Origin of the sequence: Bacillus methanolicus PB1, from assembly GCF_000262755.1 — a bacterium.
Lineage (GTDB): Bacteria > Bacillota > Bacilli > Bacillales > Cytobacillaceae > Bacillus_Z > Bacillus_Z methanolicus.
In genome coordinates, this window is the sequence record NZ_AFEU01000002.1 from 115344 (window position 1) to 346029 (window position 230686).

Below are 230686 nucleotides of genomic sequence, written 5' to 3' on the forward strand. Positions count from 1 at the left end.
CTTCAAGTTTTAGGATATCCTTCCTTAAAAGCGGTTTTGGAAGCTCGTCCCGCGGATCTCTTCCGGGGCGGATTAGGGCATCTATAATGTCTTTCAAAGTTAATTCCCCGATATCCAATTGAGCAGCTGTTTCTTTCAAATCCAATCCTGACAGGGCATTCTTTAATTCTTCTGTTCCTATATCTACAGTGTTAAAGCCCAGATTTTCAAGCAGTTTTTTGACTTCGGGGTAATTTTCAGGATGGATGCCTGTCCGATCAAGCGGCTCATCTCCATCGATTATGCGCAAAAACCCTATCGCTTGTTCATAAGTTTTCGCACCAAGTCTAGGGATTTTTTTAAGCTGTGCTCTTGTTGTAAATTTCCCTTGCTCTTCCCGCTGTTTAACTATATTGTTTGCGACTGATTTAGACAAGCCAGAGACATATTGCAGGAGGGACGGTGACGCAGTATTTACATTAACACCTACCTGGTTAACGGCAGTTTCGACAACAAAAGTTAACGATTCAGAAAGCTTTTTTTGCGAAACATCGTGCTGATATTGTCCAACACCAACCGACTTAGGATCAATCTTAACAAGTTCCGCCAAAGGATCTTGCAATCTCCGTGCGATCGAAACAGCACTGCGCTCTTCTACCTGCAAATCGGGAAATTCCTCTCTTGCAAGATCTGATGCTGAATAAACACTGGCGCCTGCTTCATTGACAATTAAATAAAAAATCTCTTCATTTACTTCTTTTAAAGTTTCTGCAACAAATTGTTCTGTTTCTCTTGACGCGGTTCCATTTCCAATGGCAACCACCTCAATCTTGAAGTTTTTAAGAATTTTTTTAAATATTTCCCGCGCTTCTTTTGTTTTCGATACAGGCGGATGAGGATAGATTACGTCGATATGCAAAACTTTCCCTGTCTCATCCACTGCAGCAAGTTTGCAACCTGTTCGGTAAGCGGGGTCTACACCCAGCACAATTTTTCCTTTTAAAGGAGGCTGCAGCAATAGGTTGCGTAAATTTTCTGAGAAAATATGAATGGCACGCTCTTCGGCTTTTTCCGTCAGCTCGTTTCGGATTTCCCGTTCGATTGACGGCTGAATAAGGCGTTTGTACCCGTCTTCTACCGCGACTTCCACAAGTGATGCGGTAATAGATTGCTGATCTTTAATCCATTTATTATGTAAAAATTGAAGGATCTTCTGAATGTCTGGCTTGATATTGACGCGAAGTACCTCTTCTTTCTCGCCGCGATTCAAGGCAAGGATGCGGTGAGGAACGATTTTTGCGATAGGTTCTTCATATTCATAATACATTTCGTACACTTTTTTCTCGTCTTTTTCAGCTTCTTTTACCTCGGATACAATTGTTCCGGATTTTGCTGTTTCTCCGCGGATCCATTTTCTGCTTTCCGGATCATCTGATACCCATTCAGCAATAATATCCTTAGCTCCAGCAAGTGCGTCTTCGATGCTGTTCACTTCTTTTTCCCCTGATAAAAATTCTCTCGCTTTTTCTTCGACAGATCCTGTTTTTGGAAAAGTCAGAAGCCATTCAGCTAAAGGTTCAAGTCCTTTTTCCTTCGCAATTGTTGCTTTTGTCCTTCGTTTTTGTTTATAAGGGCGATAAAGGTCTTCAACTTCTTGAAGCTTAATCGCTTTTTCGATTTGGCTCTGAAGTTCGTCGGTTAGTTTGCCTTGTTCGGCAATTAATCGAATCACTTCTTCTTTTCGATGTTCAAGGTTTTGAAGATATTGCCATCTTTCAATAATATTTCGCAGCTGCACCTCATCAAGCGCACCTGTTTGTTCTTTCCGATAGCGGGCAATGAACGGAACGGTATTTCCTTCATTAATTAACGAAATGACATTTCGAACTTGTTTTAAAGATAAAGATTGCTCGGAAGCGATAAGTTTTATTAATTGCTCCTGATTAATGATCGTCTGTTCCAAAAATATATCCTCCCTATTTCATCAGTTAGTTCTTACCATTCATTTTAACAAATGTTTTATATTGCACGAAACAATACAAACAACAAGAAGAGGCTGTCTCATAAGGATCTGACCCTTAGGCCATTGAGACAGCCTCTTCCGACGATGAAAGTAGTGTCATCATTTGTCGTCACATGTTTTGTTAATATTTCATTTGCAATAGATTCAACGGGAAGATAGCCATTTAGCAAAGTTTTTGTTCCCTGAAGATTCAGGCCATCTGAAAAAACGAGGAATTTTGAGTTTGGCTCATAAAAAAACGCTGAGTCTGGAAAACTTGAGGCCTCCCGGAAAGATAACCTGTTACCAGAGGAGGATAAGTCAGGTTGCCGGAAGGAGAAAAGAGGAAATAAGCTCAATTTTTTCTTTAATATTATAAATCATGAAAGATACTCCGTGTTGTTTATATCAGTATGTACAGCTTCCTGAAGCTTCTTAATAGCCCTTCTCTGCAAGCGGGATACATGCATTTGTGAGATTCCTAATTTAACTCCAGCAGCCTTTTGGCTCATATTCTCCAAAAAGGTATATTGGATAATTTTCTTTTCCCGGTCTGTTAAGACAGGAAGAACCTTTTCTAAAACTAGTTTTTGGTTAATCTTTTCATATCCCTCATCAACCGTACCTACGAAATCCAGCAGTGTAACGGTTCCGCCATCCGAGTCAGCTTCAATGGAATGGTAGACAGATAGAGCCTGATAACTTTTTCCGATTTCCATTGCTTCTAATACTTCTTCCTCAGAAACATCCAAGGCTTCTGCAATTTCTTTCACTTTAGGTGAGCGATGCAGTTTTATTGTCAATTCTTCCACTTTTGTTTTTATTTTTGGCCCAAGCTCTTTAATCCGCCGCGGAACATGAACACTCCACGTTTTATCCCGCAAAAAGCGTTTAATCTCGCCGAATATAGTTGGAACTGCAAACGCTTCAAAGCTTTTGCCAAATGATTTGTCATACCGGCGGATCGCGCACAACAACCCAATCATGCCGACTTGAACGATATCTTCATGATATGACCCGCCTATTGAATATTTGCGGGCAATCGTTGCAACAAGGTTTTGGTAATGAATCACAAGCTTATTTAGAGCTTCTTCATCCTGATGCTCTTGATATGCATTAATCAATTCGTTGATTTCCTGATTCGATATTAGATTAGGTTGAGATTGTTTCTGCATCCCTCTCCACCTGCTCTCTTTCAAGGTATTTAGTCATAAATACCGTAACACCCTCTTTGTGATGGATTCTTACCTCATCCATCAGTGTTTCAATAAGGTAAAGTCCCAATCCTCCTTCTCGCAGGAATTCAACGGAATCATTTTCATTATATGGTCCAAGACTTTCTCGATTGGAATGGAAATCAAAGCTCTGTCCACTGTCTGCAACCATGACTTCCAAGCGATCCTTATACATGCCGAAACCAAGTACGACTTCGCCTTTACCCGTTTGTTTATAGGCATGCTGGACTGCATTTGTACAGGCTTCACTAGCGGCGATTTTTAAATCCTCAATATCGTCATAAGAAAACCCCATTCGGCTAGCAATACCAGAAAGAGTCAATCGTATGACTCCAACGTATTCCGGCCTGGCCGGGATTTTCATTTCAATATAGTCAAACGGCTGATTCATAACACTCCACCCTCAATCTTGCTGTTTATCTCAATAATATCTGCAAGGCCTGTAACGATATTTCACGACCAAAACAAGATGATGATACAACAAGTACACTGAATGATGATTAGTATCTAGTTTCATTTATTTAAGACTGATTATATCACAATATAAAAAATGGAAATATCTTTAGGCTGCACCTTACCGAAATTCATCTCCCACTTTCACTGGCGCTATCGCACCTTCACGTTTATAAGCGGGAGACTTCTTTCGGAAAAATGATAAAATTTCATAATAAAAAAAGACAAGCCCCTTTCCAGCTTGCCTTTGCAGAATCACGGCTGTATGAATATGAAATTGTAGTGGTGTTATGTAAAGGAAACTCACCGTCTACTAACATCAATAGTAACGGCAGTTTCAATCATGATAATCGCCTTTGTCCAGCATTTATTACAACACTTTTTTATGTTGTCTAACTCCAGGGCCTGGGCAACTCAGCGTCATAAGCTGCCCAGCTGTAATGGCTAAAAGAGCCGCCTCATCGCCGGTCAGCTTATGCCCGTCAGACCTAACCAAGGCGCTTGCGGTTTTCCTTTATAAAGATCGTGCTTCGGCTAGAACTCTATGAGACCTAAACTGATTTGCAGGGCTTCATCCACTTTTTCCATCATTTCGTCATCGAGATGAGTAATCTTATCGGTCAATCGCTGTTTATCAATTGTACGTATTTGTTCCAACAGGATGACCGAGTCTCGTTCAAAACCGTAACGTTTCGCATCAATTTCAACGTGTGTGGGCAGCTTCGCTTTTTGGATTTGGGCTGTGATCGCTGCTACGATAACTGTGGGACTAAACCGATTCCCGATGTCGTTTTGGATGACTAGTACAGGACGGGTTCCGCCTTGTTCTGACCCAACAACTGGGGATAGGTCTGCAAAATAAACGTCACCACGTTTGACAATCAAAGGTTTATCCCCCGCTAACTAGACGTTCAACTGTGTGTTCTGCCTCATATTCTGCTTGGAATGCTTCTGATGCAATCGTCAGATTAATTTTGGCCATTTCCATATAGCCACGCCTCATTGATTCACGAATTTGTCTCTTTTTCCGTTCGCGCAAATACGCTTTTGTTGCTTGATAAATAAGTTCGCTTCGATTTACATTTTCTTGTTTTACGAAACAATCTAATTCGGTTAAAAGATGTTGCGGTAATTTTACCAAGATCTCCGTTGTTGCGCTGGACTCAGACACAAACATGCACCTCCACCATCACTACACACCTATTTTTATTCCGTTCTAACCGTTCCCTGTCTCTCTAGTTTAGAGAAACGAACGCTAAGAACCCGACGGCGGACAGAACATCCTTGTCGGGCGAATGCCACTGGACAAAGAAAGCTTCGGCAACGACCATCGCACGAAGAAAAGCGACACCTTTTCGAGGACGTGGCAATTATGAGCGCGATTGGTTCAATAATCCATCATTGGGGATGCTGATAGTATTTCCCGTTTTATCTCTAACAGTTTTAATAATATCATTTATCAGCCTTAATGCAAAGACAATTTGGAAATTCTTCTGTATTATCGTCCAAAATTTTGCCCTTTTATGCATGAAACTTCCTTAAATTTGTTTTAAAAAGCAAAAAGATTCATCAAATAGTTCTTATTATTTTAAAAGAGAATTACTTATTTCGGTCTTTTCTCCGTTCCATTTGTAAATTCTCGGAACTCTGGCTGAAATCATGCAAGGGATTTCATAATTTATCGTTTCAAGCTTTTGAGCTACTTCATTTACAGAAATAAACTCTTCTTTTTGCCGGCCGATTAACGTACATGTTGTCCCCGGAGGAACATAATAAGGCAACTTAATCATGCACTGATCCATGCATATTCGCCCGACAATCGGCGCCCGAATTCCTTCAACCAATACGTCCTGACCCTGCAGCTTTCTTACCCAGCCGTCAGCATAGCCTATCGGCAGAGTACCGATCCATTCTTCCCCTGCTGCTTCATAAGTAGCGCCGTAGCTTACTTTATCGCCCTTTTGAAGTTTTTTGACATGAACAAGCTTTGAATGAAGTGAAAAAGCTTCCTTTAAAACGACAGGAAGTTGCGGTTCTATCTCTAGAGACGGTGTTAACCCGTACATCGTTATTCCGATCCGCACCGCATTAAATGAAGCAGCAGGAAACCGGAGTGCAGCGGCACTATTGCTTGAATGAACGTAACGCGGACGCACTTCTAACCATTCGATCATTTGATTGAATCGCCCGAGTTGTTTTTCAAAATAGAAATGGTCCAAATGATCCGCTGTTGCGAAATGAGTATATACGCCTTCAAATAGGAAACGGTCATCATTCAGGATCAAAGACTCTACAGCCTTTAGCTCCTCTTTGCTGCGAATTCCGATTCTTCCCATTCCTGTATCAAGCTTCATGTGAACTTTTAATTTTGCATTTTGATTTAGAATGTCCTTCGCTTTCTTTATCCATTCTTCCTGAAAAACCGTCAGTGTAATCTTTTTTTCCGCAGCTAAGTTGACATCTTTAGGGCGGCTTGCTCCTAAAACAAGAACAGGTGCAGTTATCCCTTTTTTCCTTAATGCAATAGCTTCATCCAAAAAAGCAACTGCAAGATAGGTAGCTCCTGCCCGTAGAGCTGTCTCGGCTACCTGCCTGTCTCCATGACCATAAGCATTCGCCTTAACAACTGCCATCATTTCAGTTCCGGAAGGCAAAATCTCTTTAATTGCCTTTAAATTATCGGTTATCTTATCTAAATCCACTTCAGCCCAAGTATCTCGAAAAAATAAAACTTGACCTTCCAACCTGTTTCCACTTCCTTCTGCATCCGTTCAAGTTAATACATGTTTGAAAAACTGTCCGCACAGTTGTTGCGGATATGATAATAGTTTGATTATTAAACTCCTTTCTGAACTTGTCAACAGCATAAATTGGTATTGACCCAGTTGTAAAAAAAAACAGACTCGGTTTACTGAGCCTGTTTCTCTGAAGATTTTGATTATTTAACCATACTTTCGGATACAGAACGAGCTACTGTCAATAATTCTTCAGGTGATAATTCGTTCGATGCAATCGTATAATCAACTCCTTGATGCGTCCAGGTCACCATTTTTTCTGATAATGCACCAACTGTAAATCCTAAATCAACAGGTTCTCCTTTTACATAGGTTACAGAAGCTTCAGCCGGCATTACTTTCGCTTTCTCTTGTATTAGTGTATAAGATTTTTCACCATCAAATGTTAAGACAACGCGTTTTCCGTCTTCTGTTTTCACTACTTTCTCATCTACTAGACTTACTCCCGGAATTTCGGCAGTTGGATACTTCACAGTAAACTCCTTATCGTCCAAATCTGCCATTACAGGAACTTCTAATTGCGCTCCAGTCATATTCTTTTTCATATCAAAATCATTTTCATCAAAGGAGGCATCGAATTTTACTTCCGAAAACGTAACAGTTACGAGAGCATTCCGGTCCGTATCCATCACTTTTACACTAACCGGAGACAAATCTTTTTTGTTAAGGGTAATTTCTTGAAACGGAAGCATTTTGTTATTTTGATAACGTGTTTTAGTTTCAAATACATAATGATCTTTCGTTGCAGAGAACTTTGATTCTTTATCTTCCAAAATATCCTTTACCAAAGATTCATAAAGGTACGCTTGACTGCTGTTCTGCGGCCATTCACTTTGGAACCGGAAGCTTTTATTAAGTGCAGGAGTCAGTACAAATACACCCTCATCGTTTCGAAGAATCATTTGGCTTTGATCCTTCTTTTCATTTTTCAAGTTTACACGGTAGTAGTTCGGTTCCTTATGCCAAATTTGCACATTATACACTTGCGGCTCTTTACCCATTTGCAAAGTCATTTTTGCTTCAGCTTTGTATCCTTTCATTACCTCCACTTTACTGTTAAGCTCTTTAATAACATCTTCCTGTGATTTCGAACCGCAAGCGGTTAATGCAAAAATAACCATAAGCCCGGCGAGAAGCAGCAACAACTTTTTTTCCATTTTTCCCTTTCAGCCCCTTTTGTCTCATTTCATCGCGGAAATAGAGAATAAGCGCAGGGTTAAGACATCGGCATCCTTGTTTCACTTAACTGTTCGAGATCGCCAATGTTCCCGCCGCCTGGCCTCGTCTCTCCTATTGCACTACGAATATATGAGACAACCTAAACGAATATGACCCAAAGGATGACAAGCTTGCAAAAAATTTTATTTTTGTTCCTCTATGACAACTTGAGCAACTGCAAAATCGCGGCTGTGAGAAATGGATAAATGGACACCACCCCGAAAAGGTTTGACGATATAAGGTTTTCCTTTAGCATCTGTCGCTATTTCAATATCTAAAAACGAAAGCTCATGTCCAATCCCCGTTCCGGCCGCTTTTGCAAAAGCTTCTTTTGCAGCAAACCGGCCTGCCAGAAACTCTGTTTTTCTTTTATCCGAAAGCTTTTTGTATTCAAGCTTTTCTGTCTCAGTTAAAATCCGGTCGATAAATTTTTCCTGTTGTTCTGAGATTCTTTTTATTCGATCCAACTCAACAATATCAATTCCGATACCAGAAATCATTTTTCATCTTCCTTCTAATTATTTTTCCATATGCATATTCATGATTGTACAAATATGGTTTTTATGCAACGTTTCAGGCTATGATGTTTATATCATCCATTGGGAGGTCCAGTATGTTTACAAGAACGGAAAGCTTTCGTGAATTTATTCGCTTCTATCCTGCTGTTTCCATTATTGTCGGATTAAATGTATTATTATATTTTTTCACGATTCTGCCTATCTTTCCAAATAGGCTTCTATTCGAAAAACTGGCCGGTATTAATTTGTATATTGCAGAAGGGGAATATTGGCGGCTGGTCACCCCAATCCTTTTGCACAGCGGATTTCCTCATATGCTATTCAACAGTTTTTCTCTTATTCTGTTTGGCCCCGCTCTTGAACGAATCATCGGCAAAAACAAATTCGTAATTTTATATTTTTCAACAGGGATTGCCGCTAACATCGCCACTTTTTTCGTAAAACCGCTGACATTCATCCATGTTGGGTCAAGCGGTGCGATTTTCGGGCTTTTCGGCTTTTACATTGCCATGACCCTTTTTAAAAAGCATTTGCTTTCTAAGCAAAACACCCAAATTATATTGACAATCACTGCTATAAGCCTGATTATGACTTTTGTACAGCCCAATATCAATGTTATCGCACATATTTTCGGATTGATTGCCGGTATTATCATAGGCGCTGTTTTTTCTTCAAAGACCGACATTTTTGCTGTAAAATAAAAAAGCGCCCGCGGGCGCTTGAACGAGAATAATCACCTGCCGAACGAGAGAAAACACCAGCTGAACGAGTGTAAGCACTTTTTTATTTTCCTTGATACCATCGATAAACATAATAACAATCTTCCTGTTGCAAATCGGCAACTGTTCCTCCTGAGCCTCCGGCGCCTGATTTTACAACCGCATCCAGGGTGGCGAGCTTTTTCTTTTTTTGAAAATAACTTTCTTTAACAGTTAACGATTGAATTTTGTTCTTTTTCATAAAAACAGTGTTCTTGCTAATTCCCCGATACCTTAAGGTAAGCTGTTGATTGTCAATGCTCCAGCCTGCATCCTTATATTTGAGGAATGACCAAAAAGAAATAACAGGGATGAGCAGCAAAGAAAAGTATCCCCATGGAAGGAAAAAAATTATCGGCAAAACCACACAAGGAACAATAAACAGCCATCCCCTTATCAAATACCTTTTTAATGCCCTTTTCGGAGCAGGCTTAAAATCGGTTATGGGCTTATAATCAGAAAAGAATGGCTGTAATATCCCTGAAATCCTTTCCTTTCTTATTATCGGCAGCAAAATGACGCTTGCTCTCTCTTCATTCACTGCAGAACCTCCGGCACTTTCAATGATGACAGTCGCATACTTTAGAGGCTGCCTAATAAGGTTTTCACTAATTTTAATCGCTTGGATCCGATGAAGAGACATGGTAATTTGCCGCTTTTCCAGCAAACCTCTTGAGATGATGATATCATCATTTACTATTTTCACGGTAAAGTCAGCATATGTCACCATCGTTCCGATAACAGCGATCAGCCAGGCTGTTAAAAAGCCGAGAAATACAATTATTGCAACAAAAGGAATTCCGTTTTTTATTAATTGTTCAAACCCTGAAAATATTTTTTCATATGGAATAATTTCTTCGAGCTGAGAAAGAATAGCGAAAACCGCTGAAATCACAACTCCTGCTCCACCTGATGTAGAAGCAAGCAATAGCAGTTCAGGAGGAGATATTTTATAAATGATTTCTTCTTCAAATTTGGTTTCTGCCCCGTTCTCCATCTTCTTGTAGTTTTTAACAGAGGTAAAAAATTCCTTAATGGCTTCCGCTTCCGTTTTTGCGATGGCGGTTAATACAGCCTCCGCTTCATTCAACCCCATACCGCCTGATCCAGCAGTCTCGACAGTTACTTTTACGAGGCCAAGCGGACGGTGCAATATGCCTTCTGAAAAATCAATGCTTTGAATGCGCTCAAATGGGATGTAACGTTTTTTCCGAATAAAAAGCCCGTGTTCAATTCGAAGTTCATCTTCTTCAATTCTGTATGTAAACCTGAGCCATGATAAAATGCCGCCAATTAAAATAATCAAAATGGAACCGGCCGAAATATATAAGGAAATTTGCTCTCCGTTGTTTCCTTTCCCGCTAAAGAAAACAAATACAAGGATTGGAATAATCATTTCTTTCAGCTGTTTGATAAAGTGATAAACTGCAGATATGGGGTGAAGCCGCTTCAGTTCAGACATCTTCATCCGCCACCCTTGCCAAACGCGAGATTGAAGAACGCAGTTCCTCCGCCTCCTCCATATCCAAAGCAGGAATTTCATGTACGGTTGCCGCTGTTGAGACGGTAACAGTTGCTAAATGGTATTTTCTTAGAAGCGGGCCTTGTTCTGTATCAACATGCTGGACACGAATCATCGGCACTAGCGTCCGTTTTATAATAAATACTCCATGCTGAAGTTCAATTTCCTGGTCCCTGACTTCGTATCTCCACCTTTTCCATCGTAATGCAGGAAAAAGAACGACAGAAAAATAAGAACTAATAGCTGCAATAATGATAAGTCCTGCCGGAATCCAAATCGGCCAATGAAAAATAATTGTTAAAATTGTTACTCCGACAGCAATCATCCACATAAAAACAGATTGAATAGCCCCTGAGATTCTCCAAACCTTTAATGCCCGCTCAGATATTCTTTTTTCCGGTTCTGAAATCATGACAAAATCCTCCTGTGTTTAAAAACTAACACATCTCACCTGGTATACAATGAGGTTGTTAATTGTAAGACGTATTTTTTTCAAAATGGTTTCATTTTTTTTATAGCAAACGATTAAGTTGATCATTGTGCCATGAGGAAAAATATACAAAAAAAGAAAAAGAGAGTGCATTGCTCACGAAAAACAGGAAAATGATTATTGTCAACAATTTAAATGAGAAAATGTACAAAAAAAAGAGAGCACATTGCTCTCTTACCGGTAGCTTCTTGAATTTAAAGAACTATTTCGTTTTGCGCCGGAACGCGCTTTTAATGGCCCTTTTTTTCTTCCATAAGTTTCATGGCCGCCCCGTCTCTTGTCGCTTGAGCTTCGTTCACGATCACGCTTTGGCGGAAGAGGCGTTTCCTCAGTAAGTTTAACAGGAGTTGTATCCGGCTCTTTTGTCATCATTTTTAAAGCGGCAGAAACAACCATAACGGCATCCTGCTGTTCGAGCAGGTCCTCTGCAGCCTGTTTGTACAACTGAAGGTTGTTTGATTCAATTGTTTGGATTATTTTTTCTATTGTCGCCTTTTGCTGGCCTTCTAATGCTTCATCCAGAGTTGGCGGCTTCATTTTGTCCATTCGTCTCTTGATCGTTTTTTCAACGATTTTCAAATAAGCTTTTTCTCTTGGTGTGACAAATGTCATTGCCATACCGGTTTTGCCGGCGCGTCCTGTCCTTCCTATCCGGTGAACATAACTTTCAGGGTCTTGCGGGATATCAAAATTATAAACGTGAGTAACGCCTGAAATATCAAGACCCCGAGCTGCAACATCCGTAGCCACAAGAACATCAATCGAACCTTCTTTAAATTTTCGCAAGACAGAAAGACGTTTCGCCTGGCTTAAATCACCGTGAATTCCTTCTGCCATATAGCCTCTTAAATTCAATGCTTCAGATAATTCATCAACACGACGCTTTGTCCTGCCAAATACAATCGCCAATTCAGGAGATTGAATATCCAATAATCTCGTTAGTACATCAAACTTGTTTTTCTCCTGCACCTCGAGGTAGAATTGTTCAATTTGCGGAACGGTCATTTCTTTTGACTGTACTCGGACAATTTGCGGATTTTTCATGAATTTCTCAGCCATTCTTTGAATCGGTGCAGGCATCGTCGCGGAGAATAACAACGTCTGGTGCTCTTCCGGTATTTGGGCGAGAATCGCTTCAATATCATCAATAAATCCCATGTTCAGCATTTCATCAGCTTCATCAAGGACAGCCATTTTTACGTTGTCGAGGCGAATTGTTTTCCGGTTAATATGGTCTAAAATCCGACCGGGAGTTCCCACAATTATGTGCGGGCGTTTTTTCAGCGCCTTAATCTGCCGGCTAATGTCCTGGCCGCCATAAATGGCAAGGACCCGGGCTTTCTTCCCATATCCGATTTTATATAATTCTTCAGAAACTTGAATGGCAAGCTCCCTCGTTGGCGCGACTACAATCCCTTGAATAACATCTTGGTCAATATCAATTTTTTCGATAAGCGGGATTCCGAATGCCGCTGTTTTTCCTGTACCGGTTTGCGCTTGTCCAATCAAATCTTTGTTTTCCAGGCTTAACGGGATCGTTTGAGCTTGAATGGGAGTTGCCTCCTCAAACCCCATTTTTCTTATCGATTTCATTGTTGCAGGGCTTAAACCCAAATCTTGAAACTTCGTCAATGTATCCATTCTCCTTACTAAATCAGTATATATATCTTATAAACCAGTGATAAATAGTGTCAAAAAATCAATGAGTCGCAAAAAAAGACATTCTCCTTCTTGGAGGATGTCCGATTATCAAAGACTTTCTCTCTTAGGCACTTTGAAGATTATCTTAACATTTAAAAAGTTTGATTGCAATAAAGTGAAAGTTTCCTCAGTAGATTTTTCTTACTTCCTAGTTATTCATTGAACGTTTGTATAAATTAGTGCCTGTTTCTGTTGATAAAAAGTCAAGAATATCGGTAAAAAGCTCTTTATTTTCATCACAATGGCAAATCAAATGCCCTGATTTCTTAATGTATTTAATGTTTTTATGTTCAGTGCCAATCTTTTCATAGATATATTTCGCGCTTTTAGGAGGAACAATCCCGTCTGCTTCTCCTTGAACGATAAACGTCGGAATTTCTATTTTTTCAAGAAAAGGACGGATATTTGAAACTAAGCTGCGAAATTGAAATGTTGCCGAAATAGGGGTATCCTTGATTTTTCTCTTATAACGGAGATATAAGTCATTGTTTTTCAGTTCTCCCCGAAATGTATCTTTTACCATTTTCCTAATATCTGCTGCAAGCTGCTTTGGATTTATATAATAGGCGGCAGCACTGAGTAAAACCAGTTTTTTTACAGGATAGTGGACAGCAAGATAGGCCGCGATCAACCCTCCCATGGAAAAACCAATGACATAAACCGTTTCGCATGTCTCCATCAACTTTTTAAGTGCTTCTTCAGCATGCTTAATCCAATCTTTATATTTGATTCCTTTTAATTGAAGCGTCCCTCCATGACCCGGCAAAGTAGGAACAACAATCTTCCAATTTGTATGTTTTTTCAAAAAATCAACAAGCGGTTCCACTTCATACGGAGAACCGGTAAATCCATGTATGCATAAGCATCCTATCATACTTGTTCCTCCGTATATTTTCATTAAGCTCTTTTCCTATTTTATACTTTTTGGCACATATCATACAAAGGAATAAAACGGTTCTTCCCCGCCGAAAAAAAAAATCCTTATACTGTTTTGTCCAGCATAAGGATTCTACTGAATTATCCATCCCGAAATTTAGCCGTCAGCTCATTGTTTAAGTTGTTCAGCTCTTCAGCCAGCTCCGCAACTTGGCTCGAAGCTACCGATATATCCTGAAAAGTCTTTTTGAAATCGGAAATGAATGCACTAAAGTTTGCGATTCTTTCACCGCTGTCTTTCATTCCTGCAATGGAATTTTCAAGAACTGTAATAATGTTTTGATTAGATTCCCTGAATACTCCAGTCTCTTCAACAATCATCTGAAAGCTGTGTTCAAATTTTTCAATCGTATCACGGACAGTGCCGATCTGGTGCTGGATATGGTCAAGCGCTTCTTCGGTCTGATTGGCCAATTTTCTTACTTCTTGGGCGACAATGGAGAAACCTCTTCCATGCTCTCCTGCACGCGCCGCCTCAATAGCTGCATTTAGCGATAAAATATTTGTCTGATTAGATATCCCGCGAATCGTATTTACCACCTGGCCAATATTTGAAGCGCTTTCAATCAATTCATAAGTTAAGGTTTTTATATTTTCGATTAAATCTGCAACTTTATCCACCTTTGTTAACGAAGTGGAAACGTTATGCTTGCCTTCTTCGGCATTAAGGATGACTTCTTGCGATGACTTTTTTATTTGCTGTATTTCCCTAAGCATTTGTTCAACCATTTTTTCTTTATCCGTAATCGATGAAGTTGTTTGTTCAGCACTGGCAGCCAATGTGGCGGCCGATTCATTTAAGCGGTATTGCAGCCCTTTAATTTCATTCAGTTTCATCATCGAAGACGTAAAGGATTGAATATACGTTTCGATCCCAATCTGTATATCAAACGAACAAAGGCGCTGAAATGATATATAACATTCCATTATTTCTTCCCAATTATCAAGTTCTTCGGCCAAAACTTTTAATATCTCAATTTGAAGCAGAGTAAATGCTCCTATGTACCATACCGGAAACAGCCCGATCCGATTATGAACATCGCCCACTGTTCTCCGGCGTTTTACATATTTATCCTCGATTTCTCCTGAAACCATTTCGAACAAATATTGTTTCATAGTTACTTTCAGCTTATCGACCGTTGTGTGGTTTTGAATAATCATTCGAAGGTTTGGAATTTCCAATACATGCTGATAAAATGCATCGACAATTTGTTCTTTGTTTCTCTCGATAATTGGCCTGATTCTCACAAGATTGCCAATATCTTTTTCTCCCAGGCCAACAAATTTTAATTGTGTTGCTTCAGTTCCTTTTAATTCAATATTTGGTTTAAGACCTGCATCGGCTTGTGGCTTTTTCTCTGAGATGCTGCGGCCCTGTTCGTTTCCTTGAAGCTTTTTAAACGGAAAAACTTTCATATACCGGCCCTCCCACTTTTTCCCTTTTACAAAGTCAGTATAGCGCAAATTTTTTGCTTCGTTGCTTAAGTCATTTAACAATATAATGAATTTTCTCTATTAGATGGATATAAGTTTTTATTTTTTATAGAAAAGAGGCTGGCTTAAAAGCAAAGGGTCAGACCCCTCCAACAGTTATATTGTTGGAAGGTGTCAGACCCTAATGAGCCAGCCTCTTTCTTTTCTGTTCATACAGATTTTTACTGCTCTTTTTTTTGCAATTCTGATACAACATCCTCGAGCTTCATCCCTCTTGATGCTTTCACTAGAATCAATGTCTCACTGTTTGTGTGTTTTGATAATTCATTTATTAGCGCATTTTTATCATAGAAGGCAAATACTCTTTCTTCCGGAAGAACCGTTTTAGCGCCTTCTGCGATATGCTTGCCCAACTTGCCATACGTAAATACGAAATCAACTTTTCCCGGGTTTAAATTGGCTCCGACATTGTAATGGAATTGCTCTTCTTGAGGTCCGAGCTCAAGCATATCGCCGAGCACCAATATTTTATTTTTATAACCGGAAAGATTCGAAACGATCTCAACTGCGGCATTCATGGAAGTTGGGCTGGCATTATAAGCGTCATTGATAATTTTCTCTCCATTTTTTCCTTCAACAATTTCCATGCGCATATTGGTCAGCTTTAAATTTAAAAATCCTTCGTTCATTTTTTCAAATGGAATTCCGAAATAATCCGCTGCCAGCATCGCTGCCAGGGCATTTAACACATTATGGGTGCCAAGAACCGGCAAAGAGAAAACCTCGGCAGATGAATTGATTTTAAACTCGTTTCCCTTGTCGCATTGCCGGATTTCAATCGGATACAAGTCATTCCTTTCGCTTCTTCCGAACGTTTTTAAAACTGCATTGCCGCTAAAATTTTTCAGGCGCTCCTTCAAGAGGGGTTCATCTCCGTGATAAACGATTAGACCGCCTTCCTCGAGACCCTTAATAATTTCTAATTTTGCATCGGCAATAGCTTCTCTTGATCCGAGGTCGAGAAGATGCGACTCTCCGATATTGGTGATGATGACAGCGTTTGGCCGCGCCAGTTTTGTTAAAAATTCAATTTCGCCCCTTCCGCTCATGCCCATCTCGAGCACGGCCATTTCCGTTTCTGGTTTTATGCTTAAGACCGTCAATGGAAGCCCGATATGGTTGTTAAAATTGCCTTCTGTTTTTTGAACTTTATATTTTATCGAAAGCAGATTGGCCGTCATGTCCTTTGTTGTTGTCTTCCCATTGCTGCCGGTAATTCCGACGATCTTAATGTTTAATTCATTGCGGTAGCTTCGTGCCAGCTCCTGCAGTGCTCTTAATGTATCTTCAACTATCAGAACAGGTAAATCGAGTGGTGGATTCGGCACATCTTTTTGCCAAAGTGCAGCAGCAGCACCTTTCTTGATTGCATCTTCTACAAAACGGTGCCCGTCTGTATTCTCCCCTTTGAAAGGAATAAACAGATTTCCCTTTTTAATTTTCCGGGAATCAATGGCAACACCACTAATTACTACATTTTCAATATTAGAAAGATCGTTTTCGACCTTAATCATATTTTTTATTTGTTTAATCGTTTTTTGAATCATTGTCTGCTCCCTTCTTTCCGTTTTATGGTGAAAAGGAATGGGGCTGACTCATTAGCAAAGGGTCAGACCCCTCCAATACAATATATAGACAACCACTAATAAAACCTTTCTATATACTGCTATTGTTGGAGGGCGTCAGACCCTTATGAGTCGTCACCCTAGTGTGATCATTAAAGTGTATATTTAATATTTTGTTTTTCAGCATGCCTTTCTTTTGCCAGTTTGACAAGGCGCTCGATCAGTTCAGGATATTCAACTCCAGAGTGTTTCCAAAGAAGAGGAAACATACTGAAAGGGGTGAACCCCGGCATCGTGTTTACCTCATTAATATATAATTCGCCGTCTTTTGTTAAGAAAAAGTCTGCCCTGACAAGCCCTGAACAATCTAATGCTTTAAAAGCCTTAATTGCCATTTCTTTTAGTTTGGAGTATTCTTCCACTGATAAATCAGCCGGGATTATGAGGGCAGTATCACCGTCTTCATATTTTGCTTTGTAATCATAGAATTCTTTCTTCGGAACGATTTCGCCGGCAACCGAACATTCCGGCTCGTCATTTCCCAGTACGCCGATTTCAATTTCTCTTGCCGTCACGCCTTCTTCAATAATGATTTTCCGGTCGAATTGGAACGCTTCTTCGAAAGCTGCCTCTAGCTCGCTTCTGTTTGCAGCTTTACTGATCCCGACGCTTGATCCAAGGTTTGCAGGTTTTACGAAGCATGGATAGCCTAATTCTTTTTCAACTTTTTCATACGCTTGTTCTTTTGCTTTTTCCCACTCGCTGCGGATGAACCAAACATAATTTACTTGGGCAAGCCCAGCCTGGGCAAAAATATTTTTCATTATGACTTTGTCCATGCCTGCAGCCGAAGCAAGGACACCGTTTCCAACATACGGGAGATTTAATAGTTCAAGCAGCCCTTGAACTGTTCCATCTTCGCCATTTGGCCCGTGGAGCAAAGGAAAAATCACATCAAGCGGCTCTTGCTTTTCTGCTTCTGCCTGAAAAAGAGTTGGAGCTAAAGGAGCGCCAGCTTGAGGATCTTCCTTCGTAAACTCAAGCGCTTTGACATTTTCAACGGGTTCTGTAAGCTGCGGGCCCTTAACCCATTGTCCTTCTTCAGTTATGTAAATTGGATAAATATCATATTTTTCAAGATCAAGAGCTTTGATAACAGCCATTGCTGTTTGCATTGACACTTTATGTTCAGCGGATTTTCCGCCATATAACAAACCGATTTTTGTCTTCATGATTGAACCTCCATTTTGTTGAATCACACACGTTTTTATTTTAACACTTTCAAAGAAAAGAAAGGGAGAAATATCAAAAGGTTTCTAATGAAATTTTTCACACGCATTCCACCTATTCTCCATACCTTTGAAACCTGCAGCTTGCTTCATTCATTTAAAGCAACGAGGGACAGGCCCTCAGTACGGTGACGCTTTAAAGCATTGAGGGCCAGACCCCCAATGAGGGTTGTTCCTCATTAAGTTAAGGTGCTGTGCATTATCTTCTTGTACGGTTAATTTGAATTTTTTTAGTGAAATTATATATATATATATAGCAATGGGAGGCGCTAAGAGGATGTTATGAAAAAAGCGATATTTTTGGACCGCGACGGAGTGCTAAATGAAGTGTTATCCGACAGGGTTAAATTTGTGAACCGGCCGGAGCAACTGTACTTATTAGAAAGAGCTGCGGAAGCAGTGGCAGAGTTTACCCGGGCAGGATTTGAAGTGTTTGTCGTAACGAACCAGGGCGGTGTCGGACTTGGTTTTTTAAAAGAAAAAGATCTCGATCGGATTCATGAAAGATTGCATGGTTTAATAGTAGAAAAAGGCGGAGAAATCAAAGAGATTGCCTATTGTCCGCATAAACCAAAAGCCGGCTGCGAATGCCGCAAGCCAAATCCGGGGATGATCCTAAAATTGGCGGAAAAATATAATATTGATTTGTCAAAAAGCATCATGGTAGGCGATCACGAAAGAGATATAGAAGCCGGCAAAAAAGCAGGCTGCAAAACGGTTTTTATAGGGTCAGGATCGACAAGTGCAGATCTTCAGGCTGAATCTTTATATGAGGCTGTGGAGCCGATATTTAAGTTAGAGATTTAGAGTGAGAGTTGAGAGAAATCAACGGACAAGTTTTATGGACGATGGCGGTTCATTAATTAAAAACTCATAAATTGTTTACGAAGGTTCACATATTTACATATAAACCCACAAAAGTTAATGGACGGCTCATATATGAAGATAACGGCTCATAAAATGAAATGGAAGCTCATATATGAAAATGATGGCTCATAAATCCAAATGAAAGCTCATTTTTAAAAACGAGGGCTCATAATTCCAAATAAAAGCTCATATTTAAAAACGACAGCTAATAATTCCAAAATAAAAGCTCATATTTGAAAAAAATTGGCTCATATTATAAAAAACAATCATAAAAATAAACTCATTGCGATCAGTTCATCAAAAATGAATACAGAAAAGGGGCTGACTTTTAAGCAAATGGTCAGCCCCCCGTTTAGATCAGAGCCTGTTATAAATGAGCTTCCTGCTTTACATGGGAGAGGTCGGCCTCTAATAAAAACCTCTTTTTTCCATCGTTTAGTTCCACTATCGTCAAACTCGTTCCATGAATGATCGGCGGCGACCAAAATTCCTCAATGGGAAGCTGTTTCATAACCATGTACATTGTTTTAATAACAACCGCATGGGTGACGATCAACACATTTCCGGAAGAATACGTTTGTTCTATATCTTTCAAAACGGCAAGCACCCTGTCCAGGACATCTTGAAAGCTTTCTCCTTCTGAATTTTGATAGAGATTCGGCTTGTTCCAAAAACAATCAAATTGATAGGCATTCATTTCCTTAATCTCCTCATGTGTTCGACCTTCCCAGCTGCCCAAGTGAATTTCCATCAATCTTGAGTCTTTTACAATCGGAATTTGCCGGTCTCCCTTAATGAGTTCTGCCGTTTGGACTGTTCTTCCGCTCGGGCTTGTGATTACGGCCGTAAATTCCGTATTCTCAAGCCTCCTACCCAGTAATTGTGCATGCAGCTTGCCTTTATCCGTTAAACTTGAATCTAACCTGCCTTGCATTCTGTTTTCTGCATTCCATACCGTTTCACCGTGCCGTGTAATATACAAAGTTAGCATTTTCATTCATCCTTTTATTTTTTTATGCCAAGTAACGTAACATTCTATAAAAATGCCTTGTTTTCCTGCCAACCGTATTTATTAATCTATTAATTCAACAGGATGAAACAGTTCTCCGGCTTTCCTCCGCAATTTTTCTTCAACTTCGGGCCGAAAAGCAACTAGAAAGCACGTTGCCGGACCGGAAGATTTCAATAGATCCAAACGGCAAGAAACTTGTTTTTCTTCAATCTGCCGACCATGAAAAAGCTGTTGAAGCTCATACATAATCCCTCTTGAACCAACTGGGAAAACTGCCTCCACTTCCTCCTGTTCACAGAACCACTTGAACAGTGAAAGAGGTGCGATACGTTCCTGATAGTCAACGACTTCTTCCCCTACGAGCGGGAACCCGATAACCGCCACATCCACTTCCCTCATCAGCCAAGCAGGATAGTGATCTCGCTCCTTCCGTCCGACCACAACCATGCCGAGTGCCGATTGAAGGAGAGAAAAATTGCTTTCCGTACTTCCCGTTATGGAAATCCCATTGATCCCCAATTCATTAAGTCCTCTCTCCACTCCGGACTTGAGCAGCGGCCATGCGTCATCTCCGCAAAAATTTTGCATCGCAACCGAAACAGGATTTGCTCCGGCTGCCATGCACTCCATCACTGCGACCCGGAAAGAATAATAGGAGAGAATGTCATATGAGACTTTCACATGATCACTGTCCTTCATCCCAATTCCGCCGCTGTTATCAGCTGCAATAACGAGTGACTCGTTTTCATTTATCGGAACGATCGCAACATCTCTCATCGGTTTGCCTCCAAAGAGTCTGTTTTGCCGCCTTTTAACCAAACGAGACGAGGAATCATCAACAATGCAACTGCTATATTAAACAGAGATCCTATGAATAGCGAAGGAAGTATCGCAATAAAGAATTCTTTTCCCATTATAAAAAGAAATGGCAGAGGAGCAAGAAAAGCATTGCCAATTAAAAAAATAAATCCCGCTATTTTCCTAGATCCCGTCCGATAAATGTTTCCAAATATCCATACAAGAACCGCCATTTCAAGCGCAATAAGCAAATGAAAAGGACCTAACGGCATTCCACCGAGCAATGCAGAAAGAAGGTGCCCCAAGGCAGCTATAAATGCACCTGCTCCACTGCCTAAAAGTACAGAAGCTAAAAGTGCAGGAAAGGAATCAAGGGCAATGCTTCCGATGACGGCCGGTATTTTAATAGAGGCGCCAACAACCGACAAAGCAGTAAACAAAGCTGCTAAAACAAAATTTCTGCTAAACATTACTTTTCCTCCTTCCGTTTCCCTTCCCGAAATACATTCGCACTTCTAATGTATTCGACATCTTTTACACCAAGACGGAAATTAACGATTCTCGCAAGCGCAAAAAAATAATCGGAAAGACGGTTCATATATTTTAAAACAAGCTCCGGCACTTCCGGATCTTTTTTCTTCAGTTTTACAATCAGTCTTTCAGCCCGCCGGGTTACTGTCCGGGCTATATGGATTGACGCGGAAGGCTTTGTTCCGCCCGGAAGAATAAATTTCTCGAGTTTCGGTGCTTCATCGGTAAACTCGTCAATTCTTTTTTCAAGATACTCAATAGCTTCTGCTGTAAGCTTTAATTGCCTTCTGGAGGAAATATTGGCAAGGTCTCCGCCGCAGTCAAAAAGCTCGTGCTGAATTTTTTCAAGATCTTCCAAAACATCCTTGAAAACAACGGGGTCCAGTTCCGCCATCGCCTGGCCGACAAAGCAATTCACTTCATCAACAGTGCCATAAGCTTCTACCCTGAGATCATCTTTATCTACTCGGCCCCCGATTAAACTTGTTTGTCCTTTATCACCAGTACGGGTATAAATTCTCATTATCATTTCCTCCCTATTTAAGTCTTTGACCAATTCCATACCAAATAAGGTCCATGCGGTCAGAAAGGCCGGCAATATCTTGAAAAGCCCAGCCGGTACAATCCCGCCAGCTTCGCAGCTCCTTTTCAACCGGTACAATCCCTTTTGTAATATCCGATCCGATAATTACGAGTATCCGTTCCGGTCTTTCCGTTTCCCAAAGACGCCAATTCCTTAATACATTCTTCCATTCCTCCCGGAAATCGTTTATATCAGACCGGGCAGAGATTTCTCTTATCCATTGTTCCGCTCCCTCCAGGACTACGAAATCTTTCCCTAAATCATGGAGCGTGATTGGAAGCGGCTGATGTTTGTATGCCGAAATCCATAGTACGTCTTCTCTCTCTTCAATTTTATAAAAGCTCCTTACCCATTTTGCTTTTCCGTTAAAGGAACCTCCCGTAATAAAGTGCACCGTTCCCCCCTCCTAAAGGCATTGTTCTCCCATTCCAATTCATAACCATGCCCGTGCTTCACCTTCCATTCCCAAAAAGGCCTTTCATAAGGGGCGAACTTAGACAGCAAATACTTAATAACTCCGCCGTGTGTCACGGCAATCGCCCTGTTCACACCGTCTTGTAGCATTTCCTCCTTCAGCTTAATCCAACCTCGGTCGACTCTTTCTGCAAACTCGGGAAATAATTCACCTTCAGGCGGCCGGACGGAAAAATAATCGTCTAACCAGCTCTGATAAACACCGTCCTTCTCAAGATCTTGGTGAGTTTTTCCTTCCCATATTCCAAAATTCAGTTCACGCAAATCAGAAATCACAATTGGATCAGCTGCAGGAAACAGCAGTCTGGCAGTTTCCATACATCTTTGCAAATCGCTGCTGAACACTTTCTCATACTCCGGAAGTTGATCCTTTATCTCCTTTATCTGCATCCGGCCGTCATGGCTAAGCTGAAAATCGGACCAGCCGATAATCGCTTTTCGCTGATTATATGCCGTCAAGCCATGGCGAAATAGTGCAACAACCACAGAATTGCCCATAATAAAAGCTCCACTCCTTCCACAGCGGACCCTAACACATCTCCTGTTACTCCGCCAAACCATTTCATTATTTTATACTTCAAAAAAATAACTGCGACAACCGCAGAAAAAAACATTACAGCAGAAAAAAGAAAGAGTTTAATATTTACAAGAAAAGCCAGCCCGAAAAAAAACAGCAGATACAATGGGTATATCCATAATGAACGTACATCCGCCGCTTGCCGGAAGAAAAATGCCATCCCTTCTTTTCTCGCAGACGGCAAGCCGGTAAAAAAATAACCCATTGCGCTTTTTCCCAAAAAAGGGATAAACATCATTAAGTAAAACGAAAACAAATTGGCCTGAACGGTAATTTCGTATATAAATAAAAATCTGCTGCTCAACAGGATGATGACCGAAATGACCCCGAATGCCCCTGTCCGCGGGTCCTTCATAATTTCAAGCCGCTTCTCTCTATCCCGAAAAGAAAAATAAGCGTCGCTTGCATCCATCCAACCGTCGAGATGAATCCCGCCAGTGAGAATAATAGTCATTAGCCAAAGAAAAAATGCAACAGCAAGATCAGAAAAGGGAGTGTTATGTTGTAAAAAATACAATACTAGAGAAAAAACAAAGCCTTGAAAAATTCCTAATAAAGGAAAAGTTTGAATCGCTTTTTTCAAATGCGATTTATTCATTGGGAGCTTTAGCGGAACAGGAACAGACGTAAAAAATTGCAGGTTAATTAAGAACCCTTTTATCATTCGCTTCCCGCTCCTGAGAAAATAATGTTTTTCAATTGCTCCCAGTTTAAAAACGGCTTTATGCCGGCAGCCAATTCATCATATTTTGCATCCTTCATCTCTCCAATAAAAACGGGATTACGAACAGCAAGCCCTTTTCTTTTCCTCAATCGATTCAACCACTCGCTCCGCCACTCGTCATTATGAAAAAGATGGTGCAAATATGTGCCAATGATTGAGCCATTGTCACTGCAATACCCCTCTTCCTCGCCTTTCTCAAGCAATAAAAACGGTCTTCTCTTAACGGAAGGTTCAAATTCAGTTTTCCCAAGATGAATTTCGTAGCCGTGTACCGGAATTTCTCCTACGCCGACATGAGGGTGGACCGTTCCCTTCGTTCGAACAGTCATCTTTTCACAGTAAAAAAATGTTTTTCCCGGAATAATTCCGAGACCTTCTTCGCTTATTCCGGCTTTCCCTGTATCGGACCCTGCCTCGTCCATAAGCATAAGGGTCAGCATTTGATACCCGCCGCAAATGCCAACGATTGTCCCGTTGTCGCTTGCGTATTTCTTTATTGCTTCAGCCAGTCCCTTGTCTTTAAGGTATCGCAAATCTCCAATCGTGCTTTTCGTGCCGGGAATGATCACAGCATCAGGCTTCCCAAATCGTTCCGGGTCGCTGACCCATCGAACCGAAACATCCTCTTCATATAAAAACGGTTCCATATCACTGTAGTTTGAAAGATACGGAAGTTTGATAACAGCAATATCAATGCTTTTTTGCCGTCGGTTTGAAAACCGGTCAGAAAGGGAAAGAGAATCTTCTCCTTCTATCATATGCCGGTCCAAATAGGGAAGAACTCCAAGAACCGGAATCCCCGTTCGTTCCTCAAGCCACGTAATGCCGTCTTGAAACAACTCGGGATCGCCGCGAAATTTATTAATAATCACACCCTTTACCCGGCTCCGTTCCTCTTCTTCCAGAAGCTCCAGTGTTCCGACGATGCTGGCAAACACTCCGCCCCGGTCGATATCAGCCACTAAAACAACGGGGACATCGGCAAGTTCCGCAACTTTCATATTCACAAGTTCTCTGTCTTTTAAATTAATTTCCGCCGGGCTTCCCGCACCTTCAATGACGACCACTTCATATTCCTCTTGCAGTTTTTTTAGCGCAGTTTCAATCGTTTCCAATCCTTTTGGATAAAAAGAATTTCGGTACTCCTTGCCGGAAACGGTTGTAAACGGCCGGCCCAATAAAACCACTTCAGATTGATGATCGGACCTAGGTTTTAATAAAATCGGACTCATCCAGACCGTCGCTTCTGTCCCGGCTGCTTCCGCTTGAAGCCCTTGGGCACGGCCAATTTCTTTACCGTCGATCGTGACATAAGAATTATTGGACATATTTTGTGATTTAAAAGGAGCAACTTTGCAGCCTTCATTTGCGAGAATTCTGCAAATAGCGGTCGTGATCAAACTTTTGCCGACATCAGAAGCTGTCCCTTGAATCATAATGCCTTTCATGTGTCCGATCTCCTTTCATCAGCCGGGGAATACCTGCTTCAACTAAATAAGCAATGCTTGATCGCTGTACGAGCCACTGATGAAGCTGGCCGAGAATTTTTCCATATGTAAACACTACAAGACTTTCATCAATCGGTTCATTCAACACTTCATTGCTGACAATAAGCAAATGACCGCATGCTTTTTGAATCTCCAAAATTCCTTCTTTAATCGACTTTTTTACTCCCTCCTGGAAATCAGGCCGGTTCCATTCTTCTCTATTTAAAAAAAGCTCATTATTTAATAATGTCGTTAAACAATCAAGCAAAACGACAGAATGTTCACTAAAATGAGAACTTGCCCGCTGAATATTTGTTGCAAATTCCCACGTATTCCACGGGATCGGGCTGCTCTCCCGGTCCATTTTGTGCCTATTTATCCGTTCACTCATTTCCGGGTCTGACGATCGGCCGCATGCAAGATAATGAAGATCCCCGCCGGTTTTTTCCGCGATCGTAACAGCCGTTTTCTCAGCAAAAGAACTCTTTCCGCTCCGGACTCCGCCTGTAATAAACATTATTTCACCGTGCGCCATTTTGCTAAAACCTCCATTAGCCGGTCATTTTCATCCTCACGCTTTATCGCCAGCCGGATCCATCTGCCTTCAAGACCGGGAAAATGATAAGTATGCCTCGGAACAATCCCGTGCTCAAGCAAAAAACAGATAAGAGGAAGCTGATCAATATAATCCGAGTCCCTTACCAAGTAAAAATTCACGTTAAAATTGGAGACTTCATAGCCATTTTCTTGAAAAAACTTTACTAATCGGGAACGCTGCATGCCAATATATCGCCTCGTTTTTCGAACGTGCTCGTTCGCCTTTAAACATTCTTCCCCGGCCATTAATGCTAAAGCATTGACGCTCCAATGCGGCTGGAAAACAGCCATTTCCTTAAGAACATGCGGATGTGCAATCGCGTACCCGAGCCTTATCCCCGGAATGCTGTACATTTTTGTCATCGATCGAAGAACCATTAAGTTCGGATACGTCTGAATAGAAGAAGCAAAAGAGTGCACTTCTTCAGAAAAATCATAAAAAGCTTCATCAATGATCACAAAACAATTCTTTGCAGCAGATTCTTTAAGCACGCGGGAAATAGCGTGCCGGGAAAAAGATGTTCCTGTCGGATTATTTGGATTGCAAAGAAAAAGAGCATCATAATGATCAAGTTCTGATATGATACTTTCGCTCATAAGCTCCCACTTTCCCTCTTCAAGAATGTGATAGCCGATCTGGCAGCCGTTTGCTTTGCATGCTTCTTCATATTCGGAAAAGGCAGGCTGAACAATTAATACTCTTTTGCCGGCAAGCAATCTGGCAATCAGCGCAATGAGTTCCGACCCCCCATTGCCCGGAAGAATCCAGTTCACTGGCAGGCCTTCCTTTTCAGCTGCTTTAATTGAAAATTGATAAGCTTTTGGATCAGGATAATCGTTGATTAACTCAAAGGCTTGTCCCCATTTTTCTTTTAATGATGGAGGCGGGCCAAGAGGATTGATATTGGCGCTAAAATCGATATAGTGGTCCGGAAGAGGAACTCCCATTGATTGATATAAATATTGCGGATTAGATCCATGCAGCGGCCATTTCAATCGCCACCCCTCCAAACAACAAAAACAATAAAAATAACAAAACTGATCGTTTCATAAGATTGATAGAATCGATGATATGGTTCGTCTGAAGCTCATACTTTGGATCGCCCATTTTTGCTCTGTGAGAAACAACACCTTTATAATAATTAGTTCCCCCGAGCTGAACGCCAAAGATAGCAGCAAATGCCGCCTCTCCCCAGCCGCTGTTAGGGCTCGGATGTTTCTTAGCATCACGCAAAACGATGGATACCGCCTGCTTCCGGCTTACTTTCCCCGGTTTCATGCTTAAGAGCATCGCTATGGCCGTCAGTCTGCTCGGGAGCCAGTTTAGCAAATCATCAAGTTTTGCCGACGCAAAGCCAAATTTTTCGTATTTTTGATTGCGGTATCCGACCATGGAATCGCATGTATTGACTGCACGATAGGCAAGCGCGGACACCGCCCCTCCAAGCAATCCCCAAAACAGCGGTGCTGTCACTCCGTCGCTTGTATTTTCTGCGACCGTTTCAACCGTTCCTCTAACAATCTCTCTTTCCGGCAAATGATCCGTATCTCTGCCAACAATATAAGACAATTTCACCCTGGCTTCCGCTATATTGCCGTTTTGCAGCGGTTCGTAAACGGCCAATGCTGCTTCTCTTAAGCTTTTTTGAGCAACGGCAGTTGATATGAGGACGCCTTCCCAGACAATGCCTGCCAAAGGATGAAATTTATAAACAGCAAACACACTTAAGGCTGTCGCCCCCATCACAATGAGAAGCACAACAACAAGCATGACAACCCCTTTTTCCAGGCGATGATTGCCCTTATTTAATTGTTTATCCAAGAATGCTATTATAGCGCCCATCCATCTTACCGGGTGCGGCCAACCAGGCGGATCACCGATAATCAAATCAAGGAAAAAAGCAAGGATAACAGCCGCTAAATGGTGAATAATCATTGTTTTTTCCTCTTTTTATATTTGTGAATAGCTTCTGTGATGCACTTATATATTCCCTTTCCGATCAGCTTTCCAAGAGGAGTAATCGAGCCGGCAAAATCCAATAGCCGGCCGTGTTGGGTAGCAGCAATTAAGATGCTGTCAGTTGAGGTTCCGGTCGCCAGCGTCCCGGTTTTTGAATCATAGATTTCCATGTCATGCAAAACCTTAACCTTTGCCTCCATTGCCGTCATAATCCCCTGGATGAAAGCCTCTTCCGTCATGTTTCCGTTTACGAAGATCCATATATTAATCGTTCCGGGAATCATTGTCATTTGGTGCTCTCTGCTTCTTGATGCATCCACTGCATTGCCTACACCTGCAGTTACCACAATAAAGACAGAAAAACCGTCACCTTTGAAAAGCCGGTAAGAGGCATCTTCCAGATTGACAGCTGTCATCATTCCAACAGTATCAACCGGTTCAAAACCATTTTGTTTTAAAAAATCTCGCATTTCTCTCCGGTGGTCGCTGCAATCATAATCTTGACTGACATGCCTGTTTATGAACATTCGGTGCCAGCCTGTTCCCGAACCAGTCACCCCTGAGGACATCGTTCTGAGCATGATCGGAGAAACAAGCCCGATAAATTCCTTTGAGAAAGTCAAATATCGTTCATCAATCTGAAATGGTATTTGATCTTCTTCATGATAATCCGGAAGCAAGACCATTTGCGGCTTAGCCACTTTCGGATGAGGCTGCTTTTGGATCGCCGTATGATAAACTTCCCGAATTCGCTCTTCTTTTAATACTTCATTAGGAGTATCGTTAATACTGATTCTCCCCTTGTCCATTAGCATTAAACGGTCGCAATACAAGCTGGCAAGGTTCAAGTCATGGAAAATCGAGATGACGGTTAGTTTGCGTTCCTTCGTCCAACTCTTTAATAAATCTAACAATTCTTTTTGATAAGACAAATCAAGGTGGTTAGTCGGTTCATCTAGAAGAAGAATTTCCGGCTCTTGGGCAAGCGCCTGAGCCAGAAATACCCTTTGCCGTTCCCCTCCGGATAGCTGATTAATTTGCTGATCATGAAAACGGCTTATTCCTGTCTGCTCCATAACGGTCCGGACAATGGCTTCATCTTCGCTTGTCCACGTGTGAAACCAGTCATTTTGATGTGCATATCTTCCAAGCGATACCGTTTCTTTTACCGTATAGGAAAAAGTATCTCTGATAGCTTGTGGCAAAACAGCTACCACTTTCGCAAGCTCTTTAGAGGAAAACGCTGATAATGGACGACCTTTTATGGTTATATCTCCCTTTTTATACGGTAAAATACCGCTGATCATTTTTAATAAAGTGGTTTTCCCGCTCCCATTAGGGCCGAGAATGCCAAATAATTCCCCTTTTCCAACTGAAAAGGAGATGCCGTTGATTATATTATGATCGCCATATCCGCCGGAAAGATTATTGATTGTTAGCATCTTACCCACTTCTTTCTTTTCTTCTCAACAAAATGACCGCAAACATCGGAGCTCCTATTAATGCTGTAATCACGCCGATTGGAAGTTCTGTTGGCGCAATAATCGTCCGTGAAACAAGGTCGGCAAGAATTAAAAAACCTCCGCCTATAATCATCGACAGCGGCAATAAGTGACGATGATCAGCCCCCCACAACAGTCTTACAAAGTGGGGAACAACAAGTCCGACAAACCCAATCGTTCCCGAAACAGCTACAGCCGCACCAGTAAGAACCGATCCTGAAATCAAAATGAGCAGTTTTCGACAATGAACGTTCACTCCTAGATGCTGCGCCCGTTCTTCACCGAAGGACAGCGCATTCAATTCTTTCGTATTCATGATCAGCAAGCAAGAGCCAAGAATAAAAAAAGGAAAAATAATCTTAATGTATTCCCAGCCTCGCATGGATACACTGCCCAGCAGCCAACCGATAATTTGCCGGAGCTCTTCACCTGTCAGTGCGATCATTAAGGATATAAGTGCACCGAGAAATGAACTGAAAATAATACCTGTTAAAATAATCGTTTCAACTTTTATGGATCGTTCAATCTTTTGAGCTAAAAGCAGCACAAGGAAGACGGTGATAATGGAAGCTGTAATACTTAACACCGGCAGCGTATACAAGCCGGCAAATGGAAGCGTGATTTGAAAAAACAGCGCAATCACCGCTCCAACAGAAGCACCCGAAGACACTCCAAGAGTATAAGGATCAGCAAGCGGATTGCGCAAAAGGCCTTGAAAGGCAGCTCCTGCAATCGCAAGAGATGCCCCTACAAGACCGGCGAGGAGAACTCGCGGCAGACGGATATTCATTACAATATTTGAATACATCGGATCAATTGCTTCATTTGTTGAAAAACGGAAAATTTCAGCACCAACAATTTGAATGATTTTAGAGGCCGGGACGGATACAGTCCCGAGAGCAATTCCGATCATCATTGCCGAAAGGAAAAACAAGATTGCGAGAAAATACGCAATCATTCTGTTACTCAGCAAAAATTTCCGGATAAACAGCTTTCGCAAGTTCCTCTACTCCTTCGGCAAGACGCGGACCGGGACGGGAAACTAGATCTGAATGGACATCAAATACTTGTTTGTTTTTTACGGCGTTAATATTTTCCCAGCCCTTGCGGCTTGTCACGTTTCCGACAGGGTCTTTCTCATAAAAACCATATGTTGTCACAATTACATCCGGATTTTTTTCAATAACGGCTTCCTGATCAATTTTTGCCCATCCTTCTAAATCTCCAAAAGCATTTTTTGCATTGATGATCGATAGCATTTTATCCATAAACGTGTTTTTTCCCGGTGTATAAATTTCGGGAGCAGGTGATATTTCAACAAATACTGTCTTTTGTTTGTTCTCTTCAATGACAGAAGCTTTTTCTTTTATTTTTGAAATCCGGTCTTTCATATTTTGGATAATTTTCTCCGCTTCATCCATTTCACCGGTCGCAGTGCCGATCATTTCAATAGAGTCGTATACTTGTTCAAAATTTTGCGCATCATTGACAACGAGAACAGTTATTCCGGCATCTTTCAACTGCTGCAAGCCTTCTTTGGAACTTTGGGCAATCGATGGGTTGGCGAGAACAAGGCTCGGATTTAATGAAATAATTTTCTCAACGTTTATTTCCATGCCGCCAATTTTTTCTTTTTTTGTTGCCTCTTCCGGATAATTATCATGATCAGATACTCCAACCACTTCTTCTCCCAAACCTAAAGCAAACGCAATTTCGGTATTGCTCGGAATAAGTGATACGATTCTTTCCGGTTTTGAATCAATGACAGCCTCTTTGCCAGTTGCATCTTTGATCGTGACCGGAAATTCTTTTTCTGATTTTTGCTCTTGCTTCGGTTCATTTGAAGATGTATTTTTATTAGGTTTTTCAGCCCCGCCGCATCCGGCAAGGATACCTGCTGCAAGAAGCATCGCTAAAAATAATGTATATAATTTTTTCATGTGTTTCTCCTCCTTTTTAAACAAATAAAAAAGCATCTCTATAACAGCAGGTTTAGAGATGCAGTACTGGCCATTATCCAGAAAAGCAAAAAAGACATAATAAAGACCTTCCCACACCTCCCTATCCTCGTAGGTTTTTGGTGCTAAAGAAACAGGCAGGTCTCCTGGCTTATGGTCATCACTTGCTGCACCTTCCCATACAATCTCTGTACAGTGGCAAAAAGCAGCTTGCTCCCATTTACAGTGGCGGGACCGCGTTGGATTTTCACCAACTTCCCTTTTAAGTCTTAAAAATAAGACACCTGTTTCTTGTATGTATGAAATTTTCCGTCAAAATGTATTATACACTATTTGTCATAAGAAACAGTAAAATTTTTTGATCAAGGTTACCTCCTTAAAAAAGGTCAGACCCTTTTCCCTGAATTTCTATGTCGCAAAAAGCTGCCATTCTCTTGTTTTTTTATCAAAGACAAGTTTTGTATCGCTTTTTTGCATTTTTACTTTTTCAAATTCTTCATACATATCATCCATATTGTCAAAATCTCCAATTGCCCATATAGGAATTTCCAAGCGGTTTCGGTTTTTTGCAAGATTTTTTAACGACAAAACAGCACCTTCCTTCATAAACCCTGACAACGACATCAGAAGTTCTTTCGTCACAGGAGGATACGAGCGTTTTTTCTTGATTCCCAAAAGAGTCTTATCAATTTTCAATTGATTCAATTTCATGGAAATGACTTCACCAAGCATCCGGAAAAAATGGTTTAAATGACGGTAATAAGTTTTATTAAACCATCCGTCATCATGAGCCAAGTACACAAATTGATTGCGGAGATGGTTATAAAACGGCGGCTTTAGATGCTGCTTCAGATGGCCAAGGTATAAGAGTTCAGCAATCTCCCTTCCTGACAGCTCGTCAAGGCTTTCCACTTCTGCAAAGTCGATCCAGCAAAAATCTCCGTATCCGTAGACATCGTCCTTTACCAATTTATTCAGCCTCTCCTGCGGAACATATTCTAAAAGCGTATGCATGTTAAAATCACCGTCATCAAAACGATGTTTCAGCAATAACAAATTGTTCATGGAATCTGAAAGTGACCGGGCAAACTCAAAAAACTCGATTCCGTACGTAATAACATAACGGTCACTTTCATTTAAATGAACATAAATAAGATCGCGAAACTCTTGATTGTGCTTTTTCACTGGCGAAACCTCCGAGCATAATGAATAAATATTTTCTTCCGAGAAAATTCTGTTTTATAGATATAAAAAAAGCGGACTGCTACCTCTTTTCGAGAAAAAAACGAATCCACGGGAACCCTGTTTATATAAACGATCAATAAGCATCTTCTAATATTTTAACAAAAATTGAAAAAAATATCTTATCTCATTCATACAGTTTTCAAAAACTTATAGTATTCAAAGCCCATTCTTTTCAATATGCGTGTACCATATGAGCCATTCCTTTTCAGGCTCATAAACTGTAGATAAGAGAATCCCCAAAAATTTACTTTATATTATTCTTATACTATCGTTTCCATTAATAGATAATTTCCTTATAATAATCTAGGAAGCAGAAAGACCGGCGGAAGGAGCGTGAAAAGCATGATTAAAAACTTGACAGAGGATCAAATTACTCTTCAAATCATCAAATCATTGAAAGAAAACAAGAAGAAAGTATTTGAAGCTATAACGGACGAACTCCAGCCATACGATATTGCTCAGTTATATGAAAATCTGCCGGAGAAGCATAAAACACGTTTTCTTCTTTATTTAAACATCGACCAGCTTGCTGATTTAATAGAAGAATTAAACAGAGAAAAACAAATCGAAGTTTTAAATAAACTTGGCATCGAGAAAACCGGAAAGGTTCTCGATTTAATGGACAACGATGACCTTGCTTCTCTTTTAGATGACCTGTCGCCAGAAAAAATTTCAGGCTTGCTGGCCGGAATGAAACAGGAAGAGTCAAAGATTGTCCAGGACATTATGAAATACCCTCCTGAAACAGCCGGACGCTTAATGACGAACCGGTTTGTTTGGATCAGGAATTATTATACAGTAAGAGAAGCCGTAGAAAAACTTAAAGAGTTTGCCGAATTTGCGGAAACAATTAACTACTTGTACGTAGTCGACCAGGAACGGAAACTTGTCGGAGTTGTATCTTATCGGGACTTGCTTCTTGCTGAACCTGAAGAAATTATCCGCAACATTATGTACGAGCGTGTCATTTCGGTTAATGTTGCGACCGACCAAGAAGAGGTTGCACGGCTCATCGAGCGGTATGATTTTTTGGCCTTGCCTGTTGTAAACGAAGAAAACATTTTAATCGGAATTGTCACTGTCGATGATATTATTGACGTTTTTATTAAAGAAGCGAATGAGGATATAGAAAAGCTGTCCGCAACAGGGAAATCAATTGATTTTGAGACGAAATCAATTACTGCAGCTTTTCGCCGCCTCCCATGGTTAATATTGCTTTTGTTTATTGGGCTTGTTTCAGGCAAGATCATTAGCGGCTTTGAAGAAACGCTTCAAAAAGTAGTAGCCCTTGCTTTTTTTATGCCCATGATTGCCGGAATGACCGGCAATACCGGAACACAGTCGCTTGCTGTTGTCGTAAGAGGTTTGATCTCGCATGATATTAATAAAAAAATCATTTTCCGTTTAATTATGCGTGAACTCGGAGTAGGATTTATCATTGGCATTATATGCGGCTTATTAATTTCGTTGATCGCTTTTGTCTGGCAAGGCAATGCTATTTTAGGACTGGTAGTCGGCTGCTCACTGTTTCTTACTCTTATTATCGGAACCTTGGCAGGAACGATTATCCCATTGATCTTGTATCGCTGCAAAATTGACCCTGCTGTGGCTTCAGGCCCGTTAATTACGACATTGAACGATATATTCTCGCTCATAACGTATTTTGGACTTGCCTCTATGTTTATCAATCATTTAATGTGAAAACATTAGCTGCCTCTTGTAATTCAGAGCCATCCAAGCTCATTTTGCAGTAGGCAGCTTTTTTCGCAACCATAACTGTATTTACTCCGTTATATTGTAGGTACATAAATTCATTTAAAGAATCAAATAATAAATTTTAGGTTCATAAATTATTGTTTACTCATTTGTAAAAAAGATCAATATAATCCAATAGTTCGGTGCCTTCCGTGCAAAGATTTTTGCTGTAAAGACATTATTGATTGTAATTATCTTTTATTTATATTTATTATAATTTAATATTGACTTTTAAAAGAAGTATATTATAATTAAGATTATAATAAGAAACAAGGAGGAACATAAAACATGAATTTACATTCAGCATTAAACCTGCAAATTGCTAACTGGAACGTTCTTTATAACAAATTGCACCGCTTTCACTGGTATGTAAAAGGCCCGCTGTTTTTTACCCTTCATGAAAAATTTGAGGAGCTTTATGAAGAAGCGGCTGCCGTTATTGATAAAGTCGCCGAGCGTCTGCTTGCTATCGGCGGTGAACCAATTGCAACCATGAAAGAATATATCAATACAGCTACACTGAATGAAACAAACGGTGAAAAAACTGCAAATGAAATGGTTCAATCACTTATTCAAGATTACAAACAAGTAAAAAATGATTTAAAACAGCTGATAAAACTGGCTGAAGAAAACGATGATGACGTCACTGTCGATCTTGCCACAGGCTTAATGGAAAAATTAGATACCCATATCTGGATGCTGACAGCATATTTAGGTGATTAAACAAAAATTTAAGAGGCTGTCTCATAAGGGTCTGACCCCATGTGTATTTATCAATTTATAGCACATTTATCCAACGTTATGAGGTCTGACCCTTAGGCATTTAAGGCAGCCTCTTTTTTAATTAAGCGGAACAATTACTTCCTTTGTTTCATTTTTTGGAGAATTAATTAATGTTGAAACTTCATATGTTTCCATCTCTTCGGCATCGTATGGAACAAGAAGGGATTTCAAGTATTCCGTATCTTCAATCGTACGATCCAGCCAGGCGTTCTGATTTTCCCTCGTTAAAATAACCGGCATGCGGTCGTGAACTTTTTCTGTTAACTCGTTAGGCCGAGTTGTGATAATCGTGCATGAATAGATGATTTCATTTCCTTTTTCCCAGCGGTCCCATAATCCAGCAAATGCAAAAGGCTCCCTATTTTTTAGGACAAATCTGTATGGCTGCTTTGTTTTTCCGTCTTTTTTCCATTCATAAAAGCCGTCTGCCAAGATTAAGCATCTTCGCTTTTTTAAAGAATGTTTAAAGCTTGCTTTTTCATCCAGCGTTTCTGCTCTTGCATTGATCAATTTATAGCCAATCTTTTCATCTTTTGCCCAGAATGGAATAAGACCCCAACGCAGCTGCTTCCCTACCCTTCCTTTATTTCCCTGTATTACGGTTAAAATATTCTGGTTCGGCGCAATATTATATCTTGGGAAAAATTCACCTTCGTATTCAAACTGAAACTGCATCTGTAAACGATGAATATCTTCCGCCAAAGAAAATCGTCCGCACATGGAAACCACCCTCTTCTCCTTTTACCCCTTTTATACCACAATTCCATCATGCTTTCACGCTTTAGTGTAGTGAGGGTCTGGCCCCTGCTTTATTAACGCTTTAAAGCGTTAATAAAGCAGGGGCCAGACCCTTTTCGGTGTATGTATTTAAGCAACGCTTGGTTTTAATGGATACTTTTTTCATTGACTTTCTTTGGCTTGGCCTGTATTCTATTTCGTGTAACTTCATAGATGATTCCTCATCAGCTCAAGATGAGGTAGAGGTCGCGGTGTTTATCAGTATATTGTCAGAGAGTCAGAGAAACTCAATGAAGCAATTGAAAGGAACCACCGCCGAAGCGCCATAATTTCTCTGGTTATGGCAGCTGGGTCTGTATCCGAACAGGTGCAGAACTGTCATGGCGTTTGCTATGATGAACTATCCATTTGTCTGATGCGTTTGTATACGGCACATCGGCATCCGGTGTGTTTTTTTGTTTATTGCCGATCTGACATTATGCAAATGCAGATAGTTCCCCTATTTTGAGCCAAGAGGACAGGACAACATGAGAGGAGAAGAAATATGGGGAAAAATAATCAATTAAGTTTATGGATCCTTACCGCTCTTGTAGTGGGCAATATGGTAGGTTCAGGAATATTTATGCTGCCTCGGACATTATCAGAAGCAGCTAGTCCGGCAGGGGTTATCGGCGCCTGGATCCTGACAGGTTTTGGAGTTCTTATGACTTCTTTAGTATTTGGAAATTTAGCCTTAAGAAAGCCAAACCTTTCAGGCGGACCACAAATTTACGCAAAAGAATTGTTTAAACCAGGTTCAAAAACATCTATTCTTTCCGGCTTTATGGCTTCATGGGGATACTGGATTGGGAATTTAGCCGGCAACATTGCGATTATTACGACTTTCGCCGGCTACTTGTCAACATTTTTCCCTGTCATGACAAATGAGGCAGAACTGTTCACAATTGGTTCCTTTACTTTAAAAGCAGGCAACGCACTAACGTTTCTAGTTTGCACGCTTCTTTTGTGGGGAACGCATTTCATCATTTTAAGAGGATTAGAAAGTGCCGGTAAGCTGAATTTCGTTGCAACTTCCGCCAAAGTGATCGGATTCTTTTTATTCATATTGGTTGGTCTTTTCGCTTTCCAAAAAGCGAATATTCTTCCGTTTGCTGCACCGAGAGTTGGTGAAAACGGTGAAACAATCGGGCTGTTTGGACAAATTAACAATGCTGCCCTTTCAACATTATGGGCATTTGTTGGTGTAGAATCAGCTGTCGTGTTTGCATCAAGAGCAAAAAAGCAAACTGATGTAAAACGGGCGACAATTCTTGGATTGTTTATCGCCCTTGCCCTTTATATCGGCATAAGCACGCTTGTTATGGGGATGTTAAGCCAGGGAGCGCTTATCAAGTCTGAAAAACCGTTAATAGACGCCATACAAGCCGTTCTCGGACCAATTGGAGGAAAATTTTTAGCAGGAGTCGGCTTAATCAGCCTTTTTGGCTCTACGCTCGGCTGGGTGATGCTAAGTGCTGAAATTCCATACCAAGCAGCAAAACAAGGATTATTTATCCCGGCCTTCTTAAGAGAAAACAAAAAAGGGCTTCCGATCTTTTCGCTTTTTATGACAAATTGTCTTGGCCAGCTGTTTATTTTCTCAACGATCTCAAATTCCATTTCAGCGGCGTTCGATTTCGTAATTTACATCGCTACACTGTCATACCTTGTGCCATACTTTATTTCGTCAATCTTCCAGCTGAAGCTTGTTGCAACAGGCGAGACTTACACTGACAGCAGAAGCAGAATGAGCGACGCTGTTATTGCTGTCCTCTCCACCATTTATTCAGCATGGGTGATTATTGCAGGAACGGCTGACATTAAAACCTTTGCATTCGGAATGACGCTTCTCGCAAGCGGAATCTTGTTTTATAACCAGATTAAGAAACAACATGCAGCATCAAGCGCAAAAAATAAAATTCCTGCATAATAAACAAACAGGGCTGATAAGGGTCTGACTCTCTCTAACAATGACAATATTTATAGTATTTGTCTATATATTTTATAGGAGGGGGCTGATTCTTTATTTTTGAGTCAGCCCCTTCTTTGTTTCTCCGCGCATTTTTAATTTTTCCATTGATTCCCTTTGTAAATTCCCCTTTACAAAAACAAGCTAATAATATAACACGAATAGGGGTGGAATCATGGGAAAACTTTCAAAATTATTACTTGCCGTTTCAATTGTTATCCTGTTATTGATTGGATCAGTTTTTCTGTACGAGAATGGAAAAAATACGACAGGCCAATCAAACCTTGAAAACCGATTCAATGCTCCTGCCAATTTGCAAAATGTTGAACATGGCAAGAATATTCTTCAAATCAACAGCATTGCAATGGGGGAAACAATTAAAAGTCACTTGAGAAATGACCCTTCCATTTCTCTGATGAAACATAATAAAAAAAATGAAAGCCATTATAATAAAAGAGAAGTAACTGTAAAATTTGAACACCATCCCAGTGATTTGGAAATTGCCAGAATGACCAATGACATCAAAGGAAATGTCGTTAAATATTTGGATTCGACGATCGTATTTCGATCAAATGAACTTAGTACTTCAGAGCTGATCCAGTATTTTAACAGCCAGCCGGATTTTATATATGCTGAACCGAATTATCTTTACCTGCAAAACAAAATTGATTTTCCAAATGATCTACTCTATCGTGAGCAATATCAATGGAATCTCCCTGTTATTCAAACCGAAGCCGGATGGGATGTTACGAGAGGCGACGAAAAGATCATCATTGCGGTTGTGGATACGGGAGTTGACTTGAATCATCCGGATTTGCGCAAGCGGCTGACAAAAGGTTACAATGTGCTGGAAAATAATGATTATCCGGATGATGATAATGGCCATGGCACCCACGTAGCAGGTATTATCGCTTCAGAGACAAATAATCGGGAAGGAGTCGCCGGCATCACCTGGTATAACAAAATCATGCCTATAAAAGCAATGGGAGCTGAAGGATACGGTACGACCTTTGATATAGCAAAAGGTATCATCTGGGCAGCAGACCATGGAGCCGACGTAATAAACCTGAGCTTAGGAAATTATCAGCCCTCTTCACTCATGAAGGAAGCGGTCAAATACGCCTATGAAAAAAATGCTGTGATTATTTCAGCTGCGGGCAATGATAACTCAAGCCATCCCAGCTTTCCGGCTGCATATCCGGAAGTCCTTGGCGTATCAGCAGTCAGCTACACCGGCCAACGTGCACCTTTCTCGAATTATGGGGATTATATTGATGTATCTGCACCGGGAGTGCAAATCCCGAGCACATATTTCAACCAGCAGTATGCGGCCTTATCCGGTACATCGATGGCTTCTCCCCATGTCGCCGGGCTTGCAGGGCTGATCCTGTCAGCAAACCCTGAGTTGAGAAATAAAGAAGTTATGGACATCATCAAAAATACCGCCTATGACTTGGGAGCCCCGGGAAAAGATATTGACTTCGGAAGCGGATTAATTGATGTGAAAAAAGCACTCGAAGCCGTTAATGGCAAATAGACAAAGGGGCTGTCTCATAAGGGTCTGACCCCATGTGCATTTATCAATATATAGCACATTTATGCAACATTATGTCCTATATATTGTGTTATGGGGTCTGACCCTTAGGCATATGAGACAGCCCCCTTTGGTTAAACTGCTTTTAAGCAGAATTTACAAATACCACATTAATTTCTGAACTTCTTGTATCTTTAACTTTGAAATATGGGCAACTTTTTCACTGCCTGAAAAATAGGCAAGAAACGTTTCGCCGAAAGACTCTATCCTGACAATTTTCTTTAAGTTTACTAAGTAGGAACGATGAGTTTTGATAATGTATTCCGGCAGTCTTCTTTCAAGATCTTTGAGAGTTTGGGTTATCTCATAACGGTTATCTTTTGTATGGACAACAGTTTTCCTTTTTTCCTTTTCAACATAAAGGATATCCTTAATAGATAGATAAAAAAACGAATTATTAGATTTTAAAGCCAATTTGTTGAATTTTTTCGTTTGGGAAGAAGCAAATTTTTGTTGAAGCAATATTGCCTTTTTTGCTTTTTCTAACGCTGCAAATAAACGTGTTCTCTCAATTGGTTTTACTATATAATCCGTTGCCGCAATATTGAATGCTTCCACAGCAAACTCTTCATAACCCGTTGTAAAAATAACCTGAAGACTCGGGATCACTTTTTCACAAGATTTTACTGCATCTAATCCATTTAATCCCGGCATTTTAATATCGGCTAAAACGATGTCGGGTTTTTCTCTCATAGTCAGTTTTATTAATTCTTCTCCGTCCGAAGCTTCTCCTACAACATTAAAATCAGGCAATATTTGAATGAAATGTTTTAAAATTAATCTGGAGGAGGGTTCATCATCGGCAATTATAATTTTGAATCGATTCATATTATCCCACACTCCAAGTTCATTTTTCTAAATATAGCTAAAAGATTATTTTATCATTATCCAATCTTGCTGAAATTCCTTTTAGCTCTCTTTGAAATGTATATTTTACTTTTCCTATCTGGATTTCTGTTCCTTCCTTGACAATATCTATAGATATACTTTTGTCAGGAGGAACAATAATTTTCGTAGATGCACTTCCTTCAGATCCCGCTTCTTTTATTTTCGCCCCATTTTTTGCGTATACTTCTCCGCCTCTAAGAATGCCTTTTATTATTAATGTTCCTCCTGCGTGAATCTTTGAATGATAACATCCTTGACCATAAATGATTACGTCGCCCGATGAATAGATCGTGCTGTTTAAAGCATAACTTAATTCGATGAAACAATTTTGTTCCATAGGCTGACTGTGCTTTTCCATCATTTGCTCCAATCTTTTTTTGAGCTGGCCCATCTGCTGCAAGCTGTGAAATTCATTTGCAGCGGATGAAAGAAAAGTTTGCCGCAGCTGTTCCGCCATTGTCAGCCATTCTAAATCAAGAAGCCGGTTCCCTTTATTGCAAATCTCCAAAAATTGTTTTATCGGAGATTCGATTGCCCCAAATTTTTGTTCCATTAGAACCTTAATTAAAGGCTGGAACCCGCGTTTTTGGTAATCAGTTTTTTTAATAGCAGGCAAATTCATTAGTTGTTGAATCGATAAAATGATTTTACTTGTATAATCATGAATACTTGATAAGAGATGAACCAGTTCAGCCTCAAATATGTTTTGTTTCCCTGCTGATAAAGTGCTTCCAATGCAATTTCTGTAGATTTTTATTGAACTTTTCGATGAAACAGACGCACGGTTTACGTTTTGAAAAACATTGATAATTCCGTCGCCCTCTACCACCATTCCATCTTCGACATTTCCAATAATATCTATATCACCTCTAAAACGGATGTTTCCAGAGGAAATATTCACATCTCCATGATGAACATGCTTAGGTATAATAGATGCCTTGACTATTAATCCCCTATATTCAATTAACGGACGCCCCATTTCTGTTGCAACAATCTTTGAACCGTTCTCGATTAAGGCAATCCCTTTTCCTGCTTGTACAATAAGAGGGAAGGTCTGTTTCGCAGGCAAAGGTTCATTTGTTACTGTGAAACCTGGCTTGCCATTTGTAGGAGGATGAACTACAGCGATAACTTGTCCTTTTTTTACAGTTGGAATAAATTTTACTTCCCGAAAGTCAACTGTTCCATCTGCGCGTTCCTTGGGACCTGCTTTTTTTTCAACATCTACAACAAGTTCAAGCCAGCCGTTTTTCCCCTCTTCCGGCTTTATGCCGCTGGCAATAATAAACCTCCCCGGAGTTTCCGTATTTACAGCTCTCATAATTTCACTATGATTGATGCCATAAGCCACTTTTAATGATTTTAGTTTTTCTAATATTTTCGTATATTCAAGATCGTTTTTGATTTTTATGACCTCTTCGGCTTGTATTTCAATATGGAAATCAGGCTCACAATCTCGAATCATATATTTTTTTGTCATTCCCGGTGACACAGCCAAAATCGCATTCAATTTTTGGGAATCCAGTGTAATGTTCCATTGGGTTTCTTTTTCCTCTGCTTCTGTCTCAAATCTAAATTCATCCTCTTTTGCAACCACAGTGGTACCTGTTATTTGTTCTCCATTTTTATAACATTTGACCCCTTTGCCTACAGAAATAGTCGGATATCTTAACCGGGAAGACTTACAAAAAAGTTTTCCACCCTTCACCCAGACTTTTCCTTCAACTTGTTCAAGGTTAACTTTCTCTTGAATTTCAGAAAAAAAATTCTTTGGTCCTTCCATCATTTCAAGCTGCACTTCATTTTCGCCATCCAAGCTTTTTCTTAATTCCTCAAATTCATGAATATTTTCTTCCGAAGTTCTTTCCAGTTGGTTATTGTATCGCTGTTTCGTTAGTTTAACTACCGCAGGTTTAGATCCTATCCGGAAAAAGCCTTTTTTTTCACGCTGGATAATCTCAATCGATGCATCTTCCTTGTCAATTCCCAATGCATTTAACCCATGCTTAATGGCTTCATTTACATTTTTTCCACTCGAAAAGATTGATTGGCTCATATCCATCTACCTTTCAGGATATCGCTTGATATAACGCTCTCTTTCCTTCAATATCTTTAATCACATTTTCAAACTCTTCATCAACTGGAAGATATATTTTTTATATATTATTATCAGCCATTTTATTGATTTTCATCATCATATCCACCATCCGTTTTTTAATATCTTAATAAATGTAACTTTTATCCTATTTCGTGTCTATTCTCTAAATCGCATAATACACACTAAATAGAACTCATAAACTGACCAAAAAAACAGAATAAGCAAAAAAAAAGACTTTTAACGACATTTTTTGCGAAATAGCGACATAAAAAGAGTTACCCCCCTAACAAGGGGTAACTTTGAGAGATAAAGGTTTTTCAACTTATCTTGGATATACAAAGTTTAGTATTATTATTTCTCGCGGACAAAAATATCCTCTATGCCGTCCTTTGAATAAAATGCTTTTGGCTGCGTTGATTTTACAATTGGAAGACTGAACCAGAAATCACTTCCTTCTCCTTCTCTGCTTTCCACGCCAATCTCGCCGCCCATTAGCTGCAGCAGCTGCTTGACTAATGATAACCCGATTCCTGTTCCTTCTATATTTTTATTGGGAAGACGGTAAAACGGCTCAAATATTTTATCATACTCATTCTTTCTAATTCCGATACCCGTATCTTTTATGTGGAAAATTAATTTTCTGTTCTTATTTTCACAATAAATATAAATTTTCCCATTTTCTTTATTATATTTAATGGCATTGTCCAATAAATTTATCATGATCTGTTTTACTCTTACGTGATCTATCAAAACATAGACATTTTGACAATCATTCAGACTCTTACTAATTTTGATATTTTTTTTAGAAGCAGCGGGCAATACCATGTTTACGCATTCTTCAATAATCGAATGGATGTGGGCGAATTCTAATTTAATAGTCAATTTGCCTAATTCGATTTTAGATAGATCTAAAAGATCATTAATAATATTTAAAAGGTGCCGGCCCCCTTTTAAAATTTCCCGGACATACTCCTGTTGTTGGTCACTTAAAGAATGATCCAATTCAAGGAGCTGTGAAAATCCTAAAATTCCATTTAGGGGCGTCCGAAGTTCATGACTCAATGTCGAGAGGAATTCGGATTTAGCTTGATTTGCCTTTACAGCTTCCTCTTTCGCCCTGATCATTTCCATCTCCATCTGCTTTCTTTCCGTAATATCAGACATCGTTATCAACACTTTGGCTGATTCTTCTTCATCTGATTTTTCCAGGAGTTTTGTATTCACAGAAAACCAGGCTACTTTTTTATTTTTTTTTATTCCTATTACTTTGTGGTGAAATTGGACTCCTGTGTTAAGGGTGAAGAAGCCCCGCAATTGTTCATTGTTTAACGGTGTGCCGTCTTCTTCAATGAAACTGATCAGATTGTCTTCAAATCTTAAATTCTCGAATTCTTCTATTTCAATTTCAACTATTTTTAAGATGTTATCATTTAATAATGTTATTTTGCCGGTACTGTCATAGATCATTACACATTCTGACATTGCATTTAAGATATTGCGGAATAATTTTTCATATTTTCCGCTTTTTTTTTAGCATATCCAATAGTGATAATGGCAGTTATTAAATTAATAATAATTAATCTAAGCCAATAACTTAACTCTTCCGGAAAAATTTGATGAAAAATAGTAAAACTAATAAGTTCAAGTTCATATTCGCTTATAAAATACATTAATAACACTCCTTCCTTTCTTTACAATCGCCGGTAATTTCCTCTATTTCATACAAGTAAAAACCTTTTTAACGCCATTTCTAACTCTTTGAAGACACGTCAAACACATTTTTCGACATATCGTGTCGACCATGTTGTTAATATCATACTAAAGGTCTATGATAATGCTAATAAATGCCAATTACTAAGGAGGAAGGCATGTGGAAATCCTTCGCTCACAATTTATGACTAACGAAAATATAGTGATTTTTGTTTTGCTGGCTGGCGTTTTATTTTATATAAAAATTTTATTTTTGACAAAACTCCTTTTTCAGAAACGTAAAAATATGGAGTATAAATCACTTTATTTTAATCATTCCTTTGCCATTTTTACCCTCGATCTAAACGGGAATATTATTGACACAAATCCCGCAGCTGAGGAATTAACAGGCTATAAAAAAGGGGAATTGGTAAAACGCCCATTTTCAAATCTATTAACCTCTAAAAGTTTAACAATTCAAACACTACAATTCAATGATTCCTTAATAGGGAAATCGAACGAATATTCTGTTTCCAGTATAAGAAAGAACGGAATTGAACAAACCCTCTTTATTAAAACCATTCCAATTATAAAAAGAAAAAAACAAATGGCCTCTTTTTGATTGTCCATGATTTCACCGAAAATCATTCAATCAAAACATTTATGCAAAAAACGAACGAACAGCTGCAATCCAATAATAACAGAACTACTGATGCTGTTTATGATACAAACCTGAATGAAAGAAGTCATGGAAGAAATACAAATTGTTTCTATAATAAAGAGATTGAGAAAAATTTATCGAGAACGATTTTATTAGAAAGCGAGCTTAGAAATGCAATAAAAAAGAATTACTTTTATCTCGTTTATCAGCCACAAATAAACCTTTTTACTGGTGAAACCGAGTGTATGGAAATACTTCTTCGTTTTGACCATCCTATGCTCGGTTCAGTTTCACCTCAAAAATTTATTCCAATCTGTGAAAAAGCCGGAATCATCAATGATATAACTGCCTGGATTATAGAGCAAGCAGGGATCCAATATTCAAAATGGATAGCAAAAGGATTCGCGCCAGTAAAATTTGCGGTAAACTTTTCGCCATTCACTTTAAAAGATGAACGATTTGTAGAAAAATTGATGCAAATTGTTGTTGAATTACCCTTTCCGCCTCAGTATTTAGAAATTGAATTGACCGAGAATGCTTTATTGCAGGATTTCGAAGCAATCCGCAATAATCTTTTTAAATTAAAAGATATAGCTGTAACAATTGCACTTGATGATTTCGGGACTGGTTATTCTTCTTTTCTTTACTTAAAAAATCTCCCAATTGATAAAATAAAAATTGCTAAGGAGTTTATTCAAGGCATCACCGGGGAATATGGGGGGAAAGATCAAGCAATTATTAACTCTATTATTTCTTTAGCAAAGGAAATAGAAATTGATGTAGTTTGTGAAGGGGTTGAAACTTCTGAACAAGCAGATTTCTTATTCAAAACCCAATGTAAATATGCACAAGGATACCATTTCTTTAAACCTCTTACCGCCGAAGAATTAGAGAAGAAGAGAGTTCTTTGTGCACATTCGCTTATACAATAAGAAACTTGCATGATTACTGATTCACACCCCGAATTCTTTATTTTCATACAAAAACGAAACCGCATTGCTTTGCTTCCATTGATATTATTAGATATAAATTCCTTTAAGGGGTAAATCAGATTTTACACGACGAAATGCTTAAGATGAATTATAAAGTAAATGTTGAAGGTGTAAGTGCTGAAGAAGTTGCAAGAGAGTATTTGGAAAGAAACGGTCTTCTGTAGACTCCTTATGTTTTGGGCAGCAGGCACAATAACTATTTCGATAGAATTCGGAGGCGTATCGTTAGGAAACATTGATAGCCCTTTAATGACGGGCTGTAACTTATGAACAGAATTTACGAGCAGGAGCCATTTCCTGCTCAATCATCTTTTAAAAAGGAACTAATATTTCAGAATGAACTTAGTAAAAGCAGTGAAATCGTCTAAATGGTTTTCTACAATTTTCTGTAAAATTTCAAAATTGATGGTTTGATAATCATGAACTGCAATATTACGAAAGCCAACCATGGCTTTCATTCGATTTGCTATTTCATCTGAAATGATGCTGTGTGAACGAAGCATATCAAAAGCATCGCGACTTGTTTGGGGAAGCCCAAGACGTTTTTCTGCCACAATATGCATGGCCAAATCAATGCACGCTTCACAAGCACGCTGAATGTTTAAAATAATAGAATCTTGTTTCGTATAATCTCTTAAGTTGTTTGGATCCCCTTGATAAACATCTTGTATTCGTTTTTTGCATCGCTCAATAACACTAATCTTATTCAAGATTACATCATTTTTCATAGACAGACCCACTCTCATCTACATTATTTAAAATATGTTTTCGTTCTTCATTTAATTTTGCGTACATGCTTAAGGCTGTCATTTCCATTTTCATTCTTAAAGTCTCATCTGCACAAAAAATAACTTTTCCCGTTGTAAATATTTGGGCTTGAAATACAGTGGAAGCTTTACGGATCTCAACCAAATCCACTTCTTTATTCAATATGTCTGCCAGCTCCTGTGAAATCATAAATAAATCATAACTGCTGAACGTTGTTTCACTGTAGAATGCCACATCAATGTCACTTTCTTTATGGTCCGTTCCTTTAGCAATCGAGCCAAATACAATAATAAAGACTGGATTTACTTTATCTATAAGAAATTCTTTAATTTTATCAAAGTGCTCATTCACCATGGGAATTCACCCCAAATAAGGTTATCAAGAATATTATATCAAACAATTGTCCTTATCCTAATAACTTTCATAGTAACGTTTGAAGGATTAAAGAAACTGCTGAGAAAGCAGGCGCTACAGAAGTGTCTTAACACCCATCTAAGCCGAAGATTTTTATCGCACACTATCCCTTTGCTTTATCTTTTTTGTTTATCAATTGCATCAGGAGACGGATAGAAAGCGAAAGAATAAAGACGCTTATAAATGAGTACATCCACGTCCATGTATGGTATTTAATTAAACCTGTATATTTTTCACTAAGAACCTCAATGACTGTTATAGCTGCGGAATACAATGTACATTGTAGAATAATACCTAAAATTTTTGATCGATAAGATGTTTGATAAAAGTAAACACAAACAATTGGATATAGAAAGTATTCAAAAAGAAGACTCTGTTCGAAATATTTACTTAAAAACCTTACAGGGTATTCAATCATCTTTTTTTCTACAACAATAACTCCGAAAAATGTCGAAAAATAAGCTTTAAAAAGGAAAACTAAAATCGTGTCTTTGATTAATGGTTTTCTTAAACTGAAGCAAAATAAGACGATTCCAATGATAAACAATACCCACAATATGATTCTATCCATAAATAAATTAGTCTCCCATTGTTAATTTGCTTATCAGTTATTATGTCCAAAAAAAGAAATCTTTATCAATGCTTAAAAAAGCAGGAACCGGTTTCTTCAGATCAACTCAAAATAAAGGGGCTGTCATAAGGGTCTGACCTCATGTGCATTTATCAATATATGGCACATTTATCCAACATTATGTCCTATATATTGTGTTATGGGGTCTGACCCTTGGGTTTCTGAGCAGCCTCTTCAAACTATTGCAATTTGTCAAGAGCCATGTTTAATTTTAAAACGTTGACTCTAGGTTCACCGAAAACGCCTAATTGGCGCCCTTCTGTATGTTCCTTAATTAATTTATAAAGTTCCTCTTCATCTATTCCTCTTATCTTAGCAATTCGCGGAACTTGAATTTCCGCTGCTAACGGAGAAATATGCGGATCAAGCCCCGAAGCTGAGTTTGTTAATAAATCTGCCGGTATGTCTTCTTTTTTCACTTCAGGATTGGCAGCGAGAAACGCCTCGATATCTTTCTTAGTCCGCTCTATCAGTTCTTTATTGGAAGGGGCATAGTTGTTTGAACCCGATCCGGCAGCATCATATTTAATTCACCCTGCCCAGACCATAAATAAACAAATTGCGGTTTAATAATTTCGTTGCACTCATCGGAACATACTTAACACTGCCGATCTTGACGAGAAATCAAAGAAAATCTCCATGGAAGGCGAAACTCCGTTAGCTGTAGCAGAAGGTAATCGTATATTAGGATTGATTTACTTGAAAGATACAGTCAATGGCCTCCTTGCTTTTTCACATATTCTTTTATTGCGTCAACGGCCCCTTTTCTTACTTCCAGGCCATCAGAAAAATTCGTCCCGCTCATCCGAGTTTCCGCTTTAAATTCTACTCCTTCTGAACCACTGATATCCGGCTCCGGCACACCTAATTTTTTCCCTAGTTCAATAATGGAGCGTCCTTCAGGAGTTTCTCATAAAGTTGCAAAGAATAAAAAATAGACCAATTCATACTTATTCCCCAAATTGAAATCAATAGAAAACAGATCCATTGCTCTAAATAAAGTTAGCCGGCAATGGCCCTCTGAAGAATAAATTTCAATGTATGGAGAAAAAGTACTCATTGGTCTACTTAACGCCCAGCTAGCATACAGCTCTCTTTGCGTTCTGTCTCCCATGTTCCTTTTTCGTATTAAAATAGGCATAAGAAAAAGACCTACTTTAGTATCAGGCTGCTTTTTTGCTATCTTTGACAACAAAAAAGCCCCCTGAAACAGGCGGTCTTGTGACCTCCTTCGCTTTAGCCGACGAAGTTAGCTGACGGGTAGGATGGCGAAAGAGTTTCTCATCCCTTCTGCGAATCGCAGAATTAACCCCAAAAAAGTGGTTCCTCCGCTCCTGAGTGCCTCAGGATTAGGCCGAAATATGCAATTTTTTAAGTTGCTATCATTGTAAGATCATTTTAATTATTTGTTAAATCTTATCTTTGGTCAAAAACTGCCATTTTTGACGATTTTACTAACTAAATATCTTCCTTTCTATTTCCTTCTTATTTTTTCAAATTTTTTCTAGGGATTCTATTCATTTTTAATCCTATTGACATTTTTGTACATACGAAAGTAAGATAATGTAAATATATGACAATATGTATACTCTCATTTGGAGGTATTCAAATTATGGCTTTGCCATCGAAAAAAAAGTTGGAAGCAGATATAAGCGCCGCCTTTATAAAATTTCATCGTGATCTTCTCGGCCGCGGACCTCAAGAAGCAAAAACATACATTGTTCAGGATATGGTGATTACCCGTTTTAAAGGTGTCTTGACAGTTGAGGAAAAACACTTGGTCGGCCATGAGAAAGGAAGAATCCTGGTTAAAAAAATGAGGCAAGTGCTTCGCGAAATGTACAGCCGGGATTTTGAAGAAATAGTAGAAACCCTGACCGGATGCAAAGTACTCTCAAGCCACAGCGATATTAGTACAAAAATGGGAGAAAGAATTGAAGTTTTTATTGTAGATAAAGACTTGGAAAAATATCTGGAACAAAAACAATGATTATTGGGTCAGACCCCTCAACTATGAAAAAACAATTCTATATATTGTCATTTCCGGAGGGAGTCAGACCCATCTTTTTGATCATTTTAATCATGGCGTTTTTTATCAGCTTCAATGTTTTCTCGTTTATAATCAGCAACGACTAATACATCTAAATGACGAACCTGCCTAAGTAATTTTTCTACCACAGATCCTTTAAGAATTTCTTCTATCCTCTTTCGTGCTGATTGGCCAATAATCACTTGAGTAGCATTTTTTTGATTCATCCGTTCCACTAGCTCACTAACCACTTTTCGGCGGTTGGAAGTTTCGTACATTTCGAAAACCCCCCCGAGCTGCTCCGTCAACAGTTTGACTTTTTCCAAATTTTTTTTTTCTTCTTCCGTTAAAGGGGAATGGTCTTTAACGTAAACGACATACCATTGCGCTTTTAACCGATAGGCAATACGAAACCCGCTGCGAATGAGGCGTTCACTATCCGGACGCAAGTTAACACATACAAAAATAACCTCCTGTTTTCTCCATGGCCCTCTTAATGCCCTATTCCTTTTCCATGACTCGAGTCGTTCATCTACATCATCAGCTACCTCTCGTAAAGCTAATTCACGCAGGGCGATTAAATTACCTGTTTTGAAAAAATTGTTAAGAGCTTGTTCCACCTTTTCCTTTGCATAAATATTCCCCTCCCGCATGCGCTGCCGAAGTGCTTCAGGGGAAATATCAATTAGTTCGATTTCATCTGCCATGCGCAGTACATGGTCTGGTACTGTTTCCCGAACACGAACACCGGTAATTTGTTCAACGCTATCATTTAAACTTTCTAAATGTTGAACATTCATCGTTGAAATGACGGAAATTCCTGCTTTTAGTATTTCTTCAACATCCTGGTAGCGTTTCTTGTTTTTGCTCCCTGGTACATTTGTATGAGCCAATTCATCAACTAGAACGACTTCAGGATTTCTTTTAATGATTGCTTCCGTATCCATTTCTTCCAACACGACATTTTTATATTGTATTTTTTTTCTTGGAATGATTTCCAATGAGCCAATTTGTTCATATGTTTCTTTTCTTCCATGCGTTTCCAACAGTCCAATTACGATGTCTATCCCTTTTCTTTTTAATTCATTTGCCTCGCGCAGCATCGTATACGTCTTGCCAACACCGGGGGCAGCACCTATATAGACTTTTAATTGTCCTCGTCTAATTTTTTCAATGTGTTCTTCCACCTCTTGATTTGAAAGGCGGTGGTAAGGATTCACCTTTTTTGCTTCCTGCCATTTGGCCGGTATTACTCTTTTCCCGTCTTCTGTACGATCTGCTACGATAAAAACATCAATATTACGGCTTTTTCGCAGTATCTTATTAATGACTGATCCGTGAATAATTTCCTCAAAGCGGGTTCGTTTCGACTGCCCCATCACGATTCTCGTCACATTTTTTTCAGTTGCGTAACTGACAATTTCCTCCGCTACATCCTCTCGCGTAAGAGGCAATTCTTCAAATTGACCGCCTATTTTATCTACTAACTTTTTGATTGAACGTTTGAAGGCCGCCTCTTCCTTCGAAAGTTTTTTATTAGATGAGCGAAAATTTACAACAAACAAATCTCCTCCCAGACGTTTGGCGATTTGTTCCCCGCGCCGTATAAGTATGGATCCATTCCAATAGTATTGAACGGAAACAAGGATTCTCTCCGATGCTCCAGATGGGCCTATTAACCCTTGTTTCTCCCGATATTCATCTAATTCATCATCTACTTCGCCAGCTAAAAATCGCAATGAAAGCTCACGCAGCACAGCTAAATTATCCCGTCTGAATAATTTTTGCCTTTTTTTTCTCTCCTCTTGTGTTTGTTCGATCTTTCCTTCTTGAAGACGATTGAGGATTTCTTCAGGGGTGACATCTAATAGCTTTACCTCATCTGCAATTGCAAGTGTATTTTCAGGTAGACAATGGTCTACCTGCACCTTCATGCCCAATAGTTTTTCAGCGACCTCTCTTACCCCTTCTAATTCATAAATGTTGATTGTTGTAATAACACTTATATTGTTGCTCAATAAGGTTAACACATCATCAAGCCTCGTTTTATTCTTTGCACCCGGCCGATTGCGATGTGCCAAATCGTCTACAAGTACGACTTCGGGATTTCGTTCAATGATGGCATCAATATTTAAATCTTGTTTTTTCATTCCATTGTCCCCCCACTCAATCGGCGGAATGATTTCTAATTGCCCGATCTGTTCAATCGTTTTCGGGCGGTCGGAGGCGTTTATGATCCCAATAACCACATCAATCGATTTTTTCTTTAATACATTGCCTTCTGATAACATATGATAGGTCTTTCCAGATCCAGTAACTGCCCCGAGAATGATTTTTAACCGTCCTCGATTAACTTTATAAATGTAATGTAAAAATTCTTCCGGTGTTTTCCTGCGAAACTTTTCTCCCACCCTTTCATCCCTCACTTTTGAAATAAGTGAAAAAGGAGATCTTCTTTACTCTCCTTGACAGCCTTTATTTCATTCTATCAAGCGCCAAATTTAATTTTAAGACATTTACACGCGGTTCCCCAAAAATTCCATACTGTCGTCCTTCCGTATTTTCAGCAATAAGGTTGTACAATTGTTCTTCACTTATTCCTCGGGCATCAGCAATCCTCGGCACTTGAATCTTGGCAGCCATAGGTGAAATATGAGGGTCTAATCCCGATCCTGAATTTGTTAAAAGATCTGCTGGAATGTCTTCTCTTTTGATATTTGGATTTGCCGCTAAAAATGCTTCAATATCTTGTTTTGTCCTTTCGATCATCTCTTTATTGGAAGGTGCATAATTACTAGACCCGGATCCGGCAGCATTATACTCAATAGAAGATACACGTCCTCGAAAAGAATTTGGATTTGTAAACATTTGTCCAATCAGCTCAGAACCTATTACATTCCCTTTTTCATTTATTAAGCTGCCTTCCGCTTTTGCGGGCATAAACAATTTCGATATCCCGGTCATCGCAAATGGATAAACAACCCCGCATATTAGTAATAGTACGATACTAATTCGTAAATTTTTTAGCATTTATTAATCACCTTTGCTTTTAGATTCTTAAACGAGATTGAATATGGCAAGGAGTAAATCAATTATTTTAATTCCTATAAATGGAACAATAACTCCGCCCAATCCGAAGATGAAAAGATTTCGGGTTAATAGTTTTGTTGCACTCATCGGTACATACTTAACACCCTTAATCGCTAACGGAATAAGTATTGGAATGATGATAGCGTTAAAGATGAATGCCGAAAGGATTGCACTTTCAGGTGTTGCCAAATTCATAATGTTAAGCGCCTTCATTTGCGGAATCGCCAACATAAACATTGCCGGAATTATGGCAAAATATTTCTCTACATCATTTGCAATACTGAACGTAGTTAAGGCTCCTCTTGTCATTAAAAGCTGTTTTCCAATCGCTACAACTTCAATAATCTTGGTCGGATCAGAATCGAGATCTACCATGTTTGCAGCTTCCTTGGCAGCGATCATACCACTATTCATGGCAAGACCAACATCCGCTTGAGCAAGAGCCGGGGCATCGTTTGTACCGTCACCTGTCATAGCAACCAATTTTCCTTCTGATTGTTCTTTTTTTATAACATCAATTTTACCTTCCGGCTTTGCTTCTGCGATAAAGTCATCCACACCCGCCTCTTTGGCAATAGTGGCTGCCGTCAGTGGGTTATCCCCCGTACACATGATTGTTTTGATTCCCATTTTTCGTAATTCATCAAACCGTTCTCTCATTCCCGGTTTTACAGTATCTTTTAAATAAATTAGCCCTAACAAGCGATTTCCATCTGCTACGGCAAGCGGAGTACCGCCTTCCATTGCAATTTGTTCCGCTTTTTCCTCCAGATCGTCCGGAACAGTACCGCCATGTTCCATGACATATTCTTTAATGGCGTCTACAGCACCTTTTCGAACTTTACGGCCATCAGCAAAATCTGTTCCACTCATTCTGGTTTCCGCCCTAAATTCCACTCCCTCTGACCCGGTCGTTTGAAATTCACTTTCGGGAACACCTAATTTCTTCGCTAATTCAATAACGGAACGTCCTTCCGGCGTTTCATCATGGAGAGAACTTTGAAGAGCAGCCCGGTTCAACTCTTCCCGGGAAGAATTTTTTACCGGGATAAAGGATGACGCCATTCGGTTCCCATGTGTAATCGTTCCTGTTTTATCAAGAATGATGGTATTAATATCTCCTGCTGCTTCTACTGCTTTCCCTGACTTTTCGATGACATTAAATTTAGTGACACGATCCATTCCCGTGATGCCGATGGCCGAAAGCAGCCCTCCAATCGTTGTCGGGATTAAACAAACAAGTAAAGTAATCCGGATTCTCCGCTGTAATGCTGTAAGTTTGTATTCGTTAAAAAGCTTGAAACTGTATTAAATGCTAATAAAGGGTCCATTGAGTCAATTCCGCCCGGATTACCAGGCAGTACCCCTTGAAAGCGAATAATTACATAACAAATTCCAAACATAGCAAGGTTGCTTAATAACAAAGCCTTTGCATATTGTTTCCAATTCATTTCTGATTGTGTAATACCAGAAACCTTGTAAATAGCTTTTTCAAACCCGAAAATTCGATCAAGTTTTGTTTCCTCTAATGAAAAAACCCGGGCAATATAACGCCCCATTGGTATGGCAAATAAAACGACCAGAGCCAAAACCAATGCAATTTGTATAAGTTCCATTATGATTCCTCCATATTAAATTAATATCTCTCAGGATGGATTAAGGCATCTATAAGATAAATCGCTAAACCTGCTGCAAGAATCAATAACAAAATCATAATTAACGGCTCTCCTTATCTATTAAGACTTTGTCACAAAATTTAATAAAGCCAAAAAACATCAGAAAAGATACAATTGTAAGTCCAATTGATATGAAATCCATACTTTCAATCCCTTCTAAAAAAAGTGACTGGATAAAAAAGGTGTGCCTTACCTATAAATAAATTTTTCCAGTGTTAATATCTAACAATGAATAGAAAATTATTCAGACAATAGAAAATTATTCAGAAGATTTATTTCTCTTTTTTTTTCGAAAATTCTTCAATATATGACATACATTTTATTAATCAAACGTTTGATTAAAGATCGAAAAATTGCATGGAACTCATACACTTTTCCCGGGAAATTGAAGCGGAAATCGTCAAAAGCAGACGGCCTCTTTTCGACAAAATCGTGCAGGCGCTTTGTATTGCCAAAAACAAGCGAAAGACGGGTCTTAAAAATTTTCAAAAGAAAAGCGCAAGCACTTTTAGCCCCGGCAAGCAAAGGTTCGCTTCAACTTTGCAGCCTTTATTCTTATTTTAGATTCCATGATTTATATCCATTTCTTTTGAAAAGCAGCAATGCTTTCATACTCTTCTTTTAACAGCCGAGAGAGTCTTATATAGATAGGAATTAACTCTTGATAGATTGCGACATTTTCTTTATTCGGCTGATGATGGTAATTGGCTCCTACCATATCGGAAACGACATTTAATGTATTTACTTCACCGAGACTGTATAAGCCAATGATAGCCGCCCCCAGACAAGAGCTTTCGAAACTTTCGGGTACATAGACTTCCTGGTTAAAAATGTCTGCCATCATTTGCCTCCATAGTTCTGACCTTGCAAAGCCGCCTGTTGCTTGAATCTTCTTAGGCTCGCCGATTCGTTCTTTTAAAGCAAGAAGAACCGTATATAAATTAAAGATTACTCCTTCCATAACAGCCCGAATAAGGTGCCCTTTATTATGATGCAATCCTAATCCAAAGAAAGAGCCTCGTGCGTTTGCATCCCATAATGGCGCTCTTTCCCCTGCTAAATATGGATGGAATAATAAACCGTCCGAACCGGGTTTAACTCTTGCTGCAATTTCAGTAAGAACTTCATACGGATCTTTCCTCAAACGTAATGCAGTCTCCATTTCAGAATATCCGAGCAGGTCACGTATCCATCTGAAAATCATACCGCCATTATTAACCGGTCCGCCTATCACCCAATGATCTTCGGTTAAAGCATAACAAAAGATCCTTCCTTTAGAGTCTGTTACAGGACGATCGGTTACCGTCCGAATGGCCCCGCTTGTCCCAATGGTGACAGCCACTGCTCCGGGCTCTATCGCATTGACACCTAAATTGGACAATACTCCATCACCGGCTCCTGCAACAAAAGGAATATCTGTCGGCAAGTTCATTTCTCTTGCAAATGTTTCGTCCAATCCTGTCAGACGGAACGTTGTTGGAACGGGCTCAGAAAGCTGTTTCTCTGTAACACCGGCAACAGCCAGTGCTTCCTCATCCCATTTTAGAGAAGCCAGATTAAACATCCCGGTAGCGGAAGCAATGGAATAATCAATAATATATTTCTTAAAAAGCTTATAAAAGACATATTCTTTCATAGAAATAAATTTATCACTACTTGAAAAAAGTTCTTGATGCTCATGTCGAAGCCAAGTTAGCTTTGAAAGAGGGGACATCGGATGAATCGGTGTCCCCGTACGGAGATAAATTTGATGTCCGTTCATCTCATTTTTTATTTTTTCAGCCCACATGGAACTTCTATTATCCGCCCACGTGATGCATTTCGTTAATGGCCTGCCCTCTTTGTCCACTGCAATGACACTATGCATAGCTGAACTAAAAGAAACACATAGAATATCGGTTGGGGCTACATTACTTGATTGAATCGTTTGCTTAATGCTTTTGATCACAGCTTGAAAAATTTCTTCCGGATCTTGCTCTGCAGCGGCCGGTGCAGGCGATAACAGTGGATATTCAACTCCAGAACTTGAAATAACAGTACCATCAACATGAAACAGAACGGATTTTGTGCTCGTTGTTCCAATGTCTACACCGATAACATATTTTGAACTCACTATTCCATTCTCCTTTCAATAAGGTTGTCAGGGACCTGACGAGAGTAAAAGACCTCGAACGGGAGTAAATGCTCCTTGAACGGGAGTAAACACCTGTTAAACTCCATTGAAAAGAGTGAGGATTCCCACTCACTTTCCTAAAAAGGTGAATATCTAGTTTATCTTAAAATTTTAATCACATCAGCTGAAAAAAAAAGACCGGAGGATAAACCAGAATTGAATCTGATTTTCCTTCGATCCGGGGCTTAATTGTTTATCTTGTTTATAAATTTGTCTATCCGATAAAGCGATGATACAAGCTTTTCGCCTCTGCTATATCTTTTGTACCGTGGACAAGCACCCTCCCGTCTTTAAAAACGACAAGACGGTGATCGCCTTGTATGAACGAAACAAGGTATGGATTCTTTTCAACTTTTCCTCCTGCACGGGAAAGATTTTCTGCCAGCTGATTCAAATCTCTTTCAAATCTTTCCGCAGGCCTGATTTGCACCGTATTCCTCCCGCAAAGAACCGCTGTTTTCATTTGGTTTTCAGGTTGCAAATACGGATAGATGGGAGTTTCTCCGCAGGAAGGACAATCTGCTTTTTTCATTTTATCGACATTCATCGCCACATAATGATTGTTCCAAAGATCAAACGAAACGAGCGTTTTCCGCAATGCTTTTGTGTCCTCTACTAAAATTTTTAATGCTTCGGACGTTTGATGGACTACAACCATTTGGACGGCAGGTGCAATAATTCCGGCTGTGTCGCAAGTTGCTCCACCCATAGGAACACTTTCAAGTAGACAGCTTAAACATGGCGTTTTTCCGGGTATGATTGTATAGCTTAAACCATAACTGCCGACACATGCTCCATAAATCCAGGGAATCTTTCGTTTTTGTGAAATGTCATTAATTAGCATACGTATATCAAAGTTATCAGTAGCATCAATAATAAGATCAACATCTTCAGTTAATTCTTCCATTTCTTGAATGCCTGCGTCCATAATGTGCGATTCAATCTGAACGTCGGAATTGATCTGCAGCAGCCGCTCCCTTGCCGCAATCGCTTTCGGCATTCGATTTTCCGCGTCTTTCTCGCTGAAAAGTTGTTGTCGTTGAAGATTGCTCCACTCAACATAGTCACGGTCAACGATCGTTAATCTGCCGACACCTGCACGGGCTAGTATTTCAGCGCTCCCGGTGCCAAGAGCGCCGGCGCCGATGATCAATACATGTTTCGACGAAAGCTTTTTCTGCCCTTCTTTTTGAATTCCGGCAAACAATTCTTGCCTGGAATACCGCTCGCTCATTAAACGATCATTCCCTCCTGCGGGCTCGAGGCGGTTGCATACCTTTTTTTCGGAATTCTGCCTGCTTCATATCCCATTCGTCCTGATTCAATGGCCAGCTTCATCGCGAGAGCCATTTTCACCGGATCTTTTGCACCTGATACAGCAGTATTCAATAAAACGCCATCTGCACCCATCTCCATTGCGAGAGCCGCATCTGACGGCGAACCGATTCCTGCATCAACAATGACAGGTATAATTGCTTGCTCGATAATCAGGCTTAAATTTAGCGGATTCACAATTCCTTGACCGGAACCAATCGGTGAAGCTCCGGGCATAATGGCATGCACGCCAAGCTCCTGCAATTTTCTAGCTAATATTACATCATCAGAAGTGTAAGGGAGAACGATAAATCCTTCCTCCAAAAGCATTTCAGATGCCTTCAACGTTTCAATCGGGTCCGGGAGAAGTGTTTTATCATCACCAATAACTTCTACTTTTATCATATCACACAAACCGGACGCCTTTGCCAGTTTTGCAATTCTTACCGCTTCTTCCGCCGTTTTTGCTCCTGCTGTATTCGGCAGCAAAGTGAAATTTGCAACCTCCAGCTTTTCCAAAAAGTTTGGCTGGTCCGGCTCATAAATATTCATACGGCGAACTGCAAATGTCAGAATTTCAGCACCTGATACTTTTACCGCTTCTTTCTGTACATCAAAATCAGGAAACTTTCCTGTTCCAAGCAGCAATCTCGATTCAAACTGATAAGGACCTATTTTTAACATATTAACCGCCTCCTACAAAATGAACAATTTCTATTTTATCGCCATCTGACAAATTAGCTTCTGCATGTGCACTTTTCTCAAGAATTACTCGATTCAGTTCAACAATGGCTCCTTTGTCTTGCAAGTTAAAGTGAGTCAACAAATCTTGAATCGTACGTACTTCATTAGACAGTTCGACTACATCTCCGTTAATAATGATCTTCATTTTGTCACCTCGTTATCATCGTTTTGGAAAACCGGTCTACCCGAAACGGCTGCAACGTCTCTTCATGCCGTTCACCTTCGATCAGCTCTGTCATCCACTGTCCTGTGATCGGACTGAGCAATATTCCGTTGCGAAAATGGCCCGCCGCAATAAATAGCCCTTCAATTTCAGGATGCTTGCCCATATAAGGCAACCCATCAGGAGTTTGGGGTCGAAGGCCTGTCCAAGCTTTTTCCCATTCGCCCTCCACAATGTTCGGTAAAATCGTTTCTGTCTTTGTTAAAAGATCTCGAATTCCTTTTAGAGTAACCTTTTTATCGTATTGTCCTTCTCCCATGGTAGCACCAACGATAAGACGGCCCCGTTGTTTTGGCACAATGTAGCATCCTTCAGAAATCACGGTAGCAGTTATCGGTGCTGCCGGATATAGCAAAGAAAAACATTCCCCTTTGACGGGATATAACGGAAGATGAAGGCCGGTTTGCTGCAATAACGTTCCTGACCAGACACCTGACGTCACTACTACCATATTACTGTAAAAATTACCGACATTCGTTTCAATGCCAATAATCCGGTCATTTTGAATAATAACTCCTGTTGTTGTTGTATACTCTCGTAAACTCACACCTAAAATGGATGCGGCCCTTGCAAAAGCAGAAGTCAATTCCGGTGCAAGCACATGTCCATCATCCGGCAGATACACAGCGCCTGTAAGATCACGGGAAAGGTTCGGTTCTTTTTCAAGCATCTCTTCAACAGACAACCATTCGGCTCTTTGTCCTTGCTTCTGATAGAATGATATAAGTCTCTTTAACTCGTTTTCTTCTTCTTCTGAACTGGCTACCTTTAATAACCCTTTATTTACCAGATGAATATCAATACCGGAACATTCCTTCAATTCCTCTGCTATGTCCGGAAAAAGATTTCTGCTCTTTTGCGCCATGTCATATAGAGGCCCGGCTTCTGTTATTTCCGCCTGTGCACCAAGCATTCCCGCTGCCGCGCTTGATGCCTCGCATCCAATCCGGTCTTTTTCAACTAACAGGACCTTTCGTTTCTTTTTTGCCAAATGAAAGGCAATTGAACTGCCAATCACTCCGCCTCCAACAATAATAACGTCATAACTGGTCGTCATTTGAAACCCTCTTTTCATTTACAATCGTATATAATTCTTTTATTGCTTCTAACGGTGAATGAGCTTCCCATATCAAAGACATGACGGCAATGCCGGCCGCACCTGTCGACAAAACGTCTTTCGTATTCTTTGGTGTTATACCCCCAATCGCGATTACCGGAATAGCCACCTCCTTCACGACTTGCTGCAATGAACCTAGACCTCTTGGGGCCAATCCAGGCTTTGAAGAAGTGGAAAAAATATGTCCGTACAAAAGGTAATCCGCTCCCTGCTCTTCTGCTTCTACAGCTTCTTGAATCGAGTGAACCGATTTCCCGATGCGCAATTCCGGAAAACTCGTTTTAACAAGTTGTACATCAAGGCTTTGGTATGTTAGTTGAACACCCTGTGCATGAACTGCTCTTGCAACGTCTGCGCGGTCATTTACAACTATTTTTCCGGACGGGATTCCTATATCGATCATTGCCTTAATAATGGTATAGACCTCTTTGGCTGTTGCTGTTTTTTCGCGAATGTGAATGGCGGTAACATATGGATGAATCTCAGAAGCTATCTTCACAAAGCAATCGGTCTTCTGTATACCGTTCGAAATGACATGAATTTCTTTTTCCATCGTCCACACCTGCCCTTGGACGTAAACTTGGCAAAACAAAAACCACTCTCCAGCATAAAGAGTGGTTAAAGTACATAAAAATACTCTAGTCTAAAACAATAGTCTCCACTTCCCTACGCTGGTATGATCCAGATCAGGTTCAAAGGGTTTAGAACCGAAGTTCAATCTCAGCCTTTAAAAGGCTCCCCTAGTGTTATGAATTATTTAATTTATTGAAATTTTAACACGAATCCGAAAAAGTGGAAACATTTTTTTAGGCTTGTTTGCGTTGTAATTACCTTCCATCTTCAATTACAGTTAATTTTTTTTGAGGTGCATTTGATTTAAACGATAAAATTATCATCATTGCCATCACGCACAGGGCGCCAAATGCTTGAAACACTCCAAAAGAAACATGTAGCCATATAATTGCAGAAATAACAGCGACGAGCGGTTCTGTGCAGCTTAGCAGACTCGTTTCTTTCGGGGTAATGAAACGAAGGCTTTCCATATAAAGAAAAAAAGCTATCAGCGTTCCAAATATAATGACAAAGCTAATAAGTGAAATTGTATGAATAGACCATTCTTGAGTTTCTATTTTCCATGGAGGATAAATAAAACTTAATCCAATTCCTCCTATAATCATTCCCCAACCAACAACGACTATTGAACCCCATTTTTTAAGTAATTGAACGGGATATATTGTATAAAAAGCAAGGGCTATACCGGACAAAATTCCCCATACGACAGAGATGTTTGAAACGGCAAAATTTTTAATCGAACCGTTCGTTAACAAAAGAAAAGTTCCTAAAAGAGCTAATATAATCGCTGTTATGTCACGAAGATCCGGATATGCACGATATCTCATAATGAAATAGACAGATATAAATATTGGAGCTAAGTATTGAAGTAATGTAGCAACCGCAGAGTTTCCTGTTTCGATGGAAGCGAAATATGTATACTGGACTCCTAACAGTCCAACTAAACCAAAAAGTAATAACTGAAGCCGTGTCTTTCGATCTTTCCAAATCGCCCATACCTTTTCTTTATCGTTGCTTAACAGACCTATTGCAATTAATACAGCACCCGAGAATAACAGCCGTATTGTCACCAGCCACCCGATCGGAACACCATTATTTTGAAAAAGCTGCTGGGCAGCTGTACCTGATAACCCCCATAATGTAGCTCCAAAAGTAACCATTAAAATACCTTTGAACCGATCTTGTCCTATGAAATTTCCCACATCTGTTCCCCCTCTTGGCAGATCATATTTATATTGTATATTAAATTGTGAGAATAATATAAACCTTTTATCGAATTCACAAAAAAACGCCTTTTTTCTGCCGGGGGCTCTGTTACATAGAAACCGGACAAGTCTCGGTTAATTTTTATCGGAATGATTGAAAGCTCATAAATGTGATCGACGGCTATAAATGAAAACGAAGGCTTGTAAGTTTCAATGATGACTTATAAACGGAAACGAAGGCTCATAAATTGAAATGACGGCTTATAAACGAAAACGAAGGCTCGTAAATTGAAATGACATTTATATATCAGAGTGACGGCTCATTTTTCTGTATGAAGGATCATAAATTAAAATGAAGGCTCATATATTAAAATAAAGGCTCATATATCAAATTATAGACTCATATATTAAAATAAAGGGTCATAAATCTAAATAAAGGCTTATAACATTCCCTTGATCATGGTTCAGAGAGAGTATTCCCCCTTTCTTCCAGCTAAAAAACAGCTCTTTTTCGATAAAATCTCAATAAAAATTTAATTTAATATAGAACAAAGTTAACGGAGTAGTATAATTAAGAAAGGCTAATTTTAGAGAAAAAAACTTTTTTATCAACCTTAAGCATAGAAAGAAACTAAGGGGGGATAACAATCAAAATTATTATGGATGTAGTCATTGTCGGAGCAGCCGTATTGACTATTTCTCTTATGTTCTTTTATTGTCCATTATTCATTAATGGTTTGCGAAAAAAGAAACGCAAGTTGCCAGTTAATGGTTCACGAAAAAGAAAACGTATGTTACCTGGAAAAAGAGTAAAGTATTCTCTTAAACATTTTTACTTTATCTCCATTGTTTTTGTCTCGTTTTTACTGCTAACCTTCATTGATAATATGGTGTTCGGAATGCCGTTTGGTCATTTAAACCATTGGCTAATTATGGAGATTGGTGCTTACCTCGTATTGAGCTCTCTTTATTTCCTTAGTTTTATCTTTGGAGACATCACCGATCCACTCCCTTTATCTAGCTTTTGGAGTTTCTTTTTTGATGGCATGGGTGGAGGAGATGCTTCCATAGGTGGTTCTAGCGACGGCGGAGATGGTGGAGGCGGCGGAGACTAACAAAACGCCTTACTAAAGGCGTTATAAACTAGTCGGAATGAATGAAAGCTCATAAATGAGTCAAGTCCTTAATATTGTGTAAAATACTAATTACAAGGTTTTAGCCTAATTTTGCTTTTAGTATTTATTTAATTTGATTGGAAGGGGGTACCCCCTTCCAATCAAATTAAATTTCGCGCTCGCGCGGGACATTCTCGTTTTTCGAAAAAATGCTTTTTTTCTTGGCTTGTTCCTCATCATAATCCATTAAGATAGCTCCAATCAGCCGATAGGCAGACTGCGTATTTGGAAATATCCGGATCACCCTTTCACGACGGCGAACTTCCTGATTTAATCGTTCCAGAGAGTTGGTGCTACGGATTAAGCGATGCCATTTTGCAGGCTGACTTAAATATTGGATGGCGTCTTCAAAGCCCTCATCTAATATCTCCAGTGCCTTTTCAAGTTTCGGATTCTCTTCATAGCGCTTAAAGAATTCATTGCGAAAGAAACGGGCATCTTCTACTGTTACCGCTTCAAATATCCTTTTTAAATCGACAATGACCTCTCCCATGCCTTTTTTAGGCAATGTGTCAATGATATTTCGCTTGAAATGAACGGTACAACGCTGCCATGATGTTCCGATAAATTCCTTTTCTATCGCTTTCTTTAATCCTTGATGGGCATCAGAAATCACCAGCTTTGGGGATTGCAACCCCCTTGACTTTAACTCACTCAAGAATTCCTTCCATGCTTCATAGCTTTCTTTATGATCGACTTTAAAACCAATTACTTCCCTTTTTTGGTCCTGGTTAATGCCGGTCGCAATATACACAGCTTTAGAAACGACTTTATGGTGCTCACGCACTTTAATATACATAGCATCTAAAAAAATATAAGAGTAATATTGGACATTTAACGGCCGGTTTGCCCATTGTTTGACAACTGGATCCAGCTTTTCTGTAAGGGATGAAACAAAGGATTTAGACACTTTTTCCCCGCATAATTGTTCTACCACATTCGTCACTTTGCGTGTAGACACTCCATTTACAACCATCTCAAGCATGGATAAGACAAAGGTTTGGTCCACACGCGCATATCGTTCAAAAACAGATGGTGCAAAGTCGCCATTACGTGTACGGGGAACTCTTAATTTTATTTTTCCAATGCTTACAATAAAGTCACGATCATAGTAGCCATTTCGGTAATCCTTGCGTTCGGAGGTGCGCTCATAAGCCTGAGCCTGTAAATATTCATCACGCTCTTTTTCCATGTACTCATTCAAGACTAAAACAATGGTTGATTTGACTACCGCGTCAATATTTGAATTCATAACTGAATCTTTTAAAAGGTCCATATTTAGGGTAAACTGTAATTGGGTCATAATTAAATCTCCTTTTCCAATGTTTTTTAGGCATTAAACATTGTAACCAAAAGGGATTAATTTGACCCCTTTTCTTTTTACACAATTATACGGACTTAATCCATAAATGTGATCGACGGCTCATAAACGAAAACGAAGGCTCATATATTGAAATAAAAGCTCATATATTCAAATGAAGGCTCATAAATCCAAATGAAGGCTCATATATCAAAATAAAGGCTCATATATCAAAATAAAGGCTCATAACCTTCCCTTGATCATGGTTCAGAGTGAGTATATCCCCTATCTTTCAGCTAAAAAATAGCTCTCTTACGATCACTTTATAATGATACTGTGCAAAATTACGGAAAATGCAATGGTTACGGGCATTAAATATATTCACTTAACTGTTTTAGACGATACTGATCTTAAAGCAGTATCGCACTTGTTAATGGAAGCCACTATTCGACGTGTTATCATCATAGATTTTTTTCAACAAGGAAATGATCTCTTTATTTTGTTTGACTTGCTCATCAGAATTGACTTTAATAATATGTACCCAATAGAATATACACACCTGCAATGCAAAAGATAATAAAGGTATAATAATTTCCACGGCAGAATCCCTCCTCTTTCAAACTTAATACCAACTAATCTATTCAATACATTGTTGGTAAATTCCTGTAAAATACTTTCTTTATCTAAACTTAGCTGCATTATCTTAATTAAAAAACCTCTCTTGCATTACAGCAAAAGAGGATTTGTTTAAATCATATACGGAATAACTATTATATTAATCTCCCGCCCTTTAATAAATGATATTGTTCTACGATTAATCTTACTAAATTTGTTTTTCTGTCCAGCTGAGTATAATTTTCAATCGTGTACTCTAATCCGTTATTCTTGATGTTTTCTTGGATTTCAACAGCTTCCGCATCTTGTGGATAATCATATTGTAATGCAGCTGCAATGCTTTTTGCCAAATAAACCGGCTGTTCCCCAACGACTTCTGCAAATTGTTTAGCCGGGCTTACTAACCGATCATTCGGACCAAGCTTGCGGATTGGAGAACGGCCCACCCTTGTTACTTCATCTGAAATATACGGATTGGAGAATCTATTAATAATTTTAGAAATATATTCTTGATGTTTTTTCATCTCAAAGTTATATTTTTTCACAAGCAACAAGCCTGTTTCTTGAAGAGTTTTCTCTACAAGAGTCATGATTTCCTCTTTTTCCATTGCTTCATTGATTGTTTGGATGCCGGCATAATAGCCAAAATACGCAGCTGCAGCATGTCCTGTGTTGACAGTAAATAATTTTCTTTCAATGTAAGGCTTTAAATCGTCTACAAACGTAATTCCCTTGACAGGCGGCTTTTCTCCAACAATTTTTGTTTGATCTACAGCCCATTCATAAAACGGTTCAACCATCACCATTAATTTGTCTTCATTAAATTGATTTGGCACAATTCGATCAACGGCCGCATCCGGGAAGCCAAAGCGTTGATCAAAAATTTCTTTTTCATCTTTACTAATATTTTCATAGACTTTTTCTTTAAGTAAAGTGCTGCCCCCAATCATATTTTCGCAGGCAATGATATTTAATGGCTGATCCGTTGTTTGAATTCTTTTCCGCAATCCTTCCGCAATAATACCGGCGATATGCGGTAAAATATTCGGGCCTACTGCAGTTGTAACCAATTCAGCCTGGGCAATAGAGTCAATCACTTTATCAGGATCCTTCCGGCTATTAATCGCACGTACATTTTTGATGAATAACTCTTCTTTGGAATGGTCAGCAATTGCCACCCGATATTCCTTCTTTTGATTGATTAAATCAACAATTTCACTGTTTACATCAACAAAGCATGTTTGATAACCTGACTCGTATAAAAGACTGCCGATAAAACCTCTGCCGATATTTCCTGCTCCGAAATGGACAGCCAGCATGTTAGTTCACTCCTTCAAAGATTGCCAGAATTTCTTCTTTTGAGGAAGCATTTACGATCTTCATAACATTCTCTTCTTCTGATAGAACAATCGCAATTTTTGATAATATCTCTAAATGTTCATCTCCTTTGCCGGCAATCCCAATTAATAATTTCACGATATTGCCGTTGCCAAAATCTACACCGCCGGGAACTTGAATGATCGCAATTCCAGATTCTTTTACAGACTGTTTAGCGTCCTCCGTACCATGCGGAATAGCAACAAAGTTCCCCATATAAGTAGAGCTTAACTCCTCTCTTTCCAGCATTTTTTCAATATATGCCGAATCCACATAGCCATTTTCCACTAATACATTTCCAGTTAATCGAATGGCACTTTCCTTATTTTCAATTTCAGCATTTAATAAAATGTTTTCTGGTGATAAGATTGGCAATGCCATGTTATACACTCCTTAATTCTTTTAATTTTTCATCAAAAAATTGTTCAAATTTAGCAGCCAAATAAGAAGAAATGTCATGCATATTTTTTGATTCAAATAATTTTATGCTCTGTTCATTTTCAATAATTAATGTGCTGATATAACTTAAGACTTCTAATCCCTGACTTGATAAATGCTGAGGTGATAATAATAAAAGAATGCTTTCTGCTTCCATTTCAGATTGGTCCATCGCTTTTACTTGCAATGGCTTCGTAAGCCTTAAGATTGTGAAGGAAGGACGTGCTACATATTCACTTCTGGAATGATACAAAACCAACTTTGTATCAGGAATCCCTAATCCACCCAGTTTTTCACGTTCCAATAAAGCTTTTATTAATAACTCCACATCCCTTATGGAACCTTGTTTATACAAAAACTTACAAGCTTCTTCTAAAACATGATCAGCCGTCTGAGAAGGAGTTGCAGACAGCACTTGAAATCCTTTTAAAACGGTGGAGATTGTTCCTGTGTATTGATGGATGCTTTCCATTCTTTCGATCGTTTTTTCTGCATGTATCGAATGGGGGAGTCTGCGATCCATCAGTGAGGCTTTCCTATTAATATCCTCATTGTAAGTGCGATTGCGGATATAGTTTCTAAGCTTTTTAATTTCTTCTTTTGTTAAAATGGGACTGACAATGATATACCCTCTTGGAATGTTAGGCAGGTTTATCGTAGAAATAACCAAATGAAATTCATCTAAATCAATTTGATTTAATTCAAATAAAGAAACATTTTTAAGCGTCTTTATTTCGGGTAATTCCTGTTGGAGTCTTGTCGCCAGCATTTTCGATGTGCCTATGCCGCTTGAGCAAATAATTAAAGCACTTAGATCTTCTGCTCTCTTGTTTCCCAATAAAGCGGAACCGAAATGCATGACCAAATAACCGATCTCTTCATCGGGTATTGACAAATCCGGAAAGACTTCTTCTGCTCCTTCTTTCACGATCTCGAACAGATTTTCATAGTCTTCCTTAATTTTTTGCAGTAAAGGATTCGTAATTCCCATGTTCTGTTTTATTCGATAAAGCGCCGGTTTTAAGTGAGCGACCAGTCCTTGAAAAAGATTAACGTTGCTGGTTAATTCGACATTTAATTGATCCTCTACAAACCGTATAAGGTTTTTCGCGTTCATTGCCGCTTTTAGACCGGACTCTTCTATAAGGAACTCTTTATCATGCCTCAATTTTGCCCCTTGCAAATGCATAGTGATATAACCAACTTCAGCAGCCGGAATTGAAACTTTGAAAATTTTTGATAATTTATGAACAATTTTTTCAGCTATTTTGTATTCCGGAGCCGCTTGCAAGCTTTCCAAATATGCTTGATCTATATTAATGTTTTCTCCTTGTAAAATACGTTCAATGGCCAATGCTAAATGGACGACTAAACCGATATAGGCGCTGTCCGCTATTGAATATGGCAGCTCTTCGTTGATTTCTTCAATTGTTTTCTCAACGATGAGAAGTTTTTTCTTCTCAACAAGACCTAATAGTCTTTCAGAAATGGAATCTGTTTGGTGGGTTGATTTTTTTTGAATGTTCTCTCTCACCAAAGACAAAAACTCTACTTCATTGAGATTCTCTGCAATGATGCTGCTCATCGCTCTTCTTTTCGCTGTTTCAGTACCAATAATTTCAACACCGTAGCCTCTTTTTCTAATCAGCGACAAGTTGAAATTCCTTAATCGTTCCTCTAATTTCGTTAAATCGTTGCTGATTGTTGCAATTGTCACGTTTAAATCATTAGCCAGGGAAATGAGTTTTACAGGTTCTGTTGATTCCAATAAAGTACATAAAATAATCGTCTGTCGTTCATCAGGCGTATATTCATTGTATGATAAATTAAAAAGAGTAAGTTTTAATTCTTCGACCTTTGCCTTGTCACCAATAATTTGAATGCCGACTCCTGACTTTTTTACTAAACTAAGACCGTAATCCTTTAAAATGTTTTCAATTCCTTTTAAGTCTCTATGAATCGTACGGACGCTTACATCAATTTCATTCGCAAGATCCTTGACAGTCATTTCTTCATTTTTTGCCAGCAGAATTTCAAGTATCAGCCTTTCTCTTGCAGAAATATACATAAGATTCACTCCACTAAGGAACTTTGAATATCCAAATCACTCATTATAATGGTGACAAAACTTAAATATTATACCTGCATTTTTATAATAAAACGTTTATACCCCTTATTACAATGAAAAGAAATTATAGTTGCGTCCAAAACATTGTTGCCACTTTTGAAAAAGTCTCTAAGAAAGGCTGACCCATAAATGTCTGACACCTCCGGCAAAGTCAATATATCGAATGGTATATTGTATTGGAGGGGTCTGACCCTTTGCTTTTAGTCAGCCTCAAAATCGTTACTTATTAATTTTTATTTTTTCGATAAGTTCATCATATTTAGGGCTATTTAAAAAGTTTTCTACTGAAATATGATGTGCATTTGGCAATTTGGCTTTTGCCCGATCCGTCAAATCTTTATGCGTAATGACAATATCGGCATCAGCAGGAAGATTGTTAATGGAAGTATTCGATACCGCTACATCTAACCCCGCTTTTTGTACTTTATTTTTTAGTATAGATGCTCCCATCGCACTGGAACCCATTCCTGCATCACAAGCAAAAATAATTTTTTGAATATTATTTGGCAACTCATTTTGTAAGTTTGTTTCTTTCTCTGTCGTTTGGTCTTTAGTTGCTTCTGGTTTAATAAGAGTGGATGCCTTGCTTTCTTTTCCTTTAAGTGCAGCAGTTTTTTCAGCTGCTTTAACCAAATCTTCTTCATTGGATTGTTTAGAAGCTTTTAAGATGACCGCAGAAATTAAGAAAGATACTGCAGCTGCTGCAAATACTCCAGCGATAACACCTAAATAATGGCCTTTTGGTGTCATGGCAATTACCGCAAAAATACTTCCCGGAGACGGAGCAGCTACCAGACCGGCATCAAATACTAACAAAGTAAATACGCCCGTTGCGCCTCCTGCAATAGCCGCAACAAGGAGAAGCGGTTTCATTAAAATATAAGGAAAATAAATTTCATGAATTCCACCTAAGAAATGAATAATGGCTGCTCCTGGAGCTGATTGTTTTGCCATGCCTTTTCCAAACAAAATGTAAGCTAATAATATTCCCAAACCAGGCCCCGGATTAGCCTCTAATAAGAATAAAACTGATTTACCTGCACTTGCTGCCTGCTCGATTCCAATCGGGCTTAATATACCATGGTTGATCGCGTTATTTAAGAATAACACCTTGGCAGGTTCAATAAATAAACTTGCAAGAGGCAACAGATTCACATCTATAATGGCTTGAACCCCGGCTGCTAATGTCTTGTTAAGCGTTAAAACAACCGGACCAATCCCTTTATAGGCAAGTAAAGTTAAAAGACCGCCAATTATACCTGCAGAAAAATTGTTAACAAGCATTTCAAAGCCGGATTTAACTTTTCCATCAATTGCTTTATCGAATTTTTTGATAGCCCAGCCACCTAAAGGACCCATTATCATTGCACCCAAAAACATGGGGATATCTGAACCGACAATAACTCCCATTGTTGCGGTTGCACCTACTACTCCACCTCTTAAATCGTAGACCATCCTTCCGCCGGTAAATCCGATTAAGATGGGGAGTAAATAAGTAATCATAGGTCCAACAAGCTTGGCCAAATCTTCATTTGAAAACCATCCTTTTGGGATAAATAAAGCGGTAATAAGCCCCCAAGCGATAAATGCCCCTATATTTGGCATGATCATGCCGCTTAAATAACTGCCAAAGCGCTGAATTTTTACTTTAGCACCTGAGTTTGACTGATTCGTATTCGTCATCTCTATATCAACTCCTTTATCCACTATCAACATAGTGGAAATATTTTATTTCTACTTTCATGATAAAGCGCTTTCATAAGCGTATCAATTAATAGAAAAAATAAATTTGTCAATGTGATTGTTGCCATAATTGAAATATAAAATTATAACTTAATCCTTATTTTCTTCCCCAGCGAAAAACAAAAAATAAGAACGAAGAGGAACCAGATTTTTCCCTGATTTTTCTCCGATCTCTGACGATAGTTTTGCCTATACGTGTTTATTTTTCAAAAGGTTTTAATTTCCAGAATGATGAGCAAACATAAGTTTTCCTTTAGTAAATGTTTTCTTTGTATCTACCATGCAATCAATCCAAATACTAGTAATACCGTCCCCACAGATGCTATTAATAATTGTGCAAAAAACATGTTCTTTCGTGATATCCAGACAACCGCTAGATTAAATAAGCTATGAACAAAAAGAAGTACTAAAACCAACAAGGGGATTTTCGCTATAAGCAGGGTCACTCCAAGATGAAAAGCACTCGCAAAGATCCGTTCTACCACACCCCACAATGGACTTAAATGAAATTGTCCTTGTGATTCTAATAATTCTTTTACCTGAATCGCCTTTTCATCATTTCGCTGAATAATATTAATTAAAACCAAACCGTTAATAACAGCAAACAGCACTTCTATCGCGGCCCATCCTTGACCAACTGAAAGAGCCCAGGAGAAAGAGGCTCCAGTAAGAAACAAAAGTATCAAACGAACTCCTTCCTCCAAAGGTCCAGAAGATAAACCAACAAAAAGCATAGCCCTTTCTTTGGGCATTCCCTTTAAAAATACTGTAACGGGTCCTCGAAGCAAAAGTGCGAGCACCCAGCCAAGAGCACCCAGACCAAATGCTTCCCAGTGAATAGAGCTAAACCCATAGTGAAAAAACAACCCAAATGATATTGGAACAGCTAAATATAAAGGGATCGCATATATAAATTTACGAGCAATTTTTTGATGAGATTGATCAGATAAGATATTTTTACTTTTCAAAAATGCTGTCACCGATTAATCCCCCCCTTCATTGTTGTTTGAAGATTTTTGTTCCGGCTGTGGAATGAAGATCGTTGAAAGTGTGCGTAGACGCCTGCCAGGAGCAGGTTTGTTTTTAAGAGCTGGTTCAACAACAGAACGAATTGCTTGTATCAATTGCGAAAACTCCTTATCACTTAAATACAATGAAGCCTTTCGATAACTAACTCCATCTGCCTCCAGATCAAAATGATCTTGTTGGAGATACCTTTGAAAATCAGATTGGATAGAGGCTAAAAAAGTCAAAAAGTATCGCATATGATCATCACGGCTGCAATTTTTCAAATCATCTTTAGTCAAATTGGCTCCTTGTTCCACCAGGGTATAAACTTTCTCGATTGTTCCACGTACTGGTCGTTGATTGATAATTTGAATAATACCACCTTCATACAGCTTATTGAGATGTCGATACAATGTAGCCTGCGGGAAATCAGGTAACAACTCAATTAATTGCTGAGCTGTTAGTTGTCTTTCCCCTATGAAAGCTTGAACGATACGCAATCGGATCGGATGAAGCAGCAAATCTGCCTTTGACCTTTTTATCATTGTTCACCTCTTAATTATTATCATTATTGATAATGATAATAATGAAAAAAATAACTATTGTCAATCCATAATTAACCCTTTGATCACTCATCTTCCCACACTCTTAGGAAAAAATTATGTTCCAACGCTTTTTCTCTTTTTTGTACCAATTTATGCCTCCTTCAACGAAAAACAAAAAAAGACCAAAGAGAAACAGAATTTCGCCTGATTTTTCTCCATTTTTTTGTTTAATGCAGTCCTATTGCTCATAAAAAAAGCCAGCACCAAATGCTGACTCAAACTTTTTTAATTATCGTATTCGTTATCCAACGATAGAACAGTTTAATTTACGATGACATAAGAGTTTCATATTTCCAAAGTGCTTAAATCAAAGCTATCCAATAAAACGGATAAGCTCTCGATTAAATTTTTCAAGCTCACAATAAAACAATCCATGGCCACTATACTTAAAGGGGATAAGTTCCGATCCCTTAATTCCGGCATGCATTAATTCGGCAAGCACAAATGGGCAGACTTTATCTTGTTTTCCATGGAAAATTCCAGTGGGTACATTGATCATAGACAAATCTTGCCGTAAATCTTCATCTCGAAGGGAAATGGCACACATTGCTGTTGCATGGCCTGACGCTTCTATTCCCAATCCGTGGAACCAGTCTTTGAAACTCTCAGTTAAAAAACGTGCGAAAAAGATATCCCCAAAGTCAACCAACATTTTAGGCCGATCTGTGTAGGTACCTTCGATTAACTTATTGACTGCCTCTTTTGTTAGTCCATACGGGTAATCTGGACGTTTGGTAAAGACAGGTGCTGCAGCTGCCAAAAGGGCTAGTTTAGAGACCTTATACCCTGCATGCCGGGCCATATACCGTATGGCAATTGCTCCACCCATCGAGTGTCCGGCAAGGGTAACATCTTCCAACTTTAAAGTATCAATCACTATTCGGATATCATCTGACAATCGATTGTACGAATATCCTTTAATAAATATTCTGCACAATTTGGGTTCAATTGCATATTAAAAAAAGTCAACTTCATATATTGACAATAATAGGCATTTTATATTTTGATATGAGAAAACAGCAATCCTCCGCCATCAGAGGTATCATATACTTCAAAAAATTTATACGATGGTTTCTCATTCGTAAAGTTTTTAAGTTCGTTTTCTAATTTAGGAAACAAAATTTTGTGTGCGTTTTCTGCATCAGTTTTTGAATCCCAATAGTTCAAAGCTCTATATTCACCAGCTGTATCATCAAAAAGATACACATTTCCTCTAAATCCAGATAATTTTCTATTGATTGTATCAAATTCTTTTGTCAATCTCTCTGCAACTTGTCTTTGCCCAGTTCCTAATTTATAGTGTACCAAACGTGCATAAAACATTTTTATCCCTCCCATTGCCAATATTTCTTTACTTATTAATTTATGAAACTTGGACTTGAAACATGACGTTGTTAAGAACATCGTTAATGATAAAAGAAAAATGGGGAAGGATTGAGGATAGAAACAGAATCAAGAGTCACCTCAAACGATTGATACGTCTGCCTTTTCTGTTAATCCTTTATCCCTGAAACTTTAAAAAAAGACCAAAGAAGAACCAGGATTATACCTGATTTTTCTCCGATCTTGGAATCCCAATGAAAAGCTGTCCATCTTCAGCCAGCTTTTCATTTTACTTTCACGGCCTCTGCAAAGTCTTCAAGCGTTGTAGAATACGTGACATAAATTCGCGGGAGGAGATAGTATTCGTTTTCCAGGCCTTTTTCAGAAAATGGTCCAGGTGTTGTCGTAACCCCAAACCGATAGTAATTTTTCGTCTCTGCCACTACTTTGGCATTGAAGTTTCCATACGGATATGCAAGAGCGATAACCGATTTGCCCGTGATTTGTTCAATTTTTCTTTGGACTCTTTTAATTCATATTCGTATTTTTTCGTTTTCGTCAAATCAGGATGTGTTGCGGTATGTGACTGGATAGAAAAGATGCCTGATTTTTTGAGATACATCATTTGTTTCTCAAAAATCTCAGGCGTCACATATAACTCCCTTGAACCATGGCCTTTATATTCGTCGATCGAATGATAGATCAAGATAGGCACTTCCAGCTTACCGTAAGCATGTAATGGGAGCCCAAACATGAGAAAATATAGGAAAAACAATACAATCTTTTTCATGAAACTCCTTTCTTATTGACCTAAGAGTGTGGTTTTCATATATTGTTCCTCAATGGTTTTATTCTATCTATAGTTTTTTCGTTGGTTAATGAAGCGCTTTTGTATCTTCATTCAACTATTCCATGGGGCAAATATGGTCGAAAATAGATGACCTGGCAACTTGCACATCATCTCTCGTTAGTAACTAGTGAAATTATCTTGTTATTGAATTGTTAGGCATTATTAACAACTTTTTCATTAGCTTTTAACAATGATTTATTAAAATATTAATCGCAAATCAAAGTTGTTCGGACTTATTATACTCTGGTTTCAGACTTAAAAAACGTTAAGTTTGGGGCTATGATTACAAGTTCGAACAACGGCCAAATAGAATTTTTTAGTAATCCACTTGTTTTATTCCTTGTTTAGCTAACCTGATCTTAAATAATTTTTTAATCAAACGTTTGATTAATAAAAGCTAATTAACATCTACTGTCAAATGAAATACTTTCTACAAGCCCCCGCCATCGCCACCACTACTAACATAGCTAGAAGAATCTCCCCTTCAAACATAATTCCTGATGTAATAGTAAGTCACACCATAATTTAGTAGTTTAATTACTCCGTTTTTTATTCATCCCACGCAAGGCTTAATTGCCACGAAACGCCATATTTATCTTGAACCCAACCGAACTTTTCACTAAATGGATAAGCTCCTAACGGCATTAAAACTGTGCCATCTTGAGATAACTTCTCAAATACTCGATCAATTTCATCTTCAGTATCACATGTTACATACAATGATATTGCAGGAGTAAATGTAAAATCATGCTTAACGCTGCTATCAATACACATAAACTCTTGCCCATTTAGTGAAAATTTAGCATGTTTCACTGTCCCCTCGGCACCTTCTTCGTTTAATCCATAACGTTCAATACTAATGATTTCTGATTGGTCAAATATGGAAATATAATGATTCATTGCCTCTTCAGCCTGGCCGGAGAACATTAAAAACGTAGTAATTTTTTGAGTTGAATTTTTCACTTTATAATCTGCTCCTTTTATTTTTTGTAACTATAACAAAACATTATCTTTGAGCAAAAATAAATTGTCAACTTTCTGTCTATTGAATAATATTTACATACCTTATCTTACAAAATATAGATACTGAAATATATAAATATTTTTGACTAAACTGCTTCTATTTGAAATAAATAAGCACCTGGTGCCAGGTGCCTAAAAATAATTGTATTTATGCTAATGTAAAGTTCACTTCATTTCCTTCTAACTTAGGTTCATTTTTTTATATGCGATCATTAGTAGCCTCAATAGCCGCCAAAGCAAGAACATCCTACAATGATAAGTAGAACGAATAAGACAACGATTAAAGCAAAAGCGTTATTTCTGAATCCATCACTCATAATTAAAACCACCTTTTCTCTAATAATGATTCTTTGTTAGAAGCCCAAAACCGAAACATTTGCGCTTCTTTTTAATTAATAGCTCCAGATAACTGCACCAACAATTATCAATAGAATGAACAATACTACGATTAACGCAAAGTTAAAGCCAATGCCGCCGTAGCCGTAACCACCGTAACCTTTACCATATCCACAACCAAAGAAACACATATTGGTTCACCTCCATCTGCTGAACTATTTTTATCTTATGAAACTTTTAAAGAAAGGATTGGACAAATATCCTTGCAGGTAAAAAAACTCGCAGGCAAAAGATCTACTTTAAAAAGAATTAGCGTATGCAATAAGCACACGCTTCTGTAGAGGTAACTATTATGCCACACGGGAGGAATTCAGTCCTGGATACGTGGAGATATTCTTATCTATTGTACAAGATATGCACAAAGGAAAAAAAAGAATAGACTAGTGTCGTTTTAAAAAGTGAAAATCCCTTAAAAATAAAAGAAAAAAGCCCGTCCAATTGGATAGAAAAAATGGGCTCTCAATAAAATGAGATTTTTGTATTTTATATTTACAACGTAACATTGTTATGTTACGTTGAATGTGTAGGAGGTGATACAAATGGAACAAGAACTGATTTCTAAAAAAGAGTTGCTCGAATTAACTGGTATTTCTTACGGACAGCTTTATCGTTGGAAACGAAAAAAATTAATTCCTGAAGACTGGTTTATTCGAAAATCAACTTTTACAGGACAAGAGACTTTTTTTCCTAAAGAAAAAATATTAGCGAGAATAGAAAAAATTAAAAGTATGAAAGATGATTTATCTCTGGATGAATTAGCGAAGATGTTTTCTCCTAACACCGCAGATATCACCGTCAGCAAAGACGAGCTTATAAAACGTAACATTGTTTCATCAACAACATTTCGCATATTTGCAGAACAAAAAGGAGAACACGAAAAATTTTCATTTGATCAATTGTTGCAACTCTATGTGCTTGATAAGCTCCTTCAAACAGGAGACATCAGTTTAGATGAGGGGAAAAACCTATTAAATGTTATGGAAAATCATTTTCCAAAAATTCAAGGACGAAGTTGTGAATTTATTTTGATACGAAAAATGGGGATCTCGACATGTATATTAGCAGCGAACGGAAACGATATTTATTTTGAAGATGGTGTTAAAGTGGTTGTCCGTCTTCATTTACCAAGCTGTATGGAGGAATTAAAGATAAAAATCTTGGAGGGATAACGAATGGAAAGGCAAGATTTAGTGATTGCAGGTATTGGAAATGCTTCCGGGGGCAAATACAATCTTGTAAAAATCGCTGGAAACGGATCATTAAACGGTGAAATTGACTGTATCGATTTGATCATTCAAGGAAATGCGAAAATTCATGGCAACGTGAAAGCAAAAGTAACCCATGTATCAGGTACGGCTCGTTTGCAGGGTGCGTTGCGCTCAGAGATCATGAAAATACAAGGCAATGCTAGTATCGATGGAGATGTAGAATGCAAAGAAATTCGCTTTCAAGGAAGCGGGAAAGTGAAAAGGAACTTATCAGGAAATGAGGTGTACATTCACGGCGGATCAAAGATCATTGGGGATTGTACTGCAGAAATATTTGAGGTAAAAGGCAGTTTTAATATCGGTGGATTATTAAATGCGGGAAATATTCAAATTACGATGTTTGGAAGTTGTCAGGCAAAAGAAATTGGCGGCGAGAACATTGAAGTGAAAAAACAAAGAATGAATTTAATTAAAAAATTGTTATTCAATATCCATATCGGATTAAGCGCTGATAGCATTGAAGGAGACGAGATTTATTTAGAGCATACAAAAGCAAAAGTAGTAAGAGGAAATCAAGTGACACTGGGTCCTGGCTGCGAAATAGAATTGGTGGAATATAAAAATAGTTTTCAATTTGACAAAGGATCAAAAATCGGCAGCTATAAACAATTGTAAAGGAGTGAGAATGATGGAAAACGATTTGTTGCGTCATTTAACGGTGACTGGAACAAGCATTACTTCTGGGGGAAATTTTAAAAAAGTAAAGATTCGTGGAGATGGTACCATTAATGGAGATATGAATTGTGTTCAATTGAAGGTGTTTGGAAATGCTGATGTAAACGGAATCGTCAATGCCAAGTCAGTTGATATTTTCGGTCAGGCGAATATGAGGGGAAATTTAGAAGCAGATACTGTCAAGATTTTCGGTGAAGCCGATATACACGGTCATGCCACACTGAAGGATTTAAACCTTCGCGGAGGAATCCATATTGATGGAAATTTAGTTGGCGGGAATATTCATGGGTATGGAGAAATGAAGATTGAAAACGATTGTGAAGCCGACTCTATTTCCATCAAAGGGGCTTTTACCATCAAAAAAACATTAAATGCAGAAAAAATTGACCTCTATCTTCACTTTGCGGATAGCCGGATCACTGAAATAGGTGGAGAAAACATTCGTGTAGCAAAGAGCAAGTCGATTAGTGCCCTCAACTTTTTAAAACGATTCTCTCCCGATTCAGCTATGCTTTTAGCAGAATGTATTGAAGGAGACGTGATTTATTTAGAGTATACGAAAGCGAAAGTTGTCAGAGGAAACGAAGTGATAATCGGTCCTGGTTGTGAGATTGATCTCGTAGAATATCAAACAAGCTTTCAACAAGATGATAAAGCCAAAGTGGCCAAAAATAAAAAAGTATAAAAGCATTCGATGAGAGGGAGGTTTATACCGGTGAAAAGTAAAGAAACGAGATTAAAATGGGTTGTTGCAGGATTATTATTAGGAATTTTCATTGCTGCAATTGATAATACAATTGTTGCAACAGCGATGGCGACGATTGTAGCTGATCTTGGGGGGCTTGACAAGTTTGTTTGGGTTACATCCGCTTATATGGTCACTGAGATGGCAGGTATGCCAATTTTCGGAAAGCTCTCTGATATGTATGGACGAAAACGTTTTTTCGTTTTTGGCTTAATCGTTTTTTTAACCGGTTCTATGTTGTGTGGAATTGCACAAAACATTGTACAGCTTAGCATTTATCGGGCTATTCAAGGAATTGGCGGCGGTGCGTTAGTCCCTATTGCTTTCACAATTATGTTTGATATGTTTCCGCCTGAAAAACGCGGAAAAATGGGTGGCTTATTTGGAGCGGTATTTGGTTTGTCGAGTATATTCGGTCCGCTGCTTGGCGCCTATATTACTGATTACTTCGATTGGCGCTGGGTATTTTATATTAATATTCCTCTCGGCCTTCTTTCGTTCTATTTCGTTGCATTTTTTTATCGCGAATCGCCGAAGCATGCGAAGCAGCAAATTGATTGGCGGGGTGTTATTACGCTCGTACCGGCAATCGTGTGCCTAATGTTTGCACTTGAATTGGGCGGGAACAAATATGAATGGGGTTCCCATGTGATCATTGGCTTGTTTTCTGCTTTCTCTATTTTATTTTTGCTGTTTCTTTTTGTGGAGACAAAAGCGAAAGAGCCGATTGTATCGTATCAAATGTTTAGAAAACGATTGTTTGCAGCGAGCAACCTTGTAGGGTTCTTCTCTGGAGCTACATTTATTGTAGCCACCATATACATTCCAATATTTATCCAAGGAGTTTTGGGTGGATCGGCGACGAATTCGGGACTGATTTTATTGCCTATGATGTTGGCTACTACAGTGTCCGCTCAATTAGGTGGTTTTTTATCCAATAAAATGAGTTATCGCAACGTGATGTTCATCTTTACATCAATTTTCATTATTGGTATTTTTTTGCTTAGCACCATTACGACAGATACTTCCCGTCTTTTAATTACATTGTATATGATCATAACCGGATTAGGTGTCGGCGCTTCTTTTTCAGTGTTAGGTATGGCGGCAATTCACCATTTTCAAGAGACAGAGCGCGGGGCAGCCAGCTCTACCGGTTCCTTTATGCGATCACTCGGAATGACAATTGGTATCACGGTTTTTGGAATCATACAAAGAAATCTTTTTACAAATAAATTAACCGGCTTGCTTGGCGGGATGCCTCATGCTCCACGACACACGAACTTTAAAGATCCCAGAGCGATTCTTTCACCGAAGACACGCGAGCACATCCCGGCTCCAGTCCTTGATCAAATTACATCAGCGCTATCATCCTCAATTGCCCATACATTTATGTGGAGTCTTGTCCCAGCGGTACTTACGTTTCTTTTTGTGTTTCTAATGACAAATGACCGGTTGACAGTCTTTCACACTGAACAGCAAAAAGAATCAATAAAGTAAAATGAATAAGAATTTATGAAGGGGCTGTCTCATAAGGGTCTGACCCCATGTGCATTTATCAATATATAGCATATTTATCCAACATTATGTCCTATATATTTTGTAATGGGGTCTGATGTTTATTGCAAAATAGAAATGGAGCATTTTGCAAAATAAAAATCCTGCAGTAAGAAAAAAATCATTGCCAGCACCCCTCTTCTCTACTAACCTTCTAATAGGCGATAAAAGTCAGTTAGAGGAGGAAGAAAGGATGCTTTCAATGATTCAACAACATCATATCAAGTATTTGCATCAATATAAAGGACTCTCTTTACGAGCCATAGCTAGAGAGACTAATCATGATTTTAAAACTGTTAAAAAATATGCCTATAAAGAGGATGATAATTCCCTTCCTTCGGAACGGAAAAAAAACAAAGGATCAAAATTAGATCCTTATAAACTGTGTATTTGCCGATTTATCTGACGTTGATAACCGAATCATCTCTTTCTCCTACTCCAATCCCTTTTGATTTTGTCCGTGGTTCTTTTAGTGACCCGTTTCTCTCTTTCATTCCTTTTTCGGTCGCCAAGAGCCTTAATTGGCGACCCGTTTCCCTCTTTCTTTTCATACTATATATTATGGAGAGGCAGAAATCGTTCCGCCTCTCTTTTTTGTATCACTTTAACGGACATTTACGACATAGGATACCGTAAACACTTGGTTATCTTTTTGAAATTGCCCCCATATCTTGTAAACTCCGCTTTTCGGAAATTCTGTCTCAAAGAGCGCCTCCGGTCCGCTCCCCTGACCTTCTAAGGCATGGACGTGTAAATAACGTTCCCCATCGTCTGATAAAACAACCACATGACCGATGGATCCTAAATAAGGTTCTAAGTCCGTAATCGGTTGATTGGTTTTTTCATCCAATATGAAGAACTTAAGGGTGACCTCTTTGTTCGCCTCAAGAGAATCCATTGATAATGTAACTCGTTTCCCATCGACGCTTTTTTCCAAGCTCTGATCAACGGTAACTGGATGCAGCTGTGCCTGCTTTCCTTCAACCTGAACCCACTCCATCTTGGTCATCGAATTCCCACCCGACGGCTTAAAGTCCGCGATCAGCTTATATTCACCGCCCGCAGGAAAATCATTTCGAATCTCGAACATACCATTACCTTTGTACTCAGGATGCACGTGATTGAAATACGACAAATCCTTGCTGATGATGATCAAATGAAGCAGTTTCTCATGGTTGATATCAAATTTCTCAATAGGCTTTCCGTTATTATTCATGATTTTTAATTGAATGAATGTCCCCTCAAGTTTCCATGACACCTTTACATCATCTGTAAGAATCGGGCGGCTGACTTCGGATACTTTCTCATTTTCCCAAGATTGGTCCGTTCCACATGCTGAAAGCAATAAGAGCGGCAGGAACAAAATGAAAAGAATGTGTTTACTCATATCGTAATGCCTCACTTAATTTTGTTTTTGCTGCTCTGGAAGCTGGTGTGTAGCTGGAAATTAAGCTAACTGCAATTCCAAACAAGGATGTTAATAAGATAATCGTCCACGAAATGCCAAAATCAAAGGTTAGCGAATTAATTTCCATGAAGGTGGAAGTAAGATAGATTAAAAGGATGCCAAACAGGGAACCGATGACGGTTGCTGCCAGCCCAATCCCAAAACCTTCTAATAAAATCATCGCGACGATTTGAAAGCGTGTCACACCAACTGCACGCATCATTGCGATCTCGCGGATCCGCTCCATGATGCTGATGAGCAATGTGTTTGTTATTCCAATACCTGAAACAATGATCGCTAAAATCACTAGGCCATTAATAATCGTGAAGGAACCTGTATAATAGTAACTAATAACTGTGACCCAATCTTCAGGACCGAACATTTCCTCGATCCTTTCGCCAAATTGCTCAAAAATTCTTTGTCTTAGTTTTAGTGGACTTGTATTTTTATCTTTGATCACTAAGGCATTCCGTTCATATTTGAGTCCAAAACTTTCTTTAAAGTCCTCTTCTTTCATAAAAGCGCCGTAACCGCTGTTTTTCATCGTATCGACAACCGCTACTACCTTAAAGGCTTGTGCTCCATGAAGCGTATCAAGCGAGATGGACTCGCCGATCTTACCTCCCCAAACCTCGTAAGAAATCTTATCCAATATGATTTCATCTTTCTTTAATTTCTTGATCAATTCACCAGGCGTTGCACCTGTCGTCGTAAACAGCGGAAATCGATCAATCCATTCCTCTCCAACCCCATAAACGGGTAGTTTCCGCTTTTTATCCTCGAGTGTCCAGATGACAGATTGCCGCGAGTAAGTGGTTGCATCGGCCACACCTTCCGTATTTTTCAATTTTCCTATATCTTCTTTTTCAATATGATGAAACATGATATCCAAGTTCCCGCCGTAGGAGGAATAAATCACTTTTTCGTATGTCTGCAAAAGAGCAGAATTCAATGAACTCATTAAGACAATCATCGCGATCCCTAAACAAAGAATCACAGAGGTCATGGAAGTCCGTCCTAAATTCCGATTAAGATTACGTGCGGCCATCTCGCCTGAGAATCTAAATAACACCCTGTAAATCGTTTTTAAGAAGAAATCAAATACTCTAAACAAATAAGGAAACACGAACGCAATACCGATCATTAACGGGACGACCAGGAGTAAATTTTTGATAAAAAATCCAGATACAATGAACAATACTCCGATAATACCAAGCCACTTTTTCGGTTTAAACGTAGCCCTATTTTCTTTCAATACCTCAATTACGCTGACCTTGCTAGCCTGGTGGATTGGATATATAGATGCTAGGATTGGAACCAGCAGACCGGCAAGTACGGAGAGGATAACTCCTTTTGAGAGCACCATAGTTCCTTCATCGTAAACGCTGTAGATCATGAAGATAAGTGATTTTAACCCAAGACCAAGTCCATACCCGAGCAATAAGCCGACGGCCGTACCAGCGATGGAAAGCAGAATTACCTCAAAAAAAACCATCGCTTGTATTTGCGAAGGGGTATACCCGATTGTCTTGAGAACAGCAAATTCGTTTTTTCGTTCTTTAATGCTGACGTATAGAGAATTAAAAATAATAAACGCGCTAAGGGCAATTCCTAGGAATCCAGCAATATAGAGTGCTAGAAAGAAAGAATCCATTGATTTAAATTGTAGATCGAAATCAATGACGACTGGCTGCATATAGACTCCATCGTAATGTTTAACAAAATGGTCTAACTCCTGCTCCACGGTTTTTAAGCTCGACTCGTTCGTGGCCTTAATTTGCACGTTATCAATCTTGCCGGATAAATCATACCAATCCTGTACAACCGTTAATGGGACAGCTACCGACCAAGGATGATAATTAGCCATCATCCAGCTGGATGGCCCCATCAGTTCTACCGTATATTTGACGATGGCCGAGACTTTAATGCTTTTGATCCCCTTGTCTGTATCAAAGGAAATCGTATCACCGACATCAACTTTCCATATTTTGGCAGTTCTATCAGTAATGACGGCACCCCCCGAAGTCAAACTGCCCTTTATCAATTTGAAATTGGTAATGGGTGTATCCAGATTACTGTAACCGCCCAAAGTAACTCTTTTTTGAATGGATGAGATCCCTTCCTTTTCCATATGAAGCTTTGTATTTTTTTTCAAAACCGCAATCGACACTGCATGATCCAACTTCTCTACTTTCTTATGCACGTCTTCTGAAAAATAAGCATCAGTCCCATTAAGAGTAAAATCCGCTTTGCCAAAAGCCGCTTTCAGATAAACCGGAAATGATTTCTCCGCAGAGTCGACGGCAGCGATGACCGCAAAAATAGAGGCTACCCCGATAACAATTGATAGGATGGTCAGAAAGCTTCGAAGCTTTCTGCGCATTAAGTTACGCCATGCTACTAGCCATGGATTCATTTCCAACCACTCCTTTTTTGCGATCGTTCACAATTTCTCCGTCTCGAATGACGATAATCCGATCCGCTGCTGCTGCTGCCTGCTGATCGTGCGTCACCATCACGACCGTGATTTGCTCTTCTTTATTTAATTGGGAAAGAAGCTGCAAAATATCTTCACCATTTTTCTGATCGAGATTCCCAGTCGGCTCATCAGCCAAAATCAGCTGTGGTTTCATCGCAAGGGCTCTGGCAATGGCTACCCGCTGCTGCTGTCCGCCGCTTAGTTTTGTCGGAAATTGCGATTCTTTCCCTTCTAAGTTGACGTCCTTAATCAATTGTTGAACCCTTGACTTGATTTCCGCTTTGGATGCCCTATTAGCTGAAAGAGAGAGCGCGATATTCTCGGCAACGGTCATCATGGGAAGAAGCTGATAATTTTGAAACACAAAACCAACTCTCGTACGGCGAAATAATGTTCTCTCTTTTTCCGTAAGATCGTTTAATGGAATCCCATCCACGATCATCTTGCCCGAGGATGGCTGGTCAAGCCCCCCTATTAATTGCAAAAGGGTACTTTTTCCCGAACCGCTGGGACCCATGATCGCAACGAATTCTCCTTTTCTAATGTGGATATTATTATTTTTTAACGCAAAAAAATCACCAGACTCCAATGAAAACACTTTTGAAACATTTTGAACAAAAATCATTTTTTCTACCTCCAGTTTGTTTTTATCCTTTTATCAGTGGCGATTTAATTGTTTTGAACATTTTCATTGTACTGACATTTGATATATTACAAACCGCACACTTTTGGAGAACTACCGCAAAATTTCGAGGTACCACCGCAACATTTTCCCAGTAAATTGTTGCAAAAAGAAAGGCTGTTCAAAAAGGTCATAATTTATAACCTTTTTATACGAAAATGTCCGGTAAAAAACAAAAAAAGCAACGACCTTTGACCCGCTAATTTCATAATAAATTGCAAGTCAAAGGTCGAAAACATTTTCAATCATCGCGGTGGCTGATATGCCATGGAGGTTTGAGACAGCATCTTAACCATTCCCTAATATAAATCTTCCGTTGGTAAAATCCCCAAGTTTTTTGCTTTTTTTATCGCTTCCACCCGTGAATTAACATTTAATTTTTGATAAAGTTCTGTCAGACTGTATTCCAAAGATCGCTGACTAATCAACAGTGTCTTTGATATCTCTTTATTACTATATCCCTTTGCCAATTCTCGAAGAAGTTTTTCTTCTTTTTTGCTGATCGTTGTCTTTTCATTTGCCTTTTCACCTTGCAAAACAATCTCTTGGCGTCTAAGCTGTTTAAGAAGCTGCATCGGGACAATGGCCTCTTTCCTCGCAGCGCTTCGTATGGCCTGGACCAATTGCTCCCTGGTAGACGTCTTTGCAATAAAGCCGGAGACGCCTGATTCCATAAGCAAATTAAAATGAGGCGCAATATCGAATCCCGAATAAATAAGAATGATGGCGTCAGGAACATAGTAGAGCACCTTTCGTGCCAAATCCGCACCATTTATATTAGGCATATATAAGTCAAAAAGGATAACGTCAAAATTATGGTTACGTACCAGATCAGGCACACAATACACGTCCGTCTCAATCGTGACATTCATGTCCGGTTCAGATTCTATTAACAATTTTGTTCCTTCGACGACTGATCTATGATCGTCAACCAATAATATTTCCATAGTGATCACCTTTTTGCGGCGTAGTAGTTGGAACAATAATATTCACATGAAATCCTTCTTGAGGAGCAGATTTTATTTCTACTTCCCCTTCTAAACTAAGAACCCTATTTTTAATACCTGCAATGCCCATATGTTTAAACGAGCCTTCAAAAACAGATAAATCCATGCCGACCCCGTTATCGCTATAAGAAAAATGAATATGTTCTTCATAACCGGTTAATTTCATTGTCACTTTAGATGCCTTAGAATGTTTTGAGGCATTATTTAACAACTCCTGAACGATTCGATATATCCCGAGAATTTGGTCTTCATGAAGTGGATTTTCCAAATTCATGCTTGAAAATTCAATCTCGTAATTTGAAAACATCCGCGCGTACGAAAAAAGACTTTTTAAGGATTCCACCAGGCCCATCTTAAGGAGAAAAGGGGGACGCAGCTCATTACAGGTAATACGAATTTGATGAATAGCATCCAGCAGACCCTCTTCAATTTGGATAAGTTTACCATGCGTTTCCTCGCTAAATGAAGTGGATGAGCGTAATGATTCAAGCTTACGATACCAAATAATCAGATCCTGCAAAACGGAATCATGCAAGTCGCTTGAAAGTAAAGCTCTTTCCTTTTCCGATAGTTTAAACAAAAGTTTTAACATCCATTTTGGCGTCTGGTTATTCGTTACCATGTCCTCAAGGCGTTTCATCAGATCTTCAATGAGTTGAAGATTATCATATAGAATCGTGACATAATGAACGGCTGTTTCAAGCCATTCTTCCTCAATTTTAAGCAAGGATTGATTGATTTCAATCCTTAAATAAACCGGCTGTTCCTTTTCGGCGATTTTGATCCATATCTCATTCATGTTTCTTAGAACTGATTCATGACCTCTAGGTAATTCTTCAATGGATACACTGTTCACTGGCAATACTTTCTTTACCTCTTCGATCAGTCGGTTTTCCAGTTCGGTTACTTTCATGACGTTAGCAAGGTCATTAGAGAAACGATTAATACTTTGCTGGAGGGACTTATATCTTTCTTCGCTTTGGATTAATTCCATCTCCTCCCTTTTCCGCTCCGTAATATCCTTTACGATACCATGAACACCATTGAGTTCCCCTGAAAGAAAGATAGGTACAAAGGTAATATTGACAATTTTCTCACCATATCCAGATCGAATGATCCGACACTCGACATCTCTCGGCTCTTGCTTTTTCATGACCTCCGAAAGGATATGATAAACAGACATATGATCTTCATCATAAATCAATCCGATAAAACAACGATCTGGCAGCTGATCGATTTTGATGCCTGTAATTTTTTCAAATGCCTGATTAGCATTTACAAAATATCCATTTAAATCAATGGAAAATACACCATCCAAATTATTCTCAAATAAAGATTTATACCTTTGTTCACTCTCTTCTAATGCTAACTCAGACCGTTTTAACTCCGTAATGTCCAATATTATGCCGTCAAATCGTTCAATAGTACCAGTATTGTCCATATATGGATGGACGATCAGTCTGCCCCATCTAGTTTCACCTTCAACATGGATAAAACGGATGACTTTGTTAACGGGTATTCCCCTATCTAGACTATTCTTTACTTCTCCCATAAGCATTTCATTATCATCAGGGTGAATATGATCGTGCAAACGAATAGGCTTAAACATAATTTCCCGCCTTGGAATTCCCGATATTTTTTCTATGCTCTCAGAACAAAATGTATAATAGCTAAAATCCTTTTCCGTTGACCAAACCGCTGCGTTTACACTTTCCAAAATATTCTCCAGCAATTGCTCTGTTTTTTTTCGCTCCGTTATATCTCTAACAACTGCTACAACATATTTAACATTACCATCCCGATCCAAAACCGGCTTTACTCTTGCCTCTACATGAATGATTGAGCCTTGTGAATGAATCAGACGATATTCCAAAACAACTGGCGTTTTTGTTTGAATAGCTTGAAAATGCGAGGAACGAACACGGTCTCTATCCTCTGGGGGAATGATATCGAATGCATCCATACCTTCATACTCTTTAATGGTGTAACCTAATGTTTGTTGAAAGGAAGGTGATACATAACGTACAATGGCCTCATTATCTACAAGAACGATAATGTCGGATGTGTTTTCAGCTACAATTTTGTACTTTTCATCTTCATTAATCACATCATGATCATAGTTCATAACATTACTCCTTACGGTGAGATTGGTCTTTCGAGATCCATCCTATTATTGATAATTATAGAAGAATTATCATACATCAACCACGCAAAAAAATGGCGAATGTCCGCAATTTATGTTAGCTTTAAATAAAAGTTAGGGCTGTTTGACTTAAAAATCTAATACAACCGCAATAGCTTGCTACAGTTTCGGTAATATCACAAGTTTTTTGCAATTTAGAACTACGCCCATTAACTCTTTTTCCCTTCTCCCTTATTCATTTCACTTCCTTGTCATCCTTGCTTTTATGACCTTTTTATCGGGTTTTTTTTCAAGCTTTTTCTGGCTCTTTTTCAGGCATAAATAAGACCGAAGGCGGCTGGATTGGCGTCAGTAAACCTTCGGTTTAGGAATTATTTTTATTGAAAATTCGGAATATCGTGTTGAAATAGGTTCAATTACCCCTTCACAACACCTTAATCCAAAAATGCAACAACTTGATTTAATTTTTCTAAAGCATTCGGGATAATTTTCAATGTCGATGTTGGTTCTCCCGTACCACCGTAAATAAATGGATAGTGGAAAAGTCCTCTATCTACGATACAAGGCAAAGAAAGCACTAAAGAGACACTACCAACAGTGTATCCAGTTATCTGTTGGACTTCTTTTGGGGTTGCCATTTTCAATTGATTGCATCCTAAAATTCCCGACACTTCTTCCAAATTTATACGCCCACGACTACCAGAAACAATCATCGCAAAACAGCCTTTTCCTGACTTAAGAACTAATGTGGGTGCTGTCTGACCTATTTCAATTCCAAAATAATCCGCACCTTCCTGTGCTGTACGAATCTGTTTTTCGTGATGTATAATTTCGAATTGAACTCCACTCTCTTGCAAGATGGTTCTTAAATTGTCCATAAAAGAATACCCCTTTCTTCAAGTAATATTTTACCATAACTGGATTGACAATATCTTGCTTCAACATTCTGATCCGAATACCCTTTTTATTTAAGGTACTTTATCACTTCAAAAATAAGCCTAAATTGCAATATTAAATGCAACACATGATGAAACCATGTAAACCGATGTTCATGAAACTAAGATGACAGGACTTTCTCCGGGCAACTTTATATGGAGTGGCAGGTAGGTCAAGTCTTTCATTTAACTTGCAATAGTTTTTAAAGATTACCCCAAATTAGTAATCATAGCCCTCTTTCAAAAAAATACCAGATAAATCCTAGTGAATATAGGAAATAACTTCTGGTACAAATGGTTTTGCTAAAAGTTAATAGGAGAGTTTTCATTTAAAGTCGATCCAAGTAAAATCAATGGAAAGGATTCCTACAGGTGTATCATTATATATCATATGTTTAGTTGCTAATTCAGGTTTACGAAAACATGCCATCCCTTTATAAAATCCAAACATGCTGCAAGCTTTGGGACGAACTGAGTAAATTCCGCAACGGTCTTTTTCGATATCATAGAAAATGCACGTTCCATGGAATCTATTTTGTTTTTCTAATTCTTCAAGTGTCTTTCGTGGCATGCTTTTAATCTTTTTTTTAATTCTTTTTAATTCAATTTCTGTTATAGCAACAGGGCCACAGCACAAGCCTTTGCAACCCTTACAAGGTAGTTTTTCCATTTGTTTCTCCTTTTTTTGCAAGGTCGTATTTATAATCTAAAAAGCTATTATTTTATAATATATTTCCTAAGCTCAACTTAAATATGAGTGGTCTGCTTAACAGGTCCTTTTAATATTCCATTTGAACAAACCATAGCATCACCGGCAAAAAGTATTTTGCTTTCTTCTAAATAAAGTGAAATATGTCCTGGTGTATGTCCCGGAGTAGAAATTACCTTAATTCCACCACAAATAGGGAGAAATTGATTGTCTTTTAAGGTTTTAGTGACCTTAATTTTCGGGGGCTGCGAGTATAAATCTTTGATTTGTTCAGGAAATGCTTCCCATTGTTCCTTGGTCATTCTTTTAGGGTCCGAATTCATTAGATGTAAGGTAGGTACCTTCAATATAAGGTTTATCAAGCTCATGGGCGTATATATCTATTTGTATCAAGATCCTGATGTGTAAGTATTACTGCTTTCAATTTATCAAAAGAAACACCAGCTTTGTTCATCCCATTTAAGATCTGTTCAAATTGCTCAGGCATTCCCGCATCAATTAACATAGCAGACTCGTCATCCCATACCAAAGTTGGATGAAACGTTGTTTTAGTTCCAAAAGCTTCAATTTTTAATTCTAAAATTTCTACTTTGTCTTTAGTCTTCAGTTGCCAATTTCCTCCCTTAATAAATTAAGTATTCCTTTAAATAGAAAAGGAATTTGTTTCCACTATCTATTTTTATCACGCCAAATGGTTATTAGTCAACACCAAAATATTTTATTATAACATATAAAAAATTTTTTGTCAAGATAAAATTGTGTTATTTTATTCTTAGTTATTGCGGAGTGAGTCCTATATCAGTTAATTTTCATGTTCGACAACGGTTTACAGGGTTATCATCATGTGTTGCATTTAATATTGCAATTTAGGTTTCAATTTACTTTCTAATATTTCCTTATCTTATTCTGAAATATGGCCCAATACAAAAAGACGCCTTATTAAAGAAAGGCGCCCGTTAATTAAATAACAAACAAATAAAATAATTACAAAATAGTTATCTAATTTCGTAAGAAAAATTCTAATTATATAATTTTGCAACAACGTTTTCTTTTTATTACTCACAGTAGTTTTATTCAATTGCCATGGCATCGGCTTTTGTTACATGTACAGTACCATGTGGATGTTGTGGAGGTGCATATATCGAGTACAGTTTTAGAGGGATATTACCTGTATTGGTTACATTGTGCCATGTTCCAGCAGGTATCATAATAGCAGAGTCATCATAGACTTTTCTTTCAAAGTTTAAATTATCTTTACTCTTTCCCATTTGAACAATCCCTTTACCTTGTTCAATACGTAAAAATTGATCAACGTTAGGGTGAATTTCCAAACCAATATCTTCGCCAACATTGATACTCATCAATGTAACTTGCAAATGATTTCCTGTCCATAAAACGGTACGATACGTATTGTTTTGCTTCGTAGCCTCATTGATATTAACTGCAAACGGTTCTGGTCCATAATCTTTTAACTTAATTTTATCTCTTCCCTTTGATGATTGTAAAAAACCCAATCGCTTAGCATGCCCTATCTCATTAGGAATAGTCCAGTAAACAGGTTGTCTTCCATAATTATACATTGGTGCGTTAACATAATAAGGATATGGATACATATAAGAAACATAGTACATTTTTCTCATTCCCTTCACAGATTTATAAAATTATCCTATGTACTATGTTTAGGGAATGTACTTAGATTCAGGGTGACTTATTTAAAGAAATCGTTGTTAGCCTAAAACATTTTACTCAATTAAATGGCCCTTTAACGGAACAACTTTATATTCAGCCAACAGTTCCTTAACCTGCTTTTCAACATCAGATGTTCATTTCCTTTTAACCATAAAAAGACCCCTTAAGACAAACCATATCCGAAGGGGTGAAGCGTCGCAACTTTTTTATAAAAGTTGCGACTTTATTTTAAAAATCGCATCTTTTTTATAAATATCTCGACTTTCTTTCAAATCTACACAACTACTAAAGATCCCAATCGATCTTATTCAACTGTAACTGATTTCGCCAAATTTCTTGGCTTATCAACGTCACAGCCGCGGTGTAATGCTGCATAATAAGCAATAAATTGCAGCGGAATAACAGAGATAAGAGGTGTTAATAGTTCATGCGCTTCCGGAACAACGAAGCGGTCTTCTTCTGTTTCAAGTCCTTTCATGGAGATGATGCATGGGTTTGCACCGCGGGCTACGACCTCTTTTACGTTGCCGCGGATGCTTAAGTTTACCCTGCCTTGAGTTGCTAGGGCAATAACAGGAGTGCCTTTTTCAATCAAAGCGATTGTTCCGTGCTTTAACTCACCGCCCGCAAAACCTTCCGCTTGGATGTAAGAGATTTCTTTCAGCTTTAATGCACCTTCTAGCCCTACATAGAAATCAATTCCGCGTCCGATAAAGAAACAGTTTCTTGTTGTCGCTAAATATTCACGGGCGATTTCTTCAAACTCATCTTTTTCATTACAAAGGATTTCCATAGCATTTGCCACAATGCCAAGCTCGTGGACAAGATCAAAGTCAAGCATAATTCCACGGCTCTTTGCAGTTACTTCTGCTAAAATCGCGAGTACTACAATTTGAGCGGTATACGCTTTTGTTGAGGCAACGGCAATTTCCGGTCCGGCATGGAGCAGCAATGTGTAATCTGCTTCACGTGAAAGCGTAGAACCCGGAACATTTGTAATGGTAAGAGCTTTGTAGCCCATTTTTTTAATTTCAACAAGTACGGCACGGCTGTCAGCCGTTTCACCACTTTGAGAAATAAAGATAAACAGCGGTTTATCAGAAAGCATTGGCATATTGTAGCCAAATTCGCTCGCAATATGAACTTCAACCGGAATTTTTGCCAACTTTTCAATATACTGCTTTCCGATGAGGCCTGCGTGATAAGAAGTGCCTGCCGCAATTATATAGATGCGGTCGGCATCGTTCATTGCATCAATAATTTTCCTGTCAATTGTTAAGCTTCCTTGTTTGTCTTGGTAATTTTGAATGATTTTACGAACCACGAGCGGCTGCTCATCAATCTCTTTTAACATATAGTAAGGGTATGTTCCCTTTTCGATGTCACTTGCATCAAGCTCAGCAATAAACGGATCACGTTTCACTACGTCTCCATTTAATTTTAGGATTGTTACTTCATTCTTTGTTACGATAACCATTTCTTTGTCCATTAATTCCACAAACCGGTTCGTAACTTGAAGCATTGCCATCGCATCGCTCGCTGCTACGTTGAATCCGTCACCAAGACCTACAAGAAGCGGGCTTTTATTTTTTGCAACAAAAATCGTTTCATTGTTTTGTTTATCTAAAAGGGCAAGTGCATAAGAACCCTTTAATAGAGTGAGCGTTTTGCGGAACGCTTCTTCTGTGTTTAATCCATCATTCACGAACAGTTCAATCAGTTGAACGATAATCTCCGTATCAGTATCACTCTTTAAAGGAACATCCATCAAGTACTCGCGCTTTAAGATATCATAGTTTTCGATTACCCCGTTATGCACAATGGTAAAACGACCGGATGCGCTTTGATGGGGATGTGCATTACTTTTGCTTGGAACGCCATGAGTTGCCCATCGTGTATGGCCGATTCCTATATTTGCAGATACCGTTTCATCCACAATGCTCCGCAAATCAGCAATGCGGCCTTTTTCTTTGAAAACATGAACGACGTTTTCATTCATAACGGCAATTCCTGCTGAATCATAACCTCTATACTCAAGCTTCTCCAAGCCCTTTAATAAAATTTCTTTTGAATCATTATTTCCGATATATCCAACAATTCCACACATAAACTTCTGTTCCTCCCTTTACTCAAGGGGGCAAGAAGCCTTGGGGGCAAACTTGCCCCCTTATCTCTGTTTTTTCAAAGGCAGGAAGCCGGATAACTTGTTCCAAACTTCTAACCTGCTTAATAATAGCATTCCCTTCTCTTTGTCCATTGAGTTGCCTCAATGTTTTAAAGAAGAGATTTTTCGGTTGTGCTTTCAACCGGGAGGCATCCGCCGAATGTTCGATAAACCTCCTCCTCGTCAACTAATCCGCACGTTTTCCGGATTAGTTCTGGCGCTTTTAAAATATTTTCTAACTGCCCACCTTTCTATTTTTGAATAAACATGATTATCATACAACATTGATAAACAATTCGTCAATCAAAATTGCTATTAATAGGCAATTATACCCTTATTTCCGGATACTCTTTTTCCTATAATAAAAAATATGCATAAGGGATTCGGAACGTTCCCCTATGCATATCTTGACATTACTCTGTTATCCCCTTTTCCTCTTTCACAACTAAAGCAATGCGGTTTACATATTCATGGCACAAATCTTCTGTTGGCGCTTCTGCCATAATCCTTACTAGAGGCTCCGTTCCGGACGGACGGACAAGAATACGTCCGTTGCCGTTCATTTCATTTTCTATTTGCTCAATTACTTTTTTGACTTTTTCATTATCAGTTACGTGATGTTTATCCGCAACCCTTACATTAACAAGCATTTGCGGGAATTTCTTCATTTCTCCTGCCAGTTCCGATAAAGGTTTCTGTGTCATTTTCATAATATTGACAAGCTGCAATCCTGTTAGCAGGCCATCTCCTGTTGTGTTGTAATCAAGGAAAATGATATGTCCTGATTGTTCTCCTCCCAGGTTATATCCGTTTTTCTTCATTTCCTCTACTACGTAACGGTCGCCAACAGCGGTTTGGACACTTTCAATTCCAAGAGTTTCAAGCGCCTTATAAAAGCCGAGATTGCTCATTACAGTAGATACGACTGTTGAATGCTTTAACCGGCCTTGTTCTTTCATGTATTTTCCGCATATGTACATGATTTGGTCGCCGTCTACGATATTTCCATTCTCATCAATTGCAATCAAGCGGTCTCCATCTCCATCAAATGCAAGACCAACATCGGCACCTTTTTCTATTACAAACGAAGCAAGAGCTTTCGGATGGGTCGAGCCTACTCCGTCGTTAATATTAAGGCCATTAGGCGATGCGCCCATCGTAGAAAGGTCTGCATCAAGATCAGCAAACAAATGCGTTGCCAGTGAAGAGGTAGCCCCATGTGCACAATCCAAGGCAATATGAATTCCTGAAAAATCCTCGTCTACTGTTTGTTTCAAATATTGCAGATATTTTTGTCCGCCTTCAAAGTAATCATTGACTTGCCCGAGGTCTGCTCCTATCGGTCTAGGCAGATTGTCTTCTTCAAGATCCAGCAACTTTTCAATTTCACGCTCTTGTTCATCAGAGAGCTTAAATCCATCCGGTCCAAAAAACTTTATTCCATTATCGGCTACCGGGTTGTGGGAAGCGGATATCATGACTCCAGCCTGTGCACCTAGAGCTTTTGTCAAATACGCTACTCCAGGAGTAGATATAACACCGAGCCGCATCACCTCTGCCCCGATTGATAATAATCCGGCTACAAGAGCACCTTCAAGCATATGTCCAGAAATACGTGTATCCCGTCCAATAAGCACCTTGGGACGTTCTTTATCTTTTGTTAGTACGTATCCTCCAAAACGCCCTAATTTAAAAGCAAGTTCCGGTGTCAATTCACTGTTGGCTACTCCGCGTACTCCATCAGTCCCGAAATATTTTCCCATTTCAAGAATCTCTCCTTCATCGAATAATTGCTTTCTTAAGCTTATTCTTTTTCCGTAATTGAAATTTTTGCTGTTTCTTTTGCAAGCTTCCATTTCACATTATTTGGGCCTTTAACTTGTATATCGAGCTCATGATTTCCTTTTGAGAGGTTGGCTGCATTAATAAATAGACTAAAATCATCTTCACTTAACGTTTTGATTATGTCGCTTGATCCTATTATGGTCAAATTGGCAGCAGCAGAAGCAGGATCAAGAAATGCTACCTCATAATTTTCGTTAAGGCCTTCCGTTTTTATAGGTAGGTTTGACAGTATTTTTTCCTCTTCTTTATTCTCATTTGCTTTTTTAACATCTACATTAATCCTGACTTTTACCGTTTCCGGATCAACTTTTGATATCCCTTCTGAAATAATGACTGGCACTGTCAATTCCGTATCTTTTTGTATATTGCTTACATCTACCTCTACTCTAACACTTTCTGTTTGACCCAAATTTTCCGGTTTTGCCAAAATTGTTGCTTCCTTTACATCAATAAATATAGAATTTATAGAAACTCCTTCAGGAGGGGTTCCTTTTTGGACGATTTTGATCGGTACAGTTTTACTAGAGCTTTTTACTGGCACTGTCACTGTAACAGCTTCAGGATCAACAATGACATCAAGCTTGTTTAATTCCTTGTCAAGTACTTGAACAGTTGCTTCTCTTGTCACCGTACTGTTTATAGAGCCCCCAATATCAAGAGTAGCTATGACAAAGCTAATTCTTTCAATTACATCCTTTGCACCCGTAATTTTTACCTTTTTCGGTTCAACGACTGGCTCCTCGGAAACATAGCCATCATCTAATAATTTTTTGTTGAATTCTGCATCTACTTTAAATTCCTTCGTTACTCGTTCCTGAACAGTCACATCGGCATAATTTGGCTCCACTGTAGCCTTCAGTTTGTCGGAAATATCCCGTATCTGGATGGGGACTCGCTGAGTGCCGATTTCCGCATCTGACAAGTCTATGAACACTTCAAAGTTTCTAAGCGATTTTGTCATTTGGACGATGTTTTTGGGGCCTTGAATCGTAACTTTCACTGTATCAGGCACCCCTGACACTACGAGATTTTCTGTATCATAATAGCTTTTTACAGGCACATCTGTGATTGTCTCAACATTGTTTTGAGAAGGAACATTTTCATCTGTCGCTCTTTCCATATCCGGAACAGATGAAAACAATAACACAGCCAAAACAAGGGAAATAATTTTCAAAAACCAGCGGTTATCCATCAGTCTATCAATCACTTTTATTCACCCTCCAGTTCCATCGGGCTGAAGAAGCTTGTTTTGTTCTCGTTTGTGACAACAATTCACTTCTCATCAGTTCTTTAAACTTTTCAGGAGACAAATCACGATGCAGCTCCCCGTTTTTCGTTAAAGACACGCTGCCTGTTTCCTCTGAGACAACGACTGTTACACTGTCTGTCACTTCGCTGATTCCAAGTGCGGCGCGATGACGGGTACCTAATTCTTTGGAGATGAATGGGCTCTCCGATAACGGCAAATAGCATGCTGCTGCGGCAACACTATGTTTTTGTATAATAACAGCCCCGTCATGCAAAGGAGTATTTGGAATAAAAATATTAATCAGCAATTCAGAAGAGATTTTTGAATTTAACTGGATTCCTGTCTCAATGTAGTCACTCATCCCTGTTTCTCGTTCAATTGAAATCAACGCTCCTATACGCCGCTTTGCCATATAATCTGTCGCTTTTATAATCGCCTCCACCACTTTTTCCTGCTCTTCTTCTTCAGGTGTTCCGCTTCTTGAAAATAACTTGCCTCTTCCAAGCTGCTCAAGCGCCCTTCGAAGTTCAGGCTGGAAAATAATTATGATAGCCAAAAATCCCCATGTTAAAGCTTGTTCCATCATCCAACTTAATGCTTTTAAATATAAAAGATCGCTAATAATTTTTACGAGGAGGATGACAAAAATTCCTTTTAGCAGTTGAACGGCTTTCGTTCCCCGTATAACCATAATCAATTTATAAATAACGTACCATACAAGGAGAATATCCACAGTATTTGCCAATAATTCTAGTATTGGTATATCAAAAAACGGCATTGTACTTCCCCCATAAATTTATTAAAAAGCGGAAGCCGCTTAAGTATCGTATGTAACCCTCATATTATACCATAAATCAAAAGGCTTTTAGGAATAATACGGCTCTATGGTTTCTTAATAATTTACTGCTGAAGCTGGTTTTAAAAAAATCAGCCACCCTTATTCGAGTGGCTTTAAATTTTGTCATTTTCTTCATCAAATATATTAATAAGATCTTTGCCTGTTTTCTTTATTTGGAACCATAACCATTCGTATATTTCATTAACTTCCGTAATCTCTCCTGTAACATGGCCGGCAGATGCAAGATACTTATCTCCATTTATTACTGTCACATTCCCCTGTATTTCACCTTCAATTTTTAAAGTTCCATTCTTTACAACGACATCTCCCTTAACTACTTCGCCTTTTGGGACAATCACTGTAGTATTTTCAACCTTAAGATTAGGCTGCTTTGACACGGAAAATTGATGATCATTCCATGCTGAGAAAAGGCTTCCCACCATTAAAACGAAAAATAAAGAGGCAGCTGTTAATAAAGGGTGATGACGGAACCAGCGCTGCACTCCAATTTTTTTCTTTTCCTTTGGCAATCTTGCCATCACATTTGCAGTAAGATTGGGAGGTGCCTTTATATTGGAAGTGCTCTGCACAAGAGCAATTGCTTTTTTTAATTCATGAAAGTGCGTTTGACAATCTTTGCATGTTTGTAAATGTTCTCTTAATATTTTTTCATTCTCGGCTGAGATCACTTCATCTAAGTATTCATGCATATATTCAATAATCTCTGCTGGACAACTCAAAGCTCTCACCCTCTCATTAAACATATCGCAACTGTTGTCTCAACGCTTCTCTCCCTCTGTGAATTCTTGTTTTAACCGTTCCCAGCGGAAGATCCAAAATTTCGCTGATTTCATTAAGCGAAAGTTCCTCAATATATCTTAATACGATAGCCGTCCTGTATTTTTCGGGTAGTTTTGAAATTTCTTTTTGAATCGTTTCCTGCAGCTCCAAACTCTGAAGCTCCTCTTCAGGAAGAGCTGTATCAGCCGCAATTTGAGAATACATCGTAAGCCCATCTGTGCCCGAAACTTCGGCATCCAAATAGTAATCCGGTTTTTTCTTTCTTATTCGATCGATACACAGGTTTGTGGCAATTCGGTAAAGCCACGTGGAAAACTTTAAATTTATATTGAAACTGTTAATATTCACATATGCACGAATAAAAGCTTCTTGAGCAATGTCTTCTGATTCATGCCTGTTTCCGAGCATCCTGTAACAAAGCTGAAAAACCTTGTCCTTATAAAGTTCAACGATTTCTCCATAAGCATTTTGGTCGCCCTTTATTACTTCTTTTATCCTTTTCTTTACGATCTCTTCCATTGGTTACCTCCGCTCTAATGCGGCTATACGATATACGAATCGATAGCGGAAAGGGTTTCAATTTTCACATAAAAATTTTTAACCAATTTTATATTAACAAAAATTTACTGAAGTATGTTTAAAATATTTTCCACAGGGAATAAAAAGACTAAATAACGAAGGAAGTGAGGAGTTTTTTATGTGTATCAATACATTACTAGAAGACATTGAAAAATACCGAAGGAAAATGATACAGTTAGCTTCTCATTCTTCTTTGACCAATCAGCAAGTGATCGAAGTAAGCACAGAATTGGACAGGCTCCTTAACCGATATTACCTCTTAACCGCAAAAAAATGAGGCTGACCAAAAACTGAGAGCCGGGCACCCTTAGTTACTACTTATTGAAAACATAATCATTGTTTCTCCAATATTTAGTAACTGCAAACGGGGGAGTAGAATACAAGTATTTATTGGTCAGCCTCATAATTATTTATAAAAGTTTTTCACCGAATAAAGATCCCATTAATGCAACAGCAACTGTTGCAGTTTTGTTTTTATCATCAAGAATTGGATTGACTTCGACAAATTCTGCTGAAGTGATGAGCTGTGCTTCCGCAAGCATTTCCATCGCAAGGTGGCTCTCCCGGTAGGTTATTCCGCCGTTAACAGGTGTTCCAACTCCGGGGGCGTCACTTGGATCTAATCCATCCAAGTCAAGCGAAAGATGCACTCCATCCGTTTTATCTTTCAGGTAATTGATAGTTTCTTCCATTACTCTTGACATGCCAAGCCTGTCAATTTCATGCATGGTAAAAACTTTTATTCCCTTTTCTTTAATAAGAGCCCTCTCACCCTCATCCAATGATCTGGCTCCAATGATCACAATGTTTTCCGGCTTTACTTTAGGGCTGTAGCCGCCAATTTCCGTTAACATTGGATGCCCCAGCCCTATGCTGACTGCAAGAGGCATTCCATGTATATTCCCTGAAGGTGAAGTCTCTGCTGTGTTTAAATCCCCGTGTGCATCATACCAGATTACACCCATTTTCTTATAATGTTTTGCAACCCCGGCTAATGTACCAATCGCAATGCTGTGGTCGCCCCCAAGCACTAGCGGAAATGCCCCTGATTTAACAACTTCATCAACTTGCGCTGCCAGCTTTTCATTTTTTTCAGCTACTAACTCCAAGTTGCGCAGGTTCGTATCTGATCGATTGACAACTTCCGGCCTCCCAATCGGGATATCTCCAAGATCTTCTATCTCATACTTTAAGTTTCTTAGCCTTTCATTTATTCCAGCGTAACGCATTGCGCTTGGACCCATGTCAACACCGCGCCTCATTTGTCCTAAATCCATCGGCATGCCGATAATGGATATTTTTTTCATTCATAGATACCTCCTCAATCCTGATTATTTACCTATTTTAACCGTTTTCATAAAAATGACTCAACTCAACAAAAATATGAATATATATACGAAATTATGAAAATAAGCGAAAGAGTCTGATTTAAACGGTTTCAATTTGGCTGTACGCTGAGAAGGGCTATCTTACAAAAACACAGGTTCATTATGAACCTGTGATTTAAAAGTTACTATTTTGACACGCTTCTTCGCAAAAGTAACGCTTTTTTTTGATGGATAAAATTTCTTATGTGAAAATAAAGTTCCGTTTTGTACGTCATAAAAGAAAAATGATGAGCAAAATGAGCAATAATGGACCAAACAGAATAAGATAACCGATTGGGTGAGCGAAATTGATTGTCCAGCCAACTCCGAATCTTTTTTCTACGAAAATAGATGGATCTTCTTTGTTTACATAAAAAATTCCTGCTTTCCAATATTTATCGTTGTCAACATCCGTTATCCCGGAAACCGGCTCGTCTTCATGTACAACATCAATACGTGAACCGCTCTGACCAACTTTAAACACATAAACTGCGGCAGCAATAAGTATTAACAATAAGAAACCAAGCGGCATGGAAAGCATTAATACTTCATTACCAATATCTTCATGTATTGTCGTTAGTTGAAGAAAGCCAAAAAGTACAGTTAAGAGGACACTTAACAGGAACATGAACCAGCTCGTATATTTCCTGAATAACAACTGCTGTACACGTGATGCATTGCTTCTTGTCGCACTTATATTAATACCGGATTGTTTAGTGATTGCATTAATTCCGAGCATCATCGCCTGCAAAATGAGAAGGACGCAGAGAAGAGAAATGGATGAAAATGGTGTTTTCGTAGTAAATGCGTCCGGTTGTCCGTCGGCTCCCCAATGCATTGGAATCTTGTCAGGGATATTATCGTACTGTATTGCTGTATAAGCAATAAGGCCGATTGTAATAACCATCGGTATTGTGAATACATATGCAGAGAGCATTTCGTCTTTCGTCCGAATTGCAATATCTGCGATTTTTATTTGCTTCAAATTTGCCCCCCAGTTATTATCCCGTTTCAGTCGAGTCGTTTTCGCATGGAACAAAAAGTAAAGGCCCATGCTCACAAAAATGACAAAAAACTGAATTGCCAACCCGGTTAAAACGAGCCTTTCTTCAGTAGGATTTACAATTTTCGCCCATATGAAATAAGCAGCCAGTAAAATTAAACCGACAAGAAGAGTAGTAGTTGAGTAAATTTTTTTATAAGAAGCAATTGTCCGATTATCCGTATGTCCTTCAGGAATTGTAACGCCAAAAGCAACTGTTCGTTTTAATAAAAAGGGAATAGCAGAATTCAAAATAACGATAAAACCAATTGTGATTAGAAAGATCGGTAAGATCATTTTTTCTCCCCCCGGATATCTGAAATGATAGATAAAGTCAGTTCGCGTATTTCATCAGCATTCATCCCTAGAGCAAGTGCTTCTGCAATGATGGGCCTAAAATCATTTACTATTCGTTCAACATGAACTTCTCGCTGTTCACCTCCAACGGGAGAATTGATAATTGCCCCAGACTTAGGAACAATTTTAATAAAGCCTTTCTTCTCAAGCTCATGATAACTTTTATTGACGGTATGCATATTTACTCCAAGGTCAGCTGCAAGCGAACGAACAGATGGTAACGAATTGCCGCTTTTCAATATTCCACAGGCAATCCCTTTAATAATTTGATTCGATAATTGTGTATAAATAGGAATATCGGAATGCGGTTCAATTTTAATGAACAAAAAAAATACCTCCTAACTGTTCTACTATTATTATAACAAAATTATTCTATAATGTATAGAACAAATATCATAAAAAATTTGATCGTTGCTCTCTGTTTAGCTTAATTTTTTTATCCAAACGAAAATGTGTCTATACCCCAACAAATAGTATAGAGCCATAAAAAAAGCCCCAAACCAAATAAGGTCTGAAGCTTAACTTTAATAACATATTTAGTGTGATGGTTGGTGGAGCCTAGCGGGATCGAACCGCTGACCTCCTGCGTGCAAAGCAGGCGCTCTCCCAGCTGAGCTAAGGCCCCGAATGGAGCGGAAGACGGGACTCGAACCCGCGACCCCCACCTTGGCAAGGTGGTATTCTACCACTGAACTACTTCCGCAATTTAATTATTCAGAATCGAATGAAGACCCTACATTTTTTGCAGGGACTTCAATAACTTGCACTCTTTTTCGATGAGCCATGGAGGACTCGAACCTCCGACCCTCTGATTAAAAGTCAGATGCTCTACCGACTGAGCTAATGGCTCTATTAATGGCTGGGCTAGCTGGATTCGAACCAGCGCATCACGGAGTCAAAGTCCGTTGCCTTACCGCTTGGCTATAGCCCATTAATGTGATTCAATTCATAATAAAAAGGACAGTTATAACTTGTCCATATTCTTGAAATATATGTAATGGTGGAGGGGGACGGATTCGAACCGCCGAACCCTGAGGGAGCGGATTTACAGTCCGCCGCGTTTAGCCACTTCGCTACCCCTCCATACGAATTTGAGATGCCGGCGAGAGGAATCGAACCCCCAACCTACTGATTACAAGTCAGTTGCTCTGCCAATTGAGCTACACCGGCATGATGGAGGATGACGGGATCGAACCGCCGACCCCCTGCTTGTAAGGCAGGTGCTCTCCCAGCTGAGCTAATCCTCCAAAAAAAATGGTGACCCGTACGGGATTCGAACCCGTGTTACCGCCGTGAAAGGGCGGTGTCTTAACCACTTGACCAACGGGCCAAAAATCGAAACCAATCATTTCCAGAGAGCTTCCAACCGGGCTCGAACCGGTGACCTCTTCCTTACCATGGAAGTGCTCTACCTGCTGAGCTATGGAAGCATTTGCTTTAGCTCATAAGACATAAAGTCTTTATGAAAAAGATGGCTCCGCAGGTAGGATTCGAACCTACGACCGTTCGGTTAACAGCCGAATGCTCTACCACTGAGCTACTGCGGAATAATTATTATTACTTCCTAAAGCTTGTCCAGCTTAGATAAATATCCCAATCTCAGCACGCTTAGACAAGATTCATCTCGATCGGTACATCTTGCAGTTTTTTCATCTCAACTGCATATATTATATATTCAGCCTGGCAGCGTCCTACTCTCGCAGGGGCAGTGCCCCAACTACCATCGGCGCTGAGAAGCTTAACTTCCGTGTTCGGCATGGGAACGGGTGTGGCCTTCTCGCCATCGCCACCAGACTAAGTTATCAAAGACATATTTTATTATAATGCCTTTTTTGATTTTTGCAAGAGGAATTTTCATTCTCTCAAAACTAGATAATGATTGAAGAAGATGGAAGATTGAGTATCGTTTTAATGGTGTCCGGTTCCGGCTCCTAGCCTCTCGAGGTTGCTTCGCTTCTTCTGTCAAAGTCTTTAGGACTTTTCCGCCAGAAGCTCCGGCACTTGTCGAGGCTAAACAGTCGACCTCCACCTTTCTTATAGGTTAAGTCCTCGATCGATTAGTATCTGTCAGCTCCACGTGTCGCCACGCTTCCACCTCAGACCTATCAACCTGATCATCTTTCAGGGATCTTACTAGCTTGACGCTATGGGAAATCTCATCTCGAGGGGGGCTTCATGCTTAGATGCTTTCAGCACTTATCCCTTCCGCACATAGCTACCCAGCGATGCCTTTGGCAAGACAACTGGTACACCAGCGGTGCGTCCATCCCGGTCCTCTCGTACTAAGGACAGCTCCTCTCAAATTTCCTGCGCCCGCGACGGATAGGGACCGAACTGTCTCACGACGTTCTGAACCCAGCTCGCGTACCGCTTTAATGGGCGAACAGCCCAACCCTTGGGACCGACTACAGCCCCAGGATGCGATGAGCCGACATCGAGGTGCCAAACCTCCCCGTCGATGTGGACTCTTGGGGGAGATAAGCCTGTTATCCCCGGGGTAGCTTTTATCCGTTGAGCGATGGCCCTTCCATGCGGAACCACCGGATCACTAAGCCCGACTTTCGTCCCTGCTCGACTTGTAGGTCTCGCAGTCAAGCTCCCTTATGCCTTTACACTCTGCGAATGATTTCCAACCATTCTGAGGGAACCTTTGGGCGCCTCCGTTACTTTTTAGGAGGCGACCGCCCCAGTCAAACTGCCCGCCTGACACTGTCTCCCGCCCCGATCAGGGGCGCGGGTTAGAATTTCAATACAGCCAGGGTAGTATCCCACCGGCGCCTCCACCGAAGCTGGCGCTCCGGCTTCTCAGGCTCCTACCTATCCTGTACAAGCTGTACCAAAATTCAATATCAGGCTGCAGTAAAGCTCCACGGGGTCTTTCCGTCCTGTCGCGGGTAACCTGCATCTTCACAGGTACTATAATTTCACCGAGTCTCTCGTTGAGACAGTGCCCAGATCGTTACGCCTTTCGTGCGGGTCGGAACTTACCCGACAAGGAATTTCGCTACCTTAGGACCGTTATAGTTACGGCCGCCGTTTACTGGGGCTTCGATTCAGAGCTTCGCGTAAGCTAACCCCTCCTCTTAACCTTCCAGCACCGGGCAGGCGTCAGCCCCTATACTTCGCCTTGCGGCTTCGCAGAGACCTGTGTTTTTGCTAAACAGTCGCCTGGGCCTATTCACTGCGGCTTTTCCGGGCTATGCACCCAGAAAAGCACCCCTTCTCCCGAAGTTACGGGGTCATTTTGCCGAGTTCCTTAACGAGAGTTCTCTCGCTCACCTTAGGATTCTCTCCTCGCCTACCTGTGTCGGTTTGCGGTACGGGCACCTTTTCCATCGCTAGAGGCTTTTCTTGGCAGTGTGGAATCAGGAACTTCGGTACTATATTTCCCTCGCCGTCACAGCTCCGCCTGATGCTGACGGGATTTGCCTCGTCAGCGGCCTAACTGCTTGGACGCGCTAATCCAGCAGCGCGCTTGCCCTATCCTCCTGCGTCCCCCCATCGCTCAAACGGAAAAGAGGTGGTACAGGAATATCAACCTGTTGTCCATCGCCTACGCCTTTCGGCCTCGGCTTAGGTCCCGACTAACCCTGAGCGGACGAGCCTTCCTCAGGAAACCTTAGGCATTCGGTGGATGGGATTCTCACCCATCTTTCGCTACTCATACCGGCATTCTCACTTCTAAGCGCTCCACCAGTCCTTCCGGTCTGGCTTCAACGCCCTTAGAACGCTCTCCTACCGCGGACACCGACGGTGTCCACCCACAGCTTCGGTGATACGTTTAGCCCCGGTACATTTTCGGCGCAGAGTCACTCGACCAGTGAGCTATTACGCACTCTTTAAATGGTGGCTGCTTCTAAGCCAACATCCTGGTTGTCTAAGCAACTCCACATCCTTTTCCACTTAACGTATACTTTGGGACCTTAGCTGGCGGTCTGGGCTGTTTCCCTTTTGACTGCGGATCTTATCACTCGCAGTCTGACTCCCAAGGATAAGTCTTTGGCATTCGGAGTTTGTCTGAATTCGGTAACCCGATGAGGGCCCCTAGTCCAAACAGTGCTCTACCTCCAAGACTCTTGCACTTGAGGCTAGCCCTAAAGCTATTTCGGAGAGAACCAGCTATCTCCAAGTTCGATTGGAATTTCTCCGCTACCCACACCTCATCCCCGCACTTTTCAACGTGCGTGGGTTCGGGCCTCCATCCAGTGTTACCTGGACTTCACCCTGGACATGGGTAGATCACCTGGTTTCGGGTCTACGGCCGCATACTCATTCGCCCTGTTCAGACTCGCTTTCGCTGCGGCTCCGTCTTTTCAACTTAACCTCGCATGCGACCGTAACTCGCCGGTTCATTCTACAAAAGGCACGCCATCACCCATTAACGGGCTCTGACTACTTGTAGGCACACGGTTTCAGGTTCTCTTTCACTCCCCTCCCGGGGTGCTTTTCACCTTTCCCTCACGGTACTGGTTCACTATCGGTCACTAGGGAGTATTTAGCCTTGGGAGATGGTCCTCCCTGCTTCCGACGGGATTTCACGTGTCCCGCCGTACTCAGGATCCACTCGAGGAGGGAACGAAGTTTCAACTACAGGGTTGTTACCTTCTCTGACGGGCCTTTCCAGACCTCTTCGTCTACTCCGTTCCTTTGTAACTCCATACAGAGTGTCCTACAACCCCAAGAGGCAAGCCTCTTGGTTTGGGCTGTTCCCGTTTCGCTCGCCGCTACTCAGGGAATCGCGTTTGCTTTCTCTTCCTCCGGGTACTTAGATGTTTCAGTTCCCCGGGTCTGCCCTCCTAACCCTATGGATTCAGGTTAGGATCCTATCCCATTACGGATAGGGGGTTTCCCCATTCGGAAATCTCCGGATCAATGCTTACTTACAGCTCCCCGAAGCATATCGGTGTTAGTCCCGTCCTTCATCGGCTCCTAGTGCCAAGGCATCCACCGTGCGCCCTTTCTAACTTAACCTAAAAGGTTTGAAACCTAAAATGGCGATACTCGGTTCTTCTTTTGCCTTCTTCAATACGATTATCTAGTTTTCAAAGAACGAAGTTGTGAGGAATTGCTCCCTCAAAACTAAACAAACAAAAGCGATCAACTTCATGTTTAAAATCCTTAGAAAGGAGGTGATCCAGCCGCACCTTCCGATACGGCTACCTTGTTACGACTTCACCCCAATCATCTGTCCCACCTTAGGCGGCTGGCTCCTTAAAGGTTACCTCACCGACTTCGGGTGTTACAAACTCTCGTGGTGTGACGGGCGGTGTGTACAAGGCCCGGGAACGTATTCACCGCGGCATGCTGATCCGCGATTACTAGCGATTCCGGCTTCATGCAGGCGAGTTGCAGCCTGCAATCCGAACTGAGAATGGTTTTTTGGGATTGGCTCAGGCCTCGCGGCTTAGCAGCCCTTTGTACCATCCATTGTAGCACGTGTGTAGCCCAGGTCATAAGGGGCATGATGATTTGACGTCATCCCCACCTTCCTCCGGTTTGTCACCGGCAGTCACCTTAGAGTGCCCAACTGAATGCTGGCAACTAAGGTCAAGGGTTGCGCTCGTTGCGGGACTTAACCCAACATCTCACGACACGAGCTGACGACAACCATGCACCACCTGTCACTCTGTCCCCCGAAGGGGAACGTCCTGTCTCCAGGATTGTCAGAGGATGTCAAGACCTGGTAAGGTTCTTCGCGTTGCTTCGAATTAAACCACATGCTCCACCGCTTGTGCGGGCCCCCGTCAATTCCTTTGAGTTTCAGCCTTGCGGCCGTACTCCCCAGGCGGAGTGCTTAATGCGTTAGCTGCAGCACTAAAGGGCGGAAACCCTCTAACACTTAGCACTCATCGTTTACGGCGTGGACTACCAGGGTATCTAATCCTGTTTGCTCCCCACGCTTTCGCGCCTCAGCGTCAGTTACAGACCAGAGAGCCGCCTTCGCCACTGGTGTTCCTCCACATCTCTACGCATTTCACCGCTACACGTGGAATTCCGCTCTCCTCTTCTGCACTCAAGTTCCCCAGTTTCCAATGACCCTCCACGGTTGAGCCGTGGGCTTTCACATCAGACTTAAGGAACCGCCTGCGCGCGCTTTACGCCCAATAATTCCGGACAACGCTTGCCACCTACGTATTACCGCGGCTGCTGGCACGTAGTTAGCCGTGGCTTTCTGGTCAGGTACCGTCAAGGCACCGCCCTATTCGAACGGTACTTGTTCTTCCCTGACAACAGAGCTTTACGACCCGAAGGCCTTCTTCGCTCACGCGGCGTTGCTCCGTCAGACTTTCGTCCATTGCGGAAGATTCCCTACTGCTGCCTCCCGTAGGAGTCTGGGCCGTGTCTCAGTCCCAGTGTGGCCGATCACCCTCTCAGGTCGGCTACGCATCGTCGCCTTGGTGAGCCGTTACCTCACCAACCAGCTAATGCGCCGCGGGCCCATCTGCAAGTGATAGCCGAAGCCATCTTTCAGCTCTTTCCCATGCGGGAAAGAGGATTATCCGGTATTAGCTCCGGTTTCCCGAAGTTATCCCGGTCTTGCAGGCAGGTTGCCCACGTGTTACTCACCCGTCCGCCGCTGACTTCAGGAAGCAAGCTCCCATCAGTCCGCTCGACTTGCATGTATTAGGCACGCCGCCAGCGTTCGTCCTGAGCCAGGATCAAACTCTCCAAAAAAGAGTAAGATAAGCTCAAAAATAATAGAATTAACGTTGACGCTTTTGTTTGTTCAGTTTTCAAAGAACAAATCTTACTTGTCGCTTAAAGGCGACTTTCTTAATATATCATACCACTGTCATTATGTCAACATCATTTTTCTTTTGTCAGTTGTTAAACAACAGCGACGTTTTTTAATATACCAGCGACAAATACGAAAGTCAACACTTTTTACGCAATTTTTTTACATAGAAGTAAAACTATCATTTCTTTGCTATTTGTGATTTTGCAGGTAGATATTTTAGACATTCACTTGGAGAAGCAATTCTTTTAAAGAGGGAAAACAATACTTTATACCTTTCTTGCATAGCACTTTTTACAATATGTTCGATTCGTTCGTCATTCAATTCAAACAAAATCTCGTCCATTTCTCTCTTCATTAAATATTGCAATTCCTTTACCTCTTTTTCATTTACTAAAATTCCTATCATAATTCCACTCCTTTGCTTGTTGGTTCGAAATCAAACCGTTGACGTGTTTGTTAAGAGCGATTGCGGCGGCATTTTCTCTATTTTCGCTGGAAGAACACATCATTCCAATACTGAGTTTTCATAGAACTTTTGACACTACCAAATCCGTCTACTGTAATTTTTTCCAATTGATACTTTTTTATGTTCAAAAACTTTATTCATACTCAAATAACCTATGCATATGATTTAGACAAGGAGTGTTATTCGGACGAGGTGATCGTATGAATTTCTTTTTAGTTTTGAGTGGAAGGTCCTTAAAGCAGTTTTTGATTATCCTGATCGCTGCATTTTTCACAGCATGTTTTTTTTATGCAGAATCGGGTATCTATATTCCTGTTTTTTCTGCAAAGGATGGACCAAAGGCAGTTTATAGAGGGGAAAATGGAGTTGCTCTCACCTTCAATATTGGGTGGGGCGATGAAAAAGCTGAACCTATTCTCGATGTTTTAAAAAAAGAAAATGTAAAAGCCGCAACTTTCTTTCTTTCAGGTTCCTGGGCGGAAAGACACCCTGATCTTGTAGATCGAATCGTCAAAGACGGCTATGAAATCGGAATGCTCGGTTATGCTTATAAGGACTATACTGAGCTTGAAGTGGAAAAAGTGCGGCAAGATATTGTCAAGGCACAGGAAGTATTTAAAAAGCTGAATGTAAAAAATGTAAAATTACTGCGGGCTCCAACCGGTCATTTTGACAAAACCACTTTAAAATTGGCTGATCGTTTTGGTTATACGGTCGTCCATTGGAGTATTGATTCCAAAGATTGGACCAATCCCGGTACAAATATAATTAAGGAAAATGTATCAAAAGCAAAAAAAGGAGATATTATTCTGCTTCATGCATCTGACTCAGCCAAACAGACAGCTTCAGCTCTTCCTGGCATTATTCAAGATTTGAAAAGGAAAAACCTTAAACTCGTAACGGTTTCTGACATGATTGTTAACGGAAGTGCGAAAGCAAATGAAATTAAATAGAAAAATAAGCCAGGCGTTGTTATTTTCGCGCTTGGCTTTTTTCGTTAGTATTTAATTTGCCGGCTTGTTTTTCAGACGATTTTTTTGATGTTCTGATTTCTCATTTAATTTATGGAGTATTAAAATCTGGTATGCGTTGCATGCTATTAATGGAAATAGCATTAAATACAGCCAGCTTTCTTCGTTTACCCACAATACGGGAACCCATTCAATCACCGTTATGACCACCATAAAAAATAATGCGGGAATAAAGGCATTTTTATTCGTTTGCTTTACTTTTAAGATGGCGATAATTAACCCGACCGCTAATATGAAAAATGCCATTCCAACATACGGAAGAATGCTTTCTCCTTTTTTTGCAAACGTTTGAAATCGAAAATACACCAAATCAAAAAGGACAAATAAAAGGATGATCAATTGAACCGGTTTCCATAGCGACTTAAATATACCAAGCCCAAACCGGTGAACCGTTAAATATGCGAAAAAACCCATTTGGCTTATAAGACTAAAGATTAATCCTACACCTATTAGCCAAAATAATATTGATAAGATTTCCTTAATATCAAAATCAATAAATATCGGCTTAAATTCATCCCAGCGAACAATAAATCCAACAATACCGGCGGTTAACCCGCCAATTATTAAGGTCGTCAAAAATAACCTTACCCAGTTTCGGCTAGTCACAGCTTTTTCCCCCATTTATCCTCATTCATTTCACTTATATGATTGTATCAACCAGACTTTGAAAAATCTAGGTATTCGCAAATAAACGCATATTTTTTCTTGATTTTTCCCAATATAAACTTAAGCATTTTTATGTGAAAGGAGCTGAATAATGGTGAATAAAGGAACTTTGCTCCTCCCTTTTTTTCTTTTAATTTTGATTGCAGGCTGCGGTCAGAATGAAGCAGGCAGCCGCCAGCTTGATTATGATGAAACCAAAAAAATGGTTGTCGATATATTAAAGACCGATGATGGGAAAAAGGCAATTCAAGAAATTATGAGTGACGATAAAATAAAGAAAGAGCTTGTAATGGATCAGCAAGTGGTAACTGAAACCATTCAAAAAACATTGACTTCAGAAGAAGGGGTCGAATTCTGGAAAAAGTCGTTTGAAGATCCGAAGTTTGCGGAAAGCATGGCAAAAAGTATGGAAAAAGAACATGAGGCATTATTAAAAAGGTTAATGAAAGATCCGGAATATCGAGGCATGATGATAGAGGTCATGAAAGATCCGGAACTTCATAAAGAAGTGGAAGATTTGATGAAAAGCAATGAGTACCGTAAACACATCCAAAAAGTTATGACCGAGACGTTTGAAAGCCCGCTTTTTAAAGCAAAAATTCAGGATATTATTATTAAAGCTGCCGGAGAAGTGCAAAGCGGAAAACAAGAGGATCAAGGCGGAGACAAGTCTGGTGGAGGCGGCGAAGAACAAGGACAAGGTGAAAGCTGATCAATGTAAAGGGCCTGGCCCTTATAACGCTTTAACGCTTCACCGTGACAGGGGCCTGACCCTCAATACGGTAAAGCGTTAAAGTGATTAGAATAGGGTTCAGATCGGATCTGAACCCTTTTTCATTCTTTTCGAGTTATGATTTTGCTTCCAATATGTTGAGCACTTTCTGCGCAATGTCACGATAGAGCTTGCCGAGCTTATGGTTTTCTTGGTAGATGGACGGAGCAAAATCTTCTTCGTTCCAATCAGGCTGTTCAAGAGGCAGCTGTCCAAGCAGCTCTGTATTTAGCTCTTCCGCTAGTTTCTTTCCTCCGCCTTTTCCAAATACATATTCTTTCTCACCTGTTAATTTGCTTTCAAAATAAGACATATTTTCAATTACGCCGAGAATTTCATGTTCTGTTCTTATGGCCATCGCACCTGCCCTGGCCGCTACAAAAGCAGCTGTCGGATGTGGCGTTGTCACAATAATTTCTTTACAGGATGGAAGCATCGTATGCACGTCCAAGGCGACATCCCCTGTTCCGGGAGGAAGGTCAAGAAGCAGAAAGTCTATATCCCCCCATTCAACTTCATTAAAAAAGTTGTTCAGCATTTTGCCAAGCATTGGACCGCGCCAGATTATCGGAGCATTATCCTCTACAAAAAAGCCCATTGATATCACTTTTACTCCAAATCTTTCTACCGGAATGATTTTTTCGCCTCTCACAACAGGACGTTTTGTAATGCCCATCATATCCGGAACACTGAATCCATAAATATCGGCGTCGATAAGCCCTACCTTTTTCCCTAACCGTGCTAAAAAAACAGCTAAATTGACAGAAATGGTAGATTTTCCGACCCCGCCTTTCCCGCTGGCAATCGCAATAAACGTTGTCTTGCTTTCGGGAGACAGCAAGCCCTTGTTATTAGATCCCGTTTCGGTCCTATATTTTTTCAGTGTCTCTTCCGGAAGTTCGCTGAATCGGATTCCAACTGTTTCTGCTCCTGCTTCTTTTAGCAATTGAACAACTTTTGTTTGCAGTTGAAGTTGTTCTGCTGTTCCTGTTTTCGCAATCGCAATTTTTACACTGACATGATTTTTTTCTTCTTTTACTCTCACTTCTTGAACGGCATTTAATTCTTCCAGTGTTTTATGTAAAAATGGTTCTTCTAATCCATTGAGAATATTAAGAATTTTCTCTTCTGTCAACATACTCGACTCCCGCCTTTTGTATTCGTTTACAATTATCAGTATAACATACCATTATTAATAAAGCTCTTTTTGCAGATATTGTTGCTATTGTAAATGAAAGAACACTTGTTCTATAATAAATATAGAAATCTATAGAGTTTCCGTTTTGCTGTGAATGCACGCTGCGCTTGATGGGAACAGACACCAAGCAACTCACGGATTTTCTAAAAGCAACAATCTTTTAGAAAAGAGCGTTAACCGGATACCATTGAAAAAAAGAGAAACGGGGTAGATAAGAGGCTGTCTAAAAAGCCTAAGGGTCAGACCCCATAGCACAATATATAGAACATAATGTTGGATAAATGTGCTATATATTGATAAATGCACATGAGGTCAGACCCTTATGAGACTGCCTCTGTTTCCTAACCATCAGACTCCTGCAATTCTTTTTCGGTTGTAAAATAACGAATAATACCTTTATATATCGACGCTGCAACCTTTTCTTGATAGGCTTCGTTTTTCAAGTTTTCTTTTTCTGCCGGATTGGAAAGAAAGCCGATTTCAACAAGAACGCCCGGTTTGTCTGCATTCTTTAGGATATAAACACCATTAATTGGTTTGGCCTTTCGATTTGTATTTTCTAAATTCCGTCTTAACTCATCCTGAATAAACTTTGCTGCTCTTCTATTTTCCTCCATGTGAGGTGCATAGAATGTTTGGGCTCCGCTCCATCTCGGAGAAGGAATTGCATTTAAATGGATACTCACAAAAAAATCTGCATCCGACTCATTGATCATTTCCAACCTTCGTTTGAGATCTTCGACCTTTCTTCGGCTGTAGCCTCTCGTTTCTTTATCAGCTAGATCTGTATCTGCTTCCCTTGTCATAAGTACAAGGGCACCTTGGTGCTGCAAAAAGTCCCTTACTTTAAGCGAAACATTCAACGCGATATCTTTTTCTAATGTGTCTCCGGAACTCGCTCCCCCATCCGGACCGCCGTGGCCCGGATCAATTAAAATAATTTCACCTGTTAAGGGAAGATTCCATGAGTGCCAGGAATTATTTTCTATAAAATCATACTTAATTATGATTAGCAAAATGATGATCCCGATTGCAAATACACCTATTTTCACACTTTTTCTCATAAACCTAACCCTACCCCCTGCATGTCCCTGTACAATTCAATATATGGGACAGGGGGTATGATTAGAACCGGGATTAGAAATTAATGCAGACGCAGCTTGCGGCGTCTTTCTCCCTTAATGAATCCTTCTCTCCACCAATATTCGGCATATTGTTCACAAAGATAATAAAGCGACTCGCTGAATATTCCTTCCTCTCCATTTCCCCAATACAAAAAGAAATTGTAGAGTGTTTCAATAAAATGCTTCAGTTCCCTTTCACACCGAAGACGTACAATATCGATTGATTCACCGTAATAACCAAACTTACTCATTTTTGCTCCCAACAAAAAAGCTTCGATGGCTATGTCATAACAAGCTTCTTCAATGCCTGATCGGAGCCAAAACCGATTATTTAGCCTTATTTCTCCAAAAAAGTCCTGGAATTTGTTTTTTAACATTTTTATCGATAATTCGCGAAGAATTGAACGCTCATATTTGATTTGTTTTTCCCTTCTTTTTTCTGTAAAGGTAGTAATAACAGTCAATGTATTCCCCCCCTTGAAGATTAGTTTTTAACCTTCTGAGGACAGACATACCATAGGGGAAAATCTTTTGAATTTCCAATTTTGGAGGTTTGTTATAAAAAAATGAAGGATGCGGGAGGTTGGGGAATAAAAAGGAGGCTGAGGCTGTCTCAAAAGCCTAAGGGTCAGACCCCATAACACAATATATAGGACATAATGTTGGATAAATGTACTATATATTGATAAATGCACATGTGGTCAGATCCTTATGAGACAGCCTCAGCCTCAGTGTGTTCCGCACAATTAACGTTTTGAGAACTGAGGAGCACGGCGAGCGCCTTTAAGACCGTATTTCTTACGCTCTTTCATTCTTGCATCGCGGGTTAATAAACCTGCGCGTTTTAATGTTGGACGGTATTCTGGATCTACTTGAAGTAATGCACGGGCAATACCGTGGCGGATTGCGCCTGCTTGACCAGTGTAGCCGCCTCCCTTTACGTTTACAAGAACGTCGTAGCTGCCAAGAGTTTCTGTAGCTACTAGCGGTTGTTTCACAACTTCACGTAAAGCTGCAAACGGAATGTAGTTTTCAATGTCACGACCATTAATGATGATTTTCCCGTCGCCTGGAACTAAACGAACACGTGCGACGGAGCTCTTACGACGACCAGTACCCATATATTGAACCTGTGCCAAGTTAATAACCTCCCTTTTCATTATCCGCGAAGTTCGTAAACTTCAGGTTTTTGTGCTTGGTGCGGATGCTCGCTACCAGCGTATACGTGTAATTTTTTGAACATTTGGCGGCCAAGAGAATTCTTAGGAAGCATGCCTTTAATTGCAAGCTCTAACATTTTTTCCGGATAATTTGTACGCATTTCAAGCGCTGTTCTCGATTTTAATCCTCCGGGATATTGGCTGTGACGATAGTAGATTTTGTCATTCAGCTTATTACCGGTTAATTCAATTTTAGAAGCATTGATGATAATGACATGATCACCAGTGTCCACATGTGGTGTGTATGTCGGTTTATGTTTACCGCGAAGGATTGATGCTACTTCACTTGCAAGACGGCCTAAAGTTTGTCCTGCAGCATCAACCACGTACCATTTGCGTTCGATTGTATTAGCATTAGCCATAAACGTTGTACGCATTGATTTACCCTCCTAAGTTAAAAATCCATTCAAAATTGGTTTTCATATATTTCAATCACGAATAAGTTTCCGGGGCTTATCGTGGGGTTAAAAAATCATACCATATGATATAATATCTCTTTTGTGCGCTTGTTGTCAACACGAGGATTCGTTGTCACAGAAAAAATAAAAAAGTAATATTCGTTAATAAAAAACCCTCCACAAATATAATCCGTGTGCCGGTGCTGTTTTTCCTGCAAACTTCCGGTCTTTTTTTTCGAGTATGTCAGGGATCGAATCGGGACTTCGGCTGCCGCTCCCCACTTCAAGCAATGTTCCAGTGAGAATGCGCACCATGTTATAAAGAAACCCGTTTCCGATAAACCGGAAGACGAGAAGGTCTCCCTCTTGAAAAAAATCAATTTTTTCAATTGTACGAACTTTATCCTCAATTTCTGTTTTAGCAGAACAGAAGCTTGTAAAATCATGTGTGCCTATTAAGTATTTGAGCGCTTCCTTCATCGCGGCATAATCCAGCGGATAAGGAAACTGGTAAGCATAATGCCGTTTAAAAGGATCGCGTTTCGGTGATAAATGAACAAAATAGCGGTACTCTTTTCCAAACGCGTCAAAGCGTGCATGAAAGCCGGGAGCCGCTTTTTCAACACGGATGACAGCAATATCATCAGGCAAGATTGAATTTAATGCTATTTCCCATTTTTCTGTCGAAATCGCTAAAGCGGAATCAAAGTGAATCACTTGTCCTTTCGCATGGACCCCGGCATCGGTGCGTCCGGAAGCACTGATTTTTATACGTTTTCCTTTATGAAGTTTTGAGAGGGCAACTTCAATTTCTCCCTGGATTGTCCGCTTGCCCGGCTGAATCTGATATCCTGAAAATTGAGAGCCATCATAGGTAATCGTACATTTGAATCTTCGCATTTTAAAACTCCACTTATGTTCTAAACAAGATTAATAAAATAGTGATAAGTCCTAATAGAAAGAGCATAACGGTATCAACCGGCTTCCAATGTAGCTGACGATATTTCGTTCTTCCTTCCCCGCCGCGGTATCCCCTGGCTTCCATCGCGATAGCAAGCTCTTCCGCTCTCTTAAAAGAGCTGACGAATAAAGGAATTAACAGTGGAATAATTGCTTTAATCCGTTCTTTTACAGGTCCGCTTGTAAATTCGACGCCTCTTGCAGTCTGGGCTTTCATAATCTTATCGGTTTCCTGCATTAAGGTTGGAATAAAACGAAGCGAAATAGACATCATAAAAGCTAATTCATGTACCGGAAACTTTACTTTGTTCAGCGGCTTTAAAAGCGTTTCAAGCCCGTCTGTAATCTCTATCGGGGTTGTTGTTAATGTCAGCAAAGACGTTACTAATATTAGTAGGAAAAACCTCAATGAGATAAAAATCCCTTTTCTAAGCCCTTCATCATATATTTTTACCGGCCCCAATTCAAACAGCATCTGTCCTTCTTTTGTTAAGAACAAATGAAGCAGCATTGTAAAAACGACAAGCCAAAAAACCGGTTTTAAGCCTGCATAGAGAAAGCGAAAAGGAATTTTGGACAATCTCATCATAATGAGAGTGTATACAGCAAGGATCCCATAAGTGATATTATTGTTGGCAAGAAACACTATACACACAAACAAAAAGACTATTAGAAGTTTAGAACGGGGGTCCATACGGTGGATAACGGAATCGGCAGGAACATATCTGCCAAAGATCATTTTTTCCATCATACCGGATTCCCCCTTTTCAAAAGGCGAGCGATAGCTTCTGTCAGTTCTTCCATGGAAAGAAATGTTTTTCCTAATTTTGTTTGAAAAGTCTGTTCAATTTTTAATTGAAAACGAACAATTTCCGGAACATCCAGGCCAAGCTTGATCAACCCTTCGGGAGAAGAAAAGATCTCTTCAGGGCTTCCTTTTTTGAATACATTTCCCTTATGCATAATAACAATTTGATCTGCATACCGTGCGGCATCTTCCATACTGTGGGTAACTAAAACAGTTGTCAAATTTCTTTCCCGGTGAAGACGATGGAACATTTCCATAATTTCTTTGCGGCCGCGGGGATCGAGACCAGCAGTCGGTTCGTCTAGAACGATCACTTCAGGTTCCATAGCCAGTACTCCCGCAATAGCTGCCCTTCTCATTTGACCGCCGGATAAATCAAACGGCGATTTCCCCAGAATATTTTCAGGCAGTCCAACTTGCTTGATCGCTTGCCGGGCACGTTTTTTTGCCTCTTCTTCTGAAACGCCGAAATTCATTGGCCCGAAACAAATATCTTTTTCTACCGTTTCTTCAAACAGCTGATGTTCCGGAAATTGAAAAACAATACCAACCTTTTGCCGAATGTCCCGCAGCCTTTTTTCTTTATTATTCCTTGAAATTTCCCGGTCGCCAATGATAACTTTTCCGCCGGTTGGCTTTAATAATGCATTCAAGTGTTGAAGGACAGTTGATTTTCCCGAACCGGTGTGCCCGATAATCGCCAAATACGTTCCGGAGGGAATATCAATCGAAACATCCTGTATTGCGAGCCGTTCAAAAGGAGTATCAGCCTGATACCGGTATTCTACTTGTTGCAATGAGATGTCCATAATTCTTTCACCAACTCTTCTTCTGACAAAAAATATTTAGGAACAGGCAGTCCTCTTTTCCTCAGTGCCTTGCTCAATTTGACCGGAAATGGGATATCCAGACCAAGTTCTATTAATTCTTCATCCATTTGAAAAATTTGTTCCGGAGTACCTTCACGATATAGTTGCCCCCTGTTCATCACAAGAATCCGATCAGCCTTGGCAGCTTCTTCTAAATCATGGGTAATCGAAATAACAGTTAACCGCTCCGTGTCTTTTAATTCTCTTATCGTTTGTAAGACTTCTTCTCTTCCTCTAGGGTCAAGCATTGAAGTTGCTTCATCCAATATAATAATTTCCGGCCTTAAGGCAAGAATACCCGCAATCGCCACTCTTTGCTTCTGTCCTCCTGACAGATGGTGCGGCTCTTGATTCAGAAATTGATACATATTAACTTTCTCTAGCGCTTCTTTCACACGCCGGACCATTATCTCACGTGGAATACCGTTATTTTCTAAACCAAAAGCCACATCATCCTGAACAGTTGTACCTACAAATTGGTTATCAGGATTTTGAAAGACCATTCCGATCTTTTTTCTTATTTCCCAAACGGTCTCTTCTGTACTTTCGATGCCGCTTACTTTAATTTTCCCTTTCATGGGAAATTGCAGGCCGTTTAATAACTTTGCCAATGTAGACTTGCCTGACCCATTATGTCCTACAATAGCAACCCATTCTCCTTCGCGGATTTCAAAAGAAACATCCTTTAATGCATATCCTTCTTGTCCTTCATATTGAAAAGAAACATGATCGAGAACAACAAGCGCTTCTTCCATGGTGGTCCTCCCATAAACTCTGCTTCCTTTACTATACTCTTCTATACTGTCAAAATCAAAAAAAGTTCCATATATAAAAAAAAGCCTGCACCTCATTCCCCGGCGAAATTTCCAATTTAATAAAAAATCGAAATTCCTGCAAGGAATGGGAAGAGGCGCATGAGCTAGACAAGCCACCTAAAAGATGCTCATCATAACGCTCGTTATTGGCTTTGCTTCTGAATAGCAGCGCGAAGAATCAAACTCCAATTGCCATTTTATCCGATATACAACAAGGGCATAGAACAAGTTTCGATATAAACTGTCCTCCGCCCTTGTTGTTTGTAATAAATTATTAAACTAGCTCGATAATAACCATTGGTGCACCGTCACCACGGCGAGGACCAAGTTTCATGATACGAGTGTAGCCGCCTTGGCGTTCTTCGTAACGAGGAGCGATATCAGTAAATAATTTTTGAAGTGCATCTTGTTCTGTTTCAGTATTCGCTACTTCGTTACGGATAAAAGCAGCAGCTTGACGACGAGCATGCAAATCGCCGCGCTTTCCGAGAGTGATCATTTTTTCTACAACTGAACGAAGTTCTTTCGCACGAGTTTCAGTTGTTTCGATACGCTCATTAATAATTAAATCAGTTGCTAAGTCACGCAACATCGCTTTACGCTGAGCACTAGTACGTCCTAACTTTCTGTAAGCCATGAAAGTTTCCCTCCTTTGTTGAAGTCATATTTGTAAGCCGGGCTGACAGCAAAATGCCTAGTTAAGCAATTGTTAACTAGTCATCTTTTCGCAAGCCTAATCCGAGCTCTTCTAGTTTGTGTTTTACCTCTTCAAGAGATTTGCGTCCTAAATTACGCACTTTCATCATATCTTCTTCCGTTTTATTCGCTAATTCCTGAACGGTATTGATTCCGGCACGTTTTAGGCAGTTATATGAACGAACCGAAAGATCAAGTTCTTCAATTGTCATTTCAAGAACTTTTTCTTTTTGGTCTTCTTCTTTCTCAACCATAATTTCTGCATTTTGTGCTTCATCCGTTAATCCGACGAAGATATTCAAATGCTCCGTTAATATTTTGGCCCCTAAAGCAATTGCTTCCTGCGGCCCGGTGCTGCCATCTGTCCACACATCTAGCGTAAGCTTGTCATAGTTTGTCATTTGGCCAACACGAGTATTTTCTACCTGATACTGAACCCGTGAAACCGGAGTGTAGATGGAATCAATTGGGATCACACCAATTGGCTGATCTTCTCTTTTGTTCAGTTCAGCAGGCGTATAGCCGCGGCCGCGTTTTGCAGTTAAACGCATGCGCAGATGACCGTTTTTTGCAAGAGTCGCGATGTGAAGATCCGGATTTAAGATTTCAACATCACTATCATGTGTAATATCAGCTCCAGTTACTACTCCTTCTCCCCGCGCATCAATTTCAAGCATTTTTTCTTCATCAGAATATATTTTCAGTGCTAATTTCTTAATGTTTAAAATGATAGATGTAACATCCTCTTCAACGCCTTCAATTGTTGAAAACTCATGAAGCACCCCATCGATTTGAATCGATGTGACAGCGGCACCTGGGAGTGAGGATAATAGGATACGACGTAAGGAGTTACCCAAAGTTGTACCATATCCACGCTCAAGTGGTTCTACAACGAACTTCCCGTATTTGGCATCATCGTTGATCTCAACCGTTTCAATTTTTGGTTTTTCTATTTCGATCATCAAATATACCCTCCTTCAAAACGTCGAAACCCCGGTATGGCCAACATACCGAAATTCCCCATGTATACGTTCCCGTTTGTGCACAACAACTGGATTAATAATTCTGTACGAACGTAAAAAAATTGTATCATATCCCATTATAGACAAGGATACAAAATCTATACAGAAAGATTAAACACGGCGACGTTTTGGCGGGCGACATCCGTTATGCGGAACTGGTGTTACGTCTTTAATTGCTGTGACTTCAAGTCCAGCAGCTTGCAGAGCACGGATAGCAGCTTCACGTCCTGCACCAGGTCCTTTAACTGTTACTTCAAGAGATTTCATACCGTGTTCCATTGACGATTTCGCTGCGGTTTCAGCTGCCATTTGAGCCGCAAATGGAGTTGATTTTCGAGAACCTTTAAAACCAAGCGCACCTGCACTTGACCAAGCAATCGCGTTGCCATGAACGTCAGTGATCGTTACGATTGTGTTATTGAAAGTAGAACGAATGTGAGCAATACCATTTTCAATATTCTTTTTCACACGGCGTTTGCGTGTATTTGTCTTACGAGCCATTTAGATAACCTCCTTTACCGATTATTTTTTCTTGTTCGCAACAGTCTTGCGAGGACCTTTGCGTGTACGCGCGTTATTTTTTGTATTTTGTCCGCGTACAGGTAAACCACGTCGATGACGCAAACCACGATAGCATCCGATTTCCATTAAACGCTTAATGTTAAGGGATACTTCACGTCGAAGGTCACCTTCAACCTTTAATTTATCAACGATATCACGGATTTTATTTAATTCATCTTCTGTTAAATCACGAACGCGAGTGTCTTCAGAAACACCTGCCTCCGTTAAAATCTTTTGAGCTGTAGCTTTACCGATACCATAGATATAAGTCAAAGAAATTACTACTCGTTTCTCACGTGGAATATCTACACCAGCAATACGTGCCATTTAGTGTGCACCTCCTTCGAAATTAACCTTGTTTTTGTTTATGTTTCGGATTTTCGCAGATAACCATTACTTTACCGCGTCTGCGTATAACTTTACATTTCTCGCAGATCGGCTTAACTGATGGTCTGACTTTCATTATTCTAACCTCCTTAATAGTACGGAGTGCTTTTAGGATTATTTAAAGCGGTACGTAATTCTGCCGCGTGTCAAGTCATATGGTGAAAGCTCAACCGTTACTTTATCTCCCGGTAGAATCCGAATAAAGTGCATGCGAATTTTACCGGACACATGAGCCAATACAGTATGACCATTTTCTAATTCTACCTTAAACATGGCATTTGGCAAAGTTTCAACAACTGTGCCTTCCACTTCAATAACATCATCTTTTGCCATCGAGCTCATCTCCCTTCTTAGACTCAAGTTTGGATTCATTTTTAAACTTTGCTAATGCAAAGCGAAGCTTTCCGTTTGTTACACGGCCTGTTTCCCTGATACTGCTTTGAACTTCCGGAGATATGTGTTGAATCAGTTGAAGATGTTGAATATTTTTTTTCTTGGGACGGTCAAACTTTCGTTTTTCTCCGTCTGCAAGATATACAAATGGTTCTTCTTCACCCAACCTTATTATTATAGCATATTGACCGGCATCCCGTCCGCTGGTAATTCGAACAATCTGCCCGACTTGCGGACCAGAATTATAATCGATCAACGAAAATCACCTGCACTTAGGCTTTCGTTAAAATTTCGCACCCTGTTTCAGTGATTGCTACAGTATGCTCAAAATGAGCACACAATTTTCCGTCAACTGTCACAACTGTCCAATCATCAGCTAACGTTTTAACATATCGGCTTCCCGCATTTACCATTGGTTCAATCGCTAATACCATTCCAGACTTTAGACGCGGACCTTTGTTGGGTGGACCGTAATGAGGAATTTGCGGATCTTCATGCAATTCTTTCCCTACTCCGTGTCCGGCATACTCGCGTACAATGGAAAAGCCGTTTGATTCCACATACGTTTGAATCGCATGGGAGATGTTCGATAGGCGCTGGCCAGGTTTTGCTTCGTTCAGACCTCTGTATAGAGATTCTTCCGTTACCTCTAAAAGGCGTTCTGTTTCTTCAACTATTTTTCCTACAGGATATGTCCAAGCCGAGTCACCATGATAACCGTTATATTTAGCACCGATATCAATTGTAATAATATCGCCCTCTTTTAAAACACGGTCACCCGGAATCCCATGGACAAGTTCATTGTTGACTGAGGCACAGATGCTTCCAGGGAAACCATTATAACCTTTAAAAGAAGGGATTGCATCAGATTTTAGGATAAACTGTTCCGCAATCGCATCCAGTTCCTTTGTCGTAATACCAGGTGAAATATGCTTTTTCAGCTCCTGATGGGTAAGGGCTACAATTCGGCAGGCATCCCTCATAATTTCAATTTCGCGAGGGGTTTTCGAAATGATCATTCATGTAAGCCCCCAAGTAATTCATCAATATCAGCAAACACTTTTTCGATCTCTTGCTGACCGTTGATATTGCGCAAATACCCTTTTGATTCATAAAAATCTAATAAAGGTTTTGTTTGTTTCTTATTTACTTCTAAACGATTTTGGACTGTCTCACTGTTATCATCTGCACGCTGATACAGCTCGCCTCCGCAGCGGTCGCAAACACCCTCGGCATTAGGAGGATTAAAGACAAGATGATACGTTGCGCCGCAGCTTTTACAAATACGGCGTCCAGTCAAACGTTCCATTAAAATATCTTGGTCTACATCAACATAAATGACATAATCAATTTTTTTGTCCATGCTGGCCAGCATGGCTTCAAGCGCTTCAGCTTGGGCAACTGTTCTAGGAAATCCGTCTAAAAGGAATCCTTTTTGACAGTCATCCTTGCTTAATCTCTCACGGACAATGCCAATCGTCACTTCATCAGGAACCAGCTCGCCTTTATCCATAAAAGATTTTGCCTTTAAACCAAGTTCCGTTCCTTCGTTCATAGCAGCACGGAACATATCTCCTGTTGAGATATGAGGGATGTCGTATTTTTCCACGATCTTCTCGGCCTGAGTGCCTTTACCTGCACCTGGTAGCCCCATTAATACTAAATTCACCCGTATTCCCCCTCAGTCTCTTAATGGGTTTTAGGGAGCATCCGTCCCTAAAACCTTTTTATTTAATAAAGCCTTTGTAATGACGCTTTACGAGCTGTGCTTCAAGTTGTTTCATCGTTTCAAGCGCTACACCGACAACGATGAGGAGGCTCGTTCCACCGATCTGAGCAGATTGCGGCAATCCGGCAAACTTAATGAAGAAAACCGGCAACACCGCAATAAATGCTAAGAACAATGAACCGACCAATGTCAGACGATATAAAACGCGTGTCAAATACTCTTGTGTGTTCTTTCCTGGACGGATACCAGGAATGTAACCGCCTTGCTTTTTAAGATTTTCCGCAACTTGCTCAGGATTTACTTGTATAAAAGCATAGAAGTACGTAAAGGCAACAATAAGTGCCACGTAAAAGATCATGCCGATCGGGTTAGTATAATCAAACGTCTTCTGAATCCAAAGCGTTACATCATTTTGACCAAAAAATGAAGCAATCGTTGGCGGCGTAACGATAAATGAAACCGCAAAGATTACCGGAATAACTCCGGCAGAATTAACCTTTAGCGGTAAATGCGTTGATTGTCCAACTGCAGGGTTTCTCCCTGCGGCCATACGCTTTGCATATTGAATCGGGATCTTCCGCAATGCCTGCTGGATAAAAATAACCCCGACAATAATCGCGATTACTGCTAGAACAATTAATACGACTATAATAATACGCAAGAATAATTGTTCCCCTGCATTTTCAAACTGTTGTGCATAGATTTGGTTAAATGTCGAAGGAATACCCGCAACAATTCCCGCAAAGATGATGATCGAGATTCCGTTTCCCACACCTTTTGCTGTAATCTGTTCGCCTAGCCACATTAAAAAAGCCGTTCCAGCCGTTAAAACAATTGCGATCAGCAGATAAGTAGTGATTCCCGGGTTTTTGATCAGCATACCTCTTGACATATTATTAAAGCCGTAAGACATACCAAAAGCTTGGATTAATCCAAGTACAATTGTAAAATATCGGGTAAACTGAGCTAATTTACGGCGCCCAACTTCTCCCTGTTTTGACCATTCCGTAAACTTTGGCACAACATCCATTTGCAGCAATTGAACAATGATCGATGCTGTGATATAAGGCATGATTCCCATCGCAAAAATGGAGAAATTTTTTAACGCTCCACCGCCGAATGTATTTAGAACGCCGAACACGTTAAGTTCATCTTGTACCTTTAAAATCTCTGCATTCACATTCGGTACTGGGATAAATGCACCGATGCGGAATACAATTAACATGAAAAGGGTGAATAAAATTTTACGTCTTATTTCACCCACGCGCATAAAATTGGAGATTGACTGAAACATTAAATCACCTCAGTTTGACCGCCGGCAGCTTCAATCGCTTCCTTTGCAGCAGAGGAGAATTTATGAGCTTTTACACTAAGCTTTTTCTCAACTTTTCCTTTTGCAAGAATTTTGACTCCTGCTTTTACATTACTTACAACGCCAGTTTCGATCAGAAGTTCTGGAGTAACTTCAGTACCTTCATCAAATCGGTTTAAAGCATCAAGGTTTACAACTGCATATTCTTTTCGGTTGATGTTTGTAAATCCCCGCTTAGGCAAACGTCTGAAAAGGGGAGTTTGACCACCTTCGAAGCCAGGACGAACACCACCTCCAGAACGTGCATTTTGACCTTTATGACCTTTGCCGGCTGTTTTACCGTTACCAGAACCGATACCGCGGCCTTTGCGTTTGCGGTCATGGCGAGAACCTTCTGCAGGCTTTAATTCATGAAGTTTCATGTTGGCACCTCCTTATTCAAGAAGAATGAAATTATAGTTCTTTTACCGTTACAAGGTGAGCAACTTTATTGATCATTCCGCGAATCGCTGGATTATCCTGATGCTCAACTGTTTGGTTTAATTTGCGTAATCCAAGAGCTTTAACTGTTTCGCGTTGGTCCCCAGGGCGGCCAATCACGCTGCGAGTGAGGGTAATTGCTAGTTTTTTCGCCATTTCATTTCCCTCCTTATCCTAACAGTTCTTCTACTGATTTACCACGTAATTTCGCTACGTCCTCAGCACGTTTTAATTGTTTTAATCCGTCAATTGTTGCACGAATCATGTTGATTGGTGTATTTGTTCCTAATGATTTAGACAGGATATCATTAACACCGGCTAACTCAAGAACCGCACGAACCGGACCGCCGGCGATAACTCCAGTACCTTCAAGAGCAGGTTTTAAAAGGATTTCACCTGCACCGAAATGTCCGATTACTTCGTGTGGAATTGTTGTTCCAACGATTGGTACTGTAATTAAGTTTTTCTTGGCATCTTCAATTGCTTTGCGAATTGCATCAGGTACTTCTTGTGCTTTTCCAGTACCGAAGCCAACATGACCGTTTTTATCTCCTACTACTACAAGAGCGGAGAAGCGGAAACGACGACCGCCTTTAACAACTTTCGCTACACGGTTAACGGTAACTACACGTTCTTCCAGTTCAAGTTTGTTTGGATCAATACGACGCATTTTTTCGTGTCCCTCCTTTGTCTATTAAAATTCCAAGCCGTTCTCGCGGGCAGCTTCTGCTAAAGCTTTTACACGACCATGATAAAGGTATCCGCCGCGATCAAACACCACGGTTTTAATTCCTTTTTCGACGGCACGTTTAGCAACTAATTCTCCGACCTTTTGTGCTGCCTCAATGTTGGCGGTAGACTCAAGGTTTAAGTCTTTGTCTAGAGTAGAAGCACTTGCGATAGTAACTCCATTCACATCGTCAATTAATTGCGCATAAATGTGTTTATTTGAGCGAAACACGTTTAAACGAGGACAAACTTCAGTACCGCTAAGTTTTGCACGAACACGAGCATGTCTTTTCTTGCGGACTGCATTTTTATCAGCCTTCGTAATCATTCTGGTCACTCCTTTCGTTTACCTATGCGGTATTACTTACCAGTTTTACCTTCTTTGCGGCGCACGTATTCACCTTCGTAACGAATTCCTTTACCCTTATACGGCTCAGGCGGACGAACTTGGCGAATATTCGCAGCTAAAGCTCCAACGCGTTCTTTGTCAATACCTTTTACAACAACTTTTGTATTAGCTGGAACTTCAATTTCAAGGCCTTCTTCAGGTTCAATTTCTACAGGATGAGAGTAACCGACATTTAGTACAAGCTTTTTGCCTTGTTTTTGAGCACGGTATCCGACCCCGATCAACTCAAGGCTTCTTTCAAAGCCTTTGGATACTCCTTCTATCATGTTTGCGATAATCGCACGAGTTGTTCCGTGTAATGCGCGGTGTTCTTTCTCATCAGTCGGGCGAGAAACAGTAATTACGTTTTCTTCAACTTTAATTTCGATATCCGGATTGAAAGAACGAGTCAATTCGCCCTTGGGACCTTTTACTGTCACAGAGTTGTTATTAACAGTGACTGTAACACCTGATGGAATTTCAATTGGTTTTTTACCTATACGAGACATTTATTGCACCTCCATTCATTCAGAAACTGTATTACCAAACGTATGCTAAAACTTCTCCGCCGATTTGTTTTGCACGAGCTTCTTTATCGGTCAAAACACCTTGCGAAGTTGATACAAGTGCGATGCCAAGACCATTTAATACGCGAGGCACTTCGTTTGATTTTGCATATACACGAAGACCAGGTTTGCTAATGCGCTTTAAACCTGTGATAACACGTTCATTGTTCGGACCGTATTTTAGGAAAATGCGGATAATACCTTGTTTATTATCTTCAATATACTCTACATCACGAATGAAACCTTCGCGTTTTAGAATTTCAGCGATTTCTTTTTTGATATTAGAAGCAGGCACTTCTAATTTTTCGTGACGAACCATATTCGCATTGCGAATACGAGTAAGCATATCTGCAATTGGATCTGTCATGACCATTGTTTTTACCTCCTTCCCAGACTTGGGTTTTACCAGCTTGCTTTTTTCACACCAGGAATTTGTCCTTTGTATGCTAATTCACGGAAACAAATACGGCAAAGCTTGAATTTGCGGTATACAGAGTGTGGACGGCCGCAGCGTTCGCAGCGTGTATACTCTTGCACTTTAAATTTCGGCTTGCGTTTTTGTTTCGCAATCATGGATTTTTTAGCCACGTTTTCGCCTCCCTCTATTTAGCGATTACTTTTGGAACGGCATTCCAAATTGAGTTAAAAGTTCACGAGCCTCTTCATCAGTTTTAGCAGTGGTTACGATCACGATATCCATACCACGTACTTTACTTACTTTATCGTAATCAATTTCAGGGAAGATTAACTGTTCTTTTACACCAAGTGTGTAGTTCCCGCGGCCGTCAAATGCCTTCTTGGAAACTCCGCGGAAGTCACGTACACGCGGAAGTGAAACAGAAATCAGTTTGTCGAAAAACTCATACATGCGCTCTCCGCGAAGAGTAACTTTTGCACCGATTGGCATACCTTCACGAAGGCGGAAACCAGCGATTGATTTTTTCGCACGAGTTACAACCGGTTTTTGGCCTGTAATTGTCGCAAGCTCTTCAACAGCGTTATCAAGAGCTTTAGCGTTTTGAACAGCGTCACCAACACCCATGTTGATTACGATTTTTTCAAGTTTAGGTACTTCCATTACAGATTTATAGTTGAACTTGCTCATTAGAGCAGGAGTAATTTCTTTTACAAATTTCTCTTTTAGGCGGTTCATTAATTGTACCTCCCTTCTTATATGAACTATTTATCTAAAACTTCACCAGATTTTATTGCAATGCGAACTTTTTTGCCATCAACCACTTTGTAGCCAACACGTGTTGGTTCTCCTGATTTCGGATCGATAGGCATTACGTTTGATACATGAATAGGTGCCTCTTGGCTGATAATTCCGCCCTGCGGATTCGCTTGAGAAGGTTTAGAATGCTTCTTAATAATATTTACACCTTCAACCAAGACACGGCTTTGCTTAGGAAAAGCAGCCAGGATGATTCCTGTTTTGCCTTTGTCTTTGCCAGAGATGACCATTACTTTGTCACCTTTTTTTACATGCATCTGTACGCACCTCCTTAAAGGCATAGAATTTTAATTATAGTACTTCCGGAGCTAAGGAAACGATTTTCATAAAGTTGTTGTCGCGAAGTTCACGGGCAACTGGACCGAAGATACGTGTTCCGCGAGGGCTTTTATCATCACGGATAATCACGCATGCGTTTTCATCAAAACGAATGTATGTGCCGTCATTGCGGCGCACGCCGCGTTTTGTACGAACAACAACTGCTTTTACAACATCACCTTTTTTAACAACGCCACCTGGTGTTGCTTGTTTGACTGTACAAACAATAATGTCTCCGATATTAGCAGTTTTACGGCCGGAACCACCAAGAACTTTAATAGTAAGTACTTCACGAGCACCAGAGTTGTCAGCAACTTTTAATCGTGATTCTTGTTGAATCATGAGTGTAACCTCCCTTCGAAATCAACCTTAATCCGAATAATTAAATAATAACGGCTTTTTCTACCACTTCAACTAAACGGAAGCGCTTTGTGGCTGAAAGAGGGCGAGTTTCCATAATGCGTACGATATCGCCGACTTTTGCCTGGTTTTGCTCATCATGAGCTTTAAACTTCTTAGAGTATTTAACGCGTTTACCGTAAAGAGGATGCTTTTTATAAGTCTCTACAAGAACTGTAATCGTCTTATCCATCTTGTCAGAAACAACGCGTCCTGTGTAAACTTTGCGTTGGTTACGTTCACTCATTGTGCAAACCTCCTCTCAGGTTATCGATTGTTGACACCGATCTCTCTTTCGCGAATAACAGTTTTCATTCGAGCAATCGCTTTGCGTACTTCACGAATGCGGGCTGTATTTTCGAGTTGTCCAGTCGCTAATTGAAAGCGTAAGTTGAAAAGCTCTTCTTTTAACGATTTTACTTTTTGTTCAATTTCGGCAGTGGTAAGGTCACGAATTTCATTAGCTTTCATTAGATTCACCACCAATTTCTTCTCGTTTTACAAACTTACATTTTACTGGAAGTTTGTGTGATGCAAGGCGCAATGCTTCGCGTGCGATTTCTTCGGATACACCTGCAACTTCAAACATTACTTTCCCTGGCTTTACAACTGCTACCCAGCCTTCAGGAGCACCTTTACCGGAACCCATTCGGACCTCTAGAGGTTTCGCAGTGTATGGCTTATGTGGGAAGATTTTAATCCAAACTTTACCGCCACGTTTCATGTAACGTGTCATGGCAATACGTGCAGCTTCGATTTGACGGTTTGTAATCCACCCAGCTTCAGTTGCTTGTAAACCGAATTCACCGAAATGTACTTCTGTACCGCCTTTAGCGCGTCCGCGCATTTTTCCGCGGTGTTCACGGCGGAATTTAACACGTTTTGGCATTAACATAATTAATTGCCTCCTTCCTCAGTTTTCTTCTTTGCAGGAAGGACTTCTCCACGATAGATCCATACTTTTACGCCAAGCTTGCCGTAAGTTGTATCAGCTTCAGCTGTTCCATAGTCGATGTCGGCACGAAGAGTATGAAGTGGAACTGTTCCTTCGCTGTAGTGCTCAGAACGGGCAATATCGGCACCGCCTAAACGACCAGATACCATTGTTTTAATACCTTTTGCTCCTGCGCGCATTGCACGTTGAATAGCTTGTTTTTGTGCACGTCGGAATGATACGCGATTTTCTAATTGACGAGCAATATTTTCAGCAACTAATTTTGCATCAATATCAGCTCTCTTAATTTCAAGAATATTGATGTGTACTCGTTTACCTGTAAGATTGTTTAGCGCCTTGCGAAGAGCTTCAACTTCTGTACCGCCTTTTCCGATTACCATTCCAGGCTTTGCAGTGTGGATAGTAATATTTAAACGGTTTGCAGCACGTTCAATTTCTATTTTAGAAACAGAAGCATCGCTTAAACGCTTCGTGATGTATTCACGAACTTTAAGGTCTTCGTGTAAAAGATCAGCATAGTCTTTTCCTGCGTACCATTTGGATTCCCAATCACGGATGATCCCGATACGCAAACCGACTGGATTTACTTTTTGACCCACTAATTATCCCTCCTTCTTTTCTGATAAAACGATTGTAATATGACTTGTACGTTTGTTAATTTGGCTTGCACGGCCCATTGCACGAGGACGGAAACGTTTTAAAGTCGGTCCTTCGTTTACGTAAGCCTGAGATATAATGAGATTATTAACGTCCATTTCGTAGTTATGTTCTGCGTTAGCAACTGCAGATTTCAAAACTTTTTCTACTATCGGAGAAGCAGCTTTTGGAGTGTGTTTTAAAATCGCTACCGCTTCACCAACTTGCTTTCCTCGAATTAGATCAACAACTAAACGAGCTTTACGAGGAGCAATACGAACTGTTCTTGCAACAGCTTTAGCTTGCATCTGAATGCCCTCCTCTCATTAACGTCTTGTTTTCTTATCGTCACTTGCATGGCCTTTGTAAGTGCGAGTTGGAGCAAACTCTCCTAGCTTGTGGCCTACCATATCTTCAGTAATGTATACAGGAACATGTTTGCGGCCGTCATAGACAGCGATTGTGTGTCCAATGAATTGCGGGAAGATCGTTGAACGGCGCGACCAAGTTTTCACAACTTGTTTTTTATCCGTTTCATTTAATTTTTCGATCTTTTTCATTAAATGCTCATCAACAAAAGGTCCTTTTTTTAAGCTGCGACCCATAATTGAACCTCCCTTCGTGATTGCTCTACGGTTCGATGAATGAACCGTAGTTCAACCCCGTTATTTTTTACGACGACGTACGATAAATTTATCAGATTTGTTTTTCTTTTTGCGAGTTTTGTAACCAAGAGTTGGTTTGCCCCAAGGAGTCATTGGAGACTTACGTCCGATTGGCGCACGTCCCTCACCACCGCCGTGCGGGTGATCGTTAGGGTTCATTACAGAACCGCGAACTGTTGGGCGTTTACCTAGCCAACGAGAACGTCCGGCTTTACCAATGTTAATTAGTTCGTGCTGTTCGTTGCCGACTTGGCCGATAGAAGCACGGCAATTAGCAAGGATCATGCGAACTTCGCCAGAGTTTAAGCGAACAAGTACGTATTTGCCTTCTTTACCAAGAACTTGTGCGGAAGTACCGGCTGAACGTACTAATTGACCACCTTTACCAGGCTTTAATTCGATGTTGTGTATAACTGTACCTACAGGAATGTTTGCTAATGGGAGTGCGTTTCCAACTTTAATGTCTGCTTCTGGTCCAGACATAATTTCCATACCTACTTCAAGGTTTTTTGGAGCTAGGATGTAACGCTTTTCTCCATCAACATAGTTAATTAATGCAATATTTGCAGAACGGTTTGGATCGTATTCGATAGTGGCAACGCGTCCTGGAATGCCGTCTTTGTCACGTTTAAAATCGATTATACGGTATTGACGCTTATGACCGCCACCTTGATGACGAACAGTTAACTTACCTTGGTTGTTGCGGCCGCCTTTTCTTTTTAAAGGAGCAAGCAATGATTTTTCCGGTTTGTCAGTAGTGATTTCGGAAAAATCTAAACCCGTCATGCCGCGACGACCGTTGGAGGTAGGTTTGTACTTTTTAATCGCCATTTTAGTTCCCTCCTCTTCTAATCAAAATATTATGCTTCAAATAATTCGATTTCTTTGCTGTCTTCAGTGAGTTTCACGATGGCTTTGCGGCGCTTATTTGTATAACCGCCGAATTTGCCCATTCGCTTGAACTTTCCTTTATAGTTCATGATATTTACTTTTTCAACTTTTACGCCGAAAATTTCTTCAACAGCGTCTTTTACTTGAGTTTTGTTAACTCTTACATCCACTTCAAAAGTGTATTTTTTTTCAGCCATTAGATCAGTTGAACGTTCAGTGATTACGGGGCGCTTAATGACTTCACGTGCATCCATTACGCAAGCACCTCCTCTACTTTTTCAACCGCTGCTTTCGTCAAGATCAGTTTATCATGATTTAAAACATCCAACACATTGATTCCATTTGCTGCCACTACAGTCACACCAGGGATGTTTCGCGCAGATAATGCGACATTTTCATCCAGATCAGCTGTAACGACAAGCGCTTTTGTATTAACAGAAAGATTCTTTAATACACCTTTAAAGTCTTTTGTTTTTGGAGTTTCGAAAGCAAGGTTTTCTAATACTAAAATATTTTCTTCTAATACTTTAGAAGATAATGCTGATTTGATTGCTAAGCGGCGAACTTTTTTAGGAAGCTTGTAGCTGTAGCTGCGTGGCACAGGACCGAATACAGTACCGCCGCCGCGCCATTGCGGAGAACGGATGGAACCTTGGCGAGCACGGCCAGTTCCTTTTTGGCGCCACGGTTTGCGGCCACCGCCAGATACTTCAGAACGAATTTTTGTTTTATGAGTTCCTTGACGTAAAGAAGCTCTTTGCATAACAACAGCTTCAAATAATACGTGTTTATTAGGCTCGATACCAAAAACGGCGTCGTTTAGTTCGATTTCACCAACTTGTGAACCGTTTTGGTTAAATAATGCTACTTTCGGCATTCTTTTTTCCTCCTTTCTGGTTTATTACTTTGCTTTAACCGCACTTTTAATTTTAACAAGTCCTTTTCTCGGACCCGGTACATTGCCTTTGATTAAAAGCAAGTTGCGCTCTTTATCAACCTTTACAATTTGCAGGTTTTGAACTGTAACTTTTTCTCCGCCCATGCGTCCAGGAAGATTTTTGCTCTTGAATACACGGTTTGGTGCGATAGGTCCCATTGAACCAGGACGGCGATGGTAACGAGAACCGTGAGCCATTGGTCCGCGAGATTGTCCGTGGCGCTTAATCACACCTTGGAAACCTTTACCTTTTGAGATTCCCGTCACATCTACAAAATCTCCTTCTGCGAAAATATCAACTTTGACTTCTTGACCAACTTCATACTCAGCTAAGTCAACTCCGCGGAATTCGCGAATGAAGCGCTTAGGAGCAGTATTTGCTTTGGCAGCATGCCCTTTTTCCGGTTTGTTGGAAAGCTTTTCCCGCTTGTCTTCAAATCCAAGCTGAAGAGCTTCGTAGCCGTCAGTTTCGACAGATTTCTTTTGAAGAACTACGTTTGGAGCTGCTTCTACAACAGTCACAGGGATAAGGTCACCGTTTTCAGCAAATACTTGAGTCATACCGATTTTTCTTCCTAAGATTCCTTTGGTCATTTCAGTCACACCTCCTAATTTCTACATCATTTATTTCATTAAAGTTTTATTTCAATATCAACGCCTGATGGCAAATCTAAACGCATTAACGAATCAACTGTTTGTGGAGTTGGATTGATGATGTCGATTAGACGTTTGTGTGTGCGCATCTCAAATTGTTCACGAGAATCTTTGTACTTATGCACCGCACGAAGAATTGTGTAAACAGATTTTTCAGTCGGAAGCGGGATCGGACCGGATACAGCCGCACCAGAACGTTTTGCTGTTTCTACAATTTTTTCTGCAGATTGATCAAGAATTCGGTGATCATAAGCTTTTAAACGAATACGAATTTTTTGTTTTGCCATTATTTTTCCCTCCTCGTATAGTATTTTTAGAATTCTCTTTTGAGGTATTTTCCAGTTAGATTTCTGTTCATTCATAACTTCATAGGAGCTAGTTCAGATAGTGGTGGGCTAGCCCACCACTATCTGAAGAATTTCCATTTTAGGGGTGGACTTTTCGTGATGTCCCTAGATAATGGTTTTAAGGATCATTTGGGGAAATCCTTCTCCCTCCTGTAGCTTTGACTACTTAATAAAGTCTGTTTCTCCAGCTCTTGTTTGAACTTCTAACCCGCAGGCTGTTCCCTCTGGCAACCCATGCTGGAAGTGGCAGCTTCCAGGCAGCTCATGGATCAGAGCGAGTTCTCATACGCGAGGGTGATTGATCAACAAGTGCGCTGGGGACATCCCGAAGAGTCCTTCCCACTGATCCTAAAATGAAAGGAGGTTTCTCCCATGAAGTTATTTGTCGGAATAGACGTCAGCTCTCAAGATATGAAAGCTTGTGTCATGAATTTAGATGGTGAAACATTATCTTCTCAAACTGTTGAAAACAATTTAACCGGGGCATCTTATCTACGAAATCAAATTGTAGATATTGCCCAAAAAAACTTGATTCAAGAGATTCAAATTGGAATGGAAGCAACATCTGTTTACAGTTGGCATCCATCCATGTTCTTTCATGAAGATGAATCCTTGAAAAAGTTTAAAACGAAAGTGTTTACGATTAACCCAAAACTAATTAAGAAGTTTAAGGAGTCTTATACGGATCTCGATAAAACAGACCATATCGATGCCTGGATTATTGCGGATCGACTCCGTTTCGGGCGCCTTCGACTTTCGGCTGTCATGCAGGAACAATATATTGCCCTTCAAAGATTAACGAGAATGAGATATCATCTCGTTCACAATTTAACTCGTGAAAAACAGTATTTCCTCCAACACCTTTTTTACAAGTGCAGTTCCTTTACGGCTGAAGTGGAAAGCTCCGTGTTTGGGAACGCCATGATGGAGCTGTTACTCGAAAAGTATAGCCTGGATGAAATCAGCTCCATGGATATCCAGGAACTTGCGCATTATCTTCAGGAAAAGGGCAAAAATCGCTTTACTGATGCCGAATGTATAGCCAAGTCCATTCAAAAGGCAGCCAGATCTTCTTATCGTTTATCCAAGTGTGTAGAAGACTCGATTGACCTTTTGTTGGCAACTTCCATTGAGTCCATTCGCAGTATTACCAAGCAGATCAAGGAATTGGATAAAGCTATTCGAAAGCTACTAGATGGCATTCCAAACACCTTACAGTCGATTCCTGGTATCGGACCCGTTTATTGTGCCGGAATATTAGCTGAAATTGGACAAATTGAACGCTTTGATAATCAAGCATCATTAGCGAAATATGCCGGGTTAACATGGTCCAAGCATCAATCAGGAAAGTTTCAGGCAGAGGAAACAAACATGATACGATCAGGGAATCATTATCTTCGTTACTACCTAGTTGAAGCTGCCAACTCGGTACAACGACTTGAACCTGAATTTCGGGCATACTACCTGAAAAAGTATCATGAGGTTCCAAAGCACCAACATAAAAGAGCACTCGTCTTAACTGCAAGAAAACTTGTGCGTTTGGTCGATGCGCTGCTACGTAACGACCAAATTTACACGCCTAGAAGGAAGGTGGATAAATAGGGAGTAACAAGACCCTAAATCCTTCTATTATTTCCAGTAAATGTAATAAATTTTACTGGGTTTCTTTAGTATTGCCTTTTTTAGAACTTTTACGGTTTAGAATTTCCAATTCCATTGATTTTGGTGCTTGACATATTACCGCAGGACTTTTCGCCTATTTTAAAATAGACATTCTCCATGGAAATTTCCCACACACTCGCCATGGCAAAGCGGCCGGGTGTGTCAGCAACCTTCCACTTCATCGCAGTCAAAGACCAACGCTGTCTATTATACTAAAAACATAAAGTGAACGCAAGATTTTCTTAAAATATCTTTATGAATCACACACCCTATCAATTATAGCGACCCAATATTCCTTTTTCAATAAGAACTTTCTTCTGCTGAATGACGATTTTTATTAAATTAAAAAAGAGGCTGTCTCAAAACCCTAAGGGTCAGACCCCATAACACAATATATAGGACATAATGTTGCATAAATGTGCTATATATTGATAAATGTACATGGGGTCAGACCCTTATGAGACAGCCTCTTTCAACTATTTTTCTATTACTCAACAATAGTGGAAACTACGCCGGCGCCTACTGTACGTCCACCTTCACGAATTGAGAATTTAGTTCCTTCTTCGATTGCAATTGGAGCGATAAGTTCAACGTTCATTTCAACGTTGTCGCCAGGCATAACCATTTCAACGCCTTCTGGAAGAGTAATGATTCCAGTTACGTCAGTTGTACGGAAGTAGAACTGAGGGCGGTAGTTAGAGAAGAATGGTGTATGACGGCCACCTTCTTCTTTTGATAATACGTAAACTTCAGCTTTGAATTTTGTGTGCGGAGTGATTGAACCTGGTTTTGCCAATACTTGTCCGCGTTGTACTTCCTCACGAGCGATACCGCGAAGAAGAGCACCGATGTTGTCACCGGCTTCTGCGTAGTCAAGAAGTTTGCGGAACATTTCTACACCTGTTACAGTAGTAGATTTTGGCTCTTCTGTTAAGCCGATGATTTCAACAACGTCACCAACTTTAACTTGTCCGCGTTCTACACGTCCAGTAGCAACTGTACCACGGCCAGTGATAGAGAATACGTCTTCAACTGGCATCATGAATGGTTTGTCAGTTTCACGTTCTGGAGTTGGGATGTACTCATCAACAGCGTTCATAAGCTCAACGATTTTTTCTTCCCAAGCAGGGTCGCCTTCAAGAGCTTTAAGAGCAGAACCTTTGATTACTGGCACATCGTCGCCAGGGAATTCGTACTCAGAAAGAAGGTCGCGTACTTCCATTTCTACTAGTTCAAGAAGTTCTTCGTCGTCTACCATGTCGCATTTGTTTAAAAATACAACAAGGTATGGCACACCTACTTGGCGAGAAAGAAGGATATGCTCACGAGTTTGCGGCATTGGACCGTCAGCAGCAGATACAACAAGGATAGCGCCGTCCATTTGTGCAGCACCAGTGATCATGTTTTTAACGTAGTCGGCGTGTCCTGGGCAGTCTACGTGTGCATAGTGACGGTTTTCAGTTTCATACTCTACGTGTGCAGTTGAAATTGTGATACCGCGTTCACGCTCTTCTGGAGCAGCATCAATTTGATCATATGCACGAGCTTCTGCTTTACCAGATTTAGCAAGTACTGTAGTAATTGCAGCTGTTAAAGTAGTTTTACCATGGTCAACGTGACCAATTGTACCAACGTTCACGTGTGGCTTAGAACGGTCGAATTTAGCTTTTGCCATTAGGAAAATCCTCCTTCGGTTATAAAAAATTTAATTTTAAGTATATAAATGGGCTGCGAAAGAGGCTGCCCTAATTCGCAGCAACCAAGCTTACATAAGTAGTTATACTTGATTAAAAGACTAAAATCAATTATTCGCCTTTATTTTTTTTGATGATTTCATCAGCAATTGATTTTGGCACTTCTTCGTAGTGATCAAAATGCATTGTGAAAACTCCGCGTCCTTGTGTACTGGAACGAAGTGCAGTAGCATAGCCAAACATTTCTGAAAGTGGAACCATTGCACGGACTACTTGAGCGTTTCCGCGCGCTTCCATACCTTCTACACGGCCGCGGCGGGCAGTAATGCCTCCCATGATATCTCCCATGTATTCTTCAGGAATAACTACTTCTACTCTCATTATTGGTTCGAGAAGTACAGGATCACATTTTGCTGCCGCGTTTTTAAGTGCCAAAGAAGCAGCAATTTTGAACGCCATTTCACTGGAGTCAACATCATGGTATGATCCGTCGAATAGTTTTGCTTTAATGTCAACCATTGGATAGCCTGCAAGTACACCTTTTTCAAGAGCGTCTTCCAGTCCTGCTTGTACTGCAGGGATGTATTCACGCGGAACCACACCGCCAACGATTGCGTTTTCAAATTCAAATCCTTTTCCTTCTTCATTTGGAGAGAATTCGATCCAAACGTGTCCGTATTGTCCGCGTCCACCAGATTGACGGGCAAATTTACCTTCAACTTGCGCACTTTTACGGAAAGTTTCTCGGTAGGCTACCTGAGGCGCACCTACATTCGCTTCAACTTTGAATTCACGGCGCATACGATCAACAATGATGTCTAAGTGAAGCTCACCCATTCCAGCGATAATTGTCTGTCCCGTTTCAGGATCTGTGTGCGCTCTGAAAGTCGGATCCTCTTCTTGAAGCTTTTGTAAAGCAGTCGACATTTTATCTTGGTCTGCTTTTGACTTAGGCTCCACAGAAAGCTGGATTACCGGTTCAGGGAACTGCATAGATTCTAAAATTACAGAGTTCTTATCATCACAAAGCGTGTCACCAGTAGTTGTATCTTTCAATCCTACTGCAGCAGCGATGTCCCCTGCATAAACCATTGAAATCTCTTCGCGGTGGTTCGCATGCATTTGCAGAATTCGTCCGATACGTTCGCGTTTTCCTTTTGTAGAGTTTTGTACATAAGATCCAGAGCTTAATGTACCAGAATAAACGCGGAAAAATGTTAATTTACCAACATACGGGTCGCTCATAACTTTGAATGCAAGAGCAGCAAATGGCTCATCGTCGCTTGAAGGACGTGTTACTTCTTCCTCTGTATCAGGATTAATACCTTTGATTGCAGGTATATCTACTGGTGATGGAAGATAGTCAATTACTGCATCAAGCATTTTTTGAACACCTTTGTTCTTAAATGCGGATCCGCAAAGAACAGGATAGAATTCAACATTGATTGTTCCTTTTCGGATAGCAGCTTTTAGCTCTTCATTTGTAATCTCTTCTCCGCCAAGGTATTTTTCCATTAGCTCTTCATCAAGCTCTGCTACCGCTTCAATTAGTTTTTCACGGTATTTCTCAGCTTGAGCTTTGTATTCTTCAGGAATTTCACGAACAGTTATGTCTGTTCCAAGGTCATTGGCGTAGAAAGTCGCATTCATTTCTACGAGGTCGATAATTCCCTCAAATTGGTCTTCAGCACCGATTGGCAGCTGAATCGGATGAGCATTTGCCTGAAGGCGATCATGAAGAGTTTTAACGGAATATAAGAAATCCGCTCCTATTTTATCCATTTTGTTAACAAATACAATACGCGGTACTCCATAAGTTGTCGCCTGGCGCCAAACTGTTTCAGTCTGAGGCTCAACTCCGGATTGGGCATCAAGGACCGTAACCGCACCATCAAGTACGCGAAGAGAACGCTCAACTTCAACCGTGAAGTCTACGTGTCCCGGTGTATCGATGATGTTAACTCGGTGGTTTTTCCATTGAGCAGTTGTCGCTGCGGAAGTAATTGTTATACCACGCTCTTGCTCTTGTTCCATCCAGTCCATTTGAGCCGCACCTTCATGAGTTTCGCCGATCTTATGGATTTTACCGGTATAGTAAAGGATACGCTCGGTAGTTGTTGTTTTACCGGCATCAATATGGGCCATGATGCCGATATTTCGAGTCTTTTCTAAGGAGAACTCTCTTGCCATTGGGTTTTTCTCCTTCCTTATATGAGTGTGTTTTATAATTGAAGGTTACATTACCAACGATAATGAGCAAACGCTCTGTTTGCTTCGGCCATTTTGTGTGTATCTTCACGTTTTTTAACAGATGCTCCAGTGTTGTTTGCTGCATCAAGAATTTCGTTTGCTAAACGCTCTTCCATTGTTTTTTCTCCGCGTAGACGAGCGTAGTTTACTAACCAGCGAAGTCCAAGAGTTGTACGGCGGTCAGGACGCACCTCAACTGGAACTTGGTAGTTGGCGCCACCCACACGGCGTGCTCTTACTTCTAATACTGGCATGATGTTTTTAAGTGCTTGTTCAAACACTTCCATCGGATCTTTTCCAGTACGTTCGCGGATAATATCAAATGCTGAGTAAAGAATTGTCTGTGCTTTGCCTCTTTTACCGTCAATCATCATTTTATTGATTAGACGAGTAACCAACTTGGAATTGTAAATCGGATCTGGCAATACATCTCTTTTTGCTACTGGTCCTTTACGTGGCATGTATTTTCCCCCTTTCAACAAATCTATTTTCAATTAAAATTATTTTTTGGCTGCCTTAGGTTTCTTAGTACCATATTTTGAACGGCCTTGCATACGGTTGTTAACACCAGCCGTGTCAAGTGCACCGCGTACGATATGGTAACGCACCCCCGGCAAGTCTTTTACACGTCCGCCGCGGATAAGAACAACACTGTGTTCTTGCAGATTGTGACCGATACCAGGAATGTATGCTGTTACCTCGATTCCGTTTGTTAAACGAACACGAGCATATTTACGAAGCGCTGAGTTCGGTTTTTTCGGAGTCATTGTACCAACACGCGTACATACTCCGCGTTTTTGTGGTGAATATACGTTTGTTTGCACCTTTTTAAAGCTGTTGTATCCTTTGTTAAGTGCAGGTGATTTTGATTTTTCTGCTATTGATTTGCGAGGCTTGCGCACTAATTGGTTAATTGTAGGCATGTATTTTTCCTCCCTTCACATTTTCATTTAAGCCCACACATCCAGGTGGTTCATTTTTCTACAAAAACAAAGTTCTTGCAGTTTTCGCCTGCAAAAACAGTTTTTAACGGATAATTGCTACAGTGGCAGCTCCAACTTCAATCCCGCATGCTTTCCCGAGTTTTTTCATTGAGTCAACGCAGGTTACCGGGACATTCATTTCCTTTGCGGCATCGACAGCCTTTGCCGTCAGGTTAGGGTCAGCATCATTAGCAATCACAAGTTCCAATACGATCCCTGATTTAAGAGCTTTCACCGCTTGCTTTGTTCCTACAATAATGTTTCTTGCCTGTAATACTTTTTCATAAGACATATAATATATCCTCCAAAGTAACAGGTAATTGAAGCACCTTTGCTATATTATCATCTCAAAATAGCGATGTCAATACCAATGAAAAAAATTATACCGGCGCCTCGCTGTTTCGTAAATCTTTATTAAAAATACGGTACTTGCATGTTGTTTTCGCAAGCAAGTACCGCATTTATACAGAACGTCTACTCAATCGTAACTTGAGCTTCTGCAGTTTCATCCTTTAAGATTGGCTTTGCTTTACGATAACGTTGCATTCCTGTACCTGCAGGAACTAACTTGCCGATAATAACATTTTCTTTCAAGCCAAGTAATTCATCGCGTTTGCCTTTGATTGCCGCATCTGTAAGAACTCTTGTAGTTTCCTGGAAGGATGCTGCTGACAAGAACGAATCTGTTTCCAAGGATGCTTTCGTAATACCCAGCAGTACAGGGCGGCCGGTTGCCGGAAGCTTTCCTTCAAGCAGTGCTTTTTCGTTGGCATCCCTAAATTGATGTATATCAAGCAGAGTACCCGGCAATACATCTGTTTCACCGGCATCGATCACACGCACTTTTCGAAGCATTTGTCTAACCATAACTTCAATGTGCTTGTCGCCGATTTCAACCCCTTGCATACGATATACCTTTTGAACTTCGCGAAGCAAGTATTCCTGTACGGCAGACACATCTTTTACTTTTAGCAATTCTTTCGGATCGATCGAACCTTCGGTTAACTCCTGGCCTCGCTCAACACGATCATTTACATCTACTTTTAGGCGCGCTGTATATGGTGCTGTGTATGTGCGTGTTTCCACTTCGCCCTGGATAACGATTTCGTGCTGGCGGTCACGTCCTTCGTTTATTCCAACTACGACGCCGTCAATTTCAGAAATAACAGCTTGACCTTTCGGGTTGCGCGCTTCAAACAACTCTTGGATACGAGGTAAACCTTGAGTAATATCGTCTCCTGCAACTCCGCCTGTATGAAACGTACGCATCGTTAACTGTGTACCCGGCTCACCGATTGATTGAGCAGCAATGATTCCGACTGCTTCGCCTACTTCCACTTCCTGGCCGGTAGCTAAGTTGCGGCCATAACATTTTTTACATACACCGTGTCTTGTGTTGCATGTAAAGGCTGAACGAATCCATACTTCTTCTATGTTTGCTTGGACAATTTCATTTGCCAGATCTTCCGTAATTAATCCGTTCTCAGGTACAATAACCTCGTTAGTTTCCGGATGTCTTACCGCTTTTCTTGCATATCGCCCGATTAAGCGCTCCTCAAGCGATTCGATCACTTCTGTTCCATCCGTTAAAGCTCTTACTAATAATCCCCGGTCTGTGCCGCAATCGTCTTCACGAACAATTACATCCTGCGCCACATCAACAAGACGGCGTGTCAAATAGCCGGAATCTGCTGTTTTAAGAGCCGTATCTGCAAGACCTTTTCGGGCGCCGTGTGTAGATATGAAATATTCTAATACGGTTAAACCTTCACGGAAGCTAGCTTTAATCGGCAATTCAATAATCCGTCCTGCCGGGTTTGCCATTAGTCCGCGCATACCGGCTAACTGCGTAAAGTTCGACGCGTTTCCGCGGGCACCGGAATCACTCATCATGAAGATTGGATTCATTCTATCCAATGATTTCATAAGTTTTGCTTGAATGGTGTCTTTTGCAGCACTCCAAATCGAGATTACGCGGTCGTAACGCTCGTCTTCCGTGATTAAACCGCGTCTGAATTGCTTTAACACATTTTCGACTTTTTTTTCGGCTTCATCGATGATTTGCTTCTTTTCGCCCAATACGACGATGTCAGCAACACCGACCGTAATACCTGCTTTAGTTGAATATTTAAATCCAAGGTCTTTCATGCGGTCAAGCATTTTAGAAGTTTCAGTGATCTTGTACCGTTTAAATACTTCCGCAATGATATTTCCGAGGATTTTCTTTTTAAAAGGTTCAACCAGCGGCATTTCTTTGATCAATGCCTTTACATCCGTTCCCGGATCTACAAAGTATTTCTCAGGTGTTTTTTCCTCGAGATTTGTTTTTGTAGGTTCGTTAATGTAAGGGAATGATGCAGGTAAAATTTCATTAAAGATTAGTTTACCAACTGTTGTTATAAGCAATTTTTTATTTTGTTCTTCCTTAAATGTCGGATTGTTTAATGAACCGGCATGAATGGCAATGCGTGTGTGCAAATGAACATGGCCGTTTTGATAGGCAAGCAGTGCTTCATTTGTATCTTTGAAGACCATTCCTTCGCCTTCTGCACTTTCTCTTTCCAATGTCAAGTAATAGTTCCCTAATACCATGTCTTGAGAAGGTGTAACGACCGGTTTACCATCTTTAGGATTTAAAATATTTTGTGCAGCGAGCATTAATAACCGTGCTTCTGCTTGAGCTTCAGCTGATAGCGGCACGTGTACAGCCATTTGGTCTCCGTCAAAGTCTGCATTATAAGCAGTACATACGAGCGGATGCAAACGGATGGCCCGGCCTTCTACGAGCGTTGGCTCAAACGCCTGAATTCCAAGTCTGTGCAGCGTTGGAGCACGGTTTAGAAGAACAGGGTGTTCTTTAATAACTTCTTCTAAAACATCCCACACCTCAGGCTGGACTCTTTCAATTTTTCGTTTGGCTGATTTAATATTGTGGGCTAAACCTTTCTCAACAAGCTCCTTCATCACAAATGGCTTGAATAGTTCAAGCGCCATTTCTTTCGGAAGTCCGCATTGGTACATTTTAAGGTTTGGGCCTACTACGATAACAGAACGGCCTGAATAGTCTACACGCTTCCCAAGCAAGTTTTGGCGGAAACGGCCTTGTTTCCCTTTAAGCATGTGGGAAAGAGATTTCAATGGACGGTTTCCTGGTCCGGTTACAGGACGGCCGCGGCGTCCATTGTCTATTAAAGCGTCAACCGCTTCTTGAAGCATACGTTTTTCGTTCTGGACAATTATGCTTGGAGCTCCAAGATCCAATAATCGTTTTAAACGATTGTTCCGGTTAATAACCCGTCTGTACAAATCGTTAAGATCTGAAGTCGCAAAACGTCCTCCGTCCAGCTGAACCATAGGACGAAGCTCCGGAGGAATAACCGGAAGAACATCAAGAATCATCCAGGACGGTTCATTTCCGGAATTACGGAATGCTTCAAGCACCTCAAGGCGTTTAATTGCACGAGTGCGGCGCTGTCCTTGAGCAGTTCTTAGTTCTTCTTTTAAGATCTCAGCTTCTTTTTCAAGATCAATATCCTGCAGAAGTTTTTTTATCGCTTCCGCACCCATTGAAGCCTGGAATTTATTTCCGTACTTTTCGCGGTATGCGCGGTATTCTTTTTCTGATAAAAGCTGCTTCTTTTCTAATGGAGTGTCACCAGGTTCAGTAACGACATAAGAAGCAAAATAAATAACTTCTTCAAGAGCACGCGGGGACATATCAAGTACAAGTCCCATTCGGCTCGGAATCCCTTTAAAGTACCAGATATGGGATACCGGTGCAGCTAATTCAATATGCCCCATGCGTTCACGGCGTACTTTTGCACGAGTAACTTCAACGCCGCATCGATCACAGACAACACCTTTGTAGCGGACTCTTTTGTATTTTCCGCAATGGCATTCCCAATCTTTTTGAGGGCCGAAGATACGTTCACAGAAAAGACCGTCTTTTTCTTGTTTTAAAGTACGATAGTTGATCGTTTCAGGTTTTTTTACTTCACCATATGACCAAGAACGGATTTTATCAGGTGAAGCGAGACCTATTTTCATATACTCAAAATTGTTCACATCTAGCAAGGGGCCTACCTCCCTTTTGATCTACAGGTTTTACCCTTATTGCTTCATTGTCCAGCCGGCATGCCCAGTCCCTTGGCGGTCCCTTTGAAAAAAAACAGCATCTTTCTCAAGGGCGCGCCTTATTCAGGGACTGGAAGCGGCACTTTGAATATCTTTTTTGATGTTATTCTTTTGTACCTACTTTTTCTGATTCGGATTTTTCAAGCTCCGGTGCAATCGTAAAAGATTCGGCCTGTTGAAGTTCTTCTTCATCTTCCAGGTCGCGCATTTCAATCTCTTCTTCATCACTTGAAAGGATTTTGACATCCATACCTAAGCTTTGAAGCTCTTTGATTAATACTTTGAATGATTCAGGAACTCCAGGCTCCGGTACATTTTCACCTTTCACAATTGCTTCATACGTTTTTACGCGCCCGACAACATCGTCCGATTTAACGGTAAGAATTTCTTGGAGTGTATAGGCAGCTCCGTATGCTTCAAGCGCCCAAACCTCCATCTCCCCGAAACGCTGTCCGCCGAATTGTGCTTTTCCACCAAGCGGCTGCTGTGTAACAAGCGAGTATGGCCCGGTTGAACGAGCATGAAGTTTATCGTCAACCATGTGAGCTAATTTGATCATATACATGACACCAACGGAGACGCGGTTATCAAATGGCTCTCCAGTCCGTCCGTCATATAAAACGGTCTTCGCATCAGGGGCCATTCCTGCTTCCTTGATTGTCGACCAGACATCTTCTTCATTCGCACCGTCAAATACCGGCGAAGCAACGTGAATTCCAAGCGCTCTCGCAGCCATGCCAAGATGGAGTTCAAACACTTGACCGATGTTCATGCGCGATGGAACTCCCAATGGATTTAACATTATATCGACAGGTGTTCCATCCGGAAGGAAAGGCATATCTTCTTCAGGAAGAATGCGGGAAATAACACCTTTGTTACCGTGGCGTCCCGCCATTTTATCTCCTTCAGAGATTTTACGTTTTTGGACGATATATACGCGAACAAGCTGGTTTACACCTGGAGGAAGTTCATCTCCGTCTTCACGGTTAAAGACTTTAACATCTAAGACGATTCCGCCGCCGCCATGAGGCACTCTCAACGATGTATCGCGGACCTCACGAGCTTTTTCACCGAAGATCGCATGTAAAAGACGCTCTTCTGCAGTTAGTTCTGTAACCCCTTTTGGCGTTACTTTTCCAACAAGAAGGTCTCCATCTTTTACTTCTGCTCCGATGCGGACAATACCTCGCTCATCAAGGTTGCGGAGGGCATCTTCCCCAACGTTTGGAATATCACGCGTAATTTCCTCAGGACCAAGCTTAGTATCACGAGATTCTGATTCATATTCTTCAATATGAATAGAAGTATAGACATCGTCTTTTACAAGACGCTCACTCATGATAATTGCGTCCTCGTAGTTGTAACCGTCCCATGTCATAAATGCTACAAGTACATTTCGGCCAAGAGCCAGTTCGCCTTTCTCCATTGAAGGGCCATCTGCTAAAATTTCCCCTTTAACAACACGGTCTCCGACTTTGACAATCGGACGCTGATTATAGCAAGTTCCTTGGTTGGATCGAACAAACTTTAACAATTTGTATTTGTCTAAGTCGCCTTTAACTTCTTGGCCATCAACTTCTTTAACGCGGCGCACCCAAATTTCGCGGGCTTCTACATGTTCTACGATTCCATCGTGTTTACATATAACAGCTGCCCCGGAATCTTTTGCAGATACATATTCCATACCAGTACCAACGATCGGCGCTTCAGGCTGCATTAACGGCACTGCCTGACGCTGCATGTTTGCACCCATTAGCGCACGGTTTGAGTCGTCGTTTTCAAGGAATGGAATACATGCTGTTGCAGCTGAAACAACCTGTTTTGGCGATACATCCATATAATCGACACGGTCGCGCTTGACGACTGTGTTTTCTCCGCGGAAACGAGCCACAACTTCCTCATCAAGGAAGGAACCGTCTTCTCCAAGGCGGGCATTTGCCTGGGCAACCACATAGTTATCTTCTTCATCAGCCGTTAAATAATCAATCTGGTTGGTTACTTTTCCGGTTTCCGGATCAACACGGCGGTACGGAGTTTCGATAAAACCAAAACGGTTCACCTTTGCATATGTTGACAAGGAGTTGATCAAACCAATGTTCGGACCTTCAGGTGTTTCAATCGGACACATGCGGCCATAGTGGGAATAGTGAACATCCCGAACCTCAAAGCCAGCGCGTTCACGAGTTAAACCGCCAGGCCCTAACGCAGAAAGACGGCGTTTATGCGTTAATTCTGCAAGCGGGTTTGTCTGGTCCATAAACTGGGACAACTGGGAGCTTCCGAAAAATTCTTTAATAGAAGCGATAACTGGACGAATGTTTATCAGTTGCTGCGGCGTAATCGTCGCAGTATCTTGAATCGACATTCTTTCGCGGACAACGCGCTCCATCCGCGACAACCCTATTCTAAATTGGTTTTGAAGCAGCTCTCCAACAGAACGGAGGCGTCTGTTTCCTAAATGGTCAATATCATCAGTATCTCCAACACCATGCAGCAAATTAAAGAAATAACTGATGGACGAGATAATATCTGCAGGAGTGATATTTTTAATGTGTTCTTCTACATACGCATTACCGATTACATTGATTACTTTCTCGCCTTCTTCATTCGGGGCATATATTTTTATAGTTTGAAGATGAATGTCTTCTTCAACAACGCCTCCTGCAGGGCTGAAAGTCGCAAAACCAATGTTTTTTTCAAGATTTGGAATGATTCTGTCTAATGTACGACGGTCTAGAGTCGTCCCTTTTTCAGCAATAATTTCGCCTGTTTCAGGGTCTACCAACGTCTCAGCAAGAGTCTGGCCGAAAAGACGGTTTTTAATATGAAGCTTCTTATTAATCTTATAACGGCCAACGCTCGCTAAATCATAACGCTTTGGATCAAAAAATCTGGAAATTAACAAATTTTTAGCGTTTTCTACTGTCGGCGGTTCGCCCGGACGAAGCCGCTCATAAATTTCTAACAGCGCCTTTTCAGTACTTTCTGTATTGTCCTTTTCCAGAGTATTACGGATATATTCGTTATCTCCAATCAAATCAATGATTTCTTGATCAGAGCCAAATCCGAGAGCACGCAAAAGCACCGTAACAGGAAGTTTCCTCGTACGATCAATTCTTACATACACGACATCTTTGGCATCGGTTTCATATTCCAGCCAAGCGCCGCGGTTCGGGATTACGGTTGCAGTAAAACCCTTCTTCCCGTTCTTATCAACCTTCTCGCTATAATATACACTCGGGGAACGTACAAGCTGAGATACAATAACACGTTCTGCTCCGTTAATAACGAACGTTCCGGTATCCGTCATTAAAGGGAAGTCTCCCATAAAAACATCCTGGTCTTTTACTTCGCCGGTTTCTTTGTTGACGAGACGGACTTTCACACGCAGAGGCGCTGAATATGTAACATCCCGTTCCTTTGATTCTTCTACGGAATACTTCGGCTCGCTAAGACTGTAATCAATAAACTCAAGCGACAAGTTACCAGTAAAATCCTCAATCGGTGAAATGTCTTGGAACATTTCACGCAAACCTTCATCAAGAAACCATTGATACGAAGAGGTTTGGATTTCAATGAGATTTGGTAATTCTAGTACTTCACTGATTTTTGCATAACTTCTTCGCTGGCGGTGTCGTCCATACTGAACTAGTTGACCTGTCAACTGATTCACCCCTCAAATCAAGCGTAATAATTGCATCTATTTACGTCTTATCCAGGACAAGCCTGTCATAAGACAAAAAAGAAAAAGGGTTTTTTATTAAAAACCACATTTTCACAATACGAACTATTATTTTGTTATTTTTTCCTTATAAAACCATTTTTATACAAATCCCAATGAAATTAGCAATATTTCCGAGAATATTCTGTTGGCATTTTATAATACTAACATAGCATATTATGCTAGTCAATATTTTTTTGCTCGGATAACAAAATAACCTTTCTTTTTTTCAACGATGCCCACTTCATCAAAGATTTCATTTAACTTATCGATTGCCGAAGGAGCTCCCTGCTTTTTTTGAATGACAACCCACAGTTCCCCGCCTGGTTTTAAATGGCTGACACTTTGTTCAAAAATATCGTGGACAATCTTTTTTCCTGCCCGAATCGGAGGATTTGTGACGATGGATGCAAAATCGTGTTCTTTTACACCAGTCAATCGGTCACTTTCATAAATTAGGACATTATCAATTTTGTTTAATAGAGCATTCTCTTTAGCAAGTGCAAGGGCACGATCATTTACATCCACCATATGAACAGAAATAGTTTCGAAGCTTTTCGCAATCGAAAGCCCAATTGGCCCATAACCACAACCGACATCCAAAACATTTCCCTCTACATCAGGCAATGCAAACGTCTCTATCAACAACCTTGATCCAAAATCTATTTCTCTTTTTGAAAAAACACCATTATCCGTCTTAAAACGAAAGATATTATTTCGAAGCTTATAATCCCAATAGACAGGGTCACTTACAACATTTTGAGTCCGGGAGTAATAATGGTCAGACATGAAGTTCACCTCCGATGGAGAGTCAATGAGGGAATCGAGGATTGCTATATGAACGGTATTATATGCTATTTATTAGGAAAAAGCAAAAAATTTGAAAAAGCCCGCTATGCAGCGAGCCTTTTTTCATTACTTAACTTCAACGCCAGCTCCAACTTCTTCAAGTTTAGCTTTGATTTCTTCAGCTTCTTCTTTAGAAACGCCTTCTTTAAGAGGCTTTGGAGTGTTGTCAACAAGTTCTTTTGCTTCTTTAAGGCCAAGACCTGTAATTTCACGTACAACTTTGATAACTTTGATTTTTTGGTCGCCTGCAGATGCAAGAATAACGTCAAATTCAGTTTTATCAGCAGCAGCTTCGCCGCCAGCAGCGCCACCTACAACAGCTACAGGAGCAGCAGCAGTTACACCGAACTCTTCTTCAATTGCTTTTACTAATTCATTTAATTCTAAAACAGTCATATTTTTAACTGCTTCAATAATTTGTTCTTTAGTCATTTTAAATTTCCTCCTTATTTGTTGTTTTATTTAACCGGCAAACACTATCTTCAGCCTATGCGCCTTGCTCTTCTTTTTGGTCTGCAACCGCTTTTGCTGCAAGAGCAAAGTTGCGGATAGGTGCTTGAAGAACGCTGAGTAGCATAGAAAGCAAGCCTTCGCGGGATGGTAGATCTGCAAGAGCTTTAATTTCTTCCACTGTTGCGATATTTCCTTCAATTACACCTGCTTTAATTTCAAGAGCTTCGTGGTTTTTCGCAAATTCGTTTAAAATTTTCGCCGGAGCAACAACGTCTTCGTTGCTGAAAGCGATCGCGTTTGGACCTGTTAAAGCTTCATTCAAGCCAGTAAGTTCAACAGCTTCAGCCGCACGTCGAGTTAAAGTATTTTTGTATACTTTGAATTCGATGCCAGCTTCACGAAGCTGTTTGCGAAGCTCAGTTACTTCAGCAACATTAAGACCACGATAGTCTACAACGATTGTTGTTTTGCTGGCTTTAAACTTTTCGGCAATTTCTTGTACGATTTGTTTCTTTTGTTCGATTGCGCTGCTCATCCTTACACCTCCTGTATATTTTCTACATTCATACCGTCCAATAAAAAACCTCCACATCTTTTCACAGACATGGAGGCAGTATACAATAGCCGCCTTTTAGCGGACTAACTAAATCTATCGTATTACCTCGGTAGGAAATTAAGCCATTCGGCACCTACTGTCTGCGGTATAAATGTTATTCTATATTCACAACAGAATCCATTATATTAAGCTGGATTCAGATTGTCAACTATCATTATTTGACTGCAACAGATGAAGGATCAACTTTGATTCCTGGTCCCATTGTTGAAGTAACAGTTACGTTCTTCATGTAAGTGCCTTTTGCAGCAGCTGGTTTTACTTTTAACATTGTTTCAAAGATTGTGTTGAAATTTTCAACAAGCTTTTCGCTTTCGAAAGATGTTTTACCGATCGGAACGTGGATGTTGCCGGCTTTGTCAACACGGTATTCAACTTTACCAGCTTTGATTTCTTTTACTGCACGTTCGACATCAAAAGTAACTGTACCCGTTTTAGGGTTTGGCATTAAGCCTTTTGGCCCTAATACACGTCCAAGTTTACCGACTTCACCCATCATGTCAGGTGTAGCAACGATTACATCAAATTCAAACCAACCTTGGTTGATTTTATTGATGTATTCAGAATCACCTACGTAGTCTGCACCGGCAGCTTCTGCTTCTTTCGCTTTTTCACCTTTCGCGAATACAAGCACGCGTTGAGTTTTACCGGTACCGTTAGGAAGAACAACTGCACCGCGGATTTGCTGATCTGCTTTCCTAGGGTCAACCCCAAGACGGAATGCTGCTTCAACTGTTGCATCAAATTTTACAATACTTGTTTTCTTTACAAGATCGATCGCTTCTTCGATTGCGTAAGCTTTTGAACGATCTACAAGCTTCGCAGCTTCTAAATACTTCTTACCTTTTTTAGCCATTTTTAATTTTCCTCCTTGAATGTGGTTTTAGCGGAATAACCTCCCACTTAAGAAAAGCGCAAGCGCCTTGATTAGCCCCTACATCTGCTTGCGGTCCTGCCAATGAAGTCGCTTTTTGACTTTATTGGCAGGCGTGAGGAGACCTCGAGGGGCTAGGCGCTGTAGCTAGACTGAGTATCTAATCCAAAGACGCTTTTCTGCATTATCAAAGTTAAACTTTCTATATAAGTACAAAAGCGCAGGCGCCTTGTCAAGCACCTTAGCTGGACGAATAAAGGTTGCGAGTGAAACAAATTCATCGTCGCAACCTCAAGCCAAATCATTTCCGACAAGTACGGATTAGTCTTCGATAACGATACCCATGCTGCGTGCAGTACCTTCAACCATGCGCATTGCACTTTCAACGCTTGATGCGTTTAGGTCAGGCATTTTTTGTTCAGCAATCTCGCGCACTTTGTCACGCTTAATTGTTGCTACTTTATTACGATTCGGTTCACCGGAACCTGACTGAATTCCAGCTGCAACTTTAAGAAGTACAGCAGCAGGAGGAGTTTTCGTAATAAATGTAAAAGAACGGTCTTCAAATACCGTAATTTCAACAGGAATGATTAATCCAGCTTGATCAGCTGTCCGAGCATTAAACTCTTTACAGAATCCCATAATGTTAACACCAGCTTGACCCAGCGCAGGACCAACCGGCGGTGCTGGATTCGCTTTACCGGCAGGGATTTGCAATTTAACAATCTTAATTACTTTTTTAGCCACGAGACACACCTCCTTAAAGTCCGTGATGTGGTAATAGGGATTATACCCTCCCACTCATATAGAAGTCTTTATATTAAGATAAAGAACTTGACAAATGTCCAGCCTCATTTTCCGAGACATACTGACCTATGAAATATTATCATTTTTCTGAGCTGATTTCAAGTTTTTTCAGATTATAATTTTTCAATTTGTGAAAAATCAAGCTCGACCGGAGTATCCCGGCCAAACATGTTGACAAGAACTTTAATCTTTGCTTTGTCTTTATCAATTTCTTCAATCATGCCAGTAAAGTTGGCAAACGGGCCTTCTTTCACTTGAACCATTTCACCAATCTCAAAGTCAATATCTATGCGTTTTTCTTCAACACCCATGCGTTTTAAAATAGCGTTTACTTCCTCAGGGAGAAGCGGCGTCGGTTTGGATCCAGAACCTGCCGATCCAACAAAACCGGTAACGCCGGGAGTATTGCGGACAACGTACCAGGAATCATCGGTCAAGATAAGCTCGACAAGGACATAGCCAGGAAACACCTTTCGCTTTAACACTTTCTTTTTTCCGTTTTTAATTTCGGTTTCTTCTTCTTCAGGAACAATAACCCGGAAAATTTTATCCTGCATTCCCATCGATTCTACACGTTTTTCCAGGTTCGCCCTTACTTTGTTTTCATAACCAGAGTACGTATGAACAACATACCAATTTTTTTCCATTTATGAGGACTTTATCGTCCTTCCCTCCCCGTACTTTTAAAATCATATTTTCAAATGTACGAACTTCTACAATTAATTTTTGAACAAATGAAAAAACCCGTTTCCGGGCTTTTGTAAATCTATCCTGCATTATTCACCATTATAACATTAGTTTACATGGATTATTCAAGAATAAATCGAATCAATTCAGAAATTCCTAAGTCAATAATCGCGAAAAACAAGGCAAAAAATGTTACTGTAGTTAAAACTGTGATCGTGTAACGAGTTAATTCTTTGCGTTTTGGCCAGCTTACCTTTCTCATTTCACGTGCTGTTTCACGGAAAAAATCAGCTATGCGTTGCATTTCGTAACCTCCAACTTTTCTGGGAATAACCTGAAGAAATCGATCTTGTAAAGGGAATTTATTTTGTTTCTAGATGAATTGTCTGCTTGCCGCAAGTTCGGCAAAATTTGTTGAGTTCCATACGCTCCGTCTGTGTCTTTTTATTGCTGGTCGTTGAATAATTGCGTGATCCGCACTCGACGCAGGCCAAAACTACTTTTTTCCTCATTTTTCACACCTGCTAATCTCCCTTTTACGTCGTTAAAACTTTACCACGCACCTATATTAAAGTCAATAAAAGACTGTAAGAATCTGTGAATTCATAGTTCCTAAAGCGAAAATTCCCTGACTTCCAGATACCGCTCCAATTTTCTTTTTACCCGTTGCAGCGCATTATCAATTGACTTCACATGTCGATTCAATTCTTCCGAAATTTCCTGATAGGACTGGCCATCTAAATAGAGCGCAAGAACTTTTCGTTCCAAATCGCTTAAGAGCTCTGTCATTTTCACTTCGATATGGTCGAACTCTTCCTGATTGATAATTAACTCTTCAGGATCCATCACTTTTGCCCCGGAGATAACATCCATTAAGGTCCTGTCCGATTCCTCATCATAAATCGGCTTGTCTAATGAAACATATGAATTCAGCGGAATATGCTTCTGTCTCGTAGCTGTTTTAATGGCGGTTATAATCTGCCTGGTTATGCACAATTCTGCAAACGCTTTAAACGAAGTGAGCTTGTCCTCTTTAAAATCACGGATCGCTTTGTATAAACCGATCATTCCTTCCTGGACGATATCCTCCTTATCCGCTCCAATCAGGAAATAAGAGCGCGCTTTTGCACGCACGAAATTCCTGTACTTATGGATCAGATAATCCAAAGCCTCACTTTCTCCATTGTGCACCAATTCCACGATTACCTCATCTTCAAGCTGAACATACTTTTCGTTGAGTTTCGATCTGAAGTCAATCGTCACACAGATCCCCCCGCCCGCGCAAGCATAGATAAAAATATTATACAGTACCCGATTTTACAGCGTCAACAGCCCGTCACTGTTCTCTGCGCCATTTTTCAAAAATTTCTGCCACTTCATCACTAAGAGGAATCTTCGATAAGGGTTTTTTCGTTTGAATTTTTTTTACGCTTTTTTCAATTCCTTTTTTGATAACTTCCATTTCGGTTAATAATTCTCGCGCCGATTTTCGGAGCGCACCTTGTCCAAATATCGCCCACTGTTCGGTATAATCCGAGGTTGCAACATGTATTTGAGTTTTCCGGTTGCTTAAAGAGATGGCTAATTTTTCAATTCTCTCATCGGCCGTTTCATTCTCTCTTGTAAAAATAACTTCCACTTTAAAATTTTTGTATTTCTTTTCAACACCTTTTACAAATTGGGCATCAAACACAATAATTACCCGATACCCGGTGTATGCCTGATATTCCGCCATGTTATCTATCAAACGGTCTCTTGCGGCAGCCAGGTCGCTGTTTTTTAAAGCCCTTAATTCCGGCCATGCCCCGATAATGTTGTAACCGTCTACAATCATAATGTCCATATTCATTCCCCTAAAGGATGGCGTTTACGGTAAACCTCATACATTAAAAGGGCAGCAGCAACTGAGGCATTAAGCGAGGTAACATGGCCTGTCATTGGCAAATGAATAAGGAAATCACATTTATCGCGGATAAGCCTCCCCATTCCTTTTCCTTCACTGCCGATGACTAATCCAAGCGGGAGTGTTCCGTCAAATGTACGATAGTCTTCTTTCCCTTTTGCATCTGTACCGGCGATCCACAATCCCCTGTCTTTTAGTTCATCAATGATTTGAGCCATATTTGTGACTCTGACAACCGGAATATATTCAATTGCTCCTGTCGATGCCTTGGCAACAGTTGCTGTTAATCCTACCGCCCTCCGTTTTGGAATGATGATCCCATGAACTCCCGCGGCATCAGCAGTTCTTATGATCGACCCCAGGTTGTGGGGATCCTCGATTTCATCTAACAACAATAAGAAAGGAGGCTCTTGTTTTTTTTCTGCAACGGCAAATAAATCGTCTAATTCTGCATACTGATATGCTGCAACATAGGCGATGATGCCCTGGTGATTCCCATCAAATATCTGATCCAGCTTTTTCTTTGGCACGAATTGTACGGGCACATTCGCTTCCTTCGCAAGCCTTGTGATTTGCTGCATCTGTCCCCGATGGGAACCTTCTGCAATTATAATTTTATTAATATTGCGTTCTGATTTAAGTGCTTCAATGACAGGGTTTTTCCCGATGATAAAATCTTGATTCATAAAGATGCTCCTCCTTTCCCTGTCTCGATCAGCTGGAAGGCGGCTTTAATAATTTCCTCAAGCCTCTTTTCCTGTTTTGATAAAAATAAATATCCGAGCAACGCTTCAAATGCAGTGCTGTACCTGTATGTTTGCACATCCGTATTTTTCGGCACTGTACCCGATTTTGCGTTGCGTCCTCTTTTTACAACAGCAACTTCATGATCGCTCAATTCTCCATTTTCAAGAAGCTGATGAATAATCTGAGACTGAGCTTTTGCCGACACATATTTTGTTGATTCTCTATGCAGATCGTGAGGCTTTACCTTCCCGCTTTGCAAAAGGTGATATCTGACATATTTCTCAAAAACAGCATCTCCCATATAGGCCAGTGCAAGACTATTTAATTGGTTTTCGTCAATCTTATGATCATAGTCAAGCATGCTGTCAGCCTCTTTTCCATCTTGTCCCTTGAGGAGTATCTTCTAAAATAATATTCATATCTTTTAATTGATCACGAATTTGATCTGCAAGCTGGAAATCGCGGTTTTTGCGGGCTTGAATCCGCTTTTCGATTAATGCTTCAATTTCCTCATCAAGGAGTTCTTCTTTTTCAAGGGTTAAGCCAAGAACAGAAAATAATTCTTCAAATTCCTTCATAAAAGCATTAATCACTTCTTGTGAAGTGTTCTTTTCCAACAGATAATAATTTGCTGCCTTTGACAGTTCAAATAAAACTGATACTCCGTTTGCTGTGTTAAAATCATCATCCATCTCACGAATAAATTGTTCACGGAGCGATTTAATTTTATTAAGCCATTCTTGATTATTCTCAGTCAGGCCTGTACTCGCATTTTTACGGTGTTTTAAGTTTTGATAAGAGGTTTTAATCCTTTCTAATCCCGCTTTTGTATTTTCCAGTAACTCCCCGCTGTAGTTGATCGGGTTCCGATAATGAACGGAAAGCATAAAAAACCTTAATACTTGCGGGTCGTGTTTTTTAATAATATCATTCACTAACACAAAGTTTCCGAGCGATTTGGACATTTTTTCATTATCGATATTAATATAACCGTTATGCATCCAATAGCGGGCAAATGTTTTTCCAGTGTAAGCTTCTGACTGGGCGATTTCATTTTCGTGATGCGGAAATGTCAGGTCTTGTCCTCCTGCATGAATATCAATAGTATCTCCTAAATATTTCTTTACCATTGCAGAGCACTCAATATGCCAGCCGGGACGTCCTTTCCCCCAAGGGCTTTCCCAGGATATTTCTCCTTCTTTGGCTGCTTTCCAGAGAGCAAAATCAAGAGGATCGTGCTTTTTTTCACCCACTTCAATGCGCGCCCCGGCCCGAAGCTCGTCAATTGATTGATGGGAGAGCTTTCCGTACCCGTCAAACTTTCTTGTCCGGTAATACACATCCCCTTCAGACTCATAAGCATAGCCTTTTTCAATTAAGGCGCTAATAAATTCAATGATGATATCCATGTTTTCCGTTACCCTCGGGTGCACATCAGCCTTTTTGCAGCCGAGGGCCGATACATCCTCGAAATAAGCATTAATAAACCGTTCCGCTATCGTCGGCACATCCTCACCCAATTCATTGGCCGCTTTAATTAACTTGTCATCAACATCCGTAAAATTCGAGACGAACTGAACATCATACCCGCGAAACTGAAAATAGCGGCGAACAGTGTCAAAAACAATTGCCGGCCGTGCGTTTCCAATATGAATATAGTTATATACCGTCGGTCCGCATACATACATTTTAATTTTTCCCGGTTCAAGCGAAACAAACTCTTCTTTCTTTCTGGTTAATGTATTAAAAATTTTAATCGGCATTCACTTTGCTCCTTTCTTTGGTGAGTTCTTCAAGCGCTTTTTTTAGTTCATTAATCTCTTTCTCCATTTCTTTAAACCGGTCTGCAATTGGATCCGGAACATTCGTATGGTCTAGATCTTTAACCCGGATTCCGTCTCTTACAACGACTCTTGCTTTCATCCCCACCACTGTGGAATTGGGGGGAACATCTTGAAGGACGACTGCTCCGGCTCCTATTTTTGCGTTTTCCCCTATTGTGATGGAGCCAAGAACTTTTGCTCCTGTTGCAATCAGCGCATTATCCTTTACGGTCGGATGTCTCTTTCCTTTTTCCTTTCCGGTACCGCCAAGAGTTACTCCTTGGTACACGGTTACATTATCTCCTATTTCACATGTTTCTCCAATGACTACCCCCATTCCGTGGTCGATGAAGAAACGACGTCCAATTTTTGCTCCAGGGTGGATTTCAATGCCGGTAAAAAAACGGCTGATTTGTGAAATGACTCTCGCAAAAAAATAAAATTTTCGTTTATATAAGGCATGTGCAATCCGATGAGCCCATATAGCGTGCAGACCGGAATACGTTAAGATGACTTCCAGATAACTTCTCGCTGCCGGATCTTGATCAAAAACAACTTCTATATCTTCCTTTAATCTCTTAAACATTTGCTAACCTCCCTGCACCTGGATTTTTCAAACTCTATTTTCCTAAAAAATCAAAAAAGCGCCTCTGTTCAAGCGACAGAGACGCTTACGCGCGCGGTTCCACTCTGTTTAAGCCGCACTTTCGGCTTCAACTTTCACCTGTTAACGGAAGGGTTCCGCCCAAGTCTACTCATTTCAAATTCCTTTTCGACGCGGGGCTCAGAGGGGCATTTCAAAAAACGAGAGGCTTGAACCACTTTCAGCCAATGATGGTTCTCTCTGAAAAGCATCATTTTTTTACTTGTCCTCTTCAACACTTTTGCTTTATGGAATTACTCTTAATATATAACATTTCTTAAAATATGTTAACCGATAATCGCTTGTACACGCGATTGAATTTTTTCTTTTCCTAACAGTTCAATTGTTTTTGGAAGATCAGGGCCATGTGTTTGGCCGGTAACAGCCGCCCGAATTGGCATGAACAGTTTTTTCCCTTTTTGGCCTGTTGCTTTCTGCACAGCTTTCATCGCAGCTTGAATTTTTTCTGCGTTAAATTCTTCGAGCTTTTCAATCTCTTCGGAAAAAGCTTTTAATACTTCAGGAACTTGTTCTTCTGAGAGAACTTCCCTCGCTTCTTCCTCATATTCTATTTCATCTTTAAAGAACAATTCCGTTAACGGAACGATTTCCGCTCCATAGCTCAATTTTTCATGATGTAAAGCAACGAGTTCTCTTGCCCATCGGCGCTCTTCATCGGCCATGTTTTCAGGGAGGCGGCCTGCTTTGATTAGATGCGGCAGCGACAGTTCAACCACTATGTCCAAGTCTTGCTTTTTCATATACTGGTTGTTCATCCATGTAAGCTTCTGTTTATCGAACAGCGCCGGTGACTTGGATAAACGGCTCGGATCAAAAATTTCAATGAATTCTTCTTTCGAAAAAATTTCTTCCTCTCCGGATGGAGACCATCCAAGCAAAGCAATAAAGTTAAATAAAGCCTCAGGCAGATACCCTAATTCTTCGTACTGTTCGATGAACTGAATAATCGACTCGTCCCGCTTGCTGAGCTTTTTGCGGTTTTCGTTGACAATCAGCGTCATATGCCCATAAACAGGCGCTTCCCAGCCGAATGCCTCAAATATCATTAATTGTTTCGGTGTGTTTGAAATATGGTCATCTCCGCGCAACACGTGCGAAATTTTCATTAAATAATCATCCACTGCCACAGCAAAGTTGTATGTTGGCGTTCCATCTTTTTTGACAATGACAAAATCACCGATTCCGTCAGATTCGAAAGAAACACGGCCTTTTACCATATCATCAAAGGCATAGATTTTTCCTTCCGGCACTTTAAAGCGGATGCTTGGTTTGCGCCCTTCCTTTTCAAACTTTTGACGGTCTTCTTCTGTTAAATGGCGGCATTTGCCTGAATAACGAGGCATTTCATTTTGTGCCATTTGAGCTTCCCGTTCTGCTTCAAGTTCCTCTTCTGTACAATAGCATTTATATGCAAGGTCCTTTTCTAAAAGTTCCTCGTAATACTTTTTATAAATGTCATTGCGCTCAGACTGGCGGTAAGGTCCATATTCGCCGCCGACATCTGTGCTTTCATCCCAGTCGATGCCCAGCCATTTTAAATATTTCAGCTGGCTTTGTTCGCCTCCTTCAATATTCCGTTTTTTATCCGTATCCTCAATCCGGATAATGAATTTTCCGCCTTTGTTTCTAGCAAATAAATAGTTAAACAAAGCTGTACGGGCATTTCCTATATGTAAATGTCCAGTTGGACTCGGAGCATAACGCACGCGAATTTCCTTTGACAAAAAGAGCCCCTCCTTTTTTAAATTTTAACTAGCTAATTGTATCATTCTGTTTATTCTTTATAAAGATAATGAAGAAGCTTTCGTCCTTTTTTTCAATAGAACAACGGCCTGGGCCGCAATCCCTTCTTCTCTCCCGGTAAAACCGAGCTTTTCAGTCGTAGTCGCTTTCACATTCACTTCCTCAGGGGCCGCCTCCAGCAACTCGGCGATTCGTTGCCGCATCTTTTCAATATACGGAGCCATTTTCGGTTTTTGGGCGATTATCGTACAATCCGCATTGACGAGCTCATAGCCTTTCTTTTTCACAATCTTCCACACTTCTTCCAGAAGCTTTGCTGAGTCCGCATCTTTAAAGGCCGGATCTGTATCCGGAAAGTGTCTTCCAATATCACCTGCACCGATAGCTCCTAAACAAGCATCCGCTACCGCATGCAAAAGTACATCTGCATCAGAGTGGCCGAGCAGACCCTTTTCATACGGGATCGTAATTCCTCCTAATATAAGAGGACGGTCTTCGGCAAATTGATGTACATCAAACCCTTGTCCTATACGAAACATTTACATTCTCCTTTTACAAAATGGTTGCTTTAGCCTTCTTTCTCCATATACTGTTTTTTTCGAAGGATTGCCTCGGCAAAAAACAAGTCTTCCGGAGTTGTCAGTTTAATATTATCGTAATTGCCTTCAGTTACAATTACCTTATGTCCCAAACGCTCTACAAGGCTAGCATCATCCGTCCCGATAAAGCCCTCGGCCTCCGCCTTGCGGTGCGCCTCGAGCAATAAGGAAATACGAAAAGCTTGTGGGGTCTGGACTGCCCACAAGCTGGAACGTTCAACGGTTTCCGTCACAGTGTAGCTTTGCACTTTTTTAATCGTATCCTTAACCGGAACGGCAACGATCGCCGCTCCGGTCTTTTCTGCCATAGCTGTCAGCCTGTGGATCGTCTCTATATCGATAAACGGCCTTGCAGCATCATGAACAAGAACAATTCCATTTTCCGGGAGAACTTTTAACCCGTTATAAACGCTATGCTGTCTTTCCGCTCCGCCGGGAACAATGGCTGTTACTTTTTTGATTCCGTATTCATGTATAAGAGAGCGGAATTCTTTTTCATCTTGCGGGTGAATGGAAAGTACGATTCCCTCGCATTTTCCGTCCTCTTCAAAAACCTTTAATGTGTGAATAAGTACAGGAACATCATTTAATGTAAGTAAAAGCTTATTTTTCCCCGCTCCCATTCTTTTCCCCTGGCCGGCAGCAGGAATAATGACCCGATAAGCCATAGACTAACTCCTATCTTAATATATCTAGCTACAGCGCCCAGGCAGTTTTCACCCTCGAATAATCTTCCTCGATTATCTTATGCAAAGCATGAGTTGAAAAAGTGATGCTATAAGCAGCTTGAGGTCGCTTCGCTTTTCTTTCCAATGAAGTCAAAAGTAAGACTTTACCGGCAGGACCGCAAGCAGCTGTCGGGCCTAAACCGAGGCGCTTTCGCTTGTCTTTTTAGAGTGCTTTTTCTAACAACTTCGGTTTTGCAAAAATCATTCGGCCTGCAGAAGTTTGCAGCACACTTGTCACAATGACATCAATGCGCTTGCCAATAAAATCACGGCCATCTTCAACAACAATCATCGTGCCATCATCTAAATAAGCGACCCCTTGTTTCTGCTCTTTACCGTCTTTAATGACTTGAACACTTAATTCTTCTCCTGGCAGAACAACCGGTTTAACCGCGTTGGCAAGATCATTGATATTCAAGACAGAAACATTTTGCAATTCACATACTTTGTTAAGGTTAAAATCATTCGTTACGACAACACCATTTGTTAATTTTGCAAGTTTGACTAACTTGCTGTCAACTTCCTGGATTTCCTCAAAATCGCCTTCATAAATTTCAACTTTGATTGCGAGTTCTTTTTGGATGCGATTAAGAATATCCAGACCTCTCCGGCCCCTGTTTCGTTTCAGCACATCTGATGAATCAGCAATATGCTGGAGTTCTTCGAGGACGAACTGAGGGATGACTATCGTTCCCTCAAGAAATCCTGTCTGACAAATATCAGCAACACGGCCGTCGATGATAACACTTGTGTCCAAAATTTTTAAAGTGCTGCTTTCCGCTTTCTCAACTTCTTCATCGAGACCTTTTTTCTTTTTATTTGTAAATAAGTTCAAAAGCTCGTCCCGTTTTTTAAATCCAACCTGAAAACCTAGATAACCGAATAAAAGAGTAAGTAAAATAGGTGCAACCGTATTTAGAATCGGAACTTGAATTGAATTTAAGGCAAAACCGATTAGAAATGCAACGACTAACCCAAAAACAAGGCCGACGCTTCCAAAAATAATTTCAGTAATCGGCGCCTTAATGAGAGAATCCTCTACCCATCGTACAAACTCAATAACATAATCTACCGCCCAAAAAGTAACAAGATAAAATATAAGTGCACCTAAAATTGCGGATACATATGGATTATTAATAAGACGAATGTTATCAATGCTTAACAAAGATAATAAATCTGGAATTAAAAAGATGCCAAGCGTCCCGCCAGTGATCAAAAAGCACGCCTGAACAATACGTTTTAACATTCCATCACCTCCTTATACTAATTATAAACAAATCTCTTAAATTGAAACGTATTATTACAGATTATTTTCTTTTTGTTAACTTATTGAAAAAAAGGTTTTACAATAATAACGTTTATGAAATTAGGATATTTTCTCAACTTTAGGGTAGCACCGTAAAAATAAAGTGTCAAACAATTTAAATTTTCATTCTAGCATATGAAAATAGTTAGATCAATTACAAAATTACAATTGCCTGTCAGCAAAAAGCTGATCCTTTAACAGTTTAAGCCCTTCCTTAATTTTTCTTGCTCTTACCTCACCAATCCCTTCCACATCATCCAGCTCCTCAACAGTAGCATTGATAATTTCCGGGAGTTTCTCAAATCGTGTAATGAGATTTTCTATAATAATTGGCGGGAGCCGCTGAATTTTGCTCAACATTCTATAGCCTCTCGGAAAAATAATTTCATCTATATGTACATAACCGGTGTAGCCAAGCAGTTTTAAAATAGCCTGATCCTCAACAACTTCTCCCTGGGACATTTCCTGAAGGCGGAGAAGAATTTCTTGAGTTTTCACTTCCCGATTATGGGCATAATCTTTTATGATGTGCATCGCTTCTTTTTCCATATCAGTGAGCAGTTCGTTCATTTGCAGGCGGATCAGCCGCCCTTCAGTGCCAAGTTCATTTACATACATTAACAATTCGTTTTTAATCCTTGACACCATTTCAAAGCGGTGGATTACTTGTAAAACATCGCTGTATGTAACCAGTTCCTCAAACTCAAGAATACTTAAATTTGCTATGCTTTGCTCCAGTACGGCTTTGTATTTTTCAAGAGTTTGGATGGCCTGATTTGCTTTCGTTAAAATAACGGCAATATCCCTCAAGGCATAACGGATATTGCCATGATACAGCGTGATTACGTTTCTCCTCTGGGAAATAGCGATGACCAATGCTTTCGTTTGTTTGGCTACTCTTTCTGCTGTCCGGTGCCGCATGCCTGTTTCGGTAGAAGGGATGCTGGGGTCGGGAGCAAGCAGAGCGTTCGCAATTAAAATTTTATTTCCCGTATCATTTAGAATAATTGCCCCGTCCATTTTGGCAAGTTCATATAAATAACTGGGAGTAAACGGACAATGAATCTCAAAGCCCCCATCTACAATGTTTTTCACTTTTTCGTTGTAGCCCACGACGATAAGACCGCCGGTGTTGGCTCGAAGGACATTATCAATTCCTTCTCGAATAGGTGTGCCGGGCGCCATAAACTCCAAGATTTCACTCATAGTCTTATCACTCAGCCGTTTGTTATCCATGATCATCCTCCTAACGTAACTTGAAGTGCCTGGCTCACGGAAGAAACTCCGACCAATTCGATACCTTTCGGACCTTTCCATCCTCCGAGATTATTTTGCGGCAAAATCACTCTTTCAAAACCGAGTTTCGCTGCTTCCTGCACCCTTTGCTCAATCCTTGAAACTCGCCTTACTTCGCCCGTTAATCCGACTTCGCCGATAATACAATCCGTTGGCCTTGTCGGCTTATCTCGAAAACTGGAAGCAATGCTGACCGCAATTGCCAGATCAATAGCCGGCTCATCAAGCTTTATTCCGCCGGCCACTTTTAAATATGCATCCTGGTTTTGAAGCAGCATTCCAACCCTTTTTTCAAGAACAGCCATTAAAAGCGGAACCCTGTTATGATCAACACCTGTTGCCATCCGCCTCGGAATTCCAAAACTCGAAGGCGAAATAAGCGCTTGAATTTCTACAAGGACCGGCCTCGTGCCTTCCATTGACGCGACAACTGTGGAACCTGCTGCACCATGAGACCGTTCCTCAAGAAAAATTTCCGACGGATTTTCTACTTCTTCAAGACCAAATTCTTTCATCTCAAAAATACCCATTTCATTTGTCGATCCGAACCTGTTTTTGACTGCGCGCAATATGCGGTATGTATGGTGCCTCTCTCCTTCAAAATATAAAACGGTATCAACCATATGTTCCAAAAGGCGCGGACCTGCAATAGAGCCTTCTTTTGTCACATGCCCGACAATAAAAACAGCAATCCCTTTCGTTTTCGCAATTCTCATCAATTCTGCAGTACACTCTCTTACCTGCGAAACGCTTCCGGGTGCGGACGTAACTTCCGGGTGAAAAACCGTTTGGATTGAATCGACAATTACAAAGCTTGGTGAAACATTTTCAATTGTTCTGCTTATTTCCTCAAGATTGGTTTCTGAATACACAAGCAAATTTTCAGAAGACACTCCAAGGCGGTCCGCCCTGAGCTTTGTCTGGCGCAGCGATTCCTCCCCGGATACATATAAAACTTGATAGTTTTTTGCAGCAAGTTGTGAAGATACTTGTAAAAGCAATGTTGATTTTCCTATTCCGGGGTCCCCTCCGATTAACACTAAAGAACCCTTGACAATCCCGTTTCCAAGGACCCTGTTTAATTCATTTAGATCTGTTTGAATGCGAGGTTCACTAGCGGTTTCAATTGAAGTAATCGGCGTAGCTTTTGAAGGAACTGAGGAAGATCCGACAGAATGTGCGAAAGCCCTTCTTCTGCCGATGCCGGCAGGTTCCACTTCCTCGACCATTTTGTTCCATTCTCCGCAGCCAGGGCATTTCCCCATCCATTTTGGCGATTCATAGCCGCATTCTTGACATATAAACTTCGTTTTTCTTCTTGCCATAAATTTCTTCCTCTCTTAACATACCTTTCAACGTCCACTTTTATGATTCATTTGCCCTTATTATATATCTTTTACAAAAAACGAGCATGAGTATTAAACTCCAAACCCTAACATGGAAATAGCTTTCATTATAAAACTGAACCAACATAATAAGGCGGTGTGAGCGAAGCCAAGCTCTAAATATTTTCAAAGCTAAACAAGTATCTTGCTAAAAATAAGTTGCCATTTCTATCTTTATTGTCGCAGCTCCGCCCCTTTTCCACAAAAAACGTGCATGAGTTTTAAACTCCCAACCCTTACATGGTAATAGCTTTCATTAATAAAACTGAACCAACATAATAAGGCGGTGTGAGCGAAGCCAAGCTCTAAATATTTACAAAGCTAAACAAGTATCTTGCAAAAATAAGTTGCCATTTCTATCTTAATTGGCGCAGCTCCGCCCCTTTTCCACAAAAAAGAGATACACGCAAACATCTTTACGTGTATCTCGGCTCAAATGATTCATTTTTTACAAATTCGTCGTTGTTGTCGGTTCCGCTGTTTTAACAACAAACTCCCCATCTTCCACATCGATTACAACACGTTGACCGGTTAACACTGCCCCTTTCAGCAGTTCTTCAGATAATCGGTCTTCAATATGCTTTTGAATAGCCCGGCGAAGCGGACGTGCCCCGTATTCAGGATCATATCCTTCTTCCGCGATTTTTTCTTTTGCCGCATCGGTTAATTCCAGATGAATATCTTGCTCTTTCAAACGTTTCATTAATTGTTCTGCCATTAATGAAACAATTTCTCTTAAATGCTTTTTCTCTAATGCATGGAACACAATAATTTCATCGATACGGTTAAGGAATTCAGGACGGAACGCTTTTTTCAGCTCTTCCATTACTTTTCCTTTCATATCTTTGTAGTCCTGTTCGCCATCTTGAATGTTAAAGCCTACATATTTATTACGCTTCAGCGCTTCCGCACCGACGTTGGATGTCATTATTAACACAGTATTGCGGAAATCTACCGTCCGGCCCTTAGAGTCGGTTAAACGGCCATCTTCAAGTACTTGCAATAAGATGTTGAAAACATCCGGATGTGCTTTTTCGATTTCATCAAGAAGTATGACAGAGTACGGTTTTCTTCGAACCTTTTCTGTCAGTTGGCCGCCTTCTTCATAACCGACATACCCCGGCGGTGAACCGACAAGACGAGAAGTTGAATGTTTCTCCATGTATTCGGACATATCGATTCGAATCATTGCATCCTCATCCCCGAACATGGCTTCAGCCAAAGCACGGGCAAGTTCTGTTTTCCCGACACCAGTAGGGCCAAGGAAAATAAATGAACCGATCGGGCGTTTTGGATCCTTTAACCCCGCCCGGGCACGGCGAACAGCCTTAGAAATTGCTTTCACAGCTTCTTCCTGGCCAATCACGCGTGAGTGTAGGATTTCTTCAAGTTTTAAAAGTTTCTCCGTTTCTGTCTGTGCAAGCTTGGAAACAGGAATGCCGGTCCAGCTTGATACGACACTTGCGATATCCTCCACCGTTACTTCGCTGTTCTCTTGTCCTTGTTTTTCTTTCCATGATTTCTTCGTTTCTTCGAGCTGTTCACGCAAACGTTGTTCTGTATCCCTTAAAGAAGCTGCTTTTTCAAATTCCTGGCTTTGGACCGCTGCATCTTTTTCTTTTCTTACTTCCTCAAGCTTCATTTCCAGTTCTTTTAAGTTCGGAGGTGTTGTGAAAGAACGCAGTCTTACTTTTGATCCTGCCTCATCAATTAGATCGATCGCTTTGTCCGGCAGGAAACGATCAGAAATATACCTGTCTGACAGCTTAACGGCAGCGTCAATTGCTTCATCAGTAATGGATACACGATGGTGAGCCTCATACCGGTCACGAAGACCCTTTAAAATTTGGATGGATTCTTCAGGCGTAGGTTCATCGACCATAATCGGCTGGAAACGTCTTTCAAGAGCTGCGTCTTTCTCAATGTACTTCCGATATTCATCAAGCGTTGTCGCACCAATACATTGAAGTTCCCCTCGGGCTAATGAAGGTTTCAAAATGTTTGAAGCATCAATTGCGCCCTCAGCTCCACCCGCACCAATTAATGTATGCAGCTCATCAATAAACAAAATTATATTGCCGGCCTGGCGGATTTCATCCATTACTTTCTTTAAGCGGTCCTCAAACTCGCCTCGGTATTTTGTTCCGGCTACAACCGTACCCATGTCAAGGGTCATAACCCGTTTGTCTCTTAAAATTTCCGGAACTTCATTATTGACAATTTGCTGGGCAAGACCTTCTGCGATCGCTGTCTTTCCGACACCCGGTTCGCCTATTAATACCGGGTTGTTTTTTGTCCGGCGACTTAACACTTCAATGACTCTTTGAATCTCTTTGCTTCGTCCAATGACCGGATCCAAACTTCCTTCACGGGCAATTGCTGTTAAATCACGGGCCAGACTGTCTAATGTAGGCGTATTGGCGCTGACAGCCGTTCCGCTTTGATGCCCTCCTGATTCGTTGCTGCCCAATAATTGAAGAACCTGCTGGCGGGCCTTATTAAGGCTTACGCCAAGATTATTTAAAACCCGGGCTGCGACTCCTTCACCTTCACGGATTAACCCCAATAATATATGCTCTGTCCCAACGTATGAATGACCAAGTTTACGAGCTTCATCCATTGAAAGCTCAATCACTTTTTTAGCTCTTGGAGTGTAATGGATCGTCTGCGACACTTCTTTTCCGGTTCCAATCAGGTTTTCTACCTCTTTTTGAATCTTTTCGGAACCAAGCCCCAAGGCGTACAGCGCTTTTGCAGCAATCCCTTCGCCTTCACGGACAAGACCTAACAAAATATGCTCTGTGCCAATATTATTATGTCCTAAACGGATGGCTTCTTCCTGTGCTAATGCAAGCACCTTCTGAGCTCTTTCTGTAAAACGTCCAAACATCATATGATCATCCTCCTTACTTTTCTTTATTTTCCATAGTTAGTCTTTCTCTTATTAAAGCAGCTCTGCGAATATCTCGTTCTTCAGGACGCAAAGGACCTCCCGCATATTGTTGCAGAAACCCGGGCTGCGTTAAAATCATCAATTCATTCAATATTTTTTTAGACAGGTTCTTAATATAGCCCATATCAATTCCGAGTCTGACATCTGAGAGGCATCGAGCTGCCTCCTTTGATTCAATAATCCTGCTGTTGGCCAGAATTCCGTACGAGCGGAATACTCTGTCTTCTAATTGTATGTTTAAAGTTTTTGCTAATGCTTCTCTCGCTGACCTTTCCTGCGTAATTAACTGTCTGACAACACTTTTTAAATCTTCTACAATATCATGTTCAGATTTTCCAAGTGTGATTTGGTTTGATATTTGAAAAATATTTCCTAATGCTTCGCTTCCTTCACCGTATATACCTCTTACCACCAAACCAAGCTGGTTAATCGCAGGAATGATTCGATTCAGCTGCTGAGTTAATACAAGAGCTGGCAAATGCATCATTACAGATGCTCTAATTCCCGTCCCAACGTTTGTTGGACAGCTTGTTAAATATCCTTTATATTCATCAAAAGCATAATCAATATGTTCCTCCAGCCAGTCATCGACCTCATTGGCTACATTGAGGGCTTCGGTTAGCTGAAGACCGGGGAATAAACATTGGATGCGAATATGATCCTCTTCATTAATCATGATGCTGACTTCCTCATTCTCAGAAAGCAAGCAGGCTCCGTGATTTGAATGTTCAGCAAGATGTGGGCTTATGAGATGTTTTTCTACCAAAACTCTTTTTTGAAGAGGCTGCAACTCATCCATTTTTAAAAGCTCTAATGTTCCTATTTGTCCCGGAAAGCCTTTGCTCGCATGTTCTTCAATTCTTTTAAGTACAGCAAAAGCTTCTTCATAGGAGTATAAAGTTGGAAATCTAAATTCACGTAAATTCCGCGCTAGCCGGATGCGTGAGCTCAGGACGATATCCGAGTCAGGACCTTCAGCACTCATCCATGAGCTGACGGCCTGGCTGATAAAACGTTCCAAAGACAAGCTTAATCCCCTCCCTCGTTAAACTCCGAAATCTTTTTTTCCAGCGAACGGATCTCGTCTCTTATTATTGCAGCTTTTTCAAATTCTTCGTTTGCAATCAATTCTTTTAGGCTGTTTTTTAGATTTTCCAATTTTTTCTTAAGATGAATATTACCTCCAATTCTTTTTGGAATTTTGCCATTGTGGATCGAATTGCCGCTGTGCAATCTTTTAAGAACAGGATTTAAGTGGTTTTTGAATGTCTCATAGCAATTTGCACACCCAAAGCGCCCTACTTTAACAAATTGAGAAAAAGTCATTTTACAAATGCTGCATTGAAATACTTCTTCATTTTGAAAAGGATCTTGCTTTGCATGTTGGAAGGTTGGTTGAATATTTAACATCCCTGCTAATAAATTATTGATAGAAAAACCTGTACCATTATTAAGCATAAACATTTCGCCCTTTTCATGTGCACACTTCTCACATAAATGGACTTCTGTTTTATCTCCATTAATAATTTTTGTAAAATGCAGCGTTGCCGGCCTTTGATTACATTCCTCGCATATCAATGTTTTCACCTCTCTGCTCGCTTGTGTTTATTTATATTTTAGAGATGTCAGCATCGCTTTTAGCATCCGGGCTCTAAGTTCATCTCTGTAAGGAAGATCTATATATAATACTGAACGGTCAATTACGCTTAGCATGATTTTCGCTTCTCTTTTTGTAATAACCTCTTCTTCAATCATTCGATAAATGACGGCTTCCGCACTGCTCTGCGAAATTCTGTTTTGAATTAACGAAAGCAAGTCATCTATTAAGTCTGCATTTTCATTGGTCTTCACTTTCATAATGCGTATATAACCGCCGCCGCCGCGTTTACTTTCTACGGCATATCCTCGTTCTATCGTGAAGCGGGTATTGATCACGTAATTGATTTGTGACGGAACACATTGAAACTTCTCAGCAATCTCGCTCCTTTTAATTTCGACAACTTCACGTTCACTCATTTCAAGAACGTTTTTAAGATAGTTTTCAATGATATCCGATATGTTTCTCACCAATCCTCCTCCAATCTGACTTTGACTATATTTGACTTTAATTATACATGATTTACGTAGAGAGATGCAACGCTCGATTGTTATTTTATTTTTTCCAAATATGCCTTTCTCAAACCTTTATTATGGTAAGGAGTTCTTTTAAAAATGGAGATTAAACGTCTTGCTGAGGATAAGGTTTTTGGCAAAACGGTTTCTTGTGTGGCAATCTATGTATGGTGATAGATCATTTATTGAATGAAAAGTCATGAAAGTGGTACGGCGGTTTATACATTATATAATGATGGCTCAATTATTGCAATTATGGTTCATTTATGGGAATGAAGGTTCAATTGGTCGGAACAGGGATCATATATTGGATTGAAGGCGCATATCTAAGAATAAAGACTCAATATCTGGACGAAGGATCATATTTTGGAATGAAGGATCATAGGTCGGAGCAAATGATCATAATTCAGAACGAAGGATCTTGTATTGGATTGAAGGCTCATTAATGAAAATGAAACCTCATTTATCGAGATGTGTTTTTTGCAAAATAAAAGTGCAGATGTTGCAAATAATTTGGCTTAGCCCAACTTTACATGAAGAGGCGGGCATGATTGCCTTGTTGGGCAAAGCCAGCCATTAATACTGCTACTGCTGGCTTCTTGGCCTAGTAGTCATGCCCGCAGAGGCTCAAATGTCAAGTTGCAATTCTCTGTATTCCCGGTTGCACAACTCTGCATTTTTCAATTGCACAAAACAAAGATGAAAGCTCATATATCAAAACAAAGGCTCATTTATCTGAACGAGGGATCATAAATCAAAATAAAGGCTCATATTTCTTGACGAAGGCACATATATCGGAATGAAGGCTCATATTTCAGATCCAAGGCTCATATATCAAAATAAGGGCTCATAAAATGAAATAAAGGCTCATAACCTTCCGAAAAGTAGAATTTAAAGCGAGTATACCTCCAAAAATCAGGTGTTATTTCCACCTTCCAGCCAAAAAACGGCTCTTTTTTTATGATAAAATCACCGTCAAAATGCAAAAAGAACAACCAAATCAGGTTGTTCTTTCATTTTGCCCGGCAGCGTCCTACTCTCGCAGGGGCAATGCCCCAACTACCATCGGCGCTGAGAAGCTTAACTTTCCGTGTTCGGTATGGGAACGGGTGTGGCCTTCTCGCCATCGCCACCAGACTTATTTCCTTGAGAATTCATTCTCTCAAAACTAGATAATGATTGAAGAAGATGGAAGATTGAGTATCGTTTTAATGGTGTCCGGTTCCCGGCTCCTAGCCTCTCGAGGTTGCTTCGCTTCTTCTGTCAAAGTCTTTAGGACTTTTCCGCCAGAAACTCCGGCACTTGTCGAGGCTAAACAGTCGACCTCCACCTTTTCTTAATAGTTAAGTCCTCGATCGATTAGTATCTGTCAGCTCCACGTGTCGCCACGCTTCCACCTCAGACCTATCAACCTGATCATCTTTCAGGGATCTTACTAGCTTGACGCTATGGGAAATCTCATCTCGAGGGGGGCTTCATGCTTAGATGCTTTCAGCACTTATCCCTTCCGCACATAGCTACCCAGCGATGCCTTTGGCAAGACAACTGGTACACCAGCGGTGCGTCCATCCCGGTCCTCTCGTACTAAGGACAGCTCCTCTCAAATTTCCTGCGCCCGCGACGGATAGGGACCGAACTGTCTCACGACGTTCTGAACCCAGCTCGCGTACCGCTTTAATGGGCGAACAGCCCAACCCTTGGGACCGACTACAGCCCCAGGATGCGATGAGCCGACATCGAGGTGCCAAACCTCCCCGTCGATGTGGACTCTTGGGGGAGATAAGCCTGTTATCCCCGGGGTAGCTTTTATCCGTTGAGCGATGGCCCTTCCATGCGGAACCACCGGATCACTAAGCCCGACTTTCGTCCCTGCTCGACTTGTAGGTCTCGCAGTCAAGCTCCCTTATGCCTTTACACTCTGCGAATGATTTCCAACCATTCTGAGGGAACCTTTGGGCGCCTCCGTTACTTTTTAGGAGGCGACCGCCCCAGTCAAACTGCCCGCCTGACACTGTCTCCCGCCCCGATCAGGGGCGCGGGTTAGAATTTCAATACAGCCAGGGTAGTATCCCACCGGCGCCTCCACCGAAGCTGGCGCTCCGGCTTCTCAGGCTCCTACCTATCCTGTACAAGCTGTACCAAAATTCAATATCAGGCTGCAGTAAAGCTCCACGGGGTCTTTCCGTCCTGTCGCGGGTAACCTGCATCTTCACAGGTACTATAATTTCACCGAGTCTCTCGTTGAGACAGTGCCCAGATCGTTACGCCTTTCGTGCGGGTCGGAACTTACCCGACAAGGAATTTCGCTACCTTAGGACCGTTATAGTTACGGCCGCCGTTTACTGGGGCTTCGATTCAGAGCTTCGCGTAAGCTAACCCCTCCTCTTAACCTTCCAGCACCGGGCAGGCGTCAGCCCCTATACTTCGCCTTGCGGCTTCGCAGAGACCTGTGTTTTTGCTAAACAGTCGCCTGGGCCTATTCACTGCGGCTTTTCCGGGCTATGCACCCAGAAAAGCACCCCTTCTCCCGAAGTTACGGGGTCATTTTGCCGAGTTCCTTAACGAGAGTTCTCTCGCTCACCTTAGGATTCTCTCCTCGCCTACCTGTGTCGGTTTGCGGTACGGGCACCTTTTCCATCGCTAGAGGCTTTTCTTGGCAGTGTGGAATCAGGAACTTCGGTACTATATTTCCCTCGCCGTCACAGCTCCGCCTGATGCTGACGGGATTTGCCTCGTCAGCGGCCTAACTGCTTGGACGCGCTAATCCAGCAGCGCGCTTGCCCTATCCTCCTGCGTCCCCCCATCGCTCAAACGGAAAAGAGGTGGTACAGGAATATCAACCTGTTGTCCATCGCCTACGCCTTTCGGCCTCGGCTTAGGTCCCGACTAACCCTGAGCGGACGAGCCTTCCTCAGGAAACCTTAGGCATTCGGTGGATGGGATTCTCACCCATCTTTCGCTACTCATACCGGCATTCTCACTTCTAAGCGCTCCACCAGTCCTTCCGGTCTGGCTTCAACGCCCTTAGAACGCTCTCCTACCGCGGACACCGACGGTGTCCACCCACAGCTTCGGTGATACGTTTAGCCCCGGTACATTTTCGGCGCAGAGTCACTCGACCAGTGAGCTATTACGCACTCTTTAAATGGTGGCTGCTTCTAAGCCAACATCCTGGTTGTCTAAGCAACTCCACATCCTTTTCCACTTAACGTATACTTTGGGACCTTAGCTGGCGGTCTGGGCTGTTTCCCTTTTGACTGCGGATCTTATCACTCGCAGTCTGACTCCCAAGGATAAGTCTTTGGCATTCGGAGTTTGTCTGAATTCGGTAACCCGATGAGGGCCCCTAGTCCAAACAGTGCTCTACCTCCAAGACTCTTGCACTTGAGGCTAGCCCTAAAGCTATTTCGGAGAGAACCAGCTATCTCCAAGTTCGATTGGAATTTCTCCGCTACCCACACCTCATCCCCGCACTTTTCAACGTGCGTGGGTTCGGGCCTCCATCCAGTGTTACCTGGACTTCACCCTGGACATGGGTAGATCACCTGGTTTCGGGTCTACGGCCGCATACTCATTCGCCCTGTTCAGACTCGCTTTCGCTGCGGCTCCGTCTTTTCAACTTAACCTCGCATGCGACCGTAACTCGCCGGTTCATTCTACAAAAGGCACGCCATCACCCATTAACGGGCTCTGACTACTTGTAGGCACACGGTTTCAGGTTCTCTTTCACTCCCCTCCCGGGGTGCTTTTCACCTTTCCCTCACGGTACTGGTTCACTATCGGTCACTAGGGAGTATTTAGCCTTGGGAGATGGTCCTCCCTGCTTCCGACGGGATTTCACGTGTCCCGCCGTACTCAGGATCCACTCGAGGAGGGAACGAAGTTTCAACTACAGGGTTGTTACCTTCTCTGACGGGCCTTTCCAGACCTCTTCGTCTACTCCGTTCCTTTGTAACTCCATACAGAGTGTCCTACAACCCCAAGAGGCAAGCCTCTTGGTTTGGGCTGTTCCCGTTTCGCTCGCCGCTACTCAGGGAATCGCGTTTGCTTTCTCTTCCTCCGGGTACTTAGATGTTTCAGTTCCCCGGGTCTGCCCTCCTAACCCTATGGATTCAGGTTAGGATCCTATCCCATTACGGATAGGGGGTTTCCCCATTCGGAAATCTCCGGATCAATGCTTACTTACAGCTCCCCGAAGCATATCGGTGTTAGTCCCGTCCTTCATCGGCTCCTAGTGCCAAGGCATCCACCGTGCGCCCTTTCTAACTTAACCTAAAAGGTTTGAAACCTAAAATGGCGATACTCGGTTCTTCTTTTGCCTTCTTCAATACGATTATCTAGTTTTCAAAGAACGAAGTTCTGAGGAATTGCTCCCTCAAAACTAAACAAACAAAAGCGCTCAACTTCATGTTTAAAATCCTTAGAAAGGAGGTGATCCAGCCGCACCTTCCGATACGGCTACCTTGTTACGACTTCACCCCAATCATCTGTCCCACCTTAGGCGGCTGGCTCCTTAAAGGTTACCTCACCGACTTCGGGTGTTACAAACTCTCGTGGTGTGACGGGCGGTGTGTACAAGGCCCGGGAACGTATTCACCGCGGCATGCTGATCCGCGATTACTAGCGATTCCGGCTTCATGCAGGCGAGTTGCAGCCTGCAATCCGAACTGAGAATGGTTTTTTGGGATTGGCTCAGGCCTCGCGGCTTAGCAGCCCTTTGTACCATCCATTGTAGCACGTGTGTAGCCCAGGTCATAAGGGGCATGATGATTTGACGTCATCCCCACCTTCCTCCGGTTTGTCACCGGCAGTCACCTTAGAGTGCCCAACTGAATGCTGGCAACTAAGGTCAAGGGTTGCGCTCGTTGCGGGACTTAACCCAACATCTCACGACACGAGCTGACGACAACCATGCACCACCTGTCACTCTGTCCCCCGAAGGGGAACGTCCTGTCTCCAGGATTGTCAGAGGATGTCAAGACCTGGTAAGGTTCTTCGCGTTGCTTCGAATTAAACCACATGCTCCACCGCTTGTGCGGGCCCCCGTCAATTCCTTTGAGTTTCAGCCTTGCGGCCGTACTCCCCAGGCGGAGTGCTTAATGCGTTAGCTGCAGCACTAAAGGGCGGAAACCCTCTAACACTTAGCACTCATCGTTTACGGCGTGGACTACCAGGGTATCTAATCCTGTTTGCTCCCCACGCTTTCGCGCCTCAGCGTCAGTTACAGACCAGAGAGCCGCCTTCGCCACTGGTGTTCCTCCACATCTCTACGCATTTCACCGCTACACGTGGAATTCCGCTCTCCTCTTCTGCACTCAAGTTCCCCAGTTTCCAATGACCCTCCACGGTTGAGCCGTGGGCTTTCACATCAGACTTAAGGAACCGCCTGCGCGCGCTTTACGCCCAATAATTCCGGACAACGCTTGCCACCTACGTATTACCGCGGCTGCTGGCACGTAGTTAGCCGTGGCTTTCTGGTCAGGTACCGTCAAGGCACCGCCCTATTCGAACGGTACTTGTTCTTCCCTGACAACAGAGCTTTACGACCCGAAGGCCTTCTTCGCTCACGCGGCGTTGCTCCGTCAGACTTTCGTCCATTGCGGAAGATTCCCTACTGCTGCCTCCCGTAGGAGTCTGGGCCGTGTCTCAGTCCCAGTGTGGCCGATCACCCTCTCAGGTCGGCTACGCATCGTCGCCTTGGTGAGCCGTTACCTCACCAACCAGCTAATGCGCCGCGGGCCCATCTGCAAGTGATAGCCGAAGCCATCTTTCAGCTCTTTCCCATGCGGGAAAGAGGATTATCCGGTATTAGCTCCGGTTTCCCGAAGTTATCCCGGTCTTGCAGGCAGGTTGCCCACGTGTTACTCACCCGTCCGCCGCTGACTTCAGGAAGCAAGCTCCCATCAGTCCGCTCGACTTGCATGTATTAGGCACGCCGCCAGCGTTCGTCCTGAGCCAGGATCAAACTCTCCAAAAAAGAGTAAGATAAGCTCAAAAATAATAGAATTAACGTTGACGCTTTTGTTTGTTCAGTTTTCAAAGAACAATTCTTATTCGCCGCTCAGAAGCGACTTTTCTATTTTACTAGGCGCTAAACCTTGTGTCAATACTTTTTTCGATTTTTTTATTGCTTTCTTGCAGCAACAGATAATAATATAGCACCATTATTTATTTGTTGCAATACATTTAAATATACTTTTTGTGCGATAGCCAAAGAAAAAATATTTCCGCTAATCCCTTAATTATAATCAATATTTGCGAACTAACTCCCATATAAAAAAGGCTGGCTCATAAGCAAAGGGCCGGTACCCCTCCAATACAATATATAGATAAACACTAATAAAACCATTCTATATATTGTCTTTATCAGAGGGAATAAGACCCATATGAGCCAGCCTCTTTTCGGCTTGAAAATTAACGATGGCGCATGAGCGGGAATAAAAGAACATCCCGAATGGATGGGGAATTTGTCAACAGCATGACAAGCCTGTCAATCCCGATTCCTAAACCGCCTGTTGGCGGCATTCCATATTCAAGTGCTTCAACGAAATCATCGTCCATCATGTGGGCTTCATCATTTCCCTGCTCCCGTTCTTTAAGCTGAGCTTCGAACCGTTCACGCTGATCAATTGGATCATTTAATTCAGTAAACGCATTTGCATGCTCACGACCGACAATAAATAATTCAAAACGGTCTGTGAAGCGAGGGTCTTCTTCATTCTTTTTAGCCAATGGTGAAATTTCAACCGGGTGTCCGTAAATAAATGTTGGCTGAATCAAATTTTCTTCTACTTTTTGCTCAAAAAATTCATTAACAATATGGCCAAACAGCATATTATCATTAATTTCAACATTGTGCTCTTTGGCAAGCGCACGGGCTTCTTGAGTGCTCATCTCTTTCCAGAAGTCTACACCAGTATGCTCTTTAATTGCATCGGCCATGTGAAGTCGTTTCCATTCCGGTTTTAGTTCCACTTCATGATCGCCATATTGGATGGTTGTCGTTCCAAGCACTTCCTGCGCAATATGAGCAATTAAGTTTTCGGTTAGTTTCATAATGTCACGATAATCAGCATACGCTTCATAAAGTTCAATCATTGTGAATTCGGGATTATGGCGGGTTGATACCCCTTCATTTCGGAATACACGGCCAATTTCATATACTTTTTCAAGACCGCCAACAATTAAACGTTTTAGATGAAGTTCGATGGCAATACGCATATATAAGGGCATATCAAGAGCATTATGATGGGTGATAAACGGACGGGCAGAAGCTCCCCCTGCAATCGCGTGCATCATTGGCGTTTCCACTTCCAAATAGCCGTGGTCATCTAAATAACGGCGCATGGATTGGATAATCCGGCTTCGGGTAATAAATGTGTCCTTGCTTTCGCTGTTCATAATTAAGTCTAAATAACGTTGGCGATAACGCTGCTCCACGTCTTTTAATCCGTGGAATTTTTCCGGCAGCGGACGAAGAGATTTTGTTAATAGAATGAATGATTCTACTTTTACGGAAAGTTCGCCAACCTTTGTTTTAAAAAGTGTACCTGTTACCCCTACAATATCACCGAGATCAGCAGAATTAAAAATTTCATATTGCTCTTCACCAACAGCATCAAGGCGGACGTAAATTTGAATTTGGCCGGTTAAGTCTTGAATATGGGCAAACCCGGCTTTCCCTTTTCCGCGCTTAGTCATGATGCGGCCGGCAATCTTTACAGAAACATTCTTTTCTTCAATTTCATCTTTATCAAGATCTCCATATGTATTGATCAGTTCCTGCGTATGGTGAGTTCTTTCAAATCGTTTACCGAACGGATCATAACCTTTTTGGCGAAGTTCGTTCATTTTGTCTCTTCTAACCTTTAATTGGTCATTTAATTCTTCATGACTCACAATTAATCAACTCCAATATAAATCTTTATGTTAAGCATGGTAATAGTTGAATTCGGAATGCATGCTTTATTATTTTACACAATCTTTAAAAATCAGACATCATAAATGTAATAAATAGAATAAAAACTGCCAGTTCATCCACTGGCAGCTTCTAACCATTAACAAAAGTATTATAGATAATGAGCCTAGTTATGTCAAATCTTATACTGCTTGTGATTGATTTTGTTCTTTTTGTTCAACTTCTTCGACGAGATTCGTTAATAACGAAACAAGTTCATCCCGTGTATTGCATTCATTAATTGCATTCCGAACCTTTGCATTACCTCGGATTCCTTTAAGATACCATGCGGCATGCTTTCTCATTTCACGAACAGCAATGTTTTCATTTTTCAATGCAATTAAGCGGTCTAAATGCAAAATGCACACATCAATTTTTTCACGTACTGACGGCTCTCCGATCAGTTCACCTGTCTCAAGATATTTAACTGTGCGGTATATCATCCATGGATTACCGAGTGCCGCACGGCCGATCATAACACCGTCCACTCCGGTTTCATCAAGCATCCGCTTTGCATCTTGCGGAGTCTCTACATCACCGTTTCCGATAACCGGAATGTTAACAGATTGTTTTACTTCACGGATGATATCCCAGTTTGCCTTCCCTTCATACATTTGATAACGAGTGCGTCCATGAACGGCTACCGCTTTTCCGCCGGCACGTTCAACGGCCTGCGCATTTTGAACTGCATAAATATGTTCTTCATCCCAGCCTATGCGCATTTTTACAGTGACTGGTTTTTCTACTGCATCGACTACTGCTGCAACCATATCATAAATTTTATTCGGATCCAGCAGCCACTTAGCTCCGGCATCAACTTTTGTAATTTTCGGTACCGGACAGCCCATATTGATATCAATAATATCGGCATTCGTGTTTTTATCAACAAACTTTGCAGCTTCAACCAATGACTCTTTTTCTCCGCCAAAAATTTGCAGGCTCAACGGTTTTTCTCGTTCATCGATATAAAGCATATCCAATGTTTTTTCGTTCTTGTAAACGATCCCTTTGTCACTTACCATTTCCGCGTATACAAGCCCCGCTCCAAACTCTTTTACAGTCAGGCGGAACGCAGAGTTGCACACACCAGCCATTGGCGCAAGCACAACCGGGTTTTTCATCTTGATGTCGCCGATTTTCAGCATGTTGTACCTCCTTTTATACTAAGGTGACGATTCTATATCATTTTCCTCAGGCGGAATTAATTCGTCTATATGAATATTTAACAAAGCAGCAACTTCCTTGAGGAAATCCTTTGAAGGCATTCGGTTTCCTCTTTCCACTTCTCCTAATATGGAAACGGAAACACCAAGCTCCTTGGCAAAACCTTCTTGTGTATAACCCTTTAATTTTCGAAAAGCGCGAATACGTCTCCCCCATTTTTCTGCTTCCATATTCGAACTCCTTCTTTATTAGCGATTGTTTCTAGAAAAGGATCAAAAGGCTTCTTCATCACCGGAAGCATGCTGTTTCTGATTTCCATAAAAGGAATCATGACAAATGCTCTTTCTTTCATCCGAGGATGAGGAACTTTTAGTTTCTCTGTTTCAATATTTTCGTTATTATATAAAAGAATGTCAAGATCTATCGTCCGCGGACCCCACTTTTTTTCCCTTTTCCTTCCAAATTTTTGTTCGACGTCAAGACAAATATCCAATAATTCAAAGGGTCCTAAAGATGTATTTACTTTAATTACCATATTCAAAAATTTATTCTGGTCTTCATAGCCGACCGGATCAGTTTCATAAATGGAAGAAGTTCTTACTACTTTGATTTCTTCAAAGCTGTCTAGTTCTAAAACAGCTTTTTTTAAATACGCGTACCGGTCCCCGATATTCGAACCAAGAGCGATAAATGCACTATTTTCCACTAATTATCTTCTCCTTGTAATCTCTACTGCCACAGATTCATAATGGCCGGGAATCGGCGGGTCCGGTTTTGTCACTTTTACCGTGCATGATTCAATCGTTTCAAAATCATGAAGGATTTTCGAAGCGATTTTTTCTGCAACTGCTTCCACGAGCTTATATGGTTTTCCTTCAACCACTTCCCGGCAGACTTCATATAAGTCTCCATAGTTGACCGAGTCTTCCAGGTTATCACTCTCTCCCGCTTTTTTCAGATCATGTTCAACTGTCAAATCAACAATGAAGCGCTGGCCGAGTTTTGTTTCTTCCAGAAAAACTCCATGATAGCCATAGAATGTCATTTGATTTAACATGATTTTGTCCATCAAATTTCCCCCTTTCCAATAAGGGCATCCATCATTTTGGCAACCCTACTCATTTCTTTCACATCATGAACGCGAATGATCTGGCAGCCTTTCTGAATCCCGTAGCAGACTGTCGCTGCTGTGCCTTCCACCCGTTCCGTTACCGGCAGATCCAATACGTGGCCAATCATCGATTTTCGCGATGTTCCTAAAAGTACCGGAAACCCTAGTGCAACTAATTTGTCCAAATTTCTCATCATTTCAATGTTTAGCGTCAAATCTTTTGCAAACCCGATGCCTGGATCTAAAATAATCATATCATCTTGCACTCCGGCATTTTTGACTAACGTAATGCTCTCATACAAATCATTGATCACATCACGGAAAAAGACGCTGTAATCCCGGTTGTTTCGATTGTGCATGAGGATAATTGGAACTTGAAAATCAGCCGCAACCGCAGCCATTTCCGGATCTGCTTTTGCACCCCATACATCATTAATAATATGGGCACCTGCCTTAATTGCTTGCCTAGCCACTTCCGCTTTATAAGTATCGATTGAAATCGGCACATTTACTTTTGAAGCAACCGCTTCGATCACAGGAATAACCCTCTCCAACTCCACTTCCAACGGTACGGGCTCATGCCCGGGGCGTGTTGATTCTCCCCCGATATCAATAATATCCGCGCCATTCTCGACCATTTCAAACGCACGTTCGACAGCTGATTCCAGTCGGTTGTATTTACCTCCATCCGAAAAAGAATCTGGTGTTACGTTTAAAATCCCCATGATAATTGTTTTTTTTTCATAATCCAGCCTGTAAGGGCCGGCTTGAATGATTTGTTTAAATGCCACTTTTTTTCCTCCTAAACGATTTCGTTTCTGCTCCATAAAGTCATACAGTACTTACGGAGTTCACGATGCAGCAGCCGGACTGTTTTCCCTTCCAGCCCTGCCATTTGCTTATTTTGAAAGTTCGAAACCGGAACGACTTCCTGAATCGAATTTGTCAAAAAGATTTCTTCCGCACTTTCGGCATCTTTCGGTTTATAAAAACCTTCCTGTACTTCATATCCACGCTTTTCTGCGAGCTTCATGACAAACTGTCTGGTGACTCCATTTAAAATCCCCGTTTTGACAGACGGGGTGTACAGCGTTTTTCCCTTCACCCAGAAAATATTAGAGACAATTCCTTCAGCCAAAAATCCTTCTTCTGTTAGAAAAATCCCTTCACGGCGAGGATTGCTGCCTATTTCGCGCTTTGCTAAAAAATTGTTAAGGAAATGGTGTGATTTTAATCGGATATCGGACTCAGGCGTATTTCTTTTAATATTTAAAATGGAAATTTCTTTCTCGACTAGTTCCCCCGCTGTTGGAAGGGGCTTTGAAAAAATGATCACATTAGGGCTTTCATACGGGTCTGTCTGCAAACCAACCTCTCCTGCGCCCGCTGAAACATTAAGCCTTATGTATGCGTTTTTCCAGCCATTCTTTTTCATTAAGCATGTTAATATCTCTGCCACTTCGCTCCGATTAAACTCCGCACATATGTTTAGTGTTTTTAAACCGCTGTTTAGGCGCTCGAGGTGATCATCGAGCAAAAAAGGATGCCCGTCATAGATGCGAAAAGTTTCAAATAATCCGAGCCCGTACAAAAACCCGTGGTCAAATGGCGAGATCGCTGCCTCATTCTCCTCCACAAGTTTTCCATTTATATAAATGTACATCGTTATGACCTTCCTGTACTTTTTAATGTACTTGTTTGTTGATTTGCATGATAGTATTCTACGAAATTCCTTAAAAGCTGTTTCCCGGCCGCTGTCATAATCGATTCAGGATGAAATTGGACACCTTCAACCGGCAAATATTTGTGCCTTAAAGCCATAATCTCCCCTTCTTCCGTCCACGCGGAAACCTCAAGGCAGTCAGGAAGAGTTTCTCTCTTTACAATTAATGAATGATATCTCGTTGCAGGAAATGGATTTGGCAAATCATTAAAAATTGTTTTTCCATCATGAAAAATAAGTGATGTTTTTCCGTGCATGAAACGTTCAGCTTGGACTACCTCACCATGAAAAACTTGTGCAATCGACTGATGCCCGAGGCAGACGCCAAAAACCGGCACCTTGCCGGCAAAATAACGAATCGCTTCCATGCTGATTCCCGCTTCGTTCGGGCTGCACGGACCCGGTGAAATCATGATATATTTCGGACTTAATTGTACAATTTCATCGACCGTGACTTGATCATTTCGCTTAACAAGTAAATCCTGGCCTAATTCTCCTAAATATTGCACAAGATTGTAGGTAAACGAATCATAATTATCAATCATAAAAATCATCTGTCTCACCTTTTGCCGCTTCTGCCTGCTCTTTTGCTTTCCAAAGGGCAAGCGCTTTTTTTAACGATTCATTATACTCATACTTCGGGTTTGAATCAATGACAATCCCTGCACCCGACTGAACATGTGCCATTCCTTCTTTGACAAGCATGGTCCTGATAATAATGTTTAACTCAAGATCTCCATTAAAGCCGATCCAGCCAAGGGACCCTGTATAAGGGCCTCTTCGTACAGGCTCTAACTCTTCAATAATTTCCATTGTCCGCACTTTCGGGGCTCCTGTAATCGTGCCGCCGGGAAATACCGCATCAATCAAATCGAACCCATCCTTATGATCTGCAAGCTCACCCCTTACGTTTGAAACTATGTGCATGACATGCGAATATTTTTCAATAACCATAAATTCGTTCACTTCGACGGTTCCGTACTTGCACACTCTTCCTAAATCATTTCTTTCCAGATCAACGAGCATGACGTGTTCGGCCCGTTCTTTTTCATTTTCGATCAGTTCATTTGCAAGTTTTAGATCTTCTTTATCGTCTTTTCCCCTGGATCGCGTTCCGGCGATCGGCCGGGTGCTTACTTTTCTCCCTTTCTTTTTCACTAAAAGTTCCGGCGAGCCGCTTACTAACTGAAATTCAGGGACGTGAAAATATCCCATATAAGGCGATGGATTCAAGGCTCGCAGCTGTTTATAAACACTTAAGGCAGGGATGTCGATTGGTTTCGACTGACGAACCGACAAATTCACTTGAAAAACATCACCCCGGGCAATATATTGCCTCACCTTCTCTACTGCTTCTATAAATTCTCTTTCGGTTAATGATACCTCAAGCTTTTCAGCATATTTTTTGCCAACTGTTTCCGAGACCTCTTCTTGCGGCTGAAGCCATTGCTGTTCCCAGTATTTTGCCGATTCTTCAGCCTTCTTCCTTTCTTTTTCTTCATATAAAAACAAGAGCCACAAAACTTTTTCCTCATGGTCAAATACAAACCATTCTTTAAACAATAAAAAATAAATGTCCGGTATCAGCAAATCTTCCCTGGAAATATTTGGCATCTGTTCAATATGACGGCCGTAATCATAGCTTATGTATCCGATTGCTCCGCCCTGAAAATCCGGGAGATCCGCTCGTTTTTCAACTTTAAAGTTCTTCAACCAATTTTTTAGAAGATGAAGGGGATTTCCGGTAAGGATATCTTTCTTTTCTTTGCTGATGATTTTAAGCTGGGAGCCTTTCCCTTCCATTATGACTTCTGGCTGGATTCCCGTAATACTATATCGACCCCCTCTTCCGCTTTCCAGAAAAACATGATGAGATTGTTCTTTTGATAATAAACAATATTGCTTAAAAAAACGGGAGTGAGAGTAAGGAATCTTTTTACTATAGATCTTAAGCTGCTTCACTGAAATAAGTACCCCCTAAAAGATTTCTCTTTTCCTATCATACATGATCAAGAATGTACTTTATAAGTTTTTTATCATAAAAAAGAGGCATGGCTGTCTGCCAATGCCTCATAAACTTATTCAAATTGGTATAAAGGTGTGCTCAAGTAGCGCTCCCCGTTGCTCGGAATAATTGCTAACACTTTCTTTCCTTTTCCAAGCTCTTTCGCCACTTTTAGTGCAGCATAGATGGCTGCTCCTGAGGAAATTCCACCCAGTATACCTTCTTCTTTCGCCGCACGCCTTGCATATTCAAATGCATCATCATTTGTAACTTGAATAACTTGATCATAAATTTCCGTATTAAGGATATCCGGAACAAATCCTGCTCCAATTCCCTGAATTTTATGCGGCCCCGGTTTTCCTCCCGATAATACAGGAGAATCCGCCGGTTCAACTGCATAAATTTTAATGTCCGGGTATTTATCGCGAAGAACCTGGCCTGCGCCTGTAATCGTTCCGCCGGTTCCGATTCCGGCTACGAACGCATCAAGCTGATCGCCCATTTGTTCAACGATTTCTTTTCCGGTTGTTTTCCGGTGTATTTCCGGATTCGCTTCGTTTTTGAATTGCTGTGGCATAAAGTAGCCATGTTCTTTAACGAGTTCTTCCGCTTTTTTTATTGCTCCTTTCATGCCATCCGGCCCCGGAGTCAACACTAATTCGGCACCATAAGCACGCAATAGATTGCGGCGCTCCAAACTCATTGTTTCCGGCATTACGATTACCGTTTTATATCCTTTTGCAGCCGCGATCATTGCCAGTCCAATTCCGGTATTTCCGCTTGTAGGTTCTATGATTGTATCCCCCGGCTTCAATACTCCTTTTTCTTCTGCAGCCTCGATCATCGCTAATGCAATCCGGTCTTTTACACTGCTTCCGGGATTAAAATATTCAAGTTTTAAGTATACTTCTGCACTGTTTTCATCTGTTAAACGATTTAATTTGACAACTGGTGTTTGTCCTACAAGTTCTGCAATGGAATTTGCTACACGAACCATTTTCTCCACTCCTTAATCCGAGTAATTTTATTGGTTTTATTAAAATTTACCAATCAATTTGTTCCGTGTCAATCATTTTTTTCTCCCTTGCCATATAGCCAATCAACCTTTGCTTCCTCCCAAAACGTTTGGGCAGAAATAGGAATATCCATTTGCTCTAAAGCAATTTGGCGGCGAATTTGATCTTTTACTTCTTTATAGGAATATTTCTTCCCCGGCACCTTTTCATGAAGAAATAAAATTGTATAGCCGTTTTCTGTTTCAATCGGTTCGCTCCATTTTCCCTGTTTCAGCTCTTTTATTTTGTTAAATACCGATGCAGGAACTCGATCATCTTCTTCACTTACAAATCCAAGGTCGCCACCTTGGTTTGCTGTAAATTCATCAATGGACCGCTCCATTGCCAGTGCCTGAAAGCTTGAACCTTGTTCTAATTCCTGCAAAGTTTGTTCAGCATCCTTTTTCGATTTTGTGGCAATTTGTGATATATGATAAGAATCCGGGATATCAAATAATTTTTTGTTTTGCTTGTAATAGGATTTCAGTTCTTCTTCTTCAATCACCGCGTCCCTTGTCAACAGCTCCTCAAGCAAAAGGCTGTGTTTGATTTGCTGCTTCCACTTTTCTTCGCTTCCCTCTTGTTTGCCATATGTTCCATAAAGGGATTTCATCATCATTAATTCCCGGTTGACATCCTGTTCCGAAACTTTAATGTGGTACTTTTCAGCCATCTGTTCAACCACTTTTTGGTCTACAAGATCCCTTAATGTATCTTTTCCGTACCTTGTTTCCAATTCATTGATCCACTCTTGCTTTGAAATAGATTCGTTTCCTACTGTTGCAACCGTTTCTCCATCGCCGGAAGCCCACTCTGTTTTGGATAAAAAGAAAATGACCGTAAAACAATTTAGCGCAACTAAAGCGGCAATAATCATCCAAAATTGATTCTTCCCCAACCTTTGTTCCCCCATAATTATTGGTTATTTCGCTTCTTCCCTCAGTTCTTTTAATTCCTCTTTCGAATAAACATAAATATTATTACAAAAATGGCATTGCGCTTCAGCTTTGCCTTCATTTTCAATCATATCGGTAATTTCTTCTTGCCCAAGGCTAATAATCGCATTTCCAAATCTCTCTTTCGAACAATTACATGTAAAAGAAACAGGCAAGGTTTCCAGTATTTTTACATTTTCTTCTCCTACAAGCTCGTTCAATAACTCTTCAGGTGTTAAGCCTTTTTCAATCAGCTTTGATACTGGAGGAATTTCTTTTAACCGATTTTCAATCTTTGTAATAATTTGATCGTCTGTGCCTGGCATAAGCTGCAAAATAAACCCGCCTGAAGCTAAAATGGAATTATCCGGATTGACAAGCACGCCAACCCCAACAGAAGAAGGGACTTGTTCTGATGAAGCAAAGTAATACGTAAAATCTTCTCCTAATTCTCCGGAAACAATTGGAACTTGTCCAGTAAAATAATCGCGAATTCCAATATCTTTAACAACAGTAAGAGTTCCTTCCGTTCCGACAGCTCTTCTAACATCAAGCTTCCCATATTCATTTAAATCAAAATGGACATGGGGATTCATTACATAACCGCGCACCTCTCCCTTGGCATTACTGTCCACTAAAATAGCTCCGATTGGTCCGCCTCCCTCAATTTTTATCGTAAGCTTTTCTTCTCCTTTTAACATGGCCCCCATCATCGCACCTGCTGTTATCGCTCTCCCTAATGCTGCAGATGCAGTCGGCCATGTTCCGTGTCGTCTTTGTGCCTCTCCGACCGTTTCTGTACTTCTAACGGCATATGCTCTTATCTTACCGTTAAACGCCAAAGCCTTAACTAAATAATCATTCATGGAAATACTCCTTTCTCATTGTTTGACTATTCGCCCATATTTCTTTTATAAATTAGCTGCAGCCCTTTAAGGGTTAAAAACGGATCAACAATATCAATCACGTCCGATTCCGCTGCTATTAGAGAAGCAAGACCTCCTGTAGCAATAACGGTCGGGTTTTGTTTACTTTGAGCTTTCATTCTTTTTACAATACCCTCTACCTGGCCGACATACCCGTATAAAATACCCGCCTGCATAGCGGCAACTGTATTTTTCCCAATAATGTTATCAGGGCGGGCAATTTCAATTCTGGGAAGTTTTGCTGCTCTTGAATAAAGAGCTTCTGTCGAAATGTTAATCCCGGGGGCGATCGCACCACCCATATATTGCTTTTTCTCATTAATATAACAATATGTTGTGGCCGTTCCAAAATCAGCAATTATTAACGGACTTCCATATTCATGAATGGCGGCTACCGCGTTGACAATTCGGTCCGCTCCAACTTCACGGGGGTTTTCATATTTAATATTTAAGCCCGTTTTGATTCCCGGTCCTACAATAAGCGGTTTAATATGAAAATATTTTTGACACATTGTTTCAAGAGCGAACATAATCGGCGGCACAACAGAAGATATGATAATACCGTTAATTTGTGAAAACGAAAGGTTTTCATGCTCAAATAACTTTTTTATGATCATTCCATATTCATCTTCTGTTTTATATCGGTCTGTCTCTATCCGCCAATGGTGTTCTAATTTATCTCCATCGTATACTCCCAATACAATATTTGTGTTTCCTACATCAAATACAAAAATCAACGAACTCACCACTTTAAGAATTAATGATTGTGTCACACTGCCAACATATCATAACACAATCCATAGTAATTCGTGCAATCGAAAAAACTGAAAAAAGTTTAAATTATTGGCAAAAAAAGGGGCTGCCTCATATCAATGGCTCAGACCCCTCCAATACAATATATAGACAAACAGTAAAAAACCCTTCTATATTATTGTCATTATTGGAGGGAGTCAGACCTTTATGAGTCAGCCCTTTAATTATTGTCCATTTCCACAAAGGATTATAAATTTCTTAAAAATCCCGGCGATCTTCATCGTTTTTTCCCGCATCATCAGATAAACGGCCGGTATTATGTTCCTCTTCAATACCGCCTTTCCCATTATTCGGAAATTGTTCGTCCTTCTTGATATTAATATTTACCTTCACATCGTCTGCAGCTTTATTAACACGGACAGCAGAATAATCAGGGAGTTTGCCATGTTCGACAAGGTGTTTGATTTGCTCTGCATCAAGCGTTTCCACTTCTAATAACGTATTTGCTATAAGGTCAAGCTTATCACGGTTTTCCGTTAAAACATTTTTTGCTTTCTCATAACATTCTTTAATAATACGCTGAATTTCTAAATCAATCTCATAAGCAATCGCATCGGAATAGTTTTGTTCGCTATGGATATCTCTTCCCAGAAACACTTGGCCTTGTGATTGTCCAAACTGTAGCGGACCAAGCTTATCACTCATCCCAAACTCAGTAACCATTCTTCGCGCAATGCCTGTTGCACGCTGGAAGTCATTATGTGCACCAGTGCTGACTTCACCGAACACAATTTCTTCCGCTACTCGGCCGCCTAAAAGACCGGTAATTTTATCAAGCAATTCGGGTTTTGTCATGAAATAACGATCTTCTTTAGGAAGCATCACCGCATATCCTCCTGCCTGGCCCCGCGGGACAATCGTTACTTTATGAACCATTTCAGCTTCATCCAATATCAAACCGATAACAGTATGACCGGCTTCGTGGAAAGCAACAATTTTTCGTTCTTTTTCTGAAATAACACGGCTCTTTTTCGCAGGACCCGCAATGACACGGTCAGTCGCTTCATCAATGTCAGACATATCAATTTTTTTCTTATTCTGACGAGCTGCCACCAACGCCGCTTCGTTGAGCAAGTTTTCAAGATCCGCACCAGAAAACCCGGGAGTCCGCATCGCAATATTCTTTAAGTTGACTGATTCATCAAGAGGCTTATTACGTGCATGAACTTTAAGAACCGCTTCACGTCCTTTGACATCAGGACGGTCAACTGTTATCTGGCGGTCAAAACGCCCCGGACGAAGCAAGGCAGGATCTAAAATATCCGGTCGGTTTGTTGCAGCGATAATAATAATCCCTTCATTTGCGCCAAATCCATCCATTTCAACAAGCAATTGGTTTAAAGTCTGCTCGCGTTCATCATGGCCTCCGCCGAGTCCCGCTCCGCGCTGGCGGCCAACTGCATCAATTTCGTCAATAAAGATAATACACGGGGCATTCTTCTTCGCAGTTTCAAATAAATCGCGTACACGAGAAGCACCGACCCCGACGAACATTTCAACGAAGTCTGAACCGCTGATTGAAAAGAACGGAACACCGGCTTCTCCGGCAACTGCACGTGCAAGCAATGTTTTCCCTGTACCCGGAGGGCCCACTAAAAGAACGCCTTTCGGAATGCGTGCACCAAGTTCTGAAAATTTGCGCGGATCTTTTAAGAATTCAACAACTTCAACAAGTTCTTGCTTTTCTTCATCTGCACCCGCTACATCTTTAAAACGCACCTTTTTCTTATCTTCGTTATAAAGCTTCGCTTTGCTTTTTCCGAAGTTCATGACACGGCTGCCGCCGCCCTGTGCCTGGTTAAGCAAGAAGAAGAAAAGAATAAAGATGATGATAAACGGAATGATGGAAGTAAAAAACGTTACCCATCCGCTTGTTTCCTTGGCAGGCATTACCTCAACTTTTGCTTCCGCAGCTGCCTTATCGATGCGGTCGAGCAAATTGTCGCTATTCCAAACATAAGTTAAAAAGTATTTATCTTCATCATAGCCTTTTAACTTGCCTCGTACTTCGTATACACCCCGTTCAGGCTGCATTGAAAGAGATTTGACGTCTCCGTTTTCCAAATGCTCGATGAATTGATCATAAGATATATGTTCTCTCGGCTGGTTGTTGCCGTTAAAGAAGCTAACAACGCCAATAATGACTAAAAATATCAATAAATAAAAGATGGTATTACGGAAGATCCGATTCATCCCTTACCTCCTCCCACGGTAAACAAACTATATAAAATAGTATCATAGAAAATCATGCCAGTACAAGGAATTAGACTCGTAAGAAATACGGTATTTCAAATAAGAAATCTGTTCTTTCTTCGTCTCCTTTACTTAATCATTATCGCTGTATACTTCTGGTTTTAACACACCAATAAATGGAAGGTTTCTATATTTTTCGGCATAATCTAATCCGTACCCTACGACAAATTCATCCGGAACAATAAACCCGACATAGTCCGCTTTAATATCAGCTTTTCTTCCTGTAGGCTTGTCAAGTAGCGTAACGATCTTAATTGAATTTGCTTTCCGGTAGCGAAAAAGCTCAACAAGATAGCTCAGAGTTAAACCGCTGTCGATAATATCCTCAATAATTAAAATATCCCGTCCTTCAACAGAAGTATCTAAGTCCTTCAAAATTTTGACTTCCCCTGAAGATACGGTGGAGTTCCCATAACTGGACACGTCCATGAAATCCATTTCAAGATATGTATCAATTCGCTTTAGAAGGTCTGCCATAAAAGGCATTGCTCCTTTCAGCACCCCGATTGCTAACGGAAAGCGGCCGTCATACTCTGCAGTTAATTCAGCCGCTATTTCCTTGATTTTTTCTTGAATTTCTTCTTCTGTAATTAAAATTTTTTCAATGTCGTTTTTCATGGAATGTGAGCCCCCTAGAAGTATCATTGATTTGTGTATGTTAATTTAATGTAAATGCTGTTTTCATTTTCGTTTAATATAAAATTGGACTTTTTTAGGCCAGGAAGCCAGAGAATAGTACCTTTTTGATCTGTCACTACCGGCCACTCATCTCTTTCCGGCAAAGGAATTTTATAATCAATAAAAATATCTTTTAACTTTTTTGAACCCTTCATACCCTTTAACGTCATCCTGTCGCCATTTTTCCTCGATCTAATAATTAATGGAAGCTGAACGTCTTTTGCATCAAAAACAAAACAATTCTTGTCCGTATCAATAATAGCTTTGTCGGTATATTCCATTGTAATTTTCCGGCCATTGGGAAGTAAAACTGTACCGGGTTCAGCAATCTCAAACTGAAAATGTTTCCTTTGGCCTATCCCAAATTGAAAATGGCATTGATTATAAGAACGTAAAATGGTTAGATTATTTGGGAAATCAAGCGTTCCGGAAGGATGAGAACTGCTTAATAAAGAAAATACGTGATCAATATGTACCGCGGAAAGAGAAGCAGGTATATCCTTATAAAGATAGTATAATATTATTTGAATCCCTCTCCTTTGTAAAGGCATCGGCATTGACCGGAATGCATGAATATCGATCGTCACCCGGTCTTGCTCTTTATTAATGATTACTTTATTCATTTTTTCGACAGTTAATTCCTGCAGATACTTTTCATCACGCTCCAAATCCTCGCTAAATCGCTGAAAATGCTCGTGTACTTGCGGGTTTTCTGAGTGTAAAAATGGGAGCACGTGATGACGGAACCGATTTCTGACATAAATGTTTTTATTATTGCTCGGATCCAATCTCGGCTCCAAACCATGCCGCTTGCAATACTCATCGATGTCCCTTCGGCTTATTCCGAGAAAAGGGCGAATAATCTTGCCATCATGAAAAGGTCTTTGGAAGGAGATTCCGGCCCTTGCAGTTCCGGAGCTGCCCCTTGTCAGCCTCATTAAGATGGTTTCGATCTGATCATCCCCGTGGTGGCCAAGAGCTAAAAATCGAAGACCATGTTTTTTCATTATCTTTATAAAGAAATTGTAGCGGCAGTCACGTGCGGCGGCCTGAGGGCTCTTTCCTGATCTTTCAATATACTCAGGTACATTTATTCTGGACATTTCAAAAGCGATCCCCCTCTTCTCGCAAAAATCCTTTACAAACAATGCATCTTCGTACGATTCATTGCCCCGAAACATATGATCAACGTGCCCCGCTACAATATTAAGGTTCCTTTCATCTTTAAGTCTCCATAAATAATGAAGCAGTGCAAGCGAATCCGGTCCCCCCGAGACCCCCACTAATATATCTTTATTGGCAAGATTCATATTATGCCTTTTAAGAAAGGCTTCAACTTTTTGTTCTAACATGTCGTCTTCTTCCTTAAAATTTTAGTTAAATACCCCGGGAATTTGAATATTACTCATTTTCTGCAAGAATACAATTTTAATCAGCTTATCATTTTTAATTTCAAAAATGGCTGGTTTTTTCATTGATATTCATTTATTACGAATTCAGTTAAGAAAGAGTTTCATAATCCTTAAAAGAAATTCTTAAAAAATTTGCCCATATATATATATAATGTAAAGCAGTGAAATAACAAAGACTATTAGAAGCGTTTCAAAAAAGCTGCCTCGTTTTTTTTGCTTTTTTATAGCACGCCTGCTGTTTTGTTTCTGGTAACTCCGTCGGCCTGAAGCAGATACCGGCTGTTGATCATCACGTTTTAGCCTTCCGGCTCCTGCCACCCTCAACAAATCATTACGCATTTCCTCTGCAGTCAAATAATGTCCTTTAAGTGCTTTTAAAATGATGTCTTCATATTTATGTAATTCTTGTTGTTGCCGAATTGCAGCCTTAAGCTGTTGAAGACCGCCGGTTTTTTTTGTGAACCGTTTAGGATAGGCTATATTCATGAAAATCATTCCAACCGCAAATAAATCATATTGAGGATCTGCTTTTCTCGTACCCAGTCCCCAATAGCCTCTGTCGTAAAATTCGGTAAACTCTTTAATGGCCCTTCCTTGAACCGTAGTTCCTCCAACATCTATGCAGCGAATTTTCGGCGGCGGACCGGTCACAATAAGATTATCGGGTTTCAAATCTCCAAACACCCATCCATTTTTATGCAATTGCCCCAGATCGGATAGAAGCTGAAGAATTAATATGCTTGTCCAAGCTTTCCCTTTCGTTTGAATGAATGTAAGCAAATCAGGTCCATGAATATATTCCATTGCATAAAAAGAGATTTTTCCACTTTTCGTTTCCCAATCATCGACATCCAGTAAAGAAGGCCCAAGGGCAGATCCCTGGACCTTTGCAAAAGATTTTAACACATTTCCCTCGGATATAATTGACATTCCATTGTCACTCAGCTTTAATGCTACATGTTTATTACCGGCTTTTGCTAAAAAAACAATCCCGTTTGCGCCATATCCTAATTCTTTTACAACCGTATATCGATTCCTGTGCCATTTTCCTTCAATGACCGTCCCAGGGACTACTTTATATCGATTCTTCAAAGAATTGTTCATCATCACGAGAAAGCAAACTCCTTAACGACCGTTTTTTATTAAAGGCACTAAGCGCTTCACGGATCGCCGGTCCAGTAGGTGTGATTCCTCCTGTTGTTAACTTAGGGAAAATACTTGTCAATGATCCGAGCTTTGGAGTCCAATCCAGCAATTTTTCGACATCATTCTTTTTCCCGGGAAATATAAATAATGAAAAGCGGTTATCTCCCAAACGGGCATTCAGGCTTAGAGACAGGTCAAGCAATGCCTCTTTTACAGTAGGAAGCTTATGTTTCATACTTGCACTTGTATCGACAAGAATCAACAATTCCAATTCAACTGTTTCACCTAGTTCATCTACCACTTCCATTACTTCGCCTCTTTTTTCGGGAGGCAGATCTTCTATTGTTTGAGACCCTCCAAGAATTTGTTGAAGCTCGCGATTTACAACGCCTTGAAGGGTTTGTGTCATTGCTTTTCTTGTAACCATTTGAACGGTCTGTGAAAGCTGCCGGGCATATACAACCTGGCTGACGCCCCCGCCGGATAAAGCGATATTCTCTATTTCCCTCATACCATTTTCGTCAATGACATCATGCTCCATAACCCCAATGACATTTACGCATATTCCCTGTTCCCGGGCTAATGCTGCCATCGCAACAGGATCTTCGCCCTGATTCGAACATCCGTCCGTTATCAGTAAGATTTGCCTTAACGTTCCTGTTTTCATTAGGCTCCCTCCGTTTCAAAAGTTGTTATCATTTTCGACGAAAAAGGAGGGATTTATACATAAAAAAGGGAGGAGCAGTGCAATTTATAAGTTTAAGCCCTTTTCTTATATCCTTGAACCGGAATGGCAGCCCATTTTGGATTGTTACGCTTTATTTTTGCTACAACCACTGTCATATCGTCTATTATATTTCCTGCTCTTGAACGAATGACTTCTTCCAAGATTAAGTCCGCAATTTGCTGAGGGTCGTCTGTCTGCAATTCTTGGATTTTTCGTTTCATCCATAAATCATAGTTTTCGACATGTTTAGGGCCTTCAAATACTCCGTCGCTCATCATGATCAAAAGATCTCCTGCTTTAAGCTGTTCACTAACGACATCGACTTCAAAGTCCTGTAAAATTCCTATTGGCAAATTGCTTGAATAGATTTTTACAATCTTGCTGCCTCTTTTTATAAAACTTGGGGCTGAACCAATTTTCAAAAATTTTGCGGAAGCATTTTGCAAATCGATCATTGCCAAGTCAAGAGTAGAAAATATTTCATCCGTCGTTCTGAGCGATAAAACAGAATTAACGGATTTTATTGCTACTTTTTCTTCGATGCCTGATTGCAAAATCTTTTGCAGCAATTGGAGTGTTTCTTTACTCTCATAATGTGCCCTTTCTCCGTTGCCCATTCCGTCGCTGATTGCAATCGCGTACTTGCCGTACCCTAATTCGATCGTCGAGTAGCTGTCGCCTGAAACAAGGCCTCCATCCTTTGCAGCATGGGCTACCCCTGTTTCTACTGTGTAAGCTTTCGCTGACCGAAACGTTACATGGCAAACTCCGTTCGGAAATGTTGAGCATTTTTCAGCATTCACGATGATCGTTTCTCCAAGGATGTCCGAAAGCAATGGGGCAATGAGTTTTTCACATTCCCCATGCCCGCGGCAATATGGAATGGTCATATCAATATCCACATTCCCTTGCTCAAGACTGTAAATTTCAACATGTTCAATTTGAATGCCAAATGATTGGAGCGCTTCAAGGATTTGCTCTTCTTGTTTATAATGGTTTTCTCTTTCTCTTTGTATTTCCTTCGCAAAATCCTCCATCACTTCAGAAACACCGAGCAACTGATCTGCTACTAATTTACGGCTCTCTTGAACCTGCTTTTTCAGCCTCTGGTTAGCATGATAATAGGTTAATTCCTGTTGTATAACTTCCAATACTTTTTTTGAACGGGTACAATGCTTCTCCCATTCCCGGGACAATTTTTGAGGAATGGTTCCCGAACCTTCGTCAATCTCATGCATAATTTCTTTCATATAGTCATAAGTTGTATTAAAGTTTCTTGTCCAGCAATGATCTTTCTTAAAACATGTTTGGCAAGTTTTTTCAGTAACATTACTTAAAAAATAATCAAATTCACGGTCCCCTGTTTCTTCATCTACCTCTTTTTGGTCTAAAGAAGAAAAGCTTTTTGATAATGCCTGAAAAACATTAGAAAACTGGGCCACTCTTTGAGCGGTAACATCACGCATTTTTCTCATATATTGCTGCTGTTCCGCTGCGTATTCCGGTGTTCCGGGAATATATATTGCCAGCTTGGAAGTTAAAGTTGTTGGTGTAAGAAAGAGCAACAATACTGCGGTAGCTGATTCAAGTAACGTTTTTGTCAATGTTCCGCTGCCTTCGCCATACATGCCAATTAATAAAGTGGCAATAAAAAGGCCGATTGCGGCACCAATCTTTTTCCCTTCTTTCAGAAGGCCTCCCAAGAGCCCGGCAAACGCAAGCAGACTCATATGGTAGAAACTCGAAACATTGGCAAGACTGAAAATCAAACCGGTGACTACCCCAACCGTTGATCCAACGGTTGCACCAGCTACAAACGAAAATAATAAAACAAGATACCTGGACATAATATGTTCGATTGATAAATCATAGACTGACCAGCCAATTGTTCCTGTCATAACAGAAGCTAGCATTATAATTAGACAAACAATTTCTTCTGTTTTTAAAGTTTGCCGCCGTTTGGTTATTGTTAATAATGGAATACTTTGCAAAAAAATTAAGGTGAGGATAAAACCAAGGCTTGCGTCTATACCTGACATCATCCCGTCATATAGAGTAACTTGTCCGGAAAAAATGTAGCTTTCACCGGTTTTTCCAATCAACAAGATCGAAAAAACGTAAAATGGCAGAGCTTTCATTTCATTTTTCAGCCATTTCTTTGAAATGCGGAAAGAAAAAAGAAAGAGAAAAACAACTATGAATGTAACAGCAGCAACTTTTAATGATAGGGTAGCAGCTCCTCCAATTAATCCGATCAAAGCGAGCGGGGCTCTGTCTCTTCTTAGAAAATACACAGATGCAAAAAACGGAAGGCTAAATGGAGTTAACTTTGCCAAAATTAAAGCTCTTCCAAGCAAAAAACCGATCAACAACAAAAGGTAGCCTTTTTTTATAAAAAAAGATTCCAGTTTCGCTTGTAATTTTTTCAGGGCCTTTGCCAGCTCCAATTTTGGCCGTTCAAAATTCACTTCTCCTATCGATTCAATAAAATTCCGTTCTGCCTTTTGCACTCGACTCCACTCCCCTAATTTTTATATTTGGGGACTATTATAAAAGAAGCTTTCTTAAAAGTTTGTCAAAATGCGGACAAGCAGTTGAAATTCGTTCGACTCTTTTCATCTTTTTACCCGAAAACAAAACAGAAAAATTAAAATATTTTATTTTTTGCGCCCTCAATCCCTAATAAATAATCTTTCTTACTGCTGCAGGTTAAAAGTGCTTAATAAACGACATTTTTCTTTGCATAATTTCTTGACACAAACTTTGTAACTATGTATTATATTTGATGTGTCTTTGAAAATGGCGGCGTAGCTCAGCTGGCTAGAGCGTACGGTTCATACCCGTGAGGTCGGGGGTTCGATCCCCTCCGCCGCTATAAAGAAAAGCGGAAAGAGGCTGTCTCAAAGCCCAAGGGTCAGACCCTTGGGCTTTGAGACAGCCTCTTTTTATGTATCCAAACAATTTAAAAAAGCAAGCCTAAAAAAGACCTGCCTTTTGCTTACAAGTTTCTTCCGTTTTAAACCTGCTATCTATCATGAATAAGCAGCAAGTCAGCTTAACCACGTCTGGCTCCTCTTCCGCCGCGTTTTGATTCGGTATGGCGCTTTAAAGACGATAAACGATCTTCACTGTCCTTTAAGAAACGAGCCATTTTTGCTTCGAAGGATTCGGCTCGGCTATTATTTCGGTTATCGTTTGTTCTCCCTTGACGCGGGCCGCCTTGACGTGAGCGAGGCGGATAAGATTGTTGTGGTTTAGTCTGTTCGCTTCCTTCTTTTGCTTTTTTAATGGATAAGCCGATTTTTCCATCTTTTTCAACATTAATAACCTTTACTTCAACTTCGTCGCCAACCTTTAAGTGGTCATTAATATCCTTTACATAATTATCTGCAACCTCACTGATATGAACAAGACCTGTTGAGCCTTCCGGCAGCTCCACAAACGCTCCGAAATTAGTGATGCCTGTTACCTTTCCTTGCAACTTGCTGCCTACTTCGATTGACATAAAAAAAATTTTCCTCCTTAAAGAAATAAAAAATCATACTTATATTATATTATACAAAATTGCGAAAAAGGGTGTCAATAATGCTACTTTGCGGATGATTTTTCTTTTTTTTCTTTTGGCAGGTTAAAAATAATTTCATTATTCTCAGATAGGAAATAATCTCTCCTGGCAAGTTTTGCAATGTACTCGTCATCGTTTAATTTAACAATTTCCTCTTCCAGCACAACCTGCCTTTTTTTAAGATCAGATAATTCCTCTTCAAGAGCTCTCTTTTCTTTTTGTTTTTCTTCTAGAATGGAGGCTTGGGATATAAGAGTTGAGATCATCGCAAATGACACAGCTGCTGCAAAGATAAAAAAGACGGTGAGACGCCTAATCAGCAGTTTTCGTCTTCTGCCTGCCGAGATGTCAGCCATTTCAAGCTTCCGGGAATACGTTGTTTCAATTTTGGCAATGTTGCGTTTTCCTATTGCACTCACCGTTTGCAAACCTCCTACTCTTTACGGTTTTTCCATTTATTTTTAATGCTAATAACAATTTTCTTTAAACGGTGAATAATTCCTGCCATTTTATTATATAACTTCTCGACGATTTTTTTAATGTTTTTCGGCATAAGCTTCCAAAAAAAGAAAAGCAAGCCCCGAGAAGGCCACCATAAGGTCTTTACTATAAATGTTAGAGCCTTAAAAACATATTTCACAAGGGAAAAAAGCCCCCTTCCAATCATCACTATTATGGAAATGACGAGTAAAAATAACGATTGAAGGGGCTTTATGATAAGCATTTGAATTGTCTTTATAGTAAACTTATAAGTCGCTACAAACATGGATACAGCCAATTCCAAAAGACGCAAATACAATTGTTTGACCAAGCTTTGATATGCTGCAAATCCGCACAAAAGAGCAATAAAAATAAAAAACCTTATTTCTCCCTTATTAACAAGAAACAAGACGTAAAAGATAATAAGGGCCTGCAGCAGCCAAAACAGTAAATCATTAATAAAAACAAACCATTTCTTGCGGCGGGTTCGCTGTAAAAACCGGTTATACGTATCTAAAGCGGCCCCGAAAAAGCTGCCCATGCCAATCATGGCCAGCATCGTGATGAACTGTGTCGACAGGGTCATCGGAACAACTTGCTAAAGATTCCTTTAGCTTTCTCCCCATGATTCTCGTCTAAATAAACAATATCGTACACTTTACCTTTAATGGATACAATTCCTTTATCGACATCGAGATTTTTCATTTGCAGGTTTTGACCGCGTATTGAGAGAAAGCCCATTACAGTCTCCAGTAAAAATTCCTCGTTATCAAAACTTTCTACTTGCTTGACCCCTGTTATATCAAGCAAACGCCTGCTCCTCATAATGATATCATGTTCCTGGACGGAGCCTTTGCTTGAATTTGTTTCGTAATATTGACTCATCATCATCCCTCACAATCACTTAGTACAACCTTTGTACAAGTGTATGAAAAATGAAGGATAAATAGAACAAGAAGAAGCTGGCTCATTAGGTTCTGACCCCTCCTACAATGACAATATATAGAATATTTTTTTATGTTTATATTTATGTTGTATTGAAGGCGTCTGACACTTTGCTTATGAGCCAGCCTCTTTCCTTACTTATTCTGATTCCTGTATTCGCTCTTCTTTTATGACAGAGTACATTTCAGCCGCTTCTTCTTTTCGGGAAGTTTCTTGAAGCTTTTCTATTTTTACAGTTACGATCTTCTGGCCAAACCGGATGGTCAGTTCATCTCCCTCTTTAACTGTAGAGCTGGCTTTCGCTTGCTGGCCGTTAATCGTAATCCTGCCCTGGTCTGAAACTTCTTTTGCTAATGTCCGGCGTTTTATAATCCGGGAAACTTTTAAAAATTTATCGAGACGCATTCATTTCACTCTCCCCCGTTATTTTTGTTATAAACCCTGTTTTTTTGCTTCGTCCCAAAACGAATCAAGCTCTTCTAATGTAAACTGATCAAAGGATCTGCCGCTTTCGTTTACTTTCTGCTCAACAAAAGAAAATCTGCGGATAAATTTTTGATTAGCCTCAAACAAAGCTTCTTCCGGATCAATATTGCAAAACCGGGCAATATTTACAAGAGCAAAAAGCAGATCCCCATACTCCTTATACAAATTCTCATTCCTTACAGGTTTTACGAGTTCACTCTGAAATTCTTCCAATTCCTCTTTTACTTTCTCCCAAGCAGGCTGAATTTCTTTCCAATCAAAACCAACTTTTGCCGCTTCTTTTTGTAATGCAAATGCTCGCAGCAAATTCGGCAGACCGCTTCCTGCCCCTTTTAACATCGATGAAGGCTTGTCACCTTTTTCAGTCTTTTTAATTTGGTCCCAATTTTGCAAAACAGCTTCTACATTTAAAGCTTCCGTATCACCGAATACATGAGGGTGGCGTCTGACCATTTTTGCAGATATCGATTCTACGATATCATCGATGGAAAAGAGCCCTTCATCTTCCCCGATTTGCGCATGAAGCATTACTTGCAAAAGCACGTCGCCAAGTTCTTCAATCATATTGTCAATATCGTCACGATTAATCGCTTCTATTAATTCATAAGCTTCTTCAATGAGATATTTTTTTAGTGATTGATGTGTCTGTTTTTTATCCCATGGACATCCGTTTGGTCCTCTTAATTCAGCAATAATTTCTCTAAGCTTTGTAAATTCTTTATAAAGCACCTTTTCATCAGAAACCGGTGGAATGTATACAGATGTTAAATTGTTTAACTCCACTTCCCTGTCCAGTTCGTAAAGCGGGATTTTCCTAACGCTCTCCTCTTTGCTGCCGGCAGCTGTCACAATATAGACTTCATAATCATCAGGAAGCTTTTGCATCAAAGTTAATTTCACTTCGGAGGCAACAAAAGCATCATACACCTGGCCAATAATAACGTGCTGAGTAAGATTTATGTCGCCGCATTTTAAAAATGTGCCATCAAGGAGCTGAAATCCTTCAATCGGATCAATTTTTAAAGCTTGAAAGAGGGCATCAAGAAAACTTTGACCTCCTCCAATTTCTATATCAATCCCCTGTTCTTTTCCTCTTTCTAACAAAAGCTGTACCGTTCTTTCCGCTACAAGCGGATGACCGGGCACTGCATAAATAATTGTTTGTGCAGCTGCTTGTTGAAGCAGTACCGTACAAATCTCCTCATAAACATCTTCAAATTGGTCATGTTTCTCATAAATATAGTCAAACGACTCGAAATGAACACCCTCTTTTTCGAATTCGCGAACAACTGGATGCACTTTTGTCCGCAAATAGACGTTTTTACTCTCGGTTAGTTTTTTATATATTCCTAAAGGGAGCTGGTCTAAATCTCCCGCGCCAAGTCCAACAATGACAATTTTTTTGGCCATATGGATCTTCTCCTAATCTTTTTTTGGCAGTAATAATAATAACTTGCTTCCAAATGGAAGCATGGCAATATCTTCTTCCTTAAGAATATGTCCTCTTAAAATGATCCACAAGTAAACAAGCCCGCCTATTCCAACGGCGCTGACAGCCTGGATCGCTGATGCAGCACGGCCTAATTCACTTATAAAAAAGAGCCGTTCCGAAATCGTTATATAAACATGCAGGATCAGAGCCATTCCTCCTGCCGCCAACCAGACAACGAAAAACATGCGGGTGGATAACAAGCGGGTTCCAATAATCATCCAGACTTTCACCATTAATAATATCATGATAATAGCTAACGTCACTATAGATGCCATCGCCGCTCCCATAATGCTGAAAGAAGGAACTAAGAAAAGATTTCCTAAAATCTTTAAAGCAAATCCGGCTAAGATGATTAAAGCAGGAAATAGTGTATAGCCCATTCCCTGAAGAATGCCGGATAATGTAATAATAACGGAGCTTAGTAAAATAATGAAACTTAAGACAGCCAGTACATTAGATCCTTCTGTGTTTTCGAAAAGCATTTTATTTGTCGGCTCGATTATGCTCCATAATCCGACCGAAGCAGCTGTTCCAATAATCACACTGATTTGAATTGCCGATTTTATATTTTCCAACAAAAGATCTTTATTCGCTTTTAATTTTTCACTTGAAATCATTGGCACAATTGTTAAGGACAACGAAGTCGCAGCAACGGTTCCAAGCTGGATGAGCGGCTGGCCCCGATCATAAATTCCTTTCAGGACTTTTGCCTTTTCTTGCCCTGTGCCTGAATCAATAAGCAGGGAATATAAATTAAAGGAGTCTGCCAGTTGAATTAAAATCAACAGCATTCCAGTAATACAGATCGCTGTTCCTTCAATGGACAACGCCTTTATCATCCGGACCGTTTGAGAACGAGTCACCCTAAATGCTTTAGAAAATACACTTGTTTTAATTTTTTTTCTAAAAAACAGCCATAAAATAAAGGCCGCTATAAGTGCTCCGGTAACCGAACCGAACGCAGCTCCGGCCCCGACAACATAAAGAGAATAATCCTTTGCCATAAAAATGGACGCTAAGATCAGAATTGTCGCAACTCTCACAGTTTGTTCACCAATCTGTGAAACGGCAGTCGGTACTATATCGTTTTTTCCTTGAAAATAACCTCTTAATACCGAAATAAACGGAAAGATCAGAAAAACAAGTGATATAACTTTAAATAACGGAGCAAGATTTGAATCTCCCATAAGCCCAGACAACAAGCCTGCACCGGCATACAAACCAAAAAAACAAACGAGCCCAAGCATCAATAAAAAAAAGAAAGAAATAATTAAAAGCTGATTGGCTCCATCCCTATCATTTGCAGATATCATCTCTGCATAAAGTTTTGAAATGACGACCGGAAACCCATAGGTAGAGAGAGCAACAGCCGCTCCATAATATGGATAAACTTGCTGATATATGTAAAAACCTATGTCTCCTGCAATATTTTGAAATGGAACCCTGTAAATGGCGCTTAAGATTTTTATAATGAGGGCAGCGATTGTTAATAAAAACGCTCCTTTAACAAGCTGTTTCGATTCAAACTCGGGCTTCATCGCCCATCCCCTTCCAAAAACAATATCGAACGTATTATAACATAGAAAAGTGGAGGCGACTGCCCAGGGACGACAAGCATAAGACAAATCATGCAGGAGGTTGTTAAACCTCTGGAGTGATTTGGCTTATGACTCGAGTCCCTAGGAGCCGGAACTGGACAACACAGAAATGCGGAAGCGCCTCTGTCATCACAAAGAAGAAAAAATAAGTTTGGAAGTTTATTCTTGGAAAATTACTCGTTAATTTTAGAAAAACCACCAATAATTTTGGAAAAATACTTATTATTTTTGGAAAAATTACTATTAATTTTGGAAAAAAGAAAGATAATTTTGTAAATCTCCCTAAAATGCCCAAAAAAAAACGCACGCATTGACTGAACAAATACTTGTCCAGCCTGTGCGTGCTCCAGTAATTACTGTTCCATTTGTCTTGCAAGGAAGCTGGCAGCTGTTTCTACAGATTTCTGCTCGACTTCTCCGAGAGAACCTTCCTTTGAAAAGATAATAACCGCTCCAATCGGGTCCCCATTTGCAATGATCGGTCCAATTGTATAAGCAGAAACGGGCTCTTCATATCCATCAACAAGGGAAACAGATGTTTGTTGATTTTGAAGAACAGAATTCCGTTCTTCCATTGTTTTCTCTACAAGATCACTAATGTTCTTATTTAAGTAGTCCTTTTTAGAACCGCCGGCTACCGCTATATAAGCATCTCTGTCACAGATTAATACAGGGTTTCCCAAACTGTCATATAACGCTTCAGCATATTCTTTAGCAAAATCGCCTAACTCACTAATAGGAGAATACTTCTTTAAAATTACCTCTCCATCACGATCCACAAAAATCTCTAATGGATCTCCTTCACGAATACGCAAGGTTCTGCGAATTTCTTTCGGAATAACTACGCGGCCTAAATCATCGATTCGACGAACAATACCTGTTGCTTTCATTCAACGATGCCTCACTTTCATCTGATGATTTTTTTCTTTTGGCAATGTATCAAGTTCTCTTTATTTGAGATCATCACCACATTTGAACTTAGTATCTTTCATATTGAAAGTTCTATACATAATCTAACATTTTTTCTTTAAAGTGATGAAGTTTACAAAAATGGTTAATAATACCAATCAATAAACCAGCTGCACAATATGAATTACCCTTGTCTGACTATTTTAAACATCTTTACCAATACAATTCAATTACTAAACAAGAATTTCCGTATAAAAGACTATTGTTCAACTGGGTCTTTTTTCGCATCATGCAAGCCTTGAATCATCTCAAAAGCAATAAGCATCCATGTTGGAATATCAATTCCTTTAATATGAAGGACCATTTTCAACTTTTTCCCTTCCATGCCCAGGCCGACAACCCTCCCATGCTTGCTGCTTAGTTGGAAAATCTTCTGTCCGTCTATTTGCTCGCTTCCTTCTTCCGATAATAAAATCATCACTTCATTTTTCGTCTGTTTGATTGTTTCCACTCCGGCAAGCTGGCCGTAAACCTTCATTTCAGCAATTTGGAACAAATATGCTACCTCATCAGGATATTCTCCAAATCTGTCGATCATTTCTTCCTGAAGTTCTTCGATATCATCAAGAGAGCTGATAGCCCGGAACCGTTTGTACATTTCAATTTTTTGGTGGCCGTCCGCAATATACGAATCAGGGATATAAGCATCAACCTCTAAATCAATCTCAAGCTGAGGCCTCTTTGGCTGTTCATTATTCCCTTTACGCTCCTCAATTGCTTCTTTCAGCATTTGTGAATACAAGTCAAATCCAACAGAGTCGATAAATCCATGTTGCTCTGCCCCAAGTAAATTACCTGCTCCCCGGATAGATAAATCACGCATCGCGATTTTAAAGCCGGATCCGAGTTCGGTAAATTCTTTAATAGCCTGCAATCGTTTTTCTGCCACTTCTGTCAATACCTTATCTTTCCTATAGGTGAAATACGCATAAGCAACGCGGTTGGACCTTCCTACCCGGCCACGTAATTGATAAAGCTGAGAAAGTCCCATTTTATCAGCATCATGGACAATCAAAGTATTAACATTCGGGATGTCTACCCCGGTTTCAATAATAGTCGTGCTGACAAGAACATCGGCTTCCCCTTCAATAAAAGTGAGCATGACAGATTCCAGTTCATTTTCCGACATTTTTCCATGGGCATACACAACCCTTGCATCAGGAACAAGCATCGAGATTTCTTCCGCTTTTCGTTCAATATCTTCAACCCGATTATATAAAAAATAAACTTGGCCGCCTCTTGCAAGCTCTCTTTCAATCGCTTCTCTGACAAGCCCGCCATTATATTCCATGACGTACGTTTGGACAGGGAATCGATTTTCAGGCGGTGTCTCAATAACCGACAGGTCCCGAACCCCTAGCATCGACATATGGAGAGTTCTTGGTATTGGTGTTGCCGTTAATGTTAATACATCGATATTTGTTTTCAGCTGCTTGATTTTTTCTTTATGGGCAACTCCAAACCGCTGTTCTTCGTCGATAATCAATAAACCTAAATCCCGGAAAATCACATCTTTCGAAAGAAGACGGTGAGTTCCGACTACGAGATCGATCGTTCCATCTTTTAATCCTTTTAATGTCCCGGTCTGTTGTTTTCTTGTCCGGAAACGGCTTAATAACCCAATCTTTATCGGATAATCCTGAAATCTTTCCTTCATGGTTTCATAATGCTGTTGGGCTAGAATGGTCGTCGGAACGAGAAACGCTACTTGCTTGCCGTCTGCAATCGCTTTAAAAGCAGCGCGAAGGGCAACCTCTGTTTTTCCGTAGCCAACATCTCCGCACAACAGCCGGTCCATCGGGCGATCGCGCTCCATATCTCTTTTAATTTCATGAATGGAACGAAGCTGGTCTTCCGTCTCTTGGTAAGGGAAGGCAGCCTCAAATTCTCTTTGCATATCTCCATCCGGAGAAAAAGCATACCCTTTCGCTGCTTCCCGTTCAGCATAAAGCTTTATTAAATCATCAGCAATGTTTTGCACGGAAGATTGGACTTTGTTTTTCACTCTTTTCCAATCACTGCCGCCAAGCTTATAAATTTTAGGCTCTTTCCCCTCTGAGCCGACATATTTTTGCACAAGATCAATTTGTTCAACAGGGACATACAGCTTATCATTACCTTGATAACGGATATGGAGATAGTCCTTGTGCACACCGTTAATTTCAAGTGTCTCAATACCTAAATATTTCCCGATTCCATGGTTAACATGGACAACATAATCCCCGACACGCAATTCGGAATAACTTTTGATCCGCTCAGCGTTTGACAATTTTTGCCGGCGTGCCGGCCTCTTTGTTTTTTTATTAAATAGTTCTTCCTCGGTGATGACCGCGATTTTTTGAATCGGAATGTCAAATCCCGTATTCAAGCTTCCTTGCATGATTTGAACTTTTCCCGGCAATAATTCTTGCTTCTCTCCTGTAAAGGTCGCATCAATCTCATAATCCTCAAGGACTCTTTGAAGTTTTTTAACCCGTTCTTCATCAGGACCGAGAAAAACAATGGAATAATTGCCTTTTTTCCAGCGTTCAATTTCACCCTTAAGTACATGTATTTGCCCATGAAAATTTTGCATTTGTTTGCACGAAATATTAATAATATTTTGCGGATTCGTGTTTGGAACATGCCTTAGGAATAAAGACAAATAAAGAATCGGCCGTTTCGATGTTTGAAGCAAAGGATGCAGCTGGTGAGAAATTTTTATATCATGGACTATTTGCCCTTCACTTAATAAACTTGTATACCATTCAGCCTCTTCTTTTTCTAAAGAATCGTTCATCTCTTGTACTCTGCTTATCTCATCTATAAAAATAAGTCCGTTTCCAGATAAATAGTCTATTAAACTACCGGCTTTTTCATAACCAAATGAAAGATATTTAAATAATTGCTCCGGTTTTTGTCCATTTTTCAACTGTTCAAGCTCGTAGCCGATATTTTGTGAAAGCTGTGTTTTTGCTTTATCGTCTTTTATTTTTTTCAAGCTTTTCGCTAATCCGTCTTCAAGTTTATTAATAATATTATCTATATGCTCCGGTTCCAGCGGTATCTCAGTTGCAGGGCCGATTAAGATTTCGGCAAGTTTTTCTTTGGATCGCTGATCTTCCAGTGAAAAAGAGCGGATGGAATCTATTTGTGTATCAAATAATTCAATCCGGATCGGCTCTGGTTCCGTTAATGGATAAATATCGATAATACCGCCTCTTATACTGAATTCTCCCGGAGATGAAACCATTTCCGTACGCACATAACCCATTTTAATGAGCTTTTGCAAATATTCTTCTAAATCTATCTCATCTCCAAGTTTTATGAATAGCTGATAATGTTCCCAGAGAGATTTTGGAGGCAGAATTTTTCGCAATCCGGCAACAGGAACAATCATAATTCCATTTTGGTTCTGGCTCCAATGATTCACCGTTTCAATACGCTGGGCTTTCAATTCAGGGCTAGCTATACTCATTTCAGCCGCGATAAGTTCATTCGCAGGATATAAAAACACTTCTTTTTCTCCGAGCAAGCCGGCCACATCATCATATAGTTTTTGTGCTTGTAAAAGATTGTGGGTTACCACCAGTATCGGCTTATTCGTTTGTTGATAGACGGAAGCTAAAAAAACGGTTCTGGCTGACCCTGATAATCCGGCAATCAACTGTTCTTTTAAGCCGGCTTCCAAACCGGAAATAACTGATTGTATATCATCTTGTTTATTAAATAGATTAATAATTCCTTTCATTTAAAGAACCTCCCCTCCAAACAGAAAAGCGAGGCGACTGCTTATCCCCGACAAGCATAAGACGAATCACGCAAGAGTCCATAAACTCTGGAGTGATTTGGCTAGACTTTCCGGGGATAGGAGCCGCAGCTGGACAAACAGAAAAATGCTTTGGATTAATGTCCAAAGCGCATTAATGATGCAAGAAATCATATTGGTGATAGTCAGGATTTCTCTCCAAAACTTCTTGGCAATCTTCACAAATAGATTTTATATGAATATTGCCGGAAGAATCATATGATACCATGTCTTGCCGTTCTTCACCTGACAGCTTATGCAAACCAAGTGATTCCGCGTGAACAGACATTTTTTCTAGCTTTCCAATTTCTACACCGCAATGGCGGCAATGGTAATGAATCGCCAAGCCTGTCCCTCCTTATATCATCTTTCAATATTCATATTATTTACGAATTTGGAGGAACTTATTCATTTAGAAATCATTGAATGATTTAGGTCTACAGTTCAAGGTTTATTGATTATATTCATTCATTACCTGGAGAAAAGGTTTTTGCAGCCAAGCTTCACATGCTTCCGCGCATGTCTTTATTACATCATCCATAATTTCCTGTTCATCCTCTCTGAACCTTCCCAAAACATAATCAACGACACTCATTCCAGCCGGCGGCCTGTCAATCCCAACACGAATTCGGTTAAATTCTTGAGAGCCTAAATGGGCAATCGTCGACTTTATTCCATTATGGCCGCCTGCACTCCCTTTTTGCCGGAGCCTGATTTTCCCTACAGGCAAATCAAGATCATCATAAATAACCAGCAAATCTTCAAGAGCAATATCATAATAGTCCATAACGGCGCAAATGGATTCACCCGATAAATTCATGTATGTAAGCGGTTTTAATAAAATCAGCTTTTCTCCGTTCACAAAGCCCATTCCATAATTTCCTTTTAACTTTGCCTGATCTAACGGAATATTTAATAATTCAGACAGCTTATCGATAACCTCAAATCCAATATTATGCCTTGTTTTATCGTATTGTTTTCCCGGATTGCCAAGTCCGACGATTAACCTCATTTTTCTCACCCTTTATTTTTAAAAAACCTTTTATCGCGTATTAAAGTTTATTTCAAGACTCTTTTTGCTATTATAAACCAAAAAAGCCCTTGTTGAAAGAATTGAACAAGGGCTTTTACAATCTATTCTTCACTGGCGGGTGTTTCTCTTCCTTCTTCGTTCTCAGGAATACCGCCATCTTGTTTTTCACCTGAGCTTATTTCTTCCTCTTGCTTAGGAGGTAAAATGGAACAGATGACTTCTTCTTCATCATGGTTTATGCGGTATGGTTTATCCATTTTGATATCAGCGATTGTCAAGGTTTCCCCGACTTGAAGATTTGTTACATCCACTTCAACAGAATTTGGAATATCACCAGGTTTTGCCGTGATGGACAAACTATGCAGCGGCTGTTGCAAGACTCCTCCGTCTTTTACACCTGCTGCTTCACCAACGAGATCAATTCGAACATCCGCGTCTATTTCTGATGACATATCCACTGCACGGAAATCAGCATGGATCAATTCCTTTTTCAAAGGATCTTCCTGATATTCCCCTAGCATGACTTTATGCTGACCACCATTAATATTCAAGGAAATAATTCCGTTTCTCCCTACTTCACGGATTGTTTTTATTAATTCTCCTGCATTCACGTAAATTGGCTTGCTGTCAATGCCAATGCCATATATAACTGCCGGAATATTTCCTTGTTCACGCAACTTTTTCAAATTGGATTTACGAAACTCCGTCCGTTCTTTCGCTTGTAAAACAACACTCATAAGACGTCGCCCTCCTGATTTAAAGTCAAAGTCTATATATAAAAATACCCTAAATCAGAAAAGTCTAAACGTTTGTATTCTCAATTCCTTTTTAAATCAATGAAAACAGGACAGGGGCTGTCTCAAGAGGCTGTCTCAAACCTCCATGGCATATCAGCCACCGTGATAAATGAGTCTTCTAGATAAGACACCGTATAAAAAGCCTAAGGGTCAGACCCCATAACACAATATATAGGACATAATGTTGGATAAATGTGCTATATATTGATAAATGCACATAGGGTCAGACCCTTATGAGACAGCCTTTATACTATTTATTTTATTAGTCAAAAAGTGTGCTGACCGACTGATCTTCATGAACACGGATAATCGCTTCCCCGATCAGTGGAGCAACTGAAAGCTGAACAATTTTATCACTCTTCTTTTCTTCCGGCAGTGCAATAGAATTTGTCACAACCAATTCTTTAATTTTTGAGTTTTCAATGCGCTCAATAGCGGGTCCCGATAAAACAGGATGTGTACAGCAGGCAAATACTTCCGACGCTCCATTATCCACTAAAGCATTAGCCGCTAAAGTAATCGTTCCTGCAGTATCAATAATATCATCTATTAAAATTACCACTTTGCCTTCAATGTGCCCGACGATATTCATAATCTCAGCTACATTTGGCTTTGGACGCCGTTTATCAATAATGGCAATCGGGGCTTTCAAACGCTCTGCCAATCTTCTTGCTCTCGTAACTCCGCCGTGGTCAGGTGAAACGATAACAATATCTCCATCGAAATCTTTATTTTTAAAGTACTCTGCTAAAATTGGCACGCCCATAAGATGATCGATCGGAATATCAAAGAAACCCTGGATTTGCGGTGCATGCAAGTCAAGAGTAATGACACGGCTGGCACCAGCTGTTTCTAGAAGGTTGGCAACCAGTTTCGCAGTGATCGGTTCACGAGCACGTGCTTTGCGGTCCTGGCGGGCATATCCATAATACGGCATCACAATATTAATTGTTTTAGCAGATGCTCGTTTTAAAGCATCAATCATAATTAGTAATTCCATCAAATGTTCATTGACAGGCAAGCTGGTAGATTGAATGACGAAAACATCGCATCCGCGAATACTTTCTTCTATATTAATTTGGATTTCTCCATCACTGAAACGGGTGACTGAACATTTTCCAAGCTCTACACCGATCACTCTAGCGATTTCTTCAGCTAATGCAGTGTTGGAATTCAAGGAGAAAACTTTTAAATTCAGGTCTAGATATTGATTGGGCATGATTGACCTCCATATTTTGCTTATTTCTTAAGCTTTAATTTTTCAACATAATTTTCTTTATTCACTTGGCGGGCACGTGCGACCGACAATGCGTCTGCCGGTACATCTTCCGTGATCGTAGATCCTGCGGCAATATATGCACCCCGGCCAATTGTTACCGGTGCAACAAGATTGGAATTACAGCCTATAAACACGTCGTCTTCGATTTTCGTCAAGTATTTATTTTTCCCGTCGTAGTTTACAGTGATGGATCCGCATCCGATATTAACGCCGCTTCCTACCTCCGCATCTCCTATATAGCTGAGATGTGAAGCTTTGCTGCCTTTTCCGAAGTCAGTTTTCTTAATTTCGACAAAGTTTCCAATTTTCACTTCATCATGTATATTCGAATCCGGACGAATGTGAGCAAATGGTCCGATGTTTACATAAGAACCAATGATGCTGCTATGCGCAACAGATTGACGGATAACGGTGTTCATAGCGATCTGGCAATCTTTGATTTCGCTATTCGGACCGATTTGGCAGCCGGTGCCAATAACGGTTTTTCCGATTATTACAGAACCTGGATAAATAGTGGTATCTTGCCCTATTTCAACGTCAGGGCCAATATACGTGTTTAAAGGATCAATGATCGTAACACCGTTTCGCATATGAAATTCATTAATTCTTTTTCTCATAATCCGCTCTGCTTCTGCTAGTGCAACACGATCATTTACGCCTATCGTTTCTTCAAATTCTTTCGATTGATAAGCACTTACTTTATTGTCTTGATTTTTCAGAATTTCAATCACATCAGGCAGATAGAACTCTCCTTGGACATTATCATTTGAAACGTATTGCAATGCTTCAAATAGTGCAATGTTATCGAAGCAGTATGTTCCAGTATTAATCTCTTTTACCGTACGTTCTTCTTCTGTTGCATCTTTATGCTCAACGATCCTTTCTACAAACCCTTCGGTATTACGGATAATTCTTCCATATCCGGTTGGGTCTTCAGCATTTGCCGTTAAAATCGTTGCTTTTGCATTAGTTTCTTCATGATGTTGAAAAAGCGCTTCCATAGTTTCAGCTTTGATGAGCGGTGTATCCCCGCAAACGACGATGGTCACCCCTTCTTTGCCTGCAAGGATTTCCTTCGCTTGCATAACAGCATGAGCGGTGCCAAGCTGTTCTTCCTGGAGAGCATATTTGCTTTTGTTCCCAAGCTGTTCTTTTACTTTTTCCGCTCCGTGTCCAATAATCGTCACAATTTCATTTATGTTAAGCTTCGAAACTTGATCAACAACATGTTGAACCATTGGTTTGCCGCATACAGGATGAAGTACTTTATAAAGCTTTGATTTCATTCTGGTTCCCTTGCCTGCGGCTAAAATGATGGCATAACGAGTCGACATTAACAGTCCTCCAATTTACCTTTTTATCCATAAAGAATATATCTTAAAAAGACATTCATTTCAAGAAATGATCATTAAGTGCATTTTTTTGTCATTACAGGAAAATGCCCAAAAAAAATAAAATGAAGAAATAGGAAGATGCGGTTTTTCTATGAGAGGATCGGGGAAATAGAAAAGTACAATCAATTATTTATAAAAATAAAAAAGAGCCTATCTGTGAAGTAGGCCCTAGTTGTATATCCTTAGGAAGCTCCGGCTTCTTCAAATTCTACTTCTAATTCACCTAAACGGTGGTACTCAGCCAAAACAGCTTCTTGGATTTTGCCGCGTGTTCCTGAATTAATAGGGTGAGCAATATCGCGAAACTCCCCATCCGGAGTGCGTTTGATCGGCATGGCAACAAATAATCCATTATTTCCATCAATAACACGAATGTCATGGACAACAAATTCATTGTCGAGAGTGATAGATGCAATTGCTCTCATTCGTCCATCCGTGTTAACGCGGCGTAATCTAACGTCAGTTACTTCCATTTTGTTCACCACCTTTACCCTATAGATAAATATCTAGGTTATATATTTCAACATTATTTCCAATTTTCCTTCTTTGAATAGTAAAATTTTTTAGAAAAATTAGAGTAAATCGGTGATATTGTTTGGAAGCAATTGTTTTATAACGCCCATTTGACTATTTTACGAGGGCGATTACTTCTATTTCGACTAAAGCATCTTTAGGCAGACGGGCTACCTCAACGGTTGAGCGCGCCGGTTTATGAACAGAGAAATATTGGCCGTAAACTTCATTTACAGCTGCAAAATCATCCATATTTTTAATAAAAACCGTTGCTTTCACAACCGTATCCAATGAAGCGCCTGCTTCTTCAAGAACAGCCTGTAAATTCTTAAATACTTGATGGGTTTGTGCTTTAATGTCTCCCTCTACCATAACTCCTTCAGCAGTCAGCGGGATTTGCCCTGAGCTGAAAAACAAGTTATTCACAACAATCCCCTGGGAATAAGGGCCGATTGCAGCGGGGGCATTAGTTGTTTGAACCGTTTTCACTTGACTTCCTCCTTTATTTTTTATACATTTTATCACTGCTTGGAAAGTTCTGTCTAACGATTTTTAACATTCATTGAAAAGAAATTGCCTTCGCTCACTTTTATTTTTTTCTCTTTCACATCAACATCAGAAAGGCGGATAAGTGATAAGTATTCATCCACTAAACGCTCTTCAATATTTTCAGATTCAACTAACACAGCTATTCCGGCTACATGGGCGTTAAATTCATCAAGCAGGCTGATCATCCCATTGACCGTTCCGCCGGCCTTCATAAAGTCATCCACGATCAGTACTTTCGATCCTTCTGCCAAGCTTCTTTTTGAAAGAACCATCGTCTGGATTCTTTTTGTCGATCCGGAAACATAATTGATGCTTACCGTCGATCCTTCCGTCACTTTGCTATCTCTTCTGACAATGACAACCGGAACATTTAACTGGCTGGCAACGGCGTAAGCAAGCGGTATTCCTTTCGTCGCAACCGTCATAACGACATCGATTTCAATATCGGAAAAAGCAGAAGCAAACATCCTCCCTACTTTGTTCACAATAGACGGGTCACTGATAATGTCGGTCATATAAAGATATCCACCGGGAAGCAGTCTTTCAGGGCTTCTGAATAAATCGCAAAGATGGGCAATAAACGGCCTCACTTCTTCTTCTTTCACTTTTACAAAAAATTTTACCCCGCCTGCTGCACCGGGCACCGTTTTCAACGTTCCAATTCCCCTTTGTTCAAAAGTTTCCTTAATAATCGCCAAATCTTCACTGATCGACGATTTAGCAGAACTATACCTTTCAGCAAAAAAAGTTAACGGAACTAATCGACGAGGATGCTCCAATAAATAATTCGTCATATCGATCAAACGTTCGCTCCGACGGAATTTCATAAACAGAACCTCCAAAAAATCCGAATATTTTAATGATAATATATCATTAATGTACGGATTTAATCAAGTATATTCCGTTCCCCCAACATTCTTACCGCGTATACTTGATCACAAAATCCTCTTAAACCGTTATAAATCCGGTGGAGCCGTGAATCATGCTGAACGAGGCCAAATACCGTTGGACCGCTGCCGCTCATTAATACGGCGTCTGCACCAAATCTTTTCATTTGTTCTTTTATCAAGACGACTTCCGGATGCATCTTCATTGTTACGTATTCGAGTACGTTTCCTAAATTTTGGCAAATCTTGCTGTAATCTTTCGTTTCAATTGCTTTTATCATTTCTTTCGTGTTTGGGTGGCTGATTCGATTTAAATCAAGCCTGCGATATACATCGGCTGTTGAAACCCCAATAGAAGGCTTTGCCAGAATAACCCAGCATGTAGGAGGAGCAGGAAGTTCCGTTATAATCTCTCCCCTTCCCTTGGCAAGTGCTGTTCCCCCATATACGCAAAAAGAAACATCCGACCCGATTTCTGCACCCATTTCTGCCAGCTCGTCCAGCGAAAGGCCAAGATTCCATAATTTATTCAAACCCTTTAAAGTAGCCGCTGCATCACTGCTGCCGCCTGCTAATCCGGCTGCGACAGGTATTGTTTTTTCAATACGAATCGATGCGCCTTTTGTCACTTGAAACCGTTTCTTTAAAAGCTGGGCAGCCTGATATGCAAGATTGCGCTCGTCATCAGGCACAAAATGATTATGGGAAATGATTTTGATTTGATCCTCATCCAGCAATGAGAGCTCAAGGCGATCAGCCAAATCAATCGTCGTCATAATCATTTCTACTTCATGATAGCCATCCGGTCGTTTATATAACACATCCAATGTTAAATTGATTTTCGCCGGGGCTTTGACTAGAAGCTTCACTACGTCCACCTACTCTTTTACAAAATTCGACGATCTCCATATTTTGTCCTATTTTACCACATAACGCCATCCGCAAAACATCACGTTTGAACGTTCTTCACAAATAAGATATTTTATCATTTCTATCGAAAAGCGCAAGCGACATGAATACACCCCCTGCAAAAACCAAAAAGAAAAGCCGGGCTTTCGCCTCGACTTTTCTGCCGCGGTAAATCCTGAATGTTTTTTAAGAAGCTCTTTCATTGCTGTTGTTGCAGATGTCAAATAAATTATTGTTTTGAAGCCAGCTGTTCTTCAGCTAGTTCAATTGCACGCTTAACCATATTTCCCGCGTCTCTTGCTTTGATTCCGCCCCATCCTTCTTTCTGGACAACATCATAGAATCCTAGCTCCTTCGCAAGTTCTTCTTTAAGTCGCTCTGACATGATTCCTCTTCTTCTGCCCAAAACAAACATCCCCTTTCTTTACACGCGGCATTTATAGTATTGGTTTGCCGTCCTTTTTCATGTAGACCTTTTTTAACCTTTGTATAAATTGGAAACAGAAAAATGCACAAATAAAAAAGAGGCTGACCCTTTTCTTTTGTGTCAGCCCCCGCGCTTTAAAGCGTAATTTTCAGCTTAAAGCGACATTTCTTGATGTATCTTCATAGAAGGTAATTTGAACCGTTTCAGTTAAAACATCTGCATAGCTGTACGATACACGTTCAAATGAATTCTCATCCTGGTCTAGCTCAACTACAAACACAGAAGGATACGTTTCTGCTAAAATTCCGGAACGCTCAATCGTTTTTCTGCGTCCACCGTTCGCCTTGAGCATAAGTCTTTTCCCTAAATTTGAATCAAGAGCTTTTTTGATTTCAGATAATGTTTTTGGCATTCGGGTCCACCTCACTATGTAAAGTATAACACGTTCATATACTTAAGTCAAATAAAAGACTAAATTATAACAGTCATTTGAAATGATTGTCAATAATTTTTCTTTTACTTTTTTCTCTAAATTTCAACATTATTAGGTTGACCTTTTCGACAAGGATTATGTATACTCTGCAAAAAAAGCCGTTTTGCTAAGCGAACGGCTTTCTTATTCTTGATCTTGATATTCAATTTGATATGGCATTCCGGTTCTTAAAACGCCGCGCGTTTCAATACCTCCGAGCCCTTTTTCCCCTGTTAATGTATTTCTTAAAACATCCCACACATTGATCCTTTCCATAAAGGGAGTGAAGCTTATTTTTGCAACGATATATACAGGATCAAGCGCGTGGATATTTACCCGGGATGGTGAGCTTGCAAAGTTTGCACCTGCATGTATGAGCGATTCAAAATGTGATTGGCATGCACCTGCGAAAATAACCAGATGGTCTAAATGGGGTACTTTCTTTCTTGCTTCCCTCACTGTCAAAGCAAAATCCTTGGAATGTCGGTACGCGTTCAGATCCGTTATCTTCCCTTTAGATTTTGAATATGCATCATGACCGGTAATCACCAAAATATCCGGCCTGTAATAGTCAATTAAATGTCCAACCTTGTTTGGCATTTCTTTTTCATTGCAATAAACTCCAAAAACAGGAACTCCCACTTTTTCATATAAGCTTAAACATTTTTTTAAATAAACAGGGTCACCATCCACATGAAGAACCTTCCCGGGAATTTGAAAATATTTAACCGGTTTCGTGTACCCGTCTGTTACATCGTATTCCTGCTTTTCTTTTAATAGCTCCACATCTTGCCGAAAAAGCTTGAACGACTGCTCTTCAAGTGACCGAAATTCCCTTGAAAGTTTCATTCGTTCTGATGGATACACCTTTATTAAATCCTCATACGGTGCATCTGCAATTAGCCGAAAATCTTCTCCATATAAAATAGCATTTTTCTTGCCGCCTTCTTCTCTTATATCAATCACTCTAAACAAAATGTCACAATGATAAGAAACCCTTCCGACAATATCCATGATTTTTATCTTCACTGCCGTCACTCCAACTAAGCCCCCGAAAAAAGGCTTACCTAATCATATACCGTTTCTTTTCACAGGCTATGCAAAAGACAATAAACATGTGATTAGAAAAGCGGAAGCGGCTTGGTTAACACAAAAAAGTCGCAATAAAATCTGAATTTTGGCTCCCTGCAAAAAAACATAAAGAGGCTGTCTCATAAGGGTCCGGCCCCATGTGCATTTATCAATATATAGCACATTTATCCAACATTTGGGGGTGTGACCCTTAGGCTTTTTATACGAAAATGTCCAATAAAAAGCAAAAAAAGCAACGACCTTTGACCCGCTAATTTCATTATAAATTGCAGGTCAAATGTCGAAAACAATTTCATTCATTGTGGTGGCTGATGTGCTATGGAGGTTTGAAACAGCCTCCTTATTGAAAATACAAATAAAGTTCATCGCTTAAACGGCCAAATTCCTCGATTGAAAGAGTTTCTCCTCTTCTTCCAGAATCAATGCCTGCTTGATCCAGTGCAGCAAGTATCGCTTCTTTTTTCTCTTTGCCTTCGGGAAGCTGGCTTGTTAAGTTGTTTAGAAGCGTCTTTCTTCGATGTGCAAAGCTCGCTTTTATAACTTGGAAAAAGAACGCTTCATCACGAACCTTAACTGGTGCAGCTTCTCTCCGAGTTAATCGTATAACCGCAGAATCTACATTAGGCTGGGGTACGAACACTGTTTTAGGGACGACCATGACTGTATCAGGCTCTGTATAATATTGAACGGCTATGGAAAGTGATCCGTAATCTTTTGAACCGGGTTTTGCTTCTAACCGGTCCGCTACTTCCTTTTGAATCATAACAACAATTCCTCTAATTGGCAGATTTTCTTCCAAAAGCTTCATTATTATTGGCGTCGTTACATAATACGGCAAATTGGCGACTACCATCAAATCGTTTATCCCTTGAAACTCCCGGTCAATGATTGTTTTCATATCAGCTTTTAAAATATCCTGATGAATAATTGTTACATTAGAATAAGGCGACATGGTTTCTTCTAAAATCGGAAGCAAGCGTTGATCAATTTCAAATGCCACTACTTTTTTGCAATTGCGGGCAAGCTGCTCTGTTAAAGCACCAATCCCGGGCCCTACTTCAATAGCACCGGTCTCAGCGGTTAATTGTGCGTGGTCGACAATTCGTTTTAAAATATTCGTATCAATTAAAAAATTTTGCCCCAAGCTTTTTTTAAAGGAAAATCCGTATTTTTCAAGTATCATTCTCGTCCTTGCAGGCGTAGCGATATCTTTATTCATTTTGCGCCTCCTGTCTGATTACCGCAACAGCAGCTGCAAAATCCTCACGGGTTATCTGGAACATCATAAGCCTTTTATGCAGCTGTTTTCCATTTGTATAACCGATTTTCAGTATTTTACCTAATTTTTCCCGCCGTTCTTTTGAGCCGTTTCCTCCAATTAATCCGGCGGCAATTAAATCATCAGTTGTGATTACCTCATTGACATCTTCTTTCATGAATTGAGCATGCCGCAGCGCCTCCCGGATCATTTCAGCCGATGCATGTTCAACTCCTACTCCCTTTCCGTTCTTTTGTATCGCGGCTTCTTTCGGCAGAAACGCATGTTTGCACTCAGGTAGATGACGTGCAATTGTTTTTCTTATTTTTTCACCAGGAAAATCAGGGTCTGTAAAAATAATGACGCCTCTTTTCTGATGGGCCAGTTTTATTTTTTCAATCGTTTCCTTGCTCAGAGCAGAACCATTCGTTTCGATCGTATCTGCATCAACAGCTCTTTTAATTGCTGTTGTGTCATCTTTTCCTTCCACAACAATTATTTCTTTAATCTTCATTTGTTCCTCCACTCGAAACCGAAAAGCGACATCTCGACAAACATTGCCTGCCGTGCATGCTTTTGCTATTATCTGCACAAATGTTTGAAAAAAATTTTTTTTGAAAAAAACTTGAAACATTTTTGTAACATGAAACGTCTATTTATATGAAAAAAACATAAAATGAAATGAGTGTATCACTCCACCAATAAGTATAAATAAAATAGGGTAAAATGCAAAATGAGGCTGTCTTAAAGCCTAAGGGTCAGACGACATAACACAATATATAGGACATAATGTGTTGGATAAATGTGCTATATATTGATAAATGCACGTGGGGTCAGACCCTTATGAGACCGCCTCATGAAAAGATTAATTTAATATCTTTATTTTTACCTTTCTATTCCCCCAGCGATATGCTTGTGAATTAGAAGGGAAAAAGACATCGATTTTATAGCCTTTAATCGCCGATCCTGTATCAGCAGCAACGGCATATCCGTAGCCTTCAACATAAACCTTTGTTCCTAGCGGGATCACCTGAGGGTCAACAGCAATAACCTTTACATTAGGGTTTGCTCTTAAATTTATACCGGAAGAGGTTATACCGGAGCAGCCATTGCAACTGGCGGTATAAGCAGTTGAACTTACATAAAACTCCCTTCCGTTTTCAGCACCCCCGCGGGACACTTGTTGATAGGTTGCTTTCGTGCCGACTGCAACGATTTTATCCTGTTTATCCTTTACCTTCTGTTCGCTGATGAGTTTTCTGGAAACCTCTTTTCCATTTTCTAAAACAACTTCATATTTTTTTGTTAATAAACCTTGCTCGCCTTCCTTAATAACTTTTTCGGTTCCTTTTGTTAAGTTACCGTCTTTTTTGGTAACGACTGCAAAGCTTATTGGTTCTTCCACTACATCGGTGACTTTTTCAACTCGAATGACGTTTACAACGGCATTTTCTTTGACTTTCTCATGTAATTTAGGTTCAACACGGTCTAAATCTTTTAGTGCAATCCCTTGCTGTGATAAAAAGTCAGCGACCGTAGTCGAAGTTGACCATACTTGTTGTTTTTTTCCGCCGTTAACCAGCGTTAATGGAAAAGCTTTTTGGATTTCAATTTTCATTTTGTTCTTGATTGCTTCTTCTGTGTTTGGCTGGACAACGTCATGTTCATTTATAATTATTTTTTGTTCTAGCAGAAGATCTTTCACCGTTTCTGCTGTAGTCCAAACGGTTTTTTTTTCTTGACCATGCACGACTTTAACCTGTTTTGCCGGTTTCCATACAATTTTTAAATTGTCTTTCACCTTCGTGCTTTCCGTGGGAAACACATAGTCTTCTGAGCGCAATGTAATATCGAGTTCATTGAATAGATCTTGAATAGTTTCTGCATGTGTTTTTATCACTTTCTCCTGACCATCAAGAGTGATAGCAACGGTCTTCTTCGTTGTCTCAAACAAAAAGATTCCGAAGACGGCAGCAAAAACTAGGAAACTAGCAGAAATAACGGCCAATTTTTTCTTGCTCAAAGACTTGGAAAACAGGTTTTTCATGTTTTGAATCTTGATGTAAAACGCCTCCTTTTCTCGGAGAGATTATATAAACATTATCGTCTCCTGTCAACCTAAGCCCTTTCTGCTCACATTCATTCACCTCCTGCCTAAACATATTTCATATTATGCAAAATTTTACCCAGAAAGGAAAGGGAGACTTCTCGACATGGTTATCCTATGAGTGAAATTATGCATGTAGAACTTTATAGAATAAGAAAAAAGTCGGACAAGCTCCCTCAACTTTCGACAATATTCCTTATCATATTATGCCGAATAATTTTTTTGCATTTTCAGTTGTCGCCTTTGCAATATCTGCGACAGTCAGTCCCTTGATTTCTGCAATTTGTTCGGCAACAAGCTTCACATATGCCGGTTCATTTCGTTTACCGCGAAATGGATGAGGCGTTAAATATGGACAGTCTGTTTCAATTAACAGGCGATCCAAAGGGATGGCCTCAGCCACTTCTTTCGGCATTTTCGCATTTTTAAATGTTACAGGTCCGGCAAGTGAAATATAAAAATTCATCTCCATACATTCCTGGGCAATCTCTACACTGCCGCTGAAGCAATGCATGATTCCCCCGACTTCCCGGGCACCTTCTTCTTTTAAGATCTCCACTATATCAGCCGTTGCTTCCCGATTATGAATGACAATCGGCAGCTTAACTTTTTTAGCGAGGCGGATTTGCTTTCGAAAAACTTCTTTTTGAATTTCTTTAGGGGACTTATCCCAATAATAATCCAATCCCATTTCCCCAAGAGCCACAACTTTTGGATGGGATGCAAGTTCTTCCAGCCAAAGCAAATCTTTCTCCGTCATATCAATCGCGTCAACAGGATGCCAACCGACACAGGCAAAAATAAAATCAAAGTTTTCAGCAAGATCGATTGCTTTTTTGATTGTGGGTCGGTCAAAGCCAACGACGGCTATATTGCTGACTCCGTCTTTTTTCGCTCGATCGATTACTTCTTCTAAGTCATCTTTGAACTGATCTGCGTTTAAATGTGCATGTGTATCAAATAGCATTCGTAAATAGCTCCTTTAGTTATTCCTTTATTACATAAATTCTCATCTTATATAGGTTGTCTGTTAGGTTCCTTTATTTTACCTTTATTCATTTTTCTTAACAAGAAATTGCTTTTTTTTGAAAAAAAACATAGAAATGTTCCGCGGTGATCGACTGTTACACGTGAAACATTTCTATGTTTCAATATAGTACTATTTTACTTTTGCCCCGTTAGGAAGCGACTGGTCTACTGCAGCCAGGGATAAAGCGCCATCTTTGCTTCCTGCTAAAATCATTCCCTCAGAAAGCTCACCGCGCAGTTTAACCGGCTTTAAATTGGTTACACAAATAACTTTGCGTCCAAGAAGATCTTCCGGCTTATAATATTGAGCAATCCCTGATACGACTTGACGTTTTTCATATCCTAAATCAAGTTGGAGCTTGAGAAGCTTATCAGCCTTTTTCACCGGCTCGGCATGAATGATTTCTGCAACGCGCAAATCTATTTTCATAAAATCATCAATTGTAATTTCTTCCGTTTCAGTCTTTTCTTCATTCTTTTTTTCCAAAGCAGGTGATGTCCCTTGCATTTTAGCCTTAATAAAGTCCACTTCTTCCTGGATATCTAAACGTGGGAAAATCGGTTCCCCTTTCACGACCTTCGTTCCAACAGGAATGATCCCGAACTGATCAAGACTGTCCCAAGATGTCAAAGTTTCATCATGAATATTTAACTGTTCAAATATTTTGTGAGGGGAACGCGTTAAAAATGGCTGCAGCAATACAGCAATCCTTCGTAAAGATTCAGCAAGATGTACCATCACATTCGCTAATTGGTCCTTATTACCCTCATCTTTCGCTAATACCCACGGCTGAGTTTCATCAATGTATTTATTCGTTCTGCTGATCAACTGCCAAACAGCTGTTAAGGCAACTGAAAACTCCATTTTTTCCATTGCTTTTTCATATTTCAATACCGTTTCTTTATTCATTTCCAGCAGCTCTTTGTCATACTTGCCTTCCGAGCCGCGGTAAGCCGGGATAACCCCGTCAAAATATCTCTCAATCATAGAAACGGTACGGTTTAAAAGGTTTCCAAGATCATTTGCAAGGTCAAAGTTGATTCGTTCAACAAACCCTTCTGGTGTAAACACCCCGTCCGCTCCAAACGGAACTTCCCGCAATAAATAATAGCGAAGGGCATCTAAACCATAACGGTCAATCAATGTGACAGGGTCAACTACATTTCCTTTCGATTTTGACATTTTCCCGTCTTTCATCAGCAGCCATCCGTGCGCAAAAACTTTCTTTGGAAGCGGCAGATCAAGAGCCATCAGCATAATAGGCCAATAGATCGTATGGAAACGGACAATTTCCTTCCCGACTAGATGGACATCTGCCGGCCAAAATGTTCTATATTTCTCTGCATTATCAGTGCCGTATCCGAGAGCTGTGATGTAGTTCGTCAAGGCATCAATCCAAACATAGATCACATGTTTAGGGTCGCCCGGAACTTTGATGCCCCAATCAAATGTTGTACGGGAAACAGCAAGATCTTCAAGACCCGGTTTAATGAAATTGTTTATCATTTCATTTTTACGCGACTCCGGCTGTATAAAATCAGGATTTTCTTCGTAATACTTTAGCAGACTGTCTACATATTTGCCCATTCTAAAGAAATACGATTCTTCTTTTACTTTTTCTACCGGCCTTCCACAATCAGGGCAATTCCCATCTACAAGCTGATGGTCTGTATAAAAAGATTCACACGGTGTACAATACCAGCCTTCATACTCACCCAGATAAATATCTCCCTGTTCAAGCAGGCGCGCAAAAATTTTCTCGACAACCTTTTTATGTCGATCTTCAGTCGTTCTAATAAAATCATCATAGGAAATATCAAGTTTTTTCCAAAGATCTTGAATGCCGGCAACAATTTCATCGACATATTCTTTAGGGGTAACTCCTTTTTCCTCTGCTTTCTGCTGAATTTTCTGGCCATGCTCATCAGTCCCTGTTAAAAACATAACATCAAAGCCGCGCAAGCGCTTATACCTTGCCATTGCATCGCCGGCAACAGTTGTATAGGCATGGCCGATATGAAGATTTCCGCTTGGATAATAGATTGGTGTTGTCAAATAAAAAGTCTTAGATTTTTTCTCCACAATATTCCCTCCTTAAACACAGTCCAGAAGCGGGCTCGTCTAATTTTTATAAAAAATATTCATATGTAAAAAAGCCCCGCCCAAAGGGCGAGAGCCAATTTCAAAATGTTCTGCCTTTTATTGGGCAATCCATCATTTATCTTTAAAAAGAGTGCGATCATGACTTCTCTATAACGTCATCATAACCTCTTATATCATCAAAATATACCTAAAAATGTGAAAAAGTGCAATAAGAAAAGCGCAAGCGGCTTGGTTTGCCCCTACTTGCAAAATAAAAAATATTAAATTTTTTTAAAAAAGTACAGAAATCAGATGGCATGTTCGAACTATATAAACAGAAAAAGGAAATGCAGGAATTGTGGAATTTTGTCGAATATTGTTCGATTATTTCTTTATTTTTCAGGTCAATGATAAACCTACTAGTTCTCCGACAGCAAAAAACTTAATAAATTACCATATATAAAACAAAGCTAAAACCCTTGTATATCAATAGTTTTACAGTATGTAAAAAATTTCTATGGAAATTAAAAACAAAATTGTTGACGTTTGTGGGAAAGCTGGGTATTATTAAAAATATAAAATTTATGTCGAATAATGACGAAAGAAATAGAAAAAAAGAAACCCTGAGAGGAGAAAAATATCATGAAATCTACTGGTATTGTACGTAAAGTTGATGAGTTAGGCCGTGTGGTTATTCCAATTGAATTAAGACGTACTCTTGGAATAGCTGAAAAAGATGCTCTAGAAATTTATGTTGATGATGAGCGCATTATTCTAAAAAAATATAAACCAAATATGACTTGTCAAGTAACTGGCGAAGTTTCTGATGAAAACGTTTCTTTAGCCGGAGGAAAATTAATTCTTAGCCGTGAAGGTGCAGAATTGCTTCTTCAAGAAATTCAGGAAAATTTTCAATTTACAGAAAGTAAATAATTGAAAGGGCCAGACCCCTCCAATCAATATATAGTCATTGTTGGAGGGAGTCAGACTCTTTTTCATTGTGTTTATTCATTTATATGGTAGGCAGAATATACATCCCGTTTATTTAAGCCTCTGTCTTTTGCAGTTTGCTTAATAGCATCTTTCGAACTCATATTCCTCGCTGTAATGTAAAGCTCGACGTGCTCTTTTATGCTTAATTCTTCCCACCATGCCGAATGTTGTTCAGATGTACAAGATGATCCTTCTACAATCAGGCAAAACTCCCCCCTTATTTCGTCTGAAGAAGCCCATTCTATCATTTCCGTAACGGAACCTCGAATAAATTCTTCATATTTTTTTGTCAGTTCTCGACAAATCACCATACGCCGGTCCCCCATTATTTCCCTCAATAATATAAGAGTGTCTTTAAGCCTGTGAGGAGCTTCATAAAAGATGAGTGTTGCTTTTTGCTCTGCAAGGGCTTCCAGTTCTTTTCTCTTTTCTTTTTTCTGACGGTTCAAAAATCCGTAAAAATAAAAAGGCTGGGTGGAAATACCAGAAGCGATCAATGCAGTTAAAGCTGCATTTGCCCCCGGAAGAGGAACAACCGGCAATTGTTCGTTTATGGCCATTTCGACTAACTCAAAACCGGGATCGGAAATGACCGGCATTCCGGCATCACTTACAAGAGCAACGTTTGCCCCCTCTTTCAGTTTGGAAATTATTTTTTCTCCGCTCGTTAGTTTGTTATGTTCATGATAACTAATAAGCGGGGTTTCAATTTCATAATAATGGCAAAGTTTTTTTGTATTTCTTGTATCCTCCGCTGCAATTAAATCAGCTTCTTTCAGGATTCTAACAGCCCGAAAACTCATATCTTCCAAATTGCCGATCGGGGTAGGAACAAGGTAAAGGATGCCTTTCTTATCTTCATTTTGAAAACTTTTTTGCTGCCACATATAAACCACCCGTTTCTTTCCTCAAGTATTCTTCTTTCTTTTTTCGCGTCCATTGTTTAAATTCGAATTCAGCTTTAAGTGCTTCACTTTTATTTTTAAATTGACGGGAGTGGACCAGTTTGACCGGCCCTCTTCCGCGTGTATATTTGGCAGCCTTTCCTTTATTATGAAGCTCGAGCCTTTTTTCCAGATTATTTGTATATCCTGCGTACAAAGAGCCATCCTTGCATTCCAAAACATAAAAGAAATGATTATTTTTTTCCATACAAAATCTCTCTTATTTCCGGTGTATATTCGTTATATTCATTATAAACATAAAGGGGCGGCAAAATTTTTAAATCCGGGTTCCCTTGTTTAATCGCTTCAACCAAAAGGGTGTTCGCTTCTTTCCCTTGTTTTGGGTAAACAAACTGAATCCGTTTCGGTTCCAATTGGCAGCTTCTCATTAACGTTACAATATCTAGGAGCCTTCCCGGCCGGTGGACAAACGCCACTTTCCCTCCCTGCCTTACCAATTGGCCTGAGACTCGGATCGCATCCTCCAATGTACATAATATTTCATGCCGGGCAATGGCAAGATGTTCATTCAAATTGATTTCTTCATTAGATGGGGTCGGGAAATAAGGAGGATTGCAGGTCACCACATCAAACTTTCCATAGCCCAACTGTTTTGGCATGTCTTTAATATCCCCATGGATCATATGAATCCGATGTTCCAACTTATTATATTCAATGCTTCGGACAGCCATATCATACAGCCGCTCCTGGATTTCAACTCCAGTGATTGTCCCTTTCGTTCTTTTGCTTAAAAAAAGAGGAATCACTCCATTTCCGCTGCATAAATCAATCAAGTTCCCCTTCTGAATCGGTACATAGACAAACTTTGAAAGCAATACGGCATCTAAAGAAAAAGCGAATACAGACGGACTCTGGATGATCCGCAAATCTTCTGCTAATAAATAGTCCAGACGTTCATCTTCTTTTAAATTGACCATCCTTGTTTTTTCCACCTTTTAATGATGAATTTTTCTTATGAAAAATAGCCTTCCCAATTCCGTGGAAGGCTGTCCATTATTTCTTATTTAAAAAAGATAAGCAAAATAAGCAATCTCCTTCTTTACGCGGGCTTCCGAAATGCACATTGCAAATATGGAAGCCTTCCTGATAAAGCCGGGCCAGGTTATCATAGCCTTCGCCAATATCAAACGGGTTTTTATCAACGGGGCCCGTTTCATCTGCGGACATTTTATCTTTCCCTGGTTTTTGCTGCTTTTGATTTTCCGTAGTTATTTCCAGACGGCGTCTTAGATGCTCATTTTCCAACTTGAGTGAGTTATTCTCTTCCAAAATTTCTGCTACATGCTGTTTTAGCTCACCAAGTTGCTTATATAAATGGCCAATTTGGGCTTCCATATTACTCACTGAGTCAAAAATTTCTTTTTTATCCACTCGTTCCACCTCATTGTCCGGCTGCGGATTCAGCTTCTCGAGGATAAGCCGTTTTCTTGAAGTGCTTCCATACCAGCTGCTTTTAGATACATTCTTATGCTTGTAAAATATAACCCTTTAGTCTGTGGATTGAAACGAAACCGCACCTTCTTTTAATACTTCATCGAGAGTGTATTCAAGTACGCGGTCCTGTCCCATTAATTCCACTTGAAGAACGCGCTCCAATATATTTAATCCAACAACTTTTCCGGATCCATGTGGTGTATCTATTATTTCTCCTAAATCAGGAAGCTGTTCTTTTGCAGTTTCATATTCATCATTTTCATATTTTAAACAGCACATGAGCCTGCCGCATAAGCCGGAAATTTTGGTAGGATTTAAAGAAAGGTTTTGATCTTTTGCCATTTTGATTGATACAGGATCAAAATCACCTAAAAATGTCGAGCAGCACAGCATTCTTCCGCAAGGGCCTATACCACCCAGCATTTTTGCTTCATCTCTAACACCTATTTGACGCAATTCAATTCTTGTGCGAAAGATCGAAGCCAAGTCTTTAACGAGCTCCCGGAAATCAACTCTCCCGTCAGCGGTAAAGTAAAAAATAACTTTATTCCGATCAAATGTGTATTCTACATCAACTAACTTCATATCAAGCTGATGCTCATTTACTTTTTCACAGCAAATTTCATAGGCTTCTTTCGCAGCAGTTTTATTTTCCTCAACCTTTAGCCGATCCTTTTGATCTGCAATTCGAAGGACTTTTTTCAAAGGAAGGACAACATCATGTTCATCTACCTGTTTTCGGGCAATGACCACTTTTCCGTATTCCACGCCCCTGACAGTTTCAACAATCACAAAATCGCCCTTCTGAATTGAGAGATCTCCGGGATCAAAATAATAAATTTTTCCCGCTTTCTTAAAGCGTACGCCTACAACATCATACAAATGAAGATCCCTCCTTTAGTTGAAGCACTAGCTGTTCCATTAACAGCTGCGGGTTCATATTGGCTTGCAGCTTTCTTTTTGCTTCCAAAATGGCTGTCATCTGCTCGGTAAGACGACGTCCGGATGTCTCAAGAGCAAACTGTTCTATACGGGCCTTTTCGTTTAAATAAACAATTTTCTCATACATCCCAAGCTGTATATATAGTAAATCTTTAAAAATAAGAAGTAATAAGTCTAAACCACGATCAAGTTGTTCTTTCTCCTTGAAGTGCTGAAACCATTGCTCTTGAAGATGAACCATTGCTTCAAGCGGATTTTTCTTCAGCACTTCATATAATTTTAACACTATTTTTTGAGCTTGTGCAAACCAATCGTCATGACTTAATTCCAATGCTTCTTCTAAATTATTAGTAAGTTGGGCCAGCATCGGGGCTATGCTAGGGTTTACTCCATTCGCTGTAAGCTGGGATATCATTATCTGTGGCGGCAAAGGTTTGAAAGAAATCGTCTGGCATCTGGACAGTATGGTTGGAAGAATTTGGTGTATTTGTTCTGTTATTAAGATAGCTGTTGTCTCAGAGCTAGGCTCTTCAAGAAACTTTAATAGACTGTTAGCTGCGTTAACCGTCATCCGGTCTGCATGAACAATCATATATATTTTTTTCTTCGATTCAACCCCTGTTTTTGAAAATTCCTCCTGAAGGGCTTGAATCTGGCTTTTTTTGATCGATAGCCCGTCCGGTTCCAAAATATGAACATCCGGATGGTTGCCATTGTTAATCCTTTTACAATTCATACAAATTTCGCACGGGATAAATCCTTCTAAAGGATTCTGACAAAACAAACTTTTTGCCAAAAGCAGCCCAACTTCTTTTTTTCCTGTCCCTCGCATTCCTTCAAACATGTAAGCATGAGCCAGACGGTCTTTCATCAGGCTGTTTTTTAACATTTTTAGAACCGACGGCTGCATTTCCTCCAATTGTGTCCATGTCTTTGCCAATCCAATCACTCACTTACGTGTATAAATTAATTAATAGGCCTTTTATTTCGCCGATTTTTTCAAGTAAATCCAATGATTTTTCTTCTTTTTCCATAATTTCTTCCGTTAACTCAACCAATTTTTGATCAATCGTTTCGACAATTGTTAAAGATCTTCCTTGGCCAAATTGATTCCAGCTGTGGGATTGTTTGAGCTCCATTCCAAAATCAACAGTTTCCTTTACAAATCGTTTCACGAGGGTTTTGAATTTTGCGAGATCTTTAAATGTCCGGGACCTCATAAGCTTTTCTCCGGCATGGTCAATATCCGTTAAAAGCTGCTGGAGCTTTTCCATTTGCAATTTTTGATCATGCTTTTGGACTAAATCATTAAATTTTATTCCGCTTGTAGACTGCAGCTTCGGTTCCTGTCTGCTATTATCGATGTTTAGACGAAGATCTTGATTAATTTTCATATTTTACCTCCGGAAACGTACTGCGTATTGTCAAAAATTTTTAGATAAAATTTGGATAATTTATTGATATTTAAGGTTTTATAAACAAAAAACTTGCCACCCCCATTGTTTTAGGGTATTAGTGAGGTAACCACACACACACCAATCCTAAAACAAGGAAGTGACAAGTTGTTACCTCAATTATTAACCTATTTGCTTGAATATATCAAGCACCAAGATCAAATGATTCGAACATTACTTACTCTTCTAATTGGAAAAAACATGTTTGATAAGCCAACAGAAAAGCCTGTAAATAAGCCTTATCAAAAACTTCAGGTGGATGAGCTACCGATTATTGAAACTCTACAAAAGCTTGATTATCAAATTCTTCTCACAGAATATTTGGAGAAGAACGGGAAACCTCTCAAACCTGTTCAGAGGCGTTCCCATTCAAAAGGTAAGGTACCTTCATCCATGAAATGTCCAAGGTGTGGTGCTCCGTCCGATTATCTTTATGCCAATAACGGAGGCAAAGGACAGTATCAATGTAAGGTGTGTGCGTGTCTGTTTAATAAAAAGAACCAATATGCCAAAGAGGCTGTACTCAAATGCCCACACTGTTCTAAAACACTCGAGAAGATCAAGGAAAGAAAAGATTTTCTCGTATTTAAGTGCAAAAACAATGACTGTCCGTATTACAAAAAGAAACTGCAAGGAATGTCTAAAAAAGAGAAAAAGCAGTTCGAAAAGGATCCTCAGTCTTTTAAAGTTCGATACATATTCCGTCAGTTTCAAATTGATTATCAGCCGTTAGCTAAACATTCACCTAAGAAGCCAAAAGTGGATTTGTCCAGGCTTCATGTGTCACCGCATACATTAGGACTCATTTTAACTTACCATGTTAACTATGGCCTATCAGCTCGGAAAACAGCTGCACTGATGAAGGATGTTCACGGTGTAAACATCTCTCACCAGAGTATATTGAATTACGAAAACAGCGTAGCACTGATGCTCAAACCTTATGTGGATCATTATCCTTATGAGCTCTCTGATCAATTCTGCGGAGACGAAACATACATAAAGGTGAATGGCCGTTGGCATTATCTTTTTTTCTTTTTTGATGCGGTAAAGAAGATTATTCTGTCCTACCCTGTTTCTCCAAATCGTGATACGGTGTCTGCCATCCGTGCGATTGATGAGGTCTTATGGAAGATGAAAGAGATCCCGGAAGACCTCACCTTTGTCGTAGATGGCAATCCAATTTACCTTTTAGCACAACACTTTTTTGCCCAACACGGTATTACATTTGATGTGAAGCAGGTCATTGGACTAACCAACGAAGACCTGGTTTCCACGGAATACAGACCGCTAAAACAAATCATTGAAAGACTGAATCGAACATTTAAGGGCAATTACAGATCGACACACGGATTTGGATCCGATCACGGATCCGTTTCTTATGTGACCTTGTTTGTAGCTTACTTTAACTTCTTGCGGCCACATTCAGCCCTAGAAGGCAAAGTGCCTGTAGTTATTCCAGAACTAAAAGAACTGCCGAATATGCCTGCACGTTGGACAAAACTGATTGGTTTAGCTCAACAATGGCTAGTAGAGCAAACTGCCTAACTTTTTGTTTAGCAGAGCCCTTACCAGCATCGGCGAAGCGAACTCTTGACAAACCGAACCAGTCAATGGTTTAAAATGGGAATTGGCAAGGGCTTCTTTGGTGTGCCTTCTTTTTGTTCCCTTCGCCCTTGTTGGTTCAAAATTAAACCATTGACGTGTTTGTCAAGAGCGATTGCGGCGGCATTTTCTCTATTTTCGGTAGAACACATCCTTCCAATACTGAGTTTTCATAGAACTTTTGACACTACCACGTACTGCTAGAATTGAAGGAACTGTTCTATCGGCACTACAAATACAGTTGCTCCGCCTATTTCAACTTCTACAGGATATGGAACATAGGAATCTGCGTTTCCGCCCATTGGCGAGATCGGTGCTACTAATTGATCTCTTGACCGGCAATTTTCTTTTATAATTTGCAAGCATCTTTCCACTCTGATATCTTCAGTCCCGATCATAAAAGTAGTGTTTCCGGATCTTAAAAATCCGCCTGTTGTTGCAAGTTTGGTAGCCCGAAAATTATTTTCGACCAGCGCAGTCGAAAGGCGGTTGCTGTCCTGGTCTTGAACAACAGCAATAATTAGTTTCATTCCCTCATCCTCCTGTACGCATTTCCGATTTCCATTTTTCTTTTATTATAACAATAATGATGTCAAATTAGAGGATTCTTTTCTTTGATAAAGAATTTAGATAGAAAGTGACTGATTTTACTTATTTCGTGTCTAACAATTGTTTCACTTTTGCCTTTGATTCTTTGCAAACCTCTTCTATTGTTCTAGAGGCATCTATTTTGTATATCCTTTTAGGAAATCTCTCCATTAATAGCAAATAACCCTCTCGGACCTTTTGATGGAACTCCATCGTTTCAAGGTCAAGCCGGTTTACTTCTCTGCCTTTATGCTGTTTTATCCGCTTAAAGCCAAGTTCCGGTTCAATATCAAAATAAAAAGTGAGCTCTGG

The 230686-nt window shown here is 40.4% G+C and carries 230 protein-coding genes, 11 tRNA genes, 6 rRNA genes, 5 pseudogenes, 4 riboswitches and 2 other annotated features (2 of these 258 only partly in view); of the genes and pseudogenes, 23 read left to right on the forward strand and 229 right to left on the reverse strand.

Annotated elements, in window-relative coordinates:
• From PB1_RS05575 to acpS, 8 genes are all read right to left on the reverse strand, one after another.
• A protein-coding gene (locus PB1_RS05575; protein ID WP_003351266.1) for a Tex family protein crosses the window boundary here: on the reverse strand, positions 1 to 1942 show its 5' portion. 248 nt of this gene lie to the left of the window's left edge; only the first 1942 of its 2190 coding nucleotides appear in the window; the start codon lies at positions 1940 to 1942; its stop codon lies beyond the left edge, outside the window.
• 419 nt (positions 1943 to 2361) lie between these two features.
• Positions 2362 to 3156 (reverse strand): RNA polymerase sigma factor SigB, encoded by a 795-nt coding sequence (gene sigB, locus PB1_RS05580; RefSeq protein WP_003351268.1) that lies wholly within the window; start codon positions 3154 to 3156, stop codon positions 2362 to 2364.
• Positions 3134 to 3607, reverse strand: a complete 474-nt coding sequence (gene rsbW, locus PB1_RS05585; protein ID WP_003351269.1) for an anti-sigma B factor RsbW — start codon at positions 3605 to 3607, stop codon at positions 3134 to 3136. The genes sigB and rsbW overlap by 23 nt, the downstream gene beginning before the upstream one ends.
• 596 nt (positions 3608 to 4203) lie before the next feature.
• Positions 4204 to 4554: a type II toxin-antitoxin system endoribonuclease NdoA gene (ndoA, locus tag PB1_RS05590; RefSeq protein WP_003348433.1), complete on the reverse strand. Its 351-nt coding sequence runs from the start codon at positions 4552 to 4554 to the stop codon at positions 4204 to 4206.
• Positions 4555 to 4558: 4 nt separating this feature from the next.
• On the reverse strand, positions 4559 to 4840 hold the full coding sequence (locus PB1_RS05595; RefSeq protein ID WP_003351271.1) for a CopG family ribbon-helix-helix protein: 282 nt from the start codon (positions 4838 to 4840) through the stop codon (positions 4559 to 4561).
• Positions 4841 to 5252: 412 nt separating this feature from the next.
• A complete protein-coding gene (alr, locus tag PB1_RS05600) occupies positions 5253 to 6413 on the reverse strand; it encodes an alanine racemase (RefSeq protein ID WP_003351272.1) in 1161 nt (386 codons plus the stop codon).
• Positions 6414 to 6607: 194 nt separating this feature from the next.
• Positions 6608 to 7621 carry a LolA family protein gene (locus PB1_RS05605; RefSeq protein WP_003351273.1) on the reverse strand — a complete coding sequence of 338 codons (1014 nt, stop codon included), beginning with the start codon at positions 7619 to 7621 and terminating at the stop codon, positions 6608 to 6610.
• A 204-nt stretch (positions 7622 to 7825) separates the two neighbouring features.
• On the reverse strand, positions 7826 to 8182 hold the full coding sequence (gene acpS, locus PB1_RS05610; protein WP_003351274.1) for a holo-ACP synthase: 357 nt from the start codon (positions 8180 to 8182) through the stop codon (positions 7826 to 7828).
• Between the two features lie 113 nt (positions 8183 to 8295).
• On the opposite strand from acpS, the gene PB1_RS05615 reads away from it, so the two are divergent.
• On the forward strand, positions 8296 to 8901 hold the full coding sequence (locus PB1_RS05615) for a rhomboid family intramembrane serine protease (RefSeq protein WP_003351275.1): 606 nt from the start codon (positions 8296 to 8298) through the stop codon (positions 8899 to 8901).
• A gap of 82 nt (positions 8902 to 8983) precedes the next feature.
• Here PB1_RS05615 and PB1_RS05620 read toward each other — a convergent pair whose 3' ends face one another.
• The 8 genes and pseudogenes from PB1_RS05620 to PB1_RS05650 form a co-directional block, all read right to left on the reverse strand.
• Positions 8984 to 10420 carry a PH domain-containing protein gene (locus PB1_RS05620; protein ID WP_003351277.1) on the reverse strand — a complete coding sequence of 479 codons (1437 nt, stop codon included), beginning with the start codon at positions 10418 to 10420 and terminating at the stop codon, positions 8984 to 8986.
• The gene (locus PB1_RS05625) at positions 10413 to 10892 is read right to left on the reverse strand and encodes a PH domain-containing protein (protein ID WP_003351278.1); all 480 of its coding nucleotides are present in this window, start codon (positions 10890 to 10892) and stop codon (positions 10413 to 10415) included. The genes PB1_RS05620 and PB1_RS05625 overlap by 8 nt, the downstream gene beginning before the upstream one ends.
• Positions 10893 to 11144: 252 nt before the next feature.
• The gene (cshA, locus tag PB1_RS05630) at positions 11145 to 12602 is read right to left on the reverse strand and encodes a degradosome RNA helicase CshA (RefSeq protein WP_003351279.1); all 1458 of its coding nucleotides are present in this window, start codon (positions 12600 to 12602) and stop codon (positions 11145 to 11147) included.
• A gap of 217 nt (positions 12603 to 12819) precedes the next feature.
• Positions 12820 to 13545 carry an alpha/beta hydrolase gene (locus tag PB1_RS05635; RefSeq protein ID WP_003351280.1) on the reverse strand — a complete coding sequence of 242 codons (726 nt, stop codon included), beginning with the start codon at positions 13543 to 13545 and terminating at the stop codon, positions 12820 to 12822.
• Between the two features lie 143 nt (positions 13546 to 13688).
• Entirely contained in the window at positions 13689 to 14447 is a 759-nt protein-coding gene (locus tag PB1_RS18525) for a methyl-accepting chemotaxis protein (RefSeq protein ID WP_420796294.1), read from the reverse strand.
• A 24-nt stretch (positions 14448 to 14471) separates the two neighbouring features.
• Positions 14472 to 15023: pseudogene (locus PB1_RS18530) on the reverse strand (protoglobin domain-containing protein); the annotation flags it as partial.
• A gap of 239 nt (positions 15024 to 15262) precedes the next feature.
• Entirely contained in the window at positions 15263 to 16648 is a 1386-nt protein-coding gene (locus PB1_RS05645; RefSeq protein ID WP_003351282.1) for a UDP-N-acetylmuramoyl-tripeptide--D-alanyl-D-alanine ligase, read from the reverse strand.
• Between the two features lie 170 nt (positions 16649 to 16818).
• The gene (locus tag PB1_RS05650) at positions 16819 to 17898 is read right to left on the reverse strand and encodes a D-alanine--D-alanine ligase (RefSeq protein ID WP_003351283.1); all 1080 of its coding nucleotides are present in this window, start codon (positions 17896 to 17898) and stop codon (positions 16819 to 16821) included.
• A 339-nt stretch (positions 17899 to 18237) separates the two neighbouring features.
• Between PB1_RS05650 and PB1_RS05655 the strand changes: the two genes are divergently transcribed.
• Complete coding sequence (locus PB1_RS05655; protein WP_003351284.1) at positions 18238 to 18762, forward strand: D-glycero-alpha-D-manno-heptose-1,7-bisphosphate 7-phosphatase; 525 nt, start codon at positions 18238 to 18240, stop codon at positions 18760 to 18762.
• 427 nt (positions 18763 to 19189) lie between these two features.
• Here the strand turns inward: PB1_RS05655 and PB1_RS05660 are convergent, their stop codons facing one another.
• The 15 genes from PB1_RS05660 to PB1_RS05730 form a co-directional block, all read right to left on the reverse strand.
• Positions 19190 to 19813 (reverse strand): histidine phosphatase family protein, encoded by a 624-nt coding sequence (locus PB1_RS05660; RefSeq protein WP_003351285.1) that lies wholly within the window; start codon positions 19811 to 19813, stop codon positions 19190 to 19192.
• 81 nt (positions 19814 to 19894) lie between these two features.
• On the reverse strand, positions 19895 to 20611 hold the full coding sequence (locus tag PB1_RS05665; protein WP_003351286.1) for a hypothetical protein: 717 nt from the start codon (positions 20609 to 20611) through the stop codon (positions 19895 to 19897).
• Complete coding sequence (locus PB1_RS05670) at positions 20608 to 21102, reverse strand: ECF transporter S component (RefSeq protein WP_003351287.1); 495 nt, start codon at positions 21100 to 21102, stop codon at positions 20608 to 20610. The genes PB1_RS05665 and PB1_RS05670 overlap by 4 nt, the downstream gene beginning before the upstream one ends.
• The gene (locus PB1_RS05675) at positions 21102 to 21686 is read right to left on the reverse strand and encodes a cob(I)yrinic acid a,c-diamide adenosyltransferase (protein WP_003351288.1); all 585 of its coding nucleotides are present in this window, start codon (positions 21684 to 21686) and stop codon (positions 21102 to 21104) included. The genes PB1_RS05670 and PB1_RS05675 overlap by 1 nt, the downstream gene beginning before the upstream one ends.
• Before the next feature lie 13 nt (positions 21687 to 21699).
• Positions 21700 to 22140, reverse strand: a complete 441-nt coding sequence (locus PB1_RS05680; protein ID WP_003351289.1) for a bifunctional adenosylcobinamide kinase/adenosylcobinamide-phosphate guanylyltransferase — start codon at positions 22138 to 22140, stop codon at positions 21700 to 21702.
• Positions 22092 to 22718, reverse strand: coding sequence for a histidine phosphatase family protein (locus PB1_RS05685; protein WP_003351290.1), 627 nt, complete (start codon positions 22716 to 22718; stop codon positions 22092 to 22094). Before PB1_RS05685 ends, PB1_RS05680 begins: the two co-directional genes overlap by 49 nt.
• A complete protein-coding gene (gene cobS / locus PB1_RS05690) occupies positions 22676 to 23461 on the reverse strand; it encodes an adenosylcobinamide-GDP ribazoletransferase (RefSeq protein WP_003351291.1) in 786 nt (261 codons plus the stop codon). The genes PB1_RS05685 and cobS overlap by 43 nt, the downstream gene beginning before the upstream one ends.
• The gene (locus tag PB1_RS05695; RefSeq protein WP_003351293.1) at positions 23458 to 24969 is read right to left on the reverse strand and encodes a cobyric acid synthase; all 1512 of its coding nucleotides are present in this window, start codon (positions 24967 to 24969) and stop codon (positions 23458 to 23460) included. Before PB1_RS05695 ends, cobS begins: the two co-directional genes overlap by 4 nt.
• Entirely contained in the window at positions 24935 to 25543 is a 609-nt protein-coding gene (locus tag PB1_RS05700) for a bifunctional adenosylcobinamide kinase/adenosylcobinamide-phosphate guanylyltransferase (protein ID WP_003351294.1), read from the reverse strand. The genes PB1_RS05695 and PB1_RS05700 overlap by 35 nt, the downstream gene beginning before the upstream one ends.
• A complete protein-coding gene (gene cobD, locus PB1_RS05705) occupies positions 25525 to 26601 on the reverse strand; it encodes a threonine-phosphate decarboxylase CobD (RefSeq protein WP_003351295.1) in 1077 nt (358 codons plus the stop codon). Before cobD ends, PB1_RS05700 begins: the two co-directional genes overlap by 19 nt.
• Complete coding sequence (cbiB, locus tag PB1_RS05710) at positions 26576 to 27541, reverse strand: adenosylcobinamide-phosphate synthase CbiB (RefSeq protein ID WP_003351296.1); 966 nt, start codon at positions 27539 to 27541, stop codon at positions 26576 to 26578. The genes cobD and cbiB overlap by 26 nt, the downstream gene beginning before the upstream one ends.
• Positions 27538 to 29007, reverse strand: coding sequence for an adenosylcobinamide amidohydrolase (locus PB1_RS05715; protein ID WP_034644946.1), 1470 nt, complete (start codon positions 29005 to 29007; stop codon positions 27538 to 27540). Before PB1_RS05715 ends, cbiB begins: the two co-directional genes overlap by 4 nt.
• A gap of 1 nt (position 29008) precedes the next feature.
• On the reverse strand, positions 29009 to 30067 hold the full coding sequence (locus tag PB1_RS05720) for a FecCD family ABC transporter permease (RefSeq protein WP_003351298.1): 1059 nt from the start codon (positions 30065 to 30067) through the stop codon (positions 29009 to 29011).
• Positions 30030 to 31007: an ABC transporter substrate-binding protein gene (locus PB1_RS05725; RefSeq protein WP_034644948.1), complete on the reverse strand. Its 978-nt coding sequence runs from the start codon at positions 31005 to 31007 to the stop codon at positions 30030 to 30032. The genes PB1_RS05720 and PB1_RS05725 overlap by 38 nt, the downstream gene beginning before the upstream one ends.
• Before the next feature lie 137 nt (positions 31008 to 31144).
• Positions 31145 to 31328: riboswitch (cobalamin riboswitch) on the reverse strand.
• 105 nt (positions 31329 to 31433) lie between these two features.
• Entirely contained in the window at positions 31434 to 32210 is a 777-nt protein-coding gene (locus tag PB1_RS05730) for a hypothetical protein (protein WP_003351300.1), read from the reverse strand.
• Between the two features lie 402 nt (positions 32211 to 32612).
• Between PB1_RS05730 and mgtE the strand changes: the two genes are divergently transcribed.
• A complete protein-coding gene (mgtE, locus tag PB1_RS05735; protein WP_003351302.1) occupies positions 32613 to 33971 on the forward strand; it encodes a magnesium transporter in 1359 nt (452 codons plus the stop codon).
• A gap of 342 nt (positions 33972 to 34313) precedes the next feature.
• Positions 34314 to 34748, forward strand: coding sequence for a Dps family protein (locus PB1_RS05740; RefSeq protein WP_003351303.1), 435 nt, complete (start codon positions 34314 to 34316; stop codon positions 34746 to 34748).
• 117 nt (positions 34749 to 34865) lie between these two features.
• Here the strand turns inward: PB1_RS05740 and PB1_RS05745 are convergent, their stop codons facing one another.
• Positions 34866 to 35528, reverse strand: a complete 663-nt coding sequence (locus tag PB1_RS05745; RefSeq protein WP_003351305.1) for an SOS response-associated peptidase — start codon at positions 35526 to 35528, stop codon at positions 34866 to 34868.
• A 250-nt stretch (positions 35529 to 35778) separates the two neighbouring features.
• Positions 35779 to 35957, forward strand: a riboswitch (Lysine riboswitch).
• Between the two features lie 133 nt (positions 35958 to 36090).
• Here PB1_RS05745 and PB1_RS05750 point away from each other — a divergent pair.
• Positions 36091 to 37515: an amino acid permease gene (locus PB1_RS05750; protein WP_003351307.1), complete on the forward strand. Its 1425-nt coding sequence runs from the start codon at positions 36091 to 36093 to the stop codon at positions 37513 to 37515.
• Positions 37516 to 37729: 214 nt separating this feature from the next.
• Complete coding sequence (locus tag PB1_RS05755; RefSeq protein WP_003351308.1) at positions 37730 to 39091, forward strand: S8 family peptidase; 1362 nt, start codon at positions 37730 to 37732, stop codon at positions 39089 to 39091.
• Between the two features lie 153 nt (positions 39092 to 39244).
• Here PB1_RS05755 and PB1_RS05760 read toward each other — a convergent pair whose 3' ends face one another.
• The 4 genes from PB1_RS05760 to PB1_RS05775 all read right to left on the reverse strand — a co-directional run bounded on the left by PB1_RS05760 (position 39245) and on the right by PB1_RS05775 (position 43804).
• Positions 39245 to 39976, reverse strand: a complete 732-nt coding sequence (locus tag PB1_RS05760; protein WP_003351309.1) for a LytR/AlgR family response regulator transcription factor — start codon at positions 39974 to 39976, stop codon at positions 39245 to 39247.
• 37 nt (positions 39977 to 40013) lie between these two features.
• Positions 40014 to 42092 (reverse strand): flagellar assembly protein A, encoded by a 2079-nt coding sequence (locus tag PB1_RS05765; RefSeq protein WP_003351310.1) that lies wholly within the window; start codon positions 42090 to 42092, stop codon positions 40014 to 40016.
• Positions 42093 to 42485: 393 nt separating this feature from the next.
• Positions 42486 to 43601 carry a sensor histidine kinase gene (locus PB1_RS05770; protein ID WP_003351311.1) on the reverse strand — a complete coding sequence of 372 codons (1116 nt, stop codon included), beginning with the start codon at positions 43599 to 43601 and terminating at the stop codon, positions 42486 to 42488.
• A gap of 20 nt (positions 43602 to 43621) precedes the next feature.
• Entirely contained in the window at positions 43622 to 43804 is a 183-nt protein-coding gene (locus tag PB1_RS05775) for a hypothetical protein (RefSeq protein ID WP_003351312.1), read from the reverse strand.
• A 200-nt stretch (positions 43805 to 44004) separates the two neighbouring features.
• Here PB1_RS05775 and PB1_RS05780 point away from each other — a divergent pair, with 200 nt between their 5' ends.
• Together PB1_RS05780 and PB1_RS05785 are read left to right on the forward strand one after the other, a co-directional pair.
• The gene (locus tag PB1_RS05780; protein WP_003351313.1) at positions 44005 to 44445 is read left to right on the forward strand and encodes a PAS domain S-box protein; all 441 of its coding nucleotides are present in this window, start codon (positions 44005 to 44007) and stop codon (positions 44443 to 44445) included.
• Positions 44442 to 45416, forward strand: a complete 975-nt coding sequence (locus tag PB1_RS05785) for a putative bifunctional diguanylate cyclase/phosphodiesterase (protein ID WP_003351315.1) — start codon at positions 44442 to 44444, stop codon at positions 45414 to 45416. The genes PB1_RS05780 and PB1_RS05785 overlap by 4 nt, the downstream gene beginning before the upstream one ends.
• 383 nt (positions 45417 to 45799) lie before the next feature.
• On the opposite strand, the gene hepT is transcribed toward PB1_RS05785, so the two are convergent.
• The 6 genes and pseudogenes from hepT to PB1_RS05810 all read right to left on the reverse strand — a co-directional run bounded on the left by hepT (position 45800) and on the right by PB1_RS05810 (position 48481).
• A complete protein-coding gene (gene hepT, locus PB1_RS05790) occupies positions 45800 to 46204 on the reverse strand; it encodes a type VII toxin-antitoxin system HepT family RNase toxin (RefSeq protein ID WP_003351317.1) in 405 nt (134 codons plus the stop codon).
• Positions 46194 to 46598 carry a type VII toxin-antitoxin system MntA family adenylyltransferase antitoxin gene (mntA, locus tag PB1_RS05795; protein ID WP_003351318.1) on the reverse strand — a complete coding sequence of 135 codons (405 nt, stop codon included), beginning with the start codon at positions 46596 to 46598 and terminating at the stop codon, positions 46194 to 46196. The genes hepT and mntA overlap by 11 nt, the downstream gene beginning before the upstream one ends.
• Positions 46599 to 46761: 163 nt before the next feature.
• Positions 46762 to 47229, reverse strand: coding sequence for a CBO0543 family protein (locus PB1_RS05800; RefSeq protein ID WP_003351319.1), 468 nt, complete (start codon positions 47227 to 47229; stop codon positions 46762 to 46764).
• 239 nt (positions 47230 to 47468) lie between these two features.
• Positions 47469 to 47819 (reverse strand): annotated as a pseudogene (locus PB1_RS16545) (potassium-transporting ATPase subunit C); the annotation flags it as partial.
• 188 nt (positions 47820 to 48007) lie between these two features.
• Positions 48008 to 48199: pseudogene (locus PB1_RS17405) on the reverse strand (potassium-transporting ATPase B chain 1); the annotation flags it as partial.
• Complete coding sequence (locus PB1_RS05810) at positions 48200 to 48481, reverse strand: hypothetical protein (protein WP_003351322.1); 282 nt, start codon at positions 48479 to 48481, stop codon at positions 48200 to 48202. It abuts the pseudogene before it with no gap.
• Between the two features lie 31 nt (positions 48482 to 48512).
• A riboswitch (cyclic di-AMP (ydaO/yuaA leader) is annotated at positions 48513 to 48655 on the reverse strand.
• A 246-nt stretch (positions 48656 to 48901) separates the two neighbouring features.
• Here PB1_RS05810 and PB1_RS05815 point away from each other — a divergent pair.
• The gene (locus PB1_RS05815) at positions 48902 to 49279 is read left to right on the forward strand and encodes a Na-translocating system protein MpsC family protein (RefSeq protein ID WP_003351323.1); all 378 of its coding nucleotides are present in this window, start codon (positions 48902 to 48904) and stop codon (positions 49277 to 49279) included.
• Between the two features lie 86 nt (positions 49280 to 49365).
• Here PB1_RS05815 and PB1_RS18285 read toward each other — a convergent pair whose 3' ends face one another.
• From PB1_RS18285 to PB1_RS05875, 12 genes and pseudogenes are all read right to left on the reverse strand, one after another.
• Positions 49366 to 51729 carry a universal stress protein gene (locus tag PB1_RS18285; protein WP_003351324.1) on the reverse strand — a complete coding sequence of 788 codons (2364 nt, stop codon included), beginning with the start codon at positions 51727 to 51729 and terminating at the stop codon, positions 49366 to 49368.
• Between the two features lie 64 nt (positions 51730 to 51793).
• Positions 51794 to 52348: a potassium-transporting ATPase subunit KdpC gene (gene kdpC / locus PB1_RS05825; RefSeq protein ID WP_003351326.1), complete on the reverse strand. Its 555-nt coding sequence runs from the start codon at positions 52346 to 52348 to the stop codon at positions 51794 to 51796.
• Positions 52349 to 52375: 27 nt separating this feature from the next.
• Positions 52376 to 53659, reverse strand: a pseudogene (gene kdpB, locus PB1_RS05830) (potassium-transporting ATPase subunit KdpB); the annotation flags it as partial.
• The gene (locus PB1_RS05835) at positions 53638 to 54024 is read right to left on the reverse strand and encodes a potassium-transporting ATPase subunit KdpA (protein ID WP_003351329.1); all 387 of its coding nucleotides are present in this window, start codon (positions 54022 to 54024) and stop codon (positions 53638 to 53640) included. The pseudogene kdpB and the gene PB1_RS05835, both read right to left, overlap by 22 nt.
• Before the next feature lie 20 nt (positions 54025 to 54044).
• The gene (gene kdpF, locus PB1_RS18535; RefSeq protein ID WP_081485609.1) at positions 54045 to 54122 is read right to left on the reverse strand and encodes a K(+)-transporting ATPase subunit F; all 78 of its coding nucleotides are present in this window, start codon (positions 54120 to 54122) and stop codon (positions 54045 to 54047) included.
• Positions 54123 to 54658: 536 nt separating this feature from the next.
• Complete coding sequence (gene gntK / locus PB1_RS05845; protein WP_174269854.1) at positions 54659 to 56200, reverse strand: gluconokinase; 1542 nt, start codon at positions 56198 to 56200, stop codon at positions 54659 to 54661.
• A 271-nt stretch (positions 56201 to 56471) separates the two neighbouring features.
• The gene (locus PB1_RS05850) at positions 56472 to 57491 is read right to left on the reverse strand and encodes a thiazole biosynthesis adenylyltransferase ThiF (RefSeq protein WP_003351333.1); all 1020 of its coding nucleotides are present in this window, start codon (positions 57489 to 57491) and stop codon (positions 56472 to 56474) included.
• Positions 57491 to 58255, reverse strand: a complete 765-nt coding sequence (locus tag PB1_RS05855) for a thiazole synthase (protein ID WP_003351334.1) — start codon at positions 58253 to 58255, stop codon at positions 57491 to 57493. Before PB1_RS05855 ends, PB1_RS05850 begins: the two co-directional genes overlap by 1 nt.
• Before the next feature lies 1 nt (position 58256).
• Entirely contained in the window at positions 58257 to 58460 is a 204-nt protein-coding gene (thiS, locus tag PB1_RS05860; RefSeq protein ID WP_003351335.1) for a sulfur carrier protein ThiS, read from the reverse strand.
• A gap of 4 nt (positions 58461 to 58464) precedes the next feature.
• Complete coding sequence (gene thiO, locus PB1_RS05865; RefSeq protein WP_003351336.1) at positions 58465 to 59595, reverse strand: glycine oxidase ThiO; 1131 nt, start codon at positions 59593 to 59595, stop codon at positions 58465 to 58467.
• A complete protein-coding gene (tenI, locus tag PB1_RS05870) occupies positions 59579 to 60208 on the reverse strand; it encodes a thiazole tautomerase TenI (RefSeq protein WP_003351337.1) in 630 nt (209 codons plus the stop codon). Before tenI ends, thiO begins: the two co-directional genes overlap by 17 nt.
• 93 nt (positions 60209 to 60301) lie before the next feature.
• Positions 60302 to 60407: riboswitch (TPP riboswitch) on the reverse strand.
• A 75-nt stretch (positions 60408 to 60482) separates the two neighbouring features.
• Positions 60483 to 61418: a DMT family transporter gene (locus tag PB1_RS05875; RefSeq protein WP_155816411.1), complete on the reverse strand. Its 936-nt coding sequence runs from the start codon at positions 61416 to 61418 to the stop codon at positions 60483 to 60485.
• Between the two features lie 704 nt (positions 61419 to 62122).
• Here PB1_RS05875 and PB1_RS05880 point away from each other — a divergent pair.
• Positions 62123 to 62548, forward strand: a complete 426-nt coding sequence (locus tag PB1_RS05880; RefSeq protein ID WP_162139921.1) for a hypothetical protein — start codon at positions 62123 to 62125, stop codon at positions 62546 to 62548.
• A gap of 166 nt (positions 62549 to 62714) precedes the next feature.
• Here PB1_RS05880 and PB1_RS05885 read toward each other — a convergent pair whose 3' ends face one another.
• From PB1_RS05885 to yjcZ, 13 genes are all read right to left on the reverse strand, one after another.
• Entirely contained in the window at positions 62715 to 63911 is a 1197-nt protein-coding gene (locus PB1_RS05885) for an IS256 family transposase (RefSeq protein ID WP_003351342.1), read from the reverse strand.
• Positions 63912 to 64678: 767 nt separating this feature from the next.
• Complete coding sequence (locus tag PB1_RS05890) at positions 64679 to 65842, reverse strand: mannitol-1-phosphate 5-dehydrogenase (protein ID WP_003351344.1); 1164 nt, start codon at positions 65840 to 65842, stop codon at positions 64679 to 64681.
• 1 nt (position 65843) lies between these two features.
• A complete protein-coding gene (locus PB1_RS05895) occupies positions 65844 to 66281 on the reverse strand; it encodes a PTS mannitol transporter subunit IIA (RefSeq protein WP_034644953.1) in 438 nt (145 codons plus the stop codon).
• A gap of 1 nt (position 66282) precedes the next feature.
• Positions 66283 to 68406: a BglG family transcription antiterminator gene (locus PB1_RS05900; RefSeq protein WP_003351346.1), complete on the reverse strand. Its 2124-nt coding sequence runs from the start codon at positions 68404 to 68406 to the stop codon at positions 66283 to 66285.
• Positions 68407 to 68685: 279 nt separating this feature from the next.
• Positions 68686 to 70149: a PTS mannitol transporter subunit IIBC gene (locus PB1_RS05905; RefSeq protein ID WP_003351347.1), complete on the reverse strand. Its 1464-nt coding sequence runs from the start codon at positions 70147 to 70149 to the stop codon at positions 68686 to 68688.
• A 335-nt stretch (positions 70150 to 70484) separates the two neighbouring features.
• Positions 70485 to 71189 carry a hypothetical protein gene (locus PB1_RS05910; RefSeq protein WP_003351348.1) on the reverse strand — a complete coding sequence of 235 codons (705 nt, stop codon included), beginning with the start codon at positions 71187 to 71189 and terminating at the stop codon, positions 70485 to 70487.
• Positions 71190 to 71192: 3 nt separating this feature from the next.
• Positions 71193 to 71762 carry a helix-turn-helix domain-containing protein gene (locus tag PB1_RS05915; protein ID WP_003351350.1) on the reverse strand — a complete coding sequence of 190 codons (570 nt, stop codon included), beginning with the start codon at positions 71760 to 71762 and terminating at the stop codon, positions 71193 to 71195.
• A gap of 373 nt (positions 71763 to 72135) precedes the next feature.
• Entirely contained in the window at positions 72136 to 72759 is a 624-nt protein-coding gene (locus tag PB1_RS05920) for an alpha/beta fold hydrolase (protein WP_337999018.1), read from the reverse strand.
• Positions 72760 to 72818: 59 nt separating this feature from the next.
• Entirely contained in the window at positions 72819 to 73145 is a 327-nt protein-coding gene (locus PB1_RS05925) for a hypothetical protein (RefSeq protein WP_003351352.1), read from the reverse strand.
• Between the two features lie 442 nt (positions 73146 to 73587).
• Positions 73588 to 73935, reverse strand: coding sequence for a polysaccharide deacetylase family protein (locus PB1_RS05930; RefSeq protein ID WP_034644957.1), 348 nt, complete (start codon positions 73933 to 73935; stop codon positions 73588 to 73590).
• Between the two features lie 609 nt (positions 73936 to 74544).
• Complete coding sequence (locus PB1_RS05935; RefSeq protein ID WP_003351353.1) at positions 74545 to 74958, reverse strand: VOC family protein; 414 nt, start codon at positions 74956 to 74958, stop codon at positions 74545 to 74547.
• 281 nt (positions 74959 to 75239) lie between these two features.
• Positions 75240 to 75335, reverse strand: coding sequence for a YjcZ family sporulation protein (locus PB1_RS16895; protein WP_081485606.1), 96 nt, complete (start codon positions 75333 to 75335; stop codon positions 75240 to 75242).
• A gap of 75 nt (positions 75336 to 75410) precedes the next feature.
• The gene (gene yjcZ, locus PB1_RS17900; RefSeq protein ID WP_003351354.1) at positions 75411 to 75545 is read right to left on the reverse strand and encodes a sporulation protein YjcZ; all 135 of its coding nucleotides are present in this window, start codon (positions 75543 to 75545) and stop codon (positions 75411 to 75413) included.
• A gap of 408 nt (positions 75546 to 75953) precedes the next feature.
• Here yjcZ and PB1_RS05940 point away from each other — a divergent pair, with 408 nt between their 5' ends.
• The 5 genes and pseudogenes from PB1_RS05940 to PB1_RS05960 form a co-directional block, all read left to right on the forward strand.
• A complete protein-coding gene (locus tag PB1_RS05940; protein WP_003351355.1) occupies positions 75954 to 76583 on the forward strand; it encodes a YhbD family protein in 630 nt (209 codons plus the stop codon).
• Between the two features lie 3 nt (positions 76584 to 76586).
• On the forward strand, positions 76587 to 77297 hold the full coding sequence (locus tag PB1_RS05945; RefSeq protein WP_003351356.1) for a polymer-forming cytoskeletal protein: 711 nt from the start codon (positions 76587 to 76589) through the stop codon (positions 77295 to 77297).
• A gap of 13 nt (positions 77298 to 77310) precedes the next feature.
• Positions 77311 to 78042 (forward strand): polymer-forming cytoskeletal protein, encoded by a 732-nt coding sequence (locus PB1_RS05950; RefSeq protein WP_003351358.1) that lies wholly within the window; start codon positions 77311 to 77313, stop codon positions 78040 to 78042.
• 30 nt (positions 78043 to 78072) lie between these two features.
• On the forward strand, positions 78073 to 79599 hold the full coding sequence (locus PB1_RS05955) for an MDR family MFS transporter (RefSeq protein ID WP_003351360.1): 1527 nt from the start codon (positions 78073 to 78075) through the stop codon (positions 79597 to 79599).
• Positions 79600 to 79858: 259 nt separating this feature from the next.
• Positions 79859 to 80038: pseudogene (locus PB1_RS05960) on the forward strand (IS21 family transposase); the annotation flags it as partial.
• 222 nt (positions 80039 to 80260) lie between these two features.
• On the opposite strand, the gene PB1_RS05965 reads toward PB1_RS05960, so the two are convergent.
• The 11 genes from PB1_RS05965 to glmS all read right to left on the reverse strand — a co-directional run bounded on the left by PB1_RS05965 (position 80261) and on the right by glmS (position 92854).
• Complete coding sequence (locus PB1_RS05965; protein WP_003351362.1) at positions 80261 to 81043, reverse strand: hypothetical protein; 783 nt, start codon at positions 81041 to 81043, stop codon at positions 80261 to 80263.
• On the reverse strand, positions 81036 to 83519 hold the full coding sequence (locus PB1_RS05970) for an FtsX-like permease family protein (protein ID WP_003351363.1): 2484 nt from the start codon (positions 83517 to 83519) through the stop codon (positions 81036 to 81038). The genes PB1_RS05965 and PB1_RS05970 overlap by 8 nt, the downstream gene beginning before the upstream one ends.
• A complete protein-coding gene (locus PB1_RS05975; protein ID WP_003351364.1) occupies positions 83491 to 84207 on the reverse strand; it encodes an ABC transporter ATP-binding protein in 717 nt (238 codons plus the stop codon). Before PB1_RS05975 ends, PB1_RS05970 begins: the two co-directional genes overlap by 29 nt.
• Before the next feature lie 356 nt (positions 84208 to 84563).
• Positions 84564 to 85211, reverse strand: a complete 648-nt coding sequence (locus PB1_RS05980; RefSeq protein WP_003351365.1) for a response regulator transcription factor — start codon at positions 85209 to 85211, stop codon at positions 84564 to 84566.
• Positions 85192 to 87396 carry a PAS domain S-box protein gene (locus PB1_RS05985; protein ID WP_003351366.1) on the reverse strand — a complete coding sequence of 735 codons (2205 nt, stop codon included), beginning with the start codon at positions 87394 to 87396 and terminating at the stop codon, positions 85192 to 85194. Before PB1_RS05985 ends, PB1_RS05980 begins: the two co-directional genes overlap by 20 nt.
• Before the next feature lie 452 nt (positions 87397 to 87848).
• Positions 87849 to 88292, reverse strand: coding sequence for an aminoacyl-tRNA deacylase (locus PB1_RS05990; protein WP_003351368.1), 444 nt, complete (start codon positions 88290 to 88292; stop codon positions 87849 to 87851).
• 382 nt (positions 88293 to 88674) lie between these two features.
• Positions 88675 to 89019 (reverse strand): YkgJ family cysteine cluster protein, encoded by a 345-nt coding sequence (locus tag PB1_RS05995; protein ID WP_003351370.1) that lies wholly within the window; start codon positions 89017 to 89019, stop codon positions 88675 to 88677.
• 77 nt (positions 89020 to 89096) lie between these two features.
• On the reverse strand, positions 89097 to 89360 hold the full coding sequence (locus PB1_RS18540; protein ID WP_155816396.1) for an MBL fold metallo-hydrolase: 264 nt from the start codon (positions 89358 to 89360) through the stop codon (positions 89097 to 89099).
• A gap of 62 nt (positions 89361 to 89422) precedes the next feature.
• On the reverse strand, positions 89423 to 89563 hold the full coding sequence (locus tag PB1_RS18545) for an MBL fold metallo-hydrolase (RefSeq protein WP_003351372.1): 141 nt from the start codon (positions 89561 to 89563) through the stop codon (positions 89423 to 89425).
• A 565-nt stretch (positions 89564 to 90128) separates the two neighbouring features.
• Positions 90129 to 90689 (reverse strand): cupin domain-containing protein, encoded by a 561-nt coding sequence (locus tag PB1_RS06010; RefSeq protein ID WP_003351373.1) that lies wholly within the window; start codon positions 90687 to 90689, stop codon positions 90129 to 90131.
• A 362-nt stretch (positions 90690 to 91051) separates the two neighbouring features.
• Complete coding sequence (glmS, locus tag PB1_RS06015) at positions 91052 to 92854, reverse strand: glutamine--fructose-6-phosphate transaminase (isomerizing) (RefSeq protein ID WP_003351374.1); 1803 nt, start codon at positions 92852 to 92854, stop codon at positions 91052 to 91054.
• Positions 92855 to 92894: 40 nt separating this feature from the next.
• Between glmS and PB1_RS17425 the strand changes: the two genes are divergently transcribed.
• The gene (locus PB1_RS17425) at positions 92895 to 93176 is read left to right on the forward strand and encodes a hypothetical protein (protein ID WP_155816397.1); all 282 of its coding nucleotides are present in this window, start codon (positions 92895 to 92897) and stop codon (positions 93174 to 93176) included.
• A 148-nt stretch (positions 93177 to 93324) separates the two neighbouring features.
• Here PB1_RS17425 and glmM read toward each other — a convergent pair whose 3' ends face one another.
• The 5 genes from glmM to sigW form a co-directional block, all read right to left on the reverse strand.
• Positions 93325 to 94674 carry a phosphoglucosamine mutase gene (glmM, locus tag PB1_RS06020; protein ID WP_003351377.1) on the reverse strand — a complete coding sequence of 450 codons (1350 nt, stop codon included), beginning with the start codon at positions 94672 to 94674 and terminating at the stop codon, positions 93325 to 93327.
• 41 nt (positions 94675 to 94715) lie between these two features.
• Positions 94716 to 95963, reverse strand: a complete 1248-nt coding sequence (locus tag PB1_RS06025) for a CdaR family protein (protein ID WP_003351379.1) — start codon at positions 95961 to 95963, stop codon at positions 94716 to 94718.
• The gene (gene cdaA / locus PB1_RS06030) at positions 95956 to 96783 is read right to left on the reverse strand and encodes a diadenylate cyclase CdaA (protein WP_003351380.1); all 828 of its coding nucleotides are present in this window, start codon (positions 96781 to 96783) and stop codon (positions 95956 to 95958) included. The genes PB1_RS06025 and cdaA overlap by 8 nt, the downstream gene beginning before the upstream one ends.
• Positions 96784 to 96956: 173 nt before the next feature.
• Positions 96957 to 97583, reverse strand: coding sequence for an anti-sigma factor family protein (locus PB1_RS06035; RefSeq protein WP_003351381.1), 627 nt, complete (start codon positions 97581 to 97583; stop codon positions 96957 to 96959).
• A 16-nt stretch (positions 97584 to 97599) separates the two neighbouring features.
• On the reverse strand, positions 97600 to 98163 hold the full coding sequence (gene sigW, locus PB1_RS06040) for an RNA polymerase sigma factor SigW (RefSeq protein WP_003351382.1): 564 nt from the start codon (positions 98161 to 98163) through the stop codon (positions 97600 to 97602).
• 178 nt (positions 98164 to 98341) lie between these two features.
• Between sigW and PB1_RS16910 the strand changes: the two genes are divergently transcribed.
• Positions 98342 to 98500 (forward strand): aspartyl-phosphate phosphatase Spo0E family protein, encoded by a 159-nt coding sequence (locus PB1_RS16910; RefSeq protein ID WP_003351383.1) that lies wholly within the window; start codon positions 98342 to 98344, stop codon positions 98498 to 98500.
• A 133-nt stretch (positions 98501 to 98633) separates the two neighbouring features.
• On the opposite strand, the gene rocF is transcribed toward PB1_RS16910, so the two are convergent.
• From rocF to PB1_RS06125, 17 genes are all read right to left on the reverse strand, one after another.
• Complete coding sequence (rocF, locus tag PB1_RS06045; protein ID WP_003351384.1) at positions 98634 to 99530, reverse strand: arginase; 897 nt, start codon at positions 99528 to 99530, stop codon at positions 98634 to 98636.
• Between the two features lie 292 nt (positions 99531 to 99822).
• Positions 99823 to 100929, reverse strand: coding sequence for a DUF1648 domain-containing protein (locus PB1_RS06050; protein WP_003351385.1), 1107 nt, complete (start codon positions 100927 to 100929; stop codon positions 99823 to 99825).
• Complete coding sequence (locus PB1_RS06055; protein ID WP_003351386.1) at positions 100926 to 101315, reverse strand: GntR family transcriptional regulator; 390 nt, start codon at positions 101313 to 101315, stop codon at positions 100926 to 100928. The genes PB1_RS06050 and PB1_RS06055 overlap by 4 nt, the downstream gene beginning before the upstream one ends.
• A gap of 223 nt (positions 101316 to 101538) precedes the next feature.
• Positions 101539 to 101614 (reverse strand) — tRNA-Ala (locus tag PB1_RS06060).
• Positions 101615 to 101617: 3 nt separating this feature from the next.
• Positions 101618 to 101692, reverse strand: a tRNA-Gly gene (locus tag PB1_RS06065).
• A 74-nt stretch (positions 101693 to 101766) separates the two neighbouring features.
• A tRNA-Lys gene (locus PB1_RS06070) sits at positions 101767 to 101839 on the reverse strand.
• Between the two features lie 6 nt (positions 101840 to 101845).
• Positions 101846 to 101920, reverse strand: a tRNA-Gln gene (locus tag PB1_RS06075).
• 67 nt (positions 101921 to 101987) lie between these two features.
• Positions 101988 to 102072 (reverse strand) — tRNA-Tyr (locus PB1_RS06080).
• A gap of 14 nt (positions 102073 to 102086) precedes the next feature.
• A tRNA-Thr gene (locus PB1_RS06085) sits at positions 102087 to 102159 on the reverse strand.
• Positions 102160 to 102163: 4 nt separating this feature from the next.
• Positions 102164 to 102236: transfer RNA gene (locus PB1_RS06090), tRNA-Val, on the reverse strand.
• Between the two features lie 8 nt (positions 102237 to 102244).
• A tRNA-Glu gene (locus PB1_RS06095) sits at positions 102245 to 102319 on the reverse strand.
• 27 nt (positions 102320 to 102346) lie between these two features.
• Positions 102347 to 102419: transfer RNA gene (locus PB1_RS06100), tRNA-Thr, on the reverse strand.
• Positions 102420 to 102461: 42 nt separating this feature from the next.
• Positions 102462 to 102536 (reverse strand) — tRNA-Asn (locus PB1_RS06105).
• Between the two features lie 131 nt (positions 102537 to 102667).
• Positions 102668 to 102783, reverse strand: a 5S ribosomal RNA gene (rrf, locus tag PB1_RS06110).
• Between the two features lie 243 nt (positions 102784 to 103026).
• Positions 103027 to 105960, reverse strand: a 23S ribosomal RNA gene (locus PB1_RS06115).
• 151 nt (positions 105961 to 106111) lie between these two features.
• A 16S ribosomal RNA gene (locus PB1_RS06120) occupies positions 106112 to 107664 on the reverse strand.
• Together the 16S, 23S and 5S rRNA genes with 10 tRNA genes alongside form the textbook arrangement of a ribosomal RNA operon.
• 242 nt (positions 107665 to 107906) lie before the next feature.
• A complete protein-coding gene (locus tag PB1_RS06125; RefSeq protein WP_003351387.1) occupies positions 107907 to 108134 on the reverse strand; it encodes a hypothetical protein in 228 nt (75 codons plus the stop codon).
• A gap of 260 nt (positions 108135 to 108394) precedes the next feature.
• On the opposite strand from PB1_RS06125, the gene pdaB reads away from it, so the two are divergent.
• Positions 108395 to 109147: a polysaccharide deacetylase family sporulation protein PdaB gene (gene pdaB, locus PB1_RS06130; protein WP_003351388.1), complete on the forward strand. Its 753-nt coding sequence runs from the start codon at positions 108395 to 108397 to the stop codon at positions 109145 to 109147.
• 51 nt (positions 109148 to 109198) lie between these two features.
• Here the strand turns inward: pdaB and PB1_RS06135 are convergent, their stop codons facing one another.
• Entirely contained in the window at positions 109199 to 109831 is a 633-nt protein-coding gene (locus PB1_RS06135; protein WP_034645086.1) for a KinB-signaling pathway activation protein, read from the reverse strand.
• A 151-nt stretch (positions 109832 to 109982) separates the two neighbouring features.
• Between PB1_RS06135 and gerD the strand changes: the two genes are divergently transcribed.
• Positions 109983 to 110603 carry a spore germination lipoprotein GerD gene (gene gerD / locus PB1_RS06140; protein WP_003351391.1) on the forward strand — a complete coding sequence of 207 codons (621 nt, stop codon included), beginning with the start codon at positions 109983 to 109985 and terminating at the stop codon, positions 110601 to 110603.
• 136 nt (positions 110604 to 110739) lie between these two features.
• Here gerD and PB1_RS06145 read toward each other — a convergent pair whose 3' ends face one another.
• From PB1_RS06145 to rpsJ, 40 genes are all read right to left on the reverse strand, one after another.
• A complete protein-coding gene (locus PB1_RS06145) occupies positions 110740 to 111801 on the reverse strand; it encodes an Mrp/NBP35 family ATP-binding protein (RefSeq protein WP_003351392.1) in 1062 nt (353 codons plus the stop codon).
• A gap of 401 nt (positions 111802 to 112202) precedes the next feature.
• Positions 112203 to 112925: an N-acetylmuramoyl-L-alanine amidase CwlD gene (cwlD, locus tag PB1_RS06150; RefSeq protein WP_003351393.1), complete on the reverse strand. Its 723-nt coding sequence runs from the start codon at positions 112923 to 112925 to the stop codon at positions 112203 to 112205.
• An 80-nt stretch (positions 112926 to 113005) separates the two neighbouring features.
• On the reverse strand, positions 113006 to 113449 hold the full coding sequence (locus PB1_RS06155) for a YbaK family protein (RefSeq protein WP_003351394.1): 444 nt from the start codon (positions 113447 to 113449) through the stop codon (positions 113006 to 113008).
• Positions 113450 to 113731: 282 nt separating this feature from the next.
• Complete coding sequence (gene rpsI / locus PB1_RS06160) at positions 113732 to 114124, reverse strand: 30S ribosomal protein S9 (protein WP_003348563.1); 393 nt, start codon at positions 114122 to 114124, stop codon at positions 113732 to 113734.
• Between the two features lie 20 nt (positions 114125 to 114144).
• Positions 114145 to 114582 (reverse strand): 50S ribosomal protein L13, encoded by a 438-nt coding sequence (gene rplM, locus PB1_RS06165; protein WP_003351395.1) that lies wholly within the window; start codon positions 114580 to 114582, stop codon positions 114145 to 114147.
• A gap of 183 nt (positions 114583 to 114765) precedes the next feature.
• On the reverse strand, positions 114766 to 115503 hold the full coding sequence (gene truA, locus PB1_RS06170; protein WP_003351396.1) for a tRNA pseudouridine(38-40) synthase TruA: 738 nt from the start codon (positions 115501 to 115503) through the stop codon (positions 114766 to 114768).
• Between the two features lie 13 nt (positions 115504 to 115516).
• Positions 115517 to 116314: an energy-coupling factor transporter transmembrane component T family protein gene (locus tag PB1_RS06175; RefSeq protein ID WP_003351397.1), complete on the reverse strand. Its 798-nt coding sequence runs from the start codon at positions 116312 to 116314 to the stop codon at positions 115517 to 115519.
• Entirely contained in the window at positions 116311 to 117180 is an 870-nt protein-coding gene (locus tag PB1_RS06180) for an energy-coupling factor ABC transporter ATP-binding protein (protein ID WP_034644965.1), read from the reverse strand. Before PB1_RS06180 ends, PB1_RS06175 begins: the two co-directional genes overlap by 4 nt.
• A complete protein-coding gene (locus tag PB1_RS06185; RefSeq protein ID WP_034644967.1) occupies positions 117156 to 117995 on the reverse strand; it encodes an energy-coupling factor ABC transporter ATP-binding protein in 840 nt (279 codons plus the stop codon). The genes PB1_RS06180 and PB1_RS06185 overlap by 25 nt, the downstream gene beginning before the upstream one ends.
• 334 nt (positions 117996 to 118329) lie before the next feature.
• Positions 118330 to 118692 carry a 50S ribosomal protein L17 gene (gene rplQ / locus PB1_RS06190; protein ID WP_003351398.1) on the reverse strand — a complete coding sequence of 121 codons (363 nt, stop codon included), beginning with the start codon at positions 118690 to 118692 and terminating at the stop codon, positions 118330 to 118332.
• Positions 118693 to 118768: 76 nt separating this feature from the next.
• A complete protein-coding gene (locus tag PB1_RS06195; RefSeq protein WP_003351399.1) occupies positions 118769 to 119713 on the reverse strand; it encodes a DNA-directed RNA polymerase subunit alpha in 945 nt (314 codons plus the stop codon).
• Between the two features lie 171 nt (positions 119714 to 119884).
• Positions 119885 to 120274: a 30S ribosomal protein S11 gene (gene rpsK, locus PB1_RS06200; RefSeq protein WP_003351402.1), complete on the reverse strand. Its 390-nt coding sequence runs from the start codon at positions 120272 to 120274 to the stop codon at positions 119885 to 119887.
• A gap of 21 nt (positions 120275 to 120295) precedes the next feature.
• Positions 120296 to 120661 (reverse strand): 30S ribosomal protein S13, encoded by a 366-nt coding sequence (gene rpsM / locus PB1_RS06205; RefSeq protein ID WP_003351403.1) that lies wholly within the window; start codon positions 120659 to 120661, stop codon positions 120296 to 120298.
• A 22-nt stretch (positions 120662 to 120683) separates the two neighbouring features.
• Entirely contained in the window at positions 120684 to 120797 is a 114-nt protein-coding gene (gene rpmJ, locus PB1_RS06210; protein ID WP_000868344.1) for a 50S ribosomal protein L36, read from the reverse strand.
• A 38-nt stretch (positions 120798 to 120835) separates the two neighbouring features.
• Entirely contained in the window at positions 120836 to 121054 is a 219-nt protein-coding gene (gene infA / locus PB1_RS06215; protein ID WP_003348578.1) for a translation initiation factor IF-1, read from the reverse strand.
• Entirely contained in the window at positions 121041 to 121370 is a 330-nt protein-coding gene (locus PB1_RS06220) for a KOW domain-containing RNA-binding protein (RefSeq protein ID WP_003351404.1), read from the reverse strand. Before PB1_RS06220 ends, infA begins: the two co-directional genes overlap by 14 nt.
• 16 nt (positions 121371 to 121386) lie before the next feature.
• Complete coding sequence (gene map / locus PB1_RS06225; protein ID WP_003351405.1) at positions 121387 to 122133, reverse strand: type I methionyl aminopeptidase; 747 nt, start codon at positions 122131 to 122133, stop codon at positions 121387 to 121389.
• Complete coding sequence (locus PB1_RS06230) at positions 122130 to 122783, reverse strand: adenylate kinase (RefSeq protein ID WP_003351406.1); 654 nt, start codon at positions 122781 to 122783, stop codon at positions 122130 to 122132. The genes map and PB1_RS06230 overlap by 4 nt, the downstream gene beginning before the upstream one ends.
• A gap of 58 nt (positions 122784 to 122841) precedes the next feature.
• Positions 122842 to 124137, reverse strand: coding sequence for a preprotein translocase subunit SecY (secY, locus tag PB1_RS06235; protein ID WP_003351407.1), 1296 nt, complete (start codon positions 124135 to 124137; stop codon positions 122842 to 122844).
• Positions 124137 to 124577: a 50S ribosomal protein L15 gene (gene rplO, locus PB1_RS06240; RefSeq protein WP_003351408.1), complete on the reverse strand. Its 441-nt coding sequence runs from the start codon at positions 124575 to 124577 to the stop codon at positions 124137 to 124139. Before rplO ends, secY begins: the two co-directional genes overlap by 1 nt.
• Positions 124578 to 124608: 31 nt before the next feature.
• Positions 124609 to 124791, reverse strand: coding sequence for a 50S ribosomal protein L30 (gene rpmD, locus PB1_RS06245; protein ID WP_003351409.1), 183 nt, complete (start codon positions 124789 to 124791; stop codon positions 124609 to 124611).
• Positions 124792 to 124804: 13 nt separating this feature from the next.
• On the reverse strand, positions 124805 to 125305 hold the full coding sequence (gene rpsE, locus PB1_RS06250) for a 30S ribosomal protein S5 (RefSeq protein ID WP_003351410.1): 501 nt from the start codon (positions 125303 to 125305) through the stop codon (positions 124805 to 124807).
• Positions 125306 to 125329: 24 nt separating this feature from the next.
• Positions 125330 to 125692, reverse strand: coding sequence for a 50S ribosomal protein L18 (gene rplR / locus PB1_RS06255; protein ID WP_003351411.1), 363 nt, complete (start codon positions 125690 to 125692; stop codon positions 125330 to 125332).
• 32 nt (positions 125693 to 125724) lie between these two features.
• Positions 125725 to 126261, reverse strand: a complete 537-nt coding sequence (rplF, locus tag PB1_RS06260) for a 50S ribosomal protein L6 (protein ID WP_003351412.1) — start codon at positions 126259 to 126261, stop codon at positions 125725 to 125727.
• Positions 126262 to 126292: 31 nt separating this feature from the next.
• A complete protein-coding gene (gene rpsH / locus PB1_RS06265) occupies positions 126293 to 126691 on the reverse strand; it encodes a 30S ribosomal protein S8 (protein ID WP_003351413.1) in 399 nt (132 codons plus the stop codon).
• Between the two features lie 29 nt (positions 126692 to 126720).
• Positions 126721 to 126906 carry a 30S ribosomal protein S14 gene (gene rpsN, locus PB1_RS06270; protein WP_003348599.1) on the reverse strand — a complete coding sequence of 62 codons (186 nt, stop codon included), beginning with the start codon at positions 126904 to 126906 and terminating at the stop codon, positions 126721 to 126723.
• 25 nt (positions 126907 to 126931) lie between these two features.
• Positions 126932 to 127471 (reverse strand): 50S ribosomal protein L5, encoded by a 540-nt coding sequence (gene rplE / locus PB1_RS06275; RefSeq protein ID WP_003348601.1) that lies wholly within the window; start codon positions 127469 to 127471, stop codon positions 126932 to 126934.
• 26 nt (positions 127472 to 127497) lie between these two features.
• Positions 127498 to 127809 (reverse strand): 50S ribosomal protein L24, encoded by a 312-nt coding sequence (gene rplX, locus PB1_RS06280; protein ID WP_003351415.1) that lies wholly within the window; start codon positions 127807 to 127809, stop codon positions 127498 to 127500.
• A 34-nt stretch (positions 127810 to 127843) separates the two neighbouring features.
• Positions 127844 to 128212, reverse strand: coding sequence for a 50S ribosomal protein L14 (gene rplN / locus PB1_RS06285; protein ID WP_003351416.1), 369 nt, complete (start codon positions 128210 to 128212; stop codon positions 127844 to 127846).
• A gap of 40 nt (positions 128213 to 128252) precedes the next feature.
• A complete protein-coding gene (gene rpsQ, locus PB1_RS06290) occupies positions 128253 to 128516 on the reverse strand; it encodes a 30S ribosomal protein S17 (protein ID WP_003348607.1) in 264 nt (87 codons plus the stop codon).
• 20 nt (positions 128517 to 128536) lie between these two features.
• Positions 128537 to 128740, reverse strand: a complete 204-nt coding sequence (gene rpmC / locus PB1_RS06295; RefSeq protein ID WP_003351417.1) for a 50S ribosomal protein L29 — start codon at positions 128738 to 128740, stop codon at positions 128537 to 128539.
• A complete protein-coding gene (gene rplP / locus PB1_RS06300; RefSeq protein ID WP_003351418.1) occupies positions 128730 to 129164 on the reverse strand; it encodes a 50S ribosomal protein L16 in 435 nt (144 codons plus the stop codon). Before rplP ends, rpmC begins: the two co-directional genes overlap by 11 nt.
• 2 nt (positions 129165 to 129166) lie before the next feature.
• Entirely contained in the window at positions 129167 to 129823 is a 657-nt protein-coding gene (gene rpsC, locus PB1_RS06305) for a 30S ribosomal protein S3 (protein ID WP_003351419.1), read from the reverse strand.
• A 3-nt stretch (positions 129824 to 129826) separates the two neighbouring features.
• On the reverse strand, positions 129827 to 130168 hold the full coding sequence (gene rplV / locus PB1_RS06310; RefSeq protein WP_003351420.1) for a 50S ribosomal protein L22: 342 nt from the start codon (positions 130166 to 130168) through the stop codon (positions 129827 to 129829).
• Between the two features lie 18 nt (positions 130169 to 130186).
• On the reverse strand, positions 130187 to 130465 hold the full coding sequence (rpsS, locus tag PB1_RS06315) for a 30S ribosomal protein S19 (RefSeq protein WP_003348614.1): 279 nt from the start codon (positions 130463 to 130465) through the stop codon (positions 130187 to 130189).
• A gap of 60 nt (positions 130466 to 130525) precedes the next feature.
• Complete coding sequence (gene rplB, locus PB1_RS06320) at positions 130526 to 131356, reverse strand: 50S ribosomal protein L2 (RefSeq protein WP_003351422.1); 831 nt, start codon at positions 131354 to 131356, stop codon at positions 130526 to 130528.
• A gap of 29 nt (positions 131357 to 131385) precedes the next feature.
• On the reverse strand, positions 131386 to 131670 hold the full coding sequence (rplW, locus tag PB1_RS06325) for a 50S ribosomal protein L23 (protein WP_003351424.1): 285 nt from the start codon (positions 131668 to 131670) through the stop codon (positions 131386 to 131388).
• Complete coding sequence (gene rplD / locus PB1_RS06330; RefSeq protein WP_003351426.1) at positions 131670 to 132293, reverse strand: 50S ribosomal protein L4; 624 nt, start codon at positions 132291 to 132293, stop codon at positions 131670 to 131672. The genes rplW and rplD overlap by 1 nt, the downstream gene beginning before the upstream one ends.
• 24 nt (positions 132294 to 132317) lie before the next feature.
• Complete coding sequence (gene rplC, locus PB1_RS06335) at positions 132318 to 132947, reverse strand: 50S ribosomal protein L3 (protein ID WP_003351427.1); 630 nt, start codon at positions 132945 to 132947, stop codon at positions 132318 to 132320.
• Positions 132948 to 132985: 38 nt separating this feature from the next.
• Positions 132986 to 133294: a 30S ribosomal protein S10 gene (rpsJ, locus tag PB1_RS06340; RefSeq protein ID WP_003348621.1), complete on the reverse strand. Its 309-nt coding sequence runs from the start codon at positions 133292 to 133294 to the stop codon at positions 132986 to 132988.
• Positions 133295 to 133726: 432 nt separating this feature from the next.
• On the opposite strand from rpsJ, the gene PB1_RS06345 reads away from it, so the two are divergent.
• Positions 133727 to 134956 carry an IS110 family RNA-guided transposase gene (locus tag PB1_RS06345; RefSeq protein WP_003351428.1) on the forward strand — a complete coding sequence of 410 codons (1230 nt, stop codon included), beginning with the start codon at positions 133727 to 133729 and terminating at the stop codon, positions 134954 to 134956.
• A gap of 547 nt (positions 134957 to 135503) precedes the next feature.
• Here the strand turns inward: PB1_RS06345 and tuf are convergent.
• The 53 genes from tuf to spoIIE form a co-directional block, all read right to left on the reverse strand.
• Positions 135504 to 136691: an elongation factor Tu gene (gene tuf, locus PB1_RS06350; RefSeq protein ID WP_003351429.1), complete on the reverse strand. Its 1188-nt coding sequence runs from the start codon at positions 136689 to 136691 to the stop codon at positions 135504 to 135506.
• A gap of 130 nt (positions 136692 to 136821) precedes the next feature.
• Positions 136822 to 138900, reverse strand: coding sequence for an elongation factor G (gene fusA / locus PB1_RS06355; RefSeq protein WP_003351430.1), 2079 nt, complete (start codon positions 138898 to 138900; stop codon positions 136822 to 136824).
• A gap of 50 nt (positions 138901 to 138950) precedes the next feature.
• Positions 138951 to 139421 carry a 30S ribosomal protein S7 gene (rpsG, locus tag PB1_RS06360; protein WP_003351431.1) on the reverse strand — a complete coding sequence of 157 codons (471 nt, stop codon included), beginning with the start codon at positions 139419 to 139421 and terminating at the stop codon, positions 138951 to 138953.
• A 39-nt stretch (positions 139422 to 139460) separates the two neighbouring features.
• Positions 139461 to 139883, reverse strand: coding sequence for a 30S ribosomal protein S12 (gene rpsL / locus PB1_RS06365; protein WP_003351432.1), 423 nt, complete (start codon positions 139881 to 139883; stop codon positions 139461 to 139463).
• A gap of 103 nt (positions 139884 to 139986) precedes the next feature.
• Positions 139987 to 140235: a 50S ribosomal protein L7ae-like protein gene (locus tag PB1_RS06370; RefSeq protein WP_003351433.1), complete on the reverse strand. Its 249-nt coding sequence runs from the start codon at positions 140233 to 140235 to the stop codon at positions 139987 to 139989.
• 182 nt (positions 140236 to 140417) lie between these two features.
• A complete protein-coding gene (gene rpoC / locus PB1_RS06375; RefSeq protein ID WP_003351434.1) occupies positions 140418 to 144017 on the reverse strand; it encodes a DNA-directed RNA polymerase subunit beta' in 3600 nt (1199 codons plus the stop codon).
• A 163-nt stretch (positions 144018 to 144180) separates the two neighbouring features.
• Positions 144181 to 147741, reverse strand: coding sequence for a DNA-directed RNA polymerase subunit beta (rpoB, locus tag PB1_RS06380; protein WP_003351436.1), 3561 nt, complete (start codon positions 147739 to 147741; stop codon positions 144181 to 144183).
• A gap of 243 nt (positions 147742 to 147984) precedes the next feature.
• The gene (locus tag PB1_RS06385) at positions 147985 to 148587 is read right to left on the reverse strand and encodes a class I SAM-dependent methyltransferase (protein WP_003351437.1); all 603 of its coding nucleotides are present in this window, start codon (positions 148585 to 148587) and stop codon (positions 147985 to 147987) included.
• Between the two features lie 126 nt (positions 148588 to 148713).
• Positions 148714 to 149079 (reverse strand): 50S ribosomal protein L7/L12, encoded by a 366-nt coding sequence (gene rplL / locus PB1_RS06390; RefSeq protein WP_003351438.1) that lies wholly within the window; start codon positions 149077 to 149079, stop codon positions 148714 to 148716.
• A gap of 55 nt (positions 149080 to 149134) precedes the next feature.
• Positions 149135 to 149635: a 50S ribosomal protein L10 gene (rplJ, locus tag PB1_RS06395; protein WP_003351439.1), complete on the reverse strand. Its 501-nt coding sequence runs from the start codon at positions 149633 to 149635 to the stop codon at positions 149135 to 149137.
• 33 nt (positions 149636 to 149668) lie between these two features.
• Positions 149669 to 149820: a sequence feature (ribosomal protein L10 leader region), on the reverse strand.
• 50 nt (positions 149821 to 149870) lie between these two features.
• Entirely contained in the window at positions 149871 to 150569 is a 699-nt protein-coding gene (rplA, locus tag PB1_RS06400) for a 50S ribosomal protein L1 (protein WP_003351440.1), read from the reverse strand.
• A 339-nt stretch (positions 150570 to 150908) separates the two neighbouring features.
• Positions 150909 to 151334 (reverse strand): 50S ribosomal protein L11, encoded by a 426-nt coding sequence (gene rplK, locus PB1_RS06405; protein ID WP_003351441.1) that lies wholly within the window; start codon positions 151332 to 151334, stop codon positions 150909 to 150911.
• 173 nt (positions 151335 to 151507) lie between these two features.
• Complete coding sequence (nusG, locus tag PB1_RS06410; protein WP_003351442.1) at positions 151508 to 152041, reverse strand: transcription termination/antitermination protein NusG; 534 nt, start codon at positions 152039 to 152041, stop codon at positions 151508 to 151510.
• A 161-nt stretch (positions 152042 to 152202) separates the two neighbouring features.
• Positions 152203 to 152385: a preprotein translocase subunit SecE gene (gene secE, locus PB1_RS06415; protein ID WP_003351443.1), complete on the reverse strand. Its 183-nt coding sequence runs from the start codon at positions 152383 to 152385 to the stop codon at positions 152203 to 152205.
• Between the two features lie 58 nt (positions 152386 to 152443).
• Positions 152444 to 152593: a 50S ribosomal protein L33 gene (gene rpmG, locus PB1_RS16915; RefSeq protein WP_003351444.1), complete on the reverse strand. Its 150-nt coding sequence runs from the start codon at positions 152591 to 152593 to the stop codon at positions 152444 to 152446.
• A 100-nt stretch (positions 152594 to 152693) separates the two neighbouring features.
• Positions 152694 to 153350: an RNA polymerase sporulation sigma factor SigH gene (gene sigH / locus PB1_RS06420; RefSeq protein WP_337999021.1), complete on the reverse strand. Its 657-nt coding sequence runs from the start codon at positions 153348 to 153350 to the stop codon at positions 152694 to 152696.
• Positions 153351 to 153417: 67 nt separating this feature from the next.
• Positions 153418 to 153924 carry an NYN domain-containing protein gene (locus PB1_RS06425; protein ID WP_003351446.1) on the reverse strand — a complete coding sequence of 169 codons (507 nt, stop codon included), beginning with the start codon at positions 153922 to 153924 and terminating at the stop codon, positions 153418 to 153420.
• Between the two features lie 2 nt (positions 153925 to 153926).
• Complete coding sequence (gene rlmB / locus PB1_RS06430) at positions 153927 to 154670, reverse strand: 23S rRNA (guanosine(2251)-2'-O)-methyltransferase RlmB (RefSeq protein WP_003351447.1); 744 nt, start codon at positions 154668 to 154670, stop codon at positions 153927 to 153929.
• Positions 154667 to 155092, reverse strand: coding sequence for a Mini-ribonuclease 3 (locus PB1_RS06435; RefSeq protein WP_003351448.1), 426 nt, complete (start codon positions 155090 to 155092; stop codon positions 154667 to 154669). Before PB1_RS06435 ends, rlmB begins: the two co-directional genes overlap by 4 nt.
• Before the next feature lie 4 nt (positions 155093 to 155096).
• A complete protein-coding gene (gene cysS, locus PB1_RS06440) occupies positions 155097 to 156494 on the reverse strand; it encodes a cysteine--tRNA ligase (RefSeq protein WP_003351450.1) in 1398 nt (465 codons plus the stop codon).
• Entirely contained in the window at positions 156484 to 157140 is a 657-nt protein-coding gene (gene cysE / locus PB1_RS06445; RefSeq protein WP_003351451.1) for a serine O-acetyltransferase, read from the reverse strand. Before cysE ends, cysS begins: the two co-directional genes overlap by 11 nt.
• Positions 157141 to 157214: 74 nt before the next feature.
• Positions 157215 to 157442, reverse strand: a binding site (T-box leader).
• A gap of 42 nt (positions 157443 to 157484) precedes the next feature.
• On the reverse strand, positions 157485 to 158942 hold the full coding sequence (gene gltX, locus PB1_RS06450) for a glutamate--tRNA ligase (RefSeq protein ID WP_003351452.1): 1458 nt from the start codon (positions 158940 to 158942) through the stop codon (positions 157485 to 157487).
• Positions 158943 to 158999: 57 nt separating this feature from the next.
• The gene (ispF, locus tag PB1_RS06455) at positions 159000 to 159500 is read right to left on the reverse strand and encodes a 2-C-methyl-D-erythritol 2,4-cyclodiphosphate synthase (protein ID WP_003351453.1); all 501 of its coding nucleotides are present in this window, start codon (positions 159498 to 159500) and stop codon (positions 159000 to 159002) included.
• Positions 159501 to 159529: 29 nt separating this feature from the next.
• A complete protein-coding gene (ispD, locus tag PB1_RS06460) occupies positions 159530 to 160228 on the reverse strand; it encodes a 2-C-methyl-D-erythritol 4-phosphate cytidylyltransferase (RefSeq protein WP_003351454.1) in 699 nt (232 codons plus the stop codon).
• A 223-nt stretch (positions 160229 to 160451) separates the two neighbouring features.
• The gene (locus PB1_RS06465; RefSeq protein WP_003351455.1) at positions 160452 to 161534 is read right to left on the reverse strand and encodes a PIN/TRAM domain-containing protein; all 1083 of its coding nucleotides are present in this window, start codon (positions 161532 to 161534) and stop codon (positions 160452 to 160454) included.
• Between the two features lie 222 nt (positions 161535 to 161756).
• Positions 161757 to 162830 carry a DNA integrity scanning diadenylate cyclase DisA gene (gene disA / locus PB1_RS06470; RefSeq protein ID WP_003351456.1) on the reverse strand — a complete coding sequence of 358 codons (1074 nt, stop codon included), beginning with the start codon at positions 162828 to 162830 and terminating at the stop codon, positions 161757 to 161759.
• A 2-nt stretch (positions 162831 to 162832) separates the two neighbouring features.
• The gene (gene radA / locus PB1_RS06475; protein WP_003351457.1) at positions 162833 to 164215 is read right to left on the reverse strand and encodes a DNA repair protein RadA; all 1383 of its coding nucleotides are present in this window, start codon (positions 164213 to 164215) and stop codon (positions 162833 to 162835) included.
• 508 nt (positions 164216 to 164723) lie between these two features.
• Positions 164724 to 167168, reverse strand: a complete 2445-nt coding sequence (clpC, locus tag PB1_RS06480) for an ATP-dependent protease ATP-binding subunit ClpC (protein WP_003351459.1) — start codon at positions 167166 to 167168, stop codon at positions 164724 to 164726.
• A 13-nt stretch (positions 167169 to 167181) separates the two neighbouring features.
• Entirely contained in the window at positions 167182 to 168213 is a 1032-nt protein-coding gene (locus PB1_RS06485) for a protein-arginine kinase McsB (RefSeq protein WP_420796295.1), read from the reverse strand.
• Positions 168214 to 168257: 44 nt separating this feature from the next.
• Positions 168258 to 168806, reverse strand: coding sequence for a protein-arginine kinase activator protein McsA (locus tag PB1_RS06490; protein ID WP_003351461.1), 549 nt, complete (start codon positions 168804 to 168806; stop codon positions 168258 to 168260).
• Between the two features lie 27 nt (positions 168807 to 168833).
• Entirely contained in the window at positions 168834 to 169298 is a 465-nt protein-coding gene (locus PB1_RS06495; protein ID WP_420796290.1) for a CtsR family transcriptional regulator, read from the reverse strand.
• Between the two features lie 1062 nt (positions 169299 to 170360).
• Positions 170361 to 170477: ribosomal RNA gene (gene rrf / locus PB1_RS06505) — 5S ribosomal RNA — on the reverse strand.
• A 202-nt stretch (positions 170478 to 170679) separates the two neighbouring features.
• Positions 170680 to 173613, reverse strand: a 23S ribosomal RNA gene (locus PB1_RS06510).
• A gap of 151 nt (positions 173614 to 173764) precedes the next feature.
• Positions 173765 to 175317: ribosomal RNA gene (locus PB1_RS06515) — 16S ribosomal RNA — on the reverse strand.
• Positions 175318 to 175754: 437 nt separating this feature from the next.
• A complete protein-coding gene (gene lysS, locus PB1_RS06520; RefSeq protein WP_003351466.1) occupies positions 175755 to 177239 on the reverse strand; it encodes a lysine--tRNA ligase in 1485 nt (494 codons plus the stop codon).
• A 201-nt stretch (positions 177240 to 177440) separates the two neighbouring features.
• Positions 177441 to 178442 carry a tRNA dihydrouridine synthase DusB gene (gene dusB / locus PB1_RS06525; RefSeq protein WP_003351467.1) on the reverse strand — a complete coding sequence of 334 codons (1002 nt, stop codon included), beginning with the start codon at positions 178440 to 178442 and terminating at the stop codon, positions 177441 to 177443.
• Between the two features lie 18 nt (positions 178443 to 178460).
• Positions 178461 to 178691 carry a helix-turn-helix domain-containing protein gene (locus tag PB1_RS06530; protein ID WP_003351468.1) on the reverse strand — a complete coding sequence of 77 codons (231 nt, stop codon included), beginning with the start codon at positions 178689 to 178691 and terminating at the stop codon, positions 178461 to 178463.
• Positions 178643 to 179167, reverse strand: a complete 525-nt coding sequence (gene folK / locus PB1_RS06535; protein ID WP_003351469.1) for a 2-amino-4-hydroxy-6-hydroxymethyldihydropteridine diphosphokinase — start codon at positions 179165 to 179167, stop codon at positions 178643 to 178645. Before folK ends, PB1_RS06530 begins: the two co-directional genes overlap by 49 nt.
• 3 nt (positions 179168 to 179170) lie before the next feature.
• On the reverse strand, positions 179171 to 179530 hold the full coding sequence (gene folB / locus PB1_RS06540) for a dihydroneopterin aldolase (protein ID WP_003351470.1): 360 nt from the start codon (positions 179528 to 179530) through the stop codon (positions 179171 to 179173).
• Positions 179530 to 180363 carry a dihydropteroate synthase gene (folP, locus tag PB1_RS06545; RefSeq protein WP_003351472.1) on the reverse strand — a complete coding sequence of 278 codons (834 nt, stop codon included), beginning with the start codon at positions 180361 to 180363 and terminating at the stop codon, positions 179530 to 179532. The genes folB and folP overlap by 1 nt, the downstream gene beginning before the upstream one ends.
• An 11-nt stretch (positions 180364 to 180374) precedes the next feature.
• On the reverse strand, positions 180375 to 181235 hold the full coding sequence (gene pabC, locus PB1_RS06550) for an aminodeoxychorismate lyase (RefSeq protein ID WP_003351473.1): 861 nt from the start codon (positions 181233 to 181235) through the stop codon (positions 180375 to 180377).
• Between the two features lie 2 nt (positions 181236 to 181237).
• A complete protein-coding gene (pabA, locus tag PB1_RS06555; protein ID WP_003351474.1) occupies positions 181238 to 181849 on the reverse strand; it encodes an aminodeoxychorismate/anthranilate synthase component II in 612 nt (203 codons plus the stop codon).
• Positions 181833 to 183257, reverse strand: coding sequence for an anthranilate synthase component I family protein (locus PB1_RS06560; protein ID WP_003351475.1), 1425 nt, complete (start codon positions 183255 to 183257; stop codon positions 181833 to 181835). Before PB1_RS06560 ends, pabA begins: the two co-directional genes overlap by 17 nt.
• Before the next feature lie 116 nt (positions 183258 to 183373).
• Positions 183374 to 184297 (reverse strand): cysteine synthase A, encoded by a 924-nt coding sequence (gene cysK / locus PB1_RS06565; protein WP_003351476.1) that lies wholly within the window; start codon positions 184295 to 184297, stop codon positions 183374 to 183376.
• Positions 184298 to 184365: 68 nt separating this feature from the next.
• A complete protein-coding gene (locus PB1_RS06570) occupies positions 184366 to 185253 on the reverse strand; it encodes a peptidyl-prolyl cis-trans isomerase (protein ID WP_003351477.1) in 888 nt (295 codons plus the stop codon).
• Positions 185254 to 185277: 24 nt separating this feature from the next.
• Positions 185278 to 186156: an Hsp33 family molecular chaperone HslO gene (gene hslO, locus PB1_RS06575; RefSeq protein ID WP_003351478.1), complete on the reverse strand. Its 879-nt coding sequence runs from the start codon at positions 186154 to 186156 to the stop codon at positions 185278 to 185280.
• A gap of 26 nt (positions 186157 to 186182) precedes the next feature.
• Positions 186183 to 186953, reverse strand: a complete 771-nt coding sequence (locus PB1_RS06580; protein WP_003351479.1) for a type III pantothenate kinase — start codon at positions 186951 to 186953, stop codon at positions 186183 to 186185.
• Positions 186954 to 187227: 274 nt separating this feature from the next.
• Positions 187228 to 189222, reverse strand: coding sequence for an ATP-dependent zinc metalloprotease FtsH (ftsH, locus tag PB1_RS06585; RefSeq protein ID WP_003351480.1), 1995 nt, complete (start codon positions 189220 to 189222; stop codon positions 187228 to 187230).
• A gap of 132 nt (positions 189223 to 189354) precedes the next feature.
• Positions 189355 to 189900: a hypoxanthine phosphoribosyltransferase gene (gene hpt / locus PB1_RS06590; protein ID WP_003351482.1), complete on the reverse strand. Its 546-nt coding sequence runs from the start codon at positions 189898 to 189900 to the stop codon at positions 189355 to 189357.
• 23 nt (positions 189901 to 189923) lie between these two features.
• On the reverse strand, positions 189924 to 191312 hold the full coding sequence (tilS, locus tag PB1_RS06595) for a tRNA lysidine(34) synthetase TilS (protein WP_003351483.1): 1389 nt from the start codon (positions 191310 to 191312) through the stop codon (positions 189924 to 189926).
• A gap of 183 nt (positions 191313 to 191495) precedes the next feature.
• The gene (locus PB1_RS06600) at positions 191496 to 192479 is read right to left on the reverse strand and encodes a protein kinase domain-containing protein (RefSeq protein WP_003351484.1); all 984 of its coding nucleotides are present in this window, start codon (positions 192477 to 192479) and stop codon (positions 191496 to 191498) included.
• Positions 192448 to 193185: a vWA domain-containing protein gene (locus PB1_RS06605; RefSeq protein ID WP_003351485.1), complete on the reverse strand. Its 738-nt coding sequence runs from the start codon at positions 193183 to 193185 to the stop codon at positions 192448 to 192450. Before PB1_RS06605 ends, PB1_RS06600 begins: the two co-directional genes overlap by 32 nt.
• A 92-nt stretch (positions 193186 to 193277) precedes the next feature.
• Positions 193278 to 195755 (reverse strand): stage II sporulation protein E, encoded by a 2478-nt coding sequence (gene spoIIE / locus PB1_RS06610; protein ID WP_003351486.1) that lies wholly within the window; start codon positions 195753 to 195755, stop codon positions 193278 to 193280.
• A gap of 291 nt (positions 195756 to 196046) precedes the next feature.
• Between spoIIE and PB1_RS06615 the strand changes: the two genes are divergently transcribed.
• Positions 196047 to 196120, forward strand: a tRNA-Met gene (locus PB1_RS06615).
• Between the two features lie 180 nt (positions 196121 to 196300).
• Here the strand turns inward: PB1_RS06615 and PB1_RS06620 are convergent.
• The 26 genes from PB1_RS06620 to metG form a co-directional block, all read right to left on the reverse strand.
• Positions 196301 to 196750: a S1 domain-containing RNA-binding protein gene (locus PB1_RS06620; protein WP_003351487.1), complete on the reverse strand. Its 450-nt coding sequence runs from the start codon at positions 196748 to 196750 to the stop codon at positions 196301 to 196303.
• 83 nt (positions 196751 to 196833) lie between these two features.
• Positions 196834 to 197229 carry an FtsB family cell division protein gene (locus tag PB1_RS06625; RefSeq protein ID WP_003351488.1) on the reverse strand — a complete coding sequence of 132 codons (396 nt, stop codon included), beginning with the start codon at positions 197227 to 197229 and terminating at the stop codon, positions 196834 to 196836.
• A gap of 14 nt (positions 197230 to 197243) precedes the next feature.
• The gene (gene yabQ, locus PB1_RS06630; RefSeq protein ID WP_003351489.1) at positions 197244 to 197876 is read right to left on the reverse strand and encodes a spore cortex biosynthesis protein YabQ; all 633 of its coding nucleotides are present in this window, start codon (positions 197874 to 197876) and stop codon (positions 197244 to 197246) included.
• The gene (yabP, locus tag PB1_RS06635) at positions 197873 to 198175 is read right to left on the reverse strand and encodes a sporulation protein YabP (protein WP_003351490.1); all 303 of its coding nucleotides are present in this window, start codon (positions 198173 to 198175) and stop codon (positions 197873 to 197875) included. Before yabP ends, yabQ begins: the two co-directional genes overlap by 4 nt.
• Before the next feature lie 198 nt (positions 198176 to 198373).
• Complete coding sequence (locus PB1_RS06640) at positions 198374 to 198640, reverse strand: RNA-binding S4 domain-containing protein (protein ID WP_003351492.1); 267 nt, start codon at positions 198638 to 198640, stop codon at positions 198374 to 198376.
• 27 nt (positions 198641 to 198667) lie between these two features.
• Positions 198668 to 200131 (reverse strand): bifunctional methyltransferase/pyrophosphohydrolase YabN, encoded by a 1464-nt coding sequence (gene yabN, locus PB1_RS06645; RefSeq protein WP_003351493.1) that lies wholly within the window; start codon positions 200129 to 200131, stop codon positions 198668 to 198670.
• Between the two features lie 12 nt (positions 200132 to 200143).
• Positions 200144 to 201751: a putative polysaccharide biosynthesis protein gene (locus tag PB1_RS06650; protein ID WP_003351494.1), complete on the reverse strand. Its 1608-nt coding sequence runs from the start codon at positions 201749 to 201751 to the stop codon at positions 200144 to 200146.
• A 413-nt stretch (positions 201752 to 202164) separates the two neighbouring features.
• Positions 202165 to 202701: a stage V sporulation protein T gene (gene spoVT, locus PB1_RS06655; RefSeq protein ID WP_003351496.1), complete on the reverse strand. Its 537-nt coding sequence runs from the start codon at positions 202699 to 202701 to the stop codon at positions 202165 to 202167.
• Positions 202702 to 202979: 278 nt separating this feature from the next.
• Positions 202980 to 206510, reverse strand: a complete 3531-nt coding sequence (mfd, locus tag PB1_RS06660) for a transcription-repair coupling factor (protein WP_003351497.1) — start codon at positions 206508 to 206510, stop codon at positions 202980 to 202982.
• Between the two features lie 172 nt (positions 206511 to 206682).
• Positions 206683 to 206913 carry an anti-sigma-F factor Fin gene (locus tag PB1_RS06665; protein ID WP_003351498.1) on the reverse strand — a complete coding sequence of 77 codons (231 nt, stop codon included), beginning with the start codon at positions 206911 to 206913 and terminating at the stop codon, positions 206683 to 206685.
• A gap of 105 nt (positions 206914 to 207018) precedes the next feature.
• On the reverse strand, positions 207019 to 207579 hold the full coding sequence (gene pth / locus PB1_RS06670) for an aminoacyl-tRNA hydrolase (RefSeq protein ID WP_003351499.1): 561 nt from the start codon (positions 207577 to 207579) through the stop codon (positions 207019 to 207021).
• A gap of 122 nt (positions 207580 to 207701) precedes the next feature.
• Positions 207702 to 208337 (reverse strand): 50S ribosomal protein L25/general stress protein Ctc, encoded by a 636-nt coding sequence (locus PB1_RS06675; RefSeq protein WP_003351500.1) that lies wholly within the window; start codon positions 208335 to 208337, stop codon positions 207702 to 207704.
• 322 nt (positions 208338 to 208659) lie between these two features.
• Positions 208660 to 209616 carry a ribose-phosphate diphosphokinase gene (locus PB1_RS06680; protein WP_003351502.1) on the reverse strand — a complete coding sequence of 319 codons (957 nt, stop codon included), beginning with the start codon at positions 209614 to 209616 and terminating at the stop codon, positions 208660 to 208662.
• Between the two features lie 20 nt (positions 209617 to 209636).
• Positions 209637 to 211010, reverse strand: coding sequence for a bifunctional UDP-N-acetylglucosamine diphosphorylase/glucosamine-1-phosphate N-acetyltransferase GlmU (glmU, locus tag PB1_RS06685; RefSeq protein WP_003351504.1), 1374 nt, complete (start codon positions 211008 to 211010; stop codon positions 209637 to 209639).
• A 242-nt stretch (positions 211011 to 211252) separates the two neighbouring features.
• A complete protein-coding gene (gene spoVG / locus PB1_RS06690) occupies positions 211253 to 211543 on the reverse strand; it encodes a septation regulator SpoVG (protein WP_003351505.1) in 291 nt (96 codons plus the stop codon).
• Between the two features lie 154 nt (positions 211544 to 211697).
• Positions 211698 to 212072, reverse strand: a complete 375-nt coding sequence (gene ridA / locus PB1_RS06695) for a 2-iminobutanoate/2-iminopropanoate deaminase (protein ID WP_003351506.1) — start codon at positions 212070 to 212072, stop codon at positions 211698 to 211700.
• A 53-nt stretch (positions 212073 to 212125) separates the two neighbouring features.
• A complete protein-coding gene (gene purR, locus PB1_RS06700; RefSeq protein ID WP_003351507.1) occupies positions 212126 to 212959 on the reverse strand; it encodes a pur operon repressor in 834 nt (277 codons plus the stop codon).
• Between the two features lie 59 nt (positions 212960 to 213018).
• The gene (gene ispE, locus PB1_RS06705; protein ID WP_003351508.1) at positions 213019 to 213888 is read right to left on the reverse strand and encodes a 4-(cytidine 5'-diphospho)-2-C-methyl-D-erythritol kinase; all 870 of its coding nucleotides are present in this window, start codon (positions 213886 to 213888) and stop codon (positions 213019 to 213021) included.
• Positions 213889 to 214157: 269 nt separating this feature from the next.
• Positions 214158 to 214334 (reverse strand): small, acid-soluble spore protein, alpha/beta type, encoded by a 177-nt coding sequence (locus tag PB1_RS06710; protein ID WP_003351510.1) that lies wholly within the window; start codon positions 214332 to 214334, stop codon positions 214158 to 214160.
• Between the two features lie 169 nt (positions 214335 to 214503).
• Positions 214504 to 214767 carry a biofilm formation stimulator Veg gene (gene veg, locus PB1_RS06715; RefSeq protein WP_003351511.1) on the reverse strand — a complete coding sequence of 88 codons (264 nt, stop codon included), beginning with the start codon at positions 214765 to 214767 and terminating at the stop codon, positions 214504 to 214506.
• A gap of 204 nt (positions 214768 to 214971) precedes the next feature.
• Positions 214972 to 215856: a sporulation peptidase YabG gene (gene yabG / locus PB1_RS06720; protein WP_034644984.1), complete on the reverse strand. Its 885-nt coding sequence runs from the start codon at positions 215854 to 215856 to the stop codon at positions 214972 to 214974.
• Positions 215857 to 216259: 403 nt separating this feature from the next.
• On the reverse strand, positions 216260 to 217138 hold the full coding sequence (gene rsmA / locus PB1_RS06725) for a 16S rRNA (adenine(1518)-N(6)/adenine(1519)-N(6))-dimethyltransferase RsmA (RefSeq protein WP_003351514.1): 879 nt from the start codon (positions 217136 to 217138) through the stop codon (positions 216260 to 216262).
• The gene (rnmV, locus tag PB1_RS06730) at positions 217131 to 217691 is read right to left on the reverse strand and encodes a ribonuclease M5 (protein WP_003351516.1); all 561 of its coding nucleotides are present in this window, start codon (positions 217689 to 217691) and stop codon (positions 217131 to 217133) included. Before rnmV ends, rsmA begins: the two co-directional genes overlap by 8 nt.
• Before the next feature lie 351 nt (positions 217692 to 218042).
• Positions 218043 to 219224 (reverse strand): G5 and 3D domain-containing protein, encoded by a 1182-nt coding sequence (locus PB1_RS06735; protein ID WP_003351517.1) that lies wholly within the window; start codon positions 219222 to 219224, stop codon positions 218043 to 218045.
• A gap of 259 nt (positions 219225 to 219483) precedes the next feature.
• The gene (locus PB1_RS06740) at positions 219484 to 220251 is read right to left on the reverse strand and encodes a TatD family hydrolase (protein ID WP_003351518.1); all 768 of its coding nucleotides are present in this window, start codon (positions 220249 to 220251) and stop codon (positions 219484 to 219486) included.
• Between the two features lie 192 nt (positions 220252 to 220443).
• On the reverse strand, positions 220444 to 222396 hold the full coding sequence (gene metG, locus PB1_RS06745; protein ID WP_003351519.1) for a methionine--tRNA ligase: 1953 nt from the start codon (positions 222394 to 222396) through the stop codon (positions 220444 to 220446).
• A 642-nt stretch (positions 222397 to 223038) separates the two neighbouring features.
• Between metG and PB1_RS06750 the strand changes: the two genes are divergently transcribed.
• Positions 223039 to 223329: an AbrB/MazE/SpoVT family DNA-binding domain-containing protein gene (locus PB1_RS06750; protein WP_003351520.1), complete on the forward strand. Its 291-nt coding sequence runs from the start codon at positions 223039 to 223041 to the stop codon at positions 223327 to 223329.
• A gap of 71 nt (positions 223330 to 223400) precedes the next feature.
• Here the strand turns inward: PB1_RS06750 and rsmI are convergent, their stop codons facing one another.
• The 7 genes from rsmI to PB1_RS06785 all read right to left on the reverse strand — a co-directional run bounded on the left by rsmI (position 223401) and on the right by PB1_RS06785 (position 228124).
• Positions 223401 to 224276 carry a 16S rRNA (cytidine(1402)-2'-O)-methyltransferase gene (gene rsmI / locus PB1_RS06755; protein WP_003351521.1) on the reverse strand — a complete coding sequence of 292 codons (876 nt, stop codon included), beginning with the start codon at positions 224274 to 224276 and terminating at the stop codon, positions 223401 to 223403.
• Complete coding sequence (locus tag PB1_RS06760) at positions 224248 to 224541, reverse strand: GIY-YIG nuclease family protein (protein WP_003351522.1); 294 nt, start codon at positions 224539 to 224541, stop codon at positions 224248 to 224250. Before PB1_RS06760 ends, rsmI begins: the two co-directional genes overlap by 29 nt.
• Positions 224528 to 225271 (reverse strand): tRNA1(Val) (adenine(37)-N6)-methyltransferase, encoded by a 744-nt coding sequence (locus PB1_RS06765; protein ID WP_003351523.1) that lies wholly within the window; start codon positions 225269 to 225271, stop codon positions 224528 to 224530. The genes PB1_RS06760 and PB1_RS06765 overlap by 14 nt, the downstream gene beginning before the upstream one ends.
• 76 nt (positions 225272 to 225347) lie before the next feature.
• Positions 225348 to 225725 carry a DNA replication initiation control protein YabA gene (gene yabA, locus PB1_RS06770; RefSeq protein ID WP_003351524.1) on the reverse strand — a complete coding sequence of 126 codons (378 nt, stop codon included), beginning with the start codon at positions 225723 to 225725 and terminating at the stop codon, positions 225348 to 225350.
• 117 nt (positions 225726 to 225842) lie between these two features.
• Positions 225843 to 226670 carry a competence/sporulation regulator complex protein RicT gene (ricT, locus tag PB1_RS06775; RefSeq protein ID WP_003351525.1) on the reverse strand — a complete coding sequence of 276 codons (828 nt, stop codon included), beginning with the start codon at positions 226668 to 226670 and terminating at the stop codon, positions 225843 to 225845.
• Positions 226663 to 227670: a DNA polymerase III subunit delta' gene (gene holB, locus PB1_RS06780; RefSeq protein WP_034644989.1), complete on the reverse strand. Its 1008-nt coding sequence runs from the start codon at positions 227668 to 227670 to the stop codon at positions 226663 to 226665. The genes ricT and holB overlap by 8 nt, the downstream gene beginning before the upstream one ends.
• 13 nt (positions 227671 to 227683) lie before the next feature.
• Complete coding sequence (locus PB1_RS06785) at positions 227684 to 228124, reverse strand: YaaR family protein (protein ID WP_003351528.1); 441 nt, start codon at positions 228122 to 228124, stop codon at positions 227684 to 227686.
• A gap of 168 nt (positions 228125 to 228292) precedes the next feature.
• Here PB1_RS06785 and PB1_RS06790 point away from each other — a divergent pair, with 168 nt between their 5' ends.
• Positions 228293 to 229729, forward strand: coding sequence for a DDE-type integrase/transposase/recombinase (locus PB1_RS06790; RefSeq protein WP_003350502.1), 1437 nt, complete (start codon positions 228293 to 228295; stop codon positions 229727 to 229729).
• A gap of 257 nt (positions 229730 to 229986) precedes the next feature.
• Here the strand turns inward: PB1_RS06790 and PB1_RS06795 are convergent, their stop codons facing one another.
• Positions 229987 to 230316: a cyclic-di-AMP receptor gene (locus PB1_RS06795; protein ID WP_003351529.1), complete on the reverse strand. Its 330-nt coding sequence runs from the start codon at positions 230314 to 230316 to the stop codon at positions 229987 to 229989.
• A gap of 121 nt (positions 230317 to 230437) precedes the next feature.
• Positions 230438 to 230686, reverse strand: partial view of a dTMP kinase gene (tmk, locus tag PB1_RS06800; RefSeq protein WP_003351530.1) — the end only. The gene runs 387 nt beyond the window's last position; the window shows 249 of its 636 coding nt (coding positions 388-636); the start codon falls outside the window, past its right edge; its stop codon occupies positions 230438 to 230440.

Excerpts from the sequence above, each read along its gene's own strand:
- PB1_RS05750 (WP_003351307.1), top strand. The coding sequence starts at position 36,091 with ATGGGGAAAAATAATCAATTAAGTTTATGGATCCTTACCGCTCTTGTA.
- PB1_RS05615 (WP_003351275.1), top strand. The coding sequence starts at position 8,296 with ATGTTTACAAGAACGGAAAGCTTTCGTGAATTTATTCGCTTCTATCCT.
- rpsH (WP_003351413.1), bottom strand. The coding sequence starts at position 126,691 with ATGGTCATGACAGATCCAATTGCAGATATGCTTACTCGTATTCGCAAT.
- rpsK (WP_003351402.1), bottom strand. The coding sequence starts at position 120,274 with ATGGCTCGTAAGACAAATACACGCAAACGCCGTGTGAAAAAGAATATT.
- tuf (WP_003351429.1), bottom strand. The coding sequence starts at position 136,691 with ATGGCAAAAGCTAAATTCGACCGTTCTAAGCCACACGTGAACGTTGGT.
- disA (WP_003351456.1), bottom strand. The coding sequence starts at position 162,830 with ATGGATAACAAACGGCTGAGTGATAAGACTATGAGTGAAATCTTGGAG.
- hslO (WP_003351478.1), bottom strand. The coding sequence starts at position 186,156 with ATGAATGATTATTTAGTTAAGGCTTTGGCGTTTAACGGTAAGATAAGA.
- rplF (WP_003351412.1), bottom strand. The coding sequence starts at position 126,261 with ATGTCTCGTATAGGTAAAAAACCAATTGAAATTCCATCAGGTGTTACA.
- rplD (WP_003351426.1), bottom strand. The coding sequence starts at position 132,293 with ATGCCGAAAGTAGCATTATTTAACCAAAACGGTTCACAAGTTGGTGAA.
- nusG (WP_003351442.1), bottom strand. The coding sequence starts at position 152,041 with ATGGAAAAAAATTGGTATGTTGTTCATACGTACTCTGGTTATGAAAAC.
- PB1_RS05665 (WP_003351286.1), bottom strand. The coding sequence starts at position 20,611 with ATGAGAGATGTTGCGATCGTTCCGATAAATGAAAACGAGTCACTCGTT.
- pabA (WP_003351474.1), bottom strand. The coding sequence starts at position 181,849 with ATGATTTTTATGATTGATAATTATGATTCGTTTACCTACAATCTTGTG.
- PB1_RS05625 (WP_003351278.1), bottom strand. The coding sequence starts at position 10,892 with ATGATTTCAGAACCGGAAAAAAGAATATCTGAGCGGGCATTAAAGGTT.
- PB1_RS05775 (WP_003351312.1), bottom strand. The coding sequence starts at position 43,804 with ATGTATTTTATAAGCGAATATGAACTTGAACTTATTAGTTTTACTATT.
- sigW (WP_003351382.1), bottom strand. The coding sequence starts at position 98,163 with ATGGAAGAGATCGTAAAGAAAAGGATAAAAGAAGTAATAAAGGGCGAC.
- rplO (WP_003351408.1), bottom strand. The coding sequence starts at position 124,577 with ATGAAACTTCATGAATTAAAGCCTGCAGAAGGTTCTCGCCATGACCGC.
- map (WP_003351405.1), bottom strand. The coding sequence starts at position 122,133 with ATGATCATTTCGAAAACCCCTCGCGAAATTGAAATTATGAGGGATGCC.
- rpsJ (WP_003348621.1), bottom strand. The coding sequence starts at position 133,294 with ATGGCAAAACAAAAAATTCGTATTCGTTTAAAAGCTTATGATCACCGA.
- PB1_RS06740 (WP_003351518.1), bottom strand. The coding sequence starts at position 220,251 with ATGCTATTTGATACACATGCACATTTAAACGCAGATCAGTTCAAAGAT.
- truA (WP_003351396.1), bottom strand. The coding sequence starts at position 115,503 with ATGCGAAGATTCAAATGTACGATTACCTATGATGGCTCTCAATTTTCA.
- rsbW (WP_003351269.1), bottom strand. The coding sequence starts at position 3,607 with ATGAATCAGCCGTTTGACTATATTGAAATGAAAATCCCGGCCAGGCCG.
- PB1_RS05995 (WP_003351370.1), bottom strand. The coding sequence starts at position 89,019 with ATGGAAAAACTACCTTGTAAGGGTTGCAAAGGCTTGTGCTGTGGCCCT.
- rplQ (WP_003351398.1), bottom strand. The coding sequence starts at position 118,692 with ATGGCTTACAGAAAGTTAGGACGTACTAGTGCTCAGCGTAAAGCGATG.
- rplX (WP_003351415.1), bottom strand. The coding sequence starts at position 127,809 with ATGCATGTAAAAAAAGGTGACAAAGTAATGGTCATCTCTGGCAAAGAC.
- PB1_RS06765 (WP_003351523.1), bottom strand. The coding sequence starts at position 225,271 with ATGGTCAATTTAAAAGAAGATGAACGTCTGGACTATTTATTAGCAGAA.
- PB1_RS05700 (WP_003351294.1), bottom strand. The coding sequence starts at position 25,543 with ATGGCGCACGGTGAAATAATGTTTATTACAGGCGGAGTCCGGAGCGGA.
- PB1_RS05930 (WP_034644957.1), bottom strand. The coding sequence starts at position 73,935 with ATGAAAAAGATTGTATTGTTTTTCCTATATTTTCTCATGTTTGGGCTC.
- yabN (WP_003351493.1), bottom strand. The coding sequence starts at position 200,131 with ATGGCCAAAAAAATTGTCATTGTTGGACTTGGCGCGGGAGATTTAGAC.
- PB1_RS06760 (WP_003351522.1), bottom strand. The coding sequence starts at position 224,541 with ATGGAAAAAAATAATCATTTCTTTTATGTTTTGGAATGCAAGGATGGC.
- ftsH (WP_003351480.1), bottom strand. The coding sequence starts at position 189,222 with ATGAATCGGATCTTCCGTAATACCATCTTTTATTTATTGATATTTTTA.
- PB1_RS06785 (WP_003351528.1), bottom strand. The coding sequence starts at position 228,124 with ATGAAAATTAATCAAGATCTTCGTCTAAACATCGATAATAGCAGACAG.
- PB1_RS05925 (WP_003351352.1), bottom strand. The coding sequence starts at position 73,145 with ATGTTTTATGCACGTTTGGTACACTATAAATTAGGAACTGGGCAAAGA.
- PB1_RS06195 (WP_003351399.1), bottom strand. The coding sequence starts at position 119,713 with ATGATCGAAATAGAAAAACCAAAAATTGAAACGGTTGAGATCAACGAT.
- infA (WP_003348578.1), bottom strand. The coding sequence starts at position 121,054 with ATGGCAAAAGATGATGTTATTGAAGTGGAAGGCACAGTTGTTGAAACT.
- rpmC (WP_003351417.1), bottom strand. The coding sequence starts at position 128,740 with ATGAAAGCTAATGAAATTCGTGACCTTACCACTGCCGAAATTGAACAA.
- acpS (WP_003351274.1), bottom strand. The coding sequence starts at position 8,182 with ATGATTTCTGGTATCGGAATTGATATTGTTGAGTTGGATCGAATAAAA.
- PB1_RS06050 (WP_003351385.1), bottom strand. The coding sequence starts at position 100,929 with ATGATCTTACCGATCTTTCTAATCACAATTGGTTTTATCGTTATTTTG.
- PB1_RS06735 (WP_003351517.1), bottom strand. The coding sequence starts at position 219,224 with ATGAAAAACCTGTTTTCCAAGTCTTTGAGCAAGAAAAAATTGGCCGTT.
- PB1_RS06385 (WP_003351437.1), bottom strand. The coding sequence starts at position 148,587 with ATGTCTGACCATTATTACTCCCGGACTCAAAATGTTGTAAGTGACCCT.
- PB1_RS05605 (WP_003351273.1), bottom strand. The coding sequence starts at position 7,621 with ATGGAAAAAAAGTTGTTGCTGCTTCTCGCCGGGCTTATGGTTATTTTT.
- hepT (WP_003351317.1), bottom strand. The coding sequence starts at position 46,204 with ATGAAAAATGATGTAATCTTGAATAAGATTAGTGTTATTGAGCGATGC.
- PB1_RS05900 (WP_003351346.1), bottom strand. The coding sequence starts at position 68,406 with ATGTATATTTCTGCAAGAGAAAGGCTGATACTTGAAATTCTGCTGGCA.
- PB1_RS05965 (WP_003351362.1), bottom strand. The coding sequence starts at position 81,043 with ATGAGTAAACACATTCTTTTCATTTTGTTCCTGCCGCTCTTATTGCTT.
- PB1_RS16895 (WP_081485606.1), bottom strand. The coding sequence starts at position 75,335 with ATGAGTGATGGATTCAGAAATAACGCTTTTGCTTTAATCGTTGTCTTA.
- PB1_RS05620 (WP_003351277.1), bottom strand. The coding sequence starts at position 10,420 with ATGTCTGAACTGAAGCGGCTTCACCCCATATCTGCAGTTTATCACTTT.
- PB1_RS05850 (WP_003351333.1), bottom strand. The coding sequence starts at position 57,491 with ATGAGCGAGCGGTATTCCAGGCAAGAATTGTTTGCCGGAATTCAAAAA.
- PB1_RS06640 (WP_003351492.1), bottom strand. The coding sequence starts at position 198,640 with ATGCGTCTCGATAAATTTTTAAAAGTTTCCCGGATTATAAAACGCCGG.
- fusA (WP_003351430.1), bottom strand. The coding sequence starts at position 138,900 with ATGGCAAGAGAGTTCTCCTTAGAAAAGACTCGAAATATCGGCATCATG.
- thiO (WP_003351336.1), bottom strand. The coding sequence starts at position 59,595 with ATGACGACCAGTTATGACGTTATTATTGTTGGAGGCGGAGTGATTGGC.
- PB1_RS05740 (WP_003351303.1), top strand. The coding sequence starts at position 34,314 with ATGAATTTACATTCAGCATTAAACCTGCAAATTGCTAACTGGAACGTT.
- rplC (WP_003351427.1), bottom strand. The coding sequence starts at position 132,947 with ATGACCAAAGGAATCTTAGGAAGAAAAATCGGTATGACTCAAGTATTT.
- PB1_RS05645 (WP_003351282.1), bottom strand. The coding sequence starts at position 16,648 with ATGATTCAAAAAACGATTAAACAAATAAAAAATATGATTAAGGTCGAA.
- PB1_RS05800 (WP_003351319.1), bottom strand. The coding sequence starts at position 47,229 with ATGGATAGAATCATATTGTGGGTATTGTTTATCATTGGAATCGTCTTA.
- rpsQ (WP_003348607.1), bottom strand. The coding sequence starts at position 128,516 with ATGAGTGAACGTAACCAACGCAAAGTTTACACAGGACGCGTTGTTTCT.
- rpsL (WP_003351432.1), bottom strand. The coding sequence starts at position 139,883 with ATGCCTACAATTAACCAATTAGTGCGCAAGCCTCGCAAATCAATAGCA.
- PB1_RS05940 (WP_003351355.1), top strand. The coding sequence starts at position 75,954 with ATGGAACAAGAACTGATTTCTAAAAAAGAGTTGCTCGAATTAACTGGT.
- PB1_RS06605 (WP_003351485.1), bottom strand. The coding sequence starts at position 193,185 with ATGAAAACAGGAACGTTAAGGCAAATCTTACTGATAACGGACGGATGT.
- PB1_RS05695 (WP_003351293.1), bottom strand. The coding sequence starts at position 24,969 with ATGAAAGGCATTATGATTCAAGGGACAGCTTCTGATGTCGGCAAAAGT.
- cdaA (WP_003351380.1), bottom strand. The coding sequence starts at position 96,783 with ATGCCGTTTTTTGATATACCAATACTAGAATTATTGGCAAATACTGTG.
- radA (WP_003351457.1), bottom strand. The coding sequence starts at position 164,215 with ATGGCAAGAAGAAAAACGAAGTTTATATGTCAAGAATGCGGCTATGAA.
- rsmI (WP_003351521.1), bottom strand. The coding sequence starts at position 224,276 with ATGTGGCAGCAAAAAAGTTTTCAAAATGAAGATAAGAAAGGCATCCTT.
- rpmJ (WP_000868344.1), bottom strand. The coding sequence starts at position 120,797 with ATGAAAGTCAGACCATCAGTTAAGCCGATCTGCGAGAAATGTAAAGTT.
- cobS (WP_003351291.1), bottom strand. The coding sequence starts at position 23,461 with ATGATAAAAGGGTTCTTAATTAACCTGCAATTTTTTACGTCTGTTCCT.
- secE (WP_003351443.1), bottom strand. The coding sequence starts at position 152,385 with ATGCAACGCATAGCTGATTTTTTCCGTGAAACAGCACGTGAAATGAGA.
- dusB (WP_003351467.1), bottom strand. The coding sequence starts at position 178,442 with ATGCTGAAAATCGGCGACATCAAGATGAAAAACCCGGTTGTGCTTGCG.
- PB1_RS06425 (WP_003351446.1), bottom strand. The coding sequence starts at position 153,924 with ATGGACATTATGATTGTAGACGGTTACAACATTATCGGGGCATGGCCG.
- rsmA (WP_003351514.1), bottom strand. The coding sequence starts at position 217,138 with ATGAATAAAGATATCGCTACGCCTGCAAGGACGAGAATGATACTTGAA.
- PB1_RS06530 (WP_003351468.1), bottom strand. The coding sequence starts at position 178,691 with ATGGAAGCAGAAAAATGGGGGAGACGTATTCGCGCTTTTCGAAAATTA.
- spoVT (WP_003351496.1), bottom strand. The coding sequence starts at position 202,701 with ATGAAAGCAACAGGTATTGTTCGTCGAATCGATGATTTAGGCCGCGTA.
- PB1_RS06750 (WP_003351520.1), top strand. The coding sequence starts at position 223,039 with ATGAAATCTACTGGTATTGTACGTAAAGTTGATGAGTTAGGCCGTGTG.
- cwlD (WP_003351393.1), bottom strand. The coding sequence starts at position 112,925 with ATGAGAAAAAGTGTGAAAATAGGTGTATTTGCAATCGGGATCATCATT.
- PB1_RS06675 (WP_003351500.1), bottom strand. The coding sequence starts at position 208,337 with ATGAGTGTTGTTTTACAAGCGAAAGAACGGACGGAGTTTCGTAAATCC.
- PB1_RS05660 (WP_003351285.1), bottom strand. The coding sequence starts at position 19,813 with ATGCTAACTTTGTATATTACACGGCACGGTGAAACGGTATGGAATGCA.
- cysE (WP_003351451.1), bottom strand. The coding sequence starts at position 157,140 with ATGTTTAAGAGATTAAAGGAAGATATAGAAGTTGTTTTTGATCAAGAT.
- cysK (WP_003351476.1), bottom strand. The coding sequence starts at position 184,297 with ATGGTTCGTGTAGCAAATTCCATTGCAGAACTTGTAGGACAAACACCA.
- PB1_RS06370 (WP_003351433.1), bottom strand. The coding sequence starts at position 140,235 with ATGTCTTATGAAAAAGTATTACAGGCAAGAAACATTATTGTAGGAACA.
- mfd (WP_003351497.1), bottom strand. The coding sequence starts at position 206,510 with ATGAAAGGAATTATTAATCTATTTAATAAACAAGATGATATACAATCA.
- PB1_RS05970 (WP_003351363.1), bottom strand. The coding sequence starts at position 83,519 with ATGAATCCATGGCTAGTAGCATGGCGTAACTTAATGCGCAGAAAGCTT.
- PB1_RS06795 (WP_003351529.1), bottom strand. The coding sequence starts at position 230,316 with ATGAAACTAATTATTGCTGTTGTTCAAGACCAGGACAGCAACCGCCTT.
- PB1_RS05905 (WP_003351347.1), bottom strand. The coding sequence starts at position 70,149 with ATGACGAATACGAATCAGTCAAACTCAGGTGCTAAAGTAAAAATTCAG.
- PB1_RS05725 (WP_034644948.1), bottom strand. The coding sequence starts at position 31,007 with ATGAAAAAATTATATACATTATTTTTAGCGATGCTTCTTGCAGCAGGT.
- yabP (WP_003351490.1), bottom strand. The coding sequence starts at position 198,175 with ATGAGTCAATATTACGAAACAAATTCAAGCAAAGGCTCCGTCCAGGAA.
- clpC (WP_003351459.1), bottom strand. The coding sequence starts at position 167,168 with ATGATGTTTGGACGTTTTACAGAAAGAGCTCAGAAGGTGCTTGCATTA.
- PB1_RS05745 (WP_003351305.1), bottom strand. The coding sequence starts at position 35,528 with ATGTGCGGACGATTTTCTTTGGCGGAAGATATTCATCGTTTACAGATG.
- PB1_RS18525 (WP_420796294.1), bottom strand. The coding sequence starts at position 14,447 with ATGATGAAACTGAATGAAATTAAAGGGCTGCAATACCGCTTAAATGAA.
- PB1_RS05760 (WP_003351309.1), bottom strand. The coding sequence starts at position 39,976 with ATGAATCGATTCAAAATTATAATTGCCGATGATGAACCCTCCTCCAGA.
- ispF (WP_003351453.1), bottom strand. The coding sequence starts at position 159,500 with ATGTTTCGTATAGGACAAGGGTTTGATGTACATCAATTTGCCGAAGAC.
- thiS (WP_003351335.1), bottom strand. The coding sequence starts at position 58,460 with ATGAAGATCATTATTAACGGAGATGTAGTCGAACTGTCTAATGAAGTA.
- mntA (WP_003351318.1), bottom strand. The coding sequence starts at position 46,598 with ATGGTGAATGAGCACTTTGATAAAATTAAAGAATTTCTTATAGATAAA.
- PB1_RS05755 (WP_003351308.1), top strand. The coding sequence starts at position 37,730 with ATGGGAAAACTTTCAAAATTATTACTTGCCGTTTCAATTGTTATCCTG.
- pdaB (WP_003351388.1), top strand. The coding sequence starts at position 108,395 with ATGAATTTCTTTTTAGTTTTGAGTGGAAGGTCCTTAAAGCAGTTTTTG.
- yabQ (WP_003351489.1), bottom strand. The coding sequence starts at position 197,876 with ATGACCCTGTCGACACAGTTCATCACGATGCTGGCCATGATTGGCATG.
- PB1_RS05915 (WP_003351350.1), bottom strand. The coding sequence starts at position 71,762 with ATGATAAAAAGGTCAAAGGCAGATTTGCTGCTTCATCCGATCCGATTG.
- pabC (WP_003351473.1), bottom strand. The coding sequence starts at position 181,235 with ATGTACATTTATATAAATGGAAAACTTGTGGAGGAGAATGAGGCAGCG.
- PB1_RS06485 (WP_420796295.1), bottom strand. The coding sequence starts at position 168,213 with ATGAGTGCTGAAGGTCCTGACTCGGATATCGTCCTGAGCTCACGCATC.
- sigB (WP_003351268.1), bottom strand. The coding sequence starts at position 3,156 with ATGCAGAAACAATCTCAACCTAATCTAATATCGAATCAGGAAATCAAC.
- PB1_RS18540 (WP_155816396.1), bottom strand. The coding sequence starts at position 89,360 with ATGACCAAGGAACAATGGGAAGCATTTCCTGAACAAATCAAAGATTTA.
- PB1_RS05855 (WP_003351334.1), bottom strand. The coding sequence starts at position 58,255 with ATGTTAAAAATAGGTCCTTATCAGTTTGAATCGAGATTGCTGCTTGGA.
- PB1_RS05945 (WP_003351356.1), top strand. The coding sequence starts at position 76,587 with ATGGAAAGGCAAGATTTAGTGATTGCAGGTATTGGAAATGCTTCCGGG.
- PB1_RS05975 (WP_003351364.1), bottom strand. The coding sequence starts at position 84,207 with ATGATTTTTGTTCAAAATGTTTCAAAAGTGTTTTCATTGGAGTCTGGT.
- PB1_RS06010 (WP_003351373.1), bottom strand. The coding sequence starts at position 90,689 with ATGTACTATGTTTCTTATATGTATCCATATCCTTATTATGTTAACGCA.
- rplB (WP_003351422.1), bottom strand. The coding sequence starts at position 131,356 with ATGGCGATTAAAAAGTACAAACCTACCTCCAACGGTCGTCGCGGCATG.
- hpt (WP_003351482.1), bottom strand. The coding sequence starts at position 189,900 with ATGAAAAACGACATTGAAAAAATTTTAATTACAGAAGAAGAAATTCAA.
- gerD (WP_003351391.1), top strand. The coding sequence starts at position 109,983 with ATGGTGAATAAAGGAACTTTGCTCCTCCCTTTTTTTCTTTTAATTTTG.
- PB1_RS05980 (WP_003351365.1), bottom strand. The coding sequence starts at position 85,211 with ATGGAAATATTATTGGTTGACGATCATAGATCAGTCGTCGAAGGAACA.
- rpsS (WP_003348614.1), bottom strand. The coding sequence starts at position 130,465 with ATGGGTCGCAGCTTAAAAAAAGGACCTTTTGTTGATGAGCATTTAATG.
- PB1_RS06175 (WP_003351397.1), bottom strand. The coding sequence starts at position 116,314 with ATGATGGAAAAAATGATCTTTGGCAGATATGTTCCTGCCGATTCCGTT.
- rplV (WP_003351420.1), bottom strand. The coding sequence starts at position 130,168 with ATGCAAGCTAAAGCTGTTGCAAGAACAGTTCGTATTGCTCCTCGTAAA.
- PB1_RS05985 (WP_003351366.1), bottom strand. The coding sequence starts at position 87,396 with ATGAACTATGATCATGATGTGATTAATGAAGATGAAAAGTACAAAATT.
- purR (WP_003351507.1), bottom strand. The coding sequence starts at position 212,959 with ATGAAATTCCGTCGGAGCGAACGTTTGATCGATATGACGAATTATTTA.
- PB1_RS06650 (WP_003351494.1), bottom strand. The coding sequence starts at position 201,751 with ATGAAGCCCGAGTTTGAATCGAAACAGCTTGTTAAAGGAGCGTTTTTA.
- folB (WP_003351470.1), bottom strand. The coding sequence starts at position 179,530 with ATGGACAAAATCATGTTAAATCAAATGACATTCTATGGCTATCATGGA.
- PB1_RS16910 (WP_003351383.1), top strand. The coding sequence starts at position 98,342 with ATGTGTATCAATACATTACTAGAAGACATTGAAAAATACCGAAGGAAA.
- kdpC (WP_003351326.1), bottom strand. The coding sequence starts at position 52,348 with ATGCTAAAAAATTTACGAATTAGTATCGTACTATTACTAATATGCGGG.
- rplE (WP_003348601.1), bottom strand. The coding sequence starts at position 127,471 with ATGAACCGCCTAAAAGAGAAATTTGTAAAAGAAATTACTCCTGCTCTA.
- rpsE (WP_003351410.1), bottom strand. The coding sequence starts at position 125,305 with ATGCGTCGTATTGATCCAAACAAACTTGAACTGGAAGAACGTGTAGTT.
- rpmG (WP_003351444.1), bottom strand. The coding sequence starts at position 152,593 with ATGAGGAAAAAAGTAGTTTTGGCCTGCGTCGAGTGCGGATCACGCAAT.
- veg (WP_003351511.1), bottom strand. The coding sequence starts at position 214,767 with ATGCCAAAAACATTATCTGAAATCAAAAAAGCTCTTGATTCAAATTTA.
- tenI (WP_003351337.1), bottom strand. The coding sequence starts at position 60,208 with ATGGAAAAAGAAATTCATGTCATTTCGAACGGTATACAGAAGACCGAT.
- PB1_RS06435 (WP_003351448.1), bottom strand. The coding sequence starts at position 155,092 with ATGCTTGACTATGATCATAAGATTGACGAAAACCAATTAAATAGTCTT.
- glmM (WP_003351377.1), bottom strand. The coding sequence starts at position 94,674 with ATGGGAAAATATTTCGGGACTGATGGAGTACGCGGAGTAGCCAACAGT.
- rplP (WP_003351418.1), bottom strand. The coding sequence starts at position 129,164 with ATGTTAATGCCAAAACGTGTTAAATTCCGCCGTGAACACCGCGGAAAA.
- PB1_RS05885 (WP_003351342.1), bottom strand. The coding sequence starts at position 63,911 with ATGACCCAATTACAGTTTACCCTAAATATGGACCTTTTAAAAGATTCA.
- PB1_RS05765 (WP_003351310.1), bottom strand. The coding sequence starts at position 42,092 with ATGAGCCAATCAATCTTTTCGAGTGGAAAAAATGTAAATGAAGCCATT.
- rplR (WP_003351411.1), bottom strand. The coding sequence starts at position 125,692 with ATGATTACGAAGGCTGATAAAAATGCAGTCCGCAAGAAAAGACATGCT.
- rplM (WP_003351395.1), bottom strand. The coding sequence starts at position 114,582 with ATGCGTACAACGTTTATGGCTAATGCTAATACAATCGAACGCAAATGG.
- PB1_RS05650 (WP_003351283.1), bottom strand. The coding sequence starts at position 17,898 with ATGAAGACAAAAATCGGTTTGTTATATGGCGGAAAATCCGCTGAACAT.
- PB1_RS05770 (WP_003351311.1), bottom strand. The coding sequence starts at position 43,601 with ATGATCTATGACAGTACCGGCAAAATAACATTATTAAATGATAACATC.
- rnmV (WP_003351516.1), bottom strand. The coding sequence starts at position 217,691 with ATGAAGATTAAAGAAATAATTGTTGTGGAAGGAAAAGATGACACAACA.
- PB1_RS05675 (WP_003351288.1), bottom strand. The coding sequence starts at position 21,686 with ATGAGAATTTATACCCGTACTGGTGATAAAGGACAAACAAGTTTAATC.
- rplA (WP_003351440.1), bottom strand. The coding sequence starts at position 150,569 with ATGGCTAAAAAAGGTAAGAAGTATTTAGAAGCTGCGAAGCTTGTAGAT.
- PB1_RS06600 (WP_003351484.1), bottom strand. The coding sequence starts at position 192,479 with ATGATGAACAATTCTTTGAAGAATCGATATAAAGTAGTCCCTGGGACG.
- rpsG (WP_003351431.1), bottom strand. The coding sequence starts at position 139,421 with ATGCCACGTAAAGGACCAGTAGCAAAAAGAGATGTATTGCCAGATCCG.
- PB1_RS05890 (WP_003351344.1), bottom strand. The coding sequence starts at position 65,842 with ATGCTGGCTGTCCATTTCGGAGCAGGAAATATCGGCAGAGGTTTTATC.
- mgtE (WP_003351302.1), top strand. The coding sequence starts at position 32,613 with ATGATTAAAAACTTGACAGAGGATCAAATTACTCTTCAAATCATCAAA.
- PB1_RS06345 (WP_003351428.1), top strand. The coding sequence starts at position 133,727 with ATGAAGTTATTTGTCGGAATAGACGTCAGCTCTCAAGATATGAAAGCT.
- PB1_RS06680 (WP_003351502.1), bottom strand. The coding sequence starts at position 209,616 with ATGCCCAATCAATATCTAGACCTGAATTTAAAAGTTTTCTCCTTGAAT.
- rplL (WP_003351438.1), bottom strand. The coding sequence starts at position 149,079 with ATGACTAAAGAACAAATTATTGAAGCAGTTAAAAATATGACTGTTTTA.
- PB1_RS05670 (WP_003351287.1), bottom strand. The coding sequence starts at position 21,102 with ATGTTTAGCAGAAATTTTGTTTTAGCAGCTTTGTTTACTGCTTTGTCG.
- PB1_RS05655 (WP_003351284.1), top strand. The coding sequence starts at position 18,238 with ATGAAAAAAGCGATATTTTTGGACCGCGACGGAGTGCTAAATGAAGTG.
- tilS (WP_003351483.1), bottom strand. The coding sequence starts at position 191,312 with ATGTTAGAACAAAAAGTTGAAGCCTTTCTTAAAAGGCATAATATGAAT.
- PB1_RS05835 (WP_003351329.1), bottom strand. The coding sequence starts at position 54,024 with ATGGAACTTATACAAATTGCATTGGTTTTGGCTCTGGTCGTTTTATTT.
- kdpF (WP_081485609.1), bottom strand. The coding sequence starts at position 54,122 with ATGATTTTGTTATTGATTCTTGCAGCAGGTTTAGCGATTTATCTTATA.
- PB1_RS05685 (WP_003351290.1), bottom strand. The coding sequence starts at position 22,718 with ATGGGCAATTCTGTGGTTGTTGCACTATTTCGCCATGGCTTGACGGCA.
- rlmB (WP_003351447.1), bottom strand. The coding sequence starts at position 154,670 with ATGAATCAAGATTTTATCATCGGGAAAAACCCTGTCATTGAAGCACTT.
- PB1_RS06620 (WP_003351487.1), bottom strand. The coding sequence starts at position 196,750 with ATGTCAATCGAAGTAGGCAGCAAGTTGCAAGGAAAGGTAACAGGCATC.
- secY (WP_003351407.1), bottom strand. The coding sequence starts at position 124,137 with ATGTTTCAGTCAATCTCCAATTTTATGCGCGTGGGTGAAATAAGACGT.
- glmU (WP_003351504.1), bottom strand. The coding sequence starts at position 211,010 with ATGTCGACTCGTTATGCCATCATTTTAGCCGCAGGCAAGGGAACCAGA.
- PB1_RS05895 (WP_034644953.1), bottom strand. The coding sequence starts at position 66,281 with ATGGCATTGCCAATCTTATCACCAGAAAACATTTTATTAAATGCTGAA.
- PB1_RS05990 (WP_003351368.1), bottom strand. The coding sequence starts at position 88,292 with ATGGACAATTTAAGAACCATCTTGCAAGAGAGTGGAGTTCAATTCGAA.
- PB1_RS06125 (WP_003351387.1), bottom strand. The coding sequence starts at position 108,134 with ATGATAGGAATTTTAGTAAATGAAAAAGAGGTAAAGGAATTGCAATAT.
- rplJ (WP_003351439.1), bottom strand. The coding sequence starts at position 149,635 with ATGAGCAGCGCAATCGAACAAAAGAAACAAATCGTACAAGAAATTGCC.
- PB1_RS05815 (WP_003351323.1), top strand. The coding sequence starts at position 48,902 with ATGGCTTTGCCATCGAAAAAAAAGTTGGAAGCAGATATAAGCGCCGCC.
- PB1_RS05715 (WP_034644946.1), bottom strand. The coding sequence starts at position 29,007 with ATGCTAACAATCAATAATCTTTCCGGCGGATATGGCGATCATAATATA.
- spoVG (WP_003351505.1), bottom strand. The coding sequence starts at position 211,543 with ATGGAAGTAACTGACGTTAGATTACGCCGCGTTAACACGGATGGACGA.
- PB1_RS05950 (WP_003351358.1), top strand. The coding sequence starts at position 77,311 with ATGGAAAACGATTTGTTGCGTCATTTAACGGTGACTGGAACAAGCATT.
- PB1_RS05635 (WP_003351280.1), bottom strand. The coding sequence starts at position 13,545 with ATGATAGGATGCTTATGCATACATGGATTTACCGGTTCTCCGTATGAA.
- PB1_RS18545 (WP_003351372.1), bottom strand. The coding sequence starts at position 89,563 with ATGTTAATTGATGCGGGAATGCCTGAGCAATTTGAACAGATCTTAAAT.
- rplN (WP_003351416.1), bottom strand. The coding sequence starts at position 128,212 with ATGATTCAACAAGAATCACGATTAAAAGTTGCTGACAACTCTGGTGCT.
- rpsM (WP_003351403.1), bottom strand. The coding sequence starts at position 120,661 with ATGGCACGTATTGCTGGTGTAGATATTCCACGTGAGAAACGAGTAGTA.
- rpmD (WP_003351409.1), bottom strand. The coding sequence starts at position 124,791 with ATGGCGAAAAAACTAGCAATTACCCTCACTCGCAGCGTGATTGGCCGC.
- glmS (WP_003351374.1), bottom strand. The coding sequence starts at position 92,854 with ATGTGTGGAATTGTTGGATATATCGGAAATAATGATTCAAAAGAAATT.
- ispD (WP_003351454.1), bottom strand. The coding sequence starts at position 160,228 with ATGGCTTATCGGGTCATTATTCCTGCTGCCGGCCAGGGGAAAAGAATG.
- PB1_RS06180 (WP_034644965.1), bottom strand. The coding sequence starts at position 117,180 with ATGGACATCTCATTGCAACAAGTAGAATACCGGTATCAGGCTGATACT.
- cysS (WP_003351450.1), bottom strand. The coding sequence starts at position 156,494 with ATGCCGATTAAAATTTTTAATACATTAACCAGAAAGAAAGAAGAGTTT.
- PB1_RS06145 (WP_003351392.1), bottom strand. The coding sequence starts at position 111,801 with ATGTTGACAGAAGAGAAAATTCTTAATATTCTCAATGGATTAGAAGAA.
- rocF (WP_003351384.1), bottom strand. The coding sequence starts at position 99,530 with ATGAAAAAAATATCCATTATCGGCATGCCGATGGATTTAGGACAAATG.
- PB1_RS06185 (WP_034644967.1), bottom strand. The coding sequence starts at position 117,995 with ATGGAAGAAGCGCTTGTTGTTCTCGATCATGTTTCTTTTCAATATGAA.
- cbiB (WP_003351296.1), bottom strand. The coding sequence starts at position 27,541 with ATGATTATTCACCATTTAGCGGCTGTTATCCTTGCTTTTTTCCTTGAT.
- pth (WP_003351499.1), bottom strand. The coding sequence starts at position 207,579 with ATGAGGTTAATCGTCGGACTTGGCAATCCGGGAAAACAATACGATAAA.
- rplW (WP_003351424.1), bottom strand. The coding sequence starts at position 131,670 with ATGGATGCACGTGAAGTCATTAAGCGCCCCGTAATCACTGAACGTTCA.
- PB1_RS06465 (WP_003351455.1), bottom strand. The coding sequence starts at position 161,534 with ATGTTAAAACGTATTGTTCAGGCGTGCTTTTTGATCACTGGCGGGACG.
- yjcZ (WP_003351354.1), bottom strand. The coding sequence starts at position 75,545 with ATGTGTTTCTTTGGTTGTGGATATGGTAAAGGTTACGGTGGTTACGGC.